The sequence below is a fragment of the Streptococcus sanguinis genome (assembly GCA_013378335.1).
GTDB classification, from domain to species: Bacteria; Bacillota; Bacilli; order Lactobacillales; family Streptococcaceae; genus Streptococcus; species Streptococcus sanguinis_I.
The window spans coordinates 2172501-2349491 of sequence record CP040556.1 but is presented as its reverse complement, the minus strand read 5'-3'; the positions used below and the strand labels follow the sequence as shown (position 1 = coordinate 2349491).

At 42.0% G+C, this 176991-nt stretch carries 166 protein-coding genes, 4 tRNA genes, 2 rRNA genes, 16 pseudogenes and 1 riboswitch (1 of these 189 cut by a window edge); of the genes and pseudogenes, 158 read left to right on the top strand and 30 right to left on the bottom strand.

What is annotated here, in order from left to right; genetic code table 11:
• Positions 1-213: 213 nt before the first annotated feature.
• Positions 214-993, bottom strand: coding sequence for a ParB/RepB/Spo0J family partition protein (locus tag FFV08_12085; GenBank protein QLB53246.1), 780 nt, complete (start codon positions 991-993; stop codon positions 214-216).
• Positions 994-1038: 45 nt separating this feature from the next.
• Positions 1039-2211: a PDZ domain-containing protein gene (locus tag FFV08_12080; protein QLB53245.1), complete on the bottom strand. Its 1173-nt coding sequence runs from the start codon at positions 2209-2211 to the stop codon at positions 1039-1041.
• Between the two features lie 203 nt (positions 2212-2414).
• Here FFV08_12080 and rlmH point away from each other — a divergent pair, with 203 nt between their 5' ends.
• From rlmH to FFV08_12045, 7 genes are all read left to right on the top strand, one after another.
• On the top strand, positions 2415-2894 hold the full coding sequence (gene rlmH / locus FFV08_12075) for a 23S rRNA (pseudouridine(1915)-N(3))-methyltransferase RlmH (GenBank protein ID QLB53244.1): 480 nt from the start codon (positions 2415-2417) through the stop codon (positions 2892-2894).
• A 42-nt stretch (positions 2895-2936) separates the two neighbouring features.
• Positions 2937-3010: transfer RNA gene (locus tag FFV08_12070), tRNA-Arg, on the top strand.
• Positions 3011-3190: 180 nt separating this feature from the next.
• The gene (locus FFV08_12065) at positions 3191-3298 is read left to right on the top strand and encodes a competence protein (GenBank protein ID QLB53243.1); all 108 of its coding nucleotides are present in this window, start codon (positions 3191-3193) and stop codon (positions 3296-3298) included.
• A 27-nt stretch (positions 3299-3325) separates the two neighbouring features.
• Positions 3326-4660 (top strand): GHKL domain-containing protein, encoded by a 1335-nt coding sequence (locus tag FFV08_12060; GenBank protein QLB53242.1) that lies wholly within the window; start codon positions 3326-3328, stop codon positions 4658-4660.
• 5 nt (positions 4661-4665) lie between these two features.
• Positions 4666-5430 carry a response regulator transcription factor gene (locus FFV08_12055; protein QLB53241.1) on the top strand — a complete coding sequence of 255 codons (765 nt, stop codon included), beginning with the start codon at positions 4666-4668 and terminating at the stop codon, positions 5428-5430.
• Positions 5431-5475: 45 nt separating this feature from the next.
• A tRNA-Glu gene (locus FFV08_12050) sits at positions 5476-5547 on the top strand.
• 5 nt (positions 5548-5552) lie between these two features.
• Positions 5553-5629 (top strand) — tRNA-Asn (locus FFV08_12045).
• Positions 5630-5738: 109 nt separating this feature from the next.
• Here FFV08_12045 and FFV08_12040 read toward each other — a convergent pair.
• Both FFV08_12040 and FFV08_12035 read right to left on the bottom strand, forming a co-directional pair.
• The gene (locus FFV08_12040) at positions 5739-8324 is read right to left on the bottom strand and encodes a copper ABC transporter permease (protein ID QLB53240.1); all 2586 of its coding nucleotides are present in this window, start codon (positions 8322-8324) and stop codon (positions 5739-5741) included.
• A gap of 75 nt (positions 8325-8399) precedes the next feature.
• Positions 8400-10022: an ATP-binding cassette domain-containing protein gene (locus tag FFV08_12035; GenBank protein ID QLB53239.1), complete on the bottom strand. Its 1623-nt coding sequence runs from the start codon at positions 10020-10022 to the stop codon at positions 8400-8402.
• Positions 10023-10312: 290 nt separating this feature from the next.
• Between FFV08_12035 and trpS the strand changes: the two genes are divergently transcribed.
• Both trpS and guaB read left to right on the top strand, forming a co-directional pair.
• The gene (trpS, locus tag FFV08_12030; GenBank protein QLB53238.1) at positions 10313-11338 is read left to right on the top strand and encodes a tryptophan--tRNA ligase; all 1026 of its coding nucleotides are present in this window, start codon (positions 10313-10315) and stop codon (positions 11336-11338) included.
• Positions 11339-11542: 204 nt separating this feature from the next.
• Complete coding sequence (gene guaB / locus FFV08_12025; GenBank protein ID QLB53237.1) at positions 11543-13024, top strand: IMP dehydrogenase; 1482 nt, start codon at positions 11543-11545, stop codon at positions 13022-13024.
• Positions 13025-13204: 180 nt separating this feature from the next.
• Here guaB and recF read toward each other — a convergent pair whose 3' ends face one another.
• Both recF and yaaA read right to left on the bottom strand, forming a co-directional pair.
• Entirely contained in the window at positions 13205-14299 is a 1095-nt protein-coding gene (gene recF, locus FFV08_12020; GenBank protein QLB53236.1) for a DNA replication/repair protein RecF, read from the bottom strand.
• Positions 14300-14301: 2 nt separating this feature from the next.
• Positions 14302-14700 carry a S4 domain-containing protein YaaA gene (gene yaaA, locus FFV08_12015; GenBank protein ID QLB53235.1) on the bottom strand — a complete coding sequence of 133 codons (399 nt, stop codon included), beginning with the start codon at positions 14698-14700 and terminating at the stop codon, positions 14302-14304.
• Between the two features lie 175 nt (positions 14701-14875).
• On the opposite strand from yaaA, the gene FFV08_12010 reads away from it, so the two are divergent.
• The 8 genes from FFV08_12010 to FFV08_11975 all read left to right on the top strand — a co-directional run bounded on the left by FFV08_12010 (position 14876) and on the right by FFV08_11975 (position 22115).
• Entirely contained in the window at positions 14876-16135 is a 1260-nt protein-coding gene (locus FFV08_12010) for an insulinase family protein (GenBank protein QLB53234.1), read from the top strand.
• Positions 16135-17430, top strand: a complete 1296-nt coding sequence (locus FFV08_12005; protein ID QLB53233.1) for an insulinase family protein — start codon at positions 16135-16137, stop codon at positions 17428-17430. The genes FFV08_12010 and FFV08_12005 overlap by 1 nt, the downstream gene beginning before the upstream one ends.
• A 33-nt stretch (positions 17431-17463) precedes the next feature.
• Positions 17464-18318, top strand: a complete 855-nt coding sequence (locus FFV08_12000; protein QLB53232.1) for a helix-turn-helix domain-containing protein — start codon at positions 17464-17466, stop codon at positions 18316-18318.
• Between the two features lie 16 nt (positions 18319-18334).
• Positions 18335-18874 (top strand): CDP-diacylglycerol--glycerol-3-phosphate 3-phosphatidyltransferase, encoded by a 540-nt coding sequence (gene pgsA / locus FFV08_11995; protein ID QLB53231.1) that lies wholly within the window; start codon positions 18335-18337, stop codon positions 18872-18874.
• Positions 18825-19712, top strand: coding sequence for an energy-coupling factor transporter ATPase (locus FFV08_11990; GenBank protein QLB53230.1), 888 nt, complete (start codon positions 18825-18827; stop codon positions 19710-19712). The genes pgsA and FFV08_11990 overlap by 50 nt, the downstream gene beginning before the upstream one ends.
• Positions 19688-20527, top strand: a complete 840-nt coding sequence (locus tag FFV08_11985; GenBank protein QLB53229.1) for an energy-coupling factor transporter ATPase — start codon at positions 19688-19690, stop codon at positions 20525-20527. The genes FFV08_11990 and FFV08_11985 overlap by 25 nt, the downstream gene beginning before the upstream one ends.
• Positions 20520-21314 (top strand): energy-coupling factor transporter transmembrane protein EcfT, encoded by a 795-nt coding sequence (locus tag FFV08_11980; GenBank protein QLB53228.1) that lies wholly within the window; start codon positions 20520-20522, stop codon positions 21312-21314. The genes FFV08_11985 and FFV08_11980 overlap by 8 nt, the downstream gene beginning before the upstream one ends.
• 210 nt (positions 21315-21524) lie before the next feature.
• Positions 21525-22115 carry a LysM peptidoglycan-binding domain-containing protein gene (locus FFV08_11975; protein QLB53227.1) on the top strand — a complete coding sequence of 197 codons (591 nt, stop codon included), beginning with the start codon at positions 21525-21527 and terminating at the stop codon, positions 22113-22115.
• Between the two features lie 133 nt (positions 22116-22248).
• On the opposite strand, the gene FFV08_11970 is transcribed toward FFV08_11975, so the two are convergent.
• From FFV08_11970 to sdaAB, 3 genes are read right to left on the bottom strand one after another with little or no spacing between them, the layout of a single operon-like run.
• Positions 22249-22896, bottom strand: coding sequence for an HAD family hydrolase (locus tag FFV08_11970; GenBank protein QLB53226.1), 648 nt, complete (start codon positions 22894-22896; stop codon positions 22249-22251).
• Positions 22897-22947: 51 nt separating this feature from the next.
• Positions 22948-23820, bottom strand: a complete 873-nt coding sequence (gene sdaAA, locus FFV08_11965; protein QLB53225.1) for an L-serine ammonia-lyase, iron-sulfur-dependent, subunit alpha — start codon at positions 23818-23820, stop codon at positions 22948-22950.
• Positions 23821-23828: 8 nt separating this feature from the next.
• The gene (gene sdaAB, locus FFV08_11960) at positions 23829-24500 is read right to left on the bottom strand and encodes an L-serine ammonia-lyase, iron-sulfur-dependent, subunit beta (protein QLB53224.1); all 672 of its coding nucleotides are present in this window, start codon (positions 24498-24500) and stop codon (positions 23829-23831) included.
• A 298-nt stretch (positions 24501-24798) separates the two neighbouring features.
• On the opposite strand from sdaAB, the gene mnmA reads away from it, so the two are divergent.
• The 15 genes and pseudogenes from mnmA to FFV08_11885 all read left to right on the top strand — a co-directional run bounded on the left by mnmA (position 24799) and on the right by FFV08_11885 (position 40966).
• The gene (mnmA, locus tag FFV08_11955) at positions 24799-25920 is read left to right on the top strand and encodes a tRNA 2-thiouridine(34) synthase MnmA (protein QLB53223.1); all 1122 of its coding nucleotides are present in this window, start codon (positions 24799-24801) and stop codon (positions 25918-25920) included.
• Between the two features lie 138 nt (positions 25921-26058).
• Positions 26059-27966 carry a tRNA uridine-5-carboxymethylaminomethyl(34) synthesis enzyme MnmG gene (gene mnmG / locus FFV08_11950; protein QLB53222.1) on the top strand — a complete coding sequence of 636 codons (1908 nt, stop codon included), beginning with the start codon at positions 26059-26061 and terminating at the stop codon, positions 27964-27966.
• Positions 27967-28070: 104 nt separating this feature from the next.
• Positions 28071-30134 carry a DHH family phosphoesterase gene (locus FFV08_11945; protein ID QLB53221.1) on the top strand — a complete coding sequence of 688 codons (2064 nt, stop codon included), beginning with the start codon at positions 28071-28073 and terminating at the stop codon, positions 30132-30134.
• A complete protein-coding gene (locus FFV08_11940) occupies positions 30131-30583 on the top strand; it encodes a 50S ribosomal protein L9 (GenBank protein ID QLB53220.1) in 453 nt (150 codons plus the stop codon). The genes FFV08_11945 and FFV08_11940 overlap by 4 nt, the downstream gene beginning before the upstream one ends.
• 26 nt (positions 30584-30609) lie before the next feature.
• Entirely contained in the window at positions 30610-31965 is a 1356-nt protein-coding gene (gene dnaB / locus FFV08_11935; GenBank protein ID QLB53219.1) for a replicative DNA helicase, read from the top strand.
• A gap of 2 nt (positions 31966-31967) precedes the next feature.
• Positions 31968-32243 carry a hypothetical protein gene (locus tag FFV08_11930; GenBank protein QLB53218.1) on the top strand — a complete coding sequence of 92 codons (276 nt, stop codon included), beginning with the start codon at positions 31968-31970 and terminating at the stop codon, positions 32241-32243.
• Between the two features lie 86 nt (positions 32244-32329).
• A pseudogene (locus tag FFV08_11925) lies at positions 32330-32962 on the top strand (HAD family phosphatase).
• An 84-nt stretch (positions 32963-33046) separates the two neighbouring features.
• Positions 33047-33148: riboswitch (TPP riboswitch) on the top strand.
• Positions 33149-33266: 118 nt separating this feature from the next.
• Positions 33267-34019, top strand: a complete 753-nt coding sequence (locus FFV08_11920) for an ABC transporter permease (GenBank protein ID QLB53217.1) — start codon at positions 33267-33269, stop codon at positions 34017-34019.
• 41 nt (positions 34020-34060) lie between these two features.
• Positions 34061-35062, top strand: coding sequence for a nitrate ABC transporter substrate-binding protein (locus tag FFV08_11915; GenBank protein ID QLB53216.1), 1002 nt, complete (start codon positions 34061-34063; stop codon positions 35060-35062).
• Complete coding sequence (locus FFV08_11910; GenBank protein ID QLB53215.1) at positions 35062-35784, top strand: ABC transporter ATP-binding protein; 723 nt, start codon at positions 35062-35064, stop codon at positions 35782-35784. Before FFV08_11915 ends, FFV08_11910 begins: the two co-directional genes overlap by 1 nt.
• Positions 35785-36046: 262 nt before the next feature.
• Complete coding sequence (gene rpsD, locus FFV08_11905; protein ID QLB53214.1) at positions 36047-36658, top strand: 30S ribosomal protein S4; 612 nt, start codon at positions 36047-36049, stop codon at positions 36656-36658.
• A 201-nt stretch (positions 36659-36859) separates the two neighbouring features.
• A complete protein-coding gene (locus tag FFV08_11900; GenBank protein QLB53213.1) occupies positions 36860-37891 on the top strand; it encodes an NAD(P)-dependent oxidoreductase in 1032 nt (343 codons plus the stop codon).
• Positions 37848-38693 carry an MBL fold metallo-hydrolase gene (locus FFV08_11895; GenBank protein QLB53212.1) on the top strand — a complete coding sequence of 282 codons (846 nt, stop codon included), beginning with the start codon at positions 37848-37850 and terminating at the stop codon, positions 38691-38693. The genes FFV08_11900 and FFV08_11895 overlap by 44 nt, the downstream gene beginning before the upstream one ends.
• The gene (locus FFV08_11890) at positions 38629-39921 is read left to right on the top strand and encodes a CoF synthetase (GenBank protein ID QLB53211.1); all 1293 of its coding nucleotides are present in this window, start codon (positions 38629-38631) and stop codon (positions 39919-39921) included. The genes FFV08_11895 and FFV08_11890 overlap by 65 nt, the downstream gene beginning before the upstream one ends.
• 100 nt (positions 39922-40021) lie before the next feature.
• Positions 40022-40966: a ketoacyl-ACP synthase III gene (locus FFV08_11885; GenBank protein QLB53210.1), complete on the top strand. Its 945-nt coding sequence runs from the start codon at positions 40022-40024 to the stop codon at positions 40964-40966.
• Between the two features lie 103 nt (positions 40967-41069).
• Here FFV08_11885 and FFV08_11880 read toward each other — a convergent pair whose 3' ends face one another.
• From FFV08_11880 to FFV08_11870, 3 genes and pseudogenes are all read right to left on the bottom strand, one after another.
• Positions 41070-41600 (bottom strand): TetR/AcrR family transcriptional regulator, encoded by a 531-nt coding sequence (locus FFV08_11880; GenBank protein QLB53209.1) that lies wholly within the window; start codon positions 41598-41600, stop codon positions 41070-41072.
• A gap of 244 nt (positions 41601-41844) precedes the next feature.
• Positions 41845-42477: a DUF4947 domain-containing protein gene (locus tag FFV08_11875; GenBank protein QLB53208.1), complete on the bottom strand. Its 633-nt coding sequence runs from the start codon at positions 42475-42477 to the stop codon at positions 41845-41847.
• Positions 42478-42519: 42 nt separating this feature from the next.
• Positions 42520-42852: pseudogene (locus tag FFV08_11870) on the bottom strand (hypothetical protein).
• A 44-nt stretch (positions 42853-42896) separates the two neighbouring features.
• On the opposite strand from FFV08_11870, the gene FFV08_11865 reads away from it, so the two are divergent.
• The 3 genes from FFV08_11865 to FFV08_11855 all read left to right on the top strand — a co-directional run bounded on the left by FFV08_11865 (position 42897) and on the right by FFV08_11855 (position 47501).
• The gene (locus FFV08_11865; protein ID QLB53207.1) at positions 42897-45314 is read left to right on the top strand and encodes a YhgE/Pip domain-containing protein; all 2418 of its coding nucleotides are present in this window, start codon (positions 42897-42899) and stop codon (positions 45312-45314) included.
• Positions 45315-45508: 194 nt separating this feature from the next.
• On the top strand, positions 45509-46222 hold the full coding sequence (locus tag FFV08_11860) for a polyphosphate polymerase domain-containing protein (protein ID QLB53206.1): 714 nt from the start codon (positions 45509-45511) through the stop codon (positions 46220-46222).
• Positions 46185-47501, top strand: coding sequence for a carbohydrate-binding domain-containing protein (locus tag FFV08_11855; protein QLB53205.1), 1317 nt, complete (start codon positions 46185-46187; stop codon positions 47499-47501). The genes FFV08_11860 and FFV08_11855 overlap by 38 nt, the downstream gene beginning before the upstream one ends.
• Positions 47502-47580: 79 nt before the next feature.
• On the opposite strand, the gene FFV08_11850 is transcribed toward FFV08_11855, so the two are convergent.
• From FFV08_11850 to FFV08_11835, 4 genes and pseudogenes are all read right to left on the bottom strand, one after another.
• Positions 47581-48534 (bottom strand): LD-carboxypeptidase, encoded by a 954-nt coding sequence (locus FFV08_11850; GenBank protein ID QLB53204.1) that lies wholly within the window; start codon positions 48532-48534, stop codon positions 47581-47583.
• Between the two features lie 143 nt (positions 48535-48677).
• On the bottom strand, positions 48678-49718 hold the full coding sequence (locus tag FFV08_11845) for a DUF4097 domain-containing protein (GenBank protein ID QLB53203.1): 1041 nt from the start codon (positions 49716-49718) through the stop codon (positions 48678-48680).
• Positions 49711-50311 (bottom strand): annotated as a pseudogene (locus FFV08_11840) (DUF1700 domain-containing protein). Before FFV08_11840 ends, FFV08_11845 begins: the two are co-directional and overlap by 8 nt.
• Entirely contained in the window at positions 50286-50624 is a 339-nt protein-coding gene (locus FFV08_11835; GenBank protein QLB53202.1) for a PadR family transcriptional regulator, read from the bottom strand. Before FFV08_11835 ends, FFV08_11840 begins: the two are co-directional and overlap by 26 nt.
• A 258-nt stretch (positions 50625-50882) precedes the next feature.
• On the opposite strand from FFV08_11835, the gene FFV08_11830 reads away from it, so the two are divergent.
• The 6 genes from FFV08_11830 to FFV08_11805 are packed head-to-tail and all read left to right on the top strand — an operon-like array spanning position 50883 to position 55871.
• Positions 50883-51014 carry a teichoic acid D-Ala incorporation-associated protein DltX gene (locus FFV08_11830; protein ID QLB53201.1) on the top strand — a complete coding sequence of 44 codons (132 nt, stop codon included), beginning with the start codon at positions 50883-50885 and terminating at the stop codon, positions 51012-51014.
• 19 nt (positions 51015-51033) lie between these two features.
• Positions 51034-52584 carry a D-alanine--poly(phosphoribitol) ligase subunit DltA gene (gene dltA, locus FFV08_11825; GenBank protein QLB53200.1) on the top strand — a complete coding sequence of 517 codons (1551 nt, stop codon included), beginning with the start codon at positions 51034-51036 and terminating at the stop codon, positions 52582-52584.
• Positions 52581-53825 (top strand): D-alanyl-lipoteichoic acid biosynthesis protein DltB, encoded by a 1245-nt coding sequence (dltB, locus tag FFV08_11820; protein ID QLB53199.1) that lies wholly within the window; start codon positions 52581-52583, stop codon positions 53823-53825. Before dltA ends, dltB begins: the two co-directional genes overlap by 4 nt.
• A gap of 19 nt (positions 53826-53844) precedes the next feature.
• Positions 53845-54084, top strand: a complete 240-nt coding sequence (gene dltC, locus FFV08_11815) for a D-alanine--poly(phosphoribitol) ligase subunit DltC (GenBank protein ID QLB53198.1) — start codon at positions 53845-53847, stop codon at positions 54082-54084.
• Entirely contained in the window at positions 54077-55345 is a 1269-nt protein-coding gene (dltD, locus tag FFV08_11810) for a D-alanyl-lipoteichoic acid biosynthesis protein DltD (GenBank protein ID QLB53197.1), read from the top strand. The genes dltC and dltD overlap by 8 nt, the downstream gene beginning before the upstream one ends.
• A 40-nt stretch (positions 55346-55385) precedes the next feature.
• The gene (locus FFV08_11805; protein ID QLB53196.1) at positions 55386-55871 is read left to right on the top strand and encodes an N-acetyltransferase; all 486 of its coding nucleotides are present in this window, start codon (positions 55386-55388) and stop codon (positions 55869-55871) included.
• Between the two features lie 29 nt (positions 55872-55900).
• Here FFV08_11805 and FFV08_11800 read toward each other — a convergent pair whose 3' ends face one another.
• From FFV08_11800 to FFV08_11790, 3 genes are all read right to left on the bottom strand, one after another.
• Positions 55901-56728, bottom strand: a complete 828-nt coding sequence (locus FFV08_11800) for an HAD family phosphatase (GenBank protein ID QLB53195.1) — start codon at positions 56726-56728, stop codon at positions 55901-55903.
• A 151-nt stretch (positions 56729-56879) separates the two neighbouring features.
• The gene (locus FFV08_11795; protein QLB53194.1) at positions 56880-58046 is read right to left on the bottom strand and encodes an MFS transporter; all 1167 of its coding nucleotides are present in this window, start codon (positions 58044-58046) and stop codon (positions 56880-56882) included.
• A gap of 38 nt (positions 58047-58084) precedes the next feature.
• Positions 58085-58606, bottom strand: a complete 522-nt coding sequence (locus FFV08_11790; protein QLB53193.1) for a TetR/AcrR family transcriptional regulator — start codon at positions 58604-58606, stop codon at positions 58085-58087.
• A gap of 169 nt (positions 58607-58775) precedes the next feature.
• Here FFV08_11790 and FFV08_11785 point away from each other — a divergent pair, with 169 nt between their 5' ends.
• The 26 genes and pseudogenes from FFV08_11785 (at position 58776) to FFV08_11660 (ending at position 88246) form a co-directional block, all read left to right on the top strand.
• The gene (locus tag FFV08_11785; GenBank protein ID QLB53192.1) at positions 58776-59663 is read left to right on the top strand and encodes a cation transporter; all 888 of its coding nucleotides are present in this window, start codon (positions 58776-58778) and stop codon (positions 59661-59663) included.
• Between the two features lie 1121 nt (positions 59664-60784).
• Positions 60785-62466: pseudogene (locus FFV08_11780) on the top strand (type II secretion system protein GspE).
• A 1-nt stretch (position 62467) separates the two neighbouring features.
• Positions 62468-63532 carry a type IV pilus twitching motility protein PilT gene (locus FFV08_11775; GenBank protein QLB53191.1) on the top strand — a complete coding sequence of 355 codons (1065 nt, stop codon included), beginning with the start codon at positions 62468-62470 and terminating at the stop codon, positions 63530-63532.
• A gap of 3 nt (positions 63533-63535) precedes the next feature.
• Positions 63536-64762, top strand: coding sequence for a type II secretion system F family protein (locus FFV08_11770; GenBank protein ID QLB53190.1), 1227 nt, complete (start codon positions 63536-63538; stop codon positions 64760-64762).
• A gap of 119 nt (positions 64763-64881) precedes the next feature.
• Positions 64882-65373 (top strand): prepilin-type N-terminal cleavage/methylation domain-containing protein, encoded by a 492-nt coding sequence (locus tag FFV08_11765; protein QLB53189.1) that lies wholly within the window; start codon positions 64882-64884, stop codon positions 65371-65373.
• A gap of 107 nt (positions 65374-65480) precedes the next feature.
• Entirely contained in the window at positions 65481-65939 is a 459-nt protein-coding gene (locus FFV08_11760) for a prepilin-type N-terminal cleavage/methylation domain-containing protein (protein ID QLB53188.1), read from the top strand.
• 73 nt (positions 65940-66012) lie between these two features.
• Positions 66013-66459 (top strand): prepilin-type N-terminal cleavage/methylation domain-containing protein, encoded by a 447-nt coding sequence (locus FFV08_11755; GenBank protein ID QLB53187.1) that lies wholly within the window; start codon positions 66013-66015, stop codon positions 66457-66459.
• A 136-nt stretch (positions 66460-66595) separates the two neighbouring features.
• Entirely contained in the window at positions 66596-67084 is a 489-nt protein-coding gene (locus FFV08_11750; GenBank protein ID QLB53186.1) for a hypothetical protein, read from the top strand.
• 16 nt (positions 67085-67100) lie between these two features.
• Positions 67101-68494 (top strand): annotated as a pseudogene (locus FFV08_11745) (VWA domain-containing protein).
• Positions 68495-68506: 12 nt separating this feature from the next.
• Positions 68507-69994: a type II secretion system protein gene (locus tag FFV08_11740; GenBank protein ID QLB53185.1), complete on the top strand. Its 1488-nt coding sequence runs from the start codon at positions 68507-68509 to the stop codon at positions 69992-69994.
• Between the two features lie 43 nt (positions 69995-70037).
• Positions 70038-71450 (top strand): fimbrial assembly protein, encoded by a 1413-nt coding sequence (locus FFV08_11735; protein ID QLB53184.1) that lies wholly within the window; start codon positions 70038-70040, stop codon positions 71448-71450.
• Positions 71450-72031 carry a PilN domain-containing protein gene (locus tag FFV08_11730; GenBank protein ID QLB53183.1) on the top strand — a complete coding sequence of 194 codons (582 nt, stop codon included), beginning with the start codon at positions 71450-71452 and terminating at the stop codon, positions 72029-72031. Before FFV08_11735 ends, FFV08_11730 begins: the two co-directional genes overlap by 1 nt.
• Positions 72015-73579: pseudogene (locus tag FFV08_11725) on the top strand (hypothetical protein). The gene FFV08_11730 and the pseudogene FFV08_11725 overlap by 17 nt, the downstream one beginning before the upstream one ends.
• Before the next feature lie 264 nt (positions 73580-73843).
• On the top strand, positions 73844-75583 hold the full coding sequence (locus FFV08_11720; protein ID QLB53182.1) for an MFS transporter: 1740 nt from the start codon (positions 73844-73846) through the stop codon (positions 75581-75583).
• Between the two features lie 55 nt (positions 75584-75638).
• Complete coding sequence (locus FFV08_11715; GenBank protein QLB53181.1) at positions 75639-76727, top strand: hypothetical protein; 1089 nt, start codon at positions 75639-75641, stop codon at positions 76725-76727.
• A 7-nt stretch (positions 76728-76734) separates the two neighbouring features.
• Positions 76735-77799: a hypothetical protein gene (locus FFV08_11710; GenBank protein QLB53180.1), complete on the top strand. Its 1065-nt coding sequence runs from the start codon at positions 76735-76737 to the stop codon at positions 77797-77799.
• A 68-nt stretch (positions 77800-77867) separates the two neighbouring features.
• Entirely contained in the window at positions 77868-78608 is a 741-nt protein-coding gene (locus tag FFV08_11705; GenBank protein QLB53179.1) for a prepilin peptidase, read from the top strand.
• 35 nt (positions 78609-78643) lie between these two features.
• Positions 78644-79243, top strand: coding sequence for a glucosaminidase (locus FFV08_11700; protein ID QLB53178.1), 600 nt, complete (start codon positions 78644-78646; stop codon positions 79241-79243).
• A 159-nt stretch (positions 79244-79402) separates the two neighbouring features.
• On the top strand, positions 79403-80317 hold the full coding sequence (locus FFV08_11695) for a hypothetical protein (protein ID QLB53177.1): 915 nt from the start codon (positions 79403-79405) through the stop codon (positions 80315-80317).
• A gap of 48 nt (positions 80318-80365) precedes the next feature.
• Entirely contained in the window at positions 80366-81256 is an 891-nt protein-coding gene (locus tag FFV08_11690; protein ID QLB53176.1) for a hypothetical protein, read from the top strand.
• A 52-nt stretch (positions 81257-81308) separates the two neighbouring features.
• Positions 81309-82343 carry a PDZ domain-containing protein gene (locus FFV08_11685; protein QLB53175.1) on the top strand — a complete coding sequence of 345 codons (1035 nt, stop codon included), beginning with the start codon at positions 81309-81311 and terminating at the stop codon, positions 82341-82343.
• 197 nt (positions 82344-82540) lie between these two features.
• On the top strand, positions 82541-83137 hold the full coding sequence (locus tag FFV08_11680) for a DUF3796 domain-containing protein (GenBank protein ID QLB53174.1): 597 nt from the start codon (positions 82541-82543) through the stop codon (positions 83135-83137).
• Between the two features lie 2 nt (positions 83138-83139).
• Positions 83140-83364, top strand: coding sequence for a helix-turn-helix transcriptional regulator (locus tag FFV08_11675; GenBank protein ID QLB53173.1), 225 nt, complete (start codon positions 83140-83142; stop codon positions 83362-83364).
• Positions 83365-83480: 116 nt separating this feature from the next.
• Positions 83481-84032: an AAA family ATPase gene (locus tag FFV08_11670; protein ID QLB53172.1), complete on the top strand. Its 552-nt coding sequence runs from the start codon at positions 83481-83483 to the stop codon at positions 84030-84032.
• A gap of 179 nt (positions 84033-84211) precedes the next feature.
• Positions 84212-85311, top strand: a pseudogene (locus FFV08_11665) (exo-alpha-sialidase).
• 250 nt (positions 85312-85561) lie between these two features.
• Positions 85562-88246 carry a cation-translocating P-type ATPase gene (locus FFV08_11660; GenBank protein QLB53171.1) on the top strand — a complete coding sequence of 895 codons (2685 nt, stop codon included), beginning with the start codon at positions 85562-85564 and terminating at the stop codon, positions 88244-88246.
• A 53-nt stretch (positions 88247-88299) separates the two neighbouring features.
• On the opposite strand, the pseudogene FFV08_11655 reads toward FFV08_11660, so the two are convergent.
• Both FFV08_11655 and gshAB read right to left on the bottom strand, forming a co-directional pair.
• A pseudogene (locus FFV08_11655) lies at positions 88300-89237 on the bottom strand (IS30 family transposase).
• A gap of 128 nt (positions 89238-89365) precedes the next feature.
• A complete protein-coding gene (gene gshAB / locus FFV08_11650; GenBank protein ID QLB53170.1) occupies positions 89366-91612 on the bottom strand; it encodes a bifunctional glutamate--cysteine ligase GshA/glutathione synthetase GshB in 2247 nt (748 codons plus the stop codon).
• A 192-nt stretch (positions 91613-91804) separates the two neighbouring features.
• Here gshAB and FFV08_11645 point away from each other — a divergent pair, with 192 nt between their 5' ends.
• Positions 91805-92329 carry an ATP-binding protein gene (locus FFV08_11645; protein QLB53169.1) on the top strand — a complete coding sequence of 175 codons (525 nt, stop codon included), beginning with the start codon at positions 91805-91807 and terminating at the stop codon, positions 92327-92329.
• 20 nt (positions 92330-92349) lie between these two features.
• Here the strand turns inward: FFV08_11645 and FFV08_11640 are convergent.
• Positions 92350-93095, bottom strand: a pseudogene (locus FFV08_11640) (IS30 family transposase).
• Between the two features lie 168 nt (positions 93096-93263).
• Between FFV08_11640 and FFV08_11635 the strand changes: the two are divergent.
• From FFV08_11635 to FFV08_11600, 8 genes and pseudogenes are all read left to right on the top strand, one after another.
• Entirely contained in the window at positions 93264-93638 is a 375-nt protein-coding gene (locus FFV08_11635; GenBank protein QLB53168.1) for a nuclear transport factor 2 family protein, read from the top strand.
• Positions 93639-93657: 19 nt separating this feature from the next.
• Entirely contained in the window at positions 93658-93978 is a 321-nt protein-coding gene (locus tag FFV08_11630) for a hypothetical protein (protein QLB53167.1), read from the top strand.
• Between the two features lie 10 nt (positions 93979-93988).
• On the top strand, positions 93989-94564 hold the full coding sequence (locus FFV08_11625) for a diguanylate cyclase (protein ID QLB53166.1): 576 nt from the start codon (positions 93989-93991) through the stop codon (positions 94562-94564).
• 172 nt (positions 94565-94736) lie between these two features.
• A pseudogene (locus FFV08_11620) lies at positions 94737-94937 on the top strand (diguanylate cyclase).
• A 39-nt stretch (positions 94938-94976) separates the two neighbouring features.
• Positions 94977-95300 carry a hypothetical protein gene (locus FFV08_11615; protein ID QLB53165.1) on the top strand — a complete coding sequence of 108 codons (324 nt, stop codon included), beginning with the start codon at positions 94977-94979 and terminating at the stop codon, positions 95298-95300.
• 13 nt (positions 95301-95313) lie between these two features.
• Positions 95314-96168 (top strand): NAD-dependent epimerase/dehydratase family protein, encoded by an 855-nt coding sequence (locus FFV08_11610; protein ID QLB53164.1) that lies wholly within the window; start codon positions 95314-95316, stop codon positions 96166-96168.
• A 641-nt stretch (positions 96169-96809) separates the two neighbouring features.
• Positions 96810-97754, top strand: a complete 945-nt coding sequence (locus tag FFV08_11605; GenBank protein QLB53163.1) for an IS30 family transposase — start codon at positions 96810-96812, stop codon at positions 97752-97754.
• 137 nt (positions 97755-97891) lie between these two features.
• Positions 97892-98497 carry a DUF1269 domain-containing protein gene (locus tag FFV08_11600; GenBank protein ID QLB53162.1) on the top strand — a complete coding sequence of 202 codons (606 nt, stop codon included), beginning with the start codon at positions 97892-97894 and terminating at the stop codon, positions 98495-98497.
• 111 nt (positions 98498-98608) lie between these two features.
• On the opposite strand, the pseudogene FFV08_11595 reads toward FFV08_11600, so the two are convergent.
• The 3 genes and pseudogenes from FFV08_11595 to rpmF form a co-directional block, all read right to left on the bottom strand.
• Positions 98609-99543 (bottom strand): annotated as a pseudogene (locus FFV08_11595) (IS30 family transposase).
• A 381-nt stretch (positions 99544-99924) separates the two neighbouring features.
• Positions 99925-100074: a 50S ribosomal protein L33 gene (gene rpmG, locus FFV08_11590; protein ID QLB53161.1), complete on the bottom strand. Its 150-nt coding sequence runs from the start codon at positions 100072-100074 to the stop codon at positions 99925-99927.
• A 15-nt stretch (positions 100075-100089) separates the two neighbouring features.
• Positions 100090-100272 carry a 50S ribosomal protein L32 gene (gene rpmF / locus FFV08_11585; GenBank protein ID QLB53160.1) on the bottom strand — a complete coding sequence of 61 codons (183 nt, stop codon included), beginning with the start codon at positions 100270-100272 and terminating at the stop codon, positions 100090-100092.
• A 289-nt stretch (positions 100273-100561) separates the two neighbouring features.
• Between rpmF and ilvD the strand changes: the two genes are divergently transcribed.
• A complete protein-coding gene (ilvD, locus tag FFV08_11580; protein QLB53159.1) occupies positions 100562-102265 on the top strand; it encodes a dihydroxy-acid dehydratase in 1704 nt (567 codons plus the stop codon).
• A 212-nt stretch (positions 102266-102477) separates the two neighbouring features.
• Here ilvD and FFV08_11575 read toward each other — a convergent pair whose 3' ends face one another.
• On the bottom strand, positions 102478-102819 hold the full coding sequence (locus FFV08_11575; protein QLB53158.1) for a metal-sulfur cluster assembly factor: 342 nt from the start codon (positions 102817-102819) through the stop codon (positions 102478-102480).
• Positions 102820-102999: 180 nt separating this feature from the next.
• Here FFV08_11575 and FFV08_11570 point away from each other — a divergent pair, with 180 nt between their 5' ends.
• From FFV08_11570 to FFV08_11450, 25 genes are all read left to right on the top strand, one after another.
• Positions 103000-104280, top strand: coding sequence for a histidine--tRNA ligase (locus tag FFV08_11570; protein QLB53157.1), 1281 nt, complete (start codon positions 103000-103002; stop codon positions 104278-104280).
• Positions 104281-104447: 167 nt separating this feature from the next.
• Positions 104448-104735, top strand: coding sequence for a WXG100 family type VII secretion target (locus tag FFV08_11565; GenBank protein QLB53156.1), 288 nt, complete (start codon positions 104448-104450; stop codon positions 104733-104735).
• 234 nt (positions 104736-104969) lie between these two features.
• Positions 104970-107873, top strand: coding sequence for a type VII secretion protein EsaA (esaA, locus tag FFV08_11560; GenBank protein ID QLB53155.1), 2904 nt, complete (start codon positions 104970-104972; stop codon positions 107871-107873).
• A 6-nt stretch (positions 107874-107879) separates the two neighbouring features.
• On the top strand, positions 107880-108338 hold the full coding sequence (gene essA / locus FFV08_11555; GenBank protein QLB53154.1) for a type VII secretion protein EssA: 459 nt from the start codon (positions 107880-107882) through the stop codon (positions 108336-108338).
• A gap of 1 nt (position 108339) precedes the next feature.
• Positions 108340-108579 (top strand): secretion accessory protein EsaB/YukD, encoded by a 240-nt coding sequence (locus FFV08_11550; protein QLB53153.1) that lies wholly within the window; start codon positions 108340-108342, stop codon positions 108577-108579.
• A 1-nt stretch (position 108580) separates the two neighbouring features.
• On the top strand, positions 108581-109840 hold the full coding sequence (essB, locus tag FFV08_11545; GenBank protein ID QLB53152.1) for a type VII secretion protein EssB: 1260 nt from the start codon (positions 108581-108583) through the stop codon (positions 109838-109840).
• 2 nt (positions 109841-109842) lie between these two features.
• A complete protein-coding gene (gene essC / locus FFV08_11540) occupies positions 109843-114243 on the top strand; it encodes a type VII secretion protein EssC (GenBank protein QLB53151.1) in 4401 nt (1466 codons plus the stop codon).
• A 16-nt stretch (positions 114244-114259) separates the two neighbouring features.
• Positions 114260-114628 (top strand): hypothetical protein, encoded by a 369-nt coding sequence (locus tag FFV08_11535; GenBank protein ID QLB53150.1) that lies wholly within the window; start codon positions 114260-114262, stop codon positions 114626-114628.
• A gap of 7 nt (positions 114629-114635) precedes the next feature.
• A complete protein-coding gene (locus FFV08_11530; GenBank protein QLB53149.1) occupies positions 114636-116699 on the top strand; it encodes a tachykinin family protein in 2064 nt (687 codons plus the stop codon).
• A 12-nt stretch (positions 116700-116711) separates the two neighbouring features.
• Positions 116712-117650 carry a hypothetical protein gene (locus FFV08_11525; GenBank protein QLB53148.1) on the top strand — a complete coding sequence of 313 codons (939 nt, stop codon included), beginning with the start codon at positions 116712-116714 and terminating at the stop codon, positions 117648-117650.
• Between the two features lie 23 nt (positions 117651-117673).
• Positions 117674-118063 carry a hypothetical protein gene (locus FFV08_11520; protein ID QLB53147.1) on the top strand — a complete coding sequence of 130 codons (390 nt, stop codon included), beginning with the start codon at positions 117674-117676 and terminating at the stop codon, positions 118061-118063.
• 229 nt (positions 118064-118292) lie between these two features.
• The gene (essC, locus tag FFV08_11515; GenBank protein QLB53146.1) at positions 118293-120959 is read left to right on the top strand and encodes a type VII secretion protein EssC; all 2667 of its coding nucleotides are present in this window, start codon (positions 118293-118295) and stop codon (positions 120957-120959) included.
• Between the two features lie 11 nt (positions 120960-120970).
• Positions 120971-121345, top strand: a complete 375-nt coding sequence (locus tag FFV08_11510) for a TIGR04197 family type VII secretion effector (protein QLB53145.1) — start codon at positions 120971-120973, stop codon at positions 121343-121345.
• A 27-nt stretch (positions 121346-121372) separates the two neighbouring features.
• Positions 121373-123043 carry a hypothetical protein gene (locus FFV08_11505; protein QLB53144.1) on the top strand — a complete coding sequence of 557 codons (1671 nt, stop codon included), beginning with the start codon at positions 121373-121375 and terminating at the stop codon, positions 123041-123043.
• A gap of 15 nt (positions 123044-123058) precedes the next feature.
• The gene (locus FFV08_11500) at positions 123059-123712 is read left to right on the top strand and encodes a DUF443 family protein (GenBank protein QLB53143.1); all 654 of its coding nucleotides are present in this window, start codon (positions 123059-123061) and stop codon (positions 123710-123712) included.
• Positions 123712-124020: a DUF4176 domain-containing protein gene (locus FFV08_11495; protein QLB53142.1), complete on the top strand. Its 309-nt coding sequence runs from the start codon at positions 123712-123714 to the stop codon at positions 124018-124020. Before FFV08_11500 ends, FFV08_11495 begins: the two co-directional genes overlap by 1 nt.
• A 169-nt stretch (positions 124021-124189) precedes the next feature.
• Complete coding sequence (locus FFV08_11490; GenBank protein QLB53141.1) at positions 124190-124552, top strand: hypothetical protein; 363 nt, start codon at positions 124190-124192, stop codon at positions 124550-124552.
• A 60-nt stretch (positions 124553-124612) separates the two neighbouring features.
• On the top strand, positions 124613-126178 hold the full coding sequence (locus FFV08_11485) for a hypothetical protein (GenBank protein QLB53140.1): 1566 nt from the start codon (positions 124613-124615) through the stop codon (positions 126176-126178).
• Entirely contained in the window at positions 126172-126678 is a 507-nt protein-coding gene (locus tag FFV08_11480) for a hypothetical protein (GenBank protein QLB53139.1), read from the top strand. Before FFV08_11485 ends, FFV08_11480 begins: the two co-directional genes overlap by 7 nt.
• 261 nt (positions 126679-126939) lie before the next feature.
• A complete protein-coding gene (locus FFV08_11475) occupies positions 126940-127269 on the top strand; it encodes a DUF4176 domain-containing protein (GenBank protein ID QLB53138.1) in 330 nt (109 codons plus the stop codon).
• Positions 127270-127631: 362 nt separating this feature from the next.
• Positions 127632-128177, top strand: coding sequence for a hypothetical protein (locus FFV08_11470; GenBank protein ID QLB53137.1), 546 nt, complete (start codon positions 127632-127634; stop codon positions 128175-128177).
• A 6-nt stretch (positions 128178-128183) separates the two neighbouring features.
• A complete protein-coding gene (locus FFV08_11465) occupies positions 128184-128855 on the top strand; it encodes a hypothetical protein (protein ID QLB53136.1) in 672 nt (223 codons plus the stop codon).
• Complete coding sequence (locus FFV08_11460) at positions 128848-129147, top strand: DUF4176 domain-containing protein (GenBank protein ID QLB53135.1); 300 nt, start codon at positions 128848-128850, stop codon at positions 129145-129147. The genes FFV08_11465 and FFV08_11460 overlap by 8 nt, the downstream gene beginning before the upstream one ends.
• 92 nt (positions 129148-129239) lie before the next feature.
• Positions 129240-129602: a hypothetical protein gene (locus tag FFV08_11455; GenBank protein ID QLB53134.1), complete on the top strand. Its 363-nt coding sequence runs from the start codon at positions 129240-129242 to the stop codon at positions 129600-129602.
• 60 nt (positions 129603-129662) lie between these two features.
• Complete coding sequence (locus FFV08_11450; GenBank protein ID QLB53133.1) at positions 129663-129872, top strand: hypothetical protein; 210 nt, start codon at positions 129663-129665, stop codon at positions 129870-129872.
• Between the two features lie 11 nt (positions 129873-129883).
• On the opposite strand, the gene FFV08_11445 is transcribed toward FFV08_11450, so the two are convergent.
• A protein-coding gene (locus FFV08_11445) for an IS3 family transposase (protein QLB53132.1) occupies positions 129884-130989 on the bottom strand; the annotation gives its coding sequence in 2 pieces (ribosomal slippage) (positions 129884-130713 and positions 130713-130989; 1107 coding nt in all).
• Between the two features lie 231 nt (positions 130990-131220).
• Here FFV08_11445 and FFV08_11440 point away from each other — a divergent pair.
• The 18 genes and pseudogenes from FFV08_11440 (at position 131221) to FFV08_11355 (ending at position 149515) form a co-directional block, all read left to right on the top strand.
• The gene (locus FFV08_11440) at positions 131221-132105 is read left to right on the top strand and encodes a DUF4299 family protein (protein QLB53131.1); all 885 of its coding nucleotides are present in this window, start codon (positions 131221-131223) and stop codon (positions 132103-132105) included.
• A gap of 199 nt (positions 132106-132304) precedes the next feature.
• Positions 132305-132517: pseudogene (locus tag FFV08_11435) on the top strand (hypothetical protein).
• A 183-nt stretch (positions 132518-132700) separates the two neighbouring features.
• Positions 132701-135367: pseudogene (essC, locus tag FFV08_11430) on the top strand (type VII secretion protein EssC).
• Positions 135368-135392: 25 nt separating this feature from the next.
• Positions 135393-135671: pseudogene (locus FFV08_11425) on the top strand (hypothetical protein).
• A gap of 95 nt (positions 135672-135766) precedes the next feature.
• Positions 135767-137161, top strand: coding sequence for an IS1182 family transposase (locus tag FFV08_11420; GenBank protein ID QLB53130.1), 1395 nt, complete (start codon positions 135767-135769; stop codon positions 137159-137161).
• Between the two features lie 54 nt (positions 137162-137215).
• A pseudogene (locus FFV08_11415) lies at positions 137216-137608 on the top strand (hypothetical protein).
• Positions 137609-137624: 16 nt separating this feature from the next.
• A complete protein-coding gene (locus FFV08_11410) occupies positions 137625-138014 on the top strand; it encodes a hypothetical protein (protein ID QLB53129.1) in 390 nt (129 codons plus the stop codon).
• Positions 138015-138026: 12 nt separating this feature from the next.
• Complete coding sequence (locus tag FFV08_11405) at positions 138027-138359, top strand: hypothetical protein (protein ID QLB53128.1); 333 nt, start codon at positions 138027-138029, stop codon at positions 138357-138359.
• On the top strand, positions 138356-139018 hold the full coding sequence (locus FFV08_11400; GenBank protein QLB53127.1) for a hypothetical protein: 663 nt from the start codon (positions 138356-138358) through the stop codon (positions 139016-139018). Before FFV08_11405 ends, FFV08_11400 begins: the two co-directional genes overlap by 4 nt.
• 1 nt (position 139019) lies before the next feature.
• On the top strand, positions 139020-139463 hold the full coding sequence (locus tag FFV08_11395) for a hypothetical protein (GenBank protein ID QLB53126.1): 444 nt from the start codon (positions 139020-139022) through the stop codon (positions 139461-139463).
• Positions 139460-142153 carry a hypothetical protein gene (locus FFV08_11390; protein ID QLB53125.1) on the top strand — a complete coding sequence of 898 codons (2694 nt, stop codon included), beginning with the start codon at positions 139460-139462 and terminating at the stop codon, positions 142151-142153. Before FFV08_11395 ends, FFV08_11390 begins: the two co-directional genes overlap by 4 nt.
• Entirely contained in the window at positions 142154-143041 is an 888-nt protein-coding gene (locus FFV08_11385; protein QLB53124.1) for a hypothetical protein, read from the top strand.
• A 251-nt stretch (positions 143042-143292) separates the two neighbouring features.
• Positions 143293-144180: a hypothetical protein gene (locus FFV08_11380; GenBank protein QLB53123.1), complete on the top strand. Its 888-nt coding sequence runs from the start codon at positions 143293-143295 to the stop codon at positions 144178-144180.
• A 188-nt stretch (positions 144181-144368) separates the two neighbouring features.
• Complete coding sequence (locus FFV08_11375; protein QLB53122.1) at positions 144369-144581, top strand: hypothetical protein; 213 nt, start codon at positions 144369-144371, stop codon at positions 144579-144581.
• A gap of 169 nt (positions 144582-144750) precedes the next feature.
• A complete protein-coding gene (gene aspS, locus FFV08_11370; protein QLB53121.1) occupies positions 144751-146505 on the top strand; it encodes an aspartate--tRNA ligase in 1755 nt (584 codons plus the stop codon).
• A pseudogene (locus FFV08_11365) lies at positions 146492-147426 on the top strand (YitT family protein). The gene aspS and the pseudogene FFV08_11365 overlap by 14 nt, the downstream one beginning before the upstream one ends.
• A gap of 182 nt (positions 147427-147608) precedes the next feature.
• Entirely contained in the window at positions 147609-148886 is a 1278-nt protein-coding gene (locus tag FFV08_11360) for an MATE family efflux transporter (GenBank protein QLB53120.1), read from the top strand.
• The gene (locus tag FFV08_11355; GenBank protein QLB53119.1) at positions 148883-149515 is read left to right on the top strand and encodes an HAD family hydrolase; all 633 of its coding nucleotides are present in this window, start codon (positions 148883-148885) and stop codon (positions 149513-149515) included. Before FFV08_11360 ends, FFV08_11355 begins: the two co-directional genes overlap by 4 nt.
• Positions 149516-149544: 29 nt before the next feature.
• Here FFV08_11355 and FFV08_11350 read toward each other — a convergent pair whose 3' ends face one another.
• Both FFV08_11350 and FFV08_11345 read right to left on the bottom strand, forming a co-directional pair.
• Positions 149545-150030 (bottom strand): YcxB family protein, encoded by a 486-nt coding sequence (locus tag FFV08_11350; protein ID QLB53118.1) that lies wholly within the window; start codon positions 150028-150030, stop codon positions 149545-149547.
• A gap of 95 nt (positions 150031-150125) precedes the next feature.
• Entirely contained in the window at positions 150126-150668 is a 543-nt protein-coding gene (locus FFV08_11345) for a histidine phosphatase family protein (GenBank protein QLB53306.1), read from the bottom strand.
• Between the two features lie 98 nt (positions 150669-150766).
• On the opposite strand from FFV08_11345, the gene polA reads away from it, so the two are divergent.
• From polA to FFV08_11330, 3 genes are all read left to right on the top strand, one after another.
• Positions 150767-153409: a DNA polymerase I gene (gene polA, locus FFV08_11340; protein ID QLB53117.1), complete on the top strand. Its 2643-nt coding sequence runs from the start codon at positions 150767-150769 to the stop codon at positions 153407-153409.
• A gap of 165 nt (positions 153410-153574) precedes the next feature.
• On the top strand, positions 153575-154012 hold the full coding sequence (locus FFV08_11335; protein ID QLB53116.1) for a CoA-binding protein: 438 nt from the start codon (positions 153575-153577) through the stop codon (positions 154010-154012).
• Between the two features lies 1 nt (position 154013).
• Positions 154014-154526, top strand: a complete 513-nt coding sequence (locus FFV08_11330) for an AAA family ATPase (GenBank protein QLB53115.1) — start codon at positions 154014-154016, stop codon at positions 154524-154526.
• A 17-nt stretch (positions 154527-154543) separates the two neighbouring features.
• Here the strand turns inward: FFV08_11330 and FFV08_11325 are convergent, their stop codons facing one another.
• Complete coding sequence (locus FFV08_11325; protein ID QLB53114.1) at positions 154544-155419, bottom strand: DUF975 family protein; 876 nt, start codon at positions 155417-155419, stop codon at positions 154544-154546.
• A 152-nt stretch (positions 155420-155571) separates the two neighbouring features.
• Here FFV08_11325 and tgt point away from each other — a divergent pair, with 152 nt between their 5' ends.
• From tgt to FFV08_11150, 35 genes are all read left to right on the top strand, one after another.
• The gene (tgt, locus tag FFV08_11320) at positions 155572-156714 is read left to right on the top strand and encodes a tRNA guanosine(34) transglycosylase Tgt (protein ID QLB53113.1); all 1143 of its coding nucleotides are present in this window, start codon (positions 155572-155574) and stop codon (positions 156712-156714) included.
• A gap of 24 nt (positions 156715-156738) precedes the next feature.
• On the top strand, positions 156739-157377 hold the full coding sequence (locus FFV08_11315; GenBank protein ID QLB53112.1) for a phosphoribulokinase: 639 nt from the start codon (positions 156739-156741) through the stop codon (positions 157375-157377).
• 373 nt (positions 157378-157750) lie between these two features.
• Positions 157751-158059, top strand: coding sequence for a 30S ribosomal protein S10 (rpsJ, locus tag FFV08_11310; GenBank protein QLB53111.1), 309 nt, complete (start codon positions 157751-157753; stop codon positions 158057-158059).
• Between the two features lie 84 nt (positions 158060-158143).
• Positions 158144-158770, top strand: coding sequence for a 50S ribosomal protein L3 (locus tag FFV08_11305; protein QLB53110.1), 627 nt, complete (start codon positions 158144-158146; stop codon positions 158768-158770).
• Positions 158771-158794: 24 nt separating this feature from the next.
• On the top strand, positions 158795-159418 hold the full coding sequence (rplD, locus tag FFV08_11300) for a 50S ribosomal protein L4 (protein QLB53109.1): 624 nt from the start codon (positions 158795-158797) through the stop codon (positions 159416-159418).
• Complete coding sequence (locus tag FFV08_11295) at positions 159418-159714, top strand: 50S ribosomal protein L23 (protein QLB53108.1); 297 nt, start codon at positions 159418-159420, stop codon at positions 159712-159714. Before rplD ends, FFV08_11295 begins: the two co-directional genes overlap by 1 nt.
• Positions 159715-159731: 17 nt before the next feature.
• A complete protein-coding gene (gene rplB, locus FFV08_11290) occupies positions 159732-160565 on the top strand; it encodes a 50S ribosomal protein L2 (protein QLB53107.1) in 834 nt (277 codons plus the stop codon).
• Between the two features lie 85 nt (positions 160566-160650).
• The gene (rpsS, locus tag FFV08_11285; protein QLB53106.1) at positions 160651-160932 is read left to right on the top strand and encodes a 30S ribosomal protein S19; all 282 of its coding nucleotides are present in this window, start codon (positions 160651-160653) and stop codon (positions 160930-160932) included.
• Positions 160933-160943: 11 nt separating this feature from the next.
• Positions 160944-161288, top strand: a complete 345-nt coding sequence (locus FFV08_11280) for a 50S ribosomal protein L22 (protein QLB53105.1) — start codon at positions 160944-160946, stop codon at positions 161286-161288.
• A 12-nt stretch (positions 161289-161300) separates the two neighbouring features.
• The gene (gene rpsC, locus FFV08_11275; protein QLB53104.1) at positions 161301-161954 is read left to right on the top strand and encodes a 30S ribosomal protein S3; all 654 of its coding nucleotides are present in this window, start codon (positions 161301-161303) and stop codon (positions 161952-161954) included.
• A gap of 3 nt (positions 161955-161957) precedes the next feature.
• A complete protein-coding gene (rplP, locus tag FFV08_11270) occupies positions 161958-162371 on the top strand; it encodes a 50S ribosomal protein L16 (GenBank protein ID QLB53103.1) in 414 nt (137 codons plus the stop codon).
• A gap of 9 nt (positions 162372-162380) precedes the next feature.
• Positions 162381-162587, top strand: a complete 207-nt coding sequence (locus FFV08_11265) for a 50S ribosomal protein L29 (GenBank protein ID QLB53102.1) — start codon at positions 162381-162383, stop codon at positions 162585-162587.
• Positions 162588-162610: 23 nt separating this feature from the next.
• Positions 162611-162871: a 30S ribosomal protein S17 gene (gene rpsQ / locus FFV08_11260; GenBank protein QLB53101.1), complete on the top strand. Its 261-nt coding sequence runs from the start codon at positions 162611-162613 to the stop codon at positions 162869-162871.
• Between the two features lie 25 nt (positions 162872-162896).
• The gene (gene rplN / locus FFV08_11255; GenBank protein ID QLB53100.1) at positions 162897-163265 is read left to right on the top strand and encodes a 50S ribosomal protein L14; all 369 of its coding nucleotides are present in this window, start codon (positions 162897-162899) and stop codon (positions 163263-163265) included.
• A 75-nt stretch (positions 163266-163340) separates the two neighbouring features.
• Entirely contained in the window at positions 163341-163646 is a 306-nt protein-coding gene (locus tag FFV08_11250; protein ID QLB53099.1) for a 50S ribosomal protein L24, read from the top strand.
• 23 nt (positions 163647-163669) lie between these two features.
• Entirely contained in the window at positions 163670-164212 is a 543-nt protein-coding gene (gene rplE, locus FFV08_11245; GenBank protein QLB53098.1) for a 50S ribosomal protein L5, read from the top strand.
• 17 nt (positions 164213-164229) lie between these two features.
• On the top strand, positions 164230-164415 hold the full coding sequence (locus FFV08_11240; GenBank protein ID QLB53097.1) for a type Z 30S ribosomal protein S14: 186 nt from the start codon (positions 164230-164232) through the stop codon (positions 164413-164415).
• Between the two features lie 180 nt (positions 164416-164595).
• Positions 164596-164994 carry a 30S ribosomal protein S8 gene (rpsH, locus tag FFV08_11235; GenBank protein ID QLB53096.1) on the top strand — a complete coding sequence of 133 codons (399 nt, stop codon included), beginning with the start codon at positions 164596-164598 and terminating at the stop codon, positions 164992-164994.
• A 189-nt stretch (positions 164995-165183) separates the two neighbouring features.
• On the top strand, positions 165184-165720 hold the full coding sequence (locus FFV08_11230) for a 50S ribosomal protein L6 (GenBank protein QLB53095.1): 537 nt from the start codon (positions 165184-165186) through the stop codon (positions 165718-165720).
• A gap of 85 nt (positions 165721-165805) precedes the next feature.
• A complete protein-coding gene (locus FFV08_11225; protein QLB53094.1) occupies positions 165806-166162 on the top strand; it encodes a 50S ribosomal protein L18 in 357 nt (118 codons plus the stop codon).
• Positions 166163-166179: 17 nt separating this feature from the next.
• Positions 166180-166674 carry a 30S ribosomal protein S5 gene (locus tag FFV08_11220; GenBank protein ID QLB53093.1) on the top strand — a complete coding sequence of 165 codons (495 nt, stop codon included), beginning with the start codon at positions 166180-166182 and terminating at the stop codon, positions 166672-166674.
• On the top strand, positions 166646-166870 hold the full coding sequence (rpmD, locus tag FFV08_11215) for a 50S ribosomal protein L30 (protein QLB53092.1): 225 nt from the start codon (positions 166646-166648) through the stop codon (positions 166868-166870). The genes FFV08_11220 and rpmD overlap by 29 nt, the downstream gene beginning before the upstream one ends.
• Positions 166871-167025: 155 nt before the next feature.
• Positions 167026-167466 (top strand): 50S ribosomal protein L15, encoded by a 441-nt coding sequence (locus tag FFV08_11210; GenBank protein ID QLB53091.1) that lies wholly within the window; start codon positions 167026-167028, stop codon positions 167464-167466.
• Positions 167467-167478: 12 nt separating this feature from the next.
• Entirely contained in the window at positions 167479-168786 is a 1308-nt protein-coding gene (secY, locus tag FFV08_11205; protein ID QLB53090.1) for a preprotein translocase subunit SecY, read from the top strand.
• Positions 168787-168960: 174 nt separating this feature from the next.
• A complete protein-coding gene (locus tag FFV08_11200; GenBank protein QLB53089.1) occupies positions 168961-169599 on the top strand; it encodes an adenylate kinase in 639 nt (212 codons plus the stop codon).
• 116 nt (positions 169600-169715) lie between these two features.
• Entirely contained in the window at positions 169716-169934 is a 219-nt protein-coding gene (infA, locus tag FFV08_11195; protein QLB53088.1) for a translation initiation factor IF-1, read from the top strand.
• 22 nt (positions 169935-169956) lie between these two features.
• On the top strand, positions 169957-170073 hold the full coding sequence (gene rpmJ / locus FFV08_11190; protein ID QLB53087.1) for a 50S ribosomal protein L36: 117 nt from the start codon (positions 169957-169959) through the stop codon (positions 170071-170073).
• Positions 170074-170090: 17 nt separating this feature from the next.
• Positions 170091-170456 carry a 30S ribosomal protein S13 gene (gene rpsM, locus FFV08_11185; GenBank protein QLB53086.1) on the top strand — a complete coding sequence of 122 codons (366 nt, stop codon included), beginning with the start codon at positions 170091-170093 and terminating at the stop codon, positions 170454-170456.
• Between the two features lie 19 nt (positions 170457-170475).
• Positions 170476-170859, top strand: a complete 384-nt coding sequence (gene rpsK, locus FFV08_11180; GenBank protein QLB53085.1) for a 30S ribosomal protein S11 — start codon at positions 170476-170478, stop codon at positions 170857-170859.
• Positions 170860-170904: 45 nt separating this feature from the next.
• Positions 170905-171843, top strand: a complete 939-nt coding sequence (locus tag FFV08_11175; GenBank protein ID QLB53084.1) for a DNA-directed RNA polymerase subunit alpha — start codon at positions 170905-170907, stop codon at positions 171841-171843.
• A gap of 11 nt (positions 171844-171854) precedes the next feature.
• Positions 171855-172241 carry a 50S ribosomal protein L17 gene (locus FFV08_11170; protein ID QLB53083.1) on the top strand — a complete coding sequence of 129 codons (387 nt, stop codon included), beginning with the start codon at positions 171855-171857 and terminating at the stop codon, positions 172239-172241.
• 247 nt (positions 172242-172488) lie between these two features.
• Entirely contained in the window at positions 172489-173748 is a 1260-nt protein-coding gene (locus FFV08_11165; GenBank protein ID QLB53082.1) for a gamma-glutamylcysteine synthetase, read from the top strand.
• Between the two features lie 225 nt (positions 173749-173973).
• Positions 173974-175527: ribosomal RNA gene (locus FFV08_11160) — 16S ribosomal RNA — on the top strand.
• Between the two features lie 57 nt (positions 175528-175584).
• Positions 175585-175657 (top strand) — tRNA-Ala (locus FFV08_11155).
• A 126-nt stretch (positions 175658-175783) separates the two neighbouring features.
• Positions 175784-176991 (top strand): 23S ribosomal RNA (locus FFV08_11150); it runs 1694 nt beyond the window's last position.
• The 16S and 23S rRNA genes sit together here with 1 tRNA gene alongside, the layout of an rRNA operon.

Genomic DNA, 176991 nt, shown 5'->3' with positions numbered 1-176991 from the left:
AACTTCCCTCCTTTTCTATAATTTTCTGATTCATACGCATCTTATTTTATCATAAAGGTTAGAAGTTTTCCACAAGAACTGGAAAAGAATTCACATTGTTAGCTGAAGTTATCCACAGAATGTGAATAAAGTTAAAATTTCTTATTTTAATAGGCTTCCTAATTGATTTAACAGTGGATAATCTTGTTATTTTAAAAAAAGAAAATAACAGTTTTATTTAAAACTGTTTATAATTCTTTGATATTCTTCTTCGCTTTCAAAAGGAATAATCAGCTTTCCTTTACTCTGGCTTTTTAACTGAATAGAAACTTCCAGACCGAGAATTTTTTTAATTTTTTCCTCTTCAGATTTAGCAAACAGTTCTTTATTAGGTTTCTTTTTGAGAATCTTTTTTTGCTGGAGAAGCTTTTCAACTGCTCGAACCGATAAATCTTCTCGACAAATCTTTTCCAGCCATAGTAACTGTTCTTCTTCTTTTAAGGGGACCAGTAGGCGAGCATGTCCTTGAGAAATCTCTTCTTCCTTAATAGCTTGACGAACTTCTTTAGCCAGCTGTAAAAGTCTGACAATATTGCTTATATAGGGTCTAGATTTTCCCATGATTTTAGCAATTTCATCATGTGTCAAGCCTTTGTCAATCAAATTTTTATAAGACTCAGCCTCCTCTATAGAATTCAAGTCTTCTCTTTGAAGATTTTCGATAATGGCCTGTTTCAACATTTCATCATCAGATAATTCTTTGACGACAGCTGGGATCGTTTCTAGGCCAAGAAAAGAGGCAGCTCTAAATCTCCGTTCGCCTGCTAAAATTTCATAACCAAAAAGTGAAGATTTCCGAAGAATGATTGGCTGAATGAGACCATTTTCTTTGATTGATGCCGCTAATTCTTCTATCTTTTTTTGTGAAAATTCTTTACGAGGCTGATAAGGGTTGGTTCGAATGTCTTTAAGTGCAATATATTGAAAGTTTTCCATTTGTATATAGAATAACACACCTTTACGATTGTGTAAAGGTGTGTTGACAATCTTGTAAATAGGTTAATTTGAGCTTAGCTCTTTTGTTGATTTGGTAAGTTTGATTTTGACTGTTTGAGATTTACCATCTCGATAATAAGTAATCTCCACCTCATCTCCAATACTATGCCTGTAGAGAGCAGACTGAAGTTCACTAGTGGATTCCACATCTGTATTATCTACTTTTGTAATGATATCATTTTTTTGAAGCTTGCCATCAGCAGGCATTCCTTGCTGAACAGAGCGAACAAGAATACCTGATTTCACTGAAGCAGGAAGATTTAATTTAGAAAAATCAGAAGTTGTCAGATTAGATAAATCCATCATTTGAATTCCTAAAGCAGGACGTGTGACTGTTCCATTTTTCTCAAGTTGATTGATAATATTTACGACATCATTAGATGGAATCGCAAATCCCATCCCTTCAACAGAGGTTTGGCCATTTGTTGAAATTTTACTTGAAGTAATCCCAATAACTTGTCCTTGGATGTTAATCAACGGGCCGCCAGAGTTACCAGGATTAATTGCAGCATCTGTTTGCAGTGCAGTTGTTGAAATATTTTCACCATTTTCAGATTGTAAGGTAACGTTTCTGCCTAAACTAGAAATAATTCCTTGTGTTACTGAGTTAGCGTATTCTGTTCCAAGAGGGCTTCCGATGGCGATTGCTGTTTCACCAACTGTCAGAGAACCAGAATCTCCAAATTCTGCGACATCAGTTACTTTTTCAGAGCTAATTTTAACGACAGAGATATCTGAAAAAACATCTGATCCAACTACTTCACCTGGAACCTTGTTTCCATCAGCTAGCAAGATATCTACATTGGTTGATCCGTTCAGAACGTGGGTGTTGGTTACCAGATAGGCTGAGTTTCCATCTTTTTTATAAATTACGCCAGAACCTTCACTGGAGATTTGTGATTCATCGTTGGAAGATTCATCATTGATAACGCTGCTGGAAGATTCAGCATAAGTAATTACTGAAACAACAGCATTTTGAACCTTTTTCACAGCTTCTGAAATGTCTGTAGAGTTTTTATATGAAGTAGTTACACTAGTTGTTGAATTTCCATTCATTTTAACGCGTGAAGTTAGTAATGTAGTAACATAATTTCCTAAACTTCCGCCGATAAAACCTACAATTAATACTGCAAAAAGCAATAAAGCCTTTTTGATGGCATTTGAAGAGTTTTTCATGTTTTCCTCCTTGAATTACAATTGATGAAATTATATTTATACAAACTTAATTATAACTTAAATCCTTTAAATTTTCCACACCTTGTGGAAAACTTAGAAAAACTGTTGATTAGCATTAGAAAATACGCAGATTAGCCGATTCCCAGATAAATTTTACTTGTTAATAAAGTGTGAAGTATAGATGAATATGATAGAATAAACTTATGAAAATAAAACTTGTAACAGTTGGAAAACTGAAAGAAAAATATTTAAAGGATGGAATTGCTGAATACATGAAGCGTCTCAATCGATTCTGCAAGGTGGAAATGATTGAGCTAGCGGATGAAAAAACACCTGATAAAGCTAGTGATTTAGAAAATCAGCAGATTCTTGAAAAAGAAGGAAATAAAATTCTGGCTAAAATCAATGAGCGTGAATTTGTTATTGCTTTGGCAATTGAAGGAAAGCAATTTCCGTCAGAAAAGTTTAGTCAGCTCATGATGGATACTACAGTGCGTGGCTTTTCTGATATCACTTTTGTTATCGGAGGAAGTTTAGGTTTATCTCCTGCAGTAAAAAAGCGGGCAAATCTTCTGATGAGTTTTGGCAAATTAACCGTACCTCATCAACTGATGCGCCTTGTTTTAATAGAGCAGATCTATCGAGCTTTTATGATTCAGCAGGGGAGTCCTTATCATAAGTAATCTTGACGGCAACCCTATTTTCTGATAGAATGAGATGGTATTGGTCTCATAGCTCAGCTGGATAGAGCATTCGCCTTCTAAGCGAACGGTCGCAGGTTCGAATCCTGCTGAGATCAGAAATGTAAAAAATGCGAAGTATTTTACAATATTTCGTGTTTTTTTCTTCTATTTTTTTGGTATAATGTCATTTTGGGGATAAAAAATGACATTTCAGGGAAAATTGTCACTAACTCTTTCTATTTTTCTATAATGATAAATGTAAGGTGACTTACAAGATAAAAAGATAGGAGATAGTTATGAAAATCTATTCTTTTCAAATTGCTGCAAATAGCAATTCACTTGTTCAAACCTTTTGGGATTTAAGAGGCGTTCCAAATCCATGGGATTGGATTTTTGGAAGATAAGAATTTTAAAGTTTAGGGGAGAAATTTATGTCACTTGAAATAATCGGATTAATTGTTCATCCTTTTATTAATTTAGCTGCATTTTTAGTGATTTTATCAAAAATCACTAAAATTAAGCATACTCGCTTTTTTGTAGCTGTTTGCTTTAGTCTTGAGATTATAATTCCGTTTATAATTGCTTTTTTAGGGCATGTGTTTTCATTTGAAATCTCATTTCCATCTTATACGCTGTCATTTTTTCTCCCTCTATTTATAGTTTGGTATTTTTGTAGAGTTGAAAAAATTAAAAAATATCAATCTTTCTTACTTTCCTTATTTTTATGTTTGTCAATTGATAGCTCTACTACTTTCTTTTCAGTTATTATTTCATCTGTTTTAGGAGATGATTTTGTAGCTCAGTACATGGGCCTGTTTCTGACATGTATCAACTTAATATCCTTGTTCTTTATGGTAAAGGTTATTGATATTTTTGATTTCAGAATAGATTATCTTAAAAGAAGTTTCTTTAAATCTCAGATTCTGATGATTAGTAGTTTATATGCGATGAATTGGCTGATTTTAAATCTCTCTCACTGGATTAGTAATATAAAGCATTTCAACAGTTTTAGCAGTATGATTGCTACTATTTGTTTCTTGGCTTTTCTTTCTACTTTGGTGACATTCAAGGACAGCCGTGAGAAATACGAGAAAGAAGAGCGTTTGCGTCAAAAAGAATCTGAACAGCTTCGACTTCAGGAATATACTGATGAAATTGTGAGATTATACTATGAAATCAAAGGATTTCGTCATGATTATGCTAGCATGCTGACAAGTATGCAAGTGGCTATTCAAACTGGAGATATCAAGGAAATTGAGCATATTTATCAAGAGGTCTTGGCTGATGCAAATTTGAACCTGCGTTCAGATAAATATACAGTTTTTGATTTGAATAATGTAGGAGATTCAGCTTTAAGGAGTGTCATGACTGAGACAATCTTTCAAGCGCGTGAACATCAGATTCAGCTGACTTTTGAAGTTAAGGATAAAGTGGAACGCCTTCCAATCAAGTTGTTAGATCTGGTCAGAATTGCTAGTATTTTATTAAATAATGCTATTGAGAGTGCCATTGACAGCCTGGAAAAAATTGTCCATGTTTCTCTGGTTCAACTGGATGATAGAACCATTTTTGTTGTTCAAAATTCTCGTAAAGAAGGAAAATTGGATTTGGAAGAACTCTATCAGCCCGAATTTTCAACTAAAGGAGAAAATAGAGGCTATGGATTGAATAACATCAAGGAAATTTTAGATAGGTATGAATTTATCACTCTTGATACACAAATTGAGCCAAGAAGTTTTACACAGATTTTAACAATTAGGAGATAGAATTTATGAAAGTGTTAGTTTTAGAGGATACCGTATCTCATCAAGTCAGGATGGAAACGACATTAGCAGAAATTGCTGAGGAACTTGGAATTGACATCCAGGTTCAGGTTACAGGAAAAATCAAAGAATTCAAAAAATATATTGAAAATGGAGACGTTAACCAGCTTTATTTTTTGGATATTGATATTAAGGGGGAGGAAACAAAAGGGCTGGAAGTAGCTCAATTTATTCGTCATCATAATCCTTATGCCATTATAGTTTTTGTAACCTCAAAATCTGAATTTGCTACTATGACTTTTAAATATAAGGTATCAGCACTTGATTTTATCGATAAAGATATCAACAATGATGCTTTTAAAAATAGAATCAAAGACAGTATTCTTTACACTAAGAGTACACTAATTGAAAATACCAATATGGTAGATTATTTTGAATATAGTTATCGTGGCAATGATGTTCGAATGCCTTATAACGATATTTTGTATATCGAAACGACAGGGAGCTCCCATAAACTTCGGATTGTTGGTAAAAATTTTCTCAAGGAGTTTTATGGAACGATAACAGATATTCAAGAAAAAGATCAGCAATCTAAACGATTTTTTTCACCACATAAATCTTATCTGGTTAATATTGGCAACATTGTTGATTATGACAAGAAAAATCGAGAAATTATTTTTTACGAAAATCATCGCTGTCCGGTCACTCGTTTAAGAGTGAAATATCTGAAAGATATTTTCGAAAATAAAGGGAAAAGAGTTGACAAAGCTTAAAAACCTGATATAATGGAATATGTTCTGAAAGAGAGCATACCATATGGTCCGTTGGTCAAGGGGTTAAGACACCGCCTTTTCACGGCGGTAACACGGGTTCGAATCCCGTACGGACTATATTATCCGGCATAGCTCAGTTGGTAGTAGCGCATGACTGTTAATCATGATGTCGTAGGTTCGAGTCCTACTGCCGGAGCTAGAGACACTCTTAGTGAGTGTTTTTTTATTGTTCAAAAAAAAGGCCTTCACTAGCATTTTAATGAAGAGCCTTATTTTTTATATTGGTAAAGATCTGATTTTTGATATATTTATATTCTCTGTCGTTTCCTACGTAGAAAATTATAGCAAACAAATAAGATTATGCCAGATATGAAGGCAATGCCACCTTCTTTCAGTCCATTAGGAATGAAAGTGAGAACAACATTTCCTTCTCCTTTTTTCACATCTAATTTCATAAAGCCGTTTTGAGCTCGTTTTAGTGTGACAGGCTTCCCGTTAAGAGTGGCTGACCATCCCTTATCATAAGGAATGGTAAAGAATAATGAAGTATCCTTTTCTGCTCTATAGTTTGTTTTTACTGTGTTTAAATCAGTAGTTGTGGAAACGGGCTGCTCTTTTAATTTTTGAATAACATTTTGATATTGCTCAGTATTAACAGCAAAAAATTCTGGCGTATCAAATGAAACTGTTGAATTGTCTGGGAATGTAAAGCGAATAGATACTGTTTGACTTTGACTGAAATAGCCAGCATTAAAGAAAGGAAAAACATTATTAGTTGTATAACGTTCTGTAAAGTTATTGACAGTAATGTCAACATCTGTCTGATCATCATTACTAAAATCAATCCCAGCAACATTAACATATAGTTGACTGTTAGCAGGTACATTGACAGTATAGACTACGCTAGCAAAGCTTGTATTATGTTCTCTGTCAACATCCACAGTCACTCTGTTACCAATTTGCTTGACATTTTCATTAGTAGTTATAGCATCTACTTTATCATAATATTTAAAATCAAAGCCAGTCAATTGATTCAAAAATTCTGTCTGATTATCTAAAGTCAAATTTGTAAACTTGACATCCTGGTAAACATCATTGGTCAGAAAAGCTAAACCAAGTGCAGCATCATTTTGGTAGAGAGACATTTCTTTTTCAGTTTTCTCTGGAAGAAAACCAAATTTTTGAGGATCTGTTTCAGATAGATTGTAGCGAACACCAAAAATACTGTCCATTAAAATACTGTTGTTTTGATAACGGAGATTCAGATTTGTTCCTGCTGATTTAAAACCAAGTTTATCTAAAGTAGAACTTGCCTGAGTATTTCGAACAGATGAGAACTGGGAAATTCCATTGTAGTTGAATTTCATACTGTCATTTCCTGTTTGTGGATTCAATCTTTCAGTTCTAAAAAAGTCAATATTTTCCTTTTTGGAATAATTGACAAGCTTGTCAATCTCATCAAGGTGGCTAGCATAAGATGAACGAGTGGCAAATACCCATTCTTTAGCAATTCCTCCAACTTGATAATAGGAATTAAGCGACAATTCAAAAGTAACAAAAAAGAGCAAGACAGGGAGAATGATTTTTGGTTGAATAGAAGATTTTGCTAAGACAAAGCTAATCAAGAGATAAGCCAGCAGAAATTCTAATGTTAGAATATAATTCTCAGGACCCAAAAAGTCATAATGTTTTCTCTGAATAAAAGTGAGAATGAATCCAAGGCTGAGCAAAGTGAAACTAATGGCAAGATTCATCAATTTCACATCTTTCCAACGATTTAAAGTCTCAGCAGCCATATAGATAACTACCAGAGAAAATAGCCAAGAATAACGGTGAAGAAACATGTTCGGTGCATGCATTCCCTGCCAAAGTAAGTCTAAATATTGAAGATAAAAACTAGCTATGAAAATTGAAATGAGTAAAAAGTAGCAAAGTTTCACGTGAAACTTAACAGATTTTAAGGTGAAAAATAAGATAGCTAGAATCAAGGGGAAGGTGCCGACATAAATCATAGGGATAGAACCATACTTGGTTGTATCAAAACTGCCAATAAAATTTTTAGCAAACACATCTAAGAACCAACTTTTTTCTGTCAGCAAAGAAGAAACTTTTGTTAATGTTTCACCATGAGTGCTTATATCTAAGTAAGTTGGCAGAATCATGATTAGGCTAGTCAGACCTGCTAAAGCAGATACAACTGTAAAGTCAAGTAAACTTTTAATTCTATTTTTGAAATCCCAAGATAATTGAAGAAGGTACCAAAAGACCAAAAAGATTGCCATCATATAACCAAAATAATAATTTTGGATGAAGAGAATTGACAGTGTTGTAAAGTATAGTACTCTGCCTTTTCCAGTTATCAACCTATGTAAACCTAGCACAATCAAAGGTGCAAGGATAAACACATCCAACCAGGTTTTAATTTCTAATTGACTGACCGAAAAACTCATTAAAGAAAATGAAGTTGAAAGAGTGATGATGAGTAAAGCTGGAATCTTTTTGAATATTCCTTTGATACTGATAAAAGTGGAGAGTCCAATTAATCCAAACTTGATTAAAGTAAATAGATAGACGGCATCTGGCATTGATTTCAAATCAAAGAAATAAACCAGAGGAGATAAGAAGCTACCTAAATAATAACTGGATAAAGCATAGAAATTCAGCCCAAGTCCACTGGAGAAAGTATAGAAAATACTGTCTGTGCCATGGAGGATATTTCTTAGGTTAATATCAAAAATGACATACTGATGAAAGCCGTCACCAAGCAAGGGAGAAGTTTCGCTATTCCAGTAAATTCCGTACATCAAGTAGACAAAGAACATGATGAAAAATGGAAGAAAGAAGGCGCAAAAATAAGGCCAATTTTTTTTAAAATATTTTTTAATTTGATTCATATTTCTTATATAGAAAGAGGCAGAAACGTTGTTTCATGCCTCTGTAAAGCTTTGTAAACGTAAATTGACAAGGGATTAATCTTTCCAAAGTTCTTTGACTTTTGCCTGAACTTCCTGATTTTCCAAGAATTCATCATAGGTTTCGTCAATGCGGTCAATGACGCCATTTTTAGACAGGACAATGATATGGTTGGCCAAGGTTTGAATAAATTCATGGTCATGACTGGCAAAAATAATGGATCCTTTGAAATTTTTCAAGCCATCATTTAAGCTGGAGATTGATTCCAAATCTAAGTGATTGGTTGGATCGTCCAAGACTAAAACGTTGGATTTAAGCAACATCAATTTAGATAGCATAACCCGAACTTTTTCTCCTCCTGACAAGACATTGACAGACTTGTTAACCTCATCTCCAGAGAAAAGCATGCGCCCAAGGAATCCTCGAAGGAAGGTGTTGTCATCCTCTTCTTTGCTAGCAAATTGACGCAGCCAGTCAAGGATTGATTCACCACTAGCAAAGTCACGAGAATTATCTTTTGGCAGGTAAGATTGACTGGTTGTGACACCCCACTTGACAGTTCCTTCATACTCAATATCACCCATCAAAGCACGAATCAAAGCTGTTGTTTGGATGTCGTTTTGGCCAATCAAAGCTGTTTTATCGCCAGGACGTAAAATGAAGTTAATATTATCAAGAATAGTTTCTCCGTCTATCTTGACAGAAAGGTTTTCTACTGTCAAGAAATCATTACCGATTTCACGTTCTGCTTTAAAGCTGATAAATGGATATTTCCGGCTAGATGGAACAATTTCTTCTAACTCAATCTTGTCAAGCATCTTTTTACGAGAAGTTGCTTGTTTTGATTTTGAAGCATTGGCAGAAAAGCGAGCAACAAATTCTTGAAGTTGCTTGATTTTTTCTTCTGCTTTGGCATTTCGGTCAGCTAGAAGCTTAGCCGCTAGTTCGCTTGATTCTTTCCAGAAATCATAGTTTCCGACATAGAGTTTGATTTTTCCAAAGTCAAGGTCGGCCATATGAGTGCAGACTTTATTCAAAAAGTGACGGTCGTGGGATACAACAATAACTGTATTGTCAAAATCAATAAGAAAGTCTTCCAACCAAGTAATAGACTGAATATCTAAACCGTTAGTTGGCTCGTCCAGAAGTAAGACATCAGGTTTACCAAAAAGTGCTTTGGCTAAGAGTACTTTGACCTTGTCTCCGTTAGAAAGCTCGCTCATATTTTGGTAGTGAAGATCTTCCGGAATATTGAGATTTTGCAATAATTGAGAGGCTTCACTTTCGGCTTCCCAGCCACCTAGCTCAGCAAACTCTCCCTCAAGCTCGGCCGCACGTACACCATCTTCATCAGAAAAATCAGGCTTCATATAAATAGCATCTTTTTCTTTCATGATGTTGTAGAGATGCTCATTTCCCATGATTACAACATCAATAGCCCGTTCTTCTTCATAGTCAAAGTGGTTCTGGCGAAGGACTGAAAGACGTTCATTTGGTCCTAGAGAGATGTGGCCTGTTGTTGGCTCAATATCGCCAGCTAAAATTTTTAAAAAGGTTGATTTTCCAGCACCATTAGCTCCAATCAATCCATAAGTATTTCCTTCTGTAAATTTGATGTTGACTTCATCAAACAATTTTCGGTCACTGAAACGCAGTGATACATCTGATACTGTAAGCAATGTCTTTCTCCTATATATATAATCTTCTTCATTTTACTAGAAAACAGAACTTTTTTCAAATAATTCTGAGATAAAAAGAAAAAATCAAAGCAGAAAGAAAAAAGGAGAATAGAATGAACTAAGAATTTTAAGTTTTACAGCCAGAATAGTTTGTCAATTAAGTTTACAAATATTGTAAAGGGATGTCAATCAAGCTGTAAAAACTGGATTTTTCGCTTTTTTCTAGAAACTTCTTTCTCATTTTCATTGAAAATGATATAATGAACTCATTATAAATTGAGGAGTAATAAATGACTAAACCAATTATTTTAACAGGAGATCGTCCGACAGGAAAATTGCATATTGGTCATTATGTAGGGAGTTTACGGAACCGTGTGCTTTTGCAGGATCAGGGTAAATATGAGATGTTCGTATTTTTGGCTGATCAGCAAGCTTTGACAGATCATGCAAAGGACCCTCAGACAATTGTTGAGTCCATTGGGAATGTAGCTTTGGATTATCTGGCAGCTGGATTGGATCCTGAAAAGGTGACTATTTTTATTCAAAGCCAGATTCCTGAGTTGGCAGAGTTGTCAATGTATTACATGAATTTGGTGTCATTGGCTCGTCTTGAGCGTAATCCTACTGTCAAGACTGAGATTGCGCAAAAAGGATTTGGTGAAAGTTTGCCGACTGGTTTTTTAGTTTATCCGATTTCTCAGGCAGCAGATATTACTGCTTTCAAGGCTAATTTTGTACCAGTAGGACATGATCAAAAGCCTATGATTGAGCAGACTCGGGAAATTGTTCGTTCCTTTAACCACGCTTATCAGACAGATGTTTTGGTAGAACCGGAAGGGATTTATCCTGAAAATGAAGCAGCTGGACGTTTGCCTGGATTGGATGGCAATGCTAAGATGTCTAAGTCTCTCAATAACGGCATTTATTTAGCAGATGATATGGATATTCTGCAAAAGAAAGTCATGAGCATGTATACAGATCCTAATCATATCAGAGTGGAAGATCCTGGAAAAATTGAGGGAAATATGGTCTTTCATTATTTGGATGTTTTTGGCCGCCCAGAAGATGTTGCTGATATTGCTGCAATGAAAGAGCATTATCAAAGAGGTGGTCTGGGAGATGTCAAAACCAAACGCTATCTGTTAGAAATTCTAGAGCGAGAGTTAGGTCCGATTCGTGAGCGTCGTGTGGAGTTTGCTAAAGATATGGGTGAGGTTTACCGTATGCTGCAAGAAGGATGTGAAAAGGCTCGTCAAACTGCCGCTCAGACTCTTTCAGAAGTGAAGTCTGCGATGGGGATTAATTATTTTAAATAACGAACATTATTGATTATAAATCACAAAAACTATCGTTTTTAGTTTCAAAAATGATGGTTTTTATTTTTTGTGTAATAATGATTGACAATTTCCTATAGAATGGTATGATATTAACAACAAAAAAACCAGCTCTTATTCAAAGAAAACTGAACTTCAATTCTCTTTGGGTATTAGTTTAATAAAAAGGAAAAGAGGAAACTGTGGATGTCTAACTGGGACACTAAATTTTTGAAAAAAGGTTTTACCTTTGATGATGTACTGCTGATTCCAGCTGAAAGCCATGTACTGCCCAATGATGCTGATTTGAGCACCAAGCTTGCTGAGAATCTGACTTTAAATATCCCAATCATTACTGCTGCCATGGACACTGTTACAGAGAGTCAGATGGCTATCGCTATTGCCCGTGCCGGCGGTCTTGGAGTTATCCACAAAAATATGTCTATTGAGCAACAGGCTGATGAAGTTCGAAAGGTTAAGCGTTCTGAGAATGGCGTTATTATTGATCCTTTTTTCCTAACGCCAGAGCATACGATTGCTGAAGCAGATGAGTTGATGGGACGTTACCGTATTAGTGGTGTTCCTGTTGTCGAAACTCTTGAAAATCGTAAGTTAGTTGGTATTCTGACCAATCGTGATTTACGTTTTATTTCTGACTTTAATCAACCTATTTCCCGTCATATGACCAGTGAGAATCTTGTCACAGCTCCTGTTGGTACAGATTTAGGAACTGCAGAGCGCATTTTGCAAGAGCACCGGATCGAAAAGTTGCCTTTGGTTGATGATAAGGGCTGTCTTTCAGGTTTGATTACCATTAAAGATATTGAAAAAGTTATTGAGTTTCCAAATGCTGCTAAAGATGAGTTTGGTCGTCTCTTGGTAGCTGGTGCTGTTGGAGTTACTTCAGATACTTTCGAACGTGCAGAAGCTCTCTTTGAAGCAGGTGCTGATGCGATTGTTATTGATACTGCTCATGGCCATTCTGCAGGAGTTTTGCGTAAGATTGCAGAGATTCGCGCTCATTTCCCTAATCGCACCTTGATTGCTGGAAACATAGCAACTGCTGAAGGTGCATGCGCTCTTTATGAAGCAGGTGTGGATGTTGTTAAGGTCGGAATTGGCCCAGGTTCTATCTGCACAACCCGTGTCATTGCTGGTGTTGGTGTTCCTCAAGTAACGGCTATTTATGATGCAGCTGCTGTAGCGCGTGAATATGGAAAAACCATCATTGCTGATGGTGGGATTAAGTATTCTGGAGATATTGTTAAGGCCTTGGCTGCAGGTGGAAATGCTGTTATGCTAGGTTCAATGTTTGCAGGAACAGACGAAGCGCCAGGTGAGACAGAAATCTTCCAAGGTCGGAAATTTAAGACTTACCGTGGAATGGGATCTATCGCCGCTATGAAGAAGGGATCTAGTGACCGTTACTTCCAAGGTTCTGTCAATGAAGCGAATAAGCTAGTTCCAGAAGGAATTGAAGGTCGTGTGGCATACAAGGGAGCTGCTGCAGATATTGTCTTCCAGATGCTGGGTGGTATCCGATCTGGTATGGGTTATGTTGGTGCTGCAAATCTGCAAGAACTTCACGATAATGCTCAGTTTATTGAGATGAGTGGTGCTGGATTGAAGGAAAGCCACCCTCATGATGTGCAAATTACAAATGAAGCCCCTAACTATTCAGTTCAATAAAAAATAAAACGAGGTCGGGAATTTTTCCTAACCTCTTTTTAAATTTACGATTTAAATTGACATGCTTTTATAATTCAAAAGGCTATAAAAGCTGTTCTAAAAACAATTCGATATAATTCATTTACACTATAAGCAAGGTTTTGTAAATGAAATTTACAAAAACGTAAATCTCATGTAATGCTAGGATTGAGATATAATTTGTCCTTGTTGGATGGTGAAAATTTTTATATCTTGTGGAAGATTTTTTAAATGTTCTAAAGTTGTTGTTGTGATGAAAGTTTGAATATCCTGAGAGATAGTTTCTAATAATTTTAGTTGACGGTTGTTGTCAAGTTCGCTCATTACATCGTCAAGCAACAAAATAGGCGTTTCCTTCGTTATGCTTTCTATTAACTTGATTTCGGCTAGTTTCAGTGATAAAACAAGACTGCGATGCTGACCTTGACTGCCAAAGTTGGCATCCATCTGGTTGATAAAAAAAGCAATATCATCACGATGGGGACCAACACCTGTATTTTTTTTGAATAGGTCACGTTTACGGCTGCTTAATAAGGAAGAGCAGTAAATTTCTTCTAAACTGTCAATTTGGTGTAAAGGAATAGATGACAGATACTTGATAGTCAATTCTTCCAAATTTTGAGAGATGTCCCAGTGCTTATCTTGAGCAAAGCTTTCTAATTTTTGCAAAAAATCCAACCGATGCCTTATGACACGACAGCCATAGTCAACCAGCTGCTCATCAAGGACAGTCAAGAAGGTTTCATCAACTTTGTCATTAGCTTTCAGATAGGCATTGCGTTGTTTGAGGACATGGTTGTAATTGGATAAATCTGATAGATAGACAGGCTTGATTTGTCCAAGCTCAATGTCTATAAATTTACGGCGTAGACTGGGAGAACCTTTAATCAACTGTAAATCTTCAGGAGCAAAAAGAACAACATTCATGGTTCCAATGTAGTCTGATAATTTACTTTGTTTCAAGTGGTTGACTTTTGTGATGCGACCTTTTGGTGTCAAGTTAATGTCAAGGGGAACTTTACCAGTCTTTTTTTCTAAGATACCAGAGACAAAGAGATCATTTTCTGTAAAATGAATCAAATCCTTATCTGAGCGTGTGCGGTGGCTTCTTGTCAAGGCTAGGAAATAAACAGCTTCTAAGATATTAGTTTTACCTTGTGCGTTCTGGCCTAGAAAGACATTTAAGCCAGGATGGAAGTCAATATCAGCTTCCTGATAATTTCGGAAATGCTTGATTTTTAATGATTGCAGCCACATGATTAGATACCAGGGAAGCGAACAGGGCTTTTGGTAGTTTTCTGCTTTTTAGGTATCCCTGCATTCTTACGCTTTTCTTTTCTAGAAGTCTGAGATTTTTTTAAATCCTTATTCATGGCTTTGACAAGTTCAGCAACTCGTTTTTTTTCTGCGATTTCTTTCTGGTGTTGCAGAATTTCTTCTTGACTAGGAGCTATCAAATCAATTTCAATTCCTTGCTCGGGAAGGGAAATCCTGTCATTGATACGGAGTTTTTTTCCCCGACGGTTTTCTGGCTCACCGTTAAAAAGAACTGGATATTCACTTAGAAATGTTTTAATTGCTCCGCCACTTTGGATAATTCCTGTTTCTTTCAAAAGGGCTTGTAGCGTGATGTAGTCATCAAATAATTTATATTCCATATTTCACCTCAACCCTGTCATTATACCACATTTGTTAGTAAAAAGTGCTGAGGTGCTTTGGATAAAAGTGGAAATTTTCTCCTAAAATCAGAAAACGTTTTAATCAGCAAAAAGCTTGGTGGAACAAACAAATCAGAGGCATTTCATGATATAATAGTAGTCTATATTATTCAGTATGAGGGGCGTCATGGAAATCACTAAAGGAGTTCGTCTCCATTTTATTCAATCAGAAAAATTTAAAACAAACAAAATTAGGGTTCGTTTTTCAGCGCCTATGTCCAAAGAAACAGTAGCTGGTCGGGTTTTAACAGCCAGCATGCTAGAGACTGTCAATGCGGTTTATCCTACTTCGCAAGCTTTCAGAGAACGTTTGGCCAATTTGTATGGCGCTGATTATTCAACGAGTCTTTCAAGGAGAGGATTGGTGCATTATTTAGATATCAATCTTTCTTTTGTGCGGGATAAATTTTTGAGTCGTAAAAATGTCCTGACAGATGCCATGCTTGATTTTTTGAAAGCCAGCTTGTTTTCTCCATTGGTAAGTCAGGACGCTTTTGATGAATCTGCTTTTGAAATTGAGAAGAAAAATATCTTGAATGATTTGGAAGCTGAAATTGAGAATCATTTTTATCATGCTCATCGAGAATTAGATAAACTCTTTTATGAAGAAGAGGAAATGCAGATGCCTCGTGTTGGGACGATTGAATTAATCCAGAAAGAGACTGCTGCAAGCAGTTTTGCTGCTTTTCAGCAGATGCTTCAGGAAAATCAGATTGACTTTTTCTTTATTGGGGACTTTAATGAAGTGGCTGTTCGGGAGAAAATTCAATCTTTCAATTTTGCACCTCGCCAGCAAGAACTTCAGTTAGTTTATCAGCAAGAATATTCCAATGTTTTGCGAGAAGGACTGGAGCAGAAGGATGTGCATCAGTCAATTATTGAGTTGGGCTATCACTTCCCTATTCAGTACGGAGAGAGTGAACACCTGCCTTTGGTCGTTTTAAATGCTTTGCTAGGTGGCTTTGCCCATTCGAAATTATTTGTCAATCTTCGTGAAAAGGAAGGGCTGGCTTATACAATTTCTAGCAATTTTGATATTTTTTCAGGAATGATGCGAATTTACGCTGGTATTGACCGCAGCAATCGGACCAGAACAGTTGCTTTAATCAACCGGCAAATTGTTGATTTGAAGCGTGGGAATTTTAGTCTGGAAGAACTGAATCAAACCAAGAAAATGCTGAGAAATTCGGTATTGTTAGCTCAGGATCGACAGAATACAATCTTAGAGAGAGCTTATATGTCTTCTGTTTTAGGGAAAAAATTCTTATCTCTTGAAGCTTGGCTGGAAGCTTTGGAACAGGTTCATAAAGATGATATTGTCAAAGCAGCTGGTCTCTTAAAATTACAAGCTATTTACTTTATGGAAGGAAAATAATGCAGGGAGAAGTGCTAGAAAAAATCAATTATTCAGCAGTGGGAGAAACTGTTTATCAGACAGTCTTGGCAAATGGTTTGCGTGTTTTTCTTCTGCCTAAAAATGATTTTAATGAAACTTATGGGATTATCTCAACTAATTTTGGTTCAGTGGATACTGGGATTGTTTCACGTGAAACCAAGCAGGTCACTCAATATCCGGCTGGAATAGCTCATTTTTTGGAACATAAGCTTTTTGAAGGTCCGCAGGGAAAGGATCTGCTGCTGGAATTTACTAAGCTAGGGGCTGAGAGTAATGCCTTTACAAGCTTTACTCGGACTAGCTTTTTATTTTCTGCAACGGATAATATTTCAGAAAACCTACAGCTTTTGCAAGAACTGGTGCATCGGGCTGATTTTACAAAAGAATCCATTTTGCGGGAACAGGATATTATCGGCCAAGAAATTGAAATGTATCAGGATAATCCAGATTATCGTCTATTTTTTGGAGCCTTGGCCAATCTCTATCCTCAAACACCTCTGGCAGAAGACATTGCAGGAACGAAAGAGTCTATCTCTGAGATTACCGTCGAAAATTTGAAGGAAAATTTCAATAACTTTTATCATCCTTCTAATATGACTTTGTTTGTGATTGGTAATTTCGATTTGGAACAGATAGCTGCTGAGATTGCTGAACAGCAGGAAAAACTAGTTTTTGCTGGGAGTTCGGAATCTATTGAAAAAATTCCTGTTAGCCTTCACCCAGTGGTATCAACGGATACCTACCGAATGGAGGTGGCTAGTCCAAAACTGGCGGTTGGGATTCGAGGGACAGACTTTGTTGATGAATCAGAGCAGTATCGCTATAAAATCACTTTGAAACTCTTATTTGCCATGATGTTTGGCTGGACTTCCAAGCGTTTCCAGTCCCTCTATGAAAGTGGGAAAATGGATAATTCTTTGACGCTGGAAGTGGAAGTAGAAAAAGATTTTCACTTTGTCATGCTGACGATGGATACTCAGGAACCGGTGGGACTTTCTCATCAATTTCGCTCAGCCATCAAGAATTTTGACAAGGATCCGGATGTGACAGAAGAGCATTTGGATACGATTAAAAGTGAGATGTTTGGCGATTTTCTGCACGGTTTAAACTCACTTGAGTATATTGCAACCCAATATGAACCGCATTTGACGGGTGAGAATCTGTTTGATTTGCCGAAAATTTTACAGGACATCAGTCTGAATGATGTGATAAAACTAGGTCATCGATTTATCGATCAGTGTGATATGACAGATTTTACTATTTTTCCAAAATAATTCCAGAATCGTTTTTAAAATTTTGTTAAAATAGTGAAGAATAGAAATAAGGGAAAAGTAAGTATGAGAAAAAAAACGATAGGAGAAGTGTTGAAACTTGCCCGGACCAATCAAGGGCTGAGCTTAGAGGAATTGTCAAAAAAGACAGATATCCAGCAGGATTTGCTGGAAGCGCTGGAACGAAATGACTATGATTTGCTTCCTAGTCCCTTCTATGCCCGCAGCTTCTTGCGGAAATATGCTTGGGCTGTAGATTTGGATGAATCTATTATTCTGGAGGCTTACGAAGCTGGTGAGATGATTGTCTTTGATGAAGTGGCACTGGCAGCAGATGAGGAATTTAGGAGCAGAAAAAATAAAAATAAAAGCTCTTTTCTGCCCTTGTTCTATTTCCTCTTATTGGCTTCAGCTATTGCTGCTTTCGTGGCTTATTATATCTGGAGCTATGCTCATACTAATTCGGTAAGTTTTAAAGCATCTGACAACAACTATAGTCTGGTTTCCTCTACAAGCACTAACAGTCAGAAGACTTCCTTTTCTTCGGCTGATTCTAAGTCAATTTCTTCCTCAGCTGGCAAATTGACAGTTAGTGGAAGCGGAGATAATTTGACTGCTGAGTATAGCGGAGCAAGTCAACCTGTCAAAGTGACCGTTTCTGTGGAGCAAACGACCAATTTTGTAAGCATAAGCGATTCAGAACTAGCCGAAGGCGTCACCTTATCTCCTGAAAAATCAAGCCAGACGGTTTCTCTTGAGCCAGGCAATAAGTATCTTATTACGTTAGCACCTGTTAAAGGAGCAACTGTGACGATAGAGGGACAAAAACTAGATACTTCGGCTTTGACTAGTGATAGTGGAACCATTAGTTTGAACATTACGAAAGGATAAAAACGAAGGGAATACTATGAAAAAAGAAAATATTCCAAATTCCTTAACTCTTGTCAGGATTGCTTTAATCCCTGTATTTGTTGTGATTTTAACATTCGGTCATTCTTACACCATGCACATCTTAGCAGCTTTTATATTTGCTTTTGCCAGTATAACTGATTATCTAGATGGTTATTTGGCACGAAAGTGGGAAGTAGTAACAAATTTTGGTAAATTTGCTGATCCTATGGCTGATAAGCTTTTAGTGATGTCTGCTTTTATCATGTTGATCGAGATGAAAATGGCTCCTGCCTGGGTTGTGGCTATTATTATTTGCCGGGAATTGGCAGTAACAGGTCTGCGCTTGCTTTTAGTGGAAACAGGAGGGACAGTCTTAGCGGCTGCTATGCCAGGTAAAATCAAAACCTTCACGCAGATGTTTGCTATAATTTTTCTTCTGATTCATTGGACTCTATTAGGGCAAATCCTTCTGTATATCGCTTTAATCTTTACGATTTATTCTGGATATGACTACTTCAAGGGAAGTGCCTATCTCTTTAAAGATACCTTTAAATAATATGGAAAATATCATCGAAGTAAGAAATCTTAAGTACAAATACGATAGTGAGTCTGAAAATTACACTTTAAATGATGTCTCCTTTCAAGTAAAAAAAGGGGAATGGCTATCCATTGTCGGTCATAATGGCAGCGGAAAATCAACCACAGTTCGTTTGATTGACGGTCTTTTAGAAGCGGAAAGCGGAGATATTATTATCTCAGGCGATAAGCTAACAGCTGAAAATGTCTGGGAAAAACGCAGACAGATTGGTATGGTATTCCAAAATCCAGATAATCAGTTTGTTGGAGCAACTGTAGAAGACGATGTAGCCTTTGGTTTGGAAAATCAAGGGCTAGCCTATGATCTGATGGTAGAGCGAGTCCAGCAGGCATTAGAGCTTGTCGGTATGCAGGATTTTAAGGAGCGTGAACCAGCTCGTCTTTCTGGAGGCCAGAAACAGCGGGTAGCTGTTGCAGGTGTGGTAGCTCTGAGACCGGATATTATTATTTTGGATGAAGCAACCAGTATGCTGGATCCAGAGGGGCGTTTGGATCTTATTCAGACCGTGAAAAAAATTAAAGATAAGAATCAGCTGACCGTCATTTCTATCACTCATGACCTAGATGAAATAGCCTTAAGCGACCGTGTTTTGGTCATGAAGGAGGGTCAGGTTGAATCTACCGCTACCCCGAGAGAACTTTTTTCTCGAGAAGATTTGGAAGAGCTAGGATTGGATCAGCCATTTGTCAATCAGGTAAAGGCGGCTTTACGTCAGTCAGGGCTTCCTCTGCCAGACTCTTACTTAACAGAAAAAGAATTGCAGGATCAATTATGGGCATTACTCTCAAAAATGTAAGTTATACTTATCAAGCTGGCACCCCTTTTGAGGGACCAGCGCTTTTTGGAGTGGATTTGGAGATAAAATCGGGTAGCTATACCGCTCTTATCGGCCACACAGGTAGCGGTAAGTCAACCATTCTCCAGCTTTTAAATGGCTTACTGGTTCCCAATCAGGGCAGTGTTGAAGTAGGCAGTACAGTCATCACAGCTGATTCTGTCAATAAAGACATTAAACAGGTGCGCAAGAAGGTCGGTCTAGTCTTTCAATTTCCGGAAAGTCAAGTTTTTGATGAAACAGTTTTGAAAGATGTGGCTTTTGGTCCTCAGAATTTTGGTGTTTCTAAGGAAGAAGCCGAAGCTTTGGCGCGTGAAAAGCTGCACTTAGTCGGAATTTCTGAGGATTTGTTCAACCGCAGTCCTTTCGAACTTTCTGGTGGCCAGATGCGCAGGGTGGCCATAGCAGGTATACTGGCCATGGAGCCTGATATCTTGGTTTTGGATGAGCCGACAGCAGGACTTGATCCATCTGGTCGAAAAGAACTAATGAGGCTCTTTGAAGAGCTGCATCGAGCCGGTATGACCATTGTTTTGGTAACTCACCTAATGGATGATGTAGCCAACTTTGCTGATACAGTCTATGTTTTAGATAAGGGCAGAGTCGTCAAGAGCGGTCAGCCTGCTCAGGTCTTTCAGGATTTGGATTTTATGGAGAGTATTCAATTGGGTGTTCCTAAGATTACAAAATTTGCTCACGAATTGGCGGAGAAAGGGATGACCTTCTCGCACTATCCTATTACAATTGAAGAATTCAAGGAGATCTTGCATGGATAAGTTGATTTTAGGCCGCTATATTCCCGGAAATTCAATTATTCATCGTTTGGATCCGCGGAGCAAGTTGCTAGCGATGTTTCTTTTTATTCTATTAATTTTCTGGGCCAATAATCTTGTGACCAATCTGCTGTTGTTTGTTTTCGTTTTTAGTTTGGTCTTGCTGTCTAAGGTTCCTTTGAAGTTCTTTTTAAAAGGTATCCAGTCCATGGTTTTTATCATAGCTTTTACCACCTTGTTCCAGCTGTTTTTGACCTCGGGAGGCGCTACAATTTTTCAGTTCGCTTTTATCAGAATTACAGAAGCAGGACTGTCACAGGCTGGTATTATTTTTAGTCGCTTTATTCTGATTATTTTCTTTTCTACTCTTCTGACTCTGACAACAACTCCCTTAAGCTTGTCCGATGCGGTTGAGTCTTTGCTGAAACCTCTGAAGGTTTTCAAGGTGCCAGCACATGAGATTGGCCTGATGCTCTCTATGAGCCTGCGCTTCGTTCCAACTTTGATGGATGATACTACTCGGATTATGAACGCCCAGAGGGCGCGTGGTGTTGACTTTGGCGAGGGAAAGCTTGTTCAAAAGGTTAAATCTATTATTCCCATTCTAATCCCTTTGTTTGCTTCCAGTTTTAAAAGGGCAGATGCTCTAGCAATTGCCATGGAAGCGCGTGGATATAATGGAGGTGAAGGGCGGACACGTTTTCGCCGTTTGGCATGGAAAAGAAATGACAGCATGGCTATTATTAGCTTACTTATATTAGGTATTCTGCTTTATATATTGAAAAACTGACCTGCAGTTTAAAGTGTTTTTAGAGAATAGTATAAGTTAAACCTGTCTATTTTTTGCTTCGTCAAAGAAAATATTTGGCAAAAAAGCTCTAAAAGTCTGTTTTTAACGTCTAAACTAAATGTTCTTGTAACGTTTGACTTGGTAATGTAACTTTTTGGTAATATTTTATGTGTAAGATAGTATTATCACCGAAAGGAGAATTACATTTTAATGAACAAAAAAACAGCAAAATGGACTTTAACAGGTGCAGTCGCTGCAGCGGCTTTCTTAGTTTCAGGTATTGCAAATGCTGAGACCTATACAGTTGAAGCTGGTGATACTTTATCAGCTATTGCTAACGAAAAAAATACAACTCTTGAGAAATTAGTAGAGTTAAACAAGATTGCCGATCCAAATCACATCCGTGTTGGTCAAATCTTGGAACTTGGAAATAGTGCCAAAACGTCTGAAACAAGCGTAGCAGCAACTGCAACTCCCGTAAATAATTATGCAGCACCTGCAGCAACAGCTAATTCAGCAGCACCTTCAGGAGGCCTTGTACTTAGCAATGGTAATACCGCTGGTGCAACTGGCTCTTATGCAGCATCACGTATGGCAGAAATGACAGGTGTTCCTGCATCAACTTGGGAAGCTATTATTGCACGTGAATCAAATGGTCAAGTAGATGCTTACAACCCTTCAGGTGCTAGTGGTCTTTTCCAAACAATGCCAGGTTGGGGTTCAACAGCTACTGTTGATGATCAAATCCAATCAGCATATAGCGCCTATAGCGCTCAAGGACTTTCAGCTTGGGGTTACTAAGATAGAAATAAAAAACCACAGATTTATGTGGTTTTTTTAGTTTACATAAAGTTGACAATTTATAAGCAGAAAATGATAGTGTAGATAAATATTTAAAGGTAGCAATCTTATCTATATTGACAGCTGTGTAAAGCTATAAAAAGTGTTCTTTCAATATTTTTAAAATATGCTTGGGAGAATTAGCCAGCAAATCTGCTCCATTTTCTAGTAACTCTTTTTGGCTGCCAAAGCCCCAAAGAACTCCCAGAGTTGAGATTCCTACTTCTTTACCGCCAATTATATCAAACTTTGTATCGCCTATAATTATGGTTTCTTCTGAATTTGCATCCAGTGTTCGCAGAGCTCGGCGCAGAACATCTGCTTTGTGAAATGAATCTGGCAGTGAGCCAAAAATATTATCAAATTGCTCAGAGATAGCTAGATTTGCTAATAAATCTTGTGCTGTGGGTTGATTCTTACTGGTTGTCACATAAATCTGATAGCCTGCTTCTTTTAACTGTGTCAGCAATTCTGGTATCCCCTCATAGAGACGGACATCCCAGATGCCTTTTTCCTTATAGAAGCTGCGGTAATAGTTAATTGCTTCTGGAACTTGGCTTTCTTCAAGAACAGAGGCGAAGCTTACTTCCAGAGGAGGGCCCATAAAACTTTTTATAATACTTTCTTCAGGGCACTCTTTTCCAAGTTGTTTGAAGCTGTACTTAAAGGATTCTTGGATGCCCTTTGAACTGTCAACTAGGGTTCCATCCAAATCAAAGAAGATATATTTCAAATGACTCATCTTGTCTCCTTGTTTACTATCTAGTAAATCACCTTGACAAATTTGTCAAGATTATTCTCCAAAGATTTCTTTTGAAAGTCTGCGGCCTGTTGGTGTTGTGGCTAAGCCGCCTTCAGCTGTTTCTCTGAAAGCAGTAGGCAGACTTGACCCGACTTGATACATGGCGTCAATGACTTCGTCAACAGGAATTTTAGATTCGATTCCCGCAAGAGCCATATCAGCTGCAATAAAGGCGTAACTGGCTCCCATAGCATTTCGCTTGACACAAGGCACCTCCACTAAACCAGCTACTGGATCACAAATCAAGCCCAGCATGTTTTTAATGACAAAACAAATAGCTTGACTGGCTTGAAAAGGTGAACCTCCAGCAGCTAGAACTAAAGCAGCTGCACTCATAGCAGAAGCGGAGCCAACCTCAGCTTGACAGCCACCTTCAGCACCCGAAATTGAGGCGTTATTGGCAATAACTAGGCCAAAAGCGCCTGCAGCTAATAGAAAGTTTAGCTGTTCTTCTTCTGAGAGTCCTAATTTTTCAATGGCTGATGTAAGAACAGCCGGCAGACAGCCAGCGCTGCCGGCAGTAGGTGTTGCACAAACCAGTCCCATTTTAGCATTGTGTTCATTTACAGCGATGGCATTTTTGGCAGCAGTCAGCACAGTGTGGTCTGACAAAGCCTTTCCTGACTGAATATAGTGATCAAGTTTTGCTGCGTCTCCGCCAGTCAATCCACTGCGAGACTTGCTCTCATCCAGTCCAAGAAGGACAGAGGCTTTCATGACTTCCAGATTGCGATCCATCAGTCGTAGGACTTCATCTCTTTCACGACCAGTTAATTCATACTCGGTAGCAATCATCAATTCAGCAACATTTCCTTGGTAATCCAAGTCAGCTTGCTCTACCAATTCTTTGATGGAATAAAACATATTTTCTCCTATTTAAAGAAATTCACATTATGCAGATGAGGAATATTGCGAATTTCATTGATGGCTTCCTCGCAGCTGCGGCTGTCAACTTCAATAATCATAATCGCTTTTTCTCCAGCCTTCTCACGGGTGACATTCATCTGAGCTATATTGATATTGTAGCGTGACAGAGCTTCGGTGACATGGGCAATCATGCCTGGGACATCCTGGTGGACAATAATGATGGTCGGAGTATTCATGCTCAGAGATACTGAAAAGCCATTCAACTCTGTTACTTGAATGTTGCCGCCACCGATAGAGACTCCAGTCACACTGATTGTTTTACGGTCATTTTTAACTGTAATCTTTGTCGTATTGGGGTGGGGAGCATTGCTATCCTTTTGAATGGTCCAGACAATCTTGATGCCACGTTTATGGGCGATTTCAAGGCTGTTAGGAATCTCTGGATCATCTGTATCCATACCTAAAATCCCTGCTACAAGAGCCAAGTCAGTTCCGTGACCTCGGTAAGTTTTGGCAAAAGAGTTAAAGAGCTGGAATTCTACTTCCGTTGGCTCATCGTTAAAAATAGAGGAGACAATTTTTCCGATACGGACGGCGCCTGCTGTATGACTGCTTGATGGGCCTATCATCACAGGTCCAATAATATCAAAAACAGATTGAAATCTTAGTGAAGTCATGATTTCTCCTTGCAGCTTATTTATTATTTTCATTATAACAAAGTTAAGGGCTTTCTGCTGATTTTTTAAATGAATTAAAAGTGGATATTATAAAATGTTGTTAGAGATTAAAGTGAGCGAGAAAATCAATGGCTTTACAATTTTGTAAACATTATTTACAGCCAGTAATTCTAATCGAATTTCTGATTTGTTTTCCTAGTCCTTTCATGCTATAATAGGGCTTGCTCAAGCGACCTTCAATCGTTGAAAGCACAGCACGACCTTCAATCGTGAAATAACGAAAAGATGGGAGAACACAATGAGTGATAACTCTAAGACTCGTGTCGTTGTTGGTATGAGTGGAGGTGTCGATTCGTCAGTAACTGCTTTGCTCTTAAAAGAGCAAGGTTACGATGTGATTGGCATCTTCATGAAAAACTGGGACGATACAGATGAATTTGGTGTCTGCACAGCCACAGAAGACTACAAGGATGTAGCTGCTGTTGCAGATCAGATTGGCATTCCTTACTACTCTGTCAACTTTGAGAAAGAGTACTGGGATCGCGTTTTTGAATACTTCTTGGCGGAATACCGAGCTGGTAGGACTCCAAATCCAGATGTCATGTGTAACAAGGAAATTAAGTTTAAAGCCTTCCTTGACTATGCCTTGACACTGGGTGCTGATTACGTTGCAACGGGTCACTATGCTCAGGTGAAGAGAGACCAAGATGGCTTGGTTCACATGCTGCGTGGCAAGGACAACAATAAGGATCAGACTTATTTTCTGAGTCAGCTGTCTCAGGAACAACTGCAAAAGACCATGTTTCCTCTGGGTCATTTAGAAAAGCCAGAAGTTCGAGCAATTGCTGAAAGAGCTGGTTTAGCTACAGCTAAGAAAAAAGACTCGACAGGTATTTGCTTCATTGGTGAGAAGAATTTTAAAGAATTTCTGAGTCAATACTTACCAGCCCAGCCTGGTCGCATGATGACTATGGAAGGCCAAGATATGGGCCAGCATGCTGGTTTGATGTATTATACCATTGGCCAGCGAGGTGGTCTTGGAATTGGTGGTCAGCACGGCGGAGATAATGAGCCTTGGTTTGTGGTTGGAAAAGACCTCAGCCAAAATATTCTTTATGTGGGTCAAGGCTTTTACCATGACAACTTAATGTCAACCAGTCTTGACGCTAGTCAGGTTCATTTCACAAAAGAAATGCCAGAAGAATTTACTATGGAATGTACAGCTAAGTTCCGTTATCGTCAGCCGGATTCCAAGGTGACAGTTACTGTAAAGGGTGACAAGGCAGTTGTCAACTTCGATCAACCACAAAGGGCTATTACTCCAGGGCAAGCAGTCGTCTTCTATGATGGAGATGAATGCTTAGGTGGTGGCTTGATTGACAGAGCTTATAAGAATGGTCAAGTCTTACAGTACATTTAGATTGACAATTTAGTACAATCTGCTACAATGAGATAAGCAATACCTATGATGGTCAAAGCTCATGGATGTTGCAGGCTTTTTTGTCCTGCACTTCTAGAGACTTGGCCTTTTTTGGTGAAAAAATGAGGGAAAAAGAAAATGACATACAATTTTACTGAAAGTTATGATATTGTTGTGATTGGGGCAGGCCACGCCGGAGTTGAGGCATCTCTGGCTGCCAGTCGAATGGGCTGTAAAGTTCTGCTGGCAACTCTTAATATTGAAATGCTGGCTTTTATGCCCTGCAATCCATCTATCGGAGGGTCTGCAAAAGGCATTGTCGTTCGTGAAGTCGATGCTTTGGGCGGTGAGATGGCCAAGAATATTGACAAGAGCTATATCCAGATGAAGATGCTCAACACGGGTAAGGGACCTGCAGTTCGGGCTCTTCGGGCGCAGGCGGATAAGGAAGTCTACTCCAAAGAAATGCGGAAGACTGTCGAAAATCAAGAAAATCTGACCTTGCGGCAAACTATGATTAATGAAATCTTGGTAGAAGATGGTAAGGTAATTGGGGTTAAGACAGCGACTCATCAGGAGTATGCGGCTAAAGCTGTTATTGTTACGACTGGAACAGCCTTGCGGGGAGAAATTATCATTGGTGATCTCAAGTATTCATCAGGTCCTAACCACAGTCTGGCAGCTATTCCTTTAGCAGATAACCTGCGGGATCTAGGTTTTGAAATTGGTCGTTTTAAAACCGGAACGCCTCCGCGTGTCAAGGCGTCATCTATCAATTATGATGTAACTGAGATTCAGCCAGGTGATGAAAAAGCCAATCATTTTTCTTATACGTCTCGTGACGAGGACTATGTAAAAGACCAAGTTCCTTGCTGGTTGACTTATACCAATGCCGAAAGTCATGAGATTATCCAAAATAACCTGCATCGGGCGCCTATGTTTTCAGGAGTAGTCAAGGGTGTGGGGCCACGTTATTGCCCGTCTATTGAGGATAAGATTGTCCGTTTTGCAGACAAAGAGCGTCACCAACTTTTCTTAGAGCCTGAGGGCCGTGATACGGAAGAAGTTTATGTGCAGGGGCTGTCAACCAGTCTGCCAGAAGATGTACAAAAGGACTTGGTTCACTCTATCAAAGGTCTAGAAAATGCTGAGATGATGCGGACAGGCTATGCTATTGAGTACGATATGATTATGCCCCACCAGTTGCGGGCAACCTTGGAAACTAAGAAAATTTCTGGGCTCTTTACAGCAGGTCAAACTAATGGGACTTCTGGCTATGAAGAAGCTGCAGGTCAAGGGATTATCGCTGGTATTAATGCGGCCTTGAAAGTCCAAGGTAAGCCAGAGCTGATTCTGAAACGCAGTGACGGTTACATTGGAGTTATGATTGATGATTTGGTGACCAAGGGGACCGTAGAACCTTATCGACTCTTGACCAGCCGAGCAGAGTACCGTTTGATTCTCCGTCATGACAATGCTGATATGCGTTTGACAGAGATAGGCCGAGAAATTGGTCTGGTAGATGATGAGCGCTGGGCTCGTTTCGAGATTAAAAAGAATCAATTTGATAATGAAATGAAGCGTTTGGAATCCATCAAGCTAAAACCTGTCAAGGAAACCAATGCCAAGGTAGAAGCGCTTGGTTTTAAGCCTCTGACAGATGCGGTAACTGCTAAAGAATTTATGCGGCGGCCGGAAGTATCTTATCAAGATGTGGTTCAGTTCATTGGTCCAGCGGCAGAAGAGCTTGATGAGAAGATTATCGAGCTGCTTGAGACAGAAATTAAGTACGAAGGCTATATTTCCAAAGCTCTTGATCAGGTTGAAAAGATGAAGCGCATGGAAGAGAAGCGGATTCCAACTAATATTGACTGGGATGATATTGATTCGATTGCGACAGAAGCACGACAGAAGTTTAAGAAAATCAATCCAGAAACGATTGGTCAGGCTAGCCGTATTTCTGGTGTCAATCCAGCAGATATTTCCATTTTGATGGTTTACTTAGAAGGCAAGTCTAGAAGCATTTCTAAAAATCAAGCGAAGTAACTCTTGTAAAAGGCTTAGTTTCCTTTGGGAAGCAGCCTTTTTGTGTAAATTTACAAGCGATTTACAAAGTTGTAAACTTTGAAAGGCTGTTTTACCCTTCTTAAATGCTTTACTTATTGGGAGAAATTCGCTTTTTTCTAGGATTTATGGTAAAATGGCGGAATAAGAGGTCTATGATGAAAAAATTTCGTTTTGCCCCAATTCACTTGGCGATGGCGGGTCTAATTTCCTTTATAATCTTAGCCATCTGTCTGAGGCTTTTTGGTGATAGTTTGGCCATGCTAGCTGCTCTCATGCTTGTGCTGGCTCTTTTGATTGTGCTTTTTATCCAGCAACAGAGAGTATCCGAGCTAGATGAGATTGAGCAGATTCATTATGTCAATCATCAGGCAGAAGGGAGCCTCGCTTCCTTGCTGGATAAGATGCCAGTTGGTGTCATTAAAATCAGTGAAGATAATGGTGATGTAGAGTGGTTTAATCCCTATGCAGAATTGATTTTTACAACCGAAGATGGTGATTTTGATGCTGATATGCTCAAGAATATCATGAAGGTTGCTTATTCAGACTCTGGTCATTATGCTACGGTTGGAGACAAGAAATATTCAGTTTACTTGGACCGTGCATCCAGTGTGTTTTATTTTTTTGATGCATCCAATGAATACGAAGCTACCGTTGGTCTGGTGACAACGCGGCCGGTAATCGGGATTATCTCGGTGGATAATTATGATGATTTGGAAGATGTCGTTTCTGACACAGATATCAGTCATATCAATAGCTTTGTGGCCAACTTCGTAGCAGAATTTTCTGAGCAGTTTCACATGTTTTACCGTCGGGTTGGCATGGATCGGTTCTATCTTTTTACAGATTACACGGTGTTGGAACAGCTGATGGAAAATAAATTTTCTATCATTGATCAATTCCGGACGGAAGCTAAAAATCGAGAGCTGTCGCTGACACTCAGTATGGGCTTTTCATATGGTGATGGCAATCATGATGAAATCGGTCGGGTCGCTCTGCTCAACCTCAACTTAGCTGAAGTTCGCGGTGGGGATCAAGCTGTTGTCAAAGAAAATAATGACAACATGAACCCAATTTTCTTTGGTGGAGGAACGGCGTCAGCTGTTAAGCGGACGCGCACCCGTACTCGAGCTATGATGACTGCGATCTCCGATAAGATTAAGAGTGTGGATCAGGTCTTTATAGTCGGACATAAAAATCTGGATATGGATGCCTTGGGTTCTTCTCTTGGTATGCAGCTCTTTGCTAGTAACATCATTGAGAAAGCTTATGTGGTCTATGATCCGTCCCAGATGGCTTCTGACATTGAGCGCTCCATTACAAAGCTCCAGCAGGAAGGGGCTGACTATCTAGTGCCACTTTCTGAAGCAGTAAATATGGTGACCAATCGTTCGCTTTTGATTATGGTTGACCACTCCAAAATATCTCTGACGCTGTCTAAGGATTTCTTTGATCAATTCAGTCAGATTATCGTAGTCGACCACCATCGTCGTGATGAAGATTTTCCGGAAAATGCTGTGATTGCCTATATCGAAAGTGGGGCTAGCAGTGCCAGTGAATTGGTAACGGAGCTGATTCAGTTCCAGAATTCTAAAAAGAACCGTCTCAGTAAGATGCAAGCCAGCCTTCTCATGGCGGGTATTATGCTTGACACGAAAGGATTTTCATCTCGAGTTACCAGTCGGACCTTTGATGTGGCCAGCTATCTACGGACTAGGGGCAGTGACAGTGTTGTGATTCAGGATATTTCCGCTACGAATTTTGAGGATTATCGTGCGATTAATGAACTGATTTTAAACGGCAAGAAGATTTTGCCAAATGTCATTGTAGCAGCTGGTCCAGAGGAGAACACTTATGATACGGTTGTCATCAGTAAGGCAGCTGATACCATGCTGTCCATGTCAGGGATTGAAGCTACTTTTGTCGTGAGCAAGAATACCAAAGGCTATGTGTCTATTTCAGCTCGCAGTCGCAGCAAGATCAACGTTCAGCGAATTATGGAAAAGCTGGGCGGTGGCGGCCATTTCAATCTGGCTGCAGCTCAAATTGAAGGTAAAACAGTTTCTGAGGTCCTTCAGTCGCTGAATCAAGAAATTATGGACCAAGTCATTAAAGAGGAAGTAATAATAGACGAGGAGAAAAAAGGATGAAAGTAATTTTTTTAGCAGATGTAAAAGGTAAAGGCAAAAAAGGCGAAATCAAGGAAATGCCGACTGGCTATGCTCAAAATTTTTTGATTAAGAAAAACTTAGCCAAGGAAGCAACAGCGCAGGCTATCGGTGAACTGCGCGGTAAGCAAAAGTCTGAAGAAAAAGCCCACGCAGAACTAGTGGCAGAAGCTCAGGCTATTAAGACTAAGTTAGCAGAAGAAGCTACTCTTGTTGAATTTACTGAAAAAGTTGGTCCGGATGGCCGCACCTTTGGCTCTATTACCAGCAAGAAAATAGCAGAAGAGCTGCAGAAACAATTCGGTATCAAGATCGATAAACGCCATATTAAGGTGGACTCACCGATTCGCTCCATTGGTCTGATAGATGTTCCAGTGAAAATTTATCAGGATATAACTGGGGTGATTCGTTTGCGGGTTAAAGAAGGATAATAGTGATTTGAAGGAAGGATTTACCGATGGCAGAGATTGATGAACTCCGAGCTCAGCCTCAGGATATTTTAGCGGAGCAGTCCGTCTTAGGAGCCATTTTCATTGATGAGAGCAAACTGGTCTTTGTTCGTGAGTATATCGAGCCTGCTGACTTCTTTAAGTATGCCAATCGTTTGATTTTCAAGGCTATGATTGACCTTGCTGACCGCGGCGATGCCATTGATGCAACGACTGTTCGCAATATTTTGGACAGTCAGGGTGACTTGCAGAATATCGGCGGTCTCAGCTACTTGGTGGAAGTGGTTAATTCTGTGCCAACATCTGCCAATGCTGAATACTATGCTAAAATCGTTGCAGAAAAGGCTATTCTAAGACGGCTGATTTCGCGTCTGACAGAGTCTATCAATCAAGCCTACGATGGTGACCGTCTGTCAGAGGAAATTATTGCCGGAGCTGAAAAAGCTCTGATTGATGTCAGCGAAACAGCCAACCGCAGTGGCTTTAAAAATATCCGTGATGTGCTGAATCTTAACTTTGGCAATCTGGAGGCTCGGTCTCTGCAGACATCAGATATCACTGGGATTGCGACTGGCTATCGTGAGCTGGACAAGATGACGACTGGTCTGCATGAGGAAGAATTAATCATTTTGGCGGCCCGACCAGCGGTCGGAAAGACAGCCTTTGCCCTTAATATTGCTCAAAATATCGGAACCAAGCTGGATAAGACTGTAGCCATTTTCTCTCTGGAAATGGGAGCGGAAAGCTTGGTGGACCGGATGTTGGCTTCAGAAGGGGTGATTAACTCTCACTCTATTCGTACGGGGCAACTGACAGATGAAGAGTGGCAGAAGTATACCATTGCGACGGCTAATCTGGCCAATGCTAGTATTTATATCGATGATACACCAGGGATTCGGATTACAGAGATTCGCTCGCGGGCTCGAAAACTGGCTCAGGAAACGGGCAATCTAGGTCTGGTCTTGATTGACTATCTGCAGTTGATCACAGGAACGGGTCGTGAAAATCGCCAGCAAGAAGTTTCGGAAATTTCCCGGCAGTTGAAAATCTTGGCGAAGGAGCTCAAGGTTCCGGTTATTGCGCTGAGTCAGCTCTCGCGTGGCGTGGAGCAGCGGCAGGATAAGCGGCCGGTGCTGTCTGATATTCGGGAATCAGGTTCCATTGAGCAGGATGCGGATATCGTTGCCTTTCTTTACCGAGATGATTATTATGATCGCGCTGGTGAGGAGGAAGAAGGCATTCCCAACAACAAGGTTGAAGTCATTATCGAGAAAAACCGGAGTGGCGCGCGTGGTACAGTAGAGTTAATTTTCCAGAAAGAGTATAATAAATTCTCAAGTATTTCCAAAAGAGAGGACGAATAAAGATGAGTGATGCATTTACAGATGTGGCAAAAATGAAAAAAATCAAAGAAGATATCAAGGCGCATGAAGGACAAATCGTTGAGATGACGCTGGAAAACGGTCGTAAGCGCCAAAAAAGCAAGCAAGGCCGTCTGATTGAAGTCTATCCGTCTTTGTTTATCGTGGAATATTCCAATGAAGGCGGTCAGCCAGGGGAAATCTCTAATACCTATGTAGAGTCTTATACTTATTCTGACATTTTGACAGAAAAGAACCTCATCCGTTATTTTGATGAATAGAAAGGCCCAGCGGGTCTTTTTACTTATATTTGAAGCAATTCCTCAGTCAAAGCGACTTATACAGGGTATGATAAAAAAGAAAACAGGTGGTCATCATGATTAAAAATTTGGTTTTTGATTTGGGCAATGTCTTGATTGAATGGAATTCTGAGAAAATCTTATCCTATTTTGAACCTGAGAAAGAGCGGCGGCAGGCGCTTAGACAGGCTATTTTTGAGTCAGGTGTCTGGCATCAGACGGACAAGGGATAGCTGAGTTTGAAAGAAGCTTGTAATGAAGTGCAAGCTGTGTTGGACGATTCTTATCATTCTGCCGTTAAGAATATCTTCTACCATTGGTATGAGGTTGTGCATGTTTACAGTGATTTACAGGAAAAGATTGAACTATGGGCTAAGCAAGGCTATCGAATCTATATCTTGTCAACCACTTGCGAGATTTTTTATCATATTGAAAAAGCTGGTTTGTTGCCCATTTACCCACTGCTGTCGGGCTATATCCTTTCCTCAGAGGTCGGTGTCGTCAAGCCGGAAGCAGAGATTTACCAAAAGCTCTTGAAAAAATATAATCTGAATCCAGTAGAATCCGTCTTCATTGATGATATTCAGGCTAACTTAGATACGGCAGCTGAACTGGGCTTTGAAACCATCTTATCCACAAGCGAGACAGAGAATATCAGGGCTATGGAGACTTTGCTGGCTGCGAAAGGGAAGTTTGGCTGATTGATGATAATTTGCTTTACTTATAGTTGAAAAGGAGGGGGCCCAAGCTCAAACCTTGACATTTGCTGATGATTGCGCTATCATAGTCCTATATATGGGAGTCTGTGTACAGTCTGAGAGGAAGTGTAAGCTTCGACCGCACCTGATCTGGGTAATGCCAGCGTAGGAAACATACCGAAAAAATGTGGTATTTGTGCGCCTTTTCCATATACGGAAAAGGTCTTTTCTTTTATCATCTTTATCGAATGGTGATATCTTGAAGATTTGCAGCACTAAAATGCAGGAAGGGAGGAAAAGCATTCTAATGAAAGCACTACAAAGGTTGATGCGACAGCAAATCGGTCTCTTAGGGATGCTGGGTGTACTTGTCATCTGGCAGGTCATGGGCTGGCTCAAGCTCTTGCCCAAGTTTATCCTGCCGACGCCACTGGAAATCGGTCAGGCCTTTATCAGAGATGCTGGATTTCTAGCAAGTCATAGCTGGGCCACCTTAAAAGTAGCCTTGCTGGGTTTACTGCTGGGTCTTATCTTGGCCTGTATACTAGCTATACTCATGGACAGCGTGAGCTGGCTCAATGATCTGATCTACCCCATGATGGTCGTGGTGCAGACTATTCCGACCATTGCTTTGGCGCCAATCTTGGTTCTCTGGCTGGGTTATGGGATTTTGCCCAAGATTGTGCTCATTATTCTGACGACAACTTTTCCGATTATCGTCAGTATTCTGGATGGTTTTCGGCATTGCGACCGAGATACTCTGACTCTCTTTGAGCTTATGCAGGCCAATCGCTGGCAGATTCTCTGGCATTTTAAGATTCCAGCTAGCTTGCCTTATTTCTATGCGGGCTTGCGCGTCAGTGTTTCCTATGCCTTTATTACGACTGTGGTTTCCGAATGGCTGGGCGGTTTTGAAGGCCTGGGTGTTTACATGATTCAGTCTAAGAAACTCTTCCAGTACGACACTATGTTTGCTATTATCATATTGGTTTCGGTCATCAGTCTTCTGGGGATGAAGCTGGTGGCTGTCAGTGAAAAATATGTCATTAAGTGGAAATAGGAGCTCAGCTCTGCTATTTTACAAAGAAAGAAAAGAGGATAATGATGAAAAAAAGTTGTAAAGTGTTGCTGGCAGGCTTGGCTGCCGTATCAATCATTGGCCTAGCGGCCTGCGGTCAGTCGAAATCTACGTCTGAAAGCAAGGATAAAAAGATTGATTTTATCCTAGACTGGTCACCTAACACCAACCATACAGGCCTTTATGTAGCTCAGGAAAAGGGCTACTTCAAGGAAGCAGGCGTGGATGTGGATATCAAGTTGCCGCCTGAAGATAGCAGTTCGGATCTGATTATCAACGGCAAGGCGCCTTTTGGTATTTACTTCCAAGACTCCATGGCTAAAAAATTGGATAAGGGCGCAGAAATCACAGCTGTCGCAGCTATTGTAGAGCATAATACTTCGGGCATTATTTCTAAGAAGTCTGCAGGTATTACAGGGCCTAAGGATCTGGCTGGAAAGAAATACGGCACCTGGAATGATCCGGTGGAGCTGGGCATGCTCAAAACCTTGGTTGAAAGCCAAGGAGGTCAGTTTGATGAAGTGGAAAAAGTTCCCAACAACGATTCCAACTCAATTACGCCGATTGAAAATGGCTTGTTTGATGCAGCGTGGATTTATCATGGCTGGGACGGCATCATGGCTCAAACTCAGGGTATGGACACTAATTTCTTTTATATGAAGGACTATGTCAAGGAGTTTGACTATTATTCTCCAGTGATTATTGCTAATAATGACTATCTCAAGAAGAATCCGGACGAGGCGAAAAAGGTCCTGCAGGCTATCAAGAAAGGCTATCAATATGCCATGGGACATCCTGAAGAAGCAGCGGATATTTTAATCAAGCATGCGCCGGAATTGAAAAACAAGCGCGACTTTGTCTTGGCTTCCCAAAAATATCTGTCCGAGCAATATGCATCTGATAAGGATAAGTGGGGACAGTTTGAGGCTAGCCGCTGGAATGCCTTTTACAAATGGGCCAAGGATAAGGGTATCGTGGACAATGACTTGAGTGACAAGGGATTTAGCAACGATTATATAAAATAATGACAGAAATTAAACTTGAAAATGTAAGTTACGCTTACGATGAACAGCAGATTTTGAAAGATATCAACCTAGAGGTGGAAGCTGGACAAGTAGTAGCAATCTTGGGTCCTAGTGGCGTTGGGAAAACGACCCTCTTTAATCTGATTGCTGGGATTTTGGAGGTCCAGACTGGTAGGATTGTCCTAGACGGACAGGAAAATCCCAAGGGCCGGGTGAGTTATATGCTGCAGAAGGACTTGCTGCTGGAGCACAAGACGGTGCTGGGCAATGTCATCTTGCCCCTGCTAATCCGAAAAGTATCTAAAAAGGAAGCGACGGAGCAGGCAACTCAGATTTTGAAGGAGTTCGGGCTCTTTGATGTGGCAGAAAAGTATCCACATGAGCTGAGTGGAGGGATGCGGCAGCGCGTGGCTCTGCTGCGGACCTATATGTTCGGCCACAAGCTATTTCTTCTAGACGAGGCCTTTAGTGCTTTGGATGAGCTAACTAAGATGGAGCTACACGCTTGGTATCTGGATATTCACCGTAAGCTAGGTCTGACGACTCTCCTCATTACTCATAGCATCGAGGAAGCTCTGGCTCTCAGTGACCGTATCTATATTTTGAAAAATCGTCCTGGACAAATCGTGGCAAATCTATCGCTAAGCTGGTTAGACAACGAGGATAAGGAATTGCAGAAGCTACGATACAAGAAGGAGATTTTGAGGGTTTTGGGAGTGTGAAGTAACTGCCTGAATTCCTTTGCTTTCAAGAAACAACTTCAATCAAGCCTTTTGGCTTGATTTTTTGCATAAGCCCCTTTACTTTTGACTTTATTCATGGTACAATAGCCTTTGTGTGAAATAGCAGCAGGAAAGCATGGAGCTCGTCAACAGAACATCAGCTATAAAAGTAGCCTTAGCTGTTTGGGCGAAAATGTTCTGCACGAATCAGGGCTTTCTAAGTGACTATTTCCTCAAAAAAAATTTACAGGAGGACATTTTTATGTCACGTTATACAGGACCATCTTGGAAACAAGCTCGTCGTTTGGGTCTTTCTCTTACTGGTACAGGTAAAGAATTGGCTCGCCGTAACTATGTACCTGGCCAGCATGGACCAAACAACCGCAGCAAATTGTCAGAATACGGTTTGCAATTGGCTGAAAAGCAAAAACTTCGTTTCACTTACGGTGTAGGTGAAAAGCAATTCCGTAACTTGTTTGTTCAAGCTTCAAAAATCAAAGAAGGAATCCTTGGTTTCAACTTCATGCTTCTCTTGGAGCGTCGCTTGGATAACGTTGTTTACCGTCTTGGTCTTGCGACTACTCGTCGTCAAGCTCGTCAATTCGTAAACCACGGTCACATCCTTGTTGACGGCAAACGCGTTGATATCCCATCATACCGCGTAACTCCAGGTCAAGTGATCTCAGTTCGTGAGAAATCATTGAAAGTTCCAGCAATCCTTGAAGCTGTTGAAGCAACTCTTGGACGTCCAGCATTCGTATCATTCGATGCTGAAAAATTAGAAGGTTCATTGACTCGCCTTCCAGAGCGCGATGAAATCAACCCAGAAATCAACGAAGCACTTATCGTTGAATTCTACAACAAAATGCTTTAATTTGTATTTGTTCAGAAGTCGGTTTTCCGGCTTCTTTTTTATACTCTCAATGAATTAATCAGAGCTATTTCCAACTAAAAAAATGTCAATGGATTGAGACAGCTGTTTTGGGAAATTATCTTATTTCTTTCTGCTCCTATCCAATCAGGTGAGACACTCTGTAAAGATTTTTTCCAGCTTTTTTACGGAAGATTTGCTGAAATGGTGTATAATGGGGACAAGACAGAAACAGAAAATTATATGAAAGGAGTAGCGATGAAGGTTCTAGTGACAGGAGCGACTGGCTTTCTAGGAAAGTATGTTGTTGAAGAGCTGGCTGAACAAGGCTATCAGGTGCGGGCTTTTGGCCGTAATCTGAAGGCTGGTCGGCAGTTAGAAGGTCCTTTAGTAGAGTTTTTTGCTGGAGATTTTACCAGAGAAGAAGAAATTTTTGCAGCCTGCGAAGGAGTGGATGCAGTGGTGCATGCTGGTGCTCTCTCAACGATTTGGGGACCCTGGGAGCAGTTTTATCAGACCAATGTAGTAGGAACCAAGTTGGTTATGGAAGCCTGCCGACATTTTGGAGTGCAAAGACTGGTCTATATTTCCTCTCCGAGTGTTTATGCTGCGGCGCGTGACCAATTGGCTATCAAAGAAGAGGCTGCTCCTCAGGAAAATGAGCTGAATTTCTATATAAAAAGCAAGCTCATGGCTGAGCGGATTGTCCGAAGTTATCCTCAAGTTCCATCAGTTATCTTACGTCCTAGAGGGCTCTTTGGTATTGGAGACACCAGTATCTTTCCTAGGATTCTGCGCTTAAGTCAAAAACTGGCGATTCCACTTATCAGAAATGGCCAGCAAATGATGGACATGACCTGTGTGGAAAATGTGGCCTTGGCTGTTCGTCTGGCTTTGGAATTTCCAGAAGCGCAAGGACAAGTTTACAACATTACCAACGGAGAATCCCGTAGTTTCAAGGATATGCTGGATGAAACTTTGGATGGTTTACAGGTTCGTAAACGTTATGTTAAATTGCCTGCCGCTTTTCTAGGTCTTCTGGCACAGGGATTTGAAAGCTTTTATCGCTTTTTTAACATTGAAAAAGAGCCTCCTCTGACTCTTTACACTTATTACTTAATGCGTTACAGTCAAACGCTGGATATATCAGCAGCAGTAAGGGATTTGGGCTATCAACCCAAGTTGACAATCAGTGAAGGGATTGCAAAATATGTCCAACATTATCGAGAAAATTGAGTATCTTCAGCCTGGGCGCTGCAGCAGTCACTTGCAACAGATGTTTAAGGGAGTTGCCAAGAAAAAAATGATTTTTCCAGCTGGTGTTTTCCTCTTGAAGCATCGTGAGAAAGGCTATATTCTCTACGACACTGGCTATTCTCCGGATATTCTGAAGCCAAATTTCAAATACTGGCTTTATGGTCTGGGAACGCCTGTTGATATGTCAGAAGAGGAGCGTGTAGATCGTCTGCTTGAGAAAAAAGGAATTTCGCCAGAAGATATTTCTTATGTCATCTTGTCGCACTTGCATCCAGATCACATTGGCGGAGCCGCTTTTTTTTCCAAGGCCCGCTTCATTCTGACCAAGGCCGTTTTCAAAACTTATCAGCATGCCAAGCTTAAGGATTTGATTTTCAAGGAATTTCTTCCGCAGGATTTTGAGAGTCGGTTGGAAGTGGTGGAACCTCAGCAGGTCCAAGCAGCATTCCTCTATCGCAAGACAGTTGATTTGTTTGGGGATGGCAGTATATATCTGGCCTCAGTTGATGGCCACGCCGCTGGTCAAGCTTGTCTCTTTTTGCCAGATTATCATCTGTTTATCGGAGCTGATTTGTGCTGGGGCGTGGATCTGTTGCCTTATACGGAGCAGATGCGTTTCTTGCCGTCACTGATTCAGGATAGCAAGGAAGAATACATGGCTGGTGTGGCCTTGCTGCGGCAGTTGCTTGCTGTTGGCTATCAGGTGCTAGTCAGTCATGATCCGGCTGAGAGAGCGGAGCAGATTTTGTATGAAACTAGGAACATTTCTAAAAACCTTTAGCGTCATGCGCTGGGGGAATCGATTTAAAAATCGACAGGCCCTGGAACACTATCAAGTCAAGGCTTTAGCAGCCTATCGGGAATTTCTGCAGCAGGAATCGCCTTATTTCAAATCAGGTATTCCAGCAGATTTTAAGATGAATAAGGCCTTTATGATGGAGCATTTCAATGAGCTCAATACTCAAGGGCTGGATCGTGATGAGTTGTTAGCCTTGGCACTGGAGAGCGAGCGGACACGTGATTTTAGTCCCATGATAGGAGAGATTGCTGTCGGCCTGTCTTCAGGGACATCTGGTCACCGAGGCTTGTTTGTCACCACTGAAAAGGAGCGCAGTATGTGGGCGGCAGCCATCTTGGCTAAGATGCTGCCTAAAGGTAAACTTTTTGGTCACAAAATAGCCTTCTTTCTTCGGGCAGACAACCAGCTCTATCAGACTGTCAATTCAGGCTTGATTTCTCTGGAGTATTTTGATACTTTTCAGGGAGCCGAAGAGCATGTAGAGCGTTTGAATGCTTACCAGCCGACAATTTTGGTAGCGCCAGCATCAATGCTCTTGGAGCTGGCTAAACAAGTCCAGGCAGGAAATTTGAAAATTGCCCCTAGCAAAGTCGTATCGGTGGCAGAGATTTTAGAAGAGCCAGATCGGCAGAGGATTCAAGCAGGATTTGGTCTGAAAAAGGTGGATCAGGTCTACCAAGCGACCGAGGGCTTCCTAGCCTGTAGCTGTTCCTACGGGAATCTTCATCTAAACGAAGACATTGTCCATGTAGATAAGCACTACTTGGATGATAGGCGCTTTTATCCAATAATTACGGATTTCAAGCGGACTTCTCAGCCAATTTTTCAATATGAGTTGAATGATATCTTGGTGGAAAATCCTGAACCTTGCCCCTGCGGTTCGGTCTTTACACGGATTGACAGGATTGAGGGGCGCTCGGATGATATTTTCATTTTTGAAAATGCTGCAGGTCAGTCGGTGGAGGTCTTTCCAGACTTTATTCGCCGCTGCCTGCTCTTAGTTGATGGGATTGGAGAATACCAGGTAGCTCAGAAGCAGGACCATTCGCTGACCATTGCTATCGAACATCGTAGTCAGCAGCGAGAAAACGAGCTTGTCCAGCAGTTTCAAAACTTAGCGACTGATAAAGACTTTCTTATGCCGGCTATTTCTTTTGAAGATTATCAGCGGGACAGAAGCCGTAAGTTGAAACGCATCTATCGGGCTTAAGAATGCCCCAAGTGGAAAAATATATGAATCAGAGGCTCAAGTGCTTTGGCAGTTTACCTAGCTGCCGAGCAGCCCCAAGTCTGACAAGAAGGAGTTTAATATGACTGCAGTAAAGAATCATATAAAGATTGTTGGTTATGGTACGCATCTACCTAGAAATACTGTGACTTTTAAGGATCAGACCCGTTATCGAGTGGTGGAAAATGAAGAAACTCAGCTTTCCATGGCGGTCAAGGCGATTGAAAAAGCCCTGCAGCAAGCGGGCTTGACTATCAAAGACATTGATTGCATCGTGTCAGCCAGTGCGGTGGGTGTTCAGCCTATTCCCTGCACCGCTGCCCTGATTCATGAGTTGGTGGCTAAGGGCTTGTCCATTCCAGCCATGGATATCAATACGACCTGTACCAGCTTTATCTCAGCTTTGAGTCTCATGTCTCATTTGTTGGAGGCTGGTGAGTATCAAAGGATCCTCATCGTGTCCAGTGAGGTTGGAAGTCTGGGCCTCAATCCTAATCAGAAGGAAAGTTTTGAGTTGTTCAGTGATGGAGCGGCTGCTTTGATTTTTGAAGCAACAGAGGAAGAGAGAGGGGTTATCTCCAGCCTGCAACGGACCTGGTCTGAAGGAGCTCACGATACAGAGATTCGCGGTGGTCTGACATCTTTTCAGCCTAAGGAGTATTCGGATGCTACCAAGACTCACTACATGTTTGACATGAATGGTAAGAAGATTCTCTTGCTCTCTGCCAGAAAAATTCCAGAAATGTTTAAAGAATTTAAAGAAAAGAGTGGCCTCAGCCTATCTGACTTGGATTATATCATTCCGCATCAGGCCAGTCGTGCTCTGCCAATGGTCATGCGCAGCTTGGGTATTCCTGATGATAAATACCTTAATATTGTGCAAGACTATGGTAATATGGTGTCAGTAGCAGTGCCCTTTTCTCTCTGCTATGCTTTGGAGCGCAATCTAGTCAAGGAAGGAGACACCATCGCTCTGATGGGAACAGCGGCTGGTATGACAGTCAATATGCTGGCTATGAAATTATAATACAATAAAAATAGGGTGTACAGAACCTCTTTTAGTTTTGTACACCCTGTTTAATTTTTCAAAAATTTGAGTAGAAGTGTGCTCGATGGGCTTAAGCAACTTCTTATATCATTTTTAAAAGAAATTCTGCTATTTGTTCAGGACTTTCTTTTTTTCCTCTAGCAATCCACATCTGGCAGACACCAAAGAAGGCATTAGCCAGAAAGACCCGGCTGTATTCTTTTTCAAAATGATTGTAAATGCGATTGCTAAAGCGATCCTGAAGGCTATCAGCCAGCATCACCTGCAGCTTGTGGCGCAAGAAATTTTGAATCTCTTTCGTACCGTTTTCCGTTAAAAGGGCGGCTAAGAGCGGTTCTTGCTGGAGGAACTGAAAGACCTCCGTAATCGCAGTTTTGATATCTTCTTGATTATTCTCAAAAATATACCCCAACTGATGAAAGAGGTTTTGCTGATAACGTTCAATCATATCGTACTTGTCCTTGTAGTGAGTATAAAAACTACTACGGCTGATGCCAGCAGCTTGAGCTAGCTGGACAGTAGTGATATGGTCGAAGGACTGCTTATGCAGTAGTGTAACCATGGCTCTTTCAATAATAGCCTTGGTTTTTCGGCGCTTATTGCTTTCTAACATAAAATCTCCCTTTGAGGCTAAGCCTCAGTCTGCTCTTCAAGCTAATAGCTATCATAGCAAACTACTTTTTCTTTTTCTCCACGTACCATTATATCAAATGTTTTTCCAGTGGAAAAGAGTTAAATTCCGGAATTAAGCATAGATAGTCAAAATTTTATCTGATTAGGCTTGGTTGACTGGTAAAAAGCAGTAAAAATAGCGAAGCTGAGACTTAAAGATAAAGTCTCAGCTTTTAGTTTATGTATTATTTGAAGTAGAGATAGTCAGGGTCAGGAGTGACGTAAAGTAGCTCGCCCTCTTGCGAGAAGATAATAGAAATTTGCTCATTTTTATAAGAGTAAATTGTGTAGGTGTTTTGTAATCTTGATGCTTGAGCAATGTCAACTGCACCTGCTAAGAAAGCACGCGCTTGTTCGGTACTTATTTTTTGCTCCTGAGCCAGTCTTTTAAGATTTTCTAATTCTTTGTCTTGGAAGGCTTCATATTCAGAAGCAAGATCGGTGCTTATTTTTTCTGGTTCACTGAGAATACTTTTAACTTTTTCTTGGGTATATCCTTTAAATTCAGGAATTTGAGCTTCAAAACCGCCTGATTCATAGGATTGGTAATAAACCTTGGTATTGCCAGTCGCATAAATCTTGTCTTTCTTAGCATGATCGGCATCTTCTGGAAGACCATCTGTGGTTTTTTCTGGTTCTTTTCCGTCCTCTTGATGTTCAGAGCTGCTGGAAGATGAAGATTCCTTTGTTTCAGATTTCTTGCTGTCAGAACTTTTAGACTTGTTGGAACTATCTTTCTTGTCTAGGTTTTTAGTCGCAGAAGACTGAGCTGGACGATTTGACCTTTGTGGCAAAAATAAACGGCAGGCTGATAGCAGAAATAGTACTGCAACTAGAGCAAATAAGCTAAATAGTTTTTTTCATTGTCTAAAACCTTTCTTTGCTGTGCTCAATCTGACTTGAGGTGCTGTGGTGTGAGACGTCTACTGACAGCAGTGTTTCACATGGAACCCTATCATCAAGTTAAGAGCTCAATGCTTGACTCCATTTACCTAGCTTATCATTCTAACATAATGCTGATTTTCTGTGTAGCTACCTATGGGAAAATGCCTTTTGTTTACAGATTATTCAGGGATTAAAGGCACTAGGGCCAACTTATTCCGCTTCCCTACAATCTTTTTAAACAAAATTGGACACGGTGTCCAATTTTTAAAGAATAAACTTGTAATAATTTTCGATTGGTGTATAATCAATTTTATCGAAATTTGGACACTATGTATAATTTTAGGAGGTAGACATGTTAAGAGAATGGAAAGCTATTTTAAAAAAGCCGACTTTTATCATCGTGATGTTAGGAGTCTCTTTGATTCCTGCCTTGTATAATGTTATTTTCTTGAGCTCCATGTGGGATCCGTATGGAAAGGTATCGGACTTGCCAGTGGCGGTCGTCAATCAGGATAAAGCTGTAACTGCTAGTGGCAAGACCTTGTCTATAGGCGAGGATGTTGTTTCCAGCCTCAAGGAAAATAAAAATCTGGATTTTCATTTCGTCAGTAAAGAAGATGCTCAAAATGGTCTGGAAAAGGGTGATTACTACATGGTTGTGACGCTTCCAAGTGATTTATCTGAACGTGCAGCCAGTATTTTGACTGATAATCCTCAGCAAATGAAGATTGACTATCAAACGTCTAGCGGCCACAGTTTTATTGCTGGTAAAATGAGTGATTCAGCAATGGCTTCTTTGAAGCAGACGGTGGCGAAAAATGTGACGGATACTTATACAAGCGCCATATTTAAGAATATGGGAGACCTAAAAACTGGCTTGGTGAAGGCATCCGATGGTGCTCAGCAATTAGCATCTGGCAGTCAACAACTAGGTTCAGGAAGTCAGACAATTGCAGATAACTTAAGAACTCTGAATCAAGCTACGAGCAAATTATCGTCCGGTGCAGCTCAATTTAATACAGGACTACAGACTTATACTGGGAGTGTCGCACAAGTATCGTCTGGACTGGGTAGTTTGTCAAACGGGATAAACACTTATGCAAATGGTGTAAGTACTGTGGCCACAGGTGCAAATCAGCTGTCGGGTCGATCAGCAGATTTATTGGATGGAGTCCAACAGCTCACCCAGTCAGGAGATGGAGTTCAGGCCTTATCGACAGGTGTGACAAACCTGAATACTGGCTTGGCCACATTAAAGTCATCGGTAGATACTACCTTAGCTAACAATCAGCAAAATGTGAATGATTTAGCAAATGGTTTGACACAGTTGAATGCTAGTATTCAAGCCGCAGCAAGTGACTCTGCAGTGTCAACAGACAGCATTGAAGCTTCACTGACTAGCATAGCAGCATCCGCTCAAGCCATTATCAATAACAATCAGGATGCCAGGGCTGCAGCTTTGGCAAGTGTCCAAGGGACCAGTGCTTATCAAGGGCTTTCTAGTGAGGCTAAGGCTGAGATTGATGCAGCAGTCGGTGCTAGTCAAGCGGGAAGTGACCAATCTGCTCAGGCAATTTTATCAGAAGTTGATACGATGAGGGCTTCTCTTGAAACGATAAAAGGGGCTAGTCAAACAAAACTTAGTCAGTTAGAAGGTGCATCAAATCAAGTTCTGCCACAGGCAGCTAACATGATCAATGGCCTTTATAATGGCTTATCAACGGTGAGCGCAGGTCTCGGTTCAGCAAGTGGAGGAGCCAATCAACTAGTCGCAGGTGTAGATACCCTAAATGAGAAACTAACGACTGGCGCGACACAATTGGAACAAGGGGTGACAAGTTATACCAATGTAGTCAGTCAGCTATCTGAGGGAACATCAAGTTTGGCAAGTAAGAACCCTGATTTGCTAGCAAATACAACAAAATTAGCAAATGGGGCAGCACAATTAACAGATAAATCGCCAGAATTGACCTCTAGTTTCGGGAAATTAGCAGATGGGACCAATCAATTAGCGAGCGGAACAGGGAAGCTAGCTGATGGCAGCAGTGCTTTAACAGATAATCTCTCTAAACTTACTGTGGGAACGAGTGATTTGTCCAATGGCCTCACGGATGCAGGCGATAAATTGTCGGCTGTTTCAACCAAGGAAGACAATGCAAAAACTCTGGCAGATCCTCTGACACTGAGCAAGACAGATGAGAACAAGGTAGAGAAAAACGGCATTGGGATGGCGCCTTATATGATTTCAGTAGCTTTATTTGTGGCGGCTATTTCAACCAACATCATCTTTAGTACACTTCCATCGGGTCAAGAACCTAGGACGAAACGAGATTGGTTGAAGGCCCGTATAGAGGTAAATGGAGTAATTTCCGTCGTGGCGGGTGTTTTGGTCTATGGTGCTGTGCACTTGATAGGCTTATCTGCTAACCATGAGTGGGCAACCCTTGGTTTGATTGTCCTAGCCAGCATGACCTTTATGGCTCTTGTGACCGCTTTGGTTACTTGGGATAGCAAGCTCGGCGCCTTTGCCTCTCTGATTCTCTTGCTCTTACAGCTGGCTTCTAGTGCAGGAACCTATCCGCTGGAGCTGACTAGTAAGATTTTCCAAGTTATCAACCCTTGGCTGCCAATGAGCTATTCTGTATCGGGCTTACGCCAAACGATTTCTATGAACGGCCAAATTGGCACTCAGGTGCTCTTCCTTGCTTGTGTTTTAGTTCTTTTCATGGCGCTTGGTACTCTGGTCTATCGAACAGATAAAAACGGATAGCTTAGGGCACATGCTTTTATGAATCTGTAAAAATGTAGATGAAAAGTCTATCTGTAATTCTTTTGTTTTTTCTTTAATCAACATCTCCTGAAAAGGGAGATGTTTTGTTTTCTTTAAGTTTTCTTTATCTTTCTTTTAAGTTTTCATCTTTAAAATTACATTACATTCAAGAAAGATAGAGAGGGGAGAAACCCATGGCAGAAAAATTTTTTAAAAATCATTTTCAGCGCTTTGAAACCAAATACATCATTTCCAAGGAAACCTTGCTGGATCTATTGCTAGAGTTTGAAGGCTATCTGGTGGAGGATGAGCGAGCTTATTCGACCATTAACAATCTCTACTATGATACGCCGTCTTATCAGCTCATTCGTGAGTCCTTGGAAAATCCTTGCTTTGACGAGAAGGTGCGCTTGCGGACTTATCAAGAGAATCCGACCGAGGATAGTCAAGTCTTTTTAGAAATCAAGAAAAAGACTGAGAATTTGGTCACCAAACGCCGTCTTGCAGCAGATTTGCTGACAGCGGAATCCTATCTAGACGGTGATGACAGTCAGCTGACTGACGTTCAGATAGATAAGGAAATGGCCTGGTTGACCCAGCATTTTGGCCATATTCAGCCTATGATGTATATCGGCTACAATCGTTATTCGATGAAAGGGATTGAGGACGAGCGGATTCGGATTACCTTTGATCACGACCTGACCTACCGTCCTTATGATCTGAGTCTCTTGGCTGGTCGCCATGGAGATCATCTCCTGCCAGCCAACCACGTGATTATGGAAGTTAAGATTCCAGAAGCTTGTCCGCTATGGTTGAGCGAGATCATGGATCGCTACCAGCTGTCTTCGAGCTCTTTCTCCAAATACGGCTTTGCTTACAAAAAGGCAAACTGTATCAGCAGCAAATAAAATAGATAGGAAAAGAAAAATGAAACAATCAAAATCAACCCTTAAAAAAATTAAATTGATGATCCCACTGGTCTTGATGACAGCAGTGCTGGGAGCATGCAGTTCAAACGCCAGCAGCTCTACAGCTTCAAGCAGCACCCAGACTGCTAATGCTACAAGCACCAGTCAGACCAAGACCAATACTTCTGATTACTTTGCCTCAGAGGACTCAGACGCTTCTTATGATGAGTCTAAGGCGACGACTATCAGCCTGAGTGGATCCAGTGCTAAGACCTCTGGTGACGGCGCTAGTGTCTCCGGCTCTACCGTGACAATCTCCGAGGCTGGGACCTATGTCGTTTCTGGAACGAGTGAAAATGTGCAGATTGTCGTCAAAGCAGGTGATAGCGACAAGGTTCAAATCGTCCTAAATGGTGTAACCATGAGCGGGACAGACGCAGCTATCCTAGTAGAAAATGCGGGTAAAACAAGCCTGACTCTGGCTGACGGCAGCCAAAATACAATCTCAGACTCATCAAATCACAGTAATACGGATGCAGATGCTGCAATCTATAGTAACTCTGATCTGACTCTCAACGGCTCTGGAAGCCTGACAGTTGATGGTAAGTATGAAACAGCGATTAAGTCTGAGCAGACTTTGCGGGTGACAAGTGGTACCTATACGCTCAAGGCAGCTAAGCATGGTCTGTCAGCAGCTTCAGCCATTAATATCAAGGACGCTACTATCGATATCACAGCGACAGAAGATGCCATCCACGCGGACAATGATGAAGATACTTCTCTGGGAAATCTCTATATCCAATCAGGTACCATCACGATTAATGCTGGTGATGATGGTCTGCACGCTAGCAATATCGCTTTGATTGATGGTGGGACGATTACGGTTTCCAAGAGTGTAGAAGCTCTGGAAGGAACCAATGTTACCATTAACGGAGGTAAGCTGGATCTTTATGCGACAGATGATGGTATCAATGCAGCTAGTGATGTAACTGGAGCTGATATCTTTATCAAGATTACCGGTGGCGATATCAAGGTCGAGGTCGGTGAAGGCGATACCGATGCTATTGACTCTAACGGCGATGTCATCATGTCAGGAGGAAACTTAGACATTACTTCTACGGTATCTGCCTTTGACTTTGACGGAACGGCTACCTATACTGGCGGTACCATCACGGTCAATGGTGAAAGCCGAACAGAAATCACAGCTGACGGACCTGGCGCTGGTGGACCTGGTGGCGGCGGTGCCCCAGGCGGCCAAGGCGGTTTTGGTGGACGATAAGAAAGCTGACAAGATAACAATTAAATAGTGCCTAATGCAAGAGAAGAATCCTCATTCCAGCTGGAATGAGGATTTCTTGCTATTCATCAATTCTGATAGATAATTTTTCCGTATCCACGGTCACTTGAGCACCGATGGTAATGGTAAAGAGTGGTTGAGTATGAGCAAAGTCCAAGTCATAGAGGACAGGAATTTGTTTGAGAATTGGATGTTTGCCCAAGATATAAAGGAGCAGTTCCTCTGTCATCTGACATTCTTTTGGAAAGCGGCCGATGAGAAGGGCCTGTGGGTTAGGATAGGCCTGAAGGAGGGCAGCTAGATTGCGGTCAAATTCCACATAATCATCTTCCTCTGCCTCTTCAACAAAGAGGACATAGTTTTCATCTGTCGGGGCATAGGGCGTGCCGCGCAGGAGTGAGAAGGTGGAGAGATTGCCACCGATAGCAGTGGCTTGGGCTTGTCCGTGATGATAGACCTTCCACTCTGTTTCATGAAAAGTAAGTGTCGCATCGGGCAGATACCAAGCATTGTCGCCCCATTTTTCACTAGGAGTCAATTCATAAGAAGTCTGGCTGACAGCCTTGAGCCAGCTCTCGGTCTGATAGTCCTGTAAGGCTTCCATCTTAAAGCTAGAGTAGGACGGTCCCATGTAGGTTTTTATACCAGTCTTACTATAGATAGCGTTGAGCAAGGCAGTCGTATCTGAGTAGCCGCAGAAAATCTTAGGATTTCTAGCAATCAATTCAAAGTCCAGATAGGGCAGGAGCTCATTGCAGTTGAAACCGCCGATAGTGGCCAGAATAGCATCAACGGAGTCATCTGCGAAGGCAGCATGGATGTCTGCCACTCGGCTTTCGATGGAGGCAGAGCCTAGTATATCATTTTCCAGATAATGTTCCGAAAAAGACACGGTAAATCCTAGCTTTTCCAAGCGCTCCTTGGCGGCTAGATTGGCCTCAAAGCCACCAAGGCGTTCGATTGACGACGAGGGACTGACGACCCGAATGTGCATACCAGGTGTGAGTTTTTTCATAGGAACCTCCTTGTGATAAATTTTTATAGAATATCATAGCACAAAGGCCAAGGCCTGTAAAGCAATCTTAGAGAATTGTGGGAATTTTTATCAAAAAAGGAGCCGCTGAGGACTCCCTGATTGTATATATTCTTTTCTATGATTTATTCGCTGAGCTTAATGCTGCCGCTTTGGGCGCTGGCAGTAAGTGTAGTTATCGGATTTTCAACTTTACGGATGGCAGAGTCGCTAACATCATCGCCTTTGGTGTGCTCTACATTCATACCACTAGGGATGTCAATTTCACCTAGATCTGTTTTCAGATCAAAGGATAGCTGCGACAAACTGCCGGAAACCAAGTTCAGATTAATATCGCCAAGTTGGTCAGTGATAGAGATTGTACCAGCTAATTCCAATCGTTCGGAGTTCAGTGAGCCGCTTGAGGTTTTCAGAGTGCTGTCGGAGATTTTGCTCGAGTTTAGGTTGACATCTCCCAGAGAGTTTGCTATTTCGCCCGATGCGAACTGGCTGTTGCTCAGAGTGATGGTACCCGAAGAAGCATTGATTTTTCCAGAGCTAATCTGGCTGTTATTAAAGGAAATCTCTCCCAGAGAGTTCTTAAATTTACCAGATGCGAATTGGCTATCATTCACAGTCAACGAGCCATTGGATAGAGAGAAGTCAGCATTTTTTGCTGATAGATTGGACAGCGTAACATCTCCTAATGACGAACTGCCGCTGAATGTCTCAAGCTTGGTCCCCTTGGGCAGGGAAAGCTGCACAGTACGTTTTTCCTGAGATTCTTGGTCAAATAAGCTGAGTAAGGAGCGGATGCCAGCGCTTATGTGGAAGGAGCCTGCACCATCTTCCTTGATGTTTAAGTTTCCGTTTTCAGAACTTGTCGTGATTTTTCCAAGCGAGCTTCCATCAATCTGATAGTTGCCATCGCTTTGGTAATAGGTCAAGTGAGCCTTGTCATCAGGAGATTCGCTGATGACGAGGTTTCTAGCTGTTAAATTAATATTTAGGGAAGAAAGATCAGAGAAACTTTCTTCTTTTTTCGTTAGTTTTACCTTGCTTTTGGCAGAATTGACCAAGTCGTTGACACCGCCTGTAATGGAGCTGATAGTTGTCAGGGCTCCACCAAAGAGGCAGGCTAAAATAGCTGCGGATAAAAGAGGTTTTTTCAATTTGATGTTAGCCATGACGTGCTCCTTTCTTTGCGAAAAGTTGAGCTAGTTTGACAAAGCCAGCCTTGCCAAACTGAGTAACAGGAGAAATGCCTGCGTAGAAGATGCCGGACAGTCCCAGAGCTAGAACACTGAGCCCCAGAGTGAACAGGAAGGCCGGAATCGATGTTGTCAGTCCCACTGTCAAAGTGTTCCAGATCAGGCTGATGCCAAAGATAAAGAAGGCAAAGGCACCTATAGCCATGACTAGAGCAAAGATAAAGACTAAGAGGAAGAAAACGAAAGTCAAAAGTGCCACTACAATAAAGAGCGGAATAGCCAAGGGTGCTGCCAAAATGGATAGGATAGCAATCTGGACGATGTTCTTAGTGTTTTTTGATGAACTGCTGTCTTGATTATCTTCCTCGACTTTTTTGTCCAAAAGATTCAACATAATCTCGTGAGCCGCTTCCTTTGGGCTGCCTAAATCAGCAATAGCAGCCGCCTCGCCCTCTGGGCCTACCTCGTCGAAGTACTCAGTGAAGTAATCCATAGCTTCCTGGTAGTCCTTGCGTGGCAGTTTTTTTTAGATATTTTTCTAGCTCAGCTAGATACTCGGTTCTTGTCATGACGGATGCTCCCTTCTATGATACCGCTGATGGTGGTAGTATAAGTTTGCCACTCTTCTTTTAGAGTGAGTAGATGTTCATGCCCGTAGGCAGTAAGTGAATAGTATTTTCGTTTTCGTCCTTGGTACTCCTGCGAATAAGTCGTGAGGCAGTCATTTTGCTCCAGCTTCTTCAGAATAGGGTAAAGTGTTGATTCTTTGATATTGGCAATCAGCTTAATCGTCTGGCTGATTTCATAACCGTAGGAATCGTCTTTTTCAAGGATGGCTAAGATGAGAAACTCAATCAAAGCCGATGATGTGGGGAAAGGCATAGGACTACCTCCTTGTGTAAAATATTTATATATAATCTTTCTATATATAGTCTACAACCTCTTAGGAGAAAAGTCAAGCAAAATATATAAAATTTTTATATATTTTTTGAAAATGCCTTTTTATGCCTATTTATAAGGTGCATCAAAGTACCTTTCTTCCTTATAAGAACTTTACATCTTCCTTAGCTTTTGTGTTGAAAACATCTTCCATAAAATGATAAAATGGTGTAAGTCTAACTAAAAATATAAGAGAGATCTATGAAAAAACATCAAACCCTATATAAGTTTTTGGGCCAAACCTTACTATATTTTGTTATCTTTCTGGCCTTGCTTTATTTCTTTAGCTATCTGGGTCAGGGTCAGGGTGGCTTTATCTATAATGAATTTTAATGTGAGAGAGTAGGAAATAATGTCAAATAAAGTGATACATGATATGATTGAAGCGATTGAGCATTTTGCTCAGGTGCAGCCGGATTTTCCAGTTTATGATATTTTAGGTCAAGTTCATACTTATGGCGATTTAAAGAAGGATTCCGATTCGTTGGCGGCTCAGATTGACCGTTTGGGACTTCCTGATAAGTCTCCGGTTGTGGTCTTTGGCGGTCAGGAATACGAAATGCTGGCTACTTTTGTGGCCTTGACCAAGTCTGGTCATGCCTACATTCCTATCGACAGCCATTCAGCCTTGGAGCGCGTGGCAGCGATTGTGGAAGTTGCTGAGCCAAGTTTGATTATTGCCATCAATGATTTTCCGCTGGCAGATGTAGCAGCTCCTATTTTTAGTGCGGAGCAAGTCCAGACAGCCTTCAGAGAGGGAGCGTCCTATGAGCTTAGCCATCCAGTGCAAGGAGATGACAACTATTACATCATTTTCACATCAGGGACGACTGGTAAACCTAAGGGAGTGCAGATTTCCCACAATAATCTGCTTAGCTTTACGAATTGGATGATTACAGATAAGGAGTTTGCGACTCCGACTCGTCCTCAAATGTTGGCTCAGCCGCCTTATTCTTTTGATTTGTCGGTCATGTATTGGGCGCCGACTTTGGCCTTGGGAGGAACTCTTTTTGCCCTACCTTCGGCTGTGACTCAGGATTTCAAGCAGCTGTTTGAGACGATTCTCAGTCTGCCTATTGCGATCTGGACTTCGACACCTTCCTTCGCGGATATGGCCTTGCTGTCGGATGACTTTAACAGCCAGAAGCTGCCTCAGCTGACACATTTCTATTTTGACGGCGAGGAGTTGACAGTCAAGACAGCTCAGAAGCTGCGCGATCGCTTCCCTCAAGCTCGCATTATCAATGCGTATGGTCCGACCGAGGCAACAGTGGCCCTGTCTGCAGTAGCAGTGACTGATGAGATGCTGCAAAATTGCAAGCGCCTGCCGATTGGCTATACCAAGGCGGACTCTCCTACCTTTGTCATTGACGAAGAAGGGCAGAAGGTACCGAATGGCCAGCAGGGAGAAATCATCGTCTGCGGCCCAGCTGTATCCAAGGGCTATCTGAATAATCCTGAGAAGACAGCGGAGGCCTTCTTTGAATTTGAAGGTCTGCCAGCCTATCATACAGGAGATGTGGGCTCCATGACAGATGAAGGCCTGTTGCTTTACGGCGGCCGGATGGATTTCCAGATCAAGTTTAATGGTTTCCGTATTGAGCTGGAGGATGTGTCTCAAAACCTCAACAAATCGAAATACGTTGAGTCTGCGGTGGCTGTTCCCCGCTACAATAAGGACCACAAGGTCCAAAATCTACTGGCCTATGTCATTCTCAAAGACGGTGTGGCTGAGCAGTTTGAGCGAGAAATCGATATTACCAAGGCAATCAAGGAAGATCTGCAGGATATCATGATGTCCTACATGATGCCGTCCAAGTTCCTCTATCGAGAGACCCTGCCTCTGACTCCAAATGGCAAGATTGACATCAAGGGGCTGATTAGCGAGGTCAATAAGCGATGATGGATTTCTTGAAACAGCTGCCTCACTTGGAACCCTACGGCAATCCAGTTTACTTTGTCTATATCGTTCTAGCAGTTCTGCCAATCTTTGTCGGACTTTTCTTTAAGAAACGCTTCCCCCTTTATGAAGCCTTGGTCAGCTTGGTCTTTATCGTCCTGATGCTGACAGGTCCCAGTCTGGCGCAACTTTGCGCTCTGCTAGGCTATGTCGTCTGGCAGATAGTCTGGGTTTACTCATACAAGCTTTATCGCCGGTCGCGGGACAGCAAGTGGATTTTTTATCTGCATACCTTGCTGGCAGTTCTGCCGCTTGTGCTTGTCAAGGTAGAGCCCGCAATCAGCGGCCATCAGTCTCTCTTTGGCTTTTTGGGGATTTCCTATCTGACCTTTCGCTCGGTAGGGATGATGATTGAGATGCGCGATGGGGTTTTGACAGAGTTCACACTCTGGGAGTTCTTGCGTTTCCTGCTCTTCATGCCGACCTTTTCAAGCGGTCCCATTGATCGTTTCAAGCGTTTCAATGAAGACTATTTGAACATTCCTGAGCGCGATGAGCTGCTGGATATGCTGGAGCAGTCTGTCAAGTATATCATGCTAGGTTTCCTTTATAAATTTATCCTGGCCCATATCTTTGGACATCTCTTGCTGGGGCATGTCAAGACCTATGCTCTCTATACCGGCGGTTTCTTTAATCTGGGAACTCTGGGCGTCATGTATGTCTTTGGTCTGGATCTCTTCTTTGACTTTGCCGGTTATTCGATGTTTGCGCTAGCTATTTCCAATCTCATGGGAATCAAGAGCCCAATCAACTTTGATAAGCCCTTTCTCTCACGCGATTTGAAAGAATTTTGGAATCGCTGGCACATGAGTCTGTCCTTTTGGTTCCGTGATTTTGTCTTTATGCGGCTGGTCATGGTCCTGATGCGCAATAAGGTCTTTAAAAACCGCAACACGACCTCTAGTGTGGCCTATCTAATTAACATGCTGATTATGGGCTTCTGGCATGGTGTAACCTGGTATTACATCGCCTACGGTCTCTTTCATGGAGCTGGGCTGGTCGTCAATGATGCCTGGCTGCGCAAGAAGAAAACGCTAAACAAAGAGCGCAAGGCTAAGGGGCTTCCGCCTCTGCCAGACAATAAATGGACCCAAGCTTTGGGGATTGTGGTGACCTTTCACGCAGTCATGTTCTCATTTTTGATCTTTTCTGGATTTTTAAATGAGCTTTGGTTTAAAAAATAAAAATGAATGAGGAAGAAAAATGGATATAAAAGCAGAAGTAATTGAAATTATCGAAGAACTATTTATGGAAGATGTGTCTGATATAATGGACGAGGATTTGTTTGACGCTGGTGTCCTAGACAGTATGGGAACGGTCGAGCTGATTGTTGAGCTGGAAAACCGTTTTGACATCCGCGTGCCAGTGTCAGAGTTTGGCCGCGATGACTGGAACACAGCCAACAAAATCGTTGAAGGCGTAACGGAGCTTCGCAATGCTTAAACGACTCTGGCTGATTCTGGGCCCAGTTTTCTGCGCTATGGTCATGGTTGCCCTGCTCTTTTTCTTCTATCCGCTTGATAAAAAGCATGATATAGAAGCAGAGAAGCGCTCGGCAGTGACCCTGACAGCAGAAAACTTCAAAAGCCGCAGTAAGAAAGTGACAGCCTTGACCGATAAGAAGATGCGCTTTGTGCCCTTCTTTGGATCTAGCGAATGGCTGCGCTTTGATAGCATGCATCCGGCAGTGCTGGCTGAGAAATACGACCGCTCCTATCGTCCCTATTTTCTAGGACAGCGCGGGGCAGCATCATTTAATCAATACTTTGGCATGCAGCAGATGTCCTCTGAGTTGGAGGGCCAAACGGCGGTTTATGTGGTATCGCCCCAGTGGTTTACCAAGACCGGCTATGATGCTTCGGCCTTTCAGCAGTACTTCAACAGCGACCAGCTGACGGCTTATCTGTCTCAGCAGCAGGGAGATGCGGCTGCGCAATATGCAGCCCAGCGCCTCCTTCAGCTCTATCCAGATGTTGCTATGGCAGAGAGCGTCCAGAAGCTGTCTGAAGGTAAACAGCTGAGCAGCTTTGAAGAGCGTCATATTGATATGATGGCTCATCTTAATGAGCGCCAAGATGCTTTTTTTAGCAATTTTGCTGCCCTCAATAATGAAAATTATGACCAGCGAATTTTGCCTTATATGGCTGATCTGCCAGATACCTTCTCTTATCAGGCTTTGGAAGAGATTGCCACAGCAGAGGCCAAGAAGAAGACCAATAACAACCAATTCGGCATAGACAATCAATTTTACAAGACCCGTCTGGCAGGCAAGGTTGCCAAGCTCAGAGGTTTTCAAACCAAGCAATCTTATGAAAAATCCCCTGAGTACAACGACTTACAGCTGGTTCTGGACCAGTTTGCCAAGTCAAAGACCAATGTCATCTTCATCATTCCACCGGTCAATTCTAAGTGGATGGAGTATACAGGTCTCAGTCCTGAAATGTACCAGCGGACGGTGGCTAAGATTCGCTACCAGCTGGAAAGTCAGGGTTTTACTAACATTGCTGACTTTTCTAAGGACGGCGACAAGCCTTACTTCATGCAGGACACTATTCACATGGGCTGGAATGGCTGGCTGGCCTTTGACAAGGCGGTTGATCCTTTTGTGGCCAATCCACAGCCGGCGCCAAACTACCAGATGAATGACCGTTTCTTCACTAAGGAATGGTCTCAGTATACTGGCAAACCAGAAGAATTTAAATAAGGTTGGGACTTTCCGACCTTATTTTTATAAAGGAGGAAAGATGAAGATTCGTTTGTCCCAAACAGAAGATATCCCAGCCATTATGGAGATTTATGATGTGGCCCGTCAGTTCATGAAAGACCAGAGCAATCCGACTCAGTGGGATGGAGGCTATCCCAGCGCGGGCTTGATTGAGGAAGACATCGCGGCTGGCTACTCTTTTGTTATCGAGGAAGATGGGCAGCTGGTCGGCACCTTTGCCTTTATCATCGGAGAAGACTCGACCTATCAGGTCATCGAAATGGGAGCCTGGCATTTTTCGGAGCCTTACGGCACCATTCACCGCATCGCCTCAAGTGGGCAAGTCAGAGGCCTATCCTGTCAGGTCTTTGATTTTTGCTGCCAGCAGATTCCCTATTTGCGCATCGATACCCATGAGGCTAATCAGGCTATGCAGGCTGCTGTCCTGAACTACGGCTTTAGGGAGTGTGGCATTATTTATGTAGCTGATGGCAGTCCTCGCCTAGCCTATGATTATCATCAATAAAAAATCTGCTCAAGGGCAGATTTTTTAGGTTATATCAAAACATACTTTTCTATAGCTTCCGCGACCCCGTGCTCATTGTTGCTTTTGGTCACGGCTTTTGCCTTGGTTTTGACTGCTTCAGGGGCATTGCCCATAGCGACTCCGAGTCCAGCCAGTCGCAGCATAGGAAGGTCATTGAAGTTGTCTCCAATTGTCATGACCTGCTCTAGAGGCACTTGGTAGTGCTGGGCAATTTCGTACAAGGCTTGCTCCTTAGAGACATGCTTGGCTGTGACTTCCATGTAGTTGTCCTTAGAGAGGTAGAAGGCTGTCTTGGGAAAGTCCAAGGTCTGTAGGTAGTCATGGAGTTTCTGGATGATAGGAGCTTGATCAATCAGAAGTAGCTTGTGGACGGGCATTAGAACGTCCAGCACTGGCATTAACACATTTTGAATCATCGGCTGCTCACCTGTAATATCCGCTTCTATCTGCACCCATTTATCCAGACGGTCGGTAATCCAATCCTTACCAGAGTAGAGATTGATGGACACGCTAGGAAATTCAGCCTTGACAAGCTCCAGAAAAGTGCGGATTTCTTCCTTATCCAGAGGGTGCTCGATAATGGTCTCGTAAGCTTGCAGGTCGCCCTTGATGACCAGAGCGCCATTGTAGCAGGCCAGCGGATTATCTCCCAGTCCCAGCCCACGCGCAATCGGTTCCATGCCTAGAGGAGAGCGGGCGGAAGCGAGAACGAAAGGAATCTTTCTCTGACTGAGCAGAGGAATTAGGTCTTTAAGTGCTGGATCCACTTGGTGCTGGTCGTCCAAAATGGTGCCGTCAATGTCGCTGATAATCAGACGAATCGCTTGTTTTGTCATGGGTCGTCCTCCTTGCTATTCTACATAGAGTATAACATATGTGTTAAGACTTTAAAAGTTTTGGCAAGGACTTACAGGCTTGTAGAGACTGCCTAATAGAAAGTCAAAAGAACCTGAGAATTATTTTTTCCCAGGTTCTTTTTCGTCTTTATTATATCTTGTCAAACTTTTCAATGTAAAAGAGTGTTAGTGCCATGATGACAGTCAAGCCAATGAGAATGAGGATGGCTGGGGTCCAAGAGCGGAATAAGTCAAAGCTATAGCCAAAGAGGCTAGGACCAAAAGCGGCCAGAATATAACCACCAGTCTGAGCTAAGCCAGATAGCTGAGCGGTTTGCTCAGGGGTACTGGTTTTGAGCGAGAAAGTAACCATGAGGTAGGGGAAGAGGGCGCTGACGGACATACCGATTAGCAGATTGAGAATGAGCCAGTAGATAAAAGAATCCGTCTGAATCAACAGCATACCCAGACCAATGACGCCGGCTGCAGAAAAGAGAGTAATCATTCCCAAGCGTTGTTTCGCAGATAGACGTGTTGTTAGACTAGGAACAATCATAGCCAAAGGAAGGCTGATAATCGAAAAGATAGAGGCTAAGAATCCAGTAGCATCATCGGAAAGTCCCGCCAACTGGCCAAGAGTCGGCAGCCAAGTGATAGCTGTGTAAAAGAGCAAGAACTGCAAGCCGCTGAAAACAATCAGAGCCCATACTCTAGGATTTGTTAGCAGAGCCCCCATTTGCTGCTCGCGGCTTTTTCTAGTCAGTTGGTGATTATGCCGACTGTTAGGCAGCCAAATCAAGCAGGCTAGTAAGCAGATGAGGGTCAGGACGAGAATCAATCCTTTCCAGCCAGCTAAGCGGACAATAGGCGCAGCCAAGGGAGACATGATTGAGATGGCCAGCCCCATAGAAGTGATATAAAGCGTGGTTAGAAATCCAATTTTCTCTGGCTGATTAGCCTGAATGACATTGGGCAGGAGCACATTTAAGACAGCGATGGCAGCCCCTAGTATGACTGTACCTGCATAGAGTAGAGGCAGGTTAAAGATACGAATAAAAGAGCCCAGAGTCAGCACAATCATGGCTATGGTAAAGAGCTTTTCCAGGCCGACCTTTTGAGCCAGGCGTGGGGAAAAGGCTGAGCAGAGGGCAAACATAATCAAGGGCAGACTAGTCAGCAGTCCCAAAGAGTTGACGGGAACTTGAAGTCCCTTAGCAATATCGCCCAGCACAACAGGCAGCACTGCAAAAGGTGCCCGCAGGGCAACCCCCACCATCAGAATACCTGGAAGTAAAAATTTCGAATGTTGCTTTTTCATAAAGTTAAGTTTCCTCCTATATAAACATCAAAATAAAATCACTCCATCAAATCCAGAAAATACTGGCTGATAACTGTTTCTGGCAATGTTTTCTTCTGCTGGAGCCACCAGCTGACCGTCTCCACAAAGGTAGAGGTCACGTAATTTCTCAGAAAGGGCTCGGGCAGCTGAGATTTTTTCTGCAGGAGCTGTTCCTGAATCATTGGGAAGAGATAGTTTTCCAGCTCAATCTTTAAGCGATTAGTAAAATAGATATTTTTCGAAAGCAACAAGGTCGCAATCTTGTCCTGATTCTTTTGGAAATGTTTGAAAATATGGGTGGTTGCTTCAAAAAGATCCTTGCCATCGTCGCGCTCAAGAAAGGTATGCTGAAAGAGGTCTTGGCAAACCTCCTCTAGCAGCGCTTCCTTGGTCTCGAAATGGGCATAGAAAGTCGACCGGCCAACATCTGCCAGGTCGATGATTTCCTGTACCGTGATGCTTTCATAGCTTTTTTGGTGCAGCAGGCTGATAAAAGCCTGGTAAATAGCTGCGCGTGATTTCTTGACTCGTCTGTCCATAGCGTTTCGGAACAAAAGAGCAGGATTGTTCAGTAACAGACAAAGCCCCTCAATTGCTTCTTGTTTCCTTTCTGAGAATAAGGGATAATAAAGATAAAGAAAACTGAACAAGGTGTTCCGTTTTGACTACATTATACTATAAATTTAGCCAAACTGAAAGGAGGCTGCCGTGAAATCTAGTAAAAATATGACCATCGCTTTTCTATTAAACTTTTCCTTTGCCATTCTTGAGTTTATCTTTGGCTTCATGTTCAATTCCAGCGCTGTACTAGCCGACGCTGTACACGATACAGGAGACGCGATGGCCATCGGACTTTCCACCCTTTTTGAAAAAATTTCTAATAAAAAAGAAGACAAGAAATACACTCTGGGCTACAAGCGCTATAGCCTTTTGGGAGCCCTGCTGACTTCTGTCATCTTGCTGGTTGGCTCGACCTTGGTGATTATTGAGAATGTACCCAAGGTCTTTGCACCGGAAAAGGTTAATTATGACGGCATGCTGGTGCTGGGTATCTTTGCCATTATAGTCAATTTAGCAGCCAGCAAGGTGGTCGGCCATGGCCATGGACACAGTCATAATGAGTCCATTCTCAGTCTCCATTTCTTAGAGGACATTTTGGGTTGGTTGGCTGTTATTCTAGTCTCTATCGTTTTGCGCTTTACCGACTGGTATTTTCTTGACCCGCTGCTCTCCCTGCTCATTGCAGGCTTCATCCTCAGCAAGGCTCTGCCTAAGTTCTGGGAAAACATCAAGATTTTTCTGGATCATATCCCTAGCGATATCGATTTGACCCAGCTTTATCAGGAAATTCTGGCGGTTGAAAACGTTCAGACTATTACCCAGCTCAATGTCTGGACGACAGACGGTTTGGAAAAATTTGCCATGATTCATATCTGTCTTGAAAATCCAGAGCTTCTAATTGATACCCAGACTACTTTGCGTCAAGAGCTTCAAGCCTACGGTATTACTAAAATCACTATCCAGACGGATAGCAGCTTGGAAGAGCATGAAGAGTGGTGTTTAGGTGGAGAGGGCGATTTAAAACCTCATACTTAAATAGTGCTACTATAAACTATATCTCTACAGTCCGATATTCGGGCTGTTTTTTCGTTTTGCAGTCTAATTTCCATCACTTAACTGGTTCTATTTTTACGATTTTCTTCTTATTTAATTTCTCTATTTCTTTGTCTGAAAATTCCAGCTTTTTGATTTTGTGGTTTTTCTATAAAAAATAGACAAGCTGAACACATTGTGCATTTTTAGAGAAGTTTTACATCTAATAAAATGCAAATGTATTGACAATGCATTTTCTTTAGCATATACTATTGAGTAGGAAGAAACAGGCAAAGCTTGCTAAGCCTTGTCCTGAAGCGCCTTTCCTAAGCATATCGACTACCGACCAGAAGAAGACAGATGCTGTCACACTGTCCATCTGAAGGCTGAAGAGAAAGCGACAAAGGGGAGAAATTCACTTAAAAAATTGCTTTTTTTAAACCTCGCAAGAAAAAAAGTCATTAAAAAAACGTTAGAAACGTTGATATAACAAGTCTTTATCAAAGTTGAACATTTTTTTAAATGTAATCATTTTTTTCGAGGCAAACCTGTTGACAAGATGTCAATTATGTCATATACTGTGATAGGTAAATGTTTTTTAAAGCAAATAAAGCTTTTGTTCCTAGCATTTCCTACCAAAATATGCATATCGGTAAAAAGAAAAACCATAAGACAAGAATTCTTATCTTATGGCACTGGCTGCTTGCTGATTCGGGTTAAACCAACTTCACACACACACGGTTTAACCTAAATCTCAGAGCATGAGAAATTTTGCAAGAGAACTTGCTTTGTATAGTATCTAAGAACGCAAGAACAAATGTTTTTGGCATCTGCTTTTTTGCGGTTCATTTGACAAGTTTAAAACTTTCTTGGGCAATCTTATGATTGTTTCAAGGTCTGTTTTTTGCGCCTGTCAAACGAAAATACTGCTCAAAGCATCTAACTTAAAACATTAAGTTTGGTTCTATTGGTAAATTTTCCATGTACTAGCCTAACTTAAAAAGCTTAAAGAAACCTTAAAGGAAACTTTAAGCGAGGGAGATTTTTTTAAGAAAGCTGTTATCTAATAACGCATAGAAAGAATTGAAGGATTTTTACAAAAAAATCACAGACAGGAGAAACAAATGGCACTAATCGCTATATTGGTTCAATTCAATCTGATAACGGCAGCTCAAAAAGAAGAAATTCTTCAGGATATGCCACAATCAAACATGCAGTTAGAGAGATATCTAATCAGCAAGGGCTATGTGACAGAAGAAGATATGCTGAAAGTCATGAGTTACTACTACCGTGTACCTCATGTCAATCTATCACAGTTTGTGATAGAAAAGGAAGCTGTCGAGAAGGTTTCAGAAAAAGTTGCTAAACGTCATGGATTGATTCCGATCTCTTTCACAGATGGAGAAGAGGGAGAAGAACCCAAGTTAATAGTTGCGATGGCAGACCCAAGTAACTATATCGCCCTAGATGACGTTAAAATCGTCTCTAAAATGGCGGTAGAACCTTATGTAACTTTTCGGGATGATATTGAGAAGTATATCGATCAATACTATTCCAAAGGAGAAGAAGCCCAACAGGCAGCGACCGAAATCGAAGGTTTTAATGTGGATGAAGAGATTGTCGAAGAAGATCTCGAAATCAAAAACGCTCCAGTTGTGCGTTTGATTGACTCGATTATCAGTCAGGCAATCAAGACGCGGACCAGCGATATCCATATTGAGCCCTTTGAAAAAGTTGTTCGTGTTCGTTTCCGGGTTGACGGAACCTTAGTGGAAAACATGCAGTTGAAAGCCAATGCTCACTCAGCCATTGCGACACGGATTAAGATCATGAGTGGTTTGGATATCGCTGAGCGGCGGATTCCTCAGGATGGACGGATTGAAACAACCATCGACGGCAAAGAAGTCGATATGCGGGTTTCAGTCTTGCCTACTGTATTCGGTGAAAAAATCGTTATTCGGATTTTGAGCCGGAATGCAACTCTCCTCAGTAAAGAGGAGCTGGGATTCTCGCCAACCAACGAGAAACTTTTTGAAGAGATTCTCAAGGCGCCAGAAGGCATCATCTTGCTGACTGGTCCAACAGGAAGCGGAAAGACAACCACTCTCTACACAGCGCTCCGTGAGCTCAATGATGTAGGAAAAAATATCATCACTGTTGAAGATCCGGTTGAGTACCGATTGGAAGGGGTCAACCAAGTTCAGGTAAATAACAAAGCTGGACTGACCTTCGCGAGTGGTTTGAGAAGTATCCTGCGTCAGGACCCGGACATCGTTCTCTTGGGGAGATTCGGGATGAAGAGACAGCTAGTATCGCGGTTCGGGCCGCTATCACTGGTCACGTCGTTCTCTCGACTATCCACACCAATGACACAGCTAGTACAGTCAACCGTTTGGTCGATATGGGCATCAAGCCTTATCTGGTCTCAACGGCGACTGTCGGTATTATCGCACAGCGCTTGATTAAGCGCATCTGTCCTAAGTGTAAGACTGAATACACTGTAGAAACAAATGAACATGCAGGTATCGGTATTCACAAGGGAGACACCTTGTATCGCGGACGCGGCTGCAACTACTGTAGCGGTACGGGATACTATGGACGTATAGCTATCCACGAAATCATGGCAGTGACAAGGGAGATTAAATCACTAATTAATGATGGTGGAACAACAGCACAGCTTCGGGCAGAAGCTAAGAAAAATGGTATGCGAGACTTGGCGGAGGAGGCCATAGATATCGCAAAACAGGGGACTACAACGATTGAAGAAGCAATGAAGATTGCCTTTAGTCTAGAAGGGGAAGTTTAGGATGAATTTGGATGAGTTAATTAAGCAGGCGATTGAAGCGGGTGCATCAGATATCCACTTCACGGTTGGCGCTGAGCCAACCATGCGTCTGCACGGGAGGTTAACACAACTCAACAATACAATTTTGACCAACGAAGACACGGTTCGCTTCACCAAGCATATTTTAAATGAGAAGCAGATTACTCATCTTTTAGAAGTCGGTGAAGTGGACTGTGCCTACGAGGTTGATAATGGCTATCGCTTGCGGGTCAATATCTTTAAGCAGAAAAACAACTGCGGGATTGCCTTGCGGGTCATTCCCAAGGATATTCCATCTATGGAATCTCTGGGCTTGCCACCAGTTATCAAAAAGCTAGCTGAGAAACGCCGGGGTCTGATATTGGTTACCGGACCAACAGGAAGCGGAAAGTCAACGACCCTGGCAACCATGATTAACTACATGAACAGCTTGCGGGACGAGCACATCATCACGATTGAAGATCCGATCGAGTATATGCACACGCATAATAAGTGCTTGGTCAACCAGCGTGAGCTGGGAGCGGATACGCAGAGCTTTGGAAATGCTCTCCGCGGTGCACTTCGTCAGGACCCGGATGTCATCCTAGTCGGTGAGATGCGGGATAAGGAAACGATTGAAATCGCCCTGCGTGCGGCGGAAACAGGTCACTTAGTCCTGTCAACCCTCCACACGGTCGGTGCCGTCAACACCATGGACCGGATTATCGACGTATTTCCAGCCGAGCAGCAAGAGCAGATCCGTGTACAGCTTTCAGCTGTTATGGAAGGAGTTGTATCGCAGCAGCTTATGCGTACAGCGACCGGCAAGGGTCGTGTGGCTGCCTTTGAAATCATGCTGGGAACACCCGCTATTCGCAACCTCATTCGCGAAGGGAAGACCCACCAGCTGCTGACGCCAATCCAAACAGGGGCTCAGCTAGGCATGATTACCATGGACACTTCGCTCATGGGACTCTACCGTCGCAATGTCATCGATCAAAGAACGCTACTGTCCTACTCAGTGGACCGCGCTCAAGTTGAAAAATCCCTAGGAATAGTGGGGTACTAGAGCATGACGGTATATGTTTGTAAATACTTAGACACTCGACAAGGGGTCGTCACACTAGAGGTGGACGCTCCTAACCGGACAGACGCCGTCAATCGGATCCGTCTCAAAGGGAAGCCGATCAGTGTCGAAGAAAAGGTCATGGGCTCTAAGGAGATTGTTCTTTTCCAAAGCAAGAAGATCAAGCTCAAGGACATATCGCTTTTCTGTAAGCAGATGTCGGTTATGCTGGAGTCGGGGATTCCCCTCAATAATGCGGTGGATATCCTAGAGCAACAGGCTACTTCAAAGAATCTCAAGTCCAGCCTTAAAATCGTCAGCAAGAGCCTAAAAGAAGGTAGTCAGCTGTCCAAGGCTATGCTGGATCAGGAAGGGATGTTTCCCGATCTCCTGATTCGTATGGTGCAGGCCGGTGAAAAGACTGGTAAGCTAGACGAGGTACTGGAAAAGATGTCTGAGCACTATAACAAAGAGCTCAAGACCAGCCGCCAGATTCGCGGAGCTATGATCTATCCCGCAGTCCTAGCCTTTCTAGCTGTGGCCGCAGTCCTAGCCTTGCTCTATGTCGTTATCCCAAGCTTCTCAGGAATCTTCGAGCAGAGTGGGATGGCCATGCCGCTGCCGACGCGTATCGTCCTAGCAGCTAGTAACTTTGTCCGCTCTTACTGGTATATCCTCTTCGGTGTGACAGGGATTCTAGTCTTCCTCTTCCTGCGCTATCGCAGCACAGAGGCAGGCCGCTACCAGCTGGACCGCCTTAAGCTTTGGCTGCCGGTCATCAAGGGGCCGATGCAGAAGATTGTCACTGCTCGCTTTGCCAGCACCTTGGCTATCTTGACCAGTGCGGGTATCCCTCTGGTCGAGGCTATTGAGTCTGCTGCTGCGACAACCAACAACGCTGTCGTCATTGAAAAGATGAAGATCGCTAATGAAGGTCTGCAAAAAGGGGAACGTCTGACAGGGATGATTACCGCAACCGGTCTCTTCCCGCCTATGATGCTCTCGATGGTCAAGATCGGTGAGGAGTCTGGGTCTCTAGAGTCTATGCTGGTCAAGACATCAGATTATTATGAAGAAGAGCTTGAAACAGCGATTAAGCAGCTGCTCTCACTCTTGGAGCCAGCCATGATCATCGTCATGGGGGTTATCATCGGTGGTATCGTAGCGTCTGTCATGTTGCCAATGTTTGAGCTTGCTCACGCTGTGGATGCAGGATCTGGAGTTGACCAGTAGGACGGCGCTTCAGAAAAGTTTAGGAGATAGCAGGGCGCTAGCCTTGCAAAAAGTTAGGAAACCGTTCTGATGCTGGGAGTTTGTAGGGTCTCCCAGCTAGGAACAAAACAAATGCCCCTGTGGGCGAAAATATTAAAAATTGTGAAAAAATAGGAGATCTATTCAAAATGTTAAACAAATTGCAAAAATTCCGTCAGGATTTGAAGAAAAAAGGTAAAGGTTTTACCTTGGTTGAGTTGATCGTGGTAATTATCATTATCGCTATCATTGCAGCTGTAGCGATTCCAGCTATTACTTCATTCCAAGACAACGCTCGTAAGAGCCGTATCCAGTCTGAACACCGTGAGTTGGTATCAGCTATCCAGTCTTATATCGGAGGATCAGATGATCCAGGCAATCCAGGCGAAATCACTCTTGAAAAGCTTGCGCCATACATTTCTAAAAACGCTAAAGGCGGCGATAAAATTGCTGACGCTTTAGCTAAGAATGGTACTGAGGCAGCACATACTATTAGTGGTACAACCCTGACTTCAACCTTTAAACCTTCAGGCGGTGGTGAGAACAAAGTATGGACTTATGACTGGTCAGCAAACGGGGTTAATAAGAACTAACGCAAATCATCAAATCATCTAAGAAACGATGAATTAAAACCCTACATTTGAGAGATATTAAAAAAGGTTGCTCAGCAGTCCTTGTGAAAAAGAATTAGGAGAAGTTAGTGCGAAACAAATTGCAAAAATTTCGTCATAATTTGAAGAAAAAAAGCAAAGGTTTTACCTTGGTTGAGTTGATTGTGGTCATCATCATTATCGCGATTATCACAGCTGTAGCGGTTCCGGCTCTCACTTCCTTCCAAGATAACGCTCGTAAGAGTCGTATCCAGTCAGAACACCGTGAGTTGGCAACTGCTATTCAGTCTTATATCGGATCGCAGGATGACCCGGAAACTGTAACATCAATTACAATGGAGCAATTGGCACCATATATTTCTAAAAATTCCAAGGGAGATTCAACTAAAGTAATGGATGCCCTTGCTAAGAATGATAAGGAGCCGGCTCATAAAATTGATGGTACAACCTTGGTTTCGACCTTCCATCCCTCAGGAGCGGGAACTGATAAAACCAAGGACAAAACTTGGCTTTACGATTGGAGATATAGTGGTTCAAATACCAACTAGCTAAATGTAGTTTAAAAGTTAAGCTGATATTCAGCGAATAATAAAGATAAAAAGAAAATAGGAGAATATTTAAATGTTAAACAAATTGCAAAAATTCCGTCAGGATTTGAAGAAAAAAGGTAAAGGTTTTACCTTGGTTGAGTTGATCGTGGTAATTATCATTATTGCTATCATTGCAGCTGTAGCGATTCCAGCTATCACTTCCTTCCAAGATAACGCGCGTAAGAGCCGTATCCAATCTGAACACCGTGAATTGGTATCAGCTATCCAGTCTTATATCGGAGGATCAGATGATCCGGGCAATCCAGGCGAGATCACTCTTGAAAAGCTTGCGCCATACATTTCTAAAAATGCGGCTAAGAATTCAACAAATATTGCGGATGCCTTGGCTAAGAATGGTCAGGATTCAGCACATACTATTAGTGGTACAACCCTAACTTCAACCTTTAAACCTTCAGGCGGTGGTGAGAACAAAGTATGGACTTATGACTGGTCAGCAAATGGAGTTAATAAAAATTAATAGACTGCAGAATTAAGACTTGAAAAATTTATTTTTACTCCGACTGCTTCGGCAGTCGGATATTACCAAAGTAGTTGTCAGACTGTGACAACTATTTTGGCAATATCAAAAGTAGAAGTATTAGGAGAGTAATAAAATGAAAGGGAAAAAAAGACAGGGTTCAACCTTGCCTATGGTCATTGTAACCATTGTGTTGTTGGTAGCTATGATTGGGATTCTAGCTTCTATCGTGGATACGGGGCAGACACAGACTCAGCGCATGTATAGCTATCTCAAAGCCAAATATGTGGCAACATCTGGTTCACAGTTGGCTTTGGGAGCATATTTTGAGCCTCAAAATGGAAATCCCTCATCACTCAATACAGAGTTTAGAAATCGAGCTGAAGGTCGGTCGCGTTCAACGGAACCTATTACTGCAACCCATACCTTTAAGGATGGAGGCGTAGCTGAGATTGAAATGACAGGAAAGTTTGACGGGAATGGTTCCGAAAATTACAATGTCACCATTAGATCTAAGTCTAAATTGCCTGGTAGCAGTGATTATTATGAACATGTTGTCATTTTTAACTGGTCAACCAGCGGTATTCGCTCAGAAGAAGGTCACTTGGTTTCGGCTCAGAAATGAAAAATAGGTAGGAAAGATGAAACAATTACGCAAAGGGTTTACCCTAGTCGAGATGATTATGGCCATTATGCTCATGAGCTTGATAGCGGTAATTATCGGCATTATATTTAATACTATGTTTTCCAGTCGGGAGTTAATAGAACGTGAAGCCAGTATTCAGGCAGAAATGAGAACTTCTATGCAGTATGTTGACCGAACCATTGGAAAAGCTACTTCGGTCTTTATCCTTGATGATAGTAAGTTTAAAGGAAATAAAGAAGGCCTGACTAAAGAATGGAGCTATATCGGTCTTTCATCTGATGGTAAAAAAGTTCTTAATTATGTTTGGGATAAAAGCAAACAAGACTGGAATGTTAGTGAGTTAGGAACTAAATCCCTTTATAATATTAAGTTGGACTTGGAATTCAAAACAGAAGGCGCCTATCAGGATAACCGCTTGATTAGCTATAATCTGACAGGGAAATATCCTGATACTAACAATAAGTTGTCTATTGATACAGCTATATCAGCTCTCAATACTAAGCAGGTCTTCTCTAAAGTTGCTAAAGGCAAGAAAGGAATTGCCTTAGCCTATCGGAACGATCCTATTGAGGGACAGATGAATGTAGCTATTTCTTTTGTTTTTGACAAATCTGGCTCCATGTCTTGGGATTTGAATGGTAATGATACTAACTATTGGGCCCTAAAAGCCGGATGAGTATTTTGCAGGACAAAGCCACAATCATGATGAGAGATTTAAAAGATATTGGGAATGTCAGTGTTAATCTAGTTTCTTTTTCAATATTGGGTTCTTATGTTCAGAAAGACTTTTCTGAGCTAGACAAGGGGACAACAACTATAGAAGCAAGCATTAAAGCTTTAAGGACGGGTGGTGTTACTAATCCAGGGGATGGTCTACGCTATGGTATGATGAGTCTACAAAACCATTCTGCACAGCTTAAATACGTTGTTTTGTTGACAGATGGAATCCCTAATGCTTATACTGTTGACACTAATGATACATCTTGGCGTAATCGAAACGTCCACCCCTACTATAATCGTTGGGGACAAACCGTCGGGGAATTAGTAACTTTTAATAATGGTTCTTATAATTTGACGAGAGATCTTATAACAGATGAATATCGTGTTTCTTATGACTCTTATTCTAATGAAGCACTACGGAAAAAGGCTATTGAATATGCCGGGAAAGTTTCTCAGACCTTTGGTGCAGGAGTTAAGCGTGTCAATGTTATTGGTTTTTCTGGAGTTCCGTCTGAGATTGCTTATGGTGAGGATTTAACGAGAAGTATAGGAAGCGGAGGTATGGAAGCTAAGTATGTACCTGCTGCTGATGAGGCAGCCTTGCAGCAGACCTTCTCAGATATTAAGAAGCAGATTCAGCAGGATCTTTGGTTTGTATCAGGACCATAGAAAGGACAAAAGATGAAAGGATTGAAGAAACGTAAAGGAGTAACTCTGGTTGAGGTCTTGATTTCTCTAGTACTGATAGGTATTATTACAGCTGGCCTATTGACCTTCTTTGCCGGAAGTTTTGATAATATCCTCCGTCAGCGGAAGCAGAATACAACAAATTTTGATATTCAGGAGTCTTTTGAAACTCAGCTGGCTGATATTAAGAAAAACAGTGGTAAAGGAACAGAGGTTGAAACGTTTACTTATCGTGTTGGTACAGGGAACAGTCAAAGCGTCAATGTGACGGGGCAAACCCTATCTTATAAAGAAAAAAATATTCATCTTTTTGCTGCTAACGAAAAAGAAAGCGTATTGTCAATTCCAGACGATTTACAAGTTCAAATTCCTAATTCCAAACGGTACTATTATGTTGGTGAAACAACTCCCAGTGGAGTAGTAGGTTTGAAAGATAGTCAGCAAAATAGTAAAGCTCGAGTTTATACTGAGTCTGGTTGGTTTCTCAGTGATCGCAGTATTGGTTCTGGGGTTTCTGGTGTTGTACCTGTTGGAACAATCGGCCAGGCAGGAAATGATAGTATTTCTAAAATGGTTTTGCCAGAAATGCCGACTGATTTTCACGAAATATCAAAGCAGGAAACTGGCCGCCGGATTACAGATGAGATGCGAGGCAAATACTTGACCTTCGCTGCCAGAGCTATTAACTCTTACGGTCGTGTTGGTAACTATCAAGAATCAAAAGATCAGGGGGATAATAGTCGTATATGGGTTATGGGTCTGCCATTGACAAACAAGTTACGGCTCCATACTGATGCTGACTTAGCTTTGCTTAAAAATGGAAACAAGACTACAAGGATTCCAACAACTGACCGACCTTATGAAAATACTGAGGTTCGCGACTATTTTAACAATGTCCTATATGGCGCAACAATCCCGGTTCTTAACTATTATGAGGAGGCGATTAAGCAAACTCGTCAGTTGATTGCTCTGAATGATAATACTATGATGTTTAGTCGAGATGGCAAGAACGGGACCATTGATTTCAATACTGGCTATACTACTTCAGTTCTTATAGGTAATCGTCAGCAGACAGGAGCACTTCTGACATATAAGCTGGATAATACCCTGACTTGGGGTCTCAATCTAGAGAGCGATGGTAGGATTGCTGTTAAAACTGTAGATACTACAGGAGCTAATAACGGTGGTCAGGAATTTATACCGAATATTAAGTTGGACTATACTAAAGATAATTCTATCCAAGTACGGAGTTCGGTAAAGAATGGACTTTTAGGAATTGAAATTTTTATTAATGGGCAGTTAGTCTATAATAAAACAGTTGCACTAAACAGAGGCGGGGTAACCCATAATATTAGTAGTGGTCAGATTATTTTTAGTGGCAAAACTTACATCAATGAATTTGCAATTTATATGCAAAGTTTGAGTGATAGTGATATACAAAAGCTTGCTAAATATTTCAGTGAAAAATACAAGGCGAGCTAATAGGGAAATAGTTTTTAGGAAAAATAAGGGAGATTAGGAGATTATGGCAAAAAATATGTTTTCGTCCAAGGGGCGCAGAAGAGCTCTGGACGAAGAAGATAATGAGAAAAAAGGCTCATTTTTGGGAAAATTAAATAAACCGCTCTTCTCATCGAAAGGAAAAAAGAGAGAACACCTTTCTATTCAGGGGGTTCAGATTAAGTCAGATCGTCAAGAAGACTTTGACGACGAAGAAAAGTCAACAGCGAAGGGAAGCTTCCTAACCAAGCTCAACAAGCCGCTCTTTTCTAAGAATAGTGGCAGTGATGATATGCCTGCTAAGTCTGGTAATCGTTCACTTTTTGCCAAGAAAGGCAGTGGTGCGACGAGCCAACCGGTCACTAGAATGCATGCACCTTACACTATGTTTGGTAAACCAATCAAGGGTAATCTGATGGCCATTGACTTCACTGACGAATCAGTCTATTTGGTTGTTGCCAGACAGAAGCGCAATGAGCTGGAGATTATCAAGATGGCATCTGCCAATTTGCCAGAAGGTGTTGTACTGAATAGTGAGATTATCGATCCAATCACTCTCAAAAATATTATCAGCGACCTGATGGAGCAGCATGCGATCACTGCTAAGTATGCTTTCTTTGCTCTGGGCAATACCAATATCATCGCCCGTTCGGTTGATGTGGCAGCTAGTGTGCAGAATGATGAGGATATTGAAGGTTTGGTATCTTACGAGCTTCAGCAATATCTGGATATTGATCCGACTTCTTACGTTATTCAATTCCAAGAGCAGGAGTCTAATTCAGCTTTTCCGCTTGATGAAGATACTCGCTCTCTTATGGTCTATGCTGTGCCAAAAAGTATAGTAGAGCAATACTTGGGCTTGGCTAATAATCTGAAGCTGACACCCTATGTCTTTGACCTTCAGTCTAATACCTTTGAAAAATGGCTGGAACGCGTTCAAGCGATTAACAACCGCGCCAAAAGGCTGACTCAAGAAAATGTCGGCATGGTGCATTTGAGCAAGAGCTTTATCGGTGTTTATCTCTACTCAGAAGGTAAGTTTGTGACCAGCAACTATCTCAATCGTGGCTACAAGGACATCTTGAGCTATGCAGATGATGCTAGTCTGCTGCAGAAGCTTCCAGCAGTGGCGTCAGATGATCTGGACACGGGTCTCTTGAAGCATGCCTTGGACGAGTGGGTGGCTGATGCTAAGAACCACATTCTCAATACTGAAAACTTCTTTAGCGGATCGACTGGCCTCAATATTGACAGTTTCTATGTCTTTGGTGACCAAGATATCTGCTGGCAGTTGGCAGCTATTCTGAAGCAGAATATGAATCGAGAATTCATCTCAATTGATAATGTAGATTATGAGAATGTACTGTGGGAAGGTTCTGCCGAGTTTAATGCGGAGTTCATTCCGGCTACAGCCATGTTGATTAGGAGAGCAAACTAATGCGGAGAGATTTAAACTACTTTTCAAAATATCATGTGGCACCGGCTAAGACCAGTCCACTGAAACTTGCTGCTATTTCCGCTTTTGCTGGGATTGCAGCGATTATGATTGTGCTGATTGGCTTCTTCCAGTTCAGCGCTATGCAGCTCCAAGGTGAGATTGACCGAGCGGAGCAGACACTCAAGAGTCCAGAGATGGCTCAAGAGCTGAAGGCAGTCTCTGAGACTGAAGATAAGATTGTAACGGTCAAGAATGATCAGGCGCTCTTTGGCAGTCTGGAAGGCGACTTCCGCCGACTGCACCGAGTAAACAAAGCTTTTATGGACTTCCTTAATAAAAATGTGACACGGGACTTGGTCTTTGACGATATCAAGATTAATAACGACAATGTAGAAATCAATGGCTCTGCCAAAGAGCAACTTTCCATCGCTAAGTTTGAGGAAGAGCTTCGTAAGTCTGAGAAGTTTAACCATATTTTTGTGGATAAGATTACTCGCGAGGAAAAGGATAATAATTCAAGATATGTGTTTAACATTAAAATTTTGACGAAGGATGTAGATTTCAATGAAGAACAAAAATGAGAAAGAAAAGAAAAAAATCCTGAGTAATTTAAATGAGCGTGACAAGAAGTTGTTGGCCTGTGTCGGAGGAGTAGCGGTACTTGCTGGTGGGGGTATCTGGTATCAAATTCATATACTCGGATGGCTCAGCTGAATGAAGAACACGCAACAATTATGACAGAGCTGGACGGCAAGAATGCCAAGATTAGTCAGAGGAAGTCTCTTACCAAGCAGCTCCAAACTTTGAATGCCAAGACTCTGGATCAGGCAAAAAAGTACTTTGGTACGACCAATCAAGGGGAATTCATCTTCCTGATTGACAAGCTGGTCAACGAAAGCGGTATTAAATTCAAGTCTGTCAACTATACTGAAAGCAAAGAGTTGGAACTCCAGCAGGAGGGATTAGCTGCGACCTCATCTAATGGTCAAAACTCCAACTCTTCTGGTACGACTGGCGGTTCAAGCTCGAGTGAGACGTCTTCTTCATCCAGTACGACCTCTAGCTCGTCTACTACATCATCCTCGTCTTCATCAGATGCCAATACTGCAACGACAACCGCGGCTAGTACAGCGACTTCAGGAAACGGTAAGTACAACAATTCCAATATTACTCAGATGACAGCGGACATTGAATTCGAAGGAACTTATACACAGGTTCTGAAATTGTTGGAATTGATTGATGGCAATCAACAAAAAATCGTTTCCAGCGAGCTTGAACTAGGTGAAAAGACAAGCCACTCCAATGTTGAGGAGAATAGGAATCCAGAGCTAGCTACCGGTAAAATCAAACTACGTTTCTATCAAGTAAAAGATGTTGAGCGCTATGTGACTCCAGAGAGCAATGTTGATAAGACACCGATTCAGTTTGCTAACTGGGAGTCACCATTTGCGATTCCGACTTGGCAAGCACCTTTCTTGACCTTAGTGTCAGGTAGCAGTACAGATACGGCTGGTAACAACAGCACCTTGGGGGCCGCAACAACCAATACAACTAGCAGCGCGAATGCTAACAGCAATACCAATCTAGCTCCGTCTTATCTGGAGCAACTCAACAATCTGTCCAGTCAGAACAACGGTCTGTCAGCTTATTACAATTCATCAACTATCTACCGCTTTGAGTCACCTCTTAAGCTGATTCAGTCAGGCGGCAGCAATCAGTATGATGTGACAGTTGACAATACGGACTTCCTTGAGGGTTCAGGTTCCAACGTGGTTAAGATTCCAGCAACAAAATCATCTACTATGTATGAAATGGAATTTGCAGCACCATATGTATCCTTGAACAATAAGCCAGATGCTATCAGCTTCTCTCTGTCTCTGTCTAATCAATGGCAGGGCAAGATTGGCTTGATTGTCAAGAATGCTAGCGGTCAGAAGATTTATCTTCATGTCATTCGTCCTAACAGCTGGACTGGCTGGCGTGAAGTTAGCTTCAATCCTGAAAACATTCCAGGATTCAGCTATCCAATGACTATTGTGGGTTACTATTTCGAAACTCCGAGCGGAGAAAGCCCTGAAACGACTATGAAGCTGGATAACCTATCTGTGAATAACTTGGTAGTTAGCTAAAATGCTTTGAAAAAATACCAAATAAGTCTATGGTTTAAAATTTTAAGAGCATGACTAAATTTTTCTTAAAAAAATGCTAAAAACCAAGTTATTAGACTAGTATTCACGGTGCATTTATAGTAAACTAAAACATAGAGATATTTGAAGTATAATACAAGCAAACTCAGAATAGACGCCCGAGTCTATTTTGGGTTTTAATGGAGTTTATGGAAAATCAAAATCAAGACTGGTTTTGCATTGAAAAAGTTTAATATCATTTAGAAAGTGGGGGGTGTCGAAAATACTCAAATGGCATATTTTTTACCTTTTGGAGCAGGGCTTATAGCACTGCATACGATTAGCATTTTATTTGTTTCTAGGATTTCTTTAATAAAGCGCCTTTTTCTCGTAGTATGGGTCATGCTATTTGCGATTGGTGCTCCATTCCTCTTTCAACAAGTTCCCGGCATAGCCTTTGTTGGGCTCTGTACCTTGGCTTTGGCTGTCTATATGGTGCTGCTCTTTTCACAGGAGCTAGCTCCGGTCAAGAAAAAAGCAACTGCTTCTACGCGAAGCAGAAGCCAGAAGCATGCTAAGAGCTCGCGGAAGAAAGTGGAAGCTAAGGAAGCAAGCTTGTCATCCGCTAGAGATTTGAACTTTTCCAATGCTTCAACCGGCAGGATGAGAAAGGAAAGTAAAGAAAGGGTTCAGGCTGAGGAAAGTCCGGTAAGGCAGAGAGTATCTGCTTCTGGTCGCACCCTAGCAGACCGTTCTATCAAAAAGGATATGACAAGATATGAGAAAGTCAAACCTCTCTACCCTGTTGATAATTTGGCTACAGCTCCTGCCTTTGGAGAATACGAGCCAAACAGTCAGCTAGCGGCAGCTGAGGTCGGCATGGTGGGCATGGAACACAGCTCACAAAAAGCCAATGATGAATTTTTGCAGTCTCTGCTTCATCACCGCAAGGGTTCTACTAAGATTAAGGTGGCCAACTCTCTGATTCAGCCTACGGAAGCAAATGCAGCCGGCAATCAAGGCTATACAGATATTGATGATCCAGCCTTTGAGACAGCTGTTCTGTCTAAGATTAGACCGATGTCCTATACGGGGTCTAGCTATGGCAACTTCAGACCGCAGGCGGTTGAGGTGACAGGTGTTGTTTCTCAAGATGAAGAAGAATTCTTCACTGAGCAAGAACAAGCTCAGCAGCCAGTGGCAGAAGAAGCAGGAGGCAACAGCCTGGAAGATGTTTTTGCTGCTACGGGAAATATCAAACCAGTTAGAGCAGAAGTGTCAAAAGCAGCAAACAGCTTAGAATCTCTCTTCTTTGCTGAGGAGAAAGCTGAGCCAGAGGCTCAGATGGACTCAGTCTTCAGCCAAGCTAGTGCAGAGCCAGAGTTTTCTGCTGCTGAAGAGTCTATGGTTAGCCGTGATCGCGCTGATATTCAGGGCTATCAAGACATTCTCAGCCAAATCCAGCATGATTTGCTTGGGGCTGAAGAGGAAGATTTGACTGCTGAAGTGGCAGAGGCTTGGGAGGAAGAAAGCAGCTTCGAACCTGCAACAGAAACGTTTGAATTTGAAGAAGCTGCTGAACCAGCAGTTGTTCAATCAGTCTCTGAAGACACTCTTTGGACACAGGCTGAGCCTGTTCAAGAAGAAGTTGCAGATGAGACCGAAGAAGACTTGCTCAAGGGAATTGCTGACATCCTCAAAGCTGAGGAAGCACAAGTCAAGGCTGCTTCAGTCGCTCCAGCTGCAGATGAGATCGAAGAAGATTTGCTTCAGAAAATCACTGACATCCTCAAAGCTGAGGAAGCAGCTGAAGCAAAACCAGCTGCAACAACTGCGGGAGATAAAGAAGTCTATTTCCAATTCCTCCTACTGGAAAGTCAGGAATTATTGGCTTCTAATGCAGTTCAAGAAGCTGAGAGCTACCTGAAAGAGATTGTCCAAGGCAGCTCAGATCAAAATCTTCGTCAAGAAGCGTTCAACATGCTGGACAAAATCGGGAAAAATTAATACTATATAAACATGCAATTGATTGTAATCAATTAGAAGGGTTTTAGGGGAAATTATGAAAAGTTGTAAAACAATCACAGGGACCGTTGTCATTGAGATTGAAAAAGGGATGGGACTGGGTGAAGTCCATGAAGTCTTTGTCGATGAGGGGGTCAATCTGACTTTTGTCATTAAGTCAAAACAGTCTGAACAGCCTTTTGCCTTGCTGTCTAGCAAGAATATCCAAGGCATCGGTGACTTTGCGGTCATGGTAGAAAACAGCTCAGTCTTTCAAGAGCTGGAAGAGGCAGATCTGAAGGTCTTGAACGACAAGCAGGGTAGCGTCTTTGACGAAATCGTCATCACAATTGATGGAAATAAGGTGGGAACTGTTGTTGACTATCATATTGACGAAAAAAATGAAATTGGCTACTTGGTGGTTAATTCTGAAGATGCCAGCGAGGAAATTCAGATTCCTAAATCACGCATCTTGATGATTGGTAAAGAGTATATTATCCTCAATGATGAAAAAAAGACAGCTCCTCATCTTGAAGCAGATGTAGAGATGGGCCGTCTGGCTGCAGCAGATCTGCTCCATGAGACTGAAGCTGCAAAACCTGCCGAAAAAATTGAGGAAGTAGTTGCTGAAGCACCTGTATTTGAGCCGGTTGTAGATGAAAAAGTAAATGTAAAAGAAGAAGCTGCGACAGATTTGACAGAGGCCTTGGCTGCTGTAGGTCTGGGTGCTTCTGCTCCTGACTTGGAGTTTTCTGAAGCGGTCGTAGAGACAGCTGAAGAGCCAGAAGTCCAAGACTTGGTACAAGAAGAGTCAGCACTAGCTCAAGAAGAAGTTGAAGAAACAGATGCAGCGCTGAGCTTAGATGCTGCTTTGGAAGAAGTATTGGCAGCTCCTGCTGAGGAAGTAGAATCAACAGTCAGCACAGCACCAGTTGCTGAAGAAGAGTCAGCGGCAAAGAAGGCTGTTAACGACTTTATCGATCAGCAAAAACGTCTTTTGGTAGGCAAAACACTGCAAAAAGACCTTGTTAATGCAGATGGAGGAGTTATCCTGAATGCCGGAGATACTGTTTCAGATGACATCATTGATTTTCTTCGCCGTATCGACCGTAAATTCCTTATCCGCTTAGCTGAATGCGTAGTATAAGGTTGGGATGAGATTCATGTCAAGAAGAAAAAGAAAGGTTTCATCAAAATATCAAAAACTACTTCCAGCAGCGACACTTGCTGCCTTTCTGCTGGGTAGTTTATTTTATGTCATTTTTGTCTTTAATCCAACGATTGACCTGAGTATCAATGGCCGTCCCTCTATGAAGGTTCGCTCTCGGAGTGAAGCTGAGATTGAAGTTTACAGAGAACTGCCCTATAAGGCTACATTTCAGCTGTCTACGGGGCAACGCTTCTCTGTAGATATGCGCTTTTTAGGACTGAGCTATTTCACAGAAGAAGAGCTCAAGCGGCTGGATAATATCTCAGCCAAGACAGTTTGGGATAAGTTTACACCGTTTTTCGATACCAAGGAAAACCTGCAGATTTCCATCTATCCTAACCGTCTTTTTTGGCTTAGACCTTTAAACGATGTCTTAGCTGCCCATCCTGATGTTCTCAGTCAGCTTCCAACGACCAATCATCTGGTTATGGACGGCGAGTCTAATGTAAAGGTGGGAGACAAGTCTAATGGCTATAAGATTGACCCTGCTGCTTTTATCCAAGCATCGGAAGAGATTGCCAAGACTGGTAAATTTGATGATGTCAAGGTTGAGAGCACGCCTGTCGAAGCAGAAGATCAGAGTGAGCTTCTGAGCCAATATACGCACTTTATAGAGCGTAAGGAAGTACCACTGCCGACCAACGCTGCCCAAGCTCAAAACATGAAAACAGCCTTTTACAAGCTGCAGAATGTTTACTTGGCTCCTGGTGAGACCAAGTCTATCTCAGAATTGTTGGGCGCTTTGAATGCGGAGTCTGGCTATCTTCCAGTCAAGGACAAGGATAATAAAGAAGTTTACGGTCAGGGTGCTGAGCAGATTATAGATGCCATTCAGCAGCTCGCCTTTTCACGGACCAATGTTATTTCCTATCGAGGACAGTATTTCAACATCGGAACGCCGGCTGAAGGTTTGACCGAATTGACCATTCAAAACAATACAGAAACAGATATGGTATTTTCATTAAGTTTGGAGGAGGGGCAAGTATCCATCATTCTGGCATCTAAGTGATACTCAAGGGAAGTCTAAGTTTGACACCGTCATCTGAGATTTTCAAAGAGTATAAAAAGGGAAAAATTATGATTGCAAGTTTAGTATTTATATTAGGTGTCGTATTTGGGAGCTTTTTCAATGTCGTCATCTACCGTGTGCCACTGGAAAAGAGTATTGCCAAAGGTCGGTCTATGTGTCCGTCCTGCGGCCATGTCTTGACTTCGGTGGAGCTGATTCCGGTTGTGTCGATTATCATGCAGGGCTTTAAATGCAAGCACTGCAAGGAGCCGATTTCACCGCGCTATCTCATTGTGGAGCTCTTGACGGGTCTGCTCTGGTTGGCCTCTTATCTGATTTTTCAAGATCAGGGGCCATGGATGGTTGTTTCAGCCTGTCTCTTGGTGTCGCTTTGCCTCATTATCGGTTATATCGATTTTGATACTCAGTACATCTCGGACTCGGTTCTGCTGGTTTTCTGGCTGAGTCGTATGGCTGTTACGTTTTTTACCAATGAGTTCAATTGGGATCTTCTCCTTTCGCTGCTAGTTGGTGCTGGCCTCTACTCTCTCATTTATTTTGGAGCCAAGGCTTATTACAAGAAAGAGGCTTTCGGGATGGGGGATATTCTCTACTTAGCTGCCCTGAGCAGTTGGTTTAGCCCCTTGAATACGCTGATTTTGGGATATGGTTCTTTCTTTGTGGCTGGAGCGATTCTCTTAATCGCAACCATCTTTAAGAAATTCAAATTTAAGTTGAAAGAAGAAGTCCCTTTTGGTCCGGCTATGAGTATCATGGCGGTCATCCTATATTTCTGGGGAGGAATCTAGGAAACCAAAAGCGACAATAGAAATGGATAGAAAAAATGTTTAGGAAGAAAAAAGTTATCATAGCATTAGCGACAGCTACTGTCCTTTCAAGCAGTATGTTGCCTGTCAGCCGCCTAGCGGCAAATGAAAAGGCCAGTCTGGATCCATCTTTAGTGCAGGTGTCAGATCAGTTTCAGGCCAAGAAAACAGGAGCAGTCGTCTTTTCAGAAGATGTAACAGTGCCAAGCACAGTGTCAGCCGATTTCATTGATAGTCGTTTGGCTGGCACGCCGATGGCTGGATTGGGAAAAGCTTTCAAAAAAGCAGAGAAAGATCATGGAGTTAATGCAATTTTTCTCGTAGGGTTGGCTATTCACGAATCGGATTACGGCCGCAGTCAGATTGCTCAGGCCAAGCACAACTTGTTTGGTTTCATGGCTTATGACTCCAGTCCTTTTTCCAGTGCAGGAAATTTCGCAACATTTGACGATGGTATAGATACCGTTGCTCGCTATCTTAGCGAGCACTATCTCAAGCCTGGCGGTCAGTTCTACAATGGTAAGAGCATGGCTGCTATCAATGTAAGATACGCATCTGACAAAACTTGGTCAAGCAAGATTATGATTCGTATTCGAAATTTTTTGAAAAAAGGTTAAGGAGGCTGGGACAATCGTGTCTCAGCTTGCTTTATTATAGAGAGAATTTCTTGGTGAGGTGAGTGATGGAGTTTTTGCTGCTCTCTGAGGCTCTAAAAATTCCTAATCATCCTCTCGGGACTAAAAAATAAAAAACTTGCTTCTGCGACATCGTCTTTTATGGCGAAAAATGACTTAATTAGGGGATTTATGAAAAGAAAGTTTGACGTAAGCGATGTTTTAAAGGAAGCCTGGGGACTGACTGTTGATTACTTTTTTGTATGGACAGCAGGGCTTGCTATCATTCAACTGCCATTTTTTATTCTGGCACTATTAATTCTATTTTTTTCTCCATTTACTTCTGGATTTCTTCCAAGTATGATTTTCTTTGGATTTCTGTGCTCTTTTATGATTGCTTATATCCATAAGTTTTCCTTGACCATGGTTCGTAATCCGCAGATGGTGCGAAGAAACTTCTGGAAGGCTGTTGGCTACAGTATTTCAGACGGCTTTTTTGGGCGTTTGCTTTCTGTGTCTATTTATGTCTTCATGTTTGTCTTGGCTATGTTACTTCTTTTTGTATACTTGAATCATATGTGGGTGCCTGGTTCAAATGTTCGGGAAATCTGGCATGCTTTGGCTATTTGGGCTGTAAATAATCAAGAAAAAATGACAAGTATACTCTTTCTGATGTTTTTGATAGCACCAATGTTTAACTTGTTATTCCATTTATTTTACAGCTATTTTGTAGCCTCTCACTTCTTCTTATTGCCCTATATTATTCAGGATACCAACTCCTCTGACAACCTTTTGCGTCCTCTGTCAGCTTTTGGCTGCTTGGGCAAGTCCTTTTCTCGTATGAATGGTCAGAGAGGGCGTTATTTACTGGTAGAGCTTGTCTTAAAGCTTATTCCTGTAGGATTGGGTCTAATAGAAATTTTGAGTTTACTTTTTGGCGATGGCGTGTCTAATATTGTGGGAATGATTGCTAGCCTGATTAATGGCTTTTTGCTGATTTATACCTTGGCAGCCCGCTCGGTTATGGCTGACATCCTGATGTCTTATGATCGGGAAATAGTTAATTTTGGAGATTAATATTTATGAAAAAATTAGAAAGGGTTTTAGGATTTAGGATAATGAACGATGAATGATGTAAAAGTAACAAGGATTTTCAGAGAAGCTTGGGTTTTTGTTACAGAATATTATTTTGTTTGGCTGAAAGGCCTTTTGCTGGTCGGAATCCCGCTTGCAACACTGGCTTGGTTTCTTTTTCCGCTGGTTTCGAGTTGGTCTTACCGGTCCATTTTAGTCTTGACCTGTTTAGCTTTTATAATTGCTTTCGGTTTTGCTTATGTCAATAAATTTGCCTTGACAGTGATACGAAATCCGCAGATGGTGAAGCTCTATTTTGGCTACGCGGTTTGGTACAGTATCTCAGATGGCTTGCTTACTCGCCTCTTTTATTCCTTCATTGTCAGTGCAGTTCAGGTCCTGATTCTGTACATGGGTTGGTCAGCAATCGGCATCAATCTTGGGGTGGCTAGTCTCTTTGCCTTTTATCGGAGGGCAGTAAGTCCAGAGGCCATTGTGATTTTCCAGTTTCTTTTTCCTTTCTTGTTCATGGTCTTTTACCTGCTCTTCACTTATCTGATTGACTCGCACTTCTTTTTGCTGTCCTATATCATTCAGGATACTAGCTCCAGAGACAATCTAGCCAAGCCGCTTTCTTTTTATGGCTGTTTGAGAAAGTCAGTCTTGCTGATGAAGGAGCGCAGGGGTCGTTATGTTCTGCTTAGCTTTTTTCTAGCATCTTTTGGTGGGCTGATTGGCTTGGGGACTCATCTCCTGATGGATCTGATAAGGCAGTATATAGGTCCCTTGCTGGGTGAGCTAGATGAGTTGCTTGGTCTGATCCAGATGATTCCTGTCCTGATTTTCAGTAGCTTTTACTGTGTATTTGTTCTGGCTGTACGGACTGTTTTTGCCAACGCCTTGATGGAAAATGACACAGAGGTGGTGGATTTTGGTGATTAATTCAGGAAGTCGAAAGTCCAGACAATAACTTTATAGAAACAGGAGGAAGGATATGAAATCCGTAACAAGAATCTTAATAACAGCTTTAGTGCTAACTGGGATTGGCTTTATCCCCCTGCCTTATCAAGTAGAGACCTTGAGACCGGCTTTGAATGCCAAAGACTTTGTCCAAGTTCAAGGAGGAACTAATCAAGGAAAAGGTCAAATCTATGTCATGGCTGTCGGTGTTTCCGATGCCCGGGTGTTCAGTCTCTTTTTGACTTTGCTGCCTAATTACAGGCTGGAAACAGAGTATGTTTCTGTGCCTGAAAACTATTTTGATAAGGAGAAGGGACGGGAAGAGCGAGAGAACAGCACTATGGGGTCTTCCCATCTCAATGCCTTGCAGGTAGCTTATCAAGCAGCTGGTCGTACTGTTGAGATTAGACATAAAGAGATTTTTGTGGATGCTGTCAGCCAAGAGACGCCGTTAGCTCAGGAGTTGCAGAAAGGCGATGTGATTTTAAAGATTGACAATCAGAGTTACACTAGCCCATACGACATTGTCGATCAGATGGAGCAGCGGCCAGTTGGCGATGTGGTATCAATTGAGTACAGCCGTAATGGTGTAATCGGTTTGGCTAGCGCTCCTGTGATTGTGGATGAGACAACTGGTAAGCCTGGTTTGGGGATTGCATTAGGTTCCAAAGCCAGTGTTGCCATGAATCCTCTGACGAAGTTTAAGAGCAACGGTGTAGCAGGTCCCTCTGGTGGACTCATGTTCAGTCTAGAGCTTTACAATCAGCTCGTGTCTGAAGACATTACCAAAGGAAAAACTATTGCTGGTACTGGAACGATTGACCACAAGGGAAATGTTGGCCGGATTGGCGGGATAGAGATGAAGGTCATGGCTGCCGATAAGGCAGGCGCTAAGATTTTCTTTGTTCCTGATGATACCATTGACGCTGATATTGCCCAGTACAATCCCAAGCTGCGCTCTAACTACCATGAGGCACTTCGTGCTTCTATCAAAATTAAGAGTAAAATGAAAATCGTCCCTGTCAAAACCTTCAACGAAGCTTTGAACTATCTCAGAGAGATGGAATAAGAGACCTTACTACTCTATGAATAGTCAATAGAAATACAAGCTCTTGCTAGTTATTTATCCGGCGAGGGCTTTTATTATAGAATTTTTTCAAATAATTGCCACCTTGGCACATAAATTCTTGCTTTCCAAATTGAAGTGTGATATATTTATAACATAAAGAGTGTTAAATATTTCTAACACCACGAAAGGAGTCTATCATGAAAAAAAGTCAAAAAACGGGTGGCCTCATTGCAATGATTGCCGCAGCTCTCTTTATTGATTTTACTGTTTTATTTGGTTCTAATCTTAGTTGGGGGCCTAAGTTGATTATTCTCGGTATTTCAGTGTTAGGTCAGATTGTAGCTATTTGGGGCTGGCTGCACATGAAACCATGGCCTCATAAGAGTCAGAAAGGTAAGGGAAGGACTATTTTTGACTTGTCTGCTAAGCTGTACACGATGCTTTTGTTTGCAGCAAGCATTTTTTATACAGTAGGGATTTGGGTTGCGACCCCAAGCGAAAGATTCGGCATTAAAGAATGGATTTTGGGAGTTGGCCTCGTTATTGAAGTGATTGTATTTTGCTTTTTTGCTTTTAAAAATATCAAGGAAACTCCAGACGAACGCTTCTATGCTAATCTAGCTAAGGCAGCTAGCTTGATGTTTGTTTTTATACTAGGCGCACTGATGATCCTAGCAGTCATCATTGGGTACATGGGTTCTCTCACTCTTTACATGGGCCAGCTCTTTATTAGCATAGCTGCCTTGATTTGCATCTTTGCGGTTGTCTATCTTATCTTAGAACGGAGAGGATAAGCATGGCCAAAGAAAGCAAGATCATCACTAATCTCAAATCTGTTCGTGAGTCCATGGGCATGACCCAGCAGGAGCTAGCCGACCGTATCGGCATGAGGCGAGAGACAATTCTGCACTTGGAAAATAACCGTTACAATCCTTCGCTGGAAATGGCTCTCAAAATTGCTCAAGTCTTCAATCTGAAAGTAGAAGACCTCTTTGAACTCAGACAGAAAGAGGAGGCATAATTCTTTTCGAGACCTGCTAGTGACATAAACGAGAATACTCTAGGCAGTTTGATGCTTAGAGTATTCTATTTGTAAATGAATCAGCATTTTTATCTTTTTCCAATAAATGCTATAATATGAGCAAGTATGTAGATTATAGAGGTATTAGGTTGGAAAATTGTGTTTATATCATTTCGGGTCCTCCAGGTGTTGGGAAAAGCAGTGTCAGTAAAGAATTAGCCTATTCTTTTAACAAGAGTGCTGTAATAGAAGGCGACATGATTTATTTAATGGTTAAAAGCGGCTTAGTAGCACCTTGGGAAGACGATGACTACTATATGGATTTATTCTGGGACAATATCATTAGCCTTACCAGTAATTTACTTGATAGAGGTATGACAGTCATCATAGAATATGTCATCTTTGAGGAACAAATCAAAAAAATTACAGATTTTTTAAAGGCTAGACAAACAAGATTAAAATACTGTGTATTGCTGGCAGAAGAAGAAAGGCTTAAAGAAAGGGATTTATCCAGAGAGGAAATAGAAAGAACGGGTGACTTATCAATCAAATCCAGAAAAGAGTTTCTAGCTAAAAATATTAATCCAGACTATTTACTTTATACGGATCATTTAGATATCAAAGAAACTATGAATGTCATAAAAACAGAAGATAGATTTTTTGTTTAAATGTCAATAAAAGAAAAAAGCCTTTGAAATCAACGTTTCAAAGGACTTTCTTTATCTCCATTATTTAACTTCTGTAAGGGTTAAATAATATCTTTTTCACAACCCTATAAACCTTGATATTATCATGTTCTGAATAATATTTTATTTTTTGAGAATGAAATCGTGATGAATTTTTAAATATTGATTTTGGTTTGATTCCAACTGGCGGAAAAGCTACTGCTCATGCCCCAGCCCTCATCGAAACAGAAGATGGTGGTTTGCTATGTGCTTGGTTTGCAGGTTCTTTTGAAGGAAGCGGCGATATTTCCATTGCAGTTTCAAAACTGGATCCAACAACCCAAGTCTGGTCTGAAGCTGTCATTGTTTCAAAAGGTGTGGATCGTTCAGAGCAAAACCCGGCCTTCTTCCGTGCACCAGATGGCTTGATTTGGTTGATTTATACATCGCAGTTGGGCCGCCAAGAGGGAAAAGACAATATGCAGTTTACTTCCATCATCATGGTTCAAAAATCATCAGATGAGGGTCAGAGTTGGAGTGAGCCAGAAGTCCTTTTCCCAGAAGAAGGAACTTTCTCTCGCCAGGCTATTCAAATTCTCAGCAATGGTCGATGGATTTTTGCTACATGGATTTGTGAAGATTTACCCGAGGGACTGACCAATGATCCAACTGAATTTCGTGTGTCTGATGATGCTGGATAAACTTGGAAAGTGGTCCGCATGCCAGATTCAGCAGGCCGTGTTCATGCTAATTTGATTGAAGTGAAGCCAGGACACTTAGTAGCCTTTATACGCAGTCGCTTTGCAGATAATGTTTATATTAGTGAATCTCATGATTATGGCGACAGTTGGACTGTTCCAGAAAAAACGGTTCTACCAAATAATAATACTAGCATCTCTGCAATCAAACTGCAAACAGGTGAAATTGCTCTTGCTTACAATGTAAATGCGACGGCTAATCCAGAGTTTGGTAAAGTTTCGTGGTCCGGATTGCGAAATCCTGTCGCTGTTTCCATCACTGAAGACTTCGGTAAAACATGGCCGATTGGACGTGTCTTTGAACAGGCAGAGGGCTATATTGGTGCCGAAAACAAGACCAACAACCTGCAATACGAATACCCAACTCTCTATCAATCCAAGGACGGCCTTCTTCATTTGGTTTATGCCCATAAAATCGCCTATGTGTCAAATATGTTCGCTTCTCACTAGAAGACCTGTTTGGAGCAAAACGTGAGACAGAAGGCCTTTATAACCCTACTTCTGGTGTGGGCGTTGAAAAATAATTTTCATTTTCTTGCAAAATAATTGAAAATTTTGCTATAATAGATGACAAATCGAGGGAGTAGCAGGCGACTTTAATCATGAGATTTGATTAAAGGTTACGATTATGTCGTCATTACGAAATTTTACATTTCCGGCATATTCTTAAACAGCGAGGCCTGTTTTTAATTAAACTGGTCTCTTTTTGTATGATTTTTTATATAAAAAGAGTCTTGTTAGCCATTTTTCCCTATTTAGAAGGAGGAGATTATTTTGTCTAAAGAACAAAATAAAGACTTATTTTACACACAAACCGCAGAAGAAGTCCTAAAGAACTTGGACTCATCTATCGAAGGTTTGTCAACTGCTCAAGCTCAAGAACGCTTAGCGACTTATGGTCGAAATGAATTGGATGAAGGGGAGAAACGAACCCTCTTGATGAAATTCCTTGACCAATTTAAGGATTTGATGATTATTATTTTGCTTGTGGCAGCGGCACTTTCTGTCATTACAGAAGGAATGGATGGCTTAACAGACGCTATGATCATCTTGGCCGTTGTTGTCCTCAATGCTACCTTTGGGGTTTATCAAGAAGGGAAAGCTGAAGCAGCCATTGAAGCTCTGAAAAATATGTCTAGCCCTATGGCCCGTGTGCGTCGTGATGGCAATGTGGTTGAAATTGATTCACGTGAATTGGTTCCTGGAGACATTGTTTTGCTAGAAGCAGGTGATGTTGTTCCAGCAGATATGCGTTTGATCGAAGCTGCCTCACTTAAGATTGAGGAAGCTGCCCTTACTGGTGAATCTGTTCCAGTTGAAAAGGATATTACCGAGACAGTTGAAGCAGAAGCCGGAATTGGTGACCGTGTGAATATGGGTTACCAAAACTCAAACGTTACTTACGGTCGTGGTACTGGAGTAGTAACAAATACTGGTATGTATACTGAAGTTGGTAAGATTGCTGATATGCTAGCCAACGCAGACGAAACGGAAACACCCTTGAAGCAAAACTTGACCCAATTGTCTAAGACTTTGACTTACTTAATCGTTGTGATTGCAGTCATTGCCTTATTAGTTGGTGTCTTCGTTCGTGGAGAACATCCTTTAAAAGCTTTAATGGTGGCGGTAGCCCTTTCGGTAGCAGCTATTCCAGAAGGTTTGCCTGCTATCGTTACAGTTATTCTGTCACTTGGTACACAAGTATTGACTAAACGGAATGCCATTATCCGTAAATTACCTGCGATTGAGACTCTCGGCTCAACTGAGATCATTGCATCAGATAAGACTGGTACTTTGACGATGAACCAGATGACAGTTGAGAAAGTTTATACAAATGGTCAGTTGATTGACGCTAAAGAAGGTTTGGATGCAAGCAATACAACGCTTCGTGTTATGAACTTTGCCAACGATACAAAAGTTGATCCAACAGGGAAATTGATTGGAGACCCAACTGAGACTGCCCTTGTACAGTTTGGTTTGGACCACAACTTTGACGTCCGTGAAGTCTTGAAGGATGAACCACGTGTGGCTGAATTGCCATTTGACTCAGACCGCAAGCTTATGTCTACTATCCATAAGGAAGCAGATGGTTCTTACTTTGTAGCCGTTAAGGGTGCACCTGACCAATTGCTCAAACGTGTGACTCGTATTGAAGTCAATGGGGAAGTTCGTCCGATCACAGAAAAAGATAAAAATGCTATCCTTGCAATCAATAAAGACTTGGCTAAACAAGCCCTTCGTGTCTTGATGATGGCTTATAAATACGTGGATGCTGTGCCAACCTTGGAATCTGAAATTGTTGAGTCTGACCTCATCTTCTCTGGCTTGGTCGGCATGATTGACCCTGAGCGCCCAGAAGCTGCAGAAGCTGTCCGTGTCGCTAAGGAAGCTGGTATCCGTCCAATCATGATCACTGGTGACCACCAGGATACGGCTGAAGCTATCGCCAAACGTCTTGGCATCATCGATCCAAATGATACAGAAGATCATGTCTTGACTGGAGCTGAGTTGAATGAACTCACTGATGAAGAATTTCAAAAAGTCTTCAAGCAATACTCAGTGTATGCTCGTGTATCTCCAGAGCACAAAGTTCGTATCGTTAAGGCTTGGCAAAATGACGGTAAGGTTGTTGCCATGACAGGTGATGGGGTCAACGATGCGCCATCTCTTAAGACAGCTGACATCGGTATCGGTATGGGAATTACAGGTACAGAGGTTTCTAAGAGTGCTTCTGATATGGTTCTTGCCGATGATAACTTCGCAACCATTATCGTAGCAGTAGAAGAAGGACGTAAGGTCTTCTCAAATATCCAAAAAACAATTCAATATCTTTTGTCATCTAATACTGCAGAAGTATTGTCTATCTTCCTTGCAACCCTCTTTGGTTGGGATGTATTGGAGCCAGTTCACATTCTTTGGCTTAACTTGGTAACAGATACCCTTCCAGCGATGGCTCTTGGTGTTGAGCCGGCTGAACCTGATGTTATGAAGCATAAGCCTCGTGGACGTAACTCAAGCTTTTTCTCAGGTGGTGTCTTGAGATCTATCATCTACCAGGGTATCCTGCAAGCAGCTCTTGTATTGGGTGTATACGGCTATGCCCTTCTCTATCCAGAGCACAGTACTTACGCTGAAATTCACGCAGATGCCTTGACTATGTCTTACTTGACTCTTGGTCTGATCCAGTTGGTACAGGCCTTCAACGTGAAGTCAGTTTACCAATCCATCTTTACAGTTGGTCCGTTCAAGAATAAGCTCTTTAACTGGTCTATCGTAGCTTCCTTCTTGCTCTTGGCAGCAACCTTGACTATTCCAGGCTTTACTCCCTTCTTCAAGCTTTCAATTTTGACTCCAACTCAATGGTTGGCGCCTATTATTGCTTCAGCCCTCATGATTGTTGTTGTAGAAATTGTAAAATTTGTACAGCGTAAATTGGGCATGGATGAAAAAGCGATCTAACGCAAGCACTGAAATGCTCTAGGCAAAAACTTTTGAAATGCTAAATTGTCAAATTAAGTTAGACTTTTCAAGTAACTCAGAAAAACTTGGTAGGGTGATTGATAATTCAATGATTTCCTAGGAATTCTATTTCTTTTATCAGCTATAGCTGATAAAAGAAATAGTAGTAAAATCCATTTGTTTCGGTAATCCATTTCGTCTTAATAAGCCATTAGAATGTTCATTGAGACCTCGTTGACCAGAACATCCTGGATCCGCAAAGAAAATATCAATGTCATGTGCATTCGAAATAGACTTCCAATTAGAAAATTCTTTCCCGCAATCAAAAGTTATTGACTTAAAAAGATGGCTGGGAACTTGAGACAACCATTGGTTGATGGAAACCTCAATATCACTTGCTTTCCGTCCATTAGTTTTCAGTGTGATGATGACTTTTGAGAGGCGTTCTACTAAGGTAATGACAGCACTTTTGTGTTTCTCGCCAACAATGGTATCCCCCTTCTAGATGACCAAATTCTGTCATAAAATTAGGATAAATAGCTGCTCTCTCACGTAAATCTCTGCGAAACGCTTGTTTTCCACGTTTTTCGCTATAACCATTTGGTTTTCTGTTGCCTTTCCAAGGGAGATCCTCTTTCTTGAAAATACCACGGTCTGCTAGTCGATAGAGAGTTCTCATAGAACAAGAAACCCTATCTGGATAAGTTCCTTTAATGACATCAAGGCTCCAATTTTGTTCTAAATGAGTTTGGATAAAATCTTTTTCTGCTTGCGTAAGCCTTGTTTTATTCCGACCACAGCGTTTCTTATTGACTTTATATCGGTTATAGTAATCATAAGCAGAGTGCCCCTCTTTCAGATAGTTGATGACAGTGTAGATTGTCTGTTTCGATCTTCCTAGTGAGTTCGCAATATCTGAAATTTTTATGTCTTCTTGATAGTAAGCCTCTATCATTACGAGTTCATTTGAGGTAAGATGAGTATAGGTCATTTATGTTAGTTCCTTTCAGACAAATGTGGTGTTTATCTGAGCCTAACATAGATGGCTTTTTCTGTCTAGCTTAATTTTACAAATTGGGAATATAAAAAAGTAAGCTCAAAAAATCTCTGTTCTTATTCTCATATCTCTCCAAACAACTTCCGTAAAATTTTCGGTGTGATACGTTGTCCTGGCCCTACGTAAGTATAGGTGTGCAGGTACATGGCAGGATTGAAGTTGAGTTCGATACAGGTGCAATTTGGTAGCTCCTTACTAGCAGGCTTGGTGTAGTCTGGGATAATCAAATCGACTCTACAGACCCAAGCCCCCATAGCAGTCGCCATATCGGCAGCTAGTTGTTTGTAACTCTCGCCCATCTGGTCAGTCATGTCAATGGAGTCGCCTCCAGTTGAGATATTAGAATTACCACGCAGAAAGGTTTGGCTACCTTCAGGCAAGACTGTATCAGGTGTGTAACCCTGCTGTTCTAACATGAGTAATTCAATATCACCCAGATTGATAATTTCAAGAGGTGAGCGATGGTCGCGACCACGCAGAGGGTCTTGGTTTTTCTTTTCGACTGAATCTCGGATGCTTGAACTTCCGTCGCCTACGACATTGGCCACGACGCGGAGCAGGACAGCCTCGCATTTTCCATCCAAGATAAAGAAACGGTACTCGGTCCCTGCCACAAACTCCTCGATTAGCACATGACTATCTTCCGAAAAGGCGATGTCTAGGGCTTTTTCATAGCCAGAAAGGCTAGCTGGCTCTTGGAAGATGGAAATGCCCAGACCGAAGTTGGTGGATTTGGGTTTGACAACAATAGCAGAGTTGGCTACTTGTCCGTAGTACCGCAAGGCATCGTCTTTGTTAGCAAATTCTGCTCCCACAGGTACTGGAAAACCAGCCTTGTCCAAAATCTTTTTGGTCACAACCTTATTAGCCATGGCCAGTGGAATTACGTAGTTATCTTTGGATGTCATATTGCCATTTTTGATGTACTCCACATGGTCACCATGCCAGAGTTTGAGAAATTGGTCTTCCTCATCTAAAATTTCTACGTTCAAGCCCAGCTGAATGGCGTCAAAGAGAATCATTTGGGTGGAGAGTTCCATGTTTTCATAGCCTTTGAGGGCATAAGGTGCTGTCCAAGCGTAGTCATGAAAGGCTTGTCCTTGTTGTTGGCCAAATTTTTCAAGGGACCCTTCTTCAACCTGCTCTGCTATTTTTCCAGAAAGGGTCAAACGTGGATCAAGAAGAGAGGCCTCCACCTCAGTGATAAGCTGGCTATAATAGTCATCCAGTCCAAAGTGGGCGGCGATGTCCTTCATGGCTGTCACGATAGGTTTGGCGTCAGCCTCTTTAGGAAGTGGTGTGTGGGGATGGCTGAGAGCGATTTGGTTGTTGAGAGTAGCAGCTACTGCCAATTCTTCGTCGACTTGCTCCATGTCGTCTAGCCACAAGAGTGCGAGTGCAAAGAGGCGGGTGGTGTCTAGTGTTTCTTGGCTGATTGCCAGTGGCTCAAAGGGGTTGAGGTCAAAGTTGCGGAACTCTAGATAGGAGATGCCCTTGGTCAAAAAGTCCCGGCTAGTCTTAGCACCGCGTAAACGGACGGCAGAGTAAAACTCTTTTTCGGCGGACAGTTGCCCAGAACCAACAGCGTTTTCGATGTCGGTCACGTATTGCTCCAGTGAAGAGAAGGAAATGTGAACATCGGGGGCATTGACATAGCCATAGTTGGAGTTACGAATCGACTGCACGCAACCAATTTCATCTGTCAAAAACCCTTTTTCTGCTAGCGAGTTTGCTCCGTAAAGGTAGGTCAAGAGCCAGCGATAACGCAAGAAGTTTTGAGCCAACTTGAGATAGAGGGTATTCTTGAAGGTCAGTAAATCATCATAGTCACTGACTTCAAAGAGCTGTTGGGTCAGATCTTTGCCGAGTTCAAAATTATAGTGAATGCCAGATATGGACTGGAGCAATTTGCCGTAGCGTTCTGCCAAACCAACTCGGTATTGATACTCGTAGTTGCTTTCCAACTGGGCAATCTGAATCTCTTCTTCTATAATCACAGGTGGCATGGATAAAGGCCAAAGATATTCTGACTTATCCATTGAGCGAATAGCCACATCGGTGATGGCCCCGAGGAAGCGACGAGCTTCCGTGGTCGACTGTGCTACCGGTGTAATGAGCTCTAGTTGAGGTTCGCTATAATCTGTCTGGATATAGGGATGGAAACTTCGAGAACCCAATTTTTCAGGGTGTGGCGTTTGAGTGACACGGCTTTCAGTACTGATTCGTAGAGATTCGCGCTCCAGACCAAAGGTAGCTTGTAAGATGGGAGTATTTGGGGATAATTTTTGAAATACGTTTGATAGGTTCATGATTGGGCCTCGAAATAATTAGTTTCTCTATTATTTTTTTATCAGTTTGTTAAATAAACTCAACTTTCTGCTACGGAGATGGAGAAGGAAATGCTCGAACGAATTGACTATTCACTTGCTTTTTAAATCTCTTAATTTAAGCAATTTTTTTAAAAGAGGTAGTATCATTTAGCTGCATAAAGGAGGTACTCTATGTTTATATTCGCTTTTCCAGGTATGGGAAAAACAACGTTAGCAAAATGTGATTCTAGGGTTGTGGATTTAGAGATGTCTGATATTAAGTACGATAATTCGTATGTCAGTCATTTGACAAAGGAAGAGCGTAAGTCCGTATCTCGGCCAATCAAGGACAAAAATTATAAACAAATTTATATTCAAAAAGCTATGGATTTACATCAGGAAGGAAAAATAGTGCTAGTTTCTCTGACTTTTTTGTTTAGAATGTTACTGACTGTTATTATCCGTGAGCAAGTTCCGTTTCATATATATATTCCACACCCTTCTCTCAAAGAAGAATACCGCCAGCGGTATATACGTCGTGGAAATAATGCACGCTTCATTTTTGAAGTAATGCTTATTTGGTATTTTAGCTTGATTCCGATAGTATTATTGTCAAAAGTATTCCCCCAATGGATAACGGTGACAAAAACTGGAGAAACGCTTTCGGATTATAAATTCGGAGAGATAAATTGCAAGAATAAGTCCAAATTTTATTGAATTTCACTCGTGAACGCCTCCTAAGCTGGTTTATAACCTAGACATTTATGTGGACACTGATTAATGGCATCTAGCGCTACAGTTAGCTCTTCTACCAAGGGATAACAGGCAAACTCTTTTCCTCTGTCAGATATAAAGGTCTTTAGAAAGTCTTTGGGTATCAACCTACACAGTTCTTGAATGGCTGAGAACATAGATTTTGAAGAGCGGTCAGGTATCTTAAAGGCTAAGTACAAACGTGTCTTTCGCTCGACAAAAGTTGCCAAACACCCTTTATTCTTTCCGCGAGAGGAGACGACCGTATTCAATTCCCAATGGCCGACTGTTTCTCTCGTTTTGACTTCTTTAGGACGTTTGGAAATAGAGGTGTCAATGGTAAATTTTCCTCGTGTTTCTAGAGGCAATCGACTTTTCCCTTTACGTCTTAAAACCGTCCCTGCATAACAGTTATAAACGATTTTAAAGGACACCATGGTCTTTTTTTCAAGTTTATAAGGCCCACAAATTTGTTCTGGAGACCATGAAGATTGTAATCGTTCATCAATTCAGGAGCCCAACTCGATTTTCTTCCCTTCTGCTTAGTCAGTTTCTCATAGTGTGTTTGTGCTACTTGTGCGAAGTAAGTGTCATTACAAGGCCTTAATTCTCTTGAAAGGGTTGATTTGTGAACTCCTAATTTTCTTGCTATTTGGATTGGTTTGAGGCATAATTCTAGGTAAGTCTCTATCTTAATTCGTTCAGTTATGGTAAGGTGGTGGTAGCTCATAGATTTCTCCTGTGTTCTGATCAGTGTGGTTACTTACAGTTTACACGAGGTTGAACTCTATGAGTTTTTTGAGCATTATATTTTACAACTTATCACTAAGGATGTAAAATAAAATCATGGTTAAGGATGAACTTCTTAAACAAAAAATATTTTTCGAGGTAAATAACGATGTCAACACTTAAAGAACAAGCTATTAACTATCTTAACGCAGTATTTAACGAAAAAGATCTTGCAAAAGTTGAAACTTTTTGGAAAGACGATATGATCCAACACAACCCAAGCATGCCAAATGGTTTGGATGTCCTTCGTGGATTTATCACATCAGAAGACAACCAAATTTCTTATGAACCAGGTATTGCTATGGAAGAAGGTAATATCGTTGCAGTGCATGGTCGCTATTCAAACTGGTTTGGAAAAACAATGATTGCGGTAGATTATTTCCGTGTTGAAGATGGAAAATTTATTGAACATTGGGATGTCATGCAAGAAGAGGTTCCAGCTAGCGAAGCAGTGAATGGCAATGCCATGTTTCCAATTAAGTAATGAAAGGGAGTAAAAGCAGATGAAACTTGAAGGTAGAACAGCTGTAGTACGTTTTGAAACAGGGTTTCAATTTCAATTAGAATACTTGGCAGACAATAAGATGACTTGGACTAGCCTTGCTGAAGATGGTTTGGGAAGTGAGACAGATAGGATTTATACAAAGGAATTGACAGATGACCTTATCAGTGTTAGCTGGATTGAGTCAACTGGAAATTCTATCACACATCATATCAATCTTGCAGAAGGGACAGTTTGGGCGTTCATGTCTTGGAATGATCCAGAAGCCTTTGGACAACGACAAACATTGACGCATTCAGGCACATTTGAATTTATTAATTAGGAGAAATACAATGGCACAAATCACAATTTTTGGACAAGGAAATATGGGACAGGCAATTGCTAGTCGTTTTGAAAAAGCTGGCAATACAGTTAATTTCATTACAAAAGACCAAGAAGCAGCTTCTTTTGGGGAGATTGTTGTCTTGGCAGTCCCTTATGGGGCAATTGAGGGCATTCTTTCAACTTATGCTAGCCAATTGGCAGGAAAAATTATAATTGATATTAGCAATCCAGTTAATTTTGATACCTTTGATGATCTAGTAGTTCCAGCTGATTCTTCAGCGGCTGCACTGATTCAAGAAAAATTGCCAACTAGTTTTGTTGTGAAAGGATTTAACACGACCTTTGGAGCAAGCTTGGCGACAGGAAAAGTAGCAGATCAAGCTATGACGACGGTTTTACTAGCCTCAGATCATGCTGATGCCAAGGCAAAAATTGAAGAAGTTTTGTCTGGAAGTGACCTTCGTGTCAAAGATGCAGGTAGTTTGAAACGCGCTCGTGAATTAGAAGCCATGGGCTTTTTACAAATCAGCTTAGCAGCGAGAGAACAAGTTTCTTGGACAGGTGGCTTTGCAGTTCTAGATTAATGAGCTTGGCAATAGAGGTAAAATTTGTCAACTTATTGGATGAAAAATAGAAATGAGTTTGGGACAAAAAGATTTCGATTTTTGAAAATCTTTACTATTAAGCTATTTAAATAAATGGTTTAAATTAATAAAAAAGCGACCAAACGAAGTTTTCTGGTATTTAAACTTCCTACAGCCAACTGTACTGTTGGCTTTTGTTCATGAGGAAGCCAAGAACACTATCGCTCAAGCTCTTGCAGCTAGCGACCTAGCGGTCAAAGACGCAGGCAGCCTGAAACGGGCACGTGAATTGGAAGCAATGGGTTTCCTACAAATCAGCTTAGCGGCTCGTGAACAAATCACCTGGACTGGTGGTTTCGCAATCTTAAACTAATTAAATAATAAACACAATTAAACTAAAAGGAGAATAATTATGACAAACACATTTCCACCTATCGGACACACATACAAAGCACAATTTGGCGACCTAGCTTATCATCTCAATTTTGATGTAGATGGTAAAACAATGACTTTTTCAAGCGTCGGTGATGCTGCACCTGTTGCTGAAGCGGTTGTGACTGTTACTTATACAGCAACAGAAGTTGCAGACAAGGTCTTCATGGTTACTTGGTCAGAGCCAGACGGTTCTACCGTTACTCACGTAGAAGATTTCAACCAAGACATTGTCTATACCAACATTACTCTACCAGACAATCAGTTCCTTAACTACAAAGGAACCTTTACAAAATTAAGCTAATAGGAGGAATACAATGACTACGCTAATCACAGGCGTTACAGGTGGACTCGGTGCTGCCATCTTGGAAAACCTTTCAAAATCTGTACCAGCTTCAGACATTGCCGTTTTAGTCCGTTCTGCAGAAAAAGGGCAAGTGTTTAAGGAAGCAGGCTATGATGTGCGGATTGGAGATTACTCTGATCAGTCAGTCTTAGAAAATGCCTTTGCTGAGATTGAGACACTGATGTTTGTTTCTGGTGCCCCAGGTCAAGCCACCCCTCGTGAAGTACAGCATCAAAATGTTATCGCTGCAGCCAAGATGGCTGGCGTCAAAAACATTGTCTACACCAGTATAACCCGTGCGGATACTTCCGCAGCGGTTCTAGCCCCTGACCACAAGGCCACTGAAATTGCCCTCCAGGCTTCTGGTCTCAATGTCAAGGTCCTGCGCAACAACTGGTACGTAGAAAATGAAATAGAAACTGTTCGTGCAGCTCTCGCCGGTCAGCCCTTTGTCCACGCTGGTGGAAAAGGCAAGGTTGGTTGGGCAGCTCGCCGTGACTACGCTGAAGCGGCAGCGCATGCACTAACGCAAGACTTTGACGGCTACCAAGTCTATGAATTGGCTGGAAAAGCTGTGACCTATGCTGACTTTGCTAAGGCTGCTCAGGCAGCGACTGGTAAAGACTTCCAAGTCCTCTCCGTTAGCCTCGAAGACTACAAAAAAGGCTTGGCTAAAGCTGGACTTCCTAAGGAAGCTATCTTTGTCCTCTCAGCCATCCAAGCAGACATCGCAGATGGTCAATTGGATATTGCTGACAGCGACTTGGAAAACCTGCTCGGTCGCCCACAAACTGACCTAGTAACTGCCATTAAAGAATTGCTATAAAAGTCAAGACAGACTTGCGTCTGTCTCAGAATGAAGACAAACATCGATTTTGATGTTTGTCTTTTTTATATGGCTCTTTGTCAAATAGTGTTGATGAAGAAATTTAGGAAGGGGAGTTTGGGACAAAAGGATTTCAATTTTTAAAAATCTTAATTATTAAGCCCTTCAAATCTATAATTAAATGCGAAAAGCGAACGAAGCAGAATTCTGATTACCAGAAAACTAGTTTTGTTCGCTTTTTATATTTGAGGTTGGACTTTTGTCCCAGACTCATTTTGCTTTGAAATGAACAGTTGATCTATGTTTTCCCCAATTATATACTATAATTGAAAGTAAACTGTGTCATAGGAATAAATCTCTTTCTAGTAATGTTTTGCAACTCTACTATAATGGATTTATTCCTTTTTGTGTTTACACAACTTATTTTACAATACCTCTACCAACAGCTCTATCTAAATCTTTCTTTTTAATCAAAATTTTAAAATTGCCTAATTTATAGAATATAAGTTTCGTAATAAAATTTTAATCTTTTTGTATAATATTGTATATTACACCCAATTTGTAAAATTAAGCTAGACAGAAAAAGCCATCTATGTTAGGCTCAGATAAACACCACATTTGTCTGAAAGGAACTAACATAAATGACCTATACACATCTTACCACAAACGAGCTTGTAATGATAGAGGCTTACTACAAAGAAGGTATAAAAGTTACAGATATTCTAAAAGCTCTTGGAAGATCAAAACAGACCATCTACAATGTCATCAACTATCTGAAAGAGGGGCACTCTGCTTATGATTACTATAACCGATATAAAATCAATAAGAAACGCTGTGGCAGGAATAAAACAAGGCTTACACAAGCAGAAAAAGATTTTATCCAAACTCATTTAAATCTAAGCTGGAGCCTTGATGTCATTAAGGGAGCTTATCCAGATAGGATTTCTTGTTCTATGAGAACTCTCTATCGACTAGCAGACCGTGGTATTCTAAAGAAAGAGGATCTCCCTTGGAAAGGCAAAAGAAAACCAAATGGTCATAGCGAAAAACGAGGAAAACAAGCGTTTCGCAGAGATTTACGTGAGAGAGCAGCCATTTATCCTAATTTTAAGACAGAATTTGGTCATCTAGAAGGGGATACCATTGTTGGCGAGAAACACAAAAGTGCGGTTATTACTTTGGTAGAACGCCTCTCAAAAGCCATCATCACACTGAAAACTAATGGACGGAAAGCAAGTGATATTGAGGTTTCCATCAATCAATGGTTGTCTCAAGTCCCCAGCCATCTCTTTAAGTCGATAACTTTTGATTGTGGGAAAGAATTTTCTAATTGGAAGTCTATTTCGAATGCGCATGACATTGATATTTTCTTTGCGGATCCAGGCTGTCCTGGTCAAAGAGGCCTCAATGAACATTCTAATGGCTTATTAAGACGAAATGGATTACCGAAACAAATGGATTTTACTGCTATTTCTCAAAATTATTTATCAGCTATCGCTGATAAAAGAAATAGAATTCCTAGGAAATCTTTAAATTATCAAACACCATACCAAGTTTTTCTGAGTTACTTGAAAAGTCTAACTTAATTTGACAATTTAGCACATAAAAGATTACTGTATGCTATAATTCACCTTGTGTAGTAGTATTTTGTACTATTATACAATATAGAACATTATAGGACATTTTATTCTATCTCTATAAAGTAATAAAGGAGTGTAAGCCCATGGAAAATGTTGTTATCTCAATTTTTCATATTGAAAGTGAAGCCTTTCAGGCCTTTTCAGAATTAAAACAATTTAGTCAAACTGAAAATACAAAATTAGCTCAGGCTTCAATTGTAAAAGCTGAAAATGGTGTTGTTAACGTCAAAGATAGCTTTGATTTGATGAATTCCCTAGGAGATGATTATTTCGAAGGCGGATTAATTGGTAGTTTAATCGGAATTTTAGGTGGACCACTAGGTGTTCTCTTTGGTTTTGCTGCTGGTGGAGCAATTGGCGCCTCCGTTGGTTCAGACAAAGAATTGATTAATTCGGCATTAATTACAACCGTTAGTAAAAAGTTGACTAATGGCGAAGTAGCTATTATTGCACTTGTACAAGAAATTGATGAATCTGTTTTAAATGCTATTTTTGAAAAGTATCAGGTTCACATTGCTAGGTGGGATGTCGCTACTGTTGCGGCAGAAATAGAGTCAGCTCTCAAAATTCAAGAAGATTTAGAGCATCAAGCTAAAGCTCGCTTAATTGCGGATAAAAAAGAAGCTCGTCGTGAAAAATTTGATAAATTGAAAGCTAATATTAAAGAGAAATTTTCGAAAAAAAATTAACAGACTGAAGAGTCTGAGGTAAAAAGATTTCGATTTTTGAAAATCTTTACTATTAAGCTATTTAAATAAATGGTTTAAATTAATGATAAATTGCAAGAATAAGTGCAACATTTACTTGAACTCATCCTCTAGAGCTTCACAAGCGGTTCTGTAAGCTAAACATTTTCGTGGTCGGTGATTGATCTCATATAAAGCCTTGTTCAAAGCCTCATCAGAGATAGCGGCTAAATCTGTTTTCTTTGGGAAATATTCTCTTAGTAAGCCATTTGCATTTTCATTGCTTCCTCTCTGCCAGGATGAATAGGCATCCGCAAAGAAAAAGGAAATTCCTAAGTTTTCTACCAGAGGATAGCAGGCAAACTCTTTTCCCCTGTCTGAAGTGAAGGTTTTAAGAGCCTCTTTTGGAAATAGCTTACAAAGTTGCTCGATGGCTGAAAACATGGATTTGGCTGTTCTGTTTGGTATCTTGAAAGCTAAGTAAAAACGAGTTTTTCTCTCTAGAAAGGTCGCTAGACACCCCTTGCTTTTGCCTCTGGAAGACACCACAGTATCAAGTTCCCAGTGACCAAAAGTTTCACGATTCCGGACCTCTTTAGGACGTTTGGCATTGACGTGCCAATCCTAAATGTCCCACGTGTTTCTTTGGGTTGTCGAGTTTTTCCTTTACGACGAAGGACGCTCAAATCCAGATTAATCAAACCAGCATAGAGCCAGTTATAGATGGTTTTAAAAACTACCATAGGCCTTTGTTCAAGCTGATAGCGGCCACAAATCTGTTCAGGCGACCAGGAGGATTTTAAACCGTTCTCAATTTCCTTTTTCAACTTTGGTGTCAAACGAGACTTCCGACCTTTTTGTCTAGCCCTGAGGTCATACTGTTCCTGTGCTAAGGTAGCGGAATAACCATTTTGGCATCGTCTTAACTCTCTTGAAATGGTAGACTTATGGACGCCAAGTTTACTTGCAATTTGGCAAGGTTTCAAAGCTAATTTCAAGTAGGTTTCTATCTTTATTCTGTCAGTTATGGTAAGATGGGAGTAGCTCATAGATTTCTCCTGTGTTCTGGTCAGTGTGGTTACTTACAGTTTACACCAATGAAACGCTATGAGTTTTTTGTTGCACTATATTTTACAATTTATCAAATAAAAAAGTGGTTGATACTTGCTAGAGATTGATATAGAGCCTACTTAGACTTTTCTAAAATGAAGTCTTATCAAACCAGATCTTACGATTTGTAAGTAAAAGAACAAATAACAAAAAGAGGAGCTTCACACTAAAGTTCCTCTTCTTTTAAATATCCGAATCATTATTCTTATTTCAAAAAAGGTAGTGATTCGGTTGATTTATATTGCAATGTAGTGAAATTTAGAATTTCAAAAATCGCTTTAAATCAAGATTCCTAAAGTCTAGTGACGTGTAGTGAATCCCTATTTAACCTCTGTAAACACAACGTGCTTGCGAAGTTTTGGTGAGTATTTCTTCAATTGAAGACGGTCTGGTGTGTTGCGTTTGTTTTTAGAAGTAAGGTACAAGCGTTCACCAGATTCTTTGTGTTCAAGTGTGATATTTACGCGCATGGTAGCTCCCTTCTATTATTCTGCTGCAGCAGCTTTGGCAATCTTACGGCCCTTGTAGTATCCTTTAAGGGATACACGGTGAGAGCGTGAGTAATCACCAGTAGTTTCGTCAAAAGTTACAGTTGGAGCTGTCACTTTGTAGTGAGTGCGGCGTTTGTTCTTCTTCGCTTTGGAAGTGCGACGTGCAGGTACTGCCATTGTTTGTTTCTCCTTTTAGTTTGTGAATTCGATTCAATTTGATGATTTTCATCAACTTTAACAGTATAACAAAACTTTTTTGTAAAGTAAAGTTACTTGACAGATTTTTTTCTTCTTTTTGAGAAAAACCTGAGCTTCTAGTTTTCTTCTTTTTGCTTGATAGGAAAAAGTTTCAAATTCGCCTCTATATTTTTCCAATCTTCTGAAAATTTAAAAATTTTCCTCTGTAAAATACAGCCTAAGTGTGGTATAATAAAGCACAAAGATTACTGTAATGAAAGGGAAAGCTATGACAGATAAGGATATTCGTCACAGAAGTAAGATTTATGACAGCATGGTTAAATCTCCTAACCGTGCCATGCTTCGCGCGACGGGGATGACTGATAAAGATTTTGAAACGCCTATTGTTGGGGTGATTTCCACTTGGGCGGAAAATACACCTTGTAACATCCATTTGCATGACTTGGGCAAGCTGGCCAAGGAAGGCATCAAAGCAGAGGGCGCTTGGCCAGTTCAGTACGGAACTATTACGGTTGCGGACGGGATTGCCATGGGAACGCCAGGGATGCGCTTCTCTCTGACCTCACGCGACATCATCGCAGACTCCATTGAGGCTGCCATGGGCGGGCATAACGTGGATGCCTTTGTAGCTATCGGGGGCTGTGATAAAAATATGCCAGGCTCCATGATTGCCATTGCCAACATGGATATTCCTGCTGTCTTTGCCTACGGCGGAACAATTGCACCGGGGAATCTGGACGGCAAGGATATTGACTTGGTTTCTGTCTTTGAAGGAATCGGGAAATGGAACCATGGTGACTTGACAGCTGAGGAAGTGCGCCGCATTGAGTGTAATGCCTGCCCTGGTCCTGGTGGCTGTGGCGGTATGTATACGGCTAATACCATGGCGACGGCTATTGAAGTTCTGGGCATGAGTCTGCCAGGTTCTTCTTCTCACCCTGCTGAGTCTAAGGACAAGCAAGAGGATATCGAAGCGGCGGGTCGTGCTGTTGTGAAAATGCTGAAAATGGGGCTGAAGCCGTCTGATATCTTGACACGTGAAGCTTTTGAAGATGCAATCACAGTGACCATGGCTCTGGGTGGCTCGACCAATGCTACTCTGCACTTGCTGGCCATGGCGCATGCGGCCAATGTTGAGCTGACGCTTGATGACTTCAATGTCATTCAAGAGAAGGTGCCGCATTTGGCTGACTTGAAACCATCCGGTCAGTATGTCTTCCAAGACCTTTATGAGGTCGGTGGAGTGCCGGCTGTGATGAAGTATCTATTGGCGAACGGATTCCTGCATGGCGACCGTATTACTTGTACAGGTAAGACGGTGGCAGAGAATCTGGCAGAATTTGCTGATCTGACACCAGGTCAAAAGGTTATTATGCCGCTTGAAAATCCAAAACGTGCAGACGGTCCGCTTATCATCTTGCATGGTAATCTGGCTCCAGATGGTGCTGTTGCTAAGGTTTCTGGTGTTAAAGTACGCCGTCACGTGGGACCAGCTAAGGTCTTTGACTCAGAAGAAGCTGCTATTGATGCGGTACTAGCCGATGAAGTGGTCGATGGCGATGTGGTTGTAGTTCGTTACGTTGGACCAAAGGGTGGCCCTGGTATGCCAGAAATGCTGTCACTTTCTTCTATCATCGTAGGGAAAGGTCAAGGAGACAAGGTAGCCCTTCTGACCGATGGTCGCTTCTCAGGCGGTACTTACGGCTTGGTTGTCGGACACATTGCTCCAGAAGCCCAGGATGGTGGTCCGATTGCCTATCTTCGTACAGGCGATATGGTCACGGTTGACCAAGATACCAAGGAAATTTCTATGGCGGTCTCTGACGAAGAGCTGGCGAAACGTAAGGCAGAAACGACTATTCCACCGCTTTATAGTCGCGGGGTACTTGGTAAATATGCTCACATGGTATCCTCTGCCGCTAAAGGTGCTGTTACTGACTTCTGGAAACCAGAAGAAACAGGTAAGAAATAGCCTATATATGACAAAAGAGAGGCTGGGACAAAAGTCCAACCTCAAATATAAAAAGCGAACAAAACTAGTTTTCTGGTAATCAGAATTCTGCTTTGTTCGCTTTTCGCATTTAATTATAGATTTGAAGGGCTTAATAATTAAGATTTTTAAAAATTGAAATCTTTTTGTCCCAAACTCTTGATATTTTTAATATAGAAGCACTTAACACTTTCTTATCTAGGACTGATCCCCAAGGCAATGCGGCCGAAACGGCTGATACGGGTGATTTTCCAAGCAGGAGACCAAGTAACCTCGACAGAGGCACTTTCAATCTCCTCAATTTTCTTAAGAGAGTCCATGATGGCGATGGGTAGGCTTTCAGCACAGTCGCAGGCTGTATCGGTAAAGGTCATGACAACCTTGCAGTGGCCGTTTTCGTCTAAGTTAATTTCATAAATCAGCCCTAAGTTATAGACATCCAGCTCTACATCCGGATCGTAAATACGCTCGAGCTTCTCCACCAATTTATCCTGAATGGCAGCTGCTCGGTCATTGATTTTGATATCGTCTCTCATGGCTATCCCTTTCTATCTCAGTTAAATTGTTTTTATTTTCTCACAATTCAGATTTTTTTTCAAGCTATTTTGGAATATGAAAACGGATTTAGTTCTTCCAAATGAAAAATCCCTTTCAGACTCCTCAAAATGGCGGACTTATGATAGAATATAAGTACTAAAGAAGGCGGAGGTCAGAAGATGAAATTACAAAAACCTAAAGGAACTCAGGACATTCTTCCTCAAGAATCAGCCAAGTGGCAGTATGTAGAAGACTTTGCCCGCAAGACATTTAAAAAATACAATTACGGCGAAATCCGCACGCCGATTTTTGAGCACTATGAAGTCATTAGCCGCTCGGTCGGGGATACGACAGACATTGTGACCAAGGAAATGTATGACTTCTATGACAAGGGCGACCGCCACATCACGCTGCGTCCAGAGGGGACAGCGCCCGTGGTGCGTTCTTATGTAGAGAATAAACTTTTTGCTCCTGAAGTGCAAAAGCCTGTCAAAGTCTACTATATGGGCTCTATGTTCCGCTATGAGCGGCCTCAGGCTGGCCGTCTGCGGGAGTTTCATCAGATTGGAGCAGAGTGCTTTGGCTCTAGCAATCCTGCTATAGATGTAGAAATGATTGCCATGGCTGCTCAATTTTTCAAGGATATTGGTATTACTAATGTCAGCTTGGAGCTTAACTCGCTGGGAAATCCTGAGAGCAGAGCTGCTTACCGTCAGGCCTTGATTGACTATCTGACTCCGCTGAAGGCTAGCCTATCAGCAGATAGCCAACGCCGCTTGGAGGAGAATCCGCTGCGCGTGCTGGATTCTAAAGAGCCTGAGGATAAGGTGGCTGTAGAGGGTGCACCGTCTATTCTGGACTATCTAGATGAGGAGAGCAGTACCTACTTTGCGGCTGTTCGCTCCATGCTGGAGACCTTGCAGATTCCTTATGTCATCAATACCAACATGGTCCGTGGATTGGACTACTATAATCATACGATTTTCGAGTTTACAACTGAGGTGGCAGGCAGTCAGCTGACCATTTGTGCTGGTGGCCGTTATGATGGGCTGGTTGCTTACTTTGGTGGTCCGGAGACGCCAGGTGTTGGCTTTGGTATGGGCTTAGAACGCCTGCTTCTGGTGCTTGATAAGCAAGGAGTAGAGCTGCCGATTGAAACCGCTCTGGATGTTTATGTAGCTGTTTTAGGAGCAGGTGCCAATGGCAGAGCATTGGAGTTAGTGCAGGCGCTCCGCGCACAAGGATTTACAGCAGAGCGGGATTATCTAGACCGCAAGCTCAAGGCTCAGTTTAAGTCAGCTGATATCTTTAAGACCAAAACTCTTATCACCTTGGGTGAAAGCGAAGTGGAGAGCGGTCAGGTGACTGTTAAGAACAATCATAATCGTGAGGAGCTTACTGCTAGCTTAGACCAAATCCAAGAAAACTATCAGCTTATTTTTGAGAAATTGGGGTTTTAAAGGCTTGAGTCCAACAGGCAAAAACGGTATAGTATCAGGTGTTTGAACGAATTTAGTTGACAACATGTCAATATGTTTTCTAAAAAAATATCTTTAAAAGCTTGAAACATAAAGTGATTATTGATATAATGTACTCGTTATATAAATTTGCTAAAGGAGAAACAACTATGGCACAAATTAAATTGACTCCAGAAGAACTTCGTACATCTGCAAACAGATACACTGAAGGTTCTGAAAATGTAACTCAAGTTTTGTCTACATTGACTAATGAACAAGCAATTATTGCTGATAACTGGGATGGTTCTGCATTTGATAGCTTTGAAGCACAATTCAACGAATTGTCTCCAAAAATCAAAGAATTTGCACAATTGCTCCAAGATATCAATGCTCAGTTGATTAAAGTTGCTGACATCGTTGAGCAAACTGACCAAGATATCGCTGCACAAATTCACTAATTTTGTTATAACGGCTTTAGGAAGGCAAGAGCCTTCCTATTTTTATAAAGATTAAAAATGAAAAAATGGCAGTTTCTTTCATGTTTGATAAGAAAATCGCTGCAATGTAAAGGCAAGCTCTGACAATCTGAATCAATATCTGAATTAGACTGTTAGAGCTGTTTGTGTCTTTCTGTGTGCTCTTTTATGTAACAATAAACTAAAAAAATTAAAAAGAAAAAGAAATTTACATCCATGGGAAATAAAAAATTACTTAAGTATATAGGAAACGTTGTTTTAGTTATCGCCTTGCTGGCTGCAGTAGTGACGCTGAATGTCGCAGTGCAAAAGAATACAAGTAGTGCTAAAGACAGCAAGATTAAGACGGATCAAAAGACTAAACTGAATGTTGCAGTCGTAAATGAAGATCGGGCTGTTAAGGTTGACAAGAAAGAGTACAATCTTGGTGCTAGCTATGTCAAGAATCTGGAACGAGATGACTCTCAGAACTGGTATATTGTGACGCGTGGAGCTGCGGATACTGGTCTCGAAAATGGGAAATACCAGCTGGTTGTGACCATTCCAAGTGACTTTTCAGAGAAAGTGCTAGATGTCAATGCTATCAGCGCAGATCGGGCAATCGTCACTTATAAGGTCAATGCTGCTGGAAATCAGCAGATTGAAAATGAAGCTAATAATCTAGCTAAGGATATTATCGCGGATTTGAATAGTCAGTTGGTTGATATGTATATGGCTAGCATCCTGAGCAATCTTTATACAGCCCAGCAAAATGTGCAGGCTAGTTCAGAGGTGCAAATTACCAATATTGGCAATTATCGTACCAACTTGTTGGACTCAGCTATCGGGTCTAAGAATATCTTCCCAACGTTGGTTAGTATGTCTGCCTCATCTGTCGAAGCCAATAATTCTCTGAAGACGACTCTGGAAAGCTATGCTAAGGCTTTCGATGACTTGGATACCTCTCAGGCGACTTATGGAAAGAATTTTGATAGTCTTCTCAAACAGCGTGCGGATGATCAAATCAACTATGCTGCTTTTATGAAGCAACTGATGGAAATGGATGAAAAAGTTGTCCATAATGATACTCAAAAACTCTACGCTAAGTTAGAAGAAACACAAAACGATTTCACTAAACAGCTTGGCCCAACCGATGAAGTAAAAGATGTTGATGCTGATAATGTCAGTAAGCAATTAGCGGATTTGGAATCTGCCTTGGAAGCAGAACGTGGTCAATTAGATGTCCATAAACAGCAGATTCAGGGCTTTGTTGATAGTAAATTAAGGACCTACTATGGTGTTGAAGAAGGCAAGCCTATTACTCTTAGCGCAGTTTTTGGAGATGCTTTAACAAGCTATGAAGCATCCTTAAGAACCCAAATAGCTGAAACAGTAAAAACTTTGCCAGCTTCTCCAATAACAGAGGTCAAATACGGATTGTCAGTCCCTGCAATTGACTATTCTACTATTTCGCAATTTGGAACGCCGCAAGGAAATGGAGCTGCTGATTTAGCAAATCTTGCGGCGATTGCAGATCAAGCGGCTAGTTCTGCCAGCGGTCAGGTCAATGCTCAGACTGGTAGCAAGGCTACAGTATCAGTTCAACCGCCAGCAGGTGTAACGGTTCAAACTATTACTTACAATAGTGAACCTGTAACAAATGGTCAGGAAATTACTTTAGCTGAAAATGCTAAGTTTACTGTTCAATTCAGTGTGGATAATGCTGCGGCAGCTAGCTCAGTTGATAGTTCCATTGACATTTCTCTGAATGGCATTACAGCTACGAGCGTACCCGTGAATGTACAGGCTGCGCAGAAAGCAGCTGCAGACTACGGAGCAAAGGTTCAAGAGATTGCGTCTAATTACCAACGAGCTGAGTCTTTAATCCAGGCTTATAATTCTTTTGTTGAGTTAAAAAATAAAGATATGTCTGAATCCCTATCTACCCTTTTGATAAATGCTATTAATTCGAATCTAGATAGCTATCAAAATAGCTTGTCTAAAAGTAACGATGGTAAGAGTCAAGGGGTTAAAGAAACCTTGGATGAAACGATTAATAACTTGAAAAACAAGATAGAAGACGTCAAAGGGACCAATTCAGAACTCGCAACTGAGATTGATAAACAGCTCAATCTTTACAAAGATGTACGAGAGAAATTGAAAGGCATCTCAACTTCTCGGGAAACTTCTACTAATGCACTGAATAAGACCGACGCTGATCTGTCATCTCTGAATTCAGAATTCTCATCCTTGCTGTCTTCGACTTCTGGCGTTAAGTCGTCATCTCAGACTAACGTACAAGCTGCAGATAGTGTCAACCAAATCTTTAGCAGTTTCAATCGTGAGCTGGAAAACGCGCAGGGGACAACCGAAAAACTGTCTGCAAATGCTGAAAGCTTGATGGGGCAATTCAATAAGGAATTGGAAGATAATGGCAACTTTGTGGAGTCTTTTGTCAAGGTTCTTAATAATGCCTATGAGAATGGTGTTCCTAATGAAGTATTGCTGGACTTCTTATCGAATCCAGTTGCTCAGTCTTCTTCATCAATCAAAGCGACTGTCAATGTATACCGTCCATTTACTTGGATCCTCTTGTTGGGGATTGTCAGTCTCTTTACGGCCTATCTCTTTGCAACGCAAAATATTGTGCGCAAGGTTAAAGACCGCTTTAAACTTAATAAACTACAAGATACAGATATTACGACTGTGGGCATTCTAGGCTTCCTGTCTCTGACGATTGGGCTAGTTATTGGGATTGTCTCCAGTATGCAGCTTCACATCGGCAAGGAATATGTACCGTCTTGGGTCTTGTTGATTGTGGTTGCTAGCTTTGTCTTGATTCAGGGGCAGTATTTGATTCTCAAGCACTTGCGCGTGATGGGTATGGCCTTAGCCTTCTTCATGATTATTAGCTTTGTCTACCTGTCTAATGCTATTGGTACAACGGCTACCTTAACTGGCTTCCCAGCCTTTATCAAGAGTTTGAACCCCTTGTCTGTGCTAGAAGGCATGCTGTCAGGTTACTTTGACGGCAAGACCACTGGCTTCTTTGCCATCTTTGGTCTGGTTGTCTTGCTGGCTCTGCTGATTGCAGCTAATATCTTTATCAAGACTAGAACATTAAAAACTGAGGAAGTTTAGAAGAGTATGAAAAGAATTCTGTTTTTATTCCTACTCCTAAGTTCATTTGCGGTGACGGCTGTTGCCGCAGATGAGCTAAAGGATAATCGTCTGCAGATAGATAATTCGCGGATTGAAAAAGAGCAAGAACTGAACTTTGGTGCACAATCGGAAGGCACCAAGTCTCTTTTCGTTGCTGAGAATCAGGAAAAAATTCAGGAAATGAAGCAGTATCAAAATAAACAGTTGGCCACAGAAGCGGGACAACTGTTTTCTGCTATACAGGGGCCGACGGATATTTACCATTCCAAGGAGCTTTTTCAGCCAGGAACGGAAAAATTGTCCAAGCTGCAGACGAGTTTGAAGAGCGATGAGGAGAGCAGCTGGGATGATTTTCTGCCAGGAGTGGTTTACTTTGTAGTAGCCATGCTCTTGGTCAGTATGACTGTCTTTGTCAGCTATCGTATCAGTAAGGGAGAAGTATAAAATGAAAGGACATATCAACATCACCCTCCGTTTGCGGGATAAGGACGTGGATATTCGCATTCCTAAGCGGATTGAGGTCCGTCGCTTCATTCGGGAGATTGATCAGATTTTCAATATCGAAGGAAAGCGCCATAAGTATCAGCTGCGGATTATTAACAAGGGGTTGATACTGGATGAGGGCAAGGTTTTGGCTGATTATCCAGTCACAACAGGAGATTTAGTAGAGATTGAGGAGATTTAAGGTGACTGAGGAAAAATTTGTATTTGCTGAACAAGAGTTTATCTATGAAAAAAATGACAAGAATTGGAGCCTGACGCTCAAGCGCTCGGATGTGGCAACGCAGGATTTGCGGGAGCTCTTGCTTTTGGACCTGCATCATCCGCTTTTCTTGGAACAGGAGACTAAGGCCGACCATGATAGTGTCTACTTCACCTATCAGATTGAGCCTTTGGGGCTGTCCAAGGAAGAGATTGAAAAGCGCACGATTTCTGAGCGGATTCGTCTGGCTCTCAATGTGTTTGCTCTAGAAGCGGCACTGGAATTGCCGGTTACTTTTTTGCTGCATCCTAGCAATCTCTTTATTACCAAGGATGCGCAGGCTAAGATTGCTTATCGCGGAGTTCCAGGTATTATGACACCTCAGGCTATCTCTCGGGAGGACTTCTTGCGTCAGGCCAAGTGCTTTGCAGTGACGCTCTTTGCAGATCTGGACTTTATGGAGCTTTACAAGGGCTCGTTAGAGCTAGAAACTCTGCCGGATTTCCTAGTGGAGCTGCGTGAGGCTGACAGTCTGGAAGATGCTGTTGCTGTTTTGGAGAAATCCTATCAGGAAAAGGCTGCAGAAGAAGCAGCGAAGCAGACACTGGTCTCCAAGCGCCAGCATAAGATTTTTAAACTGGCGACCATCTGGCTGACAGCAGCTGTTGTGATTTTGACCATTCCTTTGATTTACTTGATTTTCATACAAAATCCTTTCAAGGAAAAGCTGTTACAGGCAGATACTGCCTTTATCAAAGTGGACTACAGCAAGGTCATCGATGAGCTGGAAGGAATCTCTCCTAAGAGCCTGCCGAATACACAGAAATATATACTGGCCTACTCTTATATCCAGGGGCTAGAATTTTCCGATGATCAGCGTAAGGTCATTCTAAATAATGTCACGCTCAAGTCTGATGATCTCTATCTCAATTACTGGATTCAAGTTGGACGTAATGATTTTGAAGATGCTTTGGATACAGCCAAACGGATTAATGACTCAGATCTGATCATCTATGCCTTGACGCAGGAGATGAAAAAGGTGCGTGAAGACGATAGTTTGTCTGGTAAGGAACGGGAGACTAAGCTTGAGTCCTTGGAAGGCGAGTATAAGAAATACTGGGATAGCCGCAAGGAGCTTCTAACTGGTGATTCTAGCTCAAGTGCTTCTGGCGAGGAAGGTTCTTCAGGAGCAAACTCTTCCTCCAGCAGTGAAGCGTCATCTAGCAGTAGCGCGAAGGAGTAAGTATGGGCAAGACAATCATCATCTATACAGACCATCTGCGCTATGAGCTGCAGCTGACAGAGGACAAGAAAGTTCTCCTAGCAGCGAGTGAGAAGGCTCAGCTTTACCTGCCTCATCAGGAGACTCCTATCCAGCTTCAGCTAGCTGAAGGGCAAGTCTTTTATCAGATGGGGGAAGAAACGGGTGTCGTAACTGACGGTATGGCCTTGGGTAATCTGACCTTGTATCAATCTGATTCAGAACCGGCTGTTTATGACCTACTGGACAGAAAAGAGTTACTCATCAGCGACCAGAAGGGGGCAGCTATCAGTCTGGAAGCGCCTTTGGAGTTGCTCTTGAAGCGAACGAATGATTCTTGGCTTTTGACCAAGATGAGAGGTCAAGTCTACCTCAATCACGTTGAGTGGACGGGAGACCAAATACAGCTGGAAGCCGGTGACGAGCTGAGCTTGGAAGGTATCTGCTTCAAGGTCTATCCAGAAGAAATCTGGGTGACGGGTCCAGCTACGGTCAGTTCTAACCTGACCTTGCGGGGGGCTTCTCGCCATGGTTTTTATCCAGACTATCCAGACTATCACCGCTCACCGCGGATTATCTATCGGAGCTCAGAGGACAAGATCCAGATTGCTCCGCCAAGCAAGGAGCCTCAAAAGCCTAATGATGAGCTCTTGAGACTGATTGTGCCGCCACTTCTCATGGTTGGGGTGACGGTACTGATTACACTGGTTCAGCCGCGGGGGATTTATATCCTCGTTACGGTGACTATGTCGATTGCCAGTGCTATCTTTTCGGTGCGCGGTTTCTTCAAAAACCGCAAGAAGTTCAAGGAAGACAAGAAAGAGCGCATCGATCTTTATCGCCTCTATCTAAAAGACAAGGCTATTGAGCTGAACAAGCTGGAACGTGAGCAGCGTGATGGCATGCTTTACCATTTCCCAAACATTAACGAATTGACGGGTCTGGTGACAGACTACAGCCACCGCATCTACGAGAAGACACCGCTGCACTTTGACTTTCTTTACTATCGCTTGGGGCTTGGACAGGTGCCAACCTCTTATAAGCTGACCTACGGTCAAGAAGAGCGAAGCGGCAAGAAAGATGCGCTGGAAGAGGAGGGCTATGCTCTCTACACTAGACATAAGAAAATTCCCGATCTTCCTATCGTGGCTAATCTCAGTCATGGACCGGTCGGCTATATCGGTCCGCGCAATCTGGTGATGGAACAGCTCCAGCTCTTGGTCATGCAGTTGGGGGTCTTTCACTCCTACCACGATGTGCAGGTGATTACCATCATGCCAGAGGAGGAACGCGACCAGTGGGATTGGCTGCGCTGGCTGCCACATGCGACTCTGCAAGAGCTGAATGTCCGTGGCTTTGTCTATAACCAGCGGACGCACGATCAGGTTCTAAACAGCCTTAACCAAATCCTGAAACTGCGCAAGGCTCAGAAGGAAGAAGCGACCCGGCAGGAGACGACGCTCTACAGCCCTCACTATGTAGTCTTGGTCACAGATGAAAAGCTGATTCTCGACCATATCATCATGGAGTTCTTTACTGAGGATCCGACGGACCTGGGCTGCTCACTCATCTTCGTGCAGGATGTCATGAGCTCTCTGTCTGAAAATATCAAGACGGTTGTCAATATCAAGGACCGCAACACTGGGCAGTTGGTCATGGAAGAGGGAATCCTCAGAGAGATTGACTTCCGCTTAGATCATTTCCCAGAAGGCTATGACAAGGAGCGCATCGCTCGGACCTTGGCGCCGCTCAATCACCTGCAGAATCTCAAGAGCTCAATCCCTGATACGGTCACCTTTATGGAGATGTATGGGGCAGAGACCTTCTCGGACCTGCAAGTCTTGCAAAAGTGGCAACAGAATGCACCTTATAAGAGTTTGGCAGTGCCAATCGGCCTGCGGGGCAAGGAAGACCTGGTCTACCTCAACCTGCATGAAAAGGCTCACGGACCACACGGGCTGATTGCCGGGACAACCGGATCTGGTAAGTCGGAGACCATCCAGTCCTATATCTTGAGTCTGGCTGTCAACTTCCACCCGCACGATGTGGCTTTTCTGCTCATCGACTACAAGGGTGGGGGAATGGCCAATCTCTTCAAGAACCTGCCCCATCTCTTGGGAACCATTACCAACTTGGACGGGGCCCAATCCATGCGGGCGCTAGCTTCCATCAATGCGGAGATTCACCGCCGGGAGCGGCTCTTCAGAGAGTTTGAAGTCAATCATATCAACCAATATCAAAAGAAATTTAAGAACGGGGAAGCGACTGAACCCCTGCCCCATCTCTTCCTCATCTCGGATGAGTTCGCAGAGCTCAAGGTCAACCAGCCTGACTTTATCAAGGAGCTGGTATCCATCGCTCGGGTCGGGCGTTCCCTCGGTGTCCACTTGATCCTGGCTACTCAGAAGCCCTCTGGGGTGGTGGATGACCAGATCTGGTCCAACTCCCGCTTTAAGCTGGCGCTCAAGGTGGCAGACCGGACGGACTCGATGGAAATGCTTAAGACGCCAGATGCGGCGGAGATTACCCAGACTGGCCGGGCCTATCTGCAGGTCGGTAATAATGAAGTCTATGAACTCTTCCAGTCAGCTTGGTCAGGGGCAGACTACCAGCCGGATAAGGATGAGCTGGGAATTGAAGACCATACCATCTACCTGATCAATGACCTGGGTCAATACGAAGTGCTCAATCAAGACCTGTCAGGTCTTGACTTAGCCGAGGATATCAAGGAAGTACCGACAGAGCTGGAGGCTATTGTCAGTCAGATCCAACTACTGACAGAGAGCCAGCAGATTCCTCCAGTACCACAGCCATGGCTGCCACCACTTAAAGAGCGGATGACTCTGCAAGAGCTGGAACCTATCCATCCGCAGGAAGCTTGGGAACAAAAGAAGCCGGTCTCCGTCCTTCTAGGAATGGCGGATATTCCGCAGGCTCAGAAGCAAGAGCCGGTCTCTGTCAACCTGTCCAAGGATGGGCATATCCTGCTTTACGGAAGTCCTGGTACAGGGAAGACAACCTTCCTGCAGAGTGCGGCCATGGACTTGGCTCGCAAGTTCAGTCCCAAAGATGTCACCCTCTACCTGATGGACTTCGGGACCAATGGTCTGGCACCACTGGGTCAATTACCGCAGGTGGCCGATACCTTGCTTTTGGATCAGACGGAGAAGATTGCCAAGTTTGTCCGCATCATGGAGCGGGAGCTCAACCGGCGTAAGAAGCTCTTGTCGGACTACGGCGTTGGGACCTTGGAGCTCTACCGCCAGGCTAGCGGTCAGCAAGAGCCGGCAATTGTCATCCTACTGGATAGCTATGAGTCCATGAAGGAAGAGGCCTATGAAGCAGAGCTCTTCAAGCTCTTGGTGCGGATCTCCCGTGAAGGTCTCAGTATCGGTGTTCACCTCTTGGTGACAGCGGGCCGTCAGTCCAACCTTCGGGCGCAGTTCTACGCCAACTTCAAGCACCAGCTGAGTCTGCCACAGAATGATGTGGGAGAAGTCCGCTCGATTGTGGGCTCTACCCCTCTTGCGGCGACCATGGAAGACATCAAGGGTCGGGCGCTTATGAAGCGTGACGAGGTTGATGTCATCCAGCTAGCTCTGCCAGTAGCGGGTGCCAATGATGCGCAAGTCCTCAACAACCTGCGTCAAGAAGTCGCTTCTCTCCAAGAAGTCTGGACAGGACAACGCCCAAGTGCCATTCCGATGGTGCCAGAGGAGTTGACGGAAGCTGACTTCTATAGCCGAGCTAGTGTCCAATCTGCTTACGAGAAGGGTCTCGTACCGCTGGGACTGGATATGGAAACGGTTGAACCAATTACTTGGAATCTATCCAAGGGCAATCTTCTCTACTTAACGGATAAAGAAGAGCAGATGAGTGCTTTGACTGAGCAGATTGCACGAGGCAAGCAGAAGGTGATTGTGCTAGCCCCGAAGTATCATAATTTATCAGATTCTGATAATTTATTTGTCTTTTCATCGGCTGAGGAAGTTTTAGAGTCACTTGAAGATATGAATAAACGTATTAATGAAAGACTGGAGCAGCATATTGTCTCTCATGATGCTACTATCATTATTTACAATATGGTTGATTTACTTCAAGAATTATCACAAGATGGTATTGACCAATTGACTTATCTATTAGAAAAGGGTCTTAAAGTTGGATATGGTATTGTCGTAATGGCTTCGCCAGCTATAAGTAGAAATATTGATATGGCATCTAAGCAAGTTAAATCTTATAAACAAGCTATTTTAGCTATTAGATTTAATGACCAGAGTATATTAAGTGCTGTCAATAAACCTCTAAGAGAAGCAGCATTGGAAGGGCAGCTACATTATTATGTAGTTGATAATCAATTAACAACTATTAAGGTTTTGATACCATAAAGTAATAGGAGATACAATGGGAAATAAAGCAGAATTAATTCAAAAATATAATGAAGTTAGTGCTAGATATGATGCATTAAATACTAAAATATCTGCACTATCAGATGCATTAAAGACTTTAAATGGAGTTTCAACTACTATAGATTATATCTTAAAAGATCATGGTAACATCAAACATACTTATAATCTAGCTGGTACAGCATACAAAAATGAAACGGAAACAGAGCAAAAGACTGTAAAGACAGCATCAGATGAATTTACAAAACATAAAGATGATATTGCGGGACAGCTCAGCACAAAAATATTAGTGCTGGGGGTCGAGGCATCGCTATGCAATGCTTCAATGGCCACTTTATCAGGACTAATAGCTACAGCAAAGGAGTAATAATTTTATGAGTGATATTATAAAAGTGCATGATTTACCTGGTATAGAAGACTACGGGAAATCTATTTCAGAATTTTCAAAAAGTTATTCAGCTGCTGTCAGTGATACAGATCGAACGTTTTCGTTAAAAAAACAAAATTCAGAACTTGATGCATTGGAGGCTTTTTACAATAAACTAAATCTATTACAAGAAAAAGTTTTTCATAAAGTTCCAGAGGCTCTAGAAAAATATTCTAAAACTAACACTGTGTTTAGTTCAACTGTCAAAAATGCTGGTTTTGAAGTGAAAGCTTGGACTTCAGAAAGTGGGAGAGGTACTGTAACAAAGACATTAACTGGTGATCAGACTACTGCGGTTTCAAAAGTCAAGTCTGAACTTCAACCTGCACTAGATACGGCCACACAATTATTAGAAATTGATAGTATTAATTTAAGCCCTATTCAATCAAAAGCAGAGGAAGAATTGTCAACGGAATCAACAAACCGAACGAACACTCACAATGCGGTTGATGGGGCGCATAGAACTTTTGTTCAAGGGTTAGATGAGACAACTGAGACAATAAATCGCCTCCAAAGAGATGTTAATAATGCTAAATCAATTTTAAGAATGCCAGCAGACTTTGTTATGAACAGTATCAGTCACAAAGTTTTGACGAAGGACAAAATGTATTATCTGGATTCAATGTCCAATGATGTTGATGCTTCGGTTGTCAAAGATGTTCTTAGCGAGTCACCAGGTAATATTATGAAGCAACGTCCTGAAGAAATTAGCGAAAGTGCGTATAATGTACTTTCTGCAGAAGTTACTGATTGGGTTATACGTGGCAAAAAAGGTGATAAACTAGCAGAGAAAAAATTAAATCATTTTGTAGGTGCAATGGGGGATGAGCCAACAACTAAGGTGGATCAATTTACGACTTCAATGTTGCAAGCTGGAGATAGGGAAGCTTGGACTTTAATCGCAAATATGAAACAAAATCATGCAAAAAATCCGAATGATCCTAAAATTGGGCGAGATCAGGAACGGTTAACAAATGTAAATGAGTTTATCGGTCTGATGAAGTCTATTAATCTTTTAGATATTGGGTATGGCACAGAGATATCTGAGCTTGCACATGAGACTTACAAGATACCAACTTTTAAGTCAACAACCACTACGAAGAGAATGAAAAATATTGATATTACAAATAGTGGAGTTACATTTTCTGTTTCTACAAACATAAAAGCTTTTGAAAGAAAGAATGTTTTGGACACTGTTGCGGTAGATCAGCCTATTAAAGATGAGACTACCACTGAGACTTATCGAAGTGGCACAATGGCTGGTATTGGTGCTAATCTAGTCTATAACAAAGCGAAAGCTGCTGAACTTCAGAAGGCTCGAGAAGATGCCTTAGAAGCATTTCAGGAAGATGTAACTGTATCTGTTAGTAAAGGGATTGTTAATACTATTCTCCCTGGCTCTGTAACTGTTCTAGAACTTTTACAATCATTTTCTGGGGATGATGAGTCGAAGTCTGAGGGGCTTGCATCACTTAGCGACTATATTCCAAGCAAAAAGGGAAGCAATGCCTTGAGTGCAATCTCAAATGTTGCTAAGGCACAGTTTGCTTTTAATAGCAAGGTAGACCAACTTCAGCAAGAGAAGTTAGAACAAACTCAAAAGAGTATCGGTGAGTACTTGAAAAAAGGAACTTGGTATCTTGAAGGTGACAAAAAAACCTATACAGACTCTTCTATTTACTATGATTTTAATGCGACTCTACGGGCAGAGGAAATGAACGATAGAGGTATGCTAGGATATGTGGAGACAAAAGTTCCAGAAGCTGCCCAGAGTGGTTTAACTCCTGAACAGTGGATAGAAAAACAAATTAAAAATAATCAAGTGGAAGTTGATAAGGAGACCAAGAACTATCTTATGGGGAAATCTGATCAGAAGATTACAGATATGAATCAAAATCAGATTGATAATCTAACATCGGCATTGAATCGTATTATTGGCCAAGAAGATTCGACTGCAAATAATGGAGTTGAAAAATATATTTTATACTTAAATGAGAAGTATGAATATTAAGGAGAACGAAGTATGACCTTTAAAAAGTTTTTAATTCTGTCTTCTGTGCTTATTGTGGTTAGTGGTTTCTTTGTTTGGAAATACTATCAGGACGAGCAAACTAAAAAAGAGAAGGAAGATTATTACAATAGCGTATATACATATAGTGGTGATTTCGAAATTGGCGATCATGTCTTTTTGGGTGATAAGGGTTTAGTAGCACAATGGATTAGTAAAGATCCAGAAGAGGATAAAGAAATTCGGAAACATATAAAAAATGATCCTAAAAGAAAAGTGGAATACAGTAATGATGATGTCGTTACTATGGGGGAGCGATTTATCATTAGGAAGAATATTAAAATAATGTCAAGAGAAAAAGGAGAGAGTACATATCGTTTATTGATTTATGATACGAAAGATCAGACTCTAAGAAAGAAAGAGATTGATATGCTGAAATGGCTTCATTCTAAGGGTGACGACTGGAATCTTGATATAGGGCCTTATGTAGCGAAAACATCGGACGGGCGTGAAGTGCTTCTAATAAATATCGCTAAATATGTGGAAAAAACAATAAATGGTAAACGAGATTCCGAGAGAGTTGTTGAAGCATATTATGTTGATTTGGAAGCGGGCAAAGTGATTGATTTTCAGCAAGGTGGGAAAAAAATTGAGAGCTTATATTATTCAATTAATAAAGATTATCAAGGGGAAAATTTACCGGGAGATAGATTGCTTAAATTTGGAATTGACTTCAACTACAACACTGTAAATTTCAAAAAGGAATTCTTTAAACAAAGTAATAATCTCCCAATTCAGAAAGAGTATCCTAAGGCTTATCAAATTCTGCAAGAAAAGAACAGTGCCTATTATCCAACTTTTAATAAAAGTCGGAGTCCGAAGGATATTCTTAATAGCCTTTCACCCCTGATACCTCAAGATAGCGATCTCTTACAAGATATAGGAATTCAATAGTCAAAAAATAGAAAGGAGACACAATGGGAACTGATACTAAACGAATTAGCCCAGACCACATAAAGGGGGTTGAAGCAAGTTTCAAGGTTGCAGATAGCCATTTGGCAGAGAAATCATCTGATTTAATAGAATCAGATGCAACAGAAAAATTATCAGCAGCAACTAGCTCAGTAAAACAAATAATTACTGATATGAGCGATACTGTAGAAAATCTGGATAAATATCTGAATTCAATAGCGGATGCTTTTGCTAAGGTGGACGGAGATTTAGCAAAAGAAATTAAAAACAATATAACTGAATCTTTTTCAAATGGAAAGTCAACCAAGCAAATGCAGGCAGAAGAAAAAGAACGGCAAAACAAAGCCAAACAGAAAGGTAACACTAAATCTAAGAAAAAAGTTCAGTATCCGTAATTATATAATGCTAGAATTTTTATGTTTATCACCACTTGAATTCATTTTCAAGTGGTTTTCTTCTATTCTTCTCTTTTTTACTCCTGTCTCATTCATTATCTTCCCTTCTCCATCCTATCTCTCGTATGGTATAATGGAACAAGGACATTTTCCTTTTAGTACTTTGAAAACTCTATATTTTTGGGGCTCGTTTCCCTACTCTGCTATTCCTTCAAAAAAAAAAAAATGAATGACCTTGGCACCGCTCAATCACTTACAGAATCTCAAAAGCTCAATCCCTGATACGGTGACCTTTATGGAGATGTATGGGGCAGAGACCTTCTCAGACCTGCAAGTCTTGCAAAAATGGCAACAGAATGCGCCTTATAAGAGTTTGGCAGTGCCTATCGGCCTGCGGGGTAAGGAAGACCTGGTCTACCTCAACCTGCACGAAAAGGCTCACGGACCGCACGGGCTGATTGCCGGGACAACGGGATCAGGGAAGTCAGAGACTATCCAGTCCTATATCCTGAGTCTGGCTGTCAACTTCCACCCGCACGATGTGGCTTTTCTGCTCATCGACTACAAGGGTGGGGGAATGGCCAATCTCTTCAAGAACCTGCCCCATCTCTTGGGAACCATTACCAACTTGGACGGGGCCCAATCCATGCGGGCGCTGGCTTCCATCAATGCGGAGATTCACCGCCGGGAGCGGCTCTTCAGAGAGTTTGAAGTCAATCATATCAACCAATATCAAAAGAAATTTAAAAACGGGGAAGCAACAGAACCCCTGCCCCATCTCTTCCTCATCTCGGATGAGTTCGCAGAGCTCAAGGTCAACCAGCCTGACTTTATCAAGGAGCTGGTATCTATCGCTCGTGTCGGTCGTTCCCTCGGGGTCCACTTGATCCTGGCTACTCAAAAGCCATCTGGGGTGGTAGATGACCAGATCTGGTCCAACTCCCGCTTTAAGCTGGCGCTCAAGGTGGCAGACCGGACGGACTCGATGGAAATGCTTAAGACGCCAGATGCGGCAGAGATTACCCAGACTGGCCGCGCCTATCTGCAGGTCGGCAATAATGAAGTCTATGAACTCTTCCAGTCAGCTTGGTCAGGGGCAGACTACCAGCCGGATAAGGATGAGCTGGGAATTGAAGACCATACCATCTACCTGATCAACGACCTAGGCCAATATGAGGTGCTCAATCAAGACCTGTCAGGTCTTGACCTAGCCGAGGATATCAAGGAAGTACCGACGGAATTAGAGGCTATTGTCAGTCAGATTCAACTATTGACAGAGAGCCAGCAGATCCCACCGGTACCACAGCCATGGCTGCCACCGCTCAAAGATAGAATCTATTCAACAGATTTACGCAAAGGAAATTTCAAAGAATTTTGGTCACATAAGAACCGACCTTTAAAAGCGGTGATTGGTTATGTGGATATACCAAGTCAACAAGCTCAATACACATTAGAACATGATTTTAATGAAGATGGGAATATTGCTCTTTTTGGTGGTCCTTTAACAGGTAAGTCTACTTTTATTCAGACTTTAACGATGGATCTGGCTCGTCAGTTCACACCTAATCAGGTGAATTTCTATTTATTAGATTTTGGAACAAACGGTCTTTTGCCGCTTCGTCAATTACCACATGTGGCTGATACGATTATGATTGACGATCAGGAGAAAATTACAAAGTTAATAAATCGTATAAAAGGAGAAATTCGATACAGAAAAGCTCTTTTGCGTAAACACATGGTAGCCAATGTCAATCTTTATCAAGAAATTAGTGGGCATCAAATACCTAAGCTATTCTTCATGTTAGATGGTTATGATGCTATCAAGGAATCTCCACTGGTGATGGAATTGGAAGATGCTTTCCAAATTATCTCTCGTGAAGGTCTGAGTCTAGGAATATATCTGGTCATTACAGCTGGTCGTATAGGGGTTGTCAAAGCGGCTTTATTAGCTAGTATCAAAACTCGTATTTCACTGAAATTAACAGATGATATAGATACTCGAAGTTTAATTGGTCGTACTCAGTTAATAATTGAAGATAAGCCTGGACGGGCAATGATAAAGCTTGATGAACCAGAAATTTTCCAAGTTGCTTTGCCAACCAAAGGAGATGACGCGTTTGAAGTAATTGAGCAAATTAGCTCTGAAGCAGGAATGATGTCAGAACAGTGGGAAGGAAGTCTACCTAAACCAATTCCGATTGTTCCAGAAGAATTGAGCTTCGATACTTTTGCGAAAACAATAAGCGTTCAAAAGGCTTTGAAGGAAAAGGCTCTACCTCTAGGTTTAGACTTTGTTAATGTTGAGAGTGTTGATATACCGATGAAAGGTTTCAAACACCTGCTATATATAGCTAACGAAGGTGAACATTTGGAGAATATTACACGCCACCTTTTAGAAATATTCACCACCCTCATTCCAAGTAAGAAAGTCATGTTTATGGATGTAGACGATGAGTATGATGGGCAATTTGACTTATTTGCCCGTATTTCTGAACCAGAAACTCTTGAGGATATGGCAAATCAGCTTATGCTTGAGTTAGAGGATCGTAAAAAAGGTGAAACTGGACACGACTTTATCATCTTTATCCCTAATTTAGAGAAATTTGTTCAGGTAAGTGGGCTGACAGGCGAACAAGTATCGGCACTCTACCAAGAGGGATGGAAATACAATATGCATTTTGTTGTTGGTGGTTTTTATTCTTATATTAGCAATAATGCTATTGGCAGCCCTGCTCGTCAGGTTAAGGCATATAATCAACATTATCTTTTGGGAATGCGCTTAACAGATCAAACAATATTAGAAAAGCCTTATAACAGCAAGGAACCTTATTTAAATAAGGATGAGGTTTATTTATATGGACGTCCATCCAGCGTTAAACTTAAAATTACAATATAAAGGAGAACACTATGTCAGTAGGAACAACTCAGGGAGTAGGTATTCAATCTGATCCGACAGCTGTTCAAAACTATGCAAATGGAATTGTCTCAGCTTATCATTCAGTAGGAAAAGAAACTGCTACAAAGGATTCTATCAGCCAATATGCTGCTTCTGGAACTATTAGTAGTCATATTGACAACGAAGTTAGTGCAAGTGAGCAAGCAGCACAGCAATCTATTGACTTCATTCAGGTTTTACATGGTATTCATGCAGAGTTTCAAACAACAGATGCAAAGATTGCCAATTATATTAACAGAAATACAGGGCCAGTCGAGTCAGGAACTGCTGGTAGTAATTCAGGAAAGAAGAAAAATAAGCAGTTATTTAGTGAGGGAACTAATTAATAATTGTTCAACTAGAAAGGAACATATATGGTAAAGGTAAATTACGCTAGCCTGCAGACACAGTCTTCCACGATGTCGTCTGCCTCACAGTCACGTGTAGCAGGCTTCAATCAGTTAATTAGTGCCTTTGACAGCTTCGGCGGCAGCGGCGGTGAGCTGATAGGAACAGGCTATGATGCAGCCCGTGCATATGCGACAAGTGTCATGAGTCCTTATTATAAAGGGTGTATTCTCTACTCTGAAGCAGTTGCGGATGCAGCGAACACACTGGCGGATAGTTATGTGGCTAAGTGTGGAGCTGAGAATTTAGATGAGGAACAGCTGCAAGCGGAGATTGATAGTGCAACGAGAGGTTGTATGGGGCTCAGCGCTTCGATTTCTGGTCTTCAATCTAAATCTAAACCAGCTGCAGGAGATGCGGAAAGAATTGGTCGCTTACAAGAACAGCTTACAGCAGCGGAAAACCAACTGACTGCTGCTCAGAAAAAACTGGATAATCTGAGGGCATTCAGTGCGGAGTCTCCAAGTGCCTGTGCCTCGGCAGATGGTTATCAGGGCTTGGTTTCTAAGGCTATGTCAGGTATTTCAGTCTCCTTTGGCGGTGGTGGCTTTGCTTTGCCGGAAGACTTATCTTGGGTGAGTGATGTTGAGCAGGGCTGGGCAGATCGGGAGATAGCCTTGGAGAACAACTATTTATCAGCACTGGATAAGGTATATAGTGGCGAATCTCTGACTGAAGCGGAGCTGACAGCGATAGAGCGATATGCGGCTGCCTATCCGGAACGCGTGGATGCTTCTGTTTTAGAGTACGTACAGCAAGCACGTCAGGTCAAGGCAGAGGAGATGAAATATCGTTCTATCATTGACAAGGTGGATGCAGGGAAAGAACTGAGCGATAGCGATACTAAGTTTATCGAAGAATATAAGAAAAATCATCCAGATGTTGGAATCAATCCAGATCTAGAAAAAGCGTCAGCAGAGAAATCAGAATATAACAAAATTGTGGAGAAAGCCCATAAAGGGAAATTATCAGATGAAGACGTCCAAATACTAATCAAATACGGTGAGAAATTCCCCGATGTAAGAATGCCTGAGGATGTGAAAAAAGCATTAAAAACATATTTAGAAGGTATAAACCAGCAATACGAAGCCCATGGGCAAACACTGGATAATATCAATACAGTAATTGACATGTTAGGTGAAGGAGCAGTTAGATTTGGTGCGTTCATTCGACGTATTAAACCATTGGTATCTGGTCCAGCTGGGCCGAATAGTTTTGTTATCGTCAATCCACAATCTATTCAAAATGCATCTAATGTGGTATCTGCAGGAAGCAATATTAGTAAATATGCAAATAGATTTGGTTATGCTCTGACAGGGATAGGTTTCGGTTTAGGAATGTATGATGATATGGTCAATAAGGACATGACACTAACAGAAGCGGTAGGACATAATTCAATTGCAACTGGACTCAGTTTAGCGATTGGTGCAATTGGCACTGGCCTCGCAGCAGCTACTCCTGTGGGATGGATGGCTTTAGGAGTGATAGCAGCAACAGCTGCAGTCAATTGGTATATAGGAGACAAATATCAAGAAGCTTATAAGAATAACAAAGAAGTTCGAGACTTTTCTACAGGAGTTGGAGAAGGACTATTACAATCTATTTCTAATCCTATGTTGCCTAATCTGTTGTGGTAATGAAAGGAGATGACTATGCGAGCGCATCATGTAAATTTTCGTTACATATTACTGGAAGATGGTAAGGAATATTTTCTATTGGATAAGTTACCGACATTGTGGGGCTATTTTTTCCCTTATCTGAATTGGTTTAGTAATCGAACGATATACCAATTGACAGAGTCGCAATTTTGGGAGATTCGAATGCGTAAAAAACATTGGTTGGAGACACTTGTAATTCCAATGCCAGTATTTTTAGCTGTTTCGGTCTGGGCAGGGCGGATACGAACTAGTGAAAGCTTAGATGCTTACCTTAATACACCTCGCTTCTCATTCACTGAAAGATTGATTTATTGGTTTCTTGCTTTTATACTAGCATTAGTATTTGCAAATCTAGTCCATTTTTTATCATCTCGATCTTTGGCAAAGAAATTTAATTTTAGTCTTTATAAAAAAGAACAAGGGAAAATAAAATTAGCTAAATTAGCTCCTTGGATGAAAAAGCAGTTTATGATCGTTTTGATTCTCAACTTCCTAATTTTTTTGTTTAGCTATCTCATTTTAAACTGGGGAACTCTAATCTTCCTGATATTTCATGGTCTTATGTTACTAATTGGTTTACTTTTAGCAGGTGATCTAAGCTATAGTGAGAATTGTCAATATATAATAGAAAGAAAAGAGGAGAAATAATGTATCCAATTGGAACGATTATCCTTCTAAATGAAGGTGAACGTAAAATTATGATTTTAAATCGAGGTGCTCTTTGTAAGAATGAAGAGGGACAGATAAACTATTTTGATTATTCGGGCTGTATCTACCCTGTTGGTCTTGATCCGCAAGTTCCCATGATTTACTTCAATGAGGAAAATATTGCTCAGGTAATATATGAAGGGTATAGAGATTCAGAAGAACAAAACTATTTGAAATTATATAAAGAGTGGGAACATTCTTCGCAAAATCCCTACCCCAAGGGTAAAGTAACTGATTCTTTAAAGTAGTATCAAATTGTAGAGAAGTTGGTATTTAATCGATAATTTAAAATCTAAAGATATTTAAGAAAGGTTTCTCTTTTCGGAGTCTCCTCTCTTTTGATTTAAAAGAGGTTATATTTAGTTTAGGTAAACAGCACAAACAGATTAGCTGAGGTAAAATGATATAGAGGTTATAATGAAAAAAGGAAAATCGAAGCAAGATCAGCTGGACGAGTTATATCGTCGTCAGTATGAACTGCAACATAAAATAGATGATTTGGATGTTGAATATCGTCAGTTTAAGGTGACGCGGGAGGATGTAATGTCCTCACAAGGCAGCGCCCTATTTCACTTTAAGAACTTGTTGGATATAGGGGTGACTTCGTCACATTCAGCATTCTATCATTATCTTTTAGATGATATTGAGGCGACTACACGGACTTTGGAAGTTGACTTTGAGGAAGAAGACAAAGCGATTAAGAAACGTTACCAAGCTTATCAAACGCAGTTAACTGCTCTGTATGATCAGCGTAAAAAACTGGAGCGTGATAAGCAATAGGTTGATAAAGTTTTAGCTAAAAATTTCAGCAATCTAAATTCACTAACAGAAAGGAAGTATATGGTAAAGGTAAATTACGCTAGCCTGCAGACACAGTCTTCTACGATGTCGTCTGCCTCACAGTCACGTGTAGCGGGCTTCAACCAGTTGATTAGTGCCTTTGACAGCTTTGGCGGCAGCGGCGGTGAGCTGATAGGAACAGGCTATGATGCTGCTCGTGCATATGCGACAAGTGTCATGAGTCCTTATTATAAAGGGTGCATTCTCTATTCTGAAGCCGTTGCGGATGCGGCGAACACACTGGCGGATAGTTATGCGGCCAAGTGTGGGGCTGAGAATTTAGATGAGGAACAGCTGCAAGCGGAGATTGATAGTGCAACGAGAGGTTGTATGAGTCTCAGCGCTTCGATTTCTGGTCTTCAATCTAAAGCTAAACCAGCTGCAGGAGATGCGGCAAGAATTAGCAGTTTACAAAATCATCTTACAGCAGCGGAAAATCAACTGACTGAGGCCCAGGAAAAACTGGCTAATCTGAGGGCTTTCAGCGCAGAGTCACCAAGCGCCTGCGCGTCAGCAGATGGTTATCAGGGCTTGGTTTCTCAGGCGATGTCAGGTATTTCAGTCTCCTTTGGCGGTGGTGGCTTTGCTTTGCCAGAGGACTTATCTTGGGTGAGTGATGTTGAGCAGGGCTGGGCAGATCGAGAGATAGCAATGGAGAACAACTATCTATCAGCGTTGGAGAAAGTAAAAAATGGCGAATCTCTGACTGAAGCGGAGCTGACAGCAATAGAACGATATGCGGCAGCCTATCCAGGGAGCGTAGATGATTCCGTCATTGATAAAGTTAGGAATATCCGCCAAGTAGATAAAAAATATCGCTCAGTTTTATCTAACTTGGATGCAGGTAAGGAACTGAATGAGGATGACATTGGTGTTCTAAAGGACTATGCAAAGAGTTATCCAAATAGAGTGTCGGATTATATTAAAGATGTATTGAAGGAGGAAAGTGATAAGAAAATTGTAGAAACTTTAAAAAATGCTCCTCGTGATATTTTTACAACAACTGCAGTGGAAAAAATAAGCAGTGCTGCTGAAGATAAGATTATTGACGTTGGTGCTAAAAAAGCGACGGAAAAAAGTGCTGAGATATTTGCAAACAGATATTCAACAGTCTTGAGCAACGGGAAAATCATGGGGAAGACACCAGGAGCTACTAGAGCTGCTAGAGAAGCGGCTGAGAATTCTATTAAAGGGACATCTAAAGCTATTGGTAAAAGTGTTAGTACAGGAATTGGTTTAATAGCAGGTGTTGGCATTGACATGCTGTTTGGGGATTCTGCAGAAGTTGCTTGGGGGAAAGAAATTACTAATACTGTAACGACTGCAGGAGCCATTGCTTTGATTGAAGGAGGGAGTGTAGTGTTGGCTTCGGTGGGGATGATGGCTAATCCAATAAGTTTAGGATTGGGCGCTACAGTTGCTATAGGTGTAGGTATAGCATATGCAAATGAATGGGCGAGAGAGACTTTCCCAGAGGTGAAAAAATTTGAAGATAATGTTGGGAAAGCTGTTGTTTCTGGTTGGAATAATATGGTTAATGGAGTCAAAGGGTTATTTTCATGGTAAATGTATATAGAGTTAAAGGCCAAGTTTTTAATATCACATTGAATGATAGGGTGGTGCAAAAAGGTTGGTATCTGCTTGTGACAGATTTAGGTCAAGAATATCTTGTGCAAAGAAATTATAGTCTATCTTCTAAGAGATTTTTTAAAATTTATCAAACGGAATATTCATTATATAATCATATTGCTAATCAAGGATTGAATAGCACTAAGCGATTGACTAATTTAGGCATAGCAATTGTGTTATCAGCATTTATCCGTTGGCTGACTCCATTTGAGTTATGGTTAGGTCCGACAAATCATGCAGCAAGTTTAGTTCAAGGTAGTATAAATCTATTGATCTTAGTTCTTGTTTTATTAATTTCATTTTTCTTGGTGTCCTGGTATAGGAAAATTAGACTTAAAAATTTTCTTAGAGAACGAAATGCGGATTTAAGCTACACTGGAAAAGTTAGGTCGTTGACGCCATTAAAAACAGTGAAAGAAGGGATTGGTTTTTGGTGATTATGAAAGCGGTTTTTATAAAAATAGTTGCTTATGCATTTTTATTTCTTGTTTTTATTTTTCCAATATTTTTATTTTCCTATTTTGTTCAGTTGAGACTGTTTTTGATTATACCAATTATACTTTATATCATTTTATTTTATAATGGGATTGTTATTAACGAAAACAATCAGATTGTAGAATTTGAAATAGAAGAGAAAACAAAGTGAGATCATCTTACAAGAAAATAACATTTATATAGATATTTAAAGGAGAGCAGGAATGAAAACAAATAAGTTATTGACATTAGGTAGTGTGGTTTATTTAGAGGGTGGAGCAATACCAGTAATGATAGTTTTACGCCATCCGATTTTTAGCATCAAGGAGGAACTTTGTTATTTTGATTATGCAGGTGTAAATCAGTTGATTGGGTTAGAACCAGAAAAAATAACCTACTTTAATCATGAGGACATAAGTGAAGTGGTTTTTGAAGGATATGCAAGTGAAAATGAGGAACGAATTCAAAAAGGATTATCTGAATGGATTAAGGAACATCCGGAAATACCTAAGGCAGATGTTGATAAAATTAATTTAGCATTAAATGATAAATAGATTGTAATTAATAGTAGTTATTAAAGATGTGTTAGACGTGATAATTATGGAAAAATAAAAAATCACTAATAAAGAATTAACTGCTACAGATGTAAAAGCGATTGAAAAGTACTTAAATTCTCATTCTGATGTATCTTTCACTGATGCTCAACGTAAGAAGTTTGAAGAAGCCCAAGTTACAATTGATTATAAAGCAATTTTAAATAAGGCTAAGAAGCAAGGAGGATCTGCTAGCTACACAGATAAAGATATTAATACTCTCAGAGCTTACTATCAAAGTCATCCAGATGAAGATGTACCGGATTACTTAGCAGAATCTTTGAATGGCTTTAATATTCAAGGAGTAGCTAAGGGAGTATCGTATGCATCTAGTGCGGCGGATTATAAACTTCTATTTACTAGTAGTTTTGTGGAAAAGTGCAGAAACAGTTAACGCAATTAGTAATGGAGCATGGACTGGTAACAATACTTTGGATAAATTGCGAAGTCTTAAAGAGGCTGCGAAAAATTCTGATAGTATGAAATTATTAGATAAAGCAGACGAACTTGTAGATGTGGCAGATGACGCAGGGAAATTTACGAAGCTTGGTGGAAAAGTTAGCAACCATTTAGGTAAAATGGGTGTTATTGGTTCACTGGCTTCAGGTGTATCGACTTATCTGGAGCGAAAAGATAAGTATGGTGATGAGGTTGCTCTGCAGGATGCGGCAGCCCATACTGGAATAACTGCAACTTCAACTATTATAGGCTCTGTGATTGGCTCAGCTATACCAATTCCTGTTGTTGGAACACTTGCTGGTGCCTATCTAGGTACTGTAATTGGTAATTTCTTATCGACGACCTACGATGAAGCTAGACACGATAAAGTTGAATTTTCTGATTATAAAGATGTTTTAAAACTGTGGTGATTGAATATGAGAAAAATAATTTTTATTGGACAGAGCGGTGATGAAGCCGTCTACTATAACACGCGAACAAAAGAGGCTTTGGCAGCCGATAAGAGTGCCTTGTTAAATACAGAAGGGGCTAGGAAGACCAATAAGGCCATTATTCCTTTGATGTTGGTTTTCATTTTCTTAGGTTTGATAGGGGGAATGGTAGCTATACCAGCTTTTTCCGGTTTTCGATACAGCAGCTGGATGGTTCCGCCTTATATCGCTGCCCAGTTCTTTGTCTGCTTTGGCTTTATATGGATGATGGAAGAGGCCTTGTATAAAGAAGTGAAGCAGGTTCAGGGGGCAAGTTCTCAACAGTTTGCGAAAGCCGTTGATTCAAATCTGTTTTGGGAAAATTTTAGCAAGAAAAAAGCGACGTTTGGGAAGATGATAGTTTTTCTAATAATACAGTTACTAATTATATTTTTAGCATTTATAGGAATTGCTACCATACCAAATATTGTAAATTCATTTATAAGGCAGGAGAAATTTGATGCACAAATTTTATTTTCATTATTGATAGGTCTCTTTCCTGCCTTGTTGTACCTTTTCTTATTCCAAAACAACCCCATCCGCTGGTTATTAGCCGTGCGGAAGTATGAGCAAGGGAAAGTGGTATTTGTAGAAGAAAAGGAGAAGCAACATGAGTGAAACATTATTACCATTGGGAACAGTGGTCAGACTAAAAGATCAAACAGAACTAATTATTATCGGCAGGGGTTCGCTAGTAGAGCAAAATCAAGAACCTGTATATTTTGAGTATACAAGTGTTCTTGTACCAACTGGTTATCAGCAAGCTGATCAGCTTTATTTCTTTAATCACAGTGATATTCGTGAGGTTGTATTTATGGGATATAAGAATGATGCTGAAATAGAATTTGAATCTAATTTTTATCAGCTAGTTAAAAAGGCTGGTTTTAAAAAAGGAGTTACAGAGCCATAAGTTTGTTTTGATAATTTAATGATTATTTTAAAAACTATACTTCTGTTTATTACAAAGTATAGTTTTTGATTATTTAATTTTAAGAGGTTATAATGAAAAAAGAAAAATCGAAGCAAGAACAGCTGGATGAGTTACATCGTCGTCAGTATGAACTGCAACATAAAATAGATGATTTGGATGTTGAATATCGTCAATTTAAGGTGACGCGAGAAGATGTGATGTCCTCACAAGGCAGCGCCCTATTTCACTTTAAGAGCTTGTTGGATATGGGGGTGACTTCGTCTCATTCAGCTTTCTATCATTATCTGTTAGATGATATTGAGTCTACTACACGGATGCTGGAAGTTGACTTTGAGGAAGAAGACAAAGCGATTAAAAAGCGTTACCAAGCCTATCAGACGCAATTAACTGCTCTGCATGATCAGCGTAAAAAGTTGGAGCGTGATAAGCGATAGGTTGATAAAGTTTTAGCTAAATATTTCAGCAATCTAAATTCACTAACAGAAAGGAAGTATATGGTAAAGGTAAATTACGCTAGCCTGCAGACACAATCTTCTACGATGTCGTCTGCCTCACAGTCACGTGTAGCAGGCTTCAACCAGTTGATTAGTGCCTTTGACAGCTTTGGCGGCAGCGGCGGTGAGCTGATAGGAACAGGCTATGATGCTGCTCGTGCATATGCGACAAGTGTGAAAAGGCAACACTTTTCTATACAAAATTTATAAAGTGTTTTTTGTTAAGTGCTGATTCGCTTAGCGATTGGGGTTTGATAGTTAAGACTGCTGTGAATGCGATGATGATTCCACCAGTAAACGTAGTCCTTTGTTTTAAGGGTTAGTTCTTTCAGCGAATGGAAGGTTTCTTGGTTGACAAACTCGAGTTTGAAGGCACGGTAAGTACTCTCAGAAACGGCGTTGTCATAGGGACAAGCTGCTTGACTTAGAGACCGAGCGATGCCAAATGCCTCTAGCATCTCATCAATCAGCTGGTTATCAAACTCCTTACCACGGTCAGAATGGAACAGCTTGACTTTGGTAAGCGCGTAAGGAATGCTTTGAATGGCTTGTTTGACGAGCTCTGCAGTCTTATGCCACCCAACTGACAGACCAATAATTTCACGGTTGAAGAGGTCAATGATCAAACAAACATAAGCCCAACGATTTCCAACACGGACGTAGGTCAAATCTGTTACAATTGCTTCAAGTGGCTTTTCTTGGTCAAATTGTCGAGCCAATAGGTTTGGAATAGGTGCTTCATTTTTCCCTTTAGAATTCGATTTGAAGGCAGCCTTCTGGTAGACGGATACGAGATTCAATCGCTTCATGATGCGACGAATCCGCCGACGAGACAAGATAATCCCTTCGTTTTCCAGACATTTCTTGAGTTTTCTAGCACCATATCTAGACTTGCTCTCACGGAAAATGGTTTTAATCATTTCTTCAAGCTCTGCCTCAGACTTTGGTTCTATGGCTTTGTAGTAATAGCTAGCACGAGGGATGTTCAAGCAATGACACATGGCTGAAATGCAATATTTATCCTTATTAGCAGTGATTACTTCCCTTTTTGTGCCATAATCACTGCCGCTTGCTTTAAGATATCTAATTGCATTTCAAGCTCTTTATTTTGCTTCCTAAGAGCAATGAGCTCACGTTGTTCATCAGTGAGATTATCAACAGACTTAAAGGAACCAGTCGTTCTTGCCTGTTTGACCCACTTATCAAAGGTAGAGGGTGTTAAATCATATTCTTTGATAAGCTCACTTCGTTTCATACCAGCATTATGAAGATCAACGATTTGTTGTTTGAAGTCATCTGTGAAGTGACGGCGAGTTTTTCTAGACATATTGTTCTCCTCTTTTCTTTAGTGTAGAACACTTTATAAAATCTGTCTAGTTTAGTGTAACCGATTCACTGATGATATAGAATTTTTAAATGAAAACAATATAGCAGATGGTGCGTCATTGATGGATGATAAGTACGGTCTTATTACGTATGCATCAGGAAAAATCCCTGTCAGCGAAGTAACCATTTTACGTCGTAGAAAGGATTTGCCAGTAGACCGAAGGAGAAAAATATGAAATCAGTTAGTTTTACAATAAAAAGCAACCAATCACTAAGGATTGGTGAGCTACTTCAAGCAGATCTTTTTGAATGTTACAGCGTTTCCGCTAAGGATGCAGGTTTGAAACCCTTTGCAGACTCTCTTATTTCGGATTTCCATTCGGTTCAGTTTGGAGTCAAAGGGAAGTCTAGTCTAGGATTCCGTCTATCCTTTGATAGTCAAGTTTATCAGGTATCTGTTCCAGATTTGGCGACTGCTTCTGACTGGACTGGTGCCTTGATGTTCTTGAAAACCTTGCTCCTTATCTTAGATGTAAATGTGTGCGAACATGATGGCGTGGACTATGATAAAGATTCCATTCTTGATTTTCATTTCACTGATATCTTCTTGGCAGCTCTTTCAGAATTGACTAAGGAAGTAAAAGTTCATCCTATCGTGGAAATTATGGGAGTGAAACGTCCTATTTACATCAATGAACTCTACCTAGGGCAGATTATCCATGTTCCGGACGAGCAACTTTTGAATAGCTATGATCAGCGTTTGCGCTTTACCCAACAGCTAAATGCTTATTACTCTGAGCAGCAAGTTTTTAAAGTAGAGCAGGATGGTGAAGATATCATCATTCCTATCAATTATCTAAATAGTGAAGCACGGACAGTCTTGCTGGCTCAACCAGAGCTAGAACCTCAATATTTACAACAATATCAAGGAAGTAAGGTAGCAGTTGCACGGCTATTCATCATGACAGCCGATGGCGAAAAATTAGCCGAAGTTCCTTATCGTCAGTACTTAGAGTCATTGACTGAAGGCATCTATATGCTGGATGCCAAATATGTTCTTGTTGACCCGATTTCGCCTGAAACTTTACAGGAAATATTGGAAAAACTAGAGTTATAAGCGATAAAATCACTGAGATAAGAACTTTCTACTAGTCTGTTGGCGATCTAATTACAAATTAATTGTTTAAAAAATGTATGGATATCCACCTGAACTTAGCTTTGCGCCTCATTCCTCTACTTGCTATTCTCCAAAAGTTTCCGGTTTCCGTCCTAACCTTCCTTTCTTATGCTATAATAGTCTATAGAAAGTCGAGGGAATGATGAAGAAAATATTATTGGTGGCTCTGGTGTAGGGGTTTGCTATCTTTGTGATTACAGGTCTGCTTTGTTTATTTATGCGGGGGGATTTTTTCTTCCGTGCTTTGGCGCCGATTTTTGGTCTGGCAGCGGGAGGTTTTCGTTTCTTGACGTCCATGGTGACAAAAGCATTTGCGCCTATTCTTTATGAGGATGGCAAGAAAAAGGAATAATCTATAGAGTAGACAGTAGGTCTGGGGTCGTTTGCCTCAGGCCTTTCTTTTTCTCCTCCCTTTCCCACTATATCTCTCATATGGTATAATGGAACAAGGAAATTTTCCTTTTAGTACTTTGAAAACTCTATATTTTTGAGGCTCGTTTCCCTGCTCTGCTATTCCTTCAAAAAAATAAAATGACGGACCTTGGCACCGCTCAATCACTTGCAGAATCTCAAGAGCTCCATCCCTGATACGGTCACCTTTATGGAGATGTATGGGGCAGAGACCTTCTCGGACCTGCAAGTCTTGCAAAAATGGCAACAGAACGCACCTTATAAGAGCTTGGCAGTGCCTATCGGCCTGCGGGGGAAAGAAGACCTGGTCTACCTCAACCTGCATGAAAAAGCTCACGGGCCACACGGGCTGATTGCCGGGACAACGGGATCTGGGAAGTCCGAGACTATCCAGTCCTATATCCTGAGTCTGGCTGTCAACTTCCACCCACACGATGTGGCCTTTCTGCTCATCGACTACAAGGGTGGGGGAATGGCCAATCTCTTCAAGAACCTGCCTCATCTCTTGGGAACCATTACCAACTTGGACGGGGCCCAATCCATGCGGGCGCTGGCTTCCATCAATGCGGAGATTCACCGCCGGGAGCGGCTCTTCAGAGAGTTTGAAGTCAATCACATCAACCAATATCAAAAGAAATTTAAAAACGGGGAAGCAACAGAACCCCTGCCCCATCTCTTCCTCATCTCGGATGAGTTCGCAGAGCTCAAGGTCAATCAGCCTGACTTTATCAAGGAGCTGGTATCTATCGCTCGTGTCGGTCGTTCCCTCGGGGTCCACTTGATCCTGGCTACTCAAAAGCCATCTGGGGTGGTAGATGACCAGATCTGGTCCAACTCCCGCTTTAAGCTGGCGCTCAAGGTGGCAGACCGGACGGACTCGATGGAAATGCTTAAGACGCCAGATGCGGCAGAGATTACCCAGACTGGCCGCGCCTATCTGCAGGTCGGCAATAATGAAGTCTATGAACTCTTCCAGTCAGCTTGGTCAGGGGCAGACTACCAGCCGGATAAGGATGAGCTGGGAATTGAAGACCATACCATCTACCTGATCAACGACCTAGGCCAATATGAGGTGCTCAATCAAGACCTGTCAGGTCTTGACTTAGCCGAGGATATCAAGGAAGTACCGACGGAATTAGAGGCTATTGTCAGTCAGATTCAACTATTGACAGAGAGCCAGCAGATCCCACCGGTACCACAGCCATGGCTGCCACCGCTTAAAGAGCGGATGACCCTACAGGAGCTGGAACCGATCCAGCCGCAGGAAGCCTGGGAGCAAAAGAAGCCGATCTCCGTCCTTCTGGGAATGGCGGATATTCCGCAGGCTCAGAAGAAAGAGCCGGTCTCTGTCAACCTGTCCAAGGATGGGCATATCCTGCTCTACGGAAGTCCTGGTACAGGGAAGACAACCTTCCTGCAGAGTGCGGCTATGGACTTGGCTCGCAAGTTCAGTCCCAAAGATATCACGCTCTACCTGATGGATTTCGGTACTAATGGTCTGGCACCACTGGGTCAATTACCGCAGGTGGCCGATACCTTGCTTTTGGATCAGACGGAGAAGATTGCCAAGTTTGTCCGCATCATGGAGCGGGAGCTCAACCGGCGTAAGAAGCTCTTGTCGGACTACGGCGTTGGGACCTTGGAGCTCTACCGCCAGGCTAGCGGTCAGCAAGAGCCGGCTATTGTCATCCTGCTGGACAGCTATGAGTCCATGAAGGAAGAGGCCTATGAGGCGGAGCTCTTCAAGCTTTTGGTACGGATCTCTCGTGAAGGTCTCAGCATCGGTGTTCACCTCTTGGTGACAGCGGGCCGTCAGTCCAACCTTCGGGCACAGTTCTACGCTAACTTCAAGCACCAGCTGAGTCTGCCGCAGAATGATGTGGGAGAAGTCCGCTCTATCGTGGGCTCTACCCCACTGGCGAAAACGATGGAAGACATCAAGGGTCGGGCGCTTATGAAGCGTGACGAGGTTGATGTCATCCAGCTAGCTCTGCCAGTAGCGGGTGCCAATGATGCGCAGGTCCTCAACAACCTGCGTCAAGAAGTCGCTTCTCTCCAAGAAGCTTGGACAGGACAACGACCAAGTGCCATTCCGATGGTACCAGAGGAGTTGACGATTGATGGATTTATGAACCTACCGACCACTAAGGAAGCCATTGAGAATCACGAGCTACCAATTGGTGTGGAATTTGAAGAAGTTCAGACGGTTAGTCTGCCGTTTAGTAAATTTAAACATCTGCTCGTGTTATCTGATAAAGATACTGCTATGACTGCTGTAACAAACCATATGATAAGAATATTGCTTCATATGTTTAACAAAGAGATGATTACCATTTTTGATTCAATTGCGGAACACAGTCAGTTTTCAGATAATGTAGGTAATTATATAGGCTATGATATGGATTGCCGTTCGACACTTGAGTCCTTGAAGGAAAGGGTTCTTATGGCTAGAAAACAACGTAGTACTTTTGAACATTTTGTTGTTATAACGGATGTCTCACAGTTTGTTTCGCAAAGTAACATTGAACCTAATGAGCTTGCTCTCCTAATAGAGGAAGGACAGAGAGTAGGACTTCATTTCATCTTTGTTACCCACAAAACATATCTTGCCAGTTATACAGACATAACTAAATACATGAAAGCTCATTTAGACACAGCTCTCATAGCTATGAAAATGAGTGATCAAAGTATCTTTACTCGCTCATCTATGGGACGAGAGGAGCCACTGTTAGATGATCAAATTTACTTCCACTATCAGAACGTGCAAGTAAAACTAAAGATTACAAAATAACTAAAGAAACGAGGAAGTGATTAAGATGTCTAAGGAACAGTATTTGCAAATAAAAAAAGAGTATAGAATCAGACTTTTTTTGATATTTTGTCTTTTTATTCTATTTTCTATTCTTTATTGTATGCTTCTATTCAGTTCTTCCAGATACATACCGTTCTTCTCAGCCTCAATAGTGACTTTAGGATCTATAAATCAATTTCTTATTGTTCCTTTTTTGAAACAAAAAAAATCTATTGAAGAGGAGCATCCAGATTGGAAAGAACTGAGTCCAAAAGGAGTGAAGCTTCCTAGTAAGGAAGCAACAGATTGAAGACAAAGTCCTAAGAACAGAAGTTTCTAAGGGCTTTTCTTTTTGTAAAGTCGTATAATAGAGGTAAGAACAGTTGTGAGGTGCTCCCTATGTTTCACAAAGAAAAATCTGATTATAATCGCTGCCAATATGGCTTCTATACGATAGACGAATTGGTCCCAGAAGATCACTTTCTTCGCCAATTGGAAGCGGAGGTTGATTTTGACTTTATCTATGACTTGGTTGAAGAAACCTATAGCCCAGATCAGGGTCGTCCCAGTCTAGATCCCGTCATGTTGGTCAAAATTCCTTTGATTCAATGTTTTTATGGCATTCGCTCCATGCGCCAAACCATTAAAGACATAGAAGTAAACGTAGCTTATCGTTGGTTTCTTGGACTAAGCTTGGATGACAAGGTGCCTCATTTTACCACATATGGAAAGAATTACAGCCGTCGTTTTCAAGATAAAGCACTGATTACTGAGATATTTTCACACGTACTCCATCAAGCTTTATGTGCTGGTTTGATTGATCCTTCTGAGATATTTGTGGATGGAACCCATATTAAAGCGGCAGCCAACAGCCACAAGTATCATAAGGAAATGGTTGCCCAACAAGCTACATTTATGAGTGAGCAATTGGAAGTTGAGATTGATTTAGATAGGAGAAAACACGAAAAAAAGCCCTTAAAGCCCGCAAAAGAAAGCGAGGCTAAGGAAAAGAAAATCTCAAGGACAGATCCTGAGAGTGGTTGGTTCCACAAGGGGGAACACAAGGAAGTCTTTGCCTATTCTGCCCAAGTAGCGTGTGATAAGCATGGTTGGGCCTTGGCTTATACGGTTGAAGCAGGAAATGTTCATGATAGTCAGGCTTTCCCTGCCCTTTTTGCCAAGATTGAGCCTTTTCATCCAACCTATCTCATCGCAGATGCAGGTTATAAAACCCCAAGTATTGCAAAATTTTTGTTAGACAGAGAGATTACCCCTGTCTTCCCTTATACCCGCCCCAAGGGTGTAAAAGGGAACTTAAGGCCCAATGATTTTGTTTATGATTCCTATTATGACTGTTACCTCTGTCCAGAGAACCAAGTGTTAACCTATCGCACGACGACCCGAGCAGGCTACCGTGAGTATAAGAGTGATTCAACAGTATGTGTCGCCTGTCCCCTATTATCTGTTTGTACCCAGAGCCAGAATCAGCAGAAAGTCATCACAAGACATGTATGGAAAGATGCGCTTGAATGTTGTGAAGAGATTCGACACCAAAGAGGGATGAAGGAGCTCTATAAGAAGCGCAAAGAAACCATTGAGCGGCTCTTTGGGACAGCTAAAGAATACCACAACCTCCGTTATACAAGAGAGAAAGGCAAGTCCAAGATGGAAGATAAGGTTGGGCTTACTTTGGCGTGTTTGAATCTCAAAAAACTAGTAAAAATGAGGGTGGGGAAGCCTTTTTATTTTGTTCAAATGACCATTATGCTATCAAAAGATGAAATCAAAAGATGAAATTTTAGCCTGACAAACAGAAAAAGACAAACACTATTTGGAATGTTTGTCTACGGTCTGAAGCTTCCTAGTAAGGAAGCAACCCAAAGAACACTGGCTGGCATTGGTGCAACATTCATTTTGCTTTTGACCTTTGCTATGTTTTATAGGCCAGTTCAGCAACAAGATATTAACGTGAGAGAATTCAATGATAGGCCTAAAATAAATTTTGACTCATCAACGCCAACTACCTCAACTACTTCCTCTGAATCTTCTAGTTCGGACTCTTCTTCAACAGAGCAATCATCAACTGGAACAGAAGAAGATCAGACGAACCAATCTAACAGTGATACTGGTAGTTCATATCCTCACATATATGGTACAGATGATGAAGTCGTGAAAAAGGTTATAGATAAATCCGTGCAAGACTTGAAAGAAAAACAATCAGGTGAACAATCCGGAAACTAGAAGGAGGCAGAAATAAATGAGTGATGCTAGTTTGATAGCTCAAATCGATAGTGATAAAGCTAAGCGAGATAAGTATAAGAGAGTACGAAATTCGATTCAAAATCATGGATTAGATACGGATATTGATCTTAGTGTCTATCAGTATTATATAGAATTATCTGAAAAAGCTATTTCTAAGATTGATGGGAATGAAGGATATCATTATCTATCTAATCTAAAGTCTAAATTGGAGTCGGATAAAAAAACTGTAAAAGAGTATCTTGATTTTGTGAAAGATGCTAACTCATCTTTCAAAGACTTATATGTGACATTAGGAGAGAAAATCACAGATTTAGAAAAATCTATCAGCCGTAACAGGGCTGCTTATAATAAAGGAAAACCAATTTGGGAACAACTTTGGTGGTAAGAGGAGAAGCTTATGGATACAAATATAAATGCTATTGATAACAGCTATACTAGTAATGTGGTTACATATGATGATAGTCAGATAGAAACTGTAATAAGTGAATTAAATGAAATCAAAAGTCTTCTTTCAGATATTGATGCCGAAATATCTGGCCTTGAAGCAAATGAGACAGAATGGAAAGGTGAAAGTAAAAATCAATACTTGGACTTGAAAAGGTTTGTTAAATTATATAGGACTGATTATGGAAAGAGTATAAAAGAACTTCAAACAGCTGTATCAGGTCTTAAAAAATTGCTTGGTTCTATATCTAGTTCTCATGTAATAAAGGAGATTGATAACGCATGATATTTACGTTAGAAGCTTTATATACGTTACATTTATTTAATGATTATTCGGATGATTTAATATTTCTTCCGCTTCCGGCTCCAGCTGAATGGACAGGAACCCGAAAAGAAAATCTTTTATGGGTTTTGGAGAAGGGCTTTGAAGATTTAAAGGAGCTTGGGCTTATAGTTGACAATCAGCCAACAGAGGAATGCGCGATGTATGGAGCTTATTTGAAAGAGTATCATAATGCATCTTATCACTGTCAAGTTGATCAACGGTTTTTCTATGCTCCAGGGGTTGATCAGTTCAAGAGAATGGCAGTTATCATTATAGAAGTTGGTGAAAATCAATTTCAAATTGATCGTGCGGGATGTGCAGTTTTTCTAGCATTTTTGATGGAAAGTCATAACGTTTTACAAAATATTGATGACACCGTGAAAGATTATATCCACTCTCAATGGGAAGAAGAAGCTTTCATGAGCTTGGTGCTTCATCACGGAAATGATGAAGCTATTCGAATTCGAGTTAACGAATTGTCAAAAGATACGCAGGATATCATCTATTTAAAAAACGATAACCATCTTTATGAATATGATTTCTATAGGCAAATCCGACGGTCAATTGACAGTGATCAACTGAAAGAGCAAATTATAAAAAAATTGAAAGTGAGTCTTTAATATGCCAGTAGATATTAAATTAGTTCTGTCAGACCAAGAACAACTTATTTATCATAGTTTAAATATGGTCAATCTGGCTGGACAAATTGTTACAAAAATTCAAAGTGTTAGATCAAATCTTCCCAACCTTTCGTCTGAAGGCGCCTTTCACGATTTCATAGGAAAGAGTGATAGTAATGGTGGTTTATCCCGTTATCATCTTAAAGCACAAGAGTTTGAAACAATTTGTGAAGTACTCTATCGACATTCAAAAAATACCTATGATACGATGATTGATATGGACAAAGTATTAGCGACCTCAATTGCCAATCTAGTCTTGAACGATCCAACTGCAAAAGCAGAAGACAAGGAAGCTATTAAACGGGATCCAAAAGGATCTATTGACCAGATTAAGCGTAATTACCAAGAATATAGAAAGAGTCTTGAGGGAGGAGCACAGAAATGACAAAGTACTACTCTAATCAACCAGACTTTTCCACAGAAGCACCAGATCCAGCATATAATTATTTCAGCTCAATGAGTGATATCATGGATAATATCGAAGCTACTGGGAATACTGTAAAGTCTGAAGGTGTTGAAGACCTATATACCCAGAAGGGGGAAGCCGCCTTAGGTGTAAAAAAAGATAGTAGTATCTTCGACAAATCGATTCAGCGCATTTATAGTATGTTAAATAGCGCGAAGAAAGTCCACTCAGACATCATGCAAAATATTGACAATAAGTTCACCCGAGGAATGGATGATGCGTTTAAGAGTCTAAATAATGTCAATGGAGATAAAAAACCTTACGAGAGTAAATATACAAAAAAAGATACGATTAAATATAAGCAAGAAGCAGGTGCAAATGGTTTTGAACAGAGGGCTTATAATGATCCCCAACCGTACAAATTACACGAACTTTTAGATGGGAAGGCTAGTCCTATTGAGGCGGCAAAGGATGTTTATGAGACTCGCTTACAGGCAGCAAAAGCCTATCTAGCTCAAAAAGATAAGCTGACTGATAAAGAAATAAAAAATTTAGAAGGGAAAAGTGCAGAAGATATTGTTGAGGCGTATTTCCCAAGCAAAATACCTGATTATCAGGGGTTGAAAGCTAGTCGCTTTCAAGAAGAAAATAAGGATACTTTGCAGAAAGTTGATATTGGCTTAAAGGTTTTAGCCGGTTTAGCAGCAGCGGGAGGTATTATCTTTGCTCCTTTTACTTCTGGAGCATCTTTGACCCTAACTTATGCAAGTGGTGCCTATCTATTTGCGGACAATGCATACTCCGCGTGGACAGGTCAGACTATGATAACAGGCGATCGTCTTTCAACAGAGGATCGAGTTTGGGCTGGGATAGATGCAGCTACGACTTTGGCATCAATGGGCTCACTAGCTTATCTGACGAAGTTTGGCACATCGGGTCCAAACTTATTGAAGAATTTGGCAACATTAGGAAAGTATGCGGACGATGCCAATGATGTCTCAAAGGTTATCTATACAGCGGTAACAGATCAAGACTCAAGCACGGCACTTCAGAATTTAGTGATTGGGCAAGTCACTAGCTTTGGAGTAGGCAAGGCTGGTAATTACTTTGGTGGGAAGTTCGGCCGTGGAGGCACGCCAGACTTGGATGTGGACTTACCAGGCGGAAGCAGACCAGCAGGTGATTTTGATGTATCGAGCAAAGTTGGACAGCTACCCAAGCTGGATCCAGCTAATGTACGTTTGAGTAGTAGGCCAGATCTGCATCTGAAAGCCAGTTCAGCTGATATGAGCCTGGCTAAGCTGAAACCCCATCCAACAGTCAGCGTGGATGTACCGAAGGTCAAGCAGATATCAGGCGACGGCGCATTCAAGGCTGTTAGCGGAGTCAAGCCAGGTGATGTGGACGTACCGAAGGTGAAGCAAATTAGGGGTGATTATAATGATTATGTCGCTCATAAGACGAGCTTGGGAGAAGAACCACTCTCTATGTCAGATTGGAAGCTGAAAAATAACTTATCTGAACAAAATTTTTCTAACTATAGAGAGTTTTCAACTAAAAAGATTGATGACTTCAAGACAAATCTAAACGATGTCGAGACTAGGATAACCGTTGAGACGCGTAATGCGGCAGGTGAAATTCAACGTATCCAATTAAAAGCAGTCGGTGTAGATGAAACTGGAAAAATTCGCATTCAAGATTATACAACTGCAAAAGATGGTTTGTCCATTAAACGCCAAGATATTCTGGATAATCTATCGAAATATGGTGGTACTATCGTAGGTGAAGGAAAAGGGCGCTTTACAGGTGACACTAAAATTGAACCAGGAACTCGGATTGAGATTATTTCTCACAAAACATCGGATATTTCAATTGAGCATGTATCACCAGAAATCAAAAAGGCGACATTCGCAAAATTCGATGAACTTGCAAGTTGGGAAACAAGGTGGAATACAGCAGAGAAGCAAGCGGCATTTAAGGAAACTTTTGATACGTATGCGGAACGTGCTGTTAGAGAAGGGGCAGTCCCAAATAAAGAAACCTTTTATAAGATGTATGAGGCCAGACAGTACGATTATCCAGATGTATACAAAGAGGCTATTAAGCAGCCCTATTTAGAAGGTGGAGCTTCCTCTGTTGTAAACGGACAAAGTATAGAAGATTTCGTTTTTGGTGAAAAAGGTTCTTCTGTAGGACGTGTAACCCAAGATGGGATTGGCCAAGGAAACTTCACAACAAGTATTGTAGAAGATTCTGCCCTCTTGTATGATAAAAATGGAGCTCTGAAATCAGGTCATGAGATTGCGACAGTCAAAGGAGTTGGAGATGATACATACGATACAGGTATGTTTCAATATGAGTACAGTCCGGAACTTGTCAAGAATATGGATAAAAAGGGCTGGATACAATTTCCAAATGGTGATACGCCAGGTTCCTCATCCTTAAATATCCCGGGAGCCAAAACTTGGGCTGGATCTAACATTAATATGTCTGAGAGCGAACTGCTTATGCCGTCAATTGATATGAAGGGACATTCTTACGATGACTTTCTATCTGCGATTGAACGTCAAGGATACTATGAAATCAAAAATCCACGTGTCTATAAACCAGGCACTAATAAAATTGAGCAAGTGGAAGGAATTTTCAGAATAAATCAATGGAGTAAATAAATGCAGACATACAAATTGAAAAATAAAGAAAACTATCAAAATTTTGTAAAAGACTATCGTGAAATAATGAAGGAAGGGAAAGAAGCTGAAGTTTTTCTAGGGACCGAAGCTAAGTATCGTTTTCGACAACGAGATTCTTATGACGTGGATAGTACAGATATTGGAGTATTAATGGAATATTGCCTATATCCTTTGTATGTGGAAGGTGATAGGGATATAGCACGCAGAACCTTTGATATCTTAAAAGATTTTAGCTTATCGGTTGACCTAGTCAAACTAGATAAGGTAACTGATTATATTTCTATGCAAGGTAGTCGTTTAAGAAGATATACAAGCCTTCCCTTTGTTATTGAAACAGATGAATTGGTAAGAAATATTATAGAAAGCATTTCAAAATTATCAGATGAGCAGAAACGTACTTATACCTATGAAAGACTCTGTAATGTATTAGACCGTAGTCCATTATACAGACAGTGTGATGAAGAAAAGGTGGAGAAGATTCTTAAGGAGTTCAAGGAAAAATACTACAATCCACCAAAGGTAGTAGAAACCATTAAAACAGTTGAGGAAATTGAACTAGATGTTACAAGTATAGATGCTATAGGTGTCTCTGATGACCATCTAGAGTTGTTGCTGATTGATGAAAACAAATGGATAGAGTCATTAGAAGAGGACCATCTCTTGAAACTTCAAGAAAAACTCAATAACTATATCTACTTCCTCGAAAGCAAGCAGTATGTAGAACGATACGGTGATAAGTTTGACAAAAAAGTCATCCATATCACATTCCAGTATTCTCCATCTGATAACGGTTTAGCCTTTCTCGCAGCGGTTCAGAAGGTGTTACAACCTACAGATATGAGTTTGAAGGTAGAATTACCAGAGTAATAAAGGGAGCGGAAACGCTCTCTTTTTGTGGTATAATTGTACTAGGTTATGACGACTTTTGTGAAATAGGTAAAAATAGCGAGTTACTCATGCCGTCAATTGATATGAAGGGACATTCTTATGATGACTTTTTATCTACGATTAAACGCCAAGGGTATTATGAAATCAAAAATCCACGCGTCTATGAACCAGGCACTAATAACATTGAGCAAGTTGAAGGAATTTTCAGAATAAATCAATGGAGTAAATAAATGCAGACATATAAATTGAAAAATAAAGAAAACTATCAAAATTTTGTAAAAGACTATCGTGAAATAATGAAGGAAGGGAAAGAAGCTGAAGTTTTTCTAGGGACGGAAGCTAAGTATCGTTTTCGACAACGAGATTCTTATGAAGTGGATAGTACAGATATTGGAGTATTAATGGAATATTGCTTATATCCTTTGTATGTGGAAGGTGATAGGGATATAGCGCGCAGAACCTTTGAAATCTTGAAAGATTTTAGCTTATCGGTTGACCTAGTCAAATTAGATAAGGTAACAGATTATATTTCTATGCAAGGCAGTCGTTTAAGAAGATATACAAGCCTTCCCTTTGTTATTGAAACAGATGAGTTGGTAAGAAATATTATAGAAAGTATTTCAAAATTATCAGATGAGCAGAAACGTACTTATACCTATGAAAGACTATGTAATGTATTAGACCGTAGTCCATTATACAGACAGTGTGATGAAGAAAAGGTAGAGAAGATTCTTAAGGAATTCAAGGAAAAATACTACAATCCACCTAAAGTGGTAGAACCGATTAAAGAAGTTGAGAAAATTGAACTAGATGTTACAAGTATAGATGCTATAGGTGTCTCTGATGACCATCTAGAGTTGTTGTTGATTGATGAAAACAAATGGATTGAGTCATTAGAAGAGGAGCATCTCTTGAAACTTCAAGAAAAACTCAATAACTATATCTATTTCCTCGAAAGCAAACAGTATGTGAAACGATACGGCGATAACTTTGATAAAAAAGTCATTCATATCACATTCCAGTATTCTCCATCTGACAACGGTCTAGCCTTTTTAGCAGTTGTACAGAAGACATTACAGAATACAGATATGAGTTTGAAGGTAGAATTGCCTGATTAATCTAAAGAGAGTGAATTTTGAACCGCACCCCCAAAGTTAGACAGAAAAAATCTAACTTTGGGGGTGTTTTTAAATGAAATTAACTTATGAGGATAAAGTTCGAATCTATGAACTAAGAAAACAAAATTTTTCAACCCATATCCATCCCTAGCAGCTTATGCTATAATAGTCTATAGAAAGTCGAGGGAATGATGAAGAAAATATTATTGGTGGTTCTGGTGCAGGGCTTGGTTATCTTCGTGATTACTGGTCTGCTTTGTTATTTTATGCGGGGAGATTTTTTCTTCCGTGCTTTGGCGCCGATTTTTGGTCTGGCAGCGGGAGTTTTTCGCTTCGTGACGGCCATGGTGACAAAAGCATTTGCGCCTAGTCTCTATGAGGATCGCAAGAAAAAGGAATAATCTATAGAGTAGACAGTTGGTCTGGGGTCTTTGCCTCAGGCCTTTTGTCATAACTGTCAGCATTAGAAATAATGTGCTTTAATATTTTTCAGAAAAAGAACGGACAGAAGGGCTTTCTTAGGCTCTTTGTGGTAAAATAGTAACAGAATTAAAAATTTGGAGAGTAAAGATGAAACGTTCTATGTATGCTGGGCGTGTTCGCAAGGAGCATGTTGGTCAGGAAGTCACTTTGAAGGGCTGGGTTGCCCGCCGTCGGGATTTGGGCGGTCTGATTTTCATTGATTTGCGCGACCGCGAGGGCATTATGCAGCTGGTCATCAATCCTGAGACAGTGTCTGCAGAGGTCATGGCGACGGCAGAAAGTCTGCGCAGTGAGTTTGTGCTGGAGGTGACAGGTAAGGTGGCTGAGCGTGAGCAGGCCAATGACAAGCTGGCGACAGGAAGCGTGGAGCTGCATGTGGAAAGCCTGACTGTCTTAAATACAGCCAAGACGACTCCTTTTGAAATCAAAGACGGGATCGAGGTGAATGATGACACGCGCTTGCGCTACCGTTATCTGGACTTGCGCCGGCCAGAGATGCTGGAAAACTTTAAGCTCCGTGCCAAGGTGACCCACTCTATCCGCAACTATCTAGATGAGCTGGAGTTCCTTGATGTGGAAACGCCTTTCCTATCTAAGTCAACGCCAGAAGGGGCGCGTGATTACTTGGTGCCTAGTCGGGTTCATCAGGGGCACTTTTACGCTCTGCCACAGAGTCCGCAGATTACCAAGCAGCTCTTGATGAATGCTGGTTTTGATCGTTATTATCAGATTGTTAAGTGCTTCCGAGACGAGGACTTGCGTGGTGACCGTCAGCCAGAGTTTACTCAGGTAGACTTGGAGACTTCTTTCTTATCTGATCAAGAGATTCAGGACATTACAGAAGGCTTGATTGCTCGTGTTATGAAAGAGACCAAGGGTATTGAGGTGTCTCTACCTTTCCCACGTATGAAGTATGATGATGCCATGGCTCTTTATGGGGTTGACAAGCCTGATACCCGTTTTGAGATGTTGTTGCAAGACTTGACAGAGCTTGTCAAGGGAGTTGACTTCAAGGTCTTTTCAGAAGCTCCAGCTGTCAAGGCCATCGTCGTGAAAAATGCTGCAGATAAATACTCTCGTAAGGATATTGATAAGCTGACAGAGCAAGCGAAACAGCATGGTGCTAAAGGTCTTGCTTGGGTGAAAGTGGCTGATGGTGAGTTGACTGGTCCAGTTGCTAAGTTCTTGACAGACTTGACAAGTCAGTTGACAGAAGCTTTACAGCTTGAAAATAATGATTTAGTTCTCTTTGTAGCTGATATTTTAGAAGTGGCAAACGCTGCTTTGGGAGCTCTTCGTGTTCGTTTGGCTAAAGAGCTAGACTTGATTGACCCAGATACCTTTAACTACCTTTGGGTAGTGGATTGGCCCATGTTTGAATGGTCAGAAGAAGAGGGCCGCTACATGAGCGCCCACCATCCTTTTACCCTGCCTCAGAAAGATTCTGAGCAAGAGCTGGAAGGCGACCTGAGCAAGGTACGGGCTGTGGCTTATGATATCGTCCTCAATGGTTATGAGCTAGGTGGCGGCAGTCTTCGGATCAACCAGAAAGCCTTGCAGGAGCGGATGTTCAAGGCGCTTGGTTTCTCAGCTCAAGAAGCTGCCGAGCAGTTTGGCTTCCTTTTGGAAGCTATGGACTATGGCTTTCCACCGCATGGCGGATTAGCTCTGGGCTTGGACCGTTTTGTGATGCTCTTGGCTGGTGAAGAAAACATCCGCGAAGTCATTGCCTTTCCAAAGAACAACAAGGCCTCTGATCCAATGACGCAGGCACCTAGTCCAGTGTCGGCATCTCAACTAGAGGAATTAAGTTTACAAGTGGAAGCACATGAAGAAGACTAATTTTTACAAACTCTTTCGCTATCATGTCCGCAGGTTTGCTTATAATTTTAAGATTTTGCGGTCTTTAAAGAGTATCTCGCGTGAGAAGTACGATGAGAAGATTTCTGCCTCGCTTGTCTATGGCTTTTTGTCAGCTGTTGCAGTCAATTTCTTCTTTCAGCCGGGGCATGTCTATTCCAGCGGGGCGACTGGTCTAGCGCAGGTCATTACTGCCCTCAGTACTCGTTTCTTAGGTTTCACCATTCCGGTTTCTGTGACTTTTTATGCTATCAATATTCCGCTGATGATCTTGGCCTGGTACCAGATTGGGCATAAGTTTACCATTTTTACCTTTATCACGGTTACGATGAGCTCGCTTTTTATCCAATTTGTGCCGGAAGTGACCCTGACTGATAATCCTATTATCAACGCCCTTTTCGGGGGTGTGGTCATGGGAGCAGGGATTGGCTTTGCCCTTAAGTCCAGTATTTCCAGCGGTGGGACTGATATTGTCAGTCTGACTGTTCGGAAAAAAACAGGTCGGAATGTCGGGAATATTTCCTTGATTGTCAATGGCATTATTATGCTGATTGCGGGTCTGACCTTTGGCTGGGAATATGCGTTGTATTCCATGATTACTATTTTGTGTCTAGCCGAGTGACGGATGCGGTCTTTACCAAGCAGAAGCGCATGCAGGCTATGATTATCACCAGCCATCCGGATAGGGTGATTGATAAGATTCATAACAAGCTGCATCGCGGGGCGACAGTGATTCATGGCGCTGAGGGAACTTACAATCATGAGAAAAAAGCTGTTCTGGTGACGGTTATCACCCGAGCTGAGTTTAATGAATTCAAGCAAATCATGAAGCATACAGACCCAGCTGCCTTCGTCTCCGTTGCAGATAATGTCCATATCTTGGGACTCTTTGTTGAGGAGTGAAAATATTCATTAAGCTTGGGAATGCGAAGCAGTATAGTGTGGGAGTTTGTGCTTAAAACGAGCTTTTGTGATAGGAGATTAATATGCGGTAGGACAATAGTCCCACCGCTTTCTATTCTCTATTGTGGAGGGTGGAAATCTCAAGTAAGAAAGGATATACAAATGCAGGAGATCTTCAGACAATGACGACTTATAAAAAAATCATGAATATCGCCTTGCCGGCTATGGCGGAGAATTTTTTGCAGATGCTCATGGGAATGGTTGACAGCTATCTGGTGGCCAGTCTTGGGCTGATTGCCATCTCTGGTGTCTCGGTGGCCGGCAACATCATTACTATTTATCAGGCAATCTTTATCGCGCTGGGGGCTGCTATTTCCAGTCTCATCTCCAAGACTCTGGCTCAAGGAGACAAGGAGCGTCTGGCCTATCATATAGCTGAGGCTATCAAGCTGACGTTACTTCTGAGCCTTCTGTTGGGGCTGATTTCCCTGCTCTTTGGTAGGCAGATGCTGGATCTTCTGGGAACAGAAAAAGCGGTGGCTGAAGCAGGCGGTCTTTATCTGGCTCTGGTTGGCGGGACTATTGTCCTGCTAGGCTTGATGACTTCTTTTGGAGCTTTAGTGCGGGTCACGCGCAATCCTAGATTCCCCATGTATGTCAGTCTTCTGACCAATGTCCTCAATGCCCTCTTTTCCGGTCTGGGGATTTACATCTTTCGGCTTGGTATTGTCGGTGTAGCGCTGGGGACGGTGCTGGCTCGTTTGGTCGGTGTGCTGATTCTCTGGCGGGAGCTGGATTTGTCCACAATCCGCTGGCACTGGGGCTTGGATGGAGAGCTCTTGCGCCTGTCTCTGCCGGCTGCTGGAGAGCGGCTCATGATGCGGGCCGGTGATGTAGTTATTATCGCCATTGTGGTCGTCTTTGGGACGGATGCAGTAGCGGGGAATGCTATCGGTGAAGTTCTGACTCAGTTTAATTATATGCCAATCTTCGGGGTCGCGACAGCAACAGTCATGCTGGTAGGCCATGCGGTAGGTGAGGGAGATGTGCAAGAGGTCGGTCTGATTCGTCAGCGGACCTTCTGGCTGTCTTTTGCTTGCATGTTGCCCGTGGCTCTAGGAATCTTTGCTTTTGGTCGGCCGCTGACCTTGCTCTATACGGATAATAGCGGAGCTATCACAGCCAGTCTTTCGGTCATGCTTTTCTCCCTGCTGGGAACTCCCATGGCAGTCGGAACCGTGATTTACACAGCTATCTGGCAGGGTCTGGGCAATTCCAGACTGCCCTTTTATGCCACGACTGTTGGCATGTGGCTGATTCGCATTATTGCCGGTTACTTGCTGGGTGTGACCTTTGGCTTGGGTCTGCCAGGAGTCTGGACTGGGATGCTCTTGGACAATGGCTTCCGCTGGCTGTTTTTAAAGGTTTTATTTGACAGAAAAATGAGGGAAATCACATGACAAAAGCGTTTATTTGGGATTTGGACGGCACCTTGCTGGACTCCTACGATGCTATTTTGGCGGGGATTGAGGAAACCTATGCTTACTATGGTTTGGACTTTGACAGGGCTAGTACTCACAGCTATATCCTAAAGCACTCTGTGCAGAAGCTTTTGGAAAAAGTAGCGTTTGAGAAGGGGCTGGATGCTGCCGAGATGAATGCCTTTCGCGGAGCAAGTCTAAAGGAAAAGAATGCTCAGATCCATCTGATGAAAGGAGCTGCGGAGATACTGGCCTGGGCTGAAGAGCAGGGCATTGCCCAGTTCGTCTATACCCACAAGGGACTCAATGCTCATAAAATCTTAAAAGACTTGGGAATTCATGATTATTTTATAGAAATCATCACAACAGCCAACGGCTTTGAGCGCAAGCCCCACCCAGAAGGTGTCGATTATCTGCTTGAGAAATATGGCCTGGACAAGCAGGAAACCTACTATATCGGCGACCGGACGCTGGATGTGGATGTCGCCGTCAACAGTGGCATCCAGAGCATTAACTTCTGTGACTACCGACCAGAAATTAATCAGAAAATAGAGAAGCTGATGGATATCAAGCAATTATTTACAAGAGAAAAAGCAGACCAGAACTGATCTACTGTCAGTCTAGCCTGCTTTTTCTTTTACATATGCTCAATGTGAAGTTCTAGCAAGAACTCAAGAGCCTCGGGAGTGCAGTTTTCTTTTTCAATTGCGAAACCAGTGCTCTCCCCTATCAAGATATAAAAATCTTGCTTTGTCATAATGACCTTGACAATATCATCATAGGTATAGTGAAATTCTCCGCGTTTGCTTTTCACAGAAAATTTATCTTTCTCAAATATAAGAGTTTGCTCCATATTCTTCCAGAAAGGAGTTTTTTGATAGGCTTTCTTTATCTGAAAGTTCATTCCAAAATACATTGCTGAGAATGTCACCAAAGATATAAATAGCACGGTAAAGAAAGAAAAACGCTTCAGGTTATCAGGTAGGAAGGTTAGATAGAGAGACAGGATTCCTATTAAAATGATAATATTTAGCAAAAATCTTTTCCCGCGTAAGAAAACAGACCAAGCAAATCGCTGATACACTTCCTCAGTCACAAGAGTTGTAATACGGATTGGAAACATCTTTTACCTCCAGTTTTTATTATTATACCATAGAAGAGCGATAAGATTTAGCCGAGCCTTGCTACGCGATACGATACCAAGCAAGATTGGTCTCTTTATAGGAGGTTAGTGATTATTGCGTCTTTATCTAAAACTAGCACATCTGGCATGGAAAGATTATGCCAGAAGTTATAATCAATGTTAGAGTCAAATGTACTTAGTAAAATGCAGATAAGATTGCCATGGGAGCTAAGGATAATCTCTTCGTTTTGATGTTTGCTTTCCAGTTCATGAAGAAGAGTTAAGGCTCGCTGTTGAGCTTGTTGATTAGACTCGCCACCAACAAGTGAAAATGTTGGACGTGACCAAAGTTTCATGAGGGCTTCTTCAAAGTCTTGGTCGGCAATCGCTTGACTGCTTAGCTTTCGCTCTATTAGCCGTTTGTCGGTTTGAATAGTGAGTTTCAGACTCTGAGCCAAAGGCTCAACCGTTTGGATGGCTCTTTGATAGGGGCTGGAATAAATGGCGGTAATAGGTTTGTCTGCTAAAAAGTCAAGTTGTGCCAAGGCTTCTAGGCCTTTATCTGATAATGGTCTATTGATTTCATCAGGTGTATAGTTAGAATGCGCATGACGGATAAAATAGTAAGTGTTGTTCATAAGATGATTATAGCAAAATTTAAATCTCAATTCATTTTCTACCTATTTTCCACGCCGCCTTTTCTGTCTTTGTCCGTCTTTCGTGTTATAATAAACCTATGGAAAATAAGAATAAGTTATTATTAATTGACGGTTCGTCCGTTGCTTTTCGCGCTTTTTTTGCGCTTTATAATCAAATCGACCGTTTCAAGAGTCCATCGGGCCTGCATACCAATGCTATTTATGGCTTTCACCTCATGCTCAATCATCTCTTGGAGCGCGTTCAGCCGACCCATGTCCTGGTAGCTTTTGATGCTGGAAAGACGACCTTCCGGACTGAGATGTACGCCGACTATAAGGCAGGTCGGGCCAAGACACCGGATGAATTTCGTGAGCAGCTGCCCTTTATCCGAGAAATGCTGCAGCACCTAGGCATTCACTACTACGACTTGGCTCAGTACGAGGCGGATGACATCATCGGGACCTTGGACAAGATGGCTGAAAAAACAGCAGTGCCTTACGATGTGACCATTGTCAGCGGCGATAAAGACTTGATTCAGCTGACGGATGATAATACCGTGGTGGAGATTTCCAAAAAAGGCGTGGCCGAGTTTGAGGAATTTACCCCAGCCTACCTCATGGAAAAGATTGGCATCACGCCAGAGCAGTTCATCGACCTCAAGGCGCTGATGGGCGATCAGTCGGATAATATCCCCGGCGTGACCAAGATTGGGGAGAAGACCGGCCTCAAGCTCCTCTTGGAGTATGGCTCTTTGGAAAACCTCTATGAAAATATTGACCAGCTCAAGGCTTCCAAGATGAAGGAAAATCTGATCAATGACAAGGACAAGGCCTTCTTATCTAAAACCCTAGCCACCATCAATACTCAGGCTCCGATTGAAATCGGGCTGGATGATTTGGTTTATAAGGGTCCGCAGGTAGAGGCCCTGAGCAAGTTCTATGACGAGATGGGCTTCAAGCAGCTCAAGGCTCAGCTAGGAACTGGTCAAGAGCCGGTAAAAGTCAAACCAATTGAATTTACCAAAGTGACTGAGGTCACAGAGGATATACTGGCACCAGAGCAATTCTTCTATTTTGAAATCTTGGGCGACAACTACCACAAGGAAGAGATTGTTGGTCTTGCCTGGGGCGATAGCCGTCAGATTTATGTCGGCACCAGCGATTTACTGCAACAGCCTCTCTTTCAGGAGTTTTTAACAAAAACAGCTCTGAAAACCTACGACCTCAAGCGGACAAAGGTACTGCTCAGTCATTATGGTATCGAACTGCCAGCAGCCTCCTTTGATGCGCGTCTAGCCAAATATCTGCTTTCGACGGTCGAGGACAATGAGCTGGCGACTATTGCTCGCCTCTACGGCCAAACGATTTTACCGACAGATGATGAGGTTTATGGCAAGGGAGCTAAGCGCGCTTTGCCGGAGCAAGAGCAGCTCTTTGAGCATCTAGCTCGTAAGGTCCAAGTACTGCTGGAAACAGAAGAGCCGATGCAAGAACAGCTCCGTTCCCACGATCAGCTGGATTTGTTGCTTGAAATGGAGCAGCCCTTGGCCTTTGTCCTAGCCAAGATGGAGATTGCGGGAATCAAGGTTGAGCGGGAAACCCTGCAGGGCATGCAGACAGAAAATGAAAAGACACTGGAAAGTCTAACGCAGGAGATTTATGACCTGGCTGGTCAGGAGTTCAATATCAACTCACCTAAACAGCTGGGAACCATTCTCTTTGAGGATATGGGGCTGCCGCTGGAGTACACCAAAAAGACCAAGACAGGCTACTCGACAGCGGTGGATGTGCTGGAGCGTTTAGCACCGATAGCACCGATTGTGTCTAAGATTCTGGAATATCGTCAAATCAGCAAGCTTCAGTCCACTTATATCATCGGCCTGCAGGAGGCCATTGCATCTGACGGCAAGATTCACACTCGCTATGTTCAGGATTTGACTCAGACGGGCCGCCTGTCCTCGGTTGACCCGAACCTGCAGAATATCCCCGTTCGTTTGGAGCAGGGGCGCCTCATTCGCAAGGCCTTTGTGCCAGAGTGGGCAGACAGCGTACTACTCAGCTCGGATTATTCCCAGATTGAGCTGCGGGTGCTGGCTCACATTTCGCAGGACGAGCATCTGATTGCTGCCTTTCAGCATGGAGAAGACATTCACACAGCTACCGCTATGCGGGTCTTTGGGATTGAAAAGGCAGAGGATGTGACGCCTAATGACCGTCGTAATGCCAAGGCCGTTAACTTCGGAGTCGTCTATGGCATTTCTGACTATGGTCTAGCCAATAATTTGGGAATTTCCCGCAAGGCTGCCAAGGACTATATCCAGACCTATTTTGAGCGTTTCCCAGGTATCAAGAATTATATGGAAACGATTGTCCGTGAAGCGCGTGATAAGGGCTATGTAGAGACCATTTACCATCGCCGTCGCTCCTTGCCGGATATCAATTCCCGCAACTTTAACATCCGCAATTTTGCGGAGCGTACAGCTATTAACAGTCCAATCCAAGGCTCCGCCGCAGACATTCTCAAAGTCGCTATGATTAATCTGGATCGAGCTCTGACAGAGAAGGATTTCAAGTCTCGCATGCTCTTGCAGGTTCACGATGAAATCGTGCTGGAAGTGCCAAATGACGAGCTTACAGATGTCCGCCAGTTAGTCAAAGAAACCATGGAAGCTGCGATTGAGCTAGCCGTTCCACTAGTGGCTGATGAAAACGCTGGCCGAACTTGGTACGAGGCGAAATAAAACAAGATATAAAGAGCGTCAAAAACAGACTGAAAATTAGGAATCCGGACGAAGGAGTCATGCTCCTAGAAGGGATTATCTATTTTCCAAGGTTTTAGCCCAGATTCAGTTAAGACCCAAACACTGCAAAACTATCCAGCTTTATTATGAATGAGGAGGAAGTCTATGACTTATCATTTTCAAAATCCCAGCGATGCCATCGTCAAGCATTATTTGAAAAACAGCAAGGTGATTGCTGTTGTTGGCCTGTCTGACCGCGAAGAAACGACAAGCAACCGTGTGTCCAAGGAGATGCAGGAGCGGGGCTATCGCATTATCCCAGTCAATCCGCGGGCAGCGGGCAGTCAGATTTTTGGAGAGACTGTTTATGCCAGTCTCAAAGACATTCCTTTTCCGGTGGATATTGTTGATGTATACCGTCGCAGTGAGTTTTTGCCGGATGTGGCACTGGATTTTCTGCAGTCGGATGCCAAGATTTTCTGGGCTCAGTTGGGCTTGGAGAGTGAGGAGGCTGAGCAGATTTTGCGGGCAGCCGGTCGGGATGACATTGTCATGGATCGCTGCATTAAACGCGAGCATAGCCGCTTGATTCTGGGCGAATAAGATGGCCAAGTTAGTCATCATTCGTGGCAATTCCGGCTCTGGCAAGTCTAGCCTGACCAGGAAACTGCAGACTCACTACGGCCGAGGAACTCTCCTGATATCACAGGATACGGTTAGACGGGATATGCTCAAGGAAAAAGTTGAGCCGGGAAATTTATCTATTGACCTGACGGAAACATTGGCACGCTTCGGTTACGAACGTGATTTGCTGGTTCTGGTAGAAGGGTTTTATGAGACAGATATTTACGGACAGATGCTAGAGCAGTTGAAAAAGCTCTTCGCTCCGCAGGTCTTTGCTTACTACTATGACCTATCCTTTGAAGAAACAGTCCGCCGCCATCAGACTAGAGCGAAGCAAGAAGAATTTAGCCCAGCCGACATGAAGCGCTGGGGTAAAGAACGAGACTTCTTAGGCTGGGAAGAGGAATCCTTTTTCACAGATGAGGATTCGCTAGAGACAGCATTTGACAAAATCTGCTCTGCCCTGGACAAGACAGAATATAATAGTAAATAAAAAAACAACTCACAAGCTTAGGACAAGGAGCCCAGTGCTTGCGGGTTGTTTTCGTTTAGAATAGTTTTTTCTTTTTTCAACTCTTCGTAGAAGAGAATGTAAGCAGTCGCTGTATAAGGGAGAACCATAATATTCAATATGCCATAAGTCATTTTGGCCAGTAAATTCCAGCCGATAAAGCTCAGATCCAGCATAAATAGCTTTCCTTTGTAGCCCTTCATTAGCTTCCGACTTTGACGGATAGTAGAGAAAGCTCCCTGGTAGGTGTCAGTCTCAAGCTGGTCATATAGGATCAGCTCTGCTTGAGAATAGGCGTAGTACTGAGGAACAGCGATTCCCAGACCAAGGAATATCAAGAGGGTTCCCAGTAACATACCAGGGGTGTATTGAAGAATCTGCTGTCCTGCCTCGCTTTGAGCAGTCAGCACAGTATGGGCAGGAAGTTTTTCCGAAATATTGAGAATCTTATAAGCATTGAAGACGGACAGAAGACTCCCGCAAAATATAGGAAGATTCCAAAGGAAAAGCAAGAGTTGCTTGAGCAAAACGGTTTTAAAAACAGGCGTGAAGTTCTTGCTCGTAAACAGATGCCCAATATCTGAAAAGCGGACCTCGTTCTTGTTCTTGCGGATGACGGTTATCATGGTATAGCTGGCAGAAAGCAGCAGGAGAGTCGTGATAAACTGAATGGTCGTCGGGAAAAGAGTTTGGCTAATCAGAAAATATATGAACTGGCTGAAGGTCAGGTCAGAAACGGAGTCTCTTAGATTCCCAATAAGGGAAAGCAAGATGTTTAGGATGCCGGCAAGAGTCGGAGCTGCAAACAAAAGAAAAATCCCATTCGTTTGGCTTCGGATGGCACGAGCCTGAGCTCTGATATTACTTAGATTCATAATTCCTCCATTTGGATTTGTCTGTTACATTATATCATACCCCGTGACAGATAGAAGTTTTTTTGGTAAAATCATACGGTATCTTGTGAGCCCTTGCTGCTCATTATATAGAAGAAAAATCGCTGGGACTGTTTTTCCCAGCAGGAGGAAACATGTCAACATCACCGATTCAGTATCGTTTGATTAAAAAAGAAAAGCACACAGGTGCTCGCTTGGGAGAGATTATCACGCCTCACGGAACTTTTCCAACGCCTATGTTTATGCCAGTTGGGACCCAGGCGACGGTTAAGACCCAGTCACCAGAAGAGCTCAAGCAAATGGGTTCTGGTATCATCTTGTCCAATACTTATCACCTTTGGCTACGGCCGGGTGATGAGCTGATTGCCCGTGCAGGTGGCCTACACAAGTTCATGAACTGGGACCAGCCTATTCTGACCGATAGCGGCGGTTTCCAGGTTTATTCTCTAGCTGACAGCCGCAATATCACAGAAGAAGGGGTAACTTTCAAGAACCACCTCAATGGTTCCAAAATGTTCCTGTCGCCAGAAAAGGCTATCTCCATCCAGAACAATCTAGGCAGTGACATCATGATGTCCTTTGATGAGTGTCCGCAGTTCTACCAACCTTATGACTATGTCAAGAAGTCTATTGAGCGGACTAGCCGTTGGGCGGAACGTGGACTGAAAGCTCACAGCCGCCCGCACGACCAGGGTCTCTTTGGCATTGTTCAGGGTGCTGGCTTTGAAGATTTACGCCGCCAGTCTGCTCAAGACTTGGTCAGCATGGATTTCCCGGGCTACTCAATCGGAGGACTAGCTGTCGGAGAGTCTCATGAGGAGATGAATGCAGTGCTGGACTTCACAACGCCAATGCTGCCTGAAAACAAGCCCCGCTATCTTATGGGAGTAGGAGCGCCAGATAGCTTGATTGATGGTGTTATCCGTGGTGTGGATATGTTTGACTGCGTTCTGCCGACTCGCATTGCCCGAAACGGCACCTGTATGACCAGCGAAGGACGTCTGGTGGTTAAAAATGCTCAGTTTGAGGAAGATTTCACGCCTTTGGACCACAACTGTGACTGCTACACTTGTAGCAACTACACGAGGGCCTATATCCGCCACTTGCTTAAAGCGGATGAAACCTTTGGGATTCGCCTGACCAGTTATCACAACCTCTACTTCTTGGTAAACCTTATGAAGAAGGTTCGCCAAGCTATTATGGATGACAACTTGCTGGAATTCCGTGAAGACTTTATTGAGCGCTACGGCTACAATAAATCCAGTCGAAATTTCTAAGAAGCTCCATTGAAAGGGGAAGCTATGTCTGATGAAGAGAAATTGCTGAAAAGATTGACAGCGTATCTGTCAGATGACCAAAAACATACTATACTTATTTATGGTCATGGTGCTTCAGGCAAGTCAACTTTTGCTCGAAGACTCCAGTTAGCCTTGGGTGAGGAACGAGCCAATCTGCTGGAAACAGATCCTTATGTAATTACTGGAGAGTATCGAGATTTGCTCAGTTCTAAAGATTTTCCGCATCAAAAAGTCACAGCCTGCCTCCCAGCCGTTCATGAACTAAGCAGTCTGGAGCGAGATATTTGTGCCTTGCAGTCTGGTCTGGATATTCTGACCATTGGCACAGCTTGGTCGCCTAGCTTGCGTTTATCAGCCCGAAAGCCGATTTTAATAGTAGAAGGTATGTCGGCTGCCTTTTTGCCTGAAAGCTTGTTTGATTTGTCGATTTGTTTTTACACGGATGATCAGACTGAGTTAGAGCGCCGCTTGGCTCGGGATGTGGCTGTGCGAGAGCGCAGGCCAGAGTGGATAGAGCAGACGCATCTGGCTCGGCGAGAGCAATATAGGCACTTTTATCAACCCTATCTAGCAGCTGCTGATCTTGTCATCTGCCAGTCGGGCAACAGCTTTCGCATCGAAAAGGACAGTCCCTTGTTATAAAACAAAGTAGCCAAGAGTAAATTTTCATTTTTAATCTCACTGATGTGCGTCAGTGAGATTTTGTATTTTCTGAATACAAACTCGAATAAATAGGTGAAAAAGTCTAAATTTTCTTCTAGATAATGACTTACAAGGCTTATAAATTGTTTAGAAAACACTTTCATAAAAAATTATCCTAAAAATCTTTAAAAAATTACTCAAATCCCTTGCAATGACTGGTTCTTTGTGTTAAGATACTATGGTGCTGTAAAAATACAGTGTGTAGCTTTGATGCAAGAGGTTGCGACACGCTCGGTTGCATTGCCACGCAATCACCTGTCGGTTTTCTTGTGGAGCTAGCCTATTATCTTAAATAGACGAAAAGGAGAAAAAGATGGCAAACAAAAAAATCCGCATCCGTTTGAAAGCTTACGAACATCGTACACTTGATACAGCGGCTGCAAAAATCGTAGAAACTGCTACTCGTACTGGTGCTGAAGTTGCGGGTCCAATCCCACTTCCAACTGAGCGCAGTCTCTACACAATCATTCGTGCGACTCACAAATACAAAGACTCTCGCGAACAATTTGAAATGCGTACTCACAAACGCTTGATCGATATCATTAACCCAACTCAAAAAACAGTTGACGCTTTGATGAAATTAGATCTTCCAAGTGGTGTGAACGTAGAGATTAAACTTTAATCTAAAGCTTGATCTAAACCAGAGCATGAAAAACGCTCGTTAAAAACTTTTTGAAAAAAATTATAGAAAAGGAAACATTTTCTCATGACAAAAGGAATCTTAGGGAAAAAAGTGGGAATGACTCAAATCTTCACTGAAGCTGGCGAATTAATCCCTGTAACTGTTGTTGAAGCAGCTCCAAACGTTGTTCTTCAAGTTAAAACAGTTGAAACAGATGGTTACAACGCAGTTCAAGTTGGTTTTGATGACCTTCGTGACGTATTGAGCAACAAACCTGCCAAAGGCCATGTAGCGAAAGCTAACACAGCTCCTAAGCGCTTCATTCGTGAATTCAAAAACATTGAAGGCTTGGAAGTAGGAGCAGAAATCACTGTCGATACATTCGAAGCTGGTGATGTTGTTGATGTAACAGGAACTTCAAAAGGTAAAGGTTTCCAAGGTGTTATCAAACGCCACGGCCAATCTCGTGGTCCAATGGCTCACGGTTCACGTTACCATCGTCGTCCTGGTTCAATGGGACCGGTTGCGCCAAACCGCGTTTTCAAAAACAAACGCTTGGCTGGACGTATGGGTGGCAACCGTGTGACGATTCAAAACCTTGAAGTCGTACAGGTTGTTCCAGAGAAGAACGTTATCCTGATTAAAGGTAACGTACCAGGTGCTAAGAAATCTCTTATCACTATCAAGTCAGCAGTTAAAGCTGGTAAATAATAAAGAAAGGGGAAATCAGTCACAATGGCAAACGTAAAATTATTTGACCAAACTGGTAAAGAAGCTGGTGAAGTAGTTCTGAACGATGCGGTCTTTGGTATTGAACCAAATGAATCAGTTGTCTTTGATGTTATCATCAGCCAACGCGCTAGCCTTCGTCAAGGAACTCACGCTGTTAAAAACCGTTCTGCAGTATCAGGCGGCGGACGCAAACCATGGCGTCAAAAAGGAACTGGACGTGCTCGTCAAGGTTCTATCCGCTCTCCACAATGGCGTGGTGGTGGTATCGTATTCGGTCCAACTCCTCGTTCATATGCTTACAAACTTCCACGTAAAGTTCGTAGATTGGCATTGAAATCAGTTTACTCTGAAAAAGTTGCTGAAAACAAATTCGTAGCTGTAGACAGCCTTTCATTTACAGCTCCAAAAACTGCTGAGTTTGCAAAAGTGCTTGCTGCGCTAAGTATCGACACAAAAGTACTTGTTATTCTTGAAGAAGGAAACGAATTCGCTGCACTTTCAGCACGTAACCTTCCAAATGTTAAAGTTGCAACTGCAACAACAGCAAGCGTTCTGGACATCGTAAACAGCGACAAACTTCTTGTTACTCAAGCAGCTATCTCTAAAATTGAGGAGGTTCTTGCATAATGAATTTGTACGACGTAATCAAAAAACCTGTTATCACTGAAGGCTCAATGGCTCAGTACGAAGCAGGCAAATACGTATTTGAAGTGGACACTCGCGCTCACAAACTCTTGATCAAGCAAGCTGTTGAAGCTGCTTTTGAAGGAGTTAAAGTTGCTAACGTTAACACTATCAATGTAAAACCAAAAGCAAAACGCGTTGGACGCTACACTGGTTTTACAAACAAAACTAAAAAAGCTATCGTAACACTGACAGCTGATTCTAAAGCAATCGAGTTGTTCGGTGCAGAAGAAGAATAATCTAAGGAGGAAATATCGTGGGAATTCGTGTTTATAAACCAACAACAAACGGTCGCCGTAATATGACTTCTTTGGATTTCGCTGAAATCACTACCAGCACTCCAGAAAAATCTTTGCTTGTTTCTTTGAAGAGCAAGGCTGGTCGTAATAACAACGGTCGCATCACTGTTCGTCACCAAGGTGGCGGCCACAAGCGCCACTACCGTTTGATTGACTTCAAGCGTAACAAAGACGCTGTTGAAGCAGTTGTAAAAACAATCGAGTATGATCCAAATCGTTCAGCAAACATCGCTTTGGTTCACTACACTGACGGTGTGAAGGCTTATATCATCGCTCCTAAAGGTCTTGAAGTTGGTCAACGCATCGTTTCAGGTCCTGAAGCAGATATCAAAGTCGGAAACGCCCTTCCGCTTGCTAACATCCCGGTTGGTACTTTGGTTCACAACATTGAGTTGAAGCCAGGCCGCGGTGGAGAATTGGTTCGTGCTGCTGGAGCTTCTGCTCAAGTATTGGGTCAAGAAGGTAAGTACACTCTTGTTCGTCTTCAATCAGGCGAAGTTCGTATGATTCTTGGTACTTGTCGCGCTACAGTTGGTGTTGTCGGAAACGAACAACATGGACTTGTAAACCTTGGTAAAGCAGGACGTAGCCGTTGGAAAGGTATCCGTCCAACAGTTCGCGGTTCTGTAATGAACCCTAACGATCACCCACACGGTGGTGGTGAAGGTAAAGCACCAGTTGGTCGTAAAGCGCCATCTACTCCATGGGGCAAACCTGCTCTTGGACTTAAAACTCGTAACAAAAAAGCGAAATCTGACAAACTTATCGTTCGTCGTCGCAACGAGAAATAATTTAAAACAATCTATCCGCCAGCTCGGTAGCGCTGCTTAGTCAGCGCAGGCCGCTGTGGTACTTATTTAAAGGAGAAAATATAAAATGGGACGCAGTCTTAAAAAAGGACCTTTCGTCGATGAGCATCTGATGAAGAAAGTTGAAGCTCAAGCTAACGACGAAAAGAAAAAAGTCATCAAAACTTGGTCACGTCGTTCAACGATCTTCCCAAGTTTCATTGGTTACACAATTGCAGTTTATGACGGACGTAAACACGTGCCTGTTTACATCCAGGAAGACATGGTAGGTCACAAGCTTGGTGAATTTGCGCCAACTCGTACTTACAAGGGTCACGCTGCAGACGACAAGAAAACACGTAGAAAATAAGGAGAACATAAATGGCAGAAATTACTTCAGCTAAAGCAATGGCTCGTACAGTGCGTGTTTCACCTCGTAAATCTCGTCTGGTTCTTGACAATATTCGTGGTAAAAACGTCGCTGACGCAATCGCAATCTTGAAATTCACTCCAAACAAAGCTGCTGGCATTATCGAAAAAGTTTTGAACTCTGCAATCGCTAATGCTGAAAACAACTTTGGTTTGGAAAAAGCAAACTTGGTAGTATCTGAAGCTTTCGCAAACGAAGGACCAACTATGAAACGTTTCCGTCCGCGCGCTAAAGGTTCAGCTTCACCAATCAACAAACGCACAAGCCACATCACTGTGGTCGTTGCAGAAAAATAAGGAGGTAACATCGTGGGTCAAAAAGTACATCCAATTGGTATGCGTGTCGGCATCATCCGTGATTGGGATGCCAAATGGTATGCTGAAAAAGAATACGCGGATTACCTTCATGAAGATCTTGCAATCCGTAAATTCGTTCAAAAAGAATTGGCTGACGCAGCGATTTCAACTATTGAAATTGAACGCGCAGTAAACAAAGTAAACGTTTCTCTTCACACTGCTAAACCAGGTATGGTTATCGGTAAAGGCGGAGCAAACGTTGATGCACTCCGTGCAAAACTCAACAAATTGACTGGAAAACAAGTCCACATCAACATCATCGAAATCAAGCGTCCTGACTTGGATGCGCATCTGGTTGGTGAAGGAATTGCTCGCCAGCTTGAACAGCGTGTAGCTTTCCGTCGTGCTCAAAAACAAGCTATCCAACGCACAATGCGTGCAGGAGCTAAAGGAATCAAAACTCAAGTATCAGGTCGTTTGAATGGTGCAGATATTGCCCGCAGCGAAGGTTACTCTGAGGGAACTGTTCCGCTTCACACACTTCGTGCGGATATTGATTACGCTTGGGAAGAAGCTGATACTACTTACGGTAAACTGGGTGTTAAAGTCTGGATCTACCGTGGAGAAGTCCTTCCAGCTCGTAAAAACACTAAAGGAGGTAAATAACCAATGTTAGTACCTAAACGTGTTAAACACCGTCGCGAATTCCGTGGAAAAATGCGCGGTGAAGCTAAAGGCGGAAAAGAAGTAGCATTTGGAGAATACGGTCTTCAAGCAACTACTAGCCACTGGATTACTAACCGCCAAATCGAAGCTGCCCGTATCGCTATGACTCGTTACATGAAACGTGGTGGTAAAGTTTGGATTAAAATCTTCCCACACAAATCATACACTGCAAAAGCTATCGGTGTACGGATGGGATCTGGTAAAGGTGCTCCAGAAGGATGGGTTGCACCAGTTAAGCGTGGCAAAGTAATGTTTGAAGTTGCTGGTGTTTCAGAAGAAATCGCTCGCGAAGCACTTCGCCTTGCAAGCCACAAACTTCCAGTTAAATGTAAATTCGTAAAACGTGAAGCAGAATAAGGAGAAGGCATGAAACTTAATGAAGTAAAAGAATTTGTTAAAGAACTTCGTGGTCTTTCTCAAGAAGAACTCGCGAAGCGTGAAAATGAATTGAAGAAAGAATTGTTTGATCTTCGTTTCCAAGCAGCTGCTGGCCAATTGGAGCAGACAGCTCGTTTGAAAGAAGTGAAGAAACAAATCGCTCGTATCAAAACTATTCAATCAGAAGTTAAATAATAGACTAGGGAAGGAGAATTTCAATGGAACGCAATAATCGTAAAGTTCTTGTCGGACGCGTTGTTTCTGACAAAATGGACAAAACAATCACAGTTGTAGTTGAAACTAAACGTAACCACCCAGTCTATGGTAAACGTATTAACTACTCTAAGAAGTACAAAGCACATGACGAAAACAATGTTGCCAAAGAAGGCGATATCGTTCGTATCATGGAAACTCGTCCGCTTTCAGCTACAAAACGCTTCCGTCTTGTAGAAGTCGTTGAAGAAGCGGTTATCATCTAATCAAACCAGAAAGGAGAAAACTTAAATGATTCAAACAGAAACTCGTTTGAAAGTTGCCGACAACAGCGGCGCTCGCGAAATCTTGACAATCAAAGTTCTTGGTGGCTCAGGACGTAAGTTCGCTAACATCGGTGATGTAATCGTTGCGTCTGTAAAACAAGCTACTCCTGGTGGTGCGGTTAAGAAAGGTGACGTTGTAAAAGCTGTTATCGTTCGTACTAAATCAGGTGCTCGTCGTAAAGATGGCTCATACATCAAATTTGACGAAAACGCTGCAGTCATCATCCGTGAAGACAAAACTCCTCGCGGAACTCGTATCTTCGGCCCAGTTGCTCGTGAATTGCGTGACGGCGGCTTCATGAAGATCGTATCATTGGCTCCAGAAGTACTTTAATCATAATTAACAAACACAGTCCCCTGGCAAAAGTCAGGGTGCCCCTAGGGGCGTAAGAATTAAGAGGAGAAATAAATGTTTGTAAAAAAAGGCGACAAAGTTCGCGTAATTGCTGGTAAAGACAAGGGTGTTGAAGCACTTGTTGTTACAGCTCTTCCCAAAGTAAACAAAGTTGTTGTTGAAGGTGTAAACATCGTTAAGAAACACCAAAAGCCAAATAACGAAAACCCTCAAGGTGCTATCGTGGAAAAAGAAGCACCAATCCATGTGTCAAACGTTCAAGTACTTGACAAAAATGGTGTTGCAGGACGTGTTGGCTACAAGTTTGTAGACGGCAAAAAAGTTCGTTACAATAAAAAATCAGGCGAAGTGCTTGACTAATCACGAAGGAAAGGAGAAGTATAATGGCAAATCGTTTAAAAGAAAAATATCTTAAAGAAGTAGTTCCTGCTTTGACTGAAAAGTTCAACTACTCATCTGTTATGGCTGTGCCAAAAGTGGATAAAATCGTTTTGAACATGGGTGTCGGTGACGCTGTATCAAACGCTAAAAACCTTGAAAAAGCTGCTGAAGAATTGGCTCTTATCTCAGGTCAAAAACCACTTATCACTAAAGCTAAAAAATCAATCGCCGGCTTCCGTCTTCGTGAAGGTGTAGCGATCGGTGCTAAAGTAACCCTTCGTGGCGAACGTATGTATGAATTCTTGGATAAATTGGTTTCAGTTTCTCTTCCACGTGTTCGTGACTTCCACGGTGTTCCAACAAAATCTTTTGATGGACGCGGAAACTACACACTTGGTGTGAAAGAACAATTGATCTTCCCAGAAATCAACTTTGATGACGTTGATAAGACTCGTGGTCTTGACATCGTTATCGTAACAACTGCTAACACTGACGAAGAGTCACGCGAATTGCTTACAGGCCTTGGAATGCCTTTTGCAAAATAATATAGGAGGTAAAACAAATGGCTAAAAAATCAATGATTGCTAAGAACAAACGCCCAGCTAAGTTCTCTACGCAAGCTTATACTCGTTGTGAAAAATGTGGCCGTCCACATTCCGTTTACCGCAAGTTTAAACTTTGCCGTGTTTGCTTCCGTGAATTAGCATACAAAGGACAAATCCCTGGCGTTACCAAAGCATCTTGGTAATTCTAGCTTCCAATCCCGTCGTGATTCGTCGTTATCTGCTTTTGCCTAACTCAAGTTATGCCTGCAAGCAGATGCCTAGACTCACTTAGGAATTGAAACCTAGAAACATATTCTGAGCCCAGCTCAATCATTAACTAGCAAGTGCAGCTTGCAAACTACTAGTAAGAGGAGAATTATAAAATGGTTATGACTGACCCAATTGCAGACTTTTTGACACGTATCCGTAATGCTAACCAAGCAAACCACGAAGTGCTTGAAGTGCCTGCATCAAACATCAAAAAAGGGATTGCTGAAATCCTGAAGCGTGAAGGTTTTGTAAAAAACGTGGAAATCATCGAAGATGACAAACAAGGCATCATCCGTGTATTCCTTAAATACGGACAAAATGGTGAAAAAGTTATCACTGGTTTGAAACGTATTTCAAAACCAGGTCTGCGTGTTTACAAGAAGCGCGAAGATCTTCCAAAAGTTCTGAACGGACTTGGAATTGCTATCCTTTCAACATCTGAAGGCTTGCTGACTGATAAAGAAGCGCGCCAAAAGAATGTTGGTGGGGAAGTTATCGCTTACGTTTGGTAATATTTAGCTCCCAATTTCTGTGTGACTCTTCGTTATCGTCTCTTGCCTAACCCAGAGTTATGCTCGCGAGACGATGCCTTGATTCACTTTGAAATTGAAACTTAAATATTCCTTTCAATCGAGAAATCGATTTAAACCCCGTGAAAACTGGTCGCTTGCGGCCTGACAATCTAACAGGAGAATATATACATGTCACGTATTGGTAATAAAGTTATCGTGTTGCCTGCTAGTGTTGAACTTAGCAACAAAGACAACGTTGTAACTGTAAAAGGACCTAAAGGAGAACTGACTCGTGAGTTCTCAAAAGATATTGAAATCCGTGTGGAAGGAACTGAAGTTACTCTTCACCGTCCAAACGATTCAAAAGAAATGAAAACAATCCACGGAACTACTCGTGCCCTTTTGAACAACATGGTTGTTGGTGTATCAGAAGGATTCAAGAAAGAACTTGAAATGCGTGGGGTTGGTTACCGTGCTCAACTTCAAGGCAAAAAGCTTGTGCTTTCAGTTGGTAAATCTCATCCAGACGAAGTAGAAGCACCAGAAGGCATCACTTTTGAACTTCCAAACCCAACGACTATCGTTATCAGCGGAATTTCAAAAGAAGTAGTTGGACAAACAGCAGCTTACGTACGTAGTCTGCGTGCTCCAGAGCCATACAAAGGTAAAGGTATCCGCTACGTTGGTGAATTCGTTCGCCGTAAAGAAGGTAAAACTGGTAAATAATCTTGTCTGGCTGATTTTTTCAGCCAAACAAGCTGTTTCCCAACGTTGTGCATAAGCACAAGATTAAAATTAAGAGGTGAAAATTGTGATTACGAAACCAGATAAAAATAAAATCCGCCAAAAACGCCACCGTCGCGTTCGCGGAAAACTCTCTGGAACTGCTGATCGCCCACGTTTGAACGTATTCCGTTCTAATACAGGCATCTACGCTCAAGTGATTGATGACGTAGCGGGTGTAACGCTCGCAAGCGCTTCAACTCTTGACAAAGAAGTTTCAAAAGGAACTAAAACAGAACAAGCCGTTGTTGTTGGTAAGCTCGTTGCTGAACGTGCAGTTGCTAAAGGTATTTCTGAAGTCGTCTTCGACCGCGGTGGATATCTCTATCACGGACGTGTAAAAGCTTTGGCTGATGCAGCTCGTGAAAACGGATTGAAATTCTAAGAGGAGGACACTAGAAAATGGCATTTAAAGACAACGCAGTTGAACTTGAAGAACGTTTAGTTGCCATCAACCGTGTTACAAAAGTTGTTAAAGGTGGACGTCGTCTTCGCTTTGCAGCTCTTGTAGTTGTTGGTGATCGCAATGGTCGTGTTGGCTTCGGTACTGGTAAAGCTCAAGAAGTACCAGAAGCAATCCGTAAAGCAGTTGAAGATGCGAAGAAGAATTTGATTGAAGTACCAATGGTTGGCACAACAATTCCTCACGAAGTTCTTTCAGAATTTGGCGGAGCGAAAGTATTGCTTAAGCCAGCTGTTGAGGGTTCTGGAGTTGCTGCCGGTGGTGCGGTTCGTGCCGTCATCGAGTTGGCAGGTGTAGCAGATGTTACATCTAAATCTCTTGGCTCTAACACTCCAATCAACATCGTTCGCGCAACTGTTGAAGGTTTGAAACAATTAAAACGCGCTGAAGAAGTTGCTGCCCTTCGTGGTATTTCAGTTTCTGACTTGGCATAAGAAAGGGGATAACATGGCTCAAATTAAAATTACTTTGACTAAGTCTCCAATCGGACGCATCCCGTCACAACGTAAAACTGTTGTAGCACTTGGACTTGGCAAATTGAACAGCTCAGTTATCAAAGAAGATAATCCAGCAGTACACGGTATGATTACTGCAGTATCACACTTGGTAACTGTTGAAGAAGTTAAATAAGCTTTGCTGGTTTAACAACTTTAAATTCAAAATAAATTAGGGGATGGGATTTTCTCAGCCCCTAAAACTAAATATATGTATAGGCGAGTTTATATAGGAGACACCTTTTCTCCTATATGAGCGCTAGCATTTTACAAAAGAGGAGAAATAATATAATGAAACTTCATGAATTACAACCTGCTGCAGGTTCTCGTAAAGTCCGCAACCGTGTTGGTCGTGGTACATCATCTGGTAATGGTAAAACATCTGGCCGTGGTCAAAAAGGTCAAAAAGCTCGTAGCGGTGGCGGCGTTCGCCTTGGTTTTGAAGGTGGACAAACTCCATTGTTCCGTCGTCTTCCAAAACGTGGTTTCCTGAACATCAACCGCAAAGAATATGCGATTGTTAACCTTGACCAACTGAACGCCTTTGAAGATGGCGCTGAAGTAACACCAGTTGTTCTCATCGAAGCAGGTATTGTAAAAGCTGAAAAATCAGGTATCAAGATTCTTGGTAACGGAGAATTGACAAAGAAATTGACTGTTAAGGCAGCTAAATTCTCTAAATCAGCTGAAGAAGCTATCACTGCTAAAGGTGGTTCAGTGGAAGTCATCTAAGCGAGGTGACCTATGTTTTTCAAACTATTAAAAGACGCATTTAAAATCAAACAGGTACGGTCTAAGATTCTGTTCACGATTTTTATCATCTTAGTTTTCCGTATCGGTACAACCATAACGGTTCCAGGGATTAATGCCAAAGCCTTAAGCAATTTGAATGATTTGCCATTCCTGAATATGCTGAGCTTGGTCTCTGGTAATGCCATGCGCAACTTCTCAGTCTTTGCACTTGGAGTCAGCCCTTACATCACAGCTTCGATCGTTGTTCAGCTGCTGCAAATGGACTTGCTTCCGAAGTTTGTAGAGTGGGGTAAGCAAGGTGAGGTAGGACGCAGGAAGCTGAATCAAGCGACTCGTTATATCGCCCTCGTGTTGGCCTTTGTGCAGGCGATTGGGATTACCGCCGGTTTTGATACTCTCTCAAGAGCTAATCTAGTTGCCAATCCTAATGTGCAGACCTACGCTTTGATTTGCGTTCTTCTAGCAACTGGTTCTATGATTGTAACTTGGCTAGGTGAGCAGATTACAGACAAGGGTTACGGAAATGGCGTTTCTATGATCATCTTTGCTGGTATCGTTTCAGCTATCCCTGATATGATTAAAGGTATCTATGAAGATTACTTTGTCAATATTCCTAGTGAGCGTTTGACTTCATCCTTCATTTTTGTAGGGATTCTGATTGTGGCAGTCCTGCTGATTATCTACTTTACAACCTTTGTACAGCAGGCTGAATATAAAATTCCAATTCAGTATACGAAAGTAGCTAAGGGGGCACCTTCAAGTTCCTATCTGCCGCTAAAAGTCAATCCAGCTGGGGTTATTCCAGTCATCTTTGCCAGCTCGATTACAGCTGCACCGGCAGCGATTTTCCAAGTTGTCAGTGCCATGGGCTATGACGCAGATTGGGTTAAGACAGCTCAGTCACTTTTGGCAACAACGACCATTAGTGGTATGTTCATGTACGCCTTCCTGATCGTCCTCTTTACATTCTTCTATACTTTTGTACAGATTAATCCAGAGAAGACAGCAGAAAATCTGCAAAAGAGCGGAGCCTACATTCCAGGTGTTCGTCCTGGTAAAGGAACAGAAGACTACATGTCTAAGCTGCTGCGTCGTTTGGCAACAGTGGGCTCTCTCTTCCTAGGTTTCATTTCTATCCTGCCTATCTTGGCTAAAGATGTATTTGGATTGACAGATGCCGTTGCTCTTGGAGGAACCAGTCTCTTGATCATCATCTCAACTGGTATTGAGGGAATGAAACAGCTAGAAGGCTACCTGTTGAAGAGAAAGTATGTCGGCTTTATGGATACTTCAGAGTAAGGGAATTTTTGAATAGCTTTTCTAATGAAAAGACTGTTCAGATAACCTTTCTTGAACCGAAAAATAAACAAAATAAAAGGGGACAGAGTAGACTCACCCCCTTCTATTTTGTTTTTAAACGAGTTTATTAATCGGTTTAATAGATTGCTTTAAAAACAAAAAAGGAGACCAATCATGAATCTTTTGATTATGGGCTTACCAGGTGCTGGTAAAGGAACTCAAGCTGCTAAAATCGTTGAGAGCTTCAATGTTGCACATATTTCAACTGGAGATATGTTCCGTGCGGCGATTGCTAACCAAACAGAGATGGGCGTTCTAGCCAAGTCCTATATTGACAAGGGCGAGTTGGTGCCAGACCAAGTGACAAACGGCATTGTCAAAGAGCGCTTGAGTCAGGACGATATTAAGCAAACAGGCTTCCTCTTGGATGGCTATCCACGAACGATTGAGCAAGCAAATGCCTTGGACAAAACATTGGCTGAACTTGGTATCGAACTTGAAGGTGTAATCAATATTGAAGTGGATCCTAACAGCTTACTGGAGCGTTTGAGTGGTCGGATTATCCATCGTCAAACTGGCGAAACCTTCCATAAGGTCTTCAATCCGCCAGCAGACTACAAGGAAGAGGATTATTATCAGCGCGAAGATGACAAGCCTGAGACGGTTAAGCGTCGTTTGGATGTCAACATCGCTCAAGGTCAGCCAATCATTGATCACTATCGCAGCAAAGGTTTGGTCCATGATATTCAAGGAAATCAAGATATTGATGATGTCTTCTCTGACATTGAAAAAGTGCTGACAAATTTGAAATAAAAGCGTTTTCCTGCTTGCAATATTTGACAAGTAGTGATACAATGAATTAGTCTGACTTATAATTGTTACCTCTGTGTTCAGAGGGATCAAATCGAAATTTATGGAGGTACTTTTGCGTGGCAAAAGACGATGTGATTGAGGTTGAAGGCAAGGTAGTTGATACAATGCCTAATGCAATGTTTACGGTTGAACTTGAAAATGGACATCAGATTTTAGCAACAGTTTCTGGTAAAATTCGTAAAAACTATATTCGTATTTTAGCGGGAGACCGTGTGACTGTAGAAATGAGTCCTTATGATTTGACGCGTGGACGGATCACATACCGCTTTAAATAATCGAAAAACTTGGAGGGAAAAAATGAAAGTAAGACCATCGGTCAAACCAATTTGCGAATACTGCAAAGTTATTCGTCGTAATGGTCGTGTTATGGTAATTTGCCCAGCAAATCCAAAACACAAACAACGTCAAGGATAAGATAGAAAGGAGAAAAAATGGCTCGTATTGCTGGAGTTGACATTCCAAATGACAAACGTGTAGTCGTTTCGCTGACTTATGTGTACGGTATCGGACTTCCAACTTCTAAGAAAATCTTGGCAGCTGCTGGAGTTTCAGAAGACATCCGTGTAAAAGATCTTACAATCGAACAAGAAGACGCTATCCGTCGTGAAGTAGATGCGATTAAAGTTGAAGGTGACCTTCGTCGTGAAGTAAACTTGAACATCAAACGTTTGATGGAAATCGGTTCATACCGTGGAATCCGTCACCGTCGTGGACTTCCTGTCCGTGGACAAAACACTAAAAATAACGCCCGCACTCGTAAAGGTAAAGCTGTTGCGATTGCAGGTAAGAAAAAATAATATAAGGAGGTAAAAAGTCTTGGCTAAACCAACACGTAAACGTCGTGTGAAGAAAAATATCGAATCCGGTATTGCTCATATTCACGCTACATTTAATAACACTATTGTTATGATTACTGATGTGCATGGTAACGCGATTGCTTGGTCATCTGCTGGAGCTCTTGGATTTAAAGGTTCTCGTAAATCTACTCCATTTGCTGCCCAAATGGCATCTGAAGCAGCTGCTAAATCTGCACAGGAACACGGTCTGAAATCAGTTGAAGTTACTGTAAAAGGTCCAGGTTCTGGTCGTGAGTCTGCTATTCGTGCTCTTGCTGCCGCTGGTCTTGAAGTAACAGCTATTCGTGATGTGACTCCTGTACCACACAATGGTGCTCGTCCTCCAAAACGTCGCCGTGTATAATCACCAACCGTTACACTGCTTTTCGTTTAAGAGGGAGTATAGCAAATGATTGAGTTTGAAAAACCAAATATAACAAAAATTGATGAAAATAAAGATTATGGCAAGTTTGTAGTAGAGCCGCTTGAGCGTGGCTATGGTACAACACTGGGAAATTCTCTTCGCCGTGTGCTTTTGGCTTCACTTCCAGGTGCTGCTGTTACTTCAATTAATATTGAAGGCGTTTTGCACGAGTTTGATACAATTTCCGGTGTCCGCGAAGACGTGATGCAAATCATTTTGCACGTCAAAGGGATTGCTGTAAAATCTTACGTCCAAGACGAAAAGATTATTGAACTGGATGTTGAAGGACCAGCAGAAGTAACTGCCGGAGACATTTTGACAGACAGTGATATTGAAATTATAAACCCTGATCATTATCTCTTTACAATCGGAGAAGGCGCAAGCTTTAAGGCGACGATGACTGTCAACAGCGGTCGTGGTTATGTGCCTGCAGATGAAAATAAGAAAGATGATGCACCAGTGGGAACACTTGCAGTGGATTCTATCTATACGCCAGTGACAAAAGTTAATTACCAGGTTGAACCAGCTCGTGTTGGTAGCAACGATGGTTTTGACAAACTAACCCTTGAAATTTTAACGAATGGAACAATTATTCCAGAAGATGCTTTGGGACTTTCAGCCCGCATCCTTACGGAACATTTGAATCTCTTCACTAACCTGACAGAAGTAGCTATCGCTGCAGACGTTATGAAAGAAGCAGAAAAGACTTCTGATGACCGCATTTTGGAACGGACCATCGAAGAATTAGATTTGTCAGTTCGCTCATACAACTGTTTGAAACGTGCAGGTATCAATACTGTATTTGATTTGACAGAAAAATCTGAGCCAGAAATGATGAAAGTTCGTAACTTGGGACGCAAGAGTCTGGAAGAAGTAAAAGTTAAACTTGCTGATCTCGGTCTGGGGTTAAAAAACGATAAATAAAGGAGGAATACATGGCTTACCGTAAACTAGGACGCACTAGCTCACAACGTAAAGCAATGCTTCGCGATTTGACTACTGATTTGCTGATCAACGAATCAATCGTGACAACTGAAGCTCGTGCTAAAGAAATCCGTAAAACAGTTGAAAAAATGATTACATTGGGCAAACGAGGAGACTTGCACGCTCGTCGTCAAGCAGCAGCTTTTGTACGCAATGAAATCGCATCAGAAAACTACGATGAAGCAACAGAAAAGTATACTACAACTACTGCTCTTCAAAAATTGTTCTCTGATATTGCACCACGCTATGCAGAGCGCAACGGTGGATATACTCGTATCCTGAAAACTGAACCGCGCCGCGGAGATGCTGCGCCAATGGCAATCATCGAATTAGTATAAGATCATCAATCTTTGTTGAGTGTTATGATGATGGAATAGAACTTCTATTCTTAGTCTAGCTCTGGTCTACCGCTAGGATTTTTTCCTAGCGGGAACACTCATCATATAGGTGATAATAGGTAGACGCTTGTTTACGAAATTGCTTTTAAGACAAAAACAATTTCGTAAGCAGGCGTTTTTGCATGAAGCTAGGAAAATACCTGAAATTTTGTTATAATACTCTAACACTATCAAAAATTTACAGGAAATGGAAATGATTGATTCAATCCAAATTTTAAAAGAACGCTATTTAAAGAATATTAAAGAAAATCCAACTGTCTACATTGGCATTGAGTTAGAATTTCCTATTGTCAATAGCCAGGGCGGAGCGACTGATACAAATGTAGCTAAAAATCTCTTGAAACGTCTGTTGGAAGAGTATGATTTTGAGGCAGAACGATTCGATAGAGATGAAAATCCTATCCAACTGAAATCTACTAAAAATGAGGACAGAATTCTTTTTGAGGTCTCTTACAATACTTTGGAATTTGCTTTTGCCAAGGCTAGCAGAATTCAAGAAGTTGAAGAGCGTTTTAAGAACTATCTGAACATTATTCAGCCAATTCTGCGTGAAGAACATCATGAAATTCAAGGAGAAGGTATTCATCCTTTCTGGTCAGAAAATGATAATAGTCCAGTTAAGTATCCAAGATATGAAATGCTGATGCAGTATTTAGCTATGGGAAAGAACATGGATGGTCTGCACAATTATCCGGAATATGGTGCTTTTATTTGTGGGAGTCAAGTTCAGCTGGATGTCTCAAGAGAAAATTATTTAACTGTTATCAATGTCTTCAATCAAATTGAAGCTGCTAAGGCATACCTCTTTGCCAATTCAGAGTTTTCAGATTCTTCTTGGGATACAAAAATAGCTCGGGATATTTTCTGGGAGCAGTCGATGCATGGCATTTTACAGGAAAATGCAGGTGTGAATTCGAAAGATTTTCAAACTGAAGATGAATTTTTTGCATATCTTGATAGATCAGCACTTTTCACTGCCGAACGTGAAGGTACATCCTACTATTTCTATCCGATAGCTGCTAATGAATACTTGAGTCAGAAAACTATCGAAGCTTACAGCCTTTCAGGTGAAAAAGTAAACTTGACTCCAAGGGAAGCAGACTTCAGGAATCATAGAAGTTACCAGTATCAAGATTTGACGACACGGGGGACAGTAGAGTTTCGGAGCGTCTGCACCCAGCCTTTTGAAAAAACCTTTGCTTCTGCCGCTTTTCATCTTGGTATTTTAGAAAACTTGAAAAATGTAAAAGCCTATTTACAAGACGCTCCCTTCTTTCAAGAGGAAGGTCGGGATTACAAAGTTTTAAGAAGAAAGTTTTCTAAAAAAGAGTTGTCTGCAAGTGAAACAGAGCATATTTATGAATTCACAAAGCCTTTGCTTCAGTTGGCAAGAGCTGGTTTATTAGCCCGTCAATTAGGGGAGGAAGTATATCTTCCTACACTCTAATAGATGGAAAGACTTTAATGAATAAAAAACTTCAAAAAAATATTAGAAAAGGTATTGACAGGGTGGAGGTATAGGTGATATACTAATATAGTTGTCGCGAAAGACAAAGCCCTTTGAAAACTGAACAAGACGAACCAAGTGCAGGGTGACATAGAGATATGTAACCTGTCAAAAACGAGAAAATAAATCTGTCAGTGGACAGTAATGAGTGCGAACTCAAACTTTTTAATGAGAGTTTGATCCTGGCTCAGGACGAACGCTGGCGGCGTGCCTAATACATGCAAGTAGAACGCTGAAGAGAGGAGCTTGCTCTTCTTGGATGAGTTGCGAACGGGTGAGTAACGCGTAGGTAACCTGCCTGGTAGCGGGGGATAACTATTGGAAACGATAGCTAATACCGCATGAAATTGAATATCGCATGATAATTGATTGAAAGGTGCAATTGCATCACTACCAGATGGACCTGCGTTGTATTAGCTAGTTGGTGAGGTAACGGCTCACCAAGGCGACGATACATAGCCGACCTGAGAGGGTGATCGGCCACACTGGGACTGAGACACGGCCCAGACTCCTACGGGAGGCAGCAGTAGGGAATCTTCGGCAATGGGGGGAACCCTGACCGAGCAACGCCGCGTGAGTGAAGAAGGTTTTCGGATCGTAAAGCTCTGTTGTAAGAGAAGAACGGGTGTGAGAGTGGAAAGTTCACACTGTGACGGTATCTTACCAGAAAGGGACGGCTAACTACGTGCCAGCAGCCGCGGTAATACGTAGGTCCCGAGCGTTGTCCGGATTTATTGGGCGTAAAGCGAGCGCAGGCGGTTAGATAAGTCTGAAGTTAAAGGCTGTGGCTTAACCATAGTATGCTTTGGAAACTGTTTAACTTGAGTGCAGAAGGGGAGAGTGGAATTCCATGTGTAGCGGTGAAATGCGTAGATATATGGAGGAACACCGGTGGCGAAAGCGGCTCTCTGGTCTGTAACTGACGCTGAGGCTCGAAAGCGTGGGGAGCAAACAGGATTAGATACCCTGGTAGTCCACGCCGTAAACGATGAGTGCTAGGTGTTAGGCCCTTTCCGGGGCTTAGTGCCGCAGCTAACGCATTAAGCACTCCGCCTGGGGAGTACGACCGCAAGGTTGAAACTCAAAGGAATTGACGGGGGCCCGCACAAGCGGTGGAGCATGTGGTTTAATTCGAAGCAACGCGAAGAACCTTACCAGGTCTTGACATCCCTCTGACCGCTCTAGAGATAGAGTTTTCCTTCGGGACAGAGGTGACAGGTGGTGCATGGTTGTCGTCAGCTCGTGTCGTGAGATGTTGGGTTAAGTCCCGCAACGAGCGCAACCCCTATTGTTAGTTGCCATCATTGAGTTGGGCACTCTAGCGAGACTGCCGGTAATAAACCGGAGGAAGGTGGGGATGACGTCAAATCATCATGCCCCTTATGACCTGGGCTACACACGTGCTACAATGGCTGGTACAACGAGTCGCAAGCCGGTGACGGCAAGCTAATCTCTGAAAGCCAGTCTCAGTTCGGATTGTAGGCTGCAACTCGCCTACATGAAGTCGGAATCGCTAGTAATCGCGGATCAGCACGCCGCGGTGAATACGTTCCCGGGCCTTGTACACACCGCCCGTCACACCACGAGAGTTTGTAACACCCGAAGTCGGTGAGGTAACCGTAAGGAGCCAGCCGCCTAAGGTGGGATAGATGATTGGGGTGAAGTCGTAACAAGGTAGCCGTATCGGAAGGTGCGGCTGGATCACCTCCTTTCTAAGGAGTCCGTAAGGACACACGGAATGCACTTGGGTCTTGTTTAGTTTTGAGAGGGCTATGTGGGGCCTTAGCTCAGCTGGGAGAGCGCCTGCTTTGCACGCAGGAGGTCAGCGGTTCGATCCCGCTAGGCTCCATTATCTAGTTTGACTAGATAAAGAACTTGTCCATTGAAAATTGAATACTGATATCAAATAGTAACAAGAAAATAAACCGAAAACGCTGTGAATATTAATGAGTTTAAGACTGAAAGGTCAAAAATAAGGTTAAGTTAGTAAGGGCGCACGGTGGATGCCTTGGCACTAGGAGCCGAAGAAGGACGTGACAAACGACGAAATGCCTCGGGGAGCTGTAAGTAAGCTTCGATCCGGGGGTGTCCGAATGGGGGAACCCAACAGGTTGATGCCTGTTACCCATTTCTGTTAAGGAAATGAGGAGGAAGACGCAGTGAACTGAAACATCTAAGTAGCTGCAGGAAGAGAAAGCAAAAGCGATTGCCTTAGTAGCGGCGAGCGAAGAGGCAGGAGGGCAAACCGAAGAGTTTACTCTTCGGGGTTGTAGGACTGCGCTGTGGACTCAGAATTTATAGAAGAATGACTTGGGAAAGTTGGCCAGAGAGAGTAAGAGCCTCGTATTTTAAATAGATTCTGTACCTAGCAGTATCCTGAGTACGGCGGGACACGTGAAATCCCGTCGGAATCTGGGAGGACCATCTCCCAACCCTAAATACTCCCTAGTGACCGATAGTGAACCAGTACCGTGAGGGAAAGGTGAAAAGCACCCCGGGAGGGGAGTGAAATAGAACCTGAAACCGTGTGCCTACAACAAGTTCGAGCCCGTTCATGGGTGAGAGCGTGCCTTTTGTAGAATGAACCGGCGAGTTACGTTATGATGCGAGGTTAAGTTGAAGAGACGGAGCCGTAGGGAAACCGAGTCTGAATAGGGCGCCTTAGTATCATGATGTAGACCCGAAACCATGTGACCTACCCATGAGCAGGTTGAAGGTGCGGTAAAACGCACTGGAGGACCGAACCAGGGCACGTTGAAAAGTGCTTGGATGACTTGTGGGTAGCGGAGAAATTCCAAACGAACTTGGAGATAGCTGGTTCTCTCCGAAATAGCTTTAGGGCTAGCGTCGACATAAAGATTCTTGGAGGTAGAGCACTGTTTGGGTGAGGGGTCCATCCCGGATTACCAATCTCAGATAAACTCCGAATGCCAATGAATTATGGTCGGCAGTCAGACTGCGAGTGCTAAGATCCGTAGTCGAAAGGGAAACAGCCCAGACCACCAGCTAAGGTCCCAAAATAATTGTTAAGTGGAAAAGGATGTGGGGTTGCACAGACAACTAGGATGTTAGCTTAGAAGCAGCTATTCATTCAAAGAGTGCGTAATAGCTCACTAGTCGAGTGACCCTGCGCCGAAAATGTACCGGGGCTAAAACAATTTACCGAAGCTGTGGATACCTTTT

Excerpts from the sequence above, each read along its gene's own strand:
- FFV08_12080 (QLB53245.1), bottom strand. The coding sequence starts at position 2,211 with ATGAAAAACTCTTCAAATGCCATCAAAAAGGCTTTATTGCTTTTTGCA.
- rlmH (QLB53244.1), top strand. The coding sequence starts at position 2,415 with ATGAAAATAAAACTTGTAACAGTTGGAAAACTGAAAGAAAAATATTTA.
- FFV08_12065 (QLB53243.1), top strand. The coding sequence starts at position 3,191 with ATGAAAATCTATTCTTTTCAAATTGCTGCAAATAGCAATTCACTTGTT.
- FFV08_12060 (QLB53242.1), top strand. The coding sequence starts at position 3,326 with ATGTCACTTGAAATAATCGGATTAATTGTTCATCCTTTTATTAATTTA.
- FFV08_12055 (QLB53241.1), top strand. The coding sequence starts at position 4,666 with ATGAAAGTGTTAGTTTTAGAGGATACCGTATCTCATCAAGTCAGGATG.
- FFV08_12040 (QLB53240.1), bottom strand. The coding sequence starts at position 8,324 with ATGAATCAAATTAAAAAATATTTTAAAAAAAATTGGCCTTATTTTTGC.
- trpS (QLB53238.1), top strand. The coding sequence starts at position 10,313 with ATGACTAAACCAATTATTTTAACAGGAGATCGTCCGACAGGAAAATTG.
- guaB (QLB53237.1), top strand. The coding sequence starts at position 11,543 with ATGTCTAACTGGGACACTAAATTTTTGAAAAAAGGTTTTACCTTTGAT.
- recF (QLB53236.1), bottom strand. The coding sequence starts at position 14,299 with ATGTGGCTGCAATCATTAAAAATCAAGCATTTCCGAAATTATCAGGAA.
- yaaA (QLB53235.1), bottom strand. The coding sequence starts at position 14,700 with ATGGAATATAAATTATTTGATGACTACATCACGCTACAAGCCCTTTTG.
- FFV08_12010 (QLB53234.1), top strand. The coding sequence starts at position 14,876 with ATGAGGGGCGTCATGGAAATCACTAAAGGAGTTCGTCTCCATTTTATT.
- FFV08_12005 (QLB53233.1), top strand. The coding sequence starts at position 16,135 with ATGCAGGGAGAAGTGCTAGAAAAAATCAATTATTCAGCAGTGGGAGAA.
- pgsA (QLB53231.1), top strand. The coding sequence starts at position 18,335 with ATGAAAAAAGAAAATATTCCAAATTCCTTAACTCTTGTCAGGATTGCT.
- FFV08_11990 (QLB53230.1), top strand. The coding sequence starts at position 18,825 with ATGACTACTTCAAGGGAAGTGCCTATCTCTTTAAAGATACCTTTAAAT.
- FFV08_11985 (QLB53229.1), top strand. The coding sequence starts at position 19,688 with ATGGGCATTACTCTCAAAAATGTAAGTTATACTTATCAAGCTGGCACC.
- FFV08_11980 (QLB53228.1), top strand. The coding sequence starts at position 20,520 with ATGGATAAGTTGATTTTAGGCCGCTATATTCCCGGAAATTCAATTATT.
- FFV08_11975 (QLB53227.1), top strand. The coding sequence starts at position 21,525 with ATGAACAAAAAAACAGCAAAATGGACTTTAACAGGTGCAGTCGCTGCA.
- FFV08_11970 (QLB53226.1), bottom strand. The coding sequence starts at position 22,896 with ATGAGTCATTTGAAATATATCTTCTTTGATTTGGATGGAACCCTAGTT.
- sdaAA (QLB53225.1), bottom strand. The coding sequence starts at position 23,820 with ATGTTTTATTCCATCAAAGAATTGGTAGAGCAAGCTGACTTGGATTAC.
- sdaAB (QLB53224.1), bottom strand. The coding sequence starts at position 24,500 with ATGACTTCACTAAGATTTCAATCTGTTTTTGATATTATTGGACCTGTG.
- mnmA (QLB53223.1), top strand. The coding sequence starts at position 24,799 with ATGAGTGATAACTCTAAGACTCGTGTCGTTGTTGGTATGAGTGGAGGT.
- mnmG (QLB53222.1), top strand. The coding sequence starts at position 26,059 with ATGACATACAATTTTACTGAAAGTTATGATATTGTTGTGATTGGGGCA.
- FFV08_11945 (QLB53221.1), top strand. The coding sequence starts at position 28,071 with ATGCTTTACTTATTGGGAGAAATTCGCTTTTTTCTAGGATTTATGGTA.
- FFV08_11940 (QLB53220.1), top strand. The coding sequence starts at position 30,131 with ATGAAAGTAATTTTTTTAGCAGATGTAAAAGGTAAAGGCAAAAAAGGC.
- dnaB (QLB53219.1), top strand. The coding sequence starts at position 30,610 with ATGGCAGAGATTGATGAACTCCGAGCTCAGCCTCAGGATATTTTAGCG.
- FFV08_11930 (QLB53218.1), top strand. The coding sequence starts at position 31,968 with ATGAGTGATGCATTTACAGATGTGGCAAAAATGAAAAAAATCAAAGAA.
- FFV08_11920 (QLB53217.1), top strand. The coding sequence starts at position 33,267 with ATGAAAGCACTACAAAGGTTGATGCGACAGCAAATCGGTCTCTTAGGG.
- FFV08_11915 (QLB53216.1), top strand. The coding sequence starts at position 34,061 with ATGATGAAAAAAAGTTGTAAAGTGTTGCTGGCAGGCTTGGCTGCCGTA.
- FFV08_11910 (QLB53215.1), top strand. The coding sequence starts at position 35,062 with ATGACAGAAATTAAACTTGAAAATGTAAGTTACGCTTACGATGAACAG.
- rpsD (QLB53214.1), top strand. The coding sequence starts at position 36,047 with ATGTCACGTTATACAGGACCATCTTGGAAACAAGCTCGTCGTTTGGGT.
- FFV08_11900 (QLB53213.1), top strand. The coding sequence starts at position 36,860 with ATGGTGTATAATGGGGACAAGACAGAAACAGAAAATTATATGAAAGGA.
- FFV08_11890 (QLB53211.1), top strand. The coding sequence starts at position 38,629 with ATGATCCGGCTGAGAGAGCGGAGCAGATTTTGTATGAAACTAGGAACA.
- FFV08_11885 (QLB53210.1), top strand. The coding sequence starts at position 40,022 with ATGACTGCAGTAAAGAATCATATAAAGATTGTTGGTTATGGTACGCAT.
- FFV08_11880 (QLB53209.1), bottom strand. The coding sequence starts at position 41,600 with ATGTTAGAAAGCAATAAGCGCCGAAAAACCAAGGCTATTATTGAAAGA.
- FFV08_11865 (QLB53207.1), top strand. The coding sequence starts at position 42,897 with ATGTTAAGAGAATGGAAAGCTATTTTAAAAAAGCCGACTTTTATCATC.
- FFV08_11860 (QLB53206.1), top strand. The coding sequence starts at position 45,509 with ATGGCAGAAAAATTTTTTAAAAATCATTTTCAGCGCTTTGAAACCAAA.
- FFV08_11850 (QLB53204.1), bottom strand. The coding sequence starts at position 48,534 with ATGAAAAAACTCACACCTGGTATGCACATTCGGGTCGTCAGTCCCTCG.
- FFV08_11845 (QLB53203.1), bottom strand. The coding sequence starts at position 49,718 with ATGGCTAACATCAAATTGAAAAAACCTCTTTTATCCGCAGCTATTTTA.
- FFV08_11835 (QLB53202.1), bottom strand. The coding sequence starts at position 50,624 with ATGCCTTTCCCCACATCATCGGCTTTGATTGAGTTTCTCATCTTAGCC.
- FFV08_11830 (QLB53201.1), top strand. The coding sequence starts at position 50,883 with ATGAAAAAACATCAAACCCTATATAAGTTTTTGGGCCAAACCTTACTA.
- dltA (QLB53200.1), top strand. The coding sequence starts at position 51,034 with ATGTCAAATAAAGTGATACATGATATGATTGAAGCGATTGAGCATTTT.
- dltB (QLB53199.1), top strand. The coding sequence starts at position 52,581 with ATGATGGATTTCTTGAAACAGCTGCCTCACTTGGAACCCTACGGCAAT.
- dltC (QLB53198.1), top strand. The coding sequence starts at position 53,845 with ATGGATATAAAAGCAGAAGTAATTGAAATTATCGAAGAACTATTTATG.
- dltD (QLB53197.1), top strand. The coding sequence starts at position 54,077 with ATGCTTAAACGACTCTGGCTGATTCTGGGCCCAGTTTTCTGCGCTATG.
- FFV08_11805 (QLB53196.1), top strand. The coding sequence starts at position 55,386 with ATGAAGATTCGTTTGTCCCAAACAGAAGATATCCCAGCCATTATGGAG.
- FFV08_11800 (QLB53195.1), bottom strand. The coding sequence starts at position 56,728 with ATGACAAAACAAGCGATTCGTCTGATTATCAGCGACATTGACGGCACC.
- FFV08_11795 (QLB53194.1), bottom strand. The coding sequence starts at position 58,046 with ATGAAAAAGCAACATTCGAAATTTTTACTTCCAGGTATTCTGATGGTG.
- FFV08_11790 (QLB53193.1), bottom strand. The coding sequence starts at position 58,606 with ATGGACAGACGAGTCAAGAAATCACGCGCAGCTATTTACCAGGCTTTT.
- FFV08_11775 (QLB53191.1), top strand. The coding sequence starts at position 62,468 with ATGAATTTGGATGAGTTAATTAAGCAGGCGATTGAAGCGGGTGCATCA.
- FFV08_11770 (QLB53190.1), top strand. The coding sequence starts at position 63,536 with ATGACGGTATATGTTTGTAAATACTTAGACACTCGACAAGGGGTCGTC.
- FFV08_11755 (QLB53187.1), top strand. The coding sequence starts at position 66,013 with ATGTTAAACAAATTGCAAAAATTCCGTCAGGATTTGAAGAAAAAAGGT.
- FFV08_11750 (QLB53186.1), top strand. The coding sequence starts at position 66,596 with ATGAAAGGGAAAAAAAGACAGGGTTCAACCTTGCCTATGGTCATTGTA.
- FFV08_11740 (QLB53185.1), top strand. The coding sequence starts at position 68,507 with ATGAAAGGATTGAAGAAACGTAAAGGAGTAACTCTGGTTGAGGTCTTG.
- FFV08_11735 (QLB53184.1), top strand. The coding sequence starts at position 70,038 with ATGGCAAAAAATATGTTTTCGTCCAAGGGGCGCAGAAGAGCTCTGGAC.
- FFV08_11730 (QLB53183.1), top strand. The coding sequence starts at position 71,450 with ATGCGGAGAGATTTAAACTACTTTTCAAAATATCATGTGGCACCGGCT.
- FFV08_11715 (QLB53181.1), top strand. The coding sequence starts at position 75,639 with ATGAAAAGTTGTAAAACAATCACAGGGACCGTTGTCATTGAGATTGAA.
- FFV08_11710 (QLB53180.1), top strand. The coding sequence starts at position 76,735 with ATGAGATTCATGTCAAGAAGAAAAAGAAAGGTTTCATCAAAATATCAA.
- FFV08_11705 (QLB53179.1), top strand. The coding sequence starts at position 77,868 with ATGATTGCAAGTTTAGTATTTATATTAGGTGTCGTATTTGGGAGCTTT.
- FFV08_11700 (QLB53178.1), top strand. The coding sequence starts at position 78,644 with ATGTTTAGGAAGAAAAAAGTTATCATAGCATTAGCGACAGCTACTGTC.
- FFV08_11695 (QLB53177.1), top strand. The coding sequence starts at position 79,403 with ATGGCGAAAAATGACTTAATTAGGGGATTTATGAAAAGAAAGTTTGAC.
- FFV08_11690 (QLB53176.1), top strand. The coding sequence starts at position 80,366 with ATGAATGATGTAAAAGTAACAAGGATTTTCAGAGAAGCTTGGGTTTTT.
- FFV08_11685 (QLB53175.1), top strand. The coding sequence starts at position 81,309 with ATGAAATCCGTAACAAGAATCTTAATAACAGCTTTAGTGCTAACTGGG.
- FFV08_11680 (QLB53174.1), top strand. The coding sequence starts at position 82,541 with ATGAAAAAAAGTCAAAAAACGGGTGGCCTCATTGCAATGATTGCCGCA.
- FFV08_11675 (QLB53173.1), top strand. The coding sequence starts at position 83,140 with ATGGCCAAAGAAAGCAAGATCATCACTAATCTCAAATCTGTTCGTGAG.
- FFV08_11670 (QLB53172.1), top strand. The coding sequence starts at position 83,481 with ATGAGCAAGTATGTAGATTATAGAGGTATTAGGTTGGAAAATTGTGTT.
- gshAB (QLB53170.1), bottom strand. The coding sequence starts at position 91,612 with ATGAACCTATCAAACGTATTTCAAAAATTATCCCCAAATACTCCCATC.
- FFV08_11645 (QLB53169.1), top strand. The coding sequence starts at position 91,805 with ATGTTTATATTCGCTTTTCCAGGTATGGGAAAAACAACGTTAGCAAAA.
- FFV08_11635 (QLB53168.1), top strand. The coding sequence starts at position 93,264 with ATGTCAACACTTAAAGAACAAGCTATTAACTATCTTAACGCAGTATTT.
- FFV08_11630 (QLB53167.1), top strand. The coding sequence starts at position 93,658 with ATGAAACTTGAAGGTAGAACAGCTGTAGTACGTTTTGAAACAGGGTTT.
- FFV08_11625 (QLB53166.1), top strand. The coding sequence starts at position 93,989 with ATGGCACAAATCACAATTTTTGGACAAGGAAATATGGGACAGGCAATT.
- FFV08_11615 (QLB53165.1), top strand. The coding sequence starts at position 94,977 with ATGACAAACACATTTCCACCTATCGGACACACATACAAAGCACAATTT.
- FFV08_11610 (QLB53164.1), top strand. The coding sequence starts at position 95,314 with ATGACTACGCTAATCACAGGCGTTACAGGTGGACTCGGTGCTGCCATC.
- FFV08_11605 (QLB53163.1), top strand. The coding sequence starts at position 96,810 with ATGACCTATACACATCTTACCACAAACGAGCTTGTAATGATAGAGGCT.
- FFV08_11600 (QLB53162.1), top strand. The coding sequence starts at position 97,892 with ATGGAAAATGTTGTTATCTCAATTTTTCATATTGAAAGTGAAGCCTTT.
- rpmG (QLB53161.1), bottom strand. The coding sequence starts at position 100,074 with ATGCGCGTAAATATCACACTTGAACACAAAGAATCTGGTGAACGCTTG.
- rpmF (QLB53160.1), bottom strand. The coding sequence starts at position 100,272 with ATGGCAGTACCTGCACGTCGCACTTCCAAAGCGAAGAAGAACAAACGC.
- ilvD (QLB53159.1), top strand. The coding sequence starts at position 100,562 with ATGACAGATAAGGATATTCGTCACAGAAGTAAGATTTATGACAGCATG.
- FFV08_11575 (QLB53158.1), bottom strand. The coding sequence starts at position 102,819 with ATGAGAGACGATATCAAAATCAATGACCGAGCAGCTGCCATTCAGGAT.
- FFV08_11570 (QLB53157.1), top strand. The coding sequence starts at position 103,000 with ATGAAATTACAAAAACCTAAAGGAACTCAGGACATTCTTCCTCAAGAA.
- FFV08_11565 (QLB53156.1), top strand. The coding sequence starts at position 104,448 with ATGGCACAAATTAAATTGACTCCAGAAGAACTTCGTACATCTGCAAAC.
- esaA (QLB53155.1), top strand. The coding sequence starts at position 104,970 with ATGGGAAATAAAAAATTACTTAAGTATATAGGAAACGTTGTTTTAGTT.
- essA (QLB53154.1), top strand. The coding sequence starts at position 107,880 with ATGAAAAGAATTCTGTTTTTATTCCTACTCCTAAGTTCATTTGCGGTG.
- FFV08_11550 (QLB53153.1), top strand. The coding sequence starts at position 108,340 with ATGAAAGGACATATCAACATCACCCTCCGTTTGCGGGATAAGGACGTG.
- essC (QLB53151.1), top strand. The coding sequence starts at position 109,843 with ATGGGCAAGACAATCATCATCTATACAGACCATCTGCGCTATGAGCTG.
- FFV08_11535 (QLB53150.1), top strand. The coding sequence starts at position 114,260 with ATGGGAAATAAAGCAGAATTAATTCAAAAATATAATGAAGTTAGTGCT.
- FFV08_11530 (QLB53149.1), top strand. The coding sequence starts at position 114,636 with ATGAGTGATATTATAAAAGTGCATGATTTACCTGGTATAGAAGACTAC.
- FFV08_11525 (QLB53148.1), top strand. The coding sequence starts at position 116,712 with ATGACCTTTAAAAAGTTTTTAATTCTGTCTTCTGTGCTTATTGTGGTT.
- FFV08_11520 (QLB53147.1), top strand. The coding sequence starts at position 117,674 with ATGGGAACTGATACTAAACGAATTAGCCCAGACCACATAAAGGGGGTT.
- essC (QLB53146.1), top strand. The coding sequence starts at position 118,293 with ATGACCTTGGCACCGCTCAATCACTTACAGAATCTCAAAAGCTCAATC.
- FFV08_11510 (QLB53145.1), top strand. The coding sequence starts at position 120,971 with ATGTCAGTAGGAACAACTCAGGGAGTAGGTATTCAATCTGATCCGACA.
- FFV08_11505 (QLB53144.1), top strand. The coding sequence starts at position 121,373 with ATGGTAAAGGTAAATTACGCTAGCCTGCAGACACAGTCTTCCACGATG.
- FFV08_11500 (QLB53143.1), top strand. The coding sequence starts at position 123,059 with ATGCGAGCGCATCATGTAAATTTTCGTTACATATTACTGGAAGATGGT.
- FFV08_11495 (QLB53142.1), top strand. The coding sequence starts at position 123,712 with ATGTATCCAATTGGAACGATTATCCTTCTAAATGAAGGTGAACGTAAA.
- FFV08_11490 (QLB53141.1), top strand. The coding sequence starts at position 124,190 with ATGAAAAAAGGAAAATCGAAGCAAGATCAGCTGGACGAGTTATATCGT.
- FFV08_11485 (QLB53140.1), top strand. The coding sequence starts at position 124,613 with ATGGTAAAGGTAAATTACGCTAGCCTGCAGACACAGTCTTCTACGATG.
- FFV08_11480 (QLB53139.1), top strand. The coding sequence starts at position 126,172 with ATGGTAAATGTATATAGAGTTAAAGGCCAAGTTTTTAATATCACATTG.
- FFV08_11475 (QLB53138.1), top strand. The coding sequence starts at position 126,940 with ATGAAAACAAATAAGTTATTGACATTAGGTAGTGTGGTTTATTTAGAG.
- FFV08_11470 (QLB53137.1), top strand. The coding sequence starts at position 127,632 with ATGCATCTAGTGCGGCGGATTATAAACTTCTATTTACTAGTAGTTTTG.
- FFV08_11465 (QLB53136.1), top strand. The coding sequence starts at position 128,184 with ATGAGAAAAATAATTTTTATTGGACAGAGCGGTGATGAAGCCGTCTAC.
- FFV08_11460 (QLB53135.1), top strand. The coding sequence starts at position 128,848 with ATGAGTGAAACATTATTACCATTGGGAACAGTGGTCAGACTAAAAGAT.
- FFV08_11455 (QLB53134.1), top strand. The coding sequence starts at position 129,240 with ATGAAAAAAGAAAAATCGAAGCAAGAACAGCTGGATGAGTTACATCGT.
- FFV08_11450 (QLB53133.1), top strand. The coding sequence starts at position 129,663 with ATGGTAAAGGTAAATTACGCTAGCCTGCAGACACAATCTTCTACGATG.
- FFV08_11440 (QLB53131.1), top strand. The coding sequence starts at position 131,221 with ATGAAATCAGTTAGTTTTACAATAAAAAGCAACCAATCACTAAGGATT.
- FFV08_11420 (QLB53130.1), top strand. The coding sequence starts at position 135,767 with ATGTTTCACAAAGAAAAATCTGATTATAATCGCTGCCAATATGGCTTC.
- FFV08_11410 (QLB53129.1), top strand. The coding sequence starts at position 137,625 with ATGAGTGATGCTAGTTTGATAGCTCAAATCGATAGTGATAAAGCTAAG.
- FFV08_11405 (QLB53128.1), top strand. The coding sequence starts at position 138,027 with ATGGATACAAATATAAATGCTATTGATAACAGCTATACTAGTAATGTG.
- FFV08_11400 (QLB53127.1), top strand. The coding sequence starts at position 138,356 with ATGATATTTACGTTAGAAGCTTTATATACGTTACATTTATTTAATGAT.
- FFV08_11395 (QLB53126.1), top strand. The coding sequence starts at position 139,020 with ATGCCAGTAGATATTAAATTAGTTCTGTCAGACCAAGAACAACTTATT.
- FFV08_11390 (QLB53125.1), top strand. The coding sequence starts at position 139,460 with ATGACAAAGTACTACTCTAATCAACCAGACTTTTCCACAGAAGCACCA.
- FFV08_11385 (QLB53124.1), top strand. The coding sequence starts at position 142,154 with ATGCAGACATACAAATTGAAAAATAAAGAAAACTATCAAAATTTTGTA.
- FFV08_11380 (QLB53123.1), top strand. The coding sequence starts at position 143,293 with ATGCAGACATATAAATTGAAAAATAAAGAAAACTATCAAAATTTTGTA.
- FFV08_11375 (QLB53122.1), top strand. The coding sequence starts at position 144,369 with ATGATGAAGAAAATATTATTGGTGGTTCTGGTGCAGGGCTTGGTTATC.
- aspS (QLB53121.1), top strand. The coding sequence starts at position 144,751 with ATGAAACGTTCTATGTATGCTGGGCGTGTTCGCAAGGAGCATGTTGGT.
- FFV08_11360 (QLB53120.1), top strand. The coding sequence starts at position 147,609 with ATGACGACTTATAAAAAAATCATGAATATCGCCTTGCCGGCTATGGCG.
- FFV08_11355 (QLB53119.1), top strand. The coding sequence starts at position 148,883 with ATGACAAAAGCGTTTATTTGGGATTTGGACGGCACCTTGCTGGACTCC.
- FFV08_11350 (QLB53118.1), bottom strand. The coding sequence starts at position 150,030 with ATGTTTCCAATCCGTATTACAACTCTTGTGACTGAGGAAGTGTATCAG.
- FFV08_11345 (QLB53306.1), bottom strand. The coding sequence starts at position 150,668 with ATGAACAACACTTACTATTTTATCCGTCATGCGCATTCTAACTATACA.
- polA (QLB53117.1), top strand. The coding sequence starts at position 150,767 with ATGGAAAATAAGAATAAGTTATTATTAATTGACGGTTCGTCCGTTGCT.
- FFV08_11335 (QLB53116.1), top strand. The coding sequence starts at position 153,575 with ATGACTTATCATTTTCAAAATCCCAGCGATGCCATCGTCAAGCATTAT.
- FFV08_11330 (QLB53115.1), top strand. The coding sequence starts at position 154,014 with ATGGCCAAGTTAGTCATCATTCGTGGCAATTCCGGCTCTGGCAAGTCT.
- FFV08_11325 (QLB53114.1), bottom strand. The coding sequence starts at position 155,419 with ATGAATCTAAGTAATATCAGAGCTCAGGCTCGTGCCATCCGAAGCCAA.
- tgt (QLB53113.1), top strand. The coding sequence starts at position 155,572 with ATGTCAACATCACCGATTCAGTATCGTTTGATTAAAAAAGAAAAGCAC.
- FFV08_11315 (QLB53112.1), top strand. The coding sequence starts at position 156,739 with ATGTCTGATGAAGAGAAATTGCTGAAAAGATTGACAGCGTATCTGTCA.
- rpsJ (QLB53111.1), top strand. The coding sequence starts at position 157,751 with ATGGCAAACAAAAAAATCCGCATCCGTTTGAAAGCTTACGAACATCGT.
- FFV08_11305 (QLB53110.1), top strand. The coding sequence starts at position 158,144 with ATGACAAAAGGAATCTTAGGGAAAAAAGTGGGAATGACTCAAATCTTC.
- rplD (QLB53109.1), top strand. The coding sequence starts at position 158,795 with ATGGCAAACGTAAAATTATTTGACCAAACTGGTAAAGAAGCTGGTGAA.
- FFV08_11295 (QLB53108.1), top strand. The coding sequence starts at position 159,418 with ATGAATTTGTACGACGTAATCAAAAAACCTGTTATCACTGAAGGCTCA.
- rpsS (QLB53106.1), top strand. The coding sequence starts at position 160,651 with ATGGGACGCAGTCTTAAAAAAGGACCTTTCGTCGATGAGCATCTGATG.
- FFV08_11280 (QLB53105.1), top strand. The coding sequence starts at position 160,944 with ATGGCAGAAATTACTTCAGCTAAAGCAATGGCTCGTACAGTGCGTGTT.
- rplP (QLB53103.1), top strand. The coding sequence starts at position 161,958 with ATGTTAGTACCTAAACGTGTTAAACACCGTCGCGAATTCCGTGGAAAA.
- FFV08_11265 (QLB53102.1), top strand. The coding sequence starts at position 162,381 with ATGAAACTTAATGAAGTAAAAGAATTTGTTAAAGAACTTCGTGGTCTT.
- rpsQ (QLB53101.1), top strand. The coding sequence starts at position 162,611 with ATGGAACGCAATAATCGTAAAGTTCTTGTCGGACGCGTTGTTTCTGAC.
- rplN (QLB53100.1), top strand. The coding sequence starts at position 162,897 with ATGATTCAAACAGAAACTCGTTTGAAAGTTGCCGACAACAGCGGCGCT.
- FFV08_11250 (QLB53099.1), top strand. The coding sequence starts at position 163,341 with ATGTTTGTAAAAAAAGGCGACAAAGTTCGCGTAATTGCTGGTAAAGAC.
- rplE (QLB53098.1), top strand. The coding sequence starts at position 163,670 with ATGGCAAATCGTTTAAAAGAAAAATATCTTAAAGAAGTAGTTCCTGCT.
- FFV08_11240 (QLB53097.1), top strand. The coding sequence starts at position 164,230 with ATGGCTAAAAAATCAATGATTGCTAAGAACAAACGCCCAGCTAAGTTC.
- rpsH (QLB53096.1), top strand. The coding sequence starts at position 164,596 with ATGGTTATGACTGACCCAATTGCAGACTTTTTGACACGTATCCGTAAT.
- FFV08_11230 (QLB53095.1), top strand. The coding sequence starts at position 165,184 with ATGTCACGTATTGGTAATAAAGTTATCGTGTTGCCTGCTAGTGTTGAA.
- FFV08_11220 (QLB53093.1), top strand. The coding sequence starts at position 166,180 with ATGGCATTTAAAGACAACGCAGTTGAACTTGAAGAACGTTTAGTTGCC.
- FFV08_11210 (QLB53091.1), top strand. The coding sequence starts at position 167,026 with ATGAAACTTCATGAATTACAACCTGCTGCAGGTTCTCGTAAAGTCCGC.
- secY (QLB53090.1), top strand. The coding sequence starts at position 167,479 with ATGTTTTTCAAACTATTAAAAGACGCATTTAAAATCAAACAGGTACGG.
- FFV08_11200 (QLB53089.1), top strand. The coding sequence starts at position 168,961 with ATGAATCTTTTGATTATGGGCTTACCAGGTGCTGGTAAAGGAACTCAA.
- rpmJ (QLB53087.1), top strand. The coding sequence starts at position 169,957 with ATGAAAGTAAGACCATCGGTCAAACCAATTTGCGAATACTGCAAAGTT.
- rpsM (QLB53086.1), top strand. The coding sequence starts at position 170,091 with ATGGCTCGTATTGCTGGAGTTGACATTCCAAATGACAAACGTGTAGTC.
- FFV08_11175 (QLB53084.1), top strand. The coding sequence starts at position 170,905 with ATGATTGAGTTTGAAAAACCAAATATAACAAAAATTGATGAAAATAAA.
- FFV08_11170 (QLB53083.1), top strand. The coding sequence starts at position 171,855 with ATGGCTTACCGTAAACTAGGACGCACTAGCTCACAACGTAAAGCAATG.
- FFV08_11165 (QLB53082.1), top strand. The coding sequence starts at position 172,489 with ATGGAAATGATTGATTCAATCCAAATTTTAAAAGAACGCTATTTAAAG.